Here is a 228312-nt window from a genome sequence, read left to right on the forward strand (position 1 = left end):
GCGTACACCACCACGGAGCCGACTTGCATCACGACCCAGCTCCGCAAGCATCACTGGCCGTAGCAGACGCCGATCCAACATCACCACAGCCAGCTCGACCGCGAGCCTCTTCTCCTCACCTGCGAGAAGAATCTTTTCATTGCGGTGCCTGCCCCGGGAGTTCGCGCTTCACTTCAGCCTGGCGAACGAGAACAGCTCCGCCAGCGGATGCCGCCGGCGCTCCACCAGCGCCCGCAGCAGGCCGGCGCCGAGCATGCTGTAAGTGATGCCGTTGCCGCCGTAGGCCATGGCGAAGTGCACGCGCGGCCCGTACTGGGCATGCGGGCCGAAGAACGGCAGGCCGTCCGCGGTCTCGGCGAAGGTGCCGGCCCAGGCGAAGGCCGGCGCCAGCGGCAGGTCGGGGAACAGCGCGGCCACCTGCTTCCGCAGCCGCCCGGCCTTGGCATCGACCCGCCGGTCGCGCCGCGCGGCGACGTCGATCGCATCGTCCTCGCCGCCCACCAGCAGGCGATCGTCGGACGTACTGCGCATGTAGAGGTAGGGCCGGGCGGTTTCCCACAGCAGCGTGCGGCGCAGCGCGCCCAACCGCTCCGGCGCGATGGGATCGGTCACGAAGGCGTAGCTGCTGCGGTTTCGCGCGACCCGCTGCCGCAGCCACGATTGGCCGGCATAGCCGGCGGCGAGGACCACGTGGCGTGCCCGCACGGTGGCGCCGGCGTCGGTGCGCAGGGTCACGCCACGGGCGTCGGGCACGATGTCCTCGACCCGCGTGCGGTCGTGCACGTGCACGCCGGCGGCCCGGAGCTTCGCGAAGATGCGCAACGCCAGCCGATAGCTGTCGACCTGGGCACCGGTCCGGCTGAGGATCGCGCAGGGCGCGTCGAAACCGTAGCGGTCCCGGACGTCGCCGGAATCAAGCCACGCCACCGCGAAGCCACGTGCGGCGCGGGCCTCGAACTCCTCGCGCAGGGCGCCGCGATGCCGGCGCTTGCTCGCGTAGTACAGGCTGCCGCAGCGCCGGAAGCCGACGTCGCGCACGCGCGCGGCCAGTGCCGCGAGCTGGTCGATCGCCTCCACGCAGGACCGGTAGGCGAGAAGTGCCGCGGCCTCGCCGTGTCGCCTCGCCAGATCGACCATGTGCGTGTCGATCTCGTACTGCAGCAACGCCGTGCTCACCGCGCTGCTGCCCCAGCCGACGTCGCGTTGCTCGAGGACGGCGACCTCGTGCCCGTGGGCCGCGAACTCGTCGGCGATCAGCGCGCCGGTGACGCCACCACCGACCACCGCGACGTCGCAGCGAAGGTCGCGCTCGAGCGGGGGAAAGGCGTGCATCAGCCCGTTCTTCACCGCCCACCAGGGGTAGCCGCTCTTCAGGTCCATGTGCCGGGGTCCGCGGGGAGGAAACCCGGCGCAGTCTGCACAAGCTGGTGGTGAACCCGGTTTCACGATGCACGGTCCCTGCGCAATACTCGGGCCTTTCGCCACGGCCACGCCCCGGGGGTTCCGCAATGCGCAAGACCCTGTCCCGTCCGCTGTTCGCAGTCGCCGCCCTCCTCGCCTACGGCCATGCCGATGCCAGCCTGCACGGGCGCAACGGCTTCTCCGGCAACCCCGCCACGCAGAACGGCGCGACGTGCACCGCCTGCCATGCCCGCGGTGCCAGCACGCCCACGGTCACCATCAGCGGGCCGCAGGTGCTCGATGCCGGCACCATCGCCGATTTCACGGTGACCATCAGCGGTGGCCCCGGCGCGACCGGCGGCCTGGGCGTGTCGTCGTCGGGTGCCGCCGGCAGCTTCCAGGCCCCCGGCAAGGACGTGCACGTGATCGGCGGCGAGATCTCGCACACGCAGCCCAAGGCCTTTTCCGGCGGCGCGGTGAGCTTCGGCTTCCGCTGGCGCGCACCGACCTGGAACGGTCCGGTCACGCTGTACGCCGCCGGCAATTCGACCAACGGCCAGCTCGACCTGCTCGGCGACGGGGTCGGCACCGGCCAGCTCGCGATCACCGTGCGCAACGGCAGCGGCGGCCCGCCGGAGCCGCCCGCGCCGCCGCCGTCGGAAGCGACCCTGGAGCCGTTCGCCAGCGGGCTGTCGCAGCCGGTGGTCATCACCCACGCCGGCGACGCGCGCCTGTTCGTGGCCGAGCAGCCCGGCCGCATCCGCGTGATCGACCAGGGCACGCTGCGCCCGCTGCCCTTCCTGGACATCCAGGACCGGGTCGACGACTCGGGCAACGAGCAGGGCCTGCTCGGCCTCGCCTTCCATCCGCAGTACGCGAAGAACGGCTGGTTCTACGTCAACTACACCTTCGATCCACCCGGCAGCGGCCTCGACCGCACCCGCATCTCGCGCTTCAAGGTGGGCACGGACGCCAACGTGGCCGACCCCGCCTCCGAGCTGGTGCTGCTGGAGTTCGAGCAGCCCTACAGCAACCACAACGGCGGCGACATCCAGTTCGGCCCCGACGGCTACCTCTACATCGCCTCGGGCGACGGCGGCAGCGGCGGGGACCCGCAGAACAATTCGCAGAACCCCGGCCGCCTGCTCGGCAAGCTGCTGCGGATCGACGTCGACGGCAGCGGCGGGCGCGACTGCAGCATCGCCAGCGGCGCCAACTACGCCATCCCCGCCGGCAACGCCTACGCCGACGGCCCCGGCGGCGCCGGCTGCGACGAGGTCTTCGCGCTGGGCCTGCGCAATCCCTGGCGCATCGCCTTCGACGCCCTGCTGGGCGACCTGTGGATCGCCGACGTCGGCCAGAACGCCTACGAGGAGATCAACTTCATCCCGGCCGGCACCGGCGGCGGCCTCAACTTCGGCTGGCGCTGCTACGAGGGCGACCAGCCCTACAACACCGCCGGCTGCAGCGGCGCCTACTTCGAGCCGCTGGCGACCACCAGCCACTCCGCCGGCAACTGCTCGATCACCGGCGGCCGCGTCTACCGGGGCGCCGCCTACCCGTCGCTGGCGGGACGCTACTTCTTCACCGACTACTGCAACACCGCGGTGCGCACGATCACCTTCGACGCCGGCCAGCCGCGCATCGAGGACCCGATCCCCGCCGGCACGATCAGCCAGCCGGTGGCCTTCGGCGAGGACGCCGACGGCGAGCTCTACCTGGCCAGCCTCACCGGCACCCTCTACCGCATCGTCGGCACCGGCGACACGGTGGAGTCCCGGGTGTCGACGCTGTCGGGGCAGTGCCTGCACGCGCCATCGCCCGCGGCCGGGACCGCGCTCGCCGCCTGGCCCTGCACCGGCGCGGCCGGGCAGCGCTGGATCCTGCGCGGCGACGGCTCGCTGTACAACCCGGCCTCGGAGCGCTGCGCCGCCGCCTCGGGCACGACCCACGGCGCGGCGCTGCGGCTGCAGGCCTGCAGCGGCGTGGCCACCCAGCGCTTCACCGCCACCCAGGCGGGCGAACTGCGCGTGGCCGGACTGTGCATGGACCATTCGCGCACGAGGCGCCGCGCGGTCCAGGCGTCCACCTGCACCGGCATCGACAGCCAGGCCTGGCTACTCTCGCCGGCGGACTGAGGCGCGGGGCCTCAGCCCAGGTGGAACATGAGCTTGGCCAGCAGCACGATGCCGACCATGTGCCAGAACAGGCTGACGTGGAGGCGCCTGGACACGGAAGACACCAGGCGCCCACTGCGGCGCAGTGACATCGCCAGGATGAAGTGGCCGGCGACGCTGAACGCGAGCACGATCTTGAGCGCCAGCAGCAGGCCGAAGCCGCCGGCCAGCGCGTCCGCGAGCAGCGCGCGATAGCGCCAGGCCATGCCCAGTCCGCTGCCGTAGAGCACCAGCAGCACCCACGGCATCAGCCGGCTCGCGCGGCGGCCGATGCCGGCCTCGACCAGGTGCATGGCGTTGCGCGGCACGTGCCGGCGCACGCGCTCGAGGATCAGCACCTCGAAGAACACGGTGCCCACGAACACGAACGCGGCGAACAGGTGCAGGACGTGCATGACGGCGTAGTGGCCCATGCCGCCATGGTCGCGCCCGTGCCGCCCCGGTTCCCATGATCCGGGTCAAGCCGCACGGACATGCCGTGCACCTGTCCCGCCCGCGCTGCGGCGTTGACGTCAGCCCCGGTCGCGCAGGAACCGCGCCATCGACACGCCCGACGGCGGCGGTGCGAACTCGGCGGCCACGTCGATGAAGCCGCGCATCACCGCGACCTCGCGCGGCGTGCGGTTGAGCGCGTCGCGCAGGTCGGGATCGCAGCCGGCGCGCAGCAGGTGGCGGGCCAGGCGCAGCAGGCCGTGCAGGGCGGTCAGGTGCAGCGGGCCGAAGCCGCGCGGGTCCTGCGCGTCCAGCCGCGTGTCCTCGTCGAGCAGGCGGTCGACCGCGGCCTGCACCACGTCCTCGTCGCAGGCGGTGCCGGGCTCGGCGCGCGCGCCCAGCAGCAGCAGCAGCGGCGTGACCCCGCCGGCGGCCTCGGCGTCGGCCTCGGCACCGGCCAGCAGCAGGGTGTCGAACAGGGCCAGCAGGCGCGGGCGGTCGCGCGCGGTGAAGCCGTAGAGCGCGGCGCAGTGCAGCGGCGTCAGGCCCTGGGCGTCGGCGGCCTGGATGTTGGCGCCGGCGGTGAGCAGGCGCGCGCAGATGTCGGGCATGCCGAGCGCGGCGGCGATCATCAGCACGGTGACGTCGCCGGGCAGGCGGTGTTCGAGCGCGACCTTCGCGCGCAGCAGGCGTTCGACGATGACGCCGTGGCGCATGCTGACCGCGGCCGAGAGCGGGGTGGCGCCGGTGTGCGCGGCGCGCTGCGGGTCGGCGCCGCGCTCGAGCAGCAGCTCCAGCACCTCGGCGTGGCCGCCGCCGGCGGCGCGCAGCAGGCCGGTGCAGCCCTTGTCGTCGACGGCGTCGACCGCGAATCCGAGATCGAGCAGGCGGCGCACGGCGCCGGCATCGCCGGCCATCGCGGCGGCCGGCACGTCGGCTTCGCGCAGCGGGCGGCCGGGAAGCGTCCAGCCGGTCCAGTCCAGCCAGTCGGCGAGGTCGCGGCGGCCGGCGGACAGCGCCACGCCCAGCGGCGTCTGGCCGTCGGCGGCGCGCACCGCCGGCGAAGCGCCGCCCCTGACGAGCAGTCGCAGCGCCGGCTCGCGGCCGAGCGCGGCGGCCAGGTGCAGCGCGGTCATGCCGTGGCCGTCGCGGCGGTCGAGATCGACGCCGTCGGCGACCAGGCGCTCGAGCAGGCGCATCCAGCCCAGCCGCACCGCCAGCCCCGCCGCGGGATCGCCGCCAGGCGACGGGGCCAGGATGTCGGCGCCGCGCTCGACCAGCTCCAGCGCGAACTGCTCCAGCCCGCGCGCCGCCTGGTCCTCGCGCACGCAGGCCTCGAGGAAGCGCGCCAGGCCGCCGGCGCCGGCCGGCGATGCGCCGCCGCGCAGAAGCGCCTGGGCGGCGGGCAGCGCCGCCGTGCCCCGGCCCAGCAGCTGCAGCAGCGCGGTGTCTTCGCCCTCCGCGCGCGCATCCGGGTCGGCGCCGTTGCGCAGCAGCCACTCGATGCGTGCCGGCGCCGGCGGCGACTCGCCATCAAGCAGCAGCCCGCCAAGTTCGGCGGGAGAAACAAGCTGCGCCAGCGGCTCGAGTTCCTCGAAACGGCCCTCGGCGAGCTGTTCGCGCAGCACCTCCAGCGGCGCGCGGTCGACCGGCGCTTCGCTGTCGCCGCCAAGGACGCTGGCCGGGAGCGGATGCGCCGGGTCGAGCACGGCGACCATCGCCCAGCGCCCGCCGGACGCCGCATGCTCGACCGGGCGCTTGCCGCCTTCGTCGGCCAGCTGCGCGTCGACCTCCAGTTCGAGCAGGCGCGTGGCCAGCGCCGCGCTGCCGCTGCCGCACAGGCAGGCCAGGTGCAGGGCGTTGCGGCCTTCGGCGTCGACGGCGTGCACGTCGGCGCGGCCGGCCAGCAGGTCGAGCGCGGCCGCGTGCCCACCGGCGGCGGCGTCCAGCAGCGGCGTGCGCCCGGCGGCGTCGCGGGCGTCGGCGTCCGCCTTCGCCTCGAGCAGCGCGGCCATGATCTCGACGTGGCCAGCGAGCGCGGCCTCGTGCAGCGCGCTGCGGCCGCGGGCGTCGCGGGCGTCCACGCGGGCCTTGTGCCGGAGCAGCAGGGCGACGCCGGCGGCATCGTCGTCGTCGCCGCCGGCCGCGGCCAGCAGCGGCGGCGAGCCGCCTTCGGGCTCGGTGCGCGCGCCGCGTTCGAGCAGGAAGCGGGCGAGGCGCCAGTTGCCGCAGCCGCAGGCGATGCCGAGCGGGGTCACGCCGTCGGCGTTGCGGGCATCGAGCTCGGCGGCGGCGTCGCGCAGCAGGGCGGCGACGCCGGGATCGGAGCTGCGCGCGGCGTGGTGCAGCGGCGTGTTGCCGTCGCGGTCGGCGGCGCGCGGGTCGGCTCCGTTGGCGAGCAGGGTCATCACCGCTTCGGGGCGGCCGTGCCAACTGTCGCGGGTCGCCGCCAGCAGCGGCGTCAGGCCGGCGTGCGCGTCGTTGAGGTCGACGCCGCGGGTGATCAGGTCGCGCAGCAGGCGCAGGTCCGGCAGCACCGCCGCCAGCACCGCCAGCGAGCGCTGGTCGCGGCTCTCCGGCTCCGGCCGGGCGTGCGGATCGGCGCCCTGGGCCAGCAGGTCCAGGGCCCGCTCGACCCGGCCGCCGCGCGCCGCGGCATACAGGGCCGCGACGGGGTCGGCGGCCGCGGCTTCGGCATCGTCCAGCGCGGCCGGGTGCGCCGGCTCGGGCATCTCGAGCACGTCCAGCGCCACCTGCGCCAGCGGCGTGCGCAGCAGCGCCAGGTGCAGCAGCGGCCAGGCGATGGCGGCCAGCACCGCCAGGATCCAGCGCGCGCCACCGGCCACCAGGCCCGGCCATGCGAGCGCCAGCGCCAGCGCGAGGATGGCGGCGATCGCGAGCGCGGCGCCAAGCCCGCGCCAGCTGGAGCCATCGACCTCGTCGAGCGAACTCCAGTGCCCGGCCAGCGTCCGGCCGCCCTCGCCCTCGGCGCGCTGCCACAGCGGCCACAGCCGCCAGAGCGCGATCACGCCCAGGCCGGCGGTGGCGCTGAGCGCGAGCGCCGGGCCGGGCGAGGCGCCGCGGCTGGCAACCAGCGCCGACAGCGGCCAGCCCACCAGCAGTGCGCCCGCGGCCAGCGCCAGGCTCCACAGCAGCAGCACGGCCAGCAGGTCGCGGCGGAGCGCGGCTCCGGCGGGCAGCCCGCCGCCCAGGCGCGCGCGCAGGCCGAGCGCCAGCGCAGGCTGCGCCAGGCAGGCCGCCAGCGCCGCGACCGCGGCCTCCGGTGCGCCGGCCAGCAGCGCCAGCAGGACGCCGGCAACCAGCGGCAGCCAGGTCTTCATGGACGCGCGCTCAGGCATCGGTGCCCCAGTCGCCGGTCAGCGGATCCACGCCCGCGCGGGGCGGCATCTGCAGGTGGAAGCCGCGGCCGGCGAGGTTGGCGCGGACCACGTCGGCGTCCTCGCGCGCAAGGCGGCGGCCGGGGACCAGCGCGACCTCGAGCACGAAGCGCAGCTCGCCGAGCTCGCCGCGGACCGGGTCGGGGATGCGGCCGAAGTCGTCGCGGCCGGCGAGGTAGACGTAGGTATCGGCCTTTCGAAGGCTCTTGTAGACGAAGGCTTGCATCGGCGGTTCCAGCGCGCGGGCGCACGCGTGCAGGGATGAAGCATAAAGCAAGCGCGCCGCGGCGCCCCGGCGCCGCGCGTGGACGGCGCGGCGGAGGCTCAGTGGTAGCCGGCGTCGGCCTGGATCTTGCCCCGGAACACCGAGTACGACCACGCGGTGTAGCCGAGGATGATCGGCAGCAGGATGGCCAGCCCGACCAGGGTGAAGCCCTGCGACGACGGCGGCGAGGACGCATCCCAGATGCTCAGCGACGGCGGGATGATGTTCGGCCAGATCCCGACCACCAGCCCCGCGAAGCCGAGCACGAAGAAGCTCAGCGTCAGCAGGAACGGGCGCGCGTCGCGCCCTTCGCGCATCGCCGCGCGCCACAGCCAGAACGCGTTCACCAGCGCCAGCAGCGGCACCGGCGCCAGCCACCAGAAGTTGCCGCCCTCGAACCAGCGCGCCATGACCTGGGAGTCGAGGAACGGCAGCCAGGTGCTGACCAGGCCCATGAACGCGACCACCACCAGCACCAGCGGCCGGGTCACCGTGCGCGCCACCTGCTGCAGGCGGCCTTCGGTCTTCAGGATCAGCCAGCCCGCGCCGAGCAGCGCATAGCCGAACACCACCGCCACGCCGGTCAGCATCGAGAACGGGCTGAACCAGTCGAGCGCGCCGCCGAGGTACTTGCCCTCCTCCAGCGGCATGCCCTCGACCAGCGCGCCCAGGATCACGCCCTGCGCGAACGCCGCCACCATCGAGCCGGCCGCGAACGCGCCGCCCCAGAAGCGCTTCCCGCGTCGGGCCTTGAAGCGGAACTCGAAGGCGACGCCGCGGAAGATCAGCGCCACCAGCATCACCAGCACCGGCAGGTACAGCGCCGACAGCAGGATCGCGTAGGCCCTGGGGAAGGCGGCCAGCAGTCCGGTGCCGCCGAGCACCAGCCAGGTCTCGTTGCCGTCCCAGATCGGCGCGGCGGTGTTCATCATGTGGTCGAGCTGGTCGCCGTCCTCGGCGAAGGGCGCGAGGATGCCCAGGCCCAGCACGAAGCCGTCGAGCAGCACGTACATCATCACGCCGAAGCCGATCACGAAGTACCAGGCCACCGGCAGCCAGGTCGCGGTCTCCATCACGGGCCCTCCGTGCGCGTGGGTGCCGTGCCCGCCGGCGCCGTGCTGGCGGGCTCAGTGCTGGCATGCTCGCGCTCGCCGACCGAGAGCGGGCGCGCCGGGGTCTTGTCGCCGCCCTCGGTGCGCGGCGGCTCCTCGAACGGCTGCGGCCCCTTGCGCACCAGGCCCAGCAGGTACCAGATGCCGGCCCCGAAGATCACCGCATAGGCCACCGCATAAGTGGCCAGCGAGGTCATGACGGCCGCCGCGGTGATGTTGGGGCTCACCGCATCGCTGGTGCGCAGCAGCCCGTACACCACCCAGGGCTGGCGGCCGATCTCGACCACGTACCAGCCCGCGAGCAGCGCGATGAAACCCGCCGGGCTCAGCAGCCGCCAGCCGTCGAGCAGCCAGCGCGACTCGAACAGCCAGCCGCGCCGCCAGGCCCAGGCCGAGGCCAGCGCCAGCAGCAGCATCGCCACGCCCAGCCCGACCATGATCCGGAAGCCCCAGAACACCGGCGCGATCGGCGGCCGTTCGCTTGCCGGCACCGCGGTCAGCGGCTCGACCTCGCCGTCCCAGCTGTGGGTCAGGATCAGGCTGCCCAGGCGCGGGATGGCGACTTCGTAGCGGTTGTTCTCGTTCTCCGCGTCGGGGATCGCGAACAGGATGAGCGGAACGCCGGCACCCGGTTCGCCGTGCTCCCAGTGCGCCTCCATCGCCGCCAGCTTGACCGGCTGATGTTCGCCGACGTTGAGCCCGTGCAGGTCGCCAACCAGCACCTGCAGCGGCAGCGCGATCGCGGCAAAGGCCACCGCCAGTTTCAGCATCCGGCGCCCCTCCTCCACGTGCACGCCGCGCCGCAGGTACCAGGCGCTGACGCCGCCGATCACGAAGCAGGTGGTGATGAAGGCCGCCAGCACCATGTGCGCCAGGCGGTAGGGGAACGAGGGATTGAAGATCACCGCGAACCAGTCGACGGGCACGAACATCCCGTCGACCACCTCGTGGCCCTGCGGCGTCTGCATCCAGCTGTTCGCGGCCAGGATCCAGAAGGTCGAGAACAGCGTGCCCAGCGCGACCATGCAGGTCGACAGGAAGTGCAGCTTCGGCGACACCCGGTTCCAGCCGAACAGCATCACGCCGAGGAAGCTGGCCTCGAGGAAGAACGCGGTCAGCACCTCGTAGCTCAGCAGCGGGCCGAGGATGGCGCCGGCGCGCTCGCTCAGCACCGCCCAGTTGGTGCCGAACTGGAAGCTCATCACGATGCCGCTGACCACGCCCATGCCGAAGCTGATGGCGAAGATCCTCAGCCAGAAGAAGTACAGGTCGCGCCACTTCCCGTCCTGCGTGCGCAGCCAGCGCCACTCGAGGAAGGCGAGCCAGTGCGCCAGGCCGATGGTGAAGGCCGGGAACAGGATGTGGAAGGTGATGACGAAGCCGAACTGGATCCTCGACAGCAGCAGGGCATCCACGCGGTTCTCCGTGGCGTTCAGGACAGGGCAAACGCCATTCTGCGCCGGCACGCCCGCGCTGCGGTTCAGGCGGCGTGAACGCGCCCCGGCGGGCGCGGCCATGACCACCGGCCCAGAGCCGGCGCGGCCGCGGCTGATACGCTGGCGCGTCACGTTTCCGGGGCCATCGCACCATGCACGACCGTTCCGCTGCTTCCCTGCTGTCGCTTTCACTGCTGCTCGCGACGGTGCCGGCGCTGCCGGCTTCGGCCCAGCCCACGCAGGCGCTCGACCTGCACCGGGTGATGGCCGACCCCGACTGGATCGGCGCGCCGGTGGAGCGCATGTGGTGGTCCTGGGACGGCGACACGGCGTATTACCTGGCCAAGCGCAGCGGCAGCAACGTGCGCGACACCTGGGCGCAGCCGGTGGCCGGCGGCGCGGCGCGCGTGGTCGAGGGCGCGGCGCGCGGCGGCATCGATGCCGCCGACCCGCTGTTCGACGCCACCCGCGCGCGCATGGCCTTCCTGCGCAACAGCGACGTCTTCGTGCGCGACCTGCGCAGCGGCGGCCTGACCCAGCTCACCCGCACCGAAGGCGGCGAATCCCAGCTGCAGTGGGGTCGCGACGGCTCGCTGTCCTGGCGCAGCGGCAACGACTGGTTCCGCTGGACCGCCACCACCGGCGTCGGCCAGGCCGCAAGCCTGAAGGCCGAGGACGCGCCCGGCACCGCGCCGAAGCCCGACGCCCTGCGCGAGCGCCAGCTGCGCTACATCGAAACCCTGCGCACCGAGCGCGAGCGCCGCGAGGAGCTGCGCACCCAGGCCGAGGCCTGGCGCAGCGAGGATCCCTCGCGCGCGCCGGCACCGGCGTACCTGGGCAAGGACGTCGAGATCCAGGGCAGCGCGATGTCGCCAGACGGCCGCTGGCTGCTCGTCGTCACCCAGGCCAAGGGCGCGGACGGCGGCCAGGCCGGGAAGATGCCGAAGTACGTCACCGAGTCCGGCTACGAGGAGTTCGAGGACGTGCGCACGCGCGTAGGCCGCAACGATCCGGCGCCGCAGGCGTTCTGGCTGGTCTCGGTGGCCGACGGCCAAGTGCGCGAACTGAAGACCGACGCGCTGCCCGGCATCGCCACCGATCCGCTGGCGGCACTGCGCAAGGCCGCCGGCAAGGACGCGCTGAAGGGCAACCGCCCGGTGCGCGTCGAGGGCTGGGGCGGCGACGTCTCCGGCGGCGCGCGCTGGAGCGACGACGGCCAGGGCCTCGCGCTGATGCTGCACTCGGTCGACAACAAGGACCGCTGGCTGGCCACCGTCGACCTGGCAAAGGCCGCGCTGCAGCCGGTGCATCGCCTGACCGACGAGGCCTGGATCAACTGGAGCTTCAACGAGTTCGGCTGGATGCCGGACGGCCGCACGCTGTGGTTCCTGTCCGAGGAATCGGGCTGGTCGCAGCTGTACACCTCCACCGGCGGCCGCGCGCGCGCGCTGACCTCGGGCCGCTGGGAAGCGTCGATGCCGGTGCTGGCCGCGGATGGCCGCAGCTTCCTGTTCCTGTGCAACCGCGCGCGTCCGGGCGACTACGAGGTCTGCCAGGTCGGCGCCGACGGCGGCGAAGTGCGCGAGCTGACCGCGCTCGACGGCGTCGAGGACTTCGTCGCCTCGCCCGACGGCCGCCAGCTGCTGGTGCGGCACTCGACCAGCTACATGCCGCCGCAGCTGTCGGTGCTCGATGCCGCCGGCGGCGGCGCGCGCCAGCTCACCGACACGCGCACGGCCGAGTTCAAGGCCTACGACTGGCTGCAGCCCGAGACCGTGCAGGTGCCCTCGAAGCACGGCGCCGGCACCGTCTGGGGCAAGTACTACGGTCCGGCCACCATGGAGCCCGGGCGCAAGTACCCGGTGGTGCTGTTCGTGCACGGCGCCGGCTATCTGCAGAACGTCAGCGACCGCTACCCGAACTATTTCCGCGAGCAGATGTTCCACAACATGCTGGTGCAGCAGGGCTACATCGTGCTGGACCTCGACTTCCGCGCGTCCGAGGGCTACGGCCGCGACTGGCGCACGGCGATCTACCGGCAGATGGGGCATCCGGAACTGGAGGACTACCTCGACGGCATCGACTGGATCGTCGCCAACCGCCAGGGCGACCGCGACCGCGTCGGCATCTACGGCGGCAGCTACGGCGGCTTCATGACCTTCATGGCGCTGTTCCGCGAGCCGGGCGTGTTCAAGGCCGGCGCCGCGCTGCGCCCGGTGACCGACTGGTCGCAGTACAACCACGCCTACACCGCCAACATCCTCAACACCCCGGAGCTCGATCCCGAGGCCTATGCGAAGTCCTCGCCGATGGAGTACGCCGAGGGCCTGCAGGATCATCTGCTGATCGCCCACGGCATGATCGACGACAACGTGTTCTACCGGGACTCGGTGATGCTGGCGCAGCGCCTGATCGAACTGCGCAAAGACAAGTGGGAGCTGGCGAGCTATCCGCTGGAGCGCCACGGCTACGTGCACTCAGATTCGTGGTACGACCAGTACCGGCGGATCCACGAGCTGTTCGAGCGCGCGCTGAAGCCCTGATCCCCGCATCCCGCCCCGCTCTTCCGCAGAGCCGCTACAGCGGCTCCTGCAGGGAGCGTCCGGGTGCGGCCTGGTGGCCGCTGACGGCCTACAATCGCGTCATGAACGACTTCGACGCCGTCCGCGACTACCTCACCGGCCTGCAGGACCGCATCTGCGCGGCCATGGAAGGCGCCGACGGCGCCGCCCGCTTCCACGAGGACGCGTGGACGCGCCCCGACGAGAGCGCCAGCGGCGGCCTGTCGGGCGGCGGCCGCACCCGCGTGATGCGCGACGGCGCGGTGTTCGAGCAGGCCGGCATCGGCTTCTCCGACGTGCGCGGCACCCGCCTGCCGCCTTCTGCCACCGCGAACCGGCCCGAGCTCGCCGGCGCCTCCTGGCGCGCGGTCGGCGTATCGCTGGTGTTCCATCCGCGCAATCCGTACATCCCGACCACCCACGCCAACGTCCGCCACTTCCGCGCCGAGCGCGACGGCGAAACGGTGGCGTCCTGGTTCGGCGGCGGCTTCGACCTCACGCCCTTCTATCCCTTCGACGAGGACGTGCTGCACTGGCACCGCACCGCGCGCGCGCTGTGCGAGCCCTTCGGCGGCCAGGCGCGCTACGACGCGCACAAGGCCTGGTGCGACGAGTACTTCTTCCTCAAGCACCGCGGCGAAACGCGTGGCGTCGGCGGGCTGTTCTATGACGACCTGGCCGACGACTTCGAGCGCGACTTCGCCTACACCCGCGCTGTAGGCGACGGCTTCCTCGACGCCTGGCTGCCGATCGTCGAGCGCCGCCGGGCCACGCAGTACGGCGAGCGCGAGCGCGAGTTCCAGCTCTACCGCCGCGGCCGCTACGTCGAGTTCAACCTGGTCTGGGACCGTGGCACCCACTTCGGCCTGCAGTCCGGCGGCCGCAGCGAATCGATCCTGATGAGCATGCCGCCGCTGGCGCGCTGGGAATATGGCTACAGGCCGGAGCCAGGCAGCCCCGAGGCGCGGCTGGACGACTACCTGCGGCCGCGGGATTGGCTTGCGGAGCTTTGACGGAGCGAAACGGCTTTACCACGGATGACGCGGATTGCGCGGATTTACGCGGATCAGGCCGAGGCAAGATCGGTTGCGAAACACCTTTTGAAGGTTTGCCGGGCCCTGGTCGTGGCCCATGCCATCGCCCGGAAGCGATCCGCGTAAATACGCGCAATCCGCGTCATCCGTGGTTGGATGCTCTTGTTCGAGCTTGGTTCCGTGGCAGGAACTGTCCCACCTCAGTCCTTCTTCCGCGGTATCACCGTGATGGTGCCGTCGACCTCCAGGGTGATCATGGCGGCGCCGGAGACATCGGCCAGGCCATTGTCGCGCAGGGCCTCCTCGATGTCCTGGCGGCTGAGGTTCTCCCGCCGCATGGCGGATTCGAACAGCTGGCCGTCGCGGCCCACCAGCACCGGGGTGCCCTCCGCCAGCCGGTCGAGCGTCCTGCTGCGCGAGGTGGCGAAGCCCACGAGCCAGTTCCATGCAATGAGCGTGCCCGCGAGGATGAGGCCGCCGAGCAGCGACACGTCCTCGCCGATCAGCGAGTTCTGCACCGCCGTGCCCAGCAGCACCACCACGAGCAGGTCGAAGGGGGTGAACTGGCCGACCGTGCGCTTGCCCGACATCCGCACCATCGCCAGCACCACGAAATAGACCACGGTGGCGCGCAGCACGAACTCCCACCAGGGCATCGCGAGTTCGAACAGTCCCGACATGGCACGCGCTCCGGCGAAAGAAGCTCCATCAGGCCATCGGCGCCGTGAAGGCGGCGCGTGCCGACGGCGCCGTCATTTCCTACACTGCGCCCCTGTGCACCGGGGAAGGACATGCAGAGCAAACGCGACCGGGTGACCTCGATCGACATCGCCCACCTGGCCGGCGTGTCGCAGGCGACGGTGTCGCGTGTGCTCAACGGCTCGCCGCTGGTGAACGTCGAGACCCGCAGGCGGGTGGAGGCGGCGGTGCGCGAGCTCGGCTATTCGGTCGACCGCCGCGCGTCCAACCTGCGCCTGCAGCGCAGTGGCACGCTCGCGCTGCTGCTGTTCGAGGATCCGACCTCGGACGATTCGCACATCAATCCGTTCTTCCTGGCGATGCTGGGCTCGATCACCCGCGCCGCGGCGCGCGCCGGCTACGACCTGCTGGTGTCCTTCCAGCAGCTGTCCGACGACTGGCACGCCGACTACGCCGGCAGCATGAAGGCCGACGGCCTGATCCTGCTCGGCTACGGCGACTACCTGAGCTACCGCGGCAAGCTGGAAGCGCTGGTGGCGCACGGCACCCGCTTCGTGCGCTGGGGTGCGGTGCTGCCCGACCAGCCCGGGCTGTCGATCGGCTGCGACAACCTGCAGGGCGGGCGCCTGGTGGGCGAGCACCTGCTCGGGCTCGGGCGCCGACGGATCGCCTTCCTCGGCGATGCGTCCACGCACTACCCGGAGTTCTTCGACCGCTACCGCGGCTGCGACGCGGCGCTGCAGGCGGCGGGGCTGGCGATGGACCCGGCGCTGCAGATCGACGCGCAGAGCTCGGAGGACGACGGCTACGGCGCGGCGCGGGCGCTGATCGCGCGCGGCCAGCCTTTCGACGCCGTGTTCGCCGCCAGCGACCTGATCGCGATCGGCGCCCTACGCGCGCTGGCCGAGCACGGTCTGCGGGTGCCGGAGGAGGTGTCGGTGGCCGGCTTCGACGACATCCCGGCGGCGCGCTTCACCACGCCTGCGCTGACCACGGTGGCGCAGGACACGTCGAGCGCGGGGGCGATGCTGGTCGAGACGCTGATGGCGCTGATCGACGGCGGGCCCGCCGCCAGCCGGATGCTGCCGGCGCGGCTGGTCCTGCGGCAGTCCTGCGGGGAGCGCTGAGGCCGGGATCATCGGGGGAGACGGCGCAGCCGGACTCAGTCCCGCGGACGCGCGCCCTCCATCGCCGCGACGAGCGCTTCGCGCAGCGCGGCGTCGCGCACCGGCCCATCGCGCAGGAACACCTCCACGCCGTGCGCCGGGACCGTAGCCTCCAGCGCACCGCCGGCGGCGATATCGACGCGCGCACCGGCAAGCGCGCCACGCCACTCGCCCGGCTCCAGCCACTGCGTGATCCGGAAGTCCGCCGGCGCGTCGCCCTTGTTGAGCAGCACCAGCGCCGTCTGCGCCACGCCCCCGTGCTGCAGCACGCGGTAGAAGGCGGCGCGGTCGCCCTGCAGTTCGAGGTTGAGCTGCAGGCCACGCTGCAGCGCCGGAGTCCCGGCGCGCACGCGGGCGATGCGCGCCATGGCCTCGCGGATGGGATGCCCGAGCGCCGCATCCACGCGCGCCTGGCCGAAGTAGTTGCGGTTGCCGGCGTGCTCGCCGGTACCGCGCATGAAGCCGGTTTCGGAACCGTAGTAGATGACCGGGATGCCGCGCGCGGTGAACAGCCAGTGGTGCGCGTCGATGAAGCCTTCGTCGCTGGCGTCCATGCGCGGCATGTCGTGGTTGTCGTAGAAGGTCATCAGCTCGTAGGGATTGGCGTAGGGCCCTTCGGCGAGGTACAGCCGCTCCTCCAGGCGCTCGAAGCCGGCGCCCTCGCGGCCGAACACCTCCACCAGCCGCTCCTTCAGCGGGAAGTCGAGCACGCTGACGCCGCCGTTCTCCGCCCATGTGTGCGGGGCGATGTTGGCGGCCTCGTGGTCGAAGGCCTCGCCGAACATGAAGAAGCCGGGATGCTTCGCGCGGATCGCATCGCTGAAGGCCTTCCAGAACGGATGCGGCACGTGGCGGATGGTGTCGATGCGGAAGGCGTCGGCGCCCTGCTCGATCCACTGCGAATAGGCGCGAACGAAATAGTCGAGCACCGCCGGGTTGGTGTCGTCGAGGTTCGAGAGCTGGGCCAGGTCGGGCTCGGCGTGGAAGAAGGCGTGCAGCGGATTGTTCGCCGGATCGAGTCCGGCCGGTGCCAGGTTCTGGTGGTCGGCGACGAGGCGGCCATCGGCGTCGTACAGCTCGCCGAACTTCGGCTGGTCGGCCGGCATCGTGAACGAGGGCGAGCCGTGGTTGGCGACGATGTCGAGCACCGTCAGCAGACCCGCGTCGCGCAGCCCGGCGGTGAGCCCCGCGAAGTCCAGTCCCGGGCTCGGCAGGTGCTCGTCGAGCTCGAAGAAGTTCACGCCCCAGTAGCCGTGGTAGCCGGTCTTGCCGCGGTCCTTGAAAAGGGCGTCGGAGTTCTGCGAGTCGCCGCCGGTGAAGGCTTCGTCCGGGTTGTCGACGATGGGCGTGAGCCAGACCGCTCCGAAGCCCATGTCCCGGATGTAGCCGGCGTTGTCGAGCAGGCCGCGGAAGTCGCCGCCGAGGTAGCCGATGTTGTCGCCGCTGTCGCCCGCGCCCGGCGTGGGGCGGTCGAACGTGCGCCGTTCGGGATCCGGCCCGCCCTGGTCGCGGCGGTCGTTGCCGGGATCGCCGTTGACGAAGCGGTCGGTGACCACGAAGTACACCGCGTTCGCGGCGAAGCGTTCGAGGGTGCCGTGGTACTCCGCCATGGGCGGCGCCTCCGCTCCGGGCGGAGCATGCGCGCACCCGGCGACCAGCACGGCAAGGACCGACGGCAGCAGCCAGCGCTTCATCACGAGGCCTCCCGCACGCGCAGCACGCACAGCCCCGACACAACCAGGCTGATGCCACCGATCACCAGCGCGAACTGCGGCTGGTTGCCGAAGAAGGTCTTGAGCAGGAAGCCCAGCAGGCTGGCCGCGACCAGCTGCGGGATCACGATGAAGAAGTTGAAGATGCCCATGTACACGCCCATCTTGCTCGCCGGGACGCTGTCGGACAGCAGCGCATAGGGCAGCGAAAGGATCGAGGCCCAGGCGAAGCCCACGCCCAGCATCGACAGCAGCAGCCAGGCCGGATCGCGGATCAGCAGCATCGACAGCAGGCCCAGCCCGCCCAGCGTGGTGTTCACCAGGTGGCTGGCGCGCAGGCCGATGCGCCGCACCATCCACGGGATCACCACCGCGGCCAGCGCGGCGAAGCCGTTGTAGGCGGCGAACAGCACGCCGACCCAGTTCGCGCCATCGTTGTAGGCGGCCGAACCGGTATCGGTGCTGCCGTAGTGCAGCGCCGTCACCGCCGGCGTGGTGTAGATCCACATCGCGAACAGCGCGAACCAGGAGAAGAACTGCACCAGCGCCAGCCGGGGCATGGTGCCGGGCATGTCGCCCAGGTCGTCCATGATGCTGGCGAAGCCGCCGCCCCCCGCGACGATCGTACGCAACAGCAGCGCGATGCCGTAGGCCGCGACCAGGCCGGCCAGGATGTGGAGCTGCCTGTCCAGGCCCGACCAGGCCACCGCCGCCGCACCGATGGCACCTGCCGACAGCCAGACGAACCCCATCCGCCGCGCCTGCGCCGGATCGCGCGCGCGGCGCGCAAGCGGCGGCGCCTCGTCCCAGGCCTGCAGCCGCTCCGGCGGGTATTCCCGCGTGCGCAGCACCGTCCAGCCCATCGCCAGCAGCAGCACCACGCCGCCGAAGTAGAAGGCGCAGCGCACGGTATCGGGCACTTCGCCGGGACCGGCGGTGTTGCCCACGCCGGCCTTGGCCAGCAGGAAGGGCAGCATGCTTGCCACCACCGAGCCCACGGCGATGAAGAAGCTCTGCATCGCATAGCCCGACGGCCGCTGCCGCGCCGGCAGCTGGTCGCCGACGAAGGCACGGAAAGGCTCCATGGCGATGTTGATCGAAGCGTCGAGCACCCACAGGGTGCCGGCCGCGACCCACAGCGCCGGCGAGTTCGGCATCACGAACAGGGCCAACGTGGCCAGCACCGCGCCGACCAGGAAGTAGGGGCGGCGGCGACCGAGGCCGGTCCAGGTGCGGTCGGACAGGTAGCCCACGATCGGCTGCACGATCAGGCCGGTCAGGGGCGCCGCGATCCACAGGATCGGGATCTGGTCCATGTCCGCGCCCAGCGTCTGGAAGATGCGGCTGACGTTGGCGTTCTGCAGGGCAAAGCCGAACTGGATGCCCAGGAAGCCGAAGCACATGTTCCAGATCTGCCAGAACGACAGCTGCGGCTTCCGGTCGGTGCCCTGCTGCTCCATCCACTGCTCCCCGTGCGTGCTCTCCGCGGCCATGGTAGTCACAGCGCGGGCCGGGCATCGCTGCTGCAAACGTATTCATGGCGAAGCCGCCCGGTGCCGCAACATGCCGCGCGGCGGCCATGGAATAGTGCCCCGGCGTTTGCGGCGAGCAATGGGGACACGATGTCGACGGCGGTTTCGAAGGCGGCGGACTGGTGGCGCGGCGCGGTGATCTACCAGATCTACCCGCGCAGCTTCATGGACAGCAACGGCGACGGCATCGGCGACCTGCCGGGCATCATCGCGCGCCTCGACCACGTCGCCAGCCTGGGGGCGGAGGCGATCTGGGTCTCGCCCTTCTTCAGGTCGCCGATGGCGGACTTTGGCTACGACATCGCCGACTTCCGCGACGTCGATCCGATGTTCGGCACGCTGGACGACTTCGACCGGCTTCTGGCCAAGGCGCACGCGCTGGGCATCAAGGTGATGATCGACCAGGTGCTCAGCCACTGTTCGATCGAACACCCGTGGTTCGCCGAGAGCCGCCAGGACCGGAGCAATCCGCGCGCGGACTGGTTCGTCTGGGCCGACCCGAAGCCCGACGGCACGCCGCCCAACAACTGGCTGTCGCTGTTCGGTGGCGGCGCCTGGACCTGGGAGCCGCGGCGCGAGCAGTACTACCTGCACAACTTCCTGTCCTCGCAGCCGCAGCTGAACTTCCACAACGCGGACGTGCGCGCGGCGGCGCTGGCGAACCTGGAGTTCTGGCTCGAGCGCGGCGTCGACGGCATGCGCCTGGATTCGATCAACTTCTGCTTCCACGACGCCCGGCTGCGCGACAACCCGCCCAAGCCCGCGCACCTGCGCCAGGGCCGCGGCTTCAGCGCCGACAACCCCTACGCCTACCAGTACCACCACTACAACAACACGCAGCCCGAGAACCTCGCGCTGATGGAGGAGCTGCGGGCGCTGTTCGACCGCTACCCGGGCGCGACCACGCTCGGCGAGATCTCGTCGGAGGACTCGCTGGGCACGATGGCGGAGTACGTTACCGACACCCGCCTGCACATGGGCTACAGCTTCGAGCTGCTGGTCGAGGATTCCAGCGCCGCCTACATCCGGCGCACGGTCGAGGACCTCGAATCGCGCATGCAGGGCGGCTGGCCGTGCTGGGCGGTGTCCAACCACGACGTGGTGCGCGCGGTGACGCGCTGGGGCGGCGCTGATCCGTCGCCGGCGCTGGCGCCGCAGCTGGTGGCACTGGTGTGCTCGCTGCGCGGCTCGGTCTGCCTGTACCAGGGCGAAGAGCTCGGGCTCCCCGAGGCCGACGTGCCCTTCGATGCGCTGCAGGATCCCTACGGCAAGGCCTTCTGGCCCAGGTTCAAGGGCCGCGACGGCTGCCGCACGCCGATGCCCTGGGACAGCGATGCGGACGATGCCGGCTTCGGCAGCGTTGCGCCCTGGCTGCCGATCCCCGACGCGCACCGCGCGCTGGCGATGTCGCGGCAGGACGCCGACCCGGCCTCGACGCTCAACGCCAGCCGCCGCTTCCTGCACTGGCGGCGCACGCAGCCGGCGCTGCTGCGCGGCGCGATCGCCTTCGTCGATGCCCCCGAGCCGGTGCTGGCCTTCGTGCGCGAGTTCGAGGGCCAACGCCTGCTGGTGGCCTTCAACCTGTCGGACGCGGCAGTGGGCTGGACGCTGCCGGATATCGGCACGCCGCGCGTGATCGACGGCCACGGCCTGCCGACTGCGCAGCCCGACGGCGGCACCCTGGAACTGCCCGCGCGCGGAGTGTTCTTCGCCGCGCTCGACTGAGGAGACGACGGCATGCGGATGCGGAGCGCTGGGATCGGGATCACGGCGATGCGCGCCGCGCTGCTGGCGGCGATCACCACGGGTAGCCTGGGCGCGGCGGCGGTCGCCGCACCGATGGCGTCGGCCCTCGCCACCGCATTCGCGTCCACGGCTCCCGCGGGCTTCGGTGCAGCCGTTCCGCCGACGCAGGACGCAGCGATTGCGGAGTGCAATGGCCCGGCGTTCGCCACCACGCTGCATGCATGGCCTGGCGCTGCGCCAGCCAACCAGGGCAGCCAGGGTGCCGCCTCTGCGGACGGGGTGGCCAGCCCGCAGCCCGACGCCCGCGCGTACTGGCTCGACCGCAGCCTGATCGCCTGGCCGGGCATGCCGGCAGCCACGTCCGGAGATGACGCAGGCACGCGCTACCGGCTTCTCCACTCCCGCGAGGGCCAGCTGCAGGCCCTCCCCGGCCAGCCGGTGACGGGTGCCGACGAGGCGATTGTCCTCGCGCCGTACGCCGCGTCGCTGCCGTCCACGCTTGCGGAGCGCTTCCGCTTCATCGGCGCCGGACCGGTGTTCGCCCTGCCGCCGGCCGACGTGGCGCGCCTGCCCGCGCTGCTCCGCGGCCAGCTCGTGCTGGTGCGCGAGGACGCCGCGGGCCGGGTGCTCGATGCCACCGCGCTGCAGCTGCCCGGCGCGCTCGACGATCTCTACGCCACCGCCGGGGCCATCGATGATTTCGGCGCGTATCCAGCCGCCGACGCCACCGGCTTCCGGCTCTGGGCGCCGACCGCGCAGCGGGTCGCGCTGTGCCTGTATCCCGACGGCGCCTTGGACGCCTCGTCCATCGTCGCCATGCAGCTCGACGAGGCCACCGGCGCCTGGTCGGCACGACTTCCGGGGGACCTCTCCGGCCAGGCCTACCGCTACCTCGTCGACGTCTTCGTGCCCGGCACCGGCGTGGTGCGCAACCGGGTGACTGATCCCTACTCGGCCACGCTGACCGCGGATTCACGGCGCAGCGTCGTCGTCGACCTCGATGCCACGGCGCTGAAGCCGGCCGGTTGGGACGATGCGCCGCGCCCGGCACCGCTGGACGCGCAGACCGACATGGTCATCCATGAGCTGCACGTGCGTGACTTCTCGCGCGACGATCCGGGCGTGGACGTGGCGAACCGCGGCAGGTACCTCGCCTTCACCGATCCGGGCTCGGCCGGCATCCGCCACCTGCGTGCGCTCGCCGAAGCCGGCCTGACCGACGTGCACCTGCTGCCGGTGTTCGACCTCGCCACCGTGCCGGAGACCGTGTGCGTCGAGCCGACGTTGCCCGACGCTGCGCCCGATTCCGACGCCCAGCAGGCCGCGGTCATGGCCGTCGCCGCGAACGACTGCTTCAACTGGGGCTACGACCCCTTCCATTTCAATGCGCCCGAAGGCAGCTTCGCCAGCGATGCCGCCGACGGCGCGGTACGCGTGCGCGAGCTGCGTGCGATGGTGCAGGCGCTGCACGCCGCCGGACTGCGCGTGGGCATGGACGTGGTCTACAACCACACCAGCGCCTCGGGCCAGGATCCGCGCTCGGTGCTCGACCGCATCGTGCCCGGCTACTACCACCGCCTCGACGCCCATGGTGCGGTGGAGCGCTCGACCTGCTGCGACAACACCGCCACCGAGCACATGATGATGGCGAAGCTGATGATCGATTCGGCCGCGCACTGGGTGCGCCACTACCGCATCGACTCCTTCCGCTTCGACCTGATGGGCCACCAGCCGCGCGAAGCGATGGAGCGACTGCAGGCGCGCGTGGACGCCGCCGCGGGACGCCGCGTGCAGCTGATCGGCGAAGGCTGGGATTTCGGCGAGGTCGCCGGCGGCGCGCGTTTCGTGCAGGCCTCGCAGCGCTCGCTCGGCGGGACGGGCATCGGCACGTTCAGCGACCGTGCGCGCGACGCGATCCGCGGCGGCGGGCCCTCGGATGCGGGCGGGGCGCTGTTCGTACAGGGCTGGGTGAACGGGCTGCACTACGCGCCCAGCGCGGTGACCGCCGCGACCGGAGCCGCACTCGAAGCCCTGGGCGAAGACCATGACCACGGCCGCGGCGCCCTGCTGCACGCCGCCGACCTCGTTCGCGCGGGGCTGGCCGGCACGCTGGCCGACTACGAGCTTGTCGACGCCAGCGGCGCGACCATTCCGCTATCGCGGCTGGACTACAAAGGGCAGCCCGCGGGCTACGCGGCGCAGCCCGGCGAGGTCGTGAACTACGTCGAGAACCACGACAACCAGACCCTGTTCGACATCAACGTCTTCAAGCTTCCGGCCGACACCAGCGCCGGGGACCGCGCGCGCGTGCAGGTGCTGGCGCTGGCGCTGAACGCCTTCAGCCAGGGCATCGCCTACTTCCACGCCGGCATCGAGCTGCTGCGCTCGAAGTCGCTGGACCGCAACAGCTACGACTCCGGCGACTGGTTCAACCGCCTGGACTGGAGCGGCACCGACACCGGATTCGGCCGCGGCCTGCCGCCCGCGCCGGACAACGCCGGCGACTGGGCGCTGATGCGTCCACTGCTGGCCGATGCCGCCATCCGTCCGGAGCCGGAGCAGGTCGCCTTCACCCGCGACGCCTTCCGCGACCTGCTGCGCATCCGCTCGAGCTCCAGCCTGTTCCGCCTGCGCCGCGCCGACGAGGTGCGCGCGCGGCTGCGCTTCCAGAACGTCGGTCCGGCGCAGAACCCGGTGGTGGTCGCCGGTCACCTGGACGGGCGCGGCTACCCGGACGCGGGCTTCGCCGAGCTGCTGTACCTCGTCAACGCTTCGCCGGAGGCGCAGGTGCTGGAGATCCCGGAACTGGCCGGCCGCGCGTTCGCGCTGCACCCGGTGCATCGCGCCGCGGACGCCGCCGATCCGCGTCCGCGCGAGTCCGCCGCCTACGACGCCGTCTCCGGCCGCTTCATCGTTCCGCCGCGAACCGCCCTCGTCTACGTCGTCGAAGCGCCACCCCGGTAGGGGCGGCCATGGCCGCGACCGGAGCCGCGAAAAGCCGCCGCCACGATCGCCCCGCGCGCCCACCACAAGGAATCCGCCAGATGCGCCTTCGCCTCCGCCTGCTCATCCCGGCACTCGCGCTGTGCGCCGCGGCATGCGCCGCCCACGCCGAAACCGTCGCCAGCGTCGAGTCCCCCGGCAAGGTCCTGCGCTTTGAACTCGACCTGCACGAAGGCCGCCTCGGCTACCGCGTGCAGCGCCTGGGCGAGCCGGTGATCGACACCTCGGCGCTGGGCTTCATGCTGCGCGGCAGCGGCAAGCTCGAACGCAACCTCGCGCTGTCCGCACAGGCGACCCGCCGCGTGGACACCACCTGGGAACAGCCCTGGGGCGAGAACCGCTTCGTGCGCGACCACCACAACGAGCTGCGCGCCTCCTTCACCGAAACCATCGTTCCCGGCCGCAGCTTCGACGTGGTCGTGCGCGTGTTCGACGACGGCCTGGGATTCCGCTACGAGGTGCACGCGCCGGCGGGCCCCGCGGCATCGGCATCGGCATCGGCATCGGCATCGGAGTGGATCATCGACGACGAACTCACCGAGTTCGCCATTCACCAGCCCGAGGGCAGCCCGCCGCCCACCGCATGGTGGATCCCCGCCGGCGAGTGGAACCGCTACGAATACCTCTACAGCCGCACGCCGCTCACCGAAGTCACGATGGCGCACACGCCCATCACCCTGCGTACCGCCGACGGACTGCACCTGGCCTTCCACGAAGCGGCGCTGGTGGACTACTCGGGGATGTGGCTGCGCCGCGTCGAGGGCAGCCGCCTGCGCGCGCAGCTTGCGCCGGCCTCGGAGGGCTGGAAGGTGAAGCGCAGCCTGCCCTTCCGCACGCCCTGGCGCACCGTGCAGATTGCCGACAGCGCGGCCGCGCTCTACGCATCCTCCAACCTGATCCTCAACCTGAACGAGCCCAACCGCCTGGGCGACACCAGCTGGTTCACGCCCGCCAAGTACGCCGGAATCTGGTGGTCGCTGCACCTGGAAACCGAGACCTGGGCGACCGGCCCGAACCACGGCGCCACCACCGCCAACACGAAGCGCTACATCGACTTCGCCGCCGACAGCGGCCTGCGCGGCGTGCTGGTGGAAGGCTGGAACCCGGGCTGGGACGGGCAGTGGTTCGGCAACGGCTACGGCTTCGATTTCACCCGCGCCACGCCGGACTTCGACATCGAGGCGCTGTCCGCCTACGGCCGCGAGCGCGGCGTGCACCTCGTCGGCCACCACGAGACCGGCTGCGCCGCCAGCCACTACGAAGACCAGATGGAAGCCGCCTTCGCGATGAACGCGCGCCTGGGCATCGACGCGGTCAAGACCGGCTACGTCTGCGACGCCGGCGGCATGGAGCGTCGCCTGGACGACGGCGGCATCGCCCGCGAATGGCACGACGGGCAGTGGAGTTCGAACCACCACCTGCGCGTGGTCGAAGCGGCCGCGCGCCACCGCATCGCCATCAACACCCACGAGCCGATCAAGGACACCGGCCTGCGCCGCACGTATCCGAACTGGGTCACGCGCGAGGGCGCGCGCGGCATGGAATACGCCGCCTGGGGCCAGCCGCCGAACCCGCCGGAGCACGAGGCCAACCTGTTCTTCACCCGCATGCTCTCAGGCCCGATGGATTTCACCCCGGGCATCCTCAGCCTGCAGGGACGCGGCCAGCCGATCGAAACCACGCTGGCCAAGCAGCTGGCGCTGTACGTGGTGCTCTACAGCCCGCTGCAGATGGCGGCCGACCTGCCGGAGCACTACGCGAAGCATGACGAAGCCTTCCGGTTCATCCGCGATGTTCCGGCCGACTGGGCGGAGAGCCGCGTGCTCGCCGGCGAGGTCGGCGACTTCGTCGTGGTCGCGCGGCGCGACCGCAACAGCGAAGACTGGTACCTGGGCGCGATCACCGACGAGCACGGTCGGCTGCTCGAGGTGCCGCTGTCCTTCCTCGAACCCGGCCGCCGCTACACCGCGCAGGTGTACCGCGATGGTGACGGTGCGCACTGGCGCGATGCGCCCTTCGAGTTCGTACGCGAGCACCTGGACGTCGACACCGATGCGCTGCGCCTGCGCCTGGCCGCGGGCGGCGGGCAGGCCGTGCGCTTCGTCGCACGGTAGTCGGCAGGAACGACGCGGGACCGCTCGCGCCCCTAGTCGACGCCCAGCGTGAGCTGGACCGCATCCATCACCAGCGGATCGACCGCACCATCACCGCCACCGAAGGCATGCGCACCCGCCTCCGGGCGCAGCGGGCGATAGCCGGCGTCATAGTCCCAGGTGGTGACGTGGAGCTTCGCACCCTGCAGCGTCGCCGGCTGGCCGATCGCGGTGGCCGGAACGGTGAAGGTCAGCGTGCCCGCGGCGGTATCCACGGCGATGTCCGGCGCCGGCATGACCGTGGCGCCTTCGTCCACCGCGTCCGCGCCCGCGGCGCTGCCGAGCAGGTTCGACCAGCCATGGCTCCGCATCCGGTAGTGCCAGCGCATGCCGTCGGGCAGGGTCGCGTTCTGCAGCGGCATCACCGTTTCACCGCCGTCGCGTCCGGGCAGCTGCAGGTAACCGGTGATCGCGACATGGTCGAAGCCGTTGGCCGGGTTCCAGGCCTGGCTCAGCGCGCGCATCGTCAGCTCCACGCGCAGCGCGCCGCCGGCGCCCCAGGCGCGCACGCGCAGGATGTCGGCGGGCCGCAGGCTGCTCCAGGCACCGGCGGTTGGATAGACGTAGCGTCCTTCCGGGCCGGCATCGTCGCCGCGCGGATCCTCGACGTCGGCCAGCAGCCGCCAGTCGTGCTCGACGCGGAAGCCGCGTGCCACCGATGCCTGACGCGTGCGCGGATCGAAGGCGACCACGCGGTGCGGCGCCTCCGGATCGATCATGCCGCCGGTGCGCACGAGGGCGGACCAGCGGCCGGTCGCGTCGGCAGTCACCTCCTGTGCGGACGCGAGATCGCCATCCACCACGACGTGGACGCGACCGTGGGGCGGCGCCTGACCATGCACGGTGAAGTCGCCGCTCTGCACCGGCGCCGGCAGCGGCTCGATGTCGAGCGCGGGGTCCTCCGTGGCATCCGTTGCCGCGTCCTGCGAAATGCCCATCGCCGCGCGCGTGGCAGGCAGCGACGCTGCACCATCCGCGTGGATCACCGCGTCCGCCGGAAGTGCCCACACCTGCCCGCTGCGCGGCGGCAGCACCAGCGTGAGCCTGCCGGCAGCGTCGGCGACCACCGCCCCGGGCGCGCCCTCGATCGCGAACAGACCCTCCAGGCGCGCTCCTGCGGTGACGCCCGGCGCGAGGTTGTCGAGCAGCACCGGCACCTCCGCGGTGTTGAGTACCACCAGCGCCGCCTCGCCCTCGTGCTGCATGCGCCAGGCGATCGCACCCGCGGCCGCGGCGTTCGAGGCCAGCACGGTCGGCGTGCCGCGCGAGAACAGTCGATGCCCGCGGCGCAGGGCGATCGCCCGCTGCAGGTAGCGGTACAGCGGTGCGTCGACGTCGAAATGATCGCGTCCGCCGCTGTCGAAGCCGCCGGCGAACATCGCCCTGCGCTGCGCGGTGAAACCCTGCCCGGTGCCCTGCCAGATCACCGGGATGCCCGGCAGGGTCAGCATCGCCAGCAGCGCCTGGCGCAGTGCGGGCTCGCTGCCGCCGGCAAGGAAGCGGTCGACGTCGTGGTTGTCGATGAAGCTCGGCATCCGGTGCGGATCGCGGTGGATGGACATGATCGATTCGATGCGGTGCCCGAGCTCGGCCGTCGGCCTGCCGCGCGCGAACACGTCGCCGAAGGTGCCGTAGAGCGGGAAGTTGATCATCGACGGCAGGCCGCCGGGCGTGCGCACGTAGGCTTCGAGCTTGCATGCCTGCGCGTCGCCGTAGGGCCGATCGCTGCCGAAGCCTTCGCCGAAGGACAGGAAGTCCGCGCGCCCAGTCGCGCGCGCCACCCGCTCGATGCCCGGCGCTTCCGCATCGTCGGCATGCAGGAAGTCGGCGAAGAAGTCCTCCTGCACGTGGAAGGCGGTATCGACGCGGAAGCCATCCACGCCCGCCTCGTGGATCCAGCGGCCGTAGCTCGCACGCAGCGCGCGCCGGACCTGCGGATTCTCCGTGTCGAGGTCGTCGAGGCCGGCGAGCGCGAACTCCAGCTCCTGGCGACGGTCGGTGAAGTCCGCGATGTCAGGCGTCCAGTGGTAGGCCGATGCGTCGCGATGCGCGGGATCGGCCGGGTCGTTGCGGTCGAAGGGCGCCTGCACCGGCGCGCTGCGCCCGCGCGGGTCGCGGCGCACGCGGCAGTCGCGCGCGGGATCAGCCGCGCGTGGCTCCACGCCATCAGCCACGTCATTGCCATCGGCGGACGCCACGCACTGCAGCCAGTCGCCGACGTGGTTCACCACCACGTCCTGCACCAGGTACATGCCGGCGCCGTGCAGCCTGCGCGACAGCTGCCGGTAGTCGTCGAGCGTGCCGTAGTGGGCATCGATGCGGTCGAAGTCCTCGGCCCAGTAGCCGTGGTAGCCCGAGTAGCCGGCGCCGGGGTTGAGCCACTGGTTGGCCACGGGCGGCGTGATCCACAGTGCGGTCGCGCCCATTCCCTGGATGTAGTCGATGCGGCGCGCGAGCCCCGCCAGGTCGCCGCCGCTGTAGCGGCTCGGGTCGGTCGGGTCGTATTCGCCGATGCCCTGGTCGTTGTTCGATGGATCGCCGTCGTCGAAGCGGTCGATCATCGCGAAGTACATCACCTGGTCGCGCCAGTCCGGCGACGGCACGTGCAGCGGCCCCAGGCCTTCGCCAACGGCCGTGCCGACGGGGATAGTGGCGGCCAGCGCCAGCACCGCTTGTCGAAACCACTGCGGCATCCCGCGCCCCCATTGTCCAGCCCTGGCACGCCCCGGTCGCAGGCATGCGTCCGCAGCCACTATTCCACAGCGCATGACATCGGCGACCGCGTGCTGCAGTGCAGCGCCATGAATACGTTTGCAACGCAGGGCCTGTCGGCCACCGCAGCCCTACCATCGACCCATGCCGGAGGAGGGGCCTCCAGGCGCATCGCCGTGAATGGAATGGGGACTGACATGCTGAGACTCGAACGGAACCTGCTGAGTGCCGCGCTGGCCTCCGTGTTGACCCTGGCCGCGCACGGCGCCAGCGCGCAGACGGTGGCCGCGGATACGCCCGCGCAGGAAGACGCCGACGCGGTGACCCTCGACCGCGTGCAGGTGACCGGCATCCGCCGCGGCATCGAGGACGCGATCGACGCCAAGCGCACCTCCACCTCCATCGTCGAGTCGATCTCGGCGGAGGACATCGGCAAGCTGCCCGACATGTCGATCGCCGACTCGCTGGCGCGCCTGCCCGGCCTGACCGCGCAGCGCTTCGGCAACCGACCGCAGGAGATCAACATCCGCGGCTTCGCCGGCGACTTCTCCACCACGCTGCTCAACGGCCGCGAGCAGGTCAGCCTGGGCAACAACCGCGGCGTCGAGTTCGACCAGTACCCGTCGGAGCTGATCAGCCAGGTCATGGTCTACAAGACCCCGGACGCCCAGCTGGTCGGCCAGGGCCTCTCGGGCACCGTCGACCTGCGCACGGTGCGCCCGCTGGCCTTCGGCGAGCGCGCGGTCGCGCTCAACGCCCGCGGCGACATGAACCGCCTGGGCGACAGCGACGAATGGGGCAGCCGCTTCAGCGCCTCCTACATCGACCAGTTCGCCGACGACACCATCGGCGTCGCGATCGGCTACGCGCGCATGGACAACCCGACGCAGGGCCGCCAGTACGAGTCCTGGGGCTACGACAACGGCGTGCTCGGCGGCGCCAACATGCACCTGATCGAGGGTGACAACCAGCGCGACGGCCTGATGGGCGTGCTCGAGTTCAGGCCCAACGACCGCTACCACTCCACGCTGGACGTCTTCTACTCGCAGTTCGACAAGGAGGAGTCCAAGCGCGGCCTGCAGATGGGCCTGGTCTGGGGCAACGGCTCCACGCTCATCGGCGGCACCCGCAACGCCAACAACACCATGACCGAGGCGCACTGGACCAACGTCAAGCCGATCGTGGTGCGCAACGACTACAACGCCGCCGACGACAGCCTGTTCGCGATCGGCTGGAACCAGGAGCTCAAGGTCAGCGACGACTGGACGGTGAGCGCGGACATCGGCCACTCCTCGGCCAGGCGCGACGAGCGCCTGCTGGAGATCTACGCCGGACCGGCCGACCAGGGTCGCGACACGGTGGACCTGGTCTACAACCCCGCGGGCTACTTCGACTTCACCCTCGGCCGCGACTACACCGACCCGTCGGGGCTGCGCATGTACGACCCGGGCGGCTGGGGCGGCGAGCGCGCGCAGGCCGGCTACCTGAAGGACTTCCGGGTCAAGGACGCGCTGGCCTCGGTGCGCCTGGACGCCACCAGGACCTTCGACACCGGCTTCATCAGCAGCCTCGCCTTCGGCGCCAACCTCACCGACCGCACCAAGAGCCGTGCGTCGAGCGAGGCGACGCTGTGCCTCACCGCGGCCTGCACCGACAACGTCGAGGGCGTGATCCCCGGCCAGTACGTCACCAACACGTCCTTCGGCCAGTTCGGCCTGCCCGGCGTGCTGGGCCTCGACGCCCTGGGCATGTTCAACGGCGGCGTGTTCCATCTCTGGACCAAGGACCACGCCGACATCTCCAACAAGAACTGGGAGGTCGAGGAGGAGATCGCGACCTTCTACGTGCAGGCCAACATCGACTTCGACATGGGCTCGGTGCCCGTGCGCGGCAACGTCGGCGTGCAGGTGGTCAATGCCGACCAGGCCTCGACCGGCATCGCGACGTTCCAGGGCGTGGCCCTGACCGAGGAGGCCAGGCGCGGCAGCAGCATCACCGAGGTGCTGCCGAGCCTCAACCTGTCCTTCGAGCTGCCGGCCGAGCAGGTCGTCCGCTTCGGTGCGGCGCGGCAGATGGCGCGGCCGCGCATGGACGACCTACGCGCGAACGCCGGCTACGGCTTCGACACGCAGCGCGGCATCCTCAGCGGCAGCGGCGGCAATCCCGAGCTGGATCCGTGGCTGGCCGACGCCTTCGACATCTCCTACGAGAAGTACTTCGGCGGCAAGGGCTATGTGAGCCTCGCCTACTTCCACAAGGACCTGAAGACCTACATCTACAACCAGACCACCGAGTTCGACTACCGCCAGCTGCCGCTGCCCGCCGGCCTGCTGCCGCCGGGCCTTCCGGACGGCTGGTGGGAAGGCGAGTACTCGCAGCCGATGAACGGCGAAGGCGGGACGCTCAAGGGCTTCGAGGTCGCCGTGTCGATGCCGCTGGACCTGCTGTGGGCACCGCTCGAGGGCTTCGGCGTGGTCGCCAGCTATTCCGACACCGACAGCGAGATCGAGCCGCTGGGTCCCGGCACCACCGAGCCGCTGCCGGGCCTGTCGAAGTACGTCTCCAACGTCACCGCCTACTACGAGCGCTTCGGGTTCTCGGCGCGCGTCAGCCATCGCCGCCGCTCGGATTTCCTGGGCGAGGTCCAGGGCGCCGGCGGCGACCGCACCAAGGTGTTCTTCGCCGGCGAAGGCGTGACCGACGTGCAGCTTGGCTACACGTTCCAGTCGGGTCCGCTCGAGAACCTGGCGCTGCTGCTGCAGGTCAACAACCTCGAGAACGAGCCCTACCGCACCATCAGCGATGGCCTCGACGAGCGTCCGCACCAGTACTTCGAGTTCGGCCGCACCTACCTGCTGGGCCTGAACTACAGGTTCTGAGCGCAGGCACCGCGTGACCCCGGCCCCTGCCGACCCCGTGCGGGCCGGCAGGGGTCTTCCGTTCCGGGCCATGGCCACCACGCCCGCGTGGCCGCAGGAGAACACGATGGAATCGAACCTCGTCCAGGTCGCGGTGTTCCTGGTCCTCACCGCGCTGGTGGCCGTGCTCACCTGGTGGCGCTGCCGGCGTGAGCCGCGCGGCACCGACGCCGCGCGCGACTACTTCCTCGCCGGCGGCACCCTGTCCTGGCCCTTGATCGCGGGCTCGCTGCTGCTGACCAACATCAGCGCAGAGCAGATCGTCGGCATGAACGGCGGCCAGTCCATGCTGCTGGCCTGGTGGGAATTCGGCGCCGCGGCGGGCCTGCTGGTGCTGGCGCACGTGCTGGTGCCGATGTACTACCGCTACAGGTGCACCACCACCACCGAGCTGCTGGAACGTCGGCTTGGCGATCCCGCGCTGCGGCGCGCGGTCTCGGTGCTGTTCATGCTCGGCTACATGTTCATCCTGCTGCCGGTGGTGCTGTACACCGGCGCGGTGTTCATGAAGTCGATGTTCAACCTCGAGATGTCGATCCTGGCGATCTCGGCGCTGTTCGCCGCCGGCGGCCTGGCCTACGCGGCCTTCGGCGGGCTGCGCGCGATCGCCATCTCCGACACCTGGAACGGCGTCGGCCTGCTGGTGATGGGCCTGGCGGTGACGGTGTTCGCGCTGGCCGCGGTCGACTGGGACCTCTCGGGCATTCCCGCCGAGCGCTGGACCCTGGTCGGCGCGGCCGACTCCGACATCCCGTGGACGACGCTGCTCACCGGCATGCTCTTCATCCACGTCTTCTACTGGGGCACCAACATGGTGATCGCCCAGCGCGCGCTCGCGGCACGCTCGGTGCGCGAGGCGCAGAAGGGCATCTACGCGGCGGCGGGCCTGAAGCTGCTGACCCCGCTGATCGTGATCTTCCCGGGCGTGATCGCCTACAAACTCTATGGCGACGTCGGCGACGTGGCCTATGGCCGCCTGGTCGGCGACGTGCTGCCGCCCGCGCTGTCGGGCGCCTTCGCGGCGATGATCACCGGTGCCGTGCTGTCGAGCTTCAACTCCTGCCTCAACTCCGCCGCGGCGCTCTACACCTGCGACATCCACCTGGCAACGGTAAATCCGGATGCGGACGTGAAGCGCATCGGCCAGCGGGTGACGGTGCTGTTCAGCCTGGTCGCGCTGGCGATGGTGCCGGTGTTCCAGAACGCCGAGAGCATCATCGCCATGCTGCAGCAGCTCAACGGCCTGTACTCGATGCCGGTGCTGGCGGCCTTCGTGGTGGCGATCTTCTTCACCCGCATCGATCCGCGCGCGGTGCGGGCCGGGCTGCTGTTCGGCGTGGCGCTGTATGCGCTCTTCACCTTCGCCTGGACCCCGCTGCACTACATCCACCTGATGTTCATCACCCTGGTGTCGACGGTGGTGGTGATGTGGGGGCTCAGCCGGGTGATGGCGCTGCGTGCGCCGGCGGCACAGGCGGCCTGAAGCAGGGCGTCCGGCAGCCCGGCAGGCTTGCGGCCTTGACGGAGCCGGCACGACGGCCGGGCGGATCCGCGCAGGACCTGCGTGCTACCGGGCGACGCTCCCTGCCAGCATCGCAGCCTCGCGCGCAAGCCGGCCGATGGCCGCCCAGTCGCGGGCCTGCAGCGCCGCGGCCGGCACCATCCACGAGCCGCCCACGGTGACGACGTTCCGCAGCGCGAGGTAGTCCGGCGCGCTGCCCGCGTCGATGCCCCCGGTGGGGCAGAAGCGCACCTGGGGAAAGGGGCCGCCGAACGCGCGCAGCGCGCCGGTGCCGCCCGAGGACGCCGCGGGAAAAAACTTGAAACGCCGATGGCCATGCCCGAGGCCGCGCATGATGTCGCTGGCGCTGGCCACGGCGGGAATCCAGGGAATGCACGCGGTGTCCGCGGCCGCATAGAGCGCGTCGGTCGCGCCCGGGGAAATGGCGAAGGCCGCGCGTGCGGTGTCCGCCGCCGCGAGGTCCTCCGGACGCAGCACCGTGCCGACGCCGACCACGGCGTCCGGCACCTCGACCACGATTCGCGCCACCGCATCCAGCGCCACCGCCGTGCGCAGGGTCACCTCCAGCACCGGCAGGCCGGCGTCGACCAGCGCGCGCGCCAGCGGCACCGCGTCCTCCAGGTGTTCGATCGCCAGCACCGGCAGCACCGGTGCACGCGACAGCAGGGCGTCCACGCGCTCGGCGCGGGCATCGGGCGTCCACAGGCTCATGGCGCACCCTCCCCGCCGCGCAGCGCCACCGCCGCGCCCAGCAGGCCGGGATTGGGATGGATGGCGACCTGCACCGACACCGGCTCCAGCCAGGCGGCGAAGCGGCCCTTGGCCAGGAAGCGCTCGCGGAAGGCGCTCGCGCGCAGGAAGGGCAGGAAGCGCGGCACGATGCCGCCGGCGATCACCACGCTGCGCGCGCCGTGCACCAGCGCAACGTCCCCGGCGACGCTGCCGAGGATCGCGCAGAAGCGCGCCAGCGCGCGGCGCGCGACCACGTCATGGCCGTCGAGCGCCGCGGCCACTACGTCGGCGGGGTCGCGCATCGGGCCCGGCGGCCCACCTTCGCGTTCGCGCAGCACCGCGTCGATCGCGGCCAGGCCGCTGCCCGACAGCAGCCGCTCCCAGGAGGCGCGGCCATGGCGCGCGATCGCCCAGTCGGCGAGCGCGCGCTCCTCGTCACCCAGCGGCGCGAAGCTGACGTGGCCACCCTCGGTCTCCACCACCGTCCAGCCCTGCGCGGCGCTGCCCGCGAGCAGGCCGACGCCGAAGCCGGTGCCGGGCCCGAGCACGCTGATCGGCCCGCGCTCCAGCGCGTGGTCCTGGCCATGCAGCACCACACGCTCGTCCGCTGCCAGCGCGGGTACGGCGTGCGCGATGGCGCCGAAATCGTTGAGCAGGCGCAGCTCGTCCAGGCCCAGCGAGGCGCGCAGCTCGTGGCGGTTGAAGGACCAGGCGCGGTTGGTCAGGCGGATCTCGTCGCCGCCGACCGGGCAGGCCAGCGCGATCGCCGCCCGCCGCGGCCGCGCGCCGACCTCGGCCAGGTAGTGCTCCGCGGCGTGCTGCAGGCTGGCGAACCCGGCGTTGCGCAGCGAGCGCGGCTCCAGCAGCTCCGGCACGCGCGCGGACGGATCGCACAGGGCGAAGCGCGCGTTGGTGCCGCCGATGTCGGCGATCAGCGCAAGGTCGGCACCGGAGCCGGCCGCGGTGGCACCGATGCCGGCCTGCGCCGTGGCTCTGCTTTCGCTGCCTGTACCGGCCGCTGCCTGCATCATCGCGCTGCTCCTTCCCCGGCCCGGGCATCCACCGCATCCACCGCAAACAGGCTGCAGGCGCCCTCCTCCGCCGTGCCCGCCTGCCTGCGCATCAGCGCGAACAGCTCGCGGCCCATGCCGGAGTGGCTGCCCTCGCCACGCGCGGACACCGGCACCCGCGCCTGCCATTCGTCCTCGTCCACGCGCACGTCGAGCGCGCCGGCCTCGGCGTCGATGTGCACCAGGTCGCCATCGCGAAGGCGCGCGATGGCACCACCGGCCGCCGCCTCCGGCGTCACGTGGATCGCCGCCAGCACCTTTCCCGAGGCGCCGGACATGCGCCCGTCGGTCAGCAGCGCGATGCGCTGGCCCCGGTCCTGCAGCACGCCCAGTGTCGGCGTGAGTTTGTGCAGCTCGGGCATGCCGTTGGCGCGCGGGCCCTGGCCGCGCACGACCGCGACGAAGTCGCCCTCCAGCGCGCCCGCGGCGAAGGCGGCCAGCACCGCATCCTGCGATTCGAATACCTTCGCCGGCGCGGTGATCGCGCGGTGCTCCGGCGCCACCGCCGAGACCTTCACGATCGCGCGGCCGAGGTTGCCGTCCAGCCGCCGCAGCCCGCCCTCGCTGTCGAACGGCGCCGCGACGCCGCGCAGCACGTCCGGATCCAGCGACGCCGGCGGCGGCTGGCGCCAGCGCAGCGCGAGGTCGTCGAGCCAGGGCTCCAGCATCTGCCGGCGCAGGTCGCCGCCGTGCACGCAGGCGATGTCGGGATGCAGCAGGCCGGCGTCCAGCAGCTCGCGGATCGCGAAGCCCATGCCGCCGGCGGCGTGGAAGTGGTTCACGTCCGCGCCGCCGTTCGGATAGATCCGCGCCAGCAACGGGGTGACCCGCGACAGCGCATCCAGGTCATCCCAGTCGATCACGATGCCCGCCGCGCGCGCCATCGCCACCAGGTGGATGGCGTGGTTGGTCGAACCGCCGGTCGCCGCCAGCCCGACCATCGCATTGACGATCGCCTTCTCGTCCACCGTCCGCGCCAGCGGCCGATAGCCCGGCGCATCGGCATCGTCCGTGGCATCGCCGGCCAGCGCGCTGATCCGCAGCGCCTGCTCGGTCGCCGCGACGGTGAGCGCGTCGCGCAGCGGCGTGCCCGGATTGACGAAGGCGGTGCCCGGCATGTGCAGGCCCATCACCTCCATCATCATCTGGTTGGAGTTCGCGGTGCCGTAGAAGGTGCAGGTGCCGGGCGCGTGGTAGCTGCGCGCCTCGGCGTCGAGGAGTTCCTCGCGGCTGGCCTTGCCCTCGGCGTAGCGCTGGCGCACCGCGGCCTTCTCCCTGTTTGGCAGCCCCGACGGCATGGGCCCCGCCGGCACGAAGAGCACCGGCAGGTGGCCGAAGGACAGCGCGCCGATCAGCAGCCCCGGCACGATCTTGTCGCACACGCCCATCAGCAGGGCCGCGTCGAACATGTCGTGCGACAGCGCCACCGCGGTGGCGAGCGCGATGGTGTCGCGCGAGAACAGGCTCAGCTCCATGCCGGCGCGGCCCTGGGTCACGCCGTCGCACATCGCCGGCACGCCGCCGGCCACCTGGGCGCTGCCACCGGCGTGGCGCGCGGCCATGCGCACCAGCGCCGGGTAGTGTTCGAAGGGCTGGTGCGCGGAGAGCATGTCGTTGTAGGCGGTGACGATGCCGATGTTGCCGGCGTGTCCCGCGCGCAGCACCGACTTGTCCTCGCCCGCGGCCGCGAAGCCGTGCGCGAGGTTGCCGCAGGACAGCCGCATGCGCGCGGGACCGGCGCCGCGCGCGTCGTCCATGCGCCGCAGGTATTCGGCACGGCTGGCGCGGCTGCGTTCGATGATGCGCGCGGTGACGCGCTCGACGGTCGGGTGCAGGCTCATCACGGGCTCCAATGTACGTGCAGCTGCGCGCCGCGGGCGTGCAGGAGGGCCGCCACCGGCCGGCGCCGCGGGTCGGCGCCGGCCATGGCCTCTTCCAGCACGGCACGCTTGCCCGCGCCGGTGACGGCAAGCAGCAGTGTGCGCGTGCGCAGCAGGCGCGGCAGGGTCAGGCTGATGCGCGGATACGGCGCTTCCGGCGGCAGCGGAACGGGATCGATGCGACATGCGTCCAGCGCCGGGTCGAAGTCTTCGTCCAGGTTCGCGGCACCGGGGAACAGCGACGCGAAGTGCCCGTCCCCGCCCATGCCCATGCCCATGCCCAGCAGCACCGCGTCGAAGGGTTGCGGATTCGCGGCCAGCAGCGCCCGGGCGTGTGCCAGCGAGGCCCCGGCCAGCCGTCCACCGTCGGAGTGCGCGTGCAGGATCCAGCCCATCCCGCCCTCACTCACGCCAGGCGTGGCCGTGGCGTTCGGCCAGGGTGACGGCGCGGCCCGGCCCCCAGGTGCCGGCGGGATAGGTGCGCGGCTGCATCCCGGCCTGGTGCCAGCCTTCGCGGATGGCGTCGACCCAGGCCCAGGCGGCTTCGGTCTCGTCGCGGCGCACGAACAGGGTGCCGTTGCCCTCGATGGCATCCAGGTACAGGCGCTCGTAGGCGGGGCGCCGGCGGTGCGCGGCGAACTCCTCCTGCATGTCCAGGTCCAGCGCCACCTGCGACATCTGCAGGCCGGCGCGGTCCAGCCCCGGGGTCTTGGTCATCAGCCGCAGCGCGATCCGCTCTTCGGGCTGCAGCTGGATCACCAGCGCGTTCGGCTGCAGCCGCGCCTGGCCATGGTCGAAGATCGAGTGCGGCACGTCGCGGAATTCGATGTAGATCTCGGTGCTGCGGCGCGGGAGGCGCTTGCCGGTGCGCAGGTAGAAGGGCACGCCCTTCCAGCGCCAGTTGTCGACCCGTGCGCGCAGCGCCACGAAGGTCTCGGTGTCGCTGGCGTGTCCGAGCTCCTCCAGGTAGCCGGGCACCGCCCGCCCGCCGATGGCACCGGCGACGTACTGCCCGGCGACGCTGTCGGCCTCCACCTCGGCGCGCCCGATCGGACGCAGCGAGCGCAGCACCTTCATCTTTTCGTTGCGCAGCGCCGTGGGCTCGAACTGCGAGGGCGGCTCCATCGCCACCAGGCACAACAGCTGCAGCAGGTGGTTCTGCAGCATGTCGCGCATCGCGCCCGAGCCGTCGTAGTACTCGCCGCGCCCCTCGACGCCGACGGTCTCGGCCACCGTCACCTGCACCTGCGCGATGTGGCGCGCATTCCACAGCGGCTCGAACAGCGCGTTGCCGAAGCGCAGCGCGATCAGGTTCTGCACGCCTTCCTTGCCAAGGTAATGGTCGACGCGGAACACCTGGTCCTCGGCGAACACGCGCGCGACCGCGTCGTTGATCGCGATCGCGCTGGGCAGGTCGTGGCCGATCGGCTTCTCGAGCAGCACGCGGGTGCCCGCGCCGGCGAGGCCATGGGCGCCCAGCGCCTCGCAGACCGGCGCGTACCAGTGCGGCGCGGTGCTCAGGTGGTAGACCACGTCACCATCGCGGCGGGCGGCGACCGCCGCGGCGAGCTCCGCCAGGCCTTCGGCGTGGTCGAGGGCGGCGGGCTGGTAGCCGATCCGGTCCAGCAGGGCCTCGAGCGCGGTCTGGTCGCGCTCGGCGGCCGGCACCTGCGAGGCGACGGCCTCCGCGACCATGGCCCGGAAGCCGGCGTCGTCGAGCCCGCTGCGCGCAGTGCCCAGGATGCGCAGCCCTGGCGGCAGCAGCCCGTCGCGCTGCAGCCCGAACAGCGACGGCAGCAGCATCCGCTTCGCCAGGTCGCCGGTGGCGCCGAAGATGGTCAACAGCGGGGCAGGTGCGGTCATCGGGGCGTCCGTGGGCAGGACAGCCGAGAGTAGCGTCCCGCCCCACGCGCGGCGGATGCATACGATTGCATCGGGCAGTAAAAAGCCCCGCAGGCAGGGGGGGCCGGCGGGGCTGGAGAACGGGGCTCGGGGAGAAGCCGTCGTTCCGGGGTCGATCATCTCCAGGGGAGGGGAGTGATCTGCGACAGACCTTGCATCTGTCGCGACCTATATGACCACCGTGAACATGGATGGTTCGTGAAGATCACCGTTAACTTTCTGTTGGGTTCAGCCGGCATTTACCCGTTTCCGGCGCAGCGCCTGCGACGCCTGCGCAACCGCTCCCACGCCGGCCCTGTTCATGCTGGCGCAGGCCCTCAGTGGGCCTGTTCCCAGTTGTCGCCGACGCCGCTGTCGACCACCAGCGGCACCCGGAGCGCGGCGGCGCCGGTCATCCGCGAGACCACCCCGGCCAGCAGCTCGTCGACGAAGTCCGCGTCGCACTCGAACACCAGCTCGTCGTGCACCTGCAGGATCATGAGCGCGCGCCCGGCCTGCCCGGCCAGCCACGCATCCACGGACACCATCGCGCGCTTGATGATGTCGGCGGCGGTGCCCTGCATCGGCGCGTTGATCGCCGCGCGCTCGGCGCCCGCGCGCTGGGCCTGGGTGCCGCGGCTGATGTACTCCAGGTACAGGCGGCGGCCGAAGACGGTCTCGACGTAGCCTTGTTCGCGCGCCTGGGCGCGCGTGCGCTCCATGAAGTCGCGCACGCCGGGATAGCGCGAGAAGTACAGCGCGATGTAGTCCTGCGCCTCGCCGCGGGAGATGCCGAGGTTGCGCGCCAGGCCGAAGGCGCCCATGCCGTACATCAGGCCGAAGTTGATCGCCTTGGCGGCGCGGCGCTCGTCGCCGCTGACCTCGTCCAGCGCGCGCCCGAAGACCTCCGCCGCGGTGGCCCGGTGGATGTCGGCGCCGGCCTCGAAGGCCGCGACCAGGCCGGCGTCGCCCGAAAGGTGGGCCATGATCCGCAGCTCGATCTGCGAATAGTCGCAGGCCACGATCTTCCGCCCCGGCGGCGCCACGAAGGCGGTGCGGATGCGGCGGCCGTCCTCGGTGCGGATCGGGATGTTCTGCAGGTTGGGGTCGCTCGACGCCAGCCGCCCCGTGGCCGCCCCGGCCTGCTGGTAGCTGGTGTGCAGGCGCCCGGTATCCGGATTGACCATCTCCGGCAGCTTGTCGGTGTAGGTGCCGCGCAGCTTGGCCAGGCTGCGGTAGTCGAGGATCACCCGCGGCAGCTCGTGCAGGTCGGCGATGGCCTCCAGCGCCTCCTCGTTGGCCGAGGGCTGGCCCTTGGGCGTCTTCACCAGCGCCGGAAGCTTGAGCTCGTCGTAGAGCAGCGCACAGACCTGCTTCGGCGAATCGAGGTTGAAGGTCCGTCCCGCAAGTCCGGTCGCGCGCTGCTGCAGGTCCAGCATGCGCCGGCCCAGGTCGGCGCCCTGGCGGCGGAGCTCGTCGCCGTCGAGCAGCACCCCGTTGGCCTCCACGCGCGCCAGCACTTCAACCAGCGGCATCTCGATGTCGCGATACACCGGCAGCAGGTCCGGCTCGGCGTCCAGGCGCGCCGACAGTACGCGGTGCAGGCGCAGGGTGACGTCGGCGTCCTCGGCCGCGTAGCGGGTGGCGTCGTCGATGGCCACCTGCGAGAACGGGATCTGCTTCGCACCCTTGCCGGCGACGTCGGCGTAGGCGACGGCCTGGTAGCCGAGCTCGCGGCGCGCCAGGGAATCCATGTCGTGGCGCGCGCGGCCGGAGTCAAGCACGAAGCTTTCGAGCAGCGTGTCGTCGGCGTATCCGGCCACGGCCACGCCGTGGCGGCGTAGCACGTGCAGGTCGTACTTGCCGTTCTGGCCGACCTTGCGTACCGCGGGGTCCTCCAGCAGCGGACGCAGCAGCTCCAGGGCGACGGCGCGGTCGAGCTGGGCCGGCGCGCCGGGATAGTCGTGCGCCAGCGGCACATACGCCGCATGGCCGGGTTCGCAGCAGACGCTGAGGCCGACCAGGTTGGCGCGAAGGGCGTCGAGCGAATCGGTCTCGGTGTCGAGCGCGAAGCGTTCCGCCGCGCGCAGGCGCGCGATCCAGGCCTGCAGCGCGGCTTCATCGAGGATGGTCTCGTGGCGCCCGGGTTCGGCCAGGGCGGGATCGAGCCCGGCGGCGGCACTGGCGGCCACCGGCGCCACGAAGCCCGCACCCGGCCGCGCGATCGCCGACTTCGCCGGCACCACGCCGTTGGCGCTGCCGCCATCGAGCTCCTTCAGCGCCTGCCCGAAGCCGTAGCGCGTGTAGAAGGTGCGCAGCGCATCGACGTCCGCCTCGCGCAGCGCGAGCTGGTCCGGGCCCACGTCCAGCGCGAGGTCGGTGCGGATCGTCGCCAGGGTGCGGTTCAGCGGCAGCCGGTCGAGCGCCGCGCGCAGGTTGTCGCCGACCTTGCCCTTGATCTCCGGCGCGGCGGCGATCACGCCGTCCAGGCTGTCGTAGGCGCCCAGCCACTTGGCCGCGGTCTTTGGCCCGCACTTCTCGACGCCGATGATGTTGTCGACCGCGTCGCCCATCAGCGCGAGCAGGTCGACGATCTGGTCCGGGCGCACGCCGAACTTCGCCATCACCGCTTCGTCGGAATCGGTGCGGCTGCCGCTCATGGTGTTGACCAGCGCCACGCCCGGCCGCACCAGCTGCGCGAAGTCCTTGTCGCCGGTGGAGATGGTGACGTCGATGCCCTCGGCCGCCGCGGCCAGCGCGAGCGTGCCGATGACGTCGTCGGCCTCGACCCCGGGCACGCGCAGGATCGGCAGCCCCAGGGCCTCGACCACCTCGCACATCGGCTGCACCTGCGCGCGCAGGTCGTCGGGCATCGCCGGGCGGTTGGCCTTGTACTCGGGATACAGCTCGTCGCGGAAGGTCTTCCCCGGCGCGTCGACCACGAAGGCGACGTACTCGGGCCGCTCCTTCAGGGTCGCGCGCAGCATGTTGACCACGCCGAACAGCGCGCCGGTGGGCTCGCCCCCGGCATTGGTCAGCGGCGGCAGCGCGTGGAAGGCGCGGTAGAGATAGGAGGAACCGTCGATCAGGACCAGGCGTGTCATGCCCCGGATTCTACGTCCTCACCGCCTGCGGCCGGGCCGCTGGCGCATAATCCAGGCAGCCTCCAGGGAGACCGCCATGAACCGTTTCGTGCCCGCGCTTGCCGCCGCCCTCGTGCTCGGCGCCTGCGCCACCTCCGCCGATCCGCTCGTCCAGGCCGGGATCCCGGAGGGCGCGGAGGAAACCGTCCGCACCGAGGCCAACGGCGACGTCGTCACCGAGTACCGCGTCGACGGCCGCGTCCGCGCACTCAAGGTGGAACCCTCGCGCGGCCCGACCTACTACCTCTACGACCGCGACGGCGACGGCATCGTCGACAACGAGCGCGACGGCGTGTCCCCGGTCTATTTCAAGCTCTTCGAGTGGAACTGATCACGCCACCCGGCCACGACCGCGGCGGCGACAGCGAGTACGTCGGGCTGCGCCGCCACCTGCAGCCGGTCGTCACCACCTGGCTGACCGGCCTGCTGGCGGTGCTGCCGCTGGTGCTCACCCTGGTGCTGCTGGGCTGGGCGGTGGGCATCGTCAACCGCTTCCTCGGCCCGAGCAGCCTGTTCGGGCGCTCGTTCACCGTGTTCGGCGAATGGTTCGAGGCGAACCCGATCGTCGCCTGGCTGCTGGGCACCCTGCTCACGCTCGGCCTGATCTACCTGCTGGGCCTGCTGGTGCGCTCGCGCCTGACCGCGCCGTTCAAGACCCTGGTCGGGAACACGATGCGCCGCATCCCGCTGGTGGGCAGCGTCTATGCGCTGGCCGAGCGCTTCGTGTCGGTGATCGGCGACCGCCAGCACGCCGACATCGCCGCGATGAGCCCGGTGTGGTGCTTCTTCGGCGGCGACGGCGTGGCCGTGCTGGGGCTCCTGCCCAACCCCGAGCCGATCGAGATCGACGGCCGCCTGCACCTGACCGTGCTGGTGCCGACCGCACCGATCCCGGTCGGCGGCGGCCTGCTCTACGTCCCCGCGGCCTGGGTCAAGCCGGCCGAGATCGGCATCGACACGCTGACCAGCGTCTACCTCTCGATGGGCATCACCTCGCCGCGTCCGGGCGCGGCCGCTGCGGCGGCGCGCGCCAGGGTCGACATCCCCACGGCGGAATAGCGCCGGCCGCGCCCTCGGCCTGCCGGATCCGGTGCTGGTGGCCACGCGCATTCACGCCGCGGCTGCGGCGTGCAGGGCAGCATCGTGCGTTGCACCACGACCTGTCAGATCCTCGATGTACGGACGCGAACGCCGCCGGGACACGCCACCCGATCCCGCCGCCCTGCGCGCCGGCCTGACGCCGGGCCAGCTCAAGGCGCTGGAGACGCTGGAACAGTTCAAGTGGACGCTGAAGTTCGTGCGCCGGCCGATGTTCCTGGACCCGATCCCGGTGGTGTTCGACCGCACCGGGGAACGCTGGGCGGTGCTCGAGCCCGACGGCTCGCTCAACGAGTCGCCGGGCTTCAAGCTGCGCGACTGAAGCCTCAGGCCGGCTGCAGGTTGGCGTAGGCCATCACCAGCCACTTGCTGCCGGCGTCGTCGAAGTTCACCTGCACGCGCGCGTGCGCGCCCGCGCCCTCGATGTCGGTGACCACGCCCGCGCCGAACTTCGCGTGCACCACGCCCTGGCCCACGGCGATGCCCGGGGTCTCGTCGACCACCGCGTGGCCATGGTCGCGCCGCGGCGCCTGGGCGTAGCGGGTGCGCGACACCTGCACCTTCGGGCGCACGTCGTTGAGCAGCGACGGCGGGACCTCGCGCAGGAAGCGCGAGGGCATGCCGTACATGTCCTGGCCGTGCAGGCGGCGCGTTTCAGCGTGGCTCAGCACCAGCTTCTGACGTGCGCGGGTAATGCCGACGTAGGCCAGGCGCCGCTCCTCCTCCAGGCGCCCGCTCTCGTCGATCGAGCGCGCGTTCGGGAACAGGCCTTCCTCAAGCCCGGCCAGGAACACCAGCGGGAATTCCAGGCCCTTGGCGCTGTGCAGCGTCATCAGCTGCACGCCGTCCTCGCCGGCCTGGGCCTGGCCCTCGCCGGCCTCGAGCGCGGCGTAGGCGAGGAAGGCGACCAGCTCGGTGAGCGCCGCCGACTCGTCGTCTTCGCCGCGCACGAAGCGCGAGGCCACCGAGACCAGTTCGTCGAGGTTGTCGACGCGCGAATCCAGGCTGCCCTTGGACTCGCGCGCGTAGTGCTCGCGCAGGCCGGAGCGCTCCAGCACGTGGTCGATCTTGTCCTTGAGCGGCAGGTCGGCGAGCTCGCGGTCGATGGCGTCGATCAGCGCGTGGAACGCCGCCAGCGCATTGCGCGCCCGCCCGGCCAGTCCGCCGCCCTGCGCGCAGCGCAGCGAGGCTTCCCACAGCGAGACTCCGTCCTCGCGCGCGCGCATGCGCACCTCGTCGAGCGTCCTGCCGCCGATGCCGCGCGTGGGCGTGTTGACGGCGCGCTCGAAGGCCGCGTCGTCGGCGCGGTTGGCGACCAGGCGCAGGTAGGCCAGGGTGTCCTTCACTTCCGCGCGCTCGAAGAAGCGGACGCCGCCATACACGCGGTAGGGCACCTGGGCCTCGAGCAGCTTCTCCTCGATGATCCGCGACTGCGCGTTGCTGCGGTAGAGCACGGCGCAGTCGCCGTGGCTGCCCCCATCGCGCACCCATTCGCGGATCCGGCCGACGATGTAGTCGGCCTCGTCGATCTCGTTGTAGGCGGCGAACAGGTCGATCGGCTCGCCCGCGCCGCTGTCGGTCCAGAGCTTCTTGCCGAGCCGCCCGGGGTTGTGCGCGATCACCGCGTTGGCGGCGTCGAGGATCGCCGCGGTGGAGCGGTAGTTCTGCTCCAGGCGGATGGTCCGCGCGCCGGGGAAGTCCTGCAGGAAGCGCTGCACGTTCTCCACCTTCGCGCCGCGCCAGCCGTAGATGGCCTGGTCGTCGTCGCCGACCACGAACACCTGTCCAGCGTCGCCGGCGAGCAGGCGGATGAAGCCGTACTGGATGGCATTGGTGTCCTGGAACTCGTCCACGAGCAGGTGCGCGAAGCGCTGGCGGTAGTGCGCCAGCAGCACCGGCGTGTCGCGCAGCAGCTCGTGCGCGCGCAGCAGGATCTCGGCGAAGTCGACCAGGCCGGCGCGGTCGCAGCGCTCCTGGTAGAGCGCGTAGGCCTTGAGCATCACCGAGCCCCATTCATCCTGGCCGTCCTGGATATGCGCCGGGCGCCGGCCCTCGTCCTTCTGCGCATTGATCCACCAGGCGATCTGCCGCGGCGGGAAGCGTGCCTCGTCGAGCTCGAGCTGCTGCACCACGCGCTTGACCAGGCGCAGCTGGTCGTCGGAATCGAGGATCTGGAAGCCCTCGGGCAGCTTCGCGTCCTGCCAGTGCAGGCGCAGCAGGCGGTGGGCGAGTCCGTGGAAGGTGCCGATCCACAGGCCGCGCGCGCCGTTGCGCAGCAGGCCGTCGGCGCGGTGGCGCATCTCGGCCGCGGCCTTGTTGGTGAAAGTGACCGCGAAGATGCCGTGCACCGGCACCCCGAAGACCTCGTTCAGCCAGGCGATGCGGTGGGTGAGGACGCGGGTCTTGCCGGAACCGGCGCCGGCGAGGACCAGGTAGTGACCGGGAGGCGCGGACACGGCCTCGCGCTGGGCATCGTTGAGCCCGTCGAGCAGGTGGGAAACATCCATCGCGGCATTCTACGGGAGCCCGGTCGCGCCCTCCGCGACGCCCGTCCAGCCGGTGCGCGTGCCCAGCCGGCACAGCACCTCCTCGAACGGCAGCGGCCGGGCAAGCAGGTAGCCCTGGAATTCGTCGCAGCCGCGCTCGCGCAGCCAGGCGTGCTGCTGCCAGGTCTCGATGCCCTCGGCCACGACCTTGATCTCCATGCCCTGCGCCATCTGCAGGATGGCGGCGCAGATCGCCTCGTTGCCCGGATCCCGCCCGAGGTCGCGCACGAACGACTGGTCGATCTTCAGGCGCTGCAGCGGCAGGTCCTTCAGGTAGGCCAGGCTGGAGTAGCCGGTGCCGAAGTCGTCGATGGCGATGGAGGCACCGAGTCCGGTCAACGTCCGCATCGCGCTGCGCGCCTCCAGCGGACTGGCCAGCAGCACGCTTTCGGTCAGCTCGAGCTCCAGGCGGTCGCCAGGCAGGCGGAAGGTCCGCATCACCTCGCGCACGCCATCGACGAGGCCTTCCTGGAACTGCAGCGGCGAAATGTTCACGCCCATGCGCAGCGAGCCCCAGCCCCGGGCGTCGAGCAACTCCCAGTGACGGGCCGCTTCCCGCAGCACCCAGCGGCCCAGCGGCAGCACCAGCCCGGTTTCCTCGCAGGCCTCGATGAACTCGCCCGGACCAAGCAGGCCGCGCCGGGGATGGCGCCAGCGCACGAGAGACTCCAGGCCACGCGGCCGCCCGTCGGCGTCGAACTGCAGCTGGAAAGCCAGCTCGAACTCGTCGCGCGCCAGCGCCAGGTGCAGCTCCTGCACCAGCAGCAGGCGCTCGCCGGCGTGCGACTCGAAGTCGTCGCGGTAGGCCACGCTGCGGTTGCGGCCCAACCGCTTGGCCTGCACGCCGGCCTGGGAGGCCGCGCGCAGCAGCGAGGTCGCGTCCAGTCCATCCGTCGGGTGGATGCTGTAACCTAGGCTCGGCGTCACGTGCAGCGACGTGCCCTGCATGCGCACGTTGCCCGCGACCGCCATGCGCAAGGCCTCCACCCGCGCCGCTGCCGCTTCGCCGGACGTGTCCCGGAGCAGCACGCCAAACTCGTCGCCGCCCAGGCGTGCGACGCATGCTTCGGCGCCGGCCGCGGCCTGCAGCCTGCGCGCGACGGAGACCAGGAGTTCATCGCCGATGGCGTGGCCCAGGCTGTCGTTGACCAGCTGGAACCGGTCGAGGTCGAGGTGGCAGACGATGATCGCCCCCCCTCCCGACGCGATCGCGGCGTTGATCGCTTCGAGCAGGCACTCGCGGTTGGCCAGGCCGGTCAGGGCGTCGTGCCGGGCGCGGTACGCCGCGTCCTCGGCGGCGCGCTTGCGCACGGTGATGTCGGTGACGATGCCGACGAAGTGGGTGGCCATCCCGGCACCGTCCAGCACCGGCGTCATGCGCACCTCGAGCACGCGCACGTCGGCGGGATCGCGGCGGTCGCGGACCTCGACCTGCACTTCCCTTGATCGGGCGATCGCGCAGAGCACCAGCCGGCGCGTCTGCGGATCGACGATGGCATCCACGGACGCCTTGCGCAGCGGACCCTGCTCGTCCGGGTCGATCCCGGTCAGGCGCGCGAAGGCGAGGTTGCAGTAGACGAGCGCCGCCAGCGGCACGCCGAGGATGAACACGCCCTCCTCGGCCGCCTCGACCGCGCGCCGGAGCAGCTCGAGGTTGGCCTCCGCGCGCTCGCGGTCGGTGACGTCGACCACCAGCACCAGGCGTGCGGGGCGCCCGGCGAACGAGGCCAGGTTGCGCGCGAACACCAGCCCGCTGAAGTGGCTGCCGTCGGATCGCCGGAGCACCCAGACGCGGCGACCCAGTGACGTCGGATGCGCCTGCATGTGCCGGCGCACGTCCTCGGTGCTGCCCTCCCCCAGCAGGTCGCCGGCCTCGAAGCCGGCCATCGCGTCGGGGCCGTACCCGAACTGCAGCTGCGCCGCCTCGTTGGCTTCCAGGATCGTCAGGTCTTCGAGGTCGTAGACGAGGGCCGGCAGCGGATGCTGCCGGTAGAGGAAGCGGTACTGCTCCTCGGCGTCGCGCACGCGCTCGCGCAGGTGGTCCACCGCATGTTCGCGGGCGGCGATGGCGCGGCGCATGCGGGATTCGCGGCGGGCGGCCCGCATCAGGAACGCCATGCCGAGCAGCCACGCGGCGGCCAGCAGCGCCATGCCGAGGGCCAGGCTGAAGGCGAAGGTGCGCCAGCCGCCATGGAGCGCCTCCGGGGTCATGCCGACGGTCGCCACCAGCGGGCGCCCGTCGATCCTGAGGTAGCCCACTATGCGCTCGATGCCGTCGAGCGGTCCCGTCGTCTCGACGAATCCCCGGCTGCGTCCGGCGTGTTCGTCGAACACCGGAGAGTGGCTCGCGTCCTTTCCTGCGTGGGTCGTCCCCGAGTCGGAGCGCGCGATCAGGATGGCGTCGGTCGTCAGCAGGCTCGCCACGCCGTGCTCGCCCACCTCGTGCGCCTGCAGGATCGTGGCGAAGGCTGCGACGTCGAGCTCGGCGCGCAGCCAGCGCATGACCGACCCGCCGGGCGCAGGTTCGAAGGGCATCGCCAGCGGGATCACCCAGCGCCCGTCGCCATCGCGCTCCGGACGGTCGAGGTACAGACCGTGCAACCGCGGCCGCTCCGGAACGAACGCGGGCCGGGCCTGGTCGACGCGCAGGCCCAGGATGTGCGGATGCCCGGAGACGATGCGCGCGGCCTGTTCCCGCATGAAGACCTGGGCGCCGTCGGGCCACTTGCCCTCGAGGGCCACCAGGCCGTTGGCCAGTCCGTGGAGCGCGCGCTCGAAGCTGTCGATGCGCGACCCGACCTGGCGTGCATGGCTGTCCACGAGCGCACCGAGATAGCGCGCCCCGGCTTCGCGGCGCACCCGGTAGTCGTTCCATGCCACCGCCATGCTGGCGACCAGCACCGCGGCGACCAGGCTGCCGCCGAACCACCAGGCACGGCGCATGCGCGCCGAGCCCTCCCCGCGCGCCCGTTCCGGGGCGCGTGCACCCGCATTCGTTGCCGACCGGGCTCCGCGCTTCATCGACCGTCCATGCAGGGCAGGTCGTCGCAGGGTACCCGGGATGCGCCGGCGGCGCCTCAGTGCGCCGGAGGATGTTCCCGGCGGCTCGCAGACCCCGTCATCAGCTTGTCGGTCCAGGCGATGCCCATCGCCGACAGGATGAAGGCGAAGTGGATGATGGTCTGCCAGAGCACGCCCATCTCGGTGGCGTTGGTGCAGGCCTTGCCCTTGAGCCCGGCGGCGGTGGCGGCGACCGCGGCGGCGATGCCGTCGGCGGAGCTGCAGTGCGGCAGGCCGCTGCCCAGCGTCCCCGCCTCGATGAAGGTCTTGAGCAGGTGGATCGAGGAGATGCCGATGATCGCCATCGCCAGCTTCACCTTGAGCACGCTGGCGTTGACGTGGCTCAGCCATTCCGGCTGGTCGGGGTGGCCGGCGAGGCCGAGGCGCGAGACGAAGGTCTCGTAGCCGCCCACGATCACCATGACCAGCAGGTTGGAGATCATCACCACGTCGATCAGGCCGAGCACGATCAGCATGATGTCCTGCTCGCCCAGCGACGGGGTCTCGTGGATCAGGTGCCAGAGCTCCTTGCCGAACAGGAACACGTACACGCACTGGGCGGCGATCAGGCCCAGGTACAGCGGCAGCTGCAGCCAGCGCGAGCTGAAGATGAGGGCGGGCAGCAGGCCCAGCCTGGGGGCGGGCGCTTGCGGGTTCATCACGGGAAGTCCTTGGAAAGGCGGAAAAACCGGCGCAGGTTAAATGCGCCCGCCAGCGGCTGCCAAGCGCTTTTTCCAGCGACGGCGGCCGCAAGGCAGCGTTGCGGAGGTGGCGTCCCCGGGCGCAGCGCGGGGACCTAGACTCGAGGCCCCACTCCGAGGAGCCCCCGCGATGATCGATCTCCACTACTGGCCCACCCCGAACGGCCACAAGGTCACCCTGTTCCTCGAGGAGGCGGGCCTGGAGTACCGGATCCATCCGGTCGACATCGGCAAGGGCGCCCAGTTCGAACCCGGATTCCTCGCGATCTCGCCCAACAACAAGATGCCGGCCATCGTCGACCACGCGCCGGCCGACGGCGGCGCGCCGCAGAGCGTGTTCGAGTCGGGCGCCATCCTCCTCTACCTGGCGGAGAAGACCGGCCGCTTCCTACCGGCCGGCCCGCGCGGGCGCATCGAAACGCTGGAATGGCTGTTCTGGCAGATGGCCGGCCTGGGCCCGATGACCGGCCAGTACGGCCACTTCAATGTCTACGCGCCGGAGAAGATCCCCTACGCCATCGAGCGCTACACGAAGGAGGCGCAGCGCCTGCTCGGGGTGCTCGAGACGCGCCTGGCCGGCCGCGCGTTCATCGCCGGCGATGACTACACGATCGCCGACATGGCGGCCTATCCCTGGATCAACGCCTACGACCGCGCACCGCTGGACATGGCGCCCTTCCCCGAAGTGCAGCGCTGGCAGGCCGCGATCGCCGCGCGCCCGGCCACGCAGCGCGCCTACGCGCTGTCGAAGCAGGTGAACCCGGACGCCGGGAAACCGATGAGCGACGAAGAGAAGGCCGTGCTGTTCGGCCAGGGCGCCCGTCCCGCCTGAACCGATGACCCGCGCCCCCCGTGGGAGTCGCCATCGCCGCTCCCGCGGCCGGGCTGCGGCATCATGGGGGCTTGATCGCTTCCCGGACCGCCGCATGCGCCTGCTCCTGGCCACCGCCCTCATGACGTTCGCCCTTTCCAACACCCACGCCGCCACGCCCGGCGCCGCGCGCGCCCAGCCCCTCACCCTCGAGGCGATCACCGGCGACGCCGCGCTGTCCGGACCCACGCTGCTGCGGCCGAAGGTCGCGCCCGACGGCTCGAAGGTGACCTTCCTGCGCGGCCGCGACGGCGACCGCAACCGCCTCGACCTCTGGGCCTATGACGTCGCCAGCGGCGAGACCGCGATGCTGGTGGATTCGGCCGTGGTGCTGCCCGGCGAGGAGGTCCTCAGCGACGAGGAGAAGGCGCGCCGCGAGCGCCAGCGCATCGCCGCGCTCTCGGGCATCGTCGACTACCACTGGGCGCCGGATTCGCGGCGCCTGCTGTTCCCGCTCGGTGGCGAGCTCTACCTGTACGACCTGTCGAAGCAGGGCGCCGCCGCCGTGCGCAGGCTGACCTCCGGCGGCGGCTTCGCCACCGATCCCAAGGTGTCGCCGAAGGGCGGCTACGTCAGCTTCATCCGCGGCCGCAACCTGTGGGTGGTCGATCTCGCCAGCGGCGACGAGGTGCAGCTGACCCGCGACGGCGGCGGCGCGATCGGCAACGGCGTGGCCGAGTTCGTGGCCGACGAGGAGATGGCGCGCCACACCGGCTACTGGTGGGCGCCGGATGATTCGGCCATCGCCTACGCGCGCATCGACGAGTCACCGGTGCCGGTGCAGAAGCGCTACGAGGTCTATCCCAACCGCACCGAGGTGGTGGAGCAGCGCTATCCCGCGGCCGGTGACGACAACGTGCGGGTCGAGCTGTTCGTCGCGCGCCCGGGTGCGCCGCAGGCCGCCCCGACCCCCATCGACCTCGGCGAGGAGCGCGACATCTACCTCGCCCGCGTCGATTGGCGCGACCCGCAGCGGCTGACCTTCCAGCGCCAGTCGCGCGAACAGCAGCGCCTGGACCTGGTCGAAGTGGAGCTGGCCAGCGGCCGCCAGCGCACGCTGGTGACGGAAACCTCGGACACCTGGGTGCCGCTGCACGACAACCTGCGCTTCCTCGCCGACGGCCGCTTCCTCTGGTCGAGCGAGCGCGACGGCTTCGAGCATCTCTACATCGCCAGCGAAGACGGCTCCACGCTGCGCCAGCTGACCCGCGGCGACTGGCCGGTGGACGCGCTGGAGGCGGTGGACGAGGCGCGTGGACTCGTCTACTTCACCGCCGGCCGCGCATCGCCCACGCAGCGCGCGCTGTATTCGGTGCCGCTCGAAGGCGGCGACATCGTCGAGCTCGGCGCCACGCCCGGCATGCACGCCATCACCTTCGCCGGCAACGCCAGCGTCTACGTTGACAGCTGGTCGAACACGCGCACGCCGCCGCAGCTGGAGCTGTACCGCGCCGACGGCACGCGCATCGCCGCGCTGGTGGAGAACGACCCGGCCGACGCCGGACACCCATACGCCGAGTACCTGGGCGCACACCTGCCCACCGGGTTCGGCACGCTCACCGCCGCCGACGGCCGCACGCCGCTGCACTACAGCGTGATCAAGCCGGCCGGATTCGATCCTTCGAAGACCTATCCCGTGGTCGTGTATGTCTACGGCGGCCCCGCCGCGCAGACCGTGCTCGACGCCTGGCCCGGGCGCGCCGACGCCTTCTTCAACCAGTACCTGGCGCAACAGGGCTACGTGGTGTTCTCGCTCGACAACCGTGGGACCCCGCGCCGCGGCCGCGACTTCGGCGGCGCGCTGTACCGGAAGCAGGGCACGGTGGAGGTCGAGGACCAGCGCAAGGGCGTGGAATGGCTGCGCGCGCAGCCCTGGGTCGACGGCGACCGCATCGGCGTGCACGGCTGGTCGAACGGCGGCTACATGACCCTGATGCTGCTCGGCCAGGCGCCGGACGACTACCGCTGCGGCATCGCCGGCGCGCCGGTGGCCGATTGGGCGCTGTACGACACCCACTACACCGAGCGCTACATGGGCCTGCCAAAGGCCAACGTCGACGGCTACCGCACGGCGAGCGTGTTCACCCACCTCGACGGCATCCGCGACGACGCGCTGCTGCTCGTCCATGGCATGGCCGACGACAACGTGCTGTTCAGCAATGCCACCGCGCTGATGTCGAAGCTGCAGGCCGCCGACACCCGCTTCCAGCTGATGACCTATCCCGGCGCCAAGCACGGTCTGCGCGGCGGCGATGCGCTGCACCGCTACCGCCTGGCCGAGCGGTTCCTCGGCGAGTGCCTCGCGCGCTGAGGATCGGACAACCGACCGGGCGCACTCCCTGCACCCGGCTCCCCGGTCCCCGCGCTGGTCCGGCGGTAGACAGGGGGCTGCGTCGGGATGGACGGCGCTCCCGGCCGCCATCATCCGGGGCGACGGCCGGCGTGGCTATACTCGGCCCCCTTTCCACCGCCGGATCCGCGCCTTGCCGTCATCGCAGTCGTTGCCGCCCATGCCGGCCCTGGCGATCACCGCCCACACCGCCACCACCGCGCTCGGTCGCGGCCTCGCGGCCCAGGTCGAGGCGCTCCGCGCGCGTCGCGGCGGGCTGCGGCCCAACGATTTCGGCGCCGACCCGCTGCCGGCATGGATCGGCCGCGTCGACGGACTCGAGGACGAGGCGCTGCCGGCGGAGTTCGCGCAGTGGGACTGCCGCAACAACCGCCTGGCGTGGATGGCGCTGCAGCAGGACGGCCTCGTGGACGCGGTGGCGTCGGTGCGCGAGCGCCACGGCGCCGAGCGCGTGGCGGTGATCATCGGCACCTCGACCTCGAGCATCGGCGCCAGCGAAGAAGCCTATGCGCGGCTCGTGCCCGGGGCCGACGGCGCACCGGCGTTTCCCGCCGACCTCGCACGCCCGATCGTGCACACGCCGCACTCGCTGGGCGACTTCGTGCAGGCCGCCACCGGCCTGCGCGGGCCGTGCATGACCGTGGCCACGGCCTGTTCCTCGAGCGCCAAGGTGTTCGCCCAGGCGGCGCGGCTGATCCACGCCGGCCTGGTCGATGCCGCGCTCGTTGGCGGCGTCGATACGCTCTGCGGCAGCGTGCTGTTCGGCTTCAACTCGCTGGGGCTGGTGTCCGCCAACCCATGCCGGCCGTTCGACCGCGACCGCGACGGGCTGTCGCTGGGCGAGGCCGGTGGCTTCGCCGTGCTCGAGCGCGCGCAGGTGGATGCCGGCGGCCTGCAGCTGCGCGGCTACGGCGAGTCCAGCGACGCGCACCATATGTCGGCGCCGCATCCCGAAGGCCTCGGCGCGACGCTGGCGATGCGCGACGCGCTCGCGCGCGCGGGCATCGCGCCGGCCGAGGTCGGCTATCTCAACCTGCATGGCACCTCGACGCCGGCCAACGATGCGGTCGAGGCGGCGGCGGTGGCGGCGCTGTTCCCCGACACGCTGCACGCCAGCTCCACCAAGGGCTGGACCGGGCACACGCTGGGCGCGGCGGGCATCGTGGAGTCGGTGTTCGCGCTGATCGCGCTCGAGCACGGGCTGCTGCCGGGGATCCTGCACAGCGCCATCCCCGACCCCGCCTGCGGCCCGCAGATCCGCTTCGACAATGCCGATGCCGACATCCACTACGCCATGAACAACTCCTTCGGCTTCGGCGGCAACAACGCCGCCCTGGTGTTCGGGCGCGCATGAACACGCTCACCGCACGCATCGAGGGCATCGGCTTCTGGGCCCCCGGGCTGCCGTCCTGGCAGGCCGCGGTCGACCACGTCCGCGACGGCGTGCCGCCGGGCGCGGCGGGAAAGCCGTCCCCGGCGCTGCTCGCCCCCAACGAGCGCCGGCGCGCACCGCCGTCGGTGGCCGTGGCGCTGGACGTGGCGCTGGCCGCCTGCGAAGCCGCCGGGCGCGAGCCGGCGGCGCTGTCGTCGGTGTTCGCCTCCACCCACGGTGACCTCGCCATCACCGATTACATGTGCGCGACGCTGGCCGACGACCCGCGCGCGATCTCGCCGACGAAGTTCCACAATTCGGTGCACAACGCCGCCGCCGGCTACTGGACCATCGGCGCCGGCTGCGTGCGCCCAGCCACGGCGCTGAGCGCGCACCGGGCGAGCTTCGCGCAGGGCCTGGTCGAAGCGCTGGCGCAGCTGGCCTGCGGCGACGACGCCGTGCTGCTGGTCGCCTACGACACCGAAGGCACCGGCCCGCTGGGCGCGGTGTCGGACAGCCGCGGGCTGCTGGGCGGCGCGCTGGTGCTCGTGGCCTGCCCGGACGGCGGCACGGACACGGCCGGCGGCAGCACCCTGCTGCGCGCCACCCTGCTCGATGCCGACGCACCCGAGCGCCACGGCCCGCTGGCGCGTCATGGGGCCGGCAACGCAATGGCGCCGATGCTGCCGCTGTTCGATGCCCTCGCCGGCCGCGGCGACCTCGCGCTGCTGCACGCCGGCCACGGCCGCACCCTGCGCGTGGAACTCGCGCATGGCTGAGCGCGCGCCGCTGCAGCGCGACGACGTCGCCGTGGTGATCCCGGCGCTCAACGAATCCCTGCGCATCCGCGGCGTGGTCGAGGACGCGCTGGCGCAGGTGCCGACCGTGATCGTGGTCGACGACGGCTCCGACGACGACACCGTGGCCCGCATCGCCGACCTGCCCGTGCGGGTGGTGCGCCACGCCCGCCGCATGGGCAAGGGCGCGGCCCTGCGCAGCGGCTTCGCCGAGGCCGAGCGCCTGGGCATGCGTGCGGTGGCGACCATGGACGGCGACGGCCAGCACGACGCCGCCGACATCCCGCGGCTGATCGCCGCGGCCAACCGCCATCCCGGCTGCGTGATCGTGGGCGCGCGCCTGCGCAAGCGCGCGTCGCAGCCGCCGCACCGGCGCCTGGGCAACGACTTCGGCGACTGGGGCATCAGCTGGGGCTGCGGCTTCCGCGTGGTCGACACCCAGAGCGGGCAGCGGCTGTATCCGCGCGAGGTGTTCACGCTGCGCGACGTGCCGGGCGAGGGCTTCGTGTTCGAGGCCCAGATGCTGATCTCGGCCGCCCGCCGCGCCGGTGCGCGCGTGGTCGCGGTGCCGATCGAGACCCGCTACGCCTGCAACCAGCCGGACCAGCAGTTCCGCAAGAGCCATTTCCGACTGGTCCGCGACCTGTGGGCGATCACCTCGCACGTGGTCGGGCAGGTGCTGCGGCACGGCGACGTCATCGCTGAATACACACGCGTCAGGCGGAACCCGCCGGTCATCGACGACGACCGCGCGTGTTCGGCTACCGTGGTGGCGGGCAATCGCATCGAAGAGGCCAAGGGAGGCCATGGTTGATGGACAACGCGCAGCATGTGGATGTCGCGATCCTGGGCGGCGGACTGGCCGGCCTCACCCTCGCACTGCAGCTTCGCCAGGCGGACCCCACCCTCGCCATCACCATCTTCGAGCGGCGCACACACCCGGCGCCGGAAGCGGCGTTCAAGGTCGGTGAATCCACGGTCGAGATCGGCGCGCACTACTTCGCCGAGGTGCTGGGCCTGCGCGAACACCTCGAAGAGGAGCAGATCCGCAAGTTCGGCTTCCGCTTCTTCTTCTCCGACGGCCGCGACGACATCGACCGCTGCACCGAGATCGGCGTCAGCCGGCTGCTGCCGACGCCGTCTTGGCAGATCGACCGCGGCCGCTTCGAAACCATGCTCGGCGAGCGCGCCCGTGCGCTGGGCATCGACTTCCGCGACGGCACGATGGTGCGCGGCGTCGAGCTGGCCGGGGGCGATGGCGACCACCGGGTCAGCTGGTCGCGTGGCAACGCGCAGGGCACCGTGGACGCGCGCTGGGTGGTCGACGCCAGCGGCCGCGCCGGCGTGCTCAAGCGCAAGCTCGGGCTGGCCGAGGCCAACGCGCATGACGCCAACGCCGTGTGGTGGCGCGTGGAAGGCCTTGTCGACCCCAACGACTGGTCCGATGACGCCGCCTGGCGCGACCGCTGCACGCCGCCCGACCGCTGGCGCTCGACCAACCACATGTGTGGCACCGGCTACTGGTTCTGGCTGATCCCGCTGGCCTCGGGCGCTCATTCGCTGGGCATCGTCTGCGACGCCACGCTGCATCCGCTCGACACCATGGACACCCACGACAAGGCCATGGACTGGCTGCGCCGGCACCAGCCGCGCGTGGCGGCGTCGCTGGAAGGCCACGCGGTGATGGACTTCCGCTTCCTGCGCCACTTCTCGCATGGCTGCCGCGAGGTCTTCGGCGAGCGCTGGGCGCTGAGCGGCGAGGCCGGGCTGTTCTTGGATCCGTTCTACTCGCCGGGCAGCGACTTCATCGCGATCTCCAACACCTACATCACCGACCTGGTGCTGCGCGACCGCGCCGGCTCGCCGTTCGCGCCGCACGCGGCGATCTACGGACAGCTGTACCGCTCGTTCTACGACAACACCATGACCCTCTACCAGGACCAGTACGCGCTGTTCGGCGACGAACAGGTCATGCCGGTCAAGGTGATCTGGGACTACACCTTCTACTGGGCGCTGCTGGCGCCGGTGTTCTTCGCCGGGCGCATCGCCGACATCGGTATGTACGGGCGCCTGCGTGCGATGTTCGAGCGCGGCAGCGCACTCAATGCCGCGATGCAGCCGCTGCTGCGCGAATGGGGCGAGCGTAACGCGGCGCGCGGCGGCGGAGCCGCGGCTGCGCCGGGCCGCTCGCTCGACCAGCACGGGATCGAGTGGTTCCACGAGCTCAACCGCCAGCTGGGCGACCCGGCCGACGACGCGGCCTTCGACGCGCGCATCGCCGGCAACGTCGCGCGGATGGACGCGCTCGCCGCGGAGATCCTCGTGCGGGCGCGCGAGGCGCATGCCGACATCGGCGACCACGGACTGGACCGCCTGCTGGCCGGCCTGCCCGCGCCGGTGCCATCGCTCGAAGCCGTCTGGTACGCCGCCGCCTGACCCACCGGGAATCCCGATGCAACACAGCCCGCTTCTGCTGCAGCTCGTCATCATCCTCGGCACCGCGCGCGCCTGCGGCCTGCTGCTGCGCCATGTCGGCCAGCCGCCGGTGATCGGCGAGATGGCGGCCGGCCTGGTGCTCGGCCCGATCGTGTTCGGCGCCTGGTTCCCGGAGTTCCACGCCATCGTGTTCGCGCCGGAGTCGCTGTCCGGCCTCGCGTCGCTGGCCGAGCTGGGCCTGGTGCTCTTCATGTTCATCGTCGGCGTCGAACTGCGCGCACCCAACGGGGTGAAGGCGCAGCTGAAGTCGGCGGGGCTGGTCGGCGTGGCCAGCGTGCTGGTTCCGATGGGGCTGGGCTTCGCGGTCTCGCCGCTGCTGCATCCCTATGCGCCGGACGGCGTGGGGCTGGCGCCGTTCGGCCTGTTCATGGCGGCGGCGATGTCGATCACCGCCTTTCCGATCCTGGCGCGCATCCTCAAGGAACGCGCGATGACGCACACGCCGCTCGGCCGTCTGGCCCTGAGCGGCGCGGCGATCGCCGACGTGCTCGCCTGGATCATGCTCGCCCTGGTGGTGGCGCTGGTCGGCGCCGGCAACGGCTATGGCGGCTTCGTGCGGGCGACCGCCGGGCTCGCGCTGCTGGCGGTGGTGGTCTTCGTGCTGCTTCGGCCGCTCTACGCGTGGTTGCTGCGCACCCACGCGCCGGACGGCGCACCGTCGCTGATGGTGCTGGCGGCGCTGCTGATCGGCGCCTTCGCCTGCGCCGCGGTCACCGAATGGCTGGGCGTGCACGCCGTGTTCGGCGCCTTCCTCTTCGGCGCCTGCCTGCCGCGCGACGACCGCCTGCTGAAGTCGCTGATCGAGCGCGTGGAGTACCTCGCCATCGTGGTGCTGATGCCGATCTTCTTCGCGCTGGCCGGCCTGAGCACCACCCGCGACGCCTTCGCCGGCGCCGCGCTGGGCGCGATGCTGCTGATCCTGGCGGTGGCCGTGGTCGGCAAGGTCCTGGGCGGCGCGATCGGCGCGCGCCTGTCGGGACACGGCTGGCGCGAGAGCTTCGCGGTCGGCTCGCTGATGAACGCGCGCGCGCTGATGGAGCTGATCGTGATGAAGGTGGGCCTGGACGCCGGGATCATCGGCCCGGACCTGTTCACCATGCTGCTGGTGATGGCGATCCTGACCACGGTGATGACCGGCCCCCTGCTCAGCCTGTCGCTGGGGCGCCGCCGGGCCGCCGGGCTTTCGGGCGGGGCCCTGCCCGAAGGCTGACGGCCTGGAATGGTGTCAGTTCCCCGGCGTCGGCAGCGGAGGGCGCTCCGGCGGCGGGTTCGCCATCCAGATCGCCACGCCGCGGCCCTGCTTCTGCCTCGGGCTGATGTTCACGCCCACGCCGCCGCTGGTATAGCTGCGTCCGCCGAAACGGCCGGTGCCGGCACCGACGCTGACGCCGCCACCACCGTAGCCGTCGGCCGTCCCCTGGAACAGGATGCCGTTGGCGCCGAGCGAAGCGGCCTCCTCGCGCAGCTTGCGCATGACCGAGTCGGTCTTGTTCTGCTCGCCATAGGTGAAGGCGCCACTCGAGGTCTCCAACAGCGCGATTTCCTCGTAGGGCACGCCGGGGGCGCCGTAGTAGACGCTCACCTGCGCGGGGTCGATCGGCGCGCGCGGCGTGCCGGTCAGGATGTGGGACGAAGCGCAGCCGGCGAGCAGCAGTACGGTGCCGGCGGCGGCGAGGCGGAGCATGCGTGAGGCGGTCATGGCGTCAACCCCGGGGACGATGGCTCCGGATCATCCTCCGCCAGCCATGAACCCGGCGTCACTGCGGGCGTTGCGGGCACCGGGTGGCCCGTGCGGCAGGAGCCGCCGTCAGCCCATGCCGCCGTTGACGCCGATCACCTGCCCGGTGACGTAGGCCGCGGCGTCCGAACACAGGAAGCGCACCACCGAGGCGACCTCGTCCGGGGTGCCGGCGCGGCCGGCGGGCACGACCTGCTTCACGACCTCGGGCGGGAACGCCGCCTCGGCCATGCGCCCGGCGACGACCCCCGGCGCGACCACGTTCACCGTGATCCCGCGGCTGGCCATTTCGCGCGCCAGCGACTTCGAGGCGCCGTGCAGCGCCGCCTTGGCCGCGGCGTAGTTCGACTGCCCGCGGTTGCCGAGCACCGCGGCCACGCTGGACACGCTGACGATGCGACCCCAGCGCGTGCGCGCCATCGGCAGCAGCAGCGGCTGGGTGACGTGGAAGAAGCCGTGCAGCGAAACGTCGATGACCCGGCGCCACTGCTCCGACGACATGCCGGCCATCGGCGCGTCGTCGTGGATGCCGGCGTTGTTGACCACGACCTGGACCGGGCCGGCCTCCAGCAGCGTCGTGATGGCGGCCGCCGCCGCGTCGCCGTCGGCCACGTCGAAGGCGATGGCTTCGGCGCTGCCGCCGGCGGCGGTGATGTCCGCCACCACCGCGTCGGCACGCGCGAGGTTGCCGTTGGCGTGGACGATGACGTGGACGCCATCGGCGGCCAGCTGGCGGCAGATCGCGCCACCGAGGTCGCCGCTGCCACCGGTGACCAGGGCGCGGCGGCGCGGCGTGGCGGCAGCGCGTGGACCGGGCGAGGGCGAGGGCGCGCTCGCGGTCGCGGGCGTGGTGCGGGGGGCGGGCGTGGTCGTCTGGCTCATGCGGTGATTATCCCGGCATCGCCGCGGCGTCGCCCAGCACCACCGCGGCGCGGCCTTCGGCCAGCAGCACGCCGCCATGCGAGATCCGGAACGCGTACTGCTGGCTGGCCTCTCCCTCCATCAGCAGCTCGGCCTCCCCCTCGAGGGCGCCGGGCAGATCGTCGATGCGCGCGACATGCAGCGTGACGCCACGCAGGGCCACCAGCATGCCCGGGCGCACCGCGCCGCCGGACTCGCGCCCGCGCAGGCCGCCGTGCACCGCCATCGCCTGCGCGCCGTACTCGCACAGGTGGACGGCGCGCAGCAGGCCGCCGCTGCGCAGCGGATGCGTCGGGTCGCGATGGTTGCCGGCACGCAGCGCGATGCGCCCGGCATCGTGGGCCACGACCTCGTCCCAGAGGCACATCGCGCCCTGGTGGGGTACCAGCGCCAGGATCTCCGCGCGGCCGATCACTCCAGGGCTCCCGGCTTCGCTCCTGCAGGGAGTTCAGCGGTGGAGCCGGCGTCGTGGCGCGACACCAGCAGCGCCAGCACGAAGTTGCAGGCCACGCCGATCGCGACCGTGCTGCCGATCGCGCGCAGCACCGGGATCGACGACAGCGCCAGCAGGCTGAACACCAGCAGCGTCATCAGGCTGCACACCAGCACCGCGTGCAGGGTGCGCAGCTGGTCGTCGCGGCGGTCGCCGGCGTGTTCGAAGAACAGCGCGTAGTCGAGGCCCAGGCCCGCCGCCAGGATCAGCGCGACCAGGTGGAACAGGTTGAGCTCGACGCCGAAGCCGCGCAGCAGCGCCAGGATCACCAGCGTGGTCAGGGCCATCGGCAGCAGCACCCGCGCGACGCGGCCGGGCGTGCGCAGCGACAGCCACACCGTGGCCGACAGCAGCAGGGCGGCCAGCGCCAGCGCGGCGAGCACGCGGCCGCGGTACTCGGCCACCAGCGATTCGGAGGCCAGCTTCATGTCCATCAGCTCCCCGCCGCCCGCGTCGATCGCGCGCTCGACCGCGGCGACGTCCGTGATCCCGCTGAGCGAGACCAGGGCGATGCTGCCGTCCGCGGTGTCGAGCAGCAGGCCGTCCACGGTCGCCGCCAGCGGCGTGCCGGCGAGGTCGGCCGGGCGCAGCGGCGCGGCGGTGCGCGCGCGCTCGACGTCGGCCAGGAACGGGGCGAACGCGTCCTCGCGGAACGGTGACGTCGCCAGCGCGTCGGCCAGCGCGTCGCGCAGCTCGGCCGGCGCCGGCAGCGACTGCTGGCGCGCGCGCTGGGTGGCCACCGGCGGCAGGTAGCGCGCGGCGCTGTCCCAGCCGTCGAGCGCGCCATCGGCGACCAGCGCGTCCAGGCGCGGATGCAGGGCCTCGGTCGCCGCCAGTGCGGCGTCGGCGTCCGGACCACGCAGCACCGCCACGTAGCGCACGTCGGGAGCGCCCAGCTCCTCGCGCAGGCGGGCGTCGAGTGCCATGCCGTCCTCGGGCACCGGCGTCAGCTTCGACAGGTCGTTCTCCCAGAACGGCCCGCGCGCGGTGGCCAGCACGGCCACGCAGGCCGCGGCCACCAGCAGCAGCGACCAGCGCGGCCGCGGCAGGCGCTGGATGCCGCGCCACAGCGCCTGCAGCCGTGGCGAGTCCGCGAGGTCGCGCGGTGCCGGATCGACCAGCGCCGGCAGGCCGAAGCGCGTGGCCAGCGCGGCCGCCGCCAGCGCCGAGATCGTGAACACTGCCAGCTGGCGCAGCCCGTCCACGCCGGAGAACAGGAAGGTCAGGTACGCGATGCAGGTCGCCACCACGCCGGTCAGCAGCGCCGGCCACAGCGCGCGCACGTTGTCGCGCGGGCTGATCCCGGCGCGCTGCTGGCTGAGGAAGTGGATCGGATAGTCCTGCACCACGCCGATCAGGGTGAAGCCGAAGGCGATGGTGATGCCGTGCACGGCCTCGAACAGCAGCGCCACCGCGCCCAGCCCCGCGAGCCCGGCGGTGGCCAGCGGCAGCACGCCCATCAGCGGCGCGCGCCAGCTGCGGTAGGCGACCAGCAGCAGCAGGACCAGGGCGATGCTGTCGACGGTGCCGATCCACTGCGCCTCGCGCGCGGTGCGGCCGCCGATCTCGACCGAGAACGCGCCCGGCCCGGTCATGCCCAGCCGCGCGCCGCTGTCGCCGGCGGCGTCGGCGAAGGCCGACTGCACGGCGTCGTAGGCGCGCTGTTGCGCGGTGGGATCGAACCCGCCGGCGCGCGTCTGCGCCAGCAGCAGGGCCTCGCGGCCGGCTCGGTCGAACCAGACGCCATGCAGGCGCTGCGGTGCGGCCTTCGGCTGCCAGGCCTCGGCCAGCGCGAGCATCTCCAGGGTCGGATCCGAGGGCAGCAGCGGCTCGACCAGCGCGGCCATCGGCGAGCCCAGGTCCTGCAGGCGCTCGCCCAGCTGCCCGCCGAGGTAGTCGGCGTCCAGGCGCCGGCCGTCGAGCGCGGGCGAGAGCAGGTAGCGGTAGGGGCGCAGCGATTCCGGCACTGCCTCCAGCCCGGCATCGATGCCGTTGGCGACGAATTCGAAGTCGGGGTTGGCCGCCAGCGCCGCCGCGACCGCGCGCGACTGCTCCGCCAGCGCTTCGGGCGCGGCGCCCGACAGCGAGAGCAGCAGCAGGCGCGAGCCCGGGCCGTCGCCCAGCTCATCGACCAGGAGCGTCTGCGCCGGCGTCCGCGGCTCGGGCATGAAGCGGCGCAGGTCGCCGCTGAGTTCGAGCCGCTGGCCCACCAGCCAGCCCGCGACCAGCAGCGCCGCCAGCCACAGCAGCGCCAGTGCGGTACGCCGCGCGGGACTCATCGCGCCGCGGCGCCGGGCTCGCGGCACAGGGCCTCGTCGTCGGCGGCGGCGCCGGCCTCCACCGCGGAGCGCGCGGCGCCGGCGAGCAGGGTGCGCTGCAGCTCGCCTTCGACCGGGCGGGTCTCGATGCAGCGCAGCTCGGCGCCTCGGCCACGCAGTGTGATGTCGCGGACGCTGGCGGCCAGGGCGGCGTCGCGCGGCTGCATCACCAGGGTCCAGTCCTCGCGGCTGCCGCTGGCCGCGACGCGGTAGTCGCGCGCGAGGGCGTCCGCGTCACCCGCGAGCAGGGCGCCGAAGCTCGCCTGCAGCCCGGCCAGCTCGGGCGCCCGCGACAGCGGGAACGTGCGCGGCCTGCGACCCTCGCGGGCGATGGTCGCCTCGCCCTGGCGGATGGTGGTGGTCTCGGCGTAGGGCGCGAGCACGCGGCGCACGAGGGTGTCGTCGTCGGGCCGCGCATACTCGCCCTGGATGCGCAGCGGCGCCTTCAGCATCGCCGAGCCGCGCAGCTCGACGAAGGGCGTCGACACCGGCGCCGGGCGCGCCAGCCGCTCGAGGATCCAGGCCGGCTCAACCGCTGCCGGCTGCGCGGCGGACGGGAGCGCCGCCGCCAGCAGCATCGCCAGCAGCAGGGCCGGGCTGCGGCGCAGGCGCCGGCCCGGGCGTGGTCGCGCCCGGCGCGGGGTCTTGATGGCTTCGGCTGTGCTCACGGTCGCCCCAGAAGTCGTAGAAGTTGAACCAGTTGTACGGCGCATCGCGCACGTGATGTTCGAGGCGCGCGGCATAACGCGCGATGAGCGCCGGCACTGCCGCCGCGCGTTCGCGCCGCGGGATCGCCAGCCCGTCGCTGAACGGTTCGAAGGCCAGATCGTAGCGGTTGCCGCCGCGGTACAGGCCGAAGGCCAGCTGCACCGGCACCTGCAGCACCGAGGCCAGCAGCCACGGCGCCACCGGGAACTCCGCGTGGTCACCGAGGAAGGGCACCGCCAGCGAGGCCTCGCCCGGCTGCGTGCGGTCGACCAGCAGCGCGACCAGCGCGCCTTCGGCCGCCGCCTGCTGGATCGCGAACATGATCGCCGGCCCGTCCTGCGAGGCGTCGATCACCGAGGCCGCGATCTCCGGGTTGAGCGCGTCCAGCAGCTGGGTGACAGCGGGGCTGTGGGCCTTGTCGAGCACGACGCGGATCTTCTGCTCCGGACGCTGGCGGCCGAGTACGCGCAGCACCTCGAAGCTGCCGAGGTGGGAGCCGAACACCAGCACGCCCTGGCCGCGGTCGAGCGCCGCGTGCAGCGACTCCAGCCCCGACACCCGGATGTCGAAGCGCTGCATGTCGCCGCCAAGCAGGAACACGCGGTCGAGGATGGTGGCGGCGAAGGTGTGGATGTGGCGGGCGACGTCGCGCAGGCGCGCCGGCCGCCCGAGCACGCGCGACAGGTAGGCGCGGGAATCACGCCGCTCCTCGCCGCGGCGGGCCAGGAAGTAGGCCGTGATCGGGACCAGGAGCAGGCGCGCCAGGCCGCGGCCGCCGCGCAGGCTGAAGCTGCGCAGCAGCCACAGCGCGAACAGTCCGCCGCCTTCCCGGCGCTGCTTCCAGCTGCCGCTCATGCCAGCGCCACCTCGCCCGAGGCCACCAGCACGTCGCCTCCGGACGCGTCGCCGCGCAGCACGCGGAAGCGCCAGCGCGGCGCGGCGCCTTCGAGCTCGACGCGCGCGACCTGCCCGGGCAGCAGCGGGCTGGCGAACTTCACCTGCGGCAGGCGCAGCGCGCCCAGCAGCCCGTGCCCCCGCTCGATCGCGGCCAGCACGTGGTCGAGGACAAGCACGCCGGGCACCAGGGGACGGCCGGGGAAGTGCCCCGGCAGGCAGGAATGGGCGTGCTCGACCACGAACTCCATGGCGCCGCGCGCGTGCCTCAGGCGGACCGGCGCAGGAGCGCCAGCACGGACGCGTGGGCCGCGTCGGCCAGGGCCTGGCGGCCGGCCGCGCCGGAGGCGTCGCCGGTCGGCAAGGGCGCGCCGAAGCGCACGGTGATCACGCCCGCGCGCACCCGGAAGCCCTCGGGCGGCAGCACGTCGCCGGCCCCGTCGATCGCCACCGGCAGCACGTCGACGCCGGCGTCGATGGCGGACTGGAAGGCGCCGCCCTTGAACGGCGCCACCGCGCCGGTGCGGCTGCGCGTGCCCTCGGGAAACAGGCACAGCGTATGGCCGTCGCCGAGCAGGGCCGCGGCCTCGCGGCGCAGGCGCGGGCCGGCGCGCGGATTGTCGCGCTCGATGAACAGCATGCCGCAGGCGCGCGCGTACCAGCCCACGAACGGCACCCTGGTCATCTCCTGCTTGAGCAGGAAATGCAGCGGCACCGGCACCGCCTGGAACAGCGCGCAGATGTCGATCACCGACTGGTGGTTGGACACCAGCAGGTACGGGCGCGACCAGTCGACGGCGTCGGCGCCTTCGACCACCAGCCGCGCGCCGGCCCCGCCGACCAGGCCCGGCGCCCAGCAGCGCGCGGCCATGCGCAGCGCGACGTCGCGGCGGCGGGTGGCCAGCAGCACGAGCAGCGCCAGGCTGATCCAGCCGGCGGTCCAGAACAGCGTGAACACGAAGCCGACGGCGTTGTGCACGCCCCAGGCCAGTCGTCGCGCGGCCGATTCGGCCACATCCATGTTGTCGACGCGCTGCTGCATCCGCGAAGCATACCCAATGGAAGCGGGCGGCTTCCCGTTCAGCGCAGGAAATCGCGCCAGAACGCGGGGCCAAGCCCGGCCATCTGGCGCAGGAAGCCCGCGAAGCTGTGGTAGCGGCCGGGAAAGCGGCGCTTGCGGTAGGCGAACTCGACCACGAAGAAGCCGCCGACGATGCCGTAGTTCAGGATGTTGGCGAACAGCGACCACTGCTCGCGGGTGATGGTGACGGGCGGCTGCAGGCCAAGGCTGGCCAGCAGGCCGCCGGGCGAGGCCACCATCGCCAGCGCCAGGTTGGCCAGGCCGAGCACGGCCAGCGCGATGGCCCAGGCGGCGGTCAGCCCGCGGCTGTAGGCCACCAGCTCGGGCGCCAGCGTGGCCGGCGTCGTGCCATCCAGGGCCGCGACGATGCGGGTGATCAGGGCTCCGTGCGGGGAGCGCAGGCTGCGCGCGAACAGCCAGGCGATCGCGGCCACGAAGGCCACCGGGGCCAGCAGCAGCGGCAGCCCGGCATGCCCGGCCCGGTAGAGCGCATGGCAGGCCGCCAGCGACAGGGGCAGCGCCACCCAGGCCCAGGGCCGCCGGGCGACGAGGCCCGCGGCGAGCATCATCGCCACCAGCGCCAGCAGCGCGGCGTAGGCATAGCGATCGTCGAGGGTGGCGCTGGCCAGGTGCGCGAAGGCGGCGTAGGCCACCGCCATCGCGATGGTGAGGGCCAGGCCCATGGCCGGCTCCCGGCAGGCGTCAGGCGCGGTTGGCTTCGACGTGCGCCGACAGCGCGCGCAGCGAGGCGAAGATGCGGCGGTTCTCCTCGCTGTCCGAACGCAGCTGGAAGCCGTAGCGCTTGCCCACCGCCAGCGCCAGCTCCAGCGCGTCGATCGAATCCAGGCCCAGGCCGGCGTTGAACAGCGGCGCTTCGGGGTCGATGGACGCGGGGTCGACGTCGTCGAGGTTCAGGGCCTCGACCAGGAGTTCGGCGAGTTCACGTTCGGCTTCGGACTGGGTGGACATCTGGCGGCTTCCATTGCGGCTGTGGGCGCGGATGGCGGCAGGCCGGCCCACGGCCGCCTGCGCGCTATCATTCGCGGCCCCGATGATCGCATGGCCGACGTACGCCGCGAAATGCAGAGCACCGCCGAAGACAGCACGAACCAGCCCCCGGTGGAGGACTGCGATGTCCTCGTGATCGGCGGAGGCCCGGCCGGAAGCGCCGCCTCGACCTTCCTGGCGCGGCGCGGCTGGCGGGTGGCGATGCTCGAGAAGGACGCGCACCCGCGCTTCCACATCGGCGAGTCGCTGCTGCCCATGAACATGCCGATCCTCGAGCGCCTGGGCGCCTTCGACAAGGTCGCCGCGATCGGCGTGCGCAAGTCGGGCGCGGACTTCCCGGCCGACGAGGGCGGCTACAACGTCTTCCGCTTCGATCGCGCGCTCGACGTCCGCTGCGACCACGCCTTCCAGGTCCGCCGCTCGGACTTCGACCGGGTGCTGTTCGACCACGCCGCCGAGTGCGGCGTGGACGCGCGCCAGGGCGTGCGCGTGACCACGGTCGATCCGCTTCCCGGCGGCGGCAGCCTGGTCGGCGCGACCGGTCCCGAAGGCGCCTGCCGCTGGCGCGCGCGCTACGTCGTGGACGCCAGCGGGCGCGACGCCTTCATCGGCGGCAAGCGCCGGATCAAGCGCAGGAACCCGCGCCACCAGTCGGCCGCGGTCTTCAGCCATTTCGAGGGCGTGGAGCGCCGCGAGGGCACGGATGCCGGCAACGTCAGCATCTACCGCCACGAGCACGGCTGGATCTGGCTGATCCCGCTGCCCGACGGCGTCACCAGCGTCGGCGCGGTCTGCTATCCCGACTACATGAAGACCCGCCGCGGCGACAGCGAGGGCTTCCTGATGCGCACCCTGCAGTCGGTGCCCGAGGTGGCCCGGCGCATGGCCGGCGCGCGCCGCTGCGCCGACGTGCACGCCACCGGCAACTACGCCTACGAATGCACCGAGATGGCGGGCCCGGGCTGGGTGCTGGTGGGCGACGCCTACTGCTTCGTCGACCCGATGTTCTCGTCGGGCGTGTTCCTGGCCATGCACGGCGCCGAGAAGGCCGCGGACATGGTGGACGCGGCGCTGCGCGAACCCGCGCGCGAAGCGGCGCTGCAGCGGGCCCTGCGCCGCCACATCGACGCCGGCACCGACGAGTTCAAGTGGTTCATCTACCGCTTCACCTCGCCGGCGATGCGCCACCTGTTCGCCAACCCGAAGAACGTCTTCCAGGTGGAGAACGCCGTGGTGGCGATGCTGGCCGGCGACGTCTTCGACAATCCGCGCGTCCGCCGCCGGCTGCGCGTGTTCCGCGCGCTGTACGCGGTGGCGTCGCTGGCGATGCTGCCGCGATCGCTGCGCAACGGCCTGCGCCGCCGGCGCCAGTCACGCGTCGGCTTCAGCGGCGACACGCTGCAGGCGGACGAGCCATGAGCCGCGCGATGCAGGATGCGTCGCGGGGCGGCGCGGCGCGGCTCGCGGTGGAGTACGTCCACGCGGACGACCCTGCGCGACTGCTGGACGGCGACGACGTGCTGGCCGTGTTCGGCTTCGGCACCGCCGCGCCCGGTTCGCTCGGCGACCCGCGCTACCTGCGCGTGCCGCTGGAGCCCCACGGCGATGCGCCCTACGAGGTCTGGCACGCCAACGCCCCGGTGATGCGGGGCTGCGACGACGGCGTACGCTGGGCCAGCGACGGCGAGCTGATGTTCGGCGTGATCGAGGTCGCCGAGCACGACGGCGACGTGCAGGAGGCCGCGCGCGCCGCCTATGCGCGGATGGCCGCCTTCACCACCGGGAGCCGCACCCCGCGCCTGCTGCGGATCTGGAACTACGTCGACGCGATCACCTTCGGCGAAGGCGACGACGAGCGCTACCGCGCGTTCTGCGTCGGCCGCGCGCAGGGCCTGGGCGACTTCGACGTGCGCAGCCTGCCCGCGGCCACCGCCATCGGCCGCTGCGACGGCGAACGCGTGGTGCAGGTCTACTGGCTGGCATCGGTCGCGGCCGGCACGCCGGTGGAGAACCCGCGCCAGGTCAGCGCCTACCGCTACCCGCGCCGCTACGGGCCGCAGCCTCCCAGCTTTGCCCGCGCGATGCTGCCGCCGGCGGGCAGCGCGATGCCGCTGATGCTGTCGGGCACCGCCGCGGTCGTCGGCCACGTGTCGATGCATGACGGCGAAGTGCTGGCGCAGCTGGACGAGACCTTCAACAACTTCGACGCGCTGGTGGGCGCTGCCCGCGCCCACGATCCGTCGCTGCCGCCGCGCTTCGGCGCCGGCACCCGGCTCAAGGTCTACGTGCGCGACCGCGACGACCTGGCGCTGGTCGCCGATGCGCTCGACCGCCGCTTCGGCGACGCGGTGCCGCGCCTGCTGCTGCACGCGGCGATCTGCCGCCGCGAACTCGCCGTCGAGATCGACGGCGTGCACGGGCGCCCGGCCGACTGAGCCGGCCAGCATGCGCGCTGCCCCTGCTGCAGCGCAAGATTGAGCAGAGCGCCCGAAACGGTGCAGACTCGGGACGGGCCAATGGCGACACGGCCCATCGGCAAGACCACCTTTGCATTGATCTTGGAGGCACCGTCCGGGGGGGACGCGGCTTCGGCCACGACGTCTCCGGGTGTCCCGTTTTTCGAGGAAACACCCGATGAAATGCACGACCCTGTTTCTGCTAGCCGGCCTGTCCGTCGGCTTCGCCGCGCATGCGGCCGAGCCCGTCGCGGATGACACCGCCGCCGGTTCCTACGCCGGCGTCACCGTCGCCATCGACCCCGCCACCGGCCGCCTGCGCGCGCCGACTGCGGCCGAACAGGCGAAGCTGCGCACCGCCGTGTCGTCGCGCCTGCGCACCGCTGATCCGATGTCCATCGCCAAGCCGGGTCCGCGCACCGTGGCCGAAGCGCGCCGCACCATGCGCCGCCTTCCGAACGGCGCCATGTCGATGCACGTTCCGGAGGAACTGATGTCCAGCGTCACCGCCCACCAGCTCGAGGACGGCTCGATCGTCATCGGCCACGGCGACGCCCACGCCGCACCGGCAAGCACCGTGGAGGCCGTCCGTGAATAAGACCCTCCTCGCCTGCGCCCTTGCGGCCGCCACCACCTTCGCGATCGGCAGCGCCGACGCGGCCAACATCGTCCTGGTCAACATGAACCAGCCCGGCGTCGGCCTCAACGACCCGACCCCGGCGACGCCCGCCGGCGGCAACCCCGGCACCACCGTCGGCGAGCAGCGCCAGATCGCCTACCGCTTCGCCGCCGACCTGTGGGGTGCGGTGCTCGAGAGCGACGTCGACATCAACGTCCGCGCGCAGTTCACCGCGCTCAGCTGCGACGCCACCAGCGGCGTGCTGGGTTCGGCCGGTGCCCGCCAGATCTTCGGCGACTTCCCGAACGCGGTCGCGGCTACCGCCTATGGCGGCGCGCTGGCCAACGCGCTGGCGGGCGAAGACCTCGATCCCGACGAGGACGAGATCAACAGCAACTTCAACGCCAACCTGGGCACCCCGGGCTGCCTCGAGACCTCCGGCTGGTACTACGGCCTGGACGGCAACACCCCGGCGGGGATGATCAACTTCCTCGACGTGGTGATGCACGAGATCGGGCACGGCCTGAACTTCCAGGGCTTCTACAGCCTGGCCACGGGTGCCCCGATCGCTACCGGCTATACCGACATCTACTCCAGCTTCGTGTTCGACAACGTCTCCGGCCAGGCCTGGTCGCAGATGACCGACGCCCAGCGCGTGACCGCAGCCACCGGTGGTGGCCTGGTGTGGACCGGCGCCAATGTCACCACCCAGGTACCCGACGCACTCGCGCCGAAGATCGTGCTCGCGGGCGGCGGCACCGTCTCCGGCGAGTTCGCATTCGGCACGGCGGTCTTCGGACCGGCGGCCACCCCGGCGAACTTCAGCGGCCAGCTCGTGCTGGTCAATGATGGCAGCGGCGCCAATGGCTCGCAGGGCTGTGCGGCCTCCCCGGCCAACGCCTACGCCGGCAAGATCGCGATCGTCGATCGCGGCACCTGCGCCTTCGAGATCAAGGCGAAGCTCGCCCAGGATGCCGGCGCCATCGGCGTGATCGTGGCCAACAACGTCGCCGGCGTGATCCAGATGGCCGATGACGCGACGGTCGTGGCCACGGTCCCCACCCTGAGCGTCTCGCAGGCCGACGGCGCCACCCTGAAGGCCGGCATCCCCGGCGCGACGGTGGCCCTGGCGGAAGTCGCGGGCAGCTTTGCCGGCACGGACGACGAGGGTCGCGCCCTGATGTACGCACCCGCGACGCTGGCACAGGGTTCGACGTTCTCGCACTTCGACATCAGCCACAGCCCCAATGCGCTGATGGAGCCGTCGATCAACCAGGACCTGGACGGCAACCTGCGCCTCGACCTGACCCCGGCCCTGTACGAAGACCTGGGCTGGGTCGTGAACAACGGCAATGCCACCACCAACGGCGGCACCTGCAACACGGGCGTCCCGGTCACCGAGGGCGTGGGCCTGATCGGCGGCGCCAACCTGCAGGCTGCCGACGCGCTGTGCCGCAACGCACATGGCGGCGGCACGTCGGCATACCGCAGCTGCATCGCGCCGTTCGTGACCCGCCTGCGCGACCTCGGCTTCGTGCCGAAGTCCAAGGCCAGCGCCGTGACGCTCTGCACCAGGCGCTGATCCCGTTCCACAGCTGACACAGCCGGCGCCCAAGTGGCGCCGGCTTTTTTTTCCGGGCGTAGAATGGCCCGCATGACCTACCCCGACTCCCGCTTCCGGCGCATGCGCCGCGACGCGTTCTCGCGCCGCCTGATGCGCGAGCACACGCTCACCGTCGACGACCTCATCTATCCGGTCTTCGTGCACGAGGCCGATGGCCGCGCCGCGGTGCAATCGATGCCCGGGGTCTCGCGCATGTCGATCGACGAGCTGCTGCGCGAGGCCGAGCAGGCCGCCACCCTCGGCGTGCCGGCGCTGGCGCTGTTCCCGGTCACCGCGCCCGAGGCCAAGTCGCTCGACGCCACCGCCGCCTGGGACGACGACGGCCTCTGCCAGCGCGCGGTCCGGGCGCTGAAGGCGCGCTTCCCGGAGCTGGGCGTGATCACCGACGTCGCGCTCGACCCCTACACCAGCCACGGCCAGGACGGCATCGTCGACGACGCCGGCTACGTGCAGAACGACGTCACCGTCGAGGCCCTGGTCAGGCAGGCGCTGTCGCACGCGCGCGCCGGCGCCGACGTGGTCGCGCCCAGCGACATGATGGACGGCCGCATCGGCGCGATCCGCATGGCGCTGGAGGAGGACGGCCACGTCCACACCCGCATCCTCGCCTACGCGGCGAAGTACGCCTCCAGCTTCTACGGCCCGTTCCGCGATGCCGTGGGCAGTGCTTCGGCGCTGGGCAAGGCCGACAAGCGCACCTACCAGATGGACCCCGGCAACACCGACGAGGCGCTGCGCGAAGTCGCCGCCGACCTCGACGAGGGCGCCGACATGGTGATGGTGAAGCCGGGCATGCCCTACCTCGACGTCGTGCGCCGGGTGAAGGAAACCTTCGGCGTGCCGACCTTCGCCTACCAGGTGAGCGGCGAGTACGCGATGCTCAAGGCCGCCGCGACCAACGGCTGGCTCGACGAGCGCGGCTGCGCGATGGAGGCCCTGCTCGGCTTCAAGCGCGCCGGCGCCGACGGCGTGCTGACCTATTTCGCGCTCGACGCGGCGCGCTGGCTGCGCGAGGGCTGACGGCACGGCGGTCGCGGCTGTCGCTGCGCCCACTCCCGCCACGCACAACCGGCGTAGACTCGAACCAGGGGCGATGCAGCGGGCACCGCCATGCTTCGGGAGACCGTCATGAAGCACTATGCCGTGTTCGGGCATCCGGTGGCGCACTCGCTGTCGCCGCGCATCCACGCCGCCTTCGGCCGCGAGGCCGGCATCGCCATCGACTACCAGGCCATCGATGCCGACGTCGGCAGCTTCCGCGCGCGCCTGTCGGAATTCGCCGTGCGCGGCGGCGCCGGCGCCAACGTCACCCTGCCGCTGAAGCAGGAGGCGCTGGCGCTGTGCGCCGACGTCACCGAGCGCGCCCGGCGCGCCGGCGCGGTCAACACCCTGGTGCGCAACGGCGACGACTGGCACGGCGACAACACCGATGGCGAAGGCCTGGTGCGCGACCTGACCGGCCGCCACGGCCTCGACCTGCGCGCGCGACGCACGCTGCTGATCGGCGCCGGCGGCGCCGCGCGCGGAGTCGCGCCTTCGCTGCTCGACGCCGGCATCGGCGACCTCTACATCGTCAACCGCACCTCAAGCCGCGCCGACGCCCTGGCCGACCTGCTCGGCCAGCCCGGACGCGTACATCCGCGCCACCTCGCCGACATCGGCACGCTGGGCGAGTTCGAGCTGGTCGTCAACGCCACCTCGGCCGCGCGCGGCGGCGCCATGCCGGTGCTGCCGCGTTCCCTGGTCGGACGGCGGATGGCCGCGGTCGACCTCAACTACGGCGAGGCCGCCACGCCCTTCCTGGCCTGGGGCCGCGCGAGCGGCGCCTATGCCGTGGTCGACGGCCTGGGCATGCTGGTGGAGCAGGCGGCGCTGTCGTTCGCGCGCTGGCACGGCGCGCGTCCGGAAACCGACGAGATCTACGGCGAGCTCCGCGCCGAGCACGCGCACCTGGTGACGGCGGACTGAAGCGCGCCACCGGCAGGCGCGCGCCCTCATCGAGCCCCCCGCCGCACGCCCTCACCGCGCGCGCCAACGCTCCCTCCCTGTAGGAGCAGCTACAGCTGCGACCGCGCCAATGCCTCGCACGTCCGGGCCTGATGGTCGCAGCTGTAGCTGCTCCTACAGGGAGGCGGCGCGCGGGCGATGGCCCGGGCCCGCCGCACCGCCGTCAGCCGGCCGCCAGGTATTCGTCCTTGAGCCGCACGTAGTGCGCCGCGCTGTACAGCAGGCCTTCCACCGCCGCGTCGTCCAGCACCCGCACCATCTTCGCCGGATTGCCGAGCCACAGCTCGCGGCTGCGCACCACCTTGCCCGGCGGCACCAGCGCGCCGGCACCGACGTAGCCGTGGTCTTCCACCACCACGCCGTCCATCACCGTCGCGCCCATGCCGACCAGCGCGCCGTTGCCGATGCTGCAGGCGTGCACGATCGCGCCGTGGCCGATGGTGACGTCGTCGCCGATCAGCGTGGGATAGCCGTCCATGCGCGAGTGCGGGCCGCGGTGGCTGACGTGCACGATGGTGCCGTCCTGCAGGTTGCAGCGCGCGCCGATGCGGACGAAGTTGACGTCTCCGCGGACCACCGTGCCGGGCCAGATCGAGCTGTCGTCGCCGATCACGACGTCGCCGATGACGGTCGCCGCGGGATCGACGTAGACGCGCGCGCCGAGGGTGGGCAGGGTGCCACGACAGGGACGGATGTTGTTGGCCATGCGCGGATTCTAGCCCGGCTATAGTCGCGGCCATGGACGACCCGACCCCGCTGGACGCGCTGCGGCCCACGCTCGACCGACTGCGCGGCGCCTGGGAAGCGCGTCGTCCCGACGCGCGCCAGCGACGCAGCGACCTCGATCGCCTGGCCGAGGCGCTGCGCGCAGGACGCGATGCGATGGTCGACGCCATCGACGCCGATTTCGGCCACCGCTCCCGGCACGAGACGCTGCTGGCCGAAGGCATGGGCGCGGTGTCGGAAGTGCGGCGCTTGCGGCGCTCGCTGGGCCGCTGGATGCGTCCCGCGCGCGGCGGCGCCGGCTGGCGGCTGTGGCCGGCGCGCGCACAGCTCCGGCGCGAGCCGCTGGGCGTGGTCGGCGTGATGTCGCCATGGAACTACCCGGTGATCCTTGCGCTGGCACCGCTGGCCACCGCGATCGCCGCCGGCAACCACGTCTACCTCAAACCGTCGGAGCAGACGCCGCGCACTTCGGCCTGGCTGCGCGATCTGCTGGCCACCGTGTTCCCGGAAGACCGCGTGGCGGTGGCCCTGGGCGGGCCGGAGCTCGCGTCGGCCTTCTCCGCGCTGCCCTTCGACCACCTGGTGTTCACCGGCTCGACGGCCGTCGGGCGCCGGGTGATGGCCGCGGCGGCGGAGAACCTGACCCCGCTGACGCTGGAACTGGGCGGCAAGTCGCCGGCGATCGTCGCCGCCGACTATCCGCCGGCGAAGGCCGCCGCGCGGCTGGCGACCGGCAAGTGGTTCAACGCCGGCCAGACCTGCATCGCACCCGACTACGTGCTCGTCGCGCGTGCCTCCCGCGACGCCCTGGTCGATGCGCTGCGCGCCGAGGTGCGGGCGCGCTACCCCGACCTCGCGGCCTCGTCCGACTACACCTGGATCATCAGCGGCGGGCAGCACCGCCGCCTGCGCGGACTGGTGGAGGACGCCCGCGCCCGTGGACTGGAGGTCATCGAGCTGGCCGAGGTGCACCCGGCGGTCGCCCTGCGCCACCGGATCGTCCCGCCGACCCTGGTCCTCGATCCCGGGGACGACGCCCTGCTGATGCGGGAGGAGATCTTCGGCCCGGTGCTGCCGGTGATCGCCTACGACCGCCTGGAGGACGCCATCGCCTTGGTGCGCCGGCGCGACCGGCCGCTGGCGCTGTATCCCTTCAGCCACGACCGCGCGACGGTCGAAGCCATCCTCGGCCAGGTGGTGGCGGGAGGAGTGACCGTCAACGACACCCTGCTGCACTTCGCCGCCCACGGCCTGCCCTTCGGCGGCGTCGGTGCCAGCGGCATGGGCGCCTACCACGGCCGCGCCGGCTTCGACGCCATGACCAGGGCGATGCCGGTGCTGTGGCAGCGCCGCGTCGCCGCCAGCGACCTGCTGCGTCCGCCTTACCGGGGCCTGGCCGACCGGCTGGTGCGGCTGCTGGCGCGATGAGCGGCCGGGCCCGCGGGCGCTCGCGACCGCGTCCGTCCGCGGACAGTCGGGGCCGGGTTTGCCCTGCGTGCCGCCGAACGGGGATCATCCGCGCATGAAAATCGCCAGCTGGAACGTCAACTCCCTCAACGTCCGCCTGCCGCACCTGCAGCAGTGGCTCACCGCCTTCGCGCCCGACATCGTCGGCCTGCAGGAAACCAAGCTCGACGACGCACGCTTCCCCGACGACGCGCTGGCGGCGCTCGGCTACCGCAGCGTCTTCCTCGGCCAGAAGACCTACAACGGCGTCGCGATCCTCGCCCGCGACCGCGCCATCGGCGAGGTGCAGTACGGCATCCCCGGCTTCGAGGACGAGCAGAAACGCGTGATCGCGGCCACCGTCGGCGACCTGCGCATCGTCAACCTGTACGTGGTCAACGGCCAGGACGTGGGTACCGACAAGTACGCCTACAAGCTGCGCTGGCTGGCGGCGGTGCGCGACTGGCTGGCCGCGGAACTGCAGCGGCACCCGCGGATGGTGGTGCTGGGCGACTTCAACATCGCGCCCGATGCGCGCGACGTGCACGATCCCGAGGTCTGGGACGAAGGCCACATCCTGACCTCGACCGACGAGCGCGCGGCGCTGCGGGATCTGCTGGATCTCGGCCTGCACGACGCCTTCCGCCTGCACAGCGAAGAGGCCGGGGTGTTCAGCTGGTGGGACTACCGCCAGGCGGCATTCCGCCGCGACCTCGGCCTGCGCATCGACCTGACCCTGGTCTCGGATGCGCTCCGCGCCGGGGCCCTGGCCTCGGGCATCGACCGCGAGCCGCGGACCTGGGAGCGGCCCAGCGACCACGCGCCCGCCTGGGTCCAGCTGGCCTGAGCCCCGGAACGACGAAGGCCCGGCACAGGCCGGGCCTTCGCGTGGATCGTCAGGGCGGCGCCTCAGCGCACGCTGCCCCGCTTGAACAGGTTGACGATCGCCAGGAGGATGATCGCACCGAGCAGCGAGACGATGAAGCTCATGATGCTGATGCCGTCGTTGATCGAGCCGGCGCCCAGCAGCGGGCCGATCAGCCAGCCGCCGATGAACGCGCCGACGATGCCGACGATGATGTTGAGCAGGATGCCCTGCTGCGCGTCGCGGCGCATGACGATGCTCGCCAGCCAGCCCACGACGCCGCCGATGATCAACCAGATGATGATGTTCATGTTGCCTCCCTGTCATTCGCCCCAGCGGCGCGGCGCCAGTCTGGGCACGCGGCCGTGATGGCCGCGTAGGGAGTCGCGAGCCGCGTTCACCCGGCGGCCAGCAGCTCCAGCAGCGCCCGCCGGGGCAGCTTGCCGGTCTCGTTGCGGGGCAGGGCCGTGACGATGCGCAGGGGGCGGGGCAGGAACACGGGATCGACGGCCTGGCGCAGCGCGTTCCGCACCGTCGCCTCGTCCATGCCCGGCGCGACCACCGCAGCCGCCAGGCGGCGCACGCCGCAGGCATCGGGCTCGAGCTGCACCAGGGCGGCGTCGAGGACCCCGGGAACCGCCAGCAGGCGGTGGGTCAGGTCGCCGAGCGAGGCGCGCTTGCCGGCGATCTCGAGCAGGTCGGACTGCCGCCCGCACAGCCGGAAGCGGCCCCCGGGCAGGAGTTCCACGATGTCGGCCAGCGCGACCGCGTCGCGCAGGTGGGCGGCCCGCACCAGGGTGCCGTCGGGCTGCGGCTGCAGCTCGACGCCCGGCAGCAGGGTCCAGGCCTCCTCGCAGGCGGTGCGGCGGCGGGCCAGGATGCAGGTCTCGGTGGACCCGAACATCTCGCGCACCTCGCAGCCGAAGGCGGCCTCGGCTTCGGCCGCCAGCGCCTGCGGCAGCGGCGCGGTGGAGGCGACGATGCCCGCCAGCGGCGGCAGCGCGACGCCGGATCCGACCAGGGCGCGCAGGTGCACCGGCGTGGTCACCAGCAGCGGCGGCAGCGGCGACGAGGCCAGCGCGGCCGCGATGTCGACCGGGAAGAACGGGCGCGCCTCGTGCACGGCCACGCCGCCCAGCAGCGGCAGCAGCACCGACATCTCCATGCCGTACATGTGCTGCGGCGGCACGGTGGCGACCACGTGGGCCGTGTCGCCGACCACGGGCAGCAGGCCGGCCAGGGCCGCCATGTTCTGCGCGGTGCTCGCGGCGAAGCTGCCCCAGGTCTTCGGATTGGCCTTCGGCGCGCCGGTGCTGCCCGAGGTGTAGCCGATGGCCACGACCGCGGCGTCGGCGACCCGGGGCATGTCGCCGCCCGCGCGCGGCAGCGCGTCGGGCAGGCGCAGGTAGTGCGGCAGCGGCGCGATGTCCTCGCAGCCGCAGGCGTCGGCATCGCCGAGGCAGTAGCTGTCGGGATGGCGGGCGCGGACCTCGTCGATCGCCGCGCGCGTGCGCGAGGGCGGCAGCAGCGTGACCTGGCCGCGCACGGCGGCGGCGGCGAAGGCGACGAGGAAGCGGTGGCGGTCCTCGCACAGGTTGAGCGCGAACGGACGGTCGGGCAGCAGCGCGGCCAGACCGCGCACCTCGTCCAGGAAGTCGCGTAGCGCGACGCCGCCAGCGCTGCCGAACGCGATCGGACGCTCCGCGGCGCCGGCCACCAGCGCCGAAGCCGTGCCGGTGGCGACGTCCTGCCGCCCGTGGTTGCCGATGACTGCCGACATGCGCTCCATTCTCCCGGACGCGCCTGCGCCCCCCGTGACTCCCGGCGGAACGCCTGCGCGCCGGGGCGGTTACTTTACGCTGGGCGCCCGCCGCGCTCCAAAGGATCCCGTTTCGATGCCGCTCGCCGCAGGCCACCTCCAGCTCGGGCCCGTCCGCTGTGCCTGGCGCCCCTACCGCCACGGCGAGGCGGCCGAGCCGCTGGTGCGCGACTGGCTGTCCGGGGAACTCGGCGCGGCCCCCGAGGCGCTGGCGATCCGCCGCAGCCGCCACGGCCGCCCCTGCCTGGACGCGGCGCATGCCGACTGGGACGCCAGCTGGAGCCACAGCGGCGAGGGCCTGCTGATGGCGCTGGCGCGGGACCTGCGCGTGGGCATCGACCTGGAGGTGAAGCGGCCGCGGCCCAAGGCGCAGGTGCTCGCCAACCGTTTCTTCGCGCCGGCCGAGGCCACGGCGCTGGCCGCGCTGCCGGACGCGCGGCGCGAGGCGGCCTTCGTGCGGCTCTGGTGCGCCAAGGAGGCGGTGCTGAAGGCGCATGGCCAGGGTCTGTCCTTCGGCCTGCACCGGCTGGTATTCGCGCGCGCGGCCGACGGCTGGCAGCTGGTGGAGTGCGATCCGGCGCTGGGCCAGCCTGCGGACTGGTCGCTGCGGACCTTCCGCCCCGCGCCCGACTACCTCGCGACCCTGGCCTGGCGCGCCCGCTGGGACTGAACGGCCGGGGCGGCAGGCCGGCCCGGCCGGGCACCTACAATGCCCGCATGAACGACGCCCCCCACGCCCTCCTCGACGCCGGCCTGGCCACGCTCGGCCTCGACCCCGCGCTGGCGGCGCCGCTGCGCCGCTACCTCGACCTGCTCGCTCGCTGGAACCGCACCTACAACCTCACCGCCATCCGCGATCCCGGCGAGATGGTGACCCTGCACCTGCTCGACTCGCTGTCGATGCACGCGCACATGGACGGCGTGTCCAGGCTGGCCGACCTCGGCACCGGCGCCGGCCTGCCGGGGATCCCGCTGGCGATCGCGCGCCCCGGGCTCGAGGTCACCCTGGTCGAGTCCAACGGCAAGAAGGCGCGCTTCCTGCGCGAGGCCGTGCGCAGCCTCGGCCTGGCCAATGCGCGCGTGGCGGAGTCGCGGGCCGAGGCCGTCGACATGCCCGGCGCCTTCGACGCCATCACCGCCCGCGCCATGGCGACCCTGGCCGATATCGTCGCCGTCGGCGGCCACCTGCTGGCGCCGGGCGGTCGGCTGCTGGCGATGAAGGGCGTGCGCCCCGACGCCGAGATCGCCCTGCTTCCCGCGGGCTGGGAGGTCGAGGCGATCCATCCGCTCGCCGTGCCCGGGCTCGGGGCCGAACGCCATCTGGTGGTGGTGGGCCGCGCGGCGCCGGGCGGGGCATAATCATCGGCCCGGCCGGGGATTCCGGGCCGGGGAATCCCGCCGCATCCTGCATCGAGGCAGACGAGCCCATGGCCCGCATCATCGCCATCGCCAACCAGAAGGGCGGCGTCGGAAAGACGACCACGGCGGTGAACCTTGCCTCCGCCCTCGCGCAGACGCCCAAGCGCGTGCTGCTGGTCGACCTCGACGCGCAGGGCAACGCCACCATGGGCAGCGGCGTCGACAAGCGCGAGTTGACGGCCTCGACCTGCGACGTGCTGCTCGAGGAGGTGCACGCCGCCGACGCGGTGGTGGCCACGCCCGAGGGCTTCGACCTGATGCCGGGCAACACCGACCTCACCGCGGCCGAGATCGAGCTGATGGACGAGGATGGCCGCGAGCAGCGGCTCAAGCGCGCGCTCGACACGCTGCGCCCGAAGTACGACTACATCATCATCGACTGCCCGCCGGCGCTGTCGCTGCTCACGCTCAACGCGCTCACCGCCGCCGACAGCGTGCTGGTGCCGATGCAGTGCGAGTACTACGCGCTGGAAGGCCTGACGTCCCTGCTGCAGACCATCGACGCGCTGAAGCAGAAGCTCAACCCGGCGCTGGAGATCGAAGGCGTGCTGCGCACCATGTTCGACGTGCGCAACAACCTGGCCAACGCGGTCTCGGCGGAGCTGGTGGAGCATTTCGGCGACAAGGTCTTCCGCACCATCGTGCCGCGCAACGTGCGCCTGGCCGAGGCGCCCAGCCACGGCCAGAGCATCGTCGGCTACGACCGCGCATCGCGCGGCGCCATCGCCTACCTCGGCCTGGCCGGCGAGATGCTCCGCCGCCAGCGCGAGCGCGAACAGAAGGAGAAAGCGGCATGACCGATGCCAGGAAGGCAGCCGCAGCCAAGACCCCGGCGAAGAAGCGCGGCCTGGGCCGCGGGCTGGAGGCGCTGCTGGGACCCAAGGCGGCGGAAGAGGCGCCGGCGCTGGAAGCGCGCCCCGGCGACACCCTGCGCACCCTGCCGGTCGACGCGCTGGCGCCGGGCAAGTACCAGCCCCGCCGCCACATGGACCCGGCCAAGCTGACCGAGCTGGCAGAATCGATCCGCGTGCAGGGCGTGATCCAGCCGATCGTGGTCCGCCAGCTGCCCGACCGCACCTTCGAGATCATCGCCGGCGAACGCCGCTGGCGCGCCTCGCGCGAGGCGGGTCTGGCCGAGGTCCCCGTGGTGGTGCGCGAGGTCGACGACCGCACGGTCGTGGCCATGGCGCTGATCGAGAACATCCAGCGCGAGGACCTGAATCCGCTGGAAGAGGCGCAGGCCCTGCAGCGCCTGATCGACGAGTTCGACCTGACCCACGCCGCGGCCGCCGAGGCCGTGGGCCGCTCGCGCGCGGCGGTGTCCAACCTGCTCCGCCTGCTGGAGCTGCCTCCGGCGATCCGGGCGCTGGTCGAGGCCCGCCGGCTGGAGATGGGACATGCCCGGGCCCTGCTGACCCTGTCGCCGGAACTCGCCAGCAAGCTGGCCTCCGACGCCGCCGAGCACGGCTGGTCGGTGCGCGAGGTCGAGCACCGCGCCCAGCAGTTCGCCGCCGGCCGGCTCCCGGCCACGGCCAAGAAGAAGAGCGGCGCCCGCAAGGCCCGGCCGCCGGCCGACATCCTGGCCCTGGAAACCGAACTGTCCGAGGCCCTGGCGGCCAAGGTCAGCATCGCCCACGGCCGCGGCAACAAGGGCAGGCTGGTGATCCACTACACCGACCTCGACACCCTGGACGGCGTGCTGGAGCGCCTGCGCCGCCAGCGCTGAGCCCCCCCGTTGCCCGCCCCCACCCTGTAGGAGCAGCTACAGCTGCGACCCGGCGGTGCGACGAATCCGGGCGTGCGGCGAATCCCGGTCGCAGCTGTAGCTGCTCCTGCAGGGCAGGTCGTGGCTTGCCTTGGGCGGGCGCGGGCCGCATAATGCCGGGCTCGCTGTGTCCGGCCGCCCCATCGTGGGCGTCCCCGGCGGCTCCGGAATGCGATCCGGCGCCCCGCCCGGCAGCGACCCTGACCCGCATCGCATGGCGCATTCCCCGAGGGGAGCACGCCGGGGCCGCCGTCCCCCAGGCCATGGGGAACACCAATCACCATCGAGGTGCGTTATGTCCCGAGTTTGCCAGGTCACCGGCAAGCGCGTGCAGACCGGCAACAACGTCTCGCACGCCAACAACAAGACCCGCCGCCGCTTCCTCCCGAACCTGCACGAGCGCCGGTTCTGGGTCGCCAGCGAGAACCGCTGGGTGAAGCTGCGCGTTTCCACGGCTGCCATGCGCACCATCGACAAGAACGGCATCGACTCGGTCCTGGCCGAGCTGCGTGCCCGCGGCGAGAAGATCTGAGGAACCGACCATGCCCAGCAAGCGCGACAAGATCCGACTGATCTCCTCGGCCAACACCGGCCATTTCTACACCACCGACAAGAACAAGAAGAACACGCCCGGCAAGATGGAGATCAAGAAGTACGATCCCGTCGTCCGGAAGCACGTGATCTACAAGGAAGGCAAGATCAAGTAAGGCCCTGCCTTCCTCGTTCCGGAAAGCCCGCCGCAAGGCGGGCTTTTTCGTGGGCGCGGGCCAGGCATGCCCGGCCGCGAACTGCGGGCTGCGGCTTCGCGGTATCGTGGGCATGGTCGCAGCTGTCGCTGCGCGCATAGGGGCGGAACGGTCCAGGCCGGGGAACCGACGGGTCGTCGCCGAGGGTTCGAGGGGAGGTCGGATGCTGCCGGGCTGGTTGCTGCTGCTGGTGTCGCTGGGCTACGCCGCGCTGCTGTTCGCGGTGGCCTGGTGGGGCGACCGCCATCCGGTGCACATGCGCGCCGGCGGCAGCTGGCTGCGGCCGCTGGTCTACAGCCTGTCGCTGGCGGTGTACTGCTCGTCGTGGACCTTCTACGGCGCGGTCGGCTCCGCGGCCCGCAACGGCATCGGCTACTTCGCGATCTACCTCGGTCCGCTGCTGATGCTGCTGTTCGGCTGGCGCATCCTCGAGCGCCTGGCGCTGGTGGCGCAGTCGCAGAGCACGGTCTCGATCTCCGACTTCATCGCCGCGCGCTACGGCCGCGACCAGCGCCTGGCGGCCCTGGTCAGCCTGATCGCGCTGATCGCGGCGGTGCCCTACCTCGCGCTGCAGTACAAGGCGGTGACGCTGAGCCTGCACGTGCTGGGCGGCGAGGACCGCCTGCTGGCCAGCATCGGCGACCCGGCGCTGTACGTGGCGGTGCTGATGGCGCTGTTCGCCATCCTTTACGGCACCCGCCAGGTCGATGCCACCGAGCACCGCCCGGGCATGATGCTGGCCATCTCGCTGGAGTCGATGGTCAAGCTGGTGGCGCTGGTGTCGGTGGGCGTGTTCGCCATGTTCTGGTTCAACGGCCGCGACATCGACCTGGGCGAAGCCACCACCCGCCTGATCCGCGATTCGCCGCCGGTGGGCTTCATCGGCCAGACGCTGCTGGCCTTCGCCGCGATCATCTGCCTTCCGCGGCAGTTCCACGTCGCGGTGGTCGAGTGCATGGACGTCTCGGACATCCGCCGGGCACGCTGGATGTTCAGCGGCTACCTGGCGCTGGTGTCGCTGGCGGTGTTGCCGATCACCGCCGCCGGCGTGGCGATGGGCGCCGGCACGCCCGGCGATTCCGCCGACACCCTGGTGCTGGGCCTGCCGCTGTCCGAAGGCCGCGACCTGCTGGCGCTGTTCGCCTACGTCGGCGGCTTCTCCGCGGCCACCGGCATGGTCATCGTCTCCAGCGTGGCCCTGGCGACCATGGTCTCCAACGACCTGGTGATGCCGCCACTGCTCAGGCGCGGCTGGGCCCAGCGCAACGACGGCAACGTCGCCTCGACCGTGCTCTGGATCCGCCGGGTCGCCATCCTGTGCTTCGCGGCCATGGCCTACGGCTACTACCGGGTGAGTGGCAGCGACACCACGCTCGCGGCCTTCGGCCTGATGTCGTTCGCGGCGGTGGCGCAGTTCGCGCCGGCGCTGATCGGCGGCCTGTACTGGCGCGGCGCCAGCCGCCAGGGCGTGGAGGCCGGCCTGCTGCTCGGCTTCGCGATGTGGATCTACACCCTGATGCTGCCCACGCTGACCCAGGCCGGCTGGCTCGACGATGCCTGGATGCTGGACGGACCCTTCGGCATCGAGTGGCTGCGCCCGCAGGGCCTGTTCGGCCTCTCCGGCTGGGACCCGCTGACCCATGGCACGTTCTGGTCGCTGCTGGTGAACATCGGCGCGCTGTTCCTGGTCTCGGCGCGCTGGCGCCCGAGCTTCGAAGAGCGCCTGCGCACCGCGCCCTTCCTCGACCCCTATGCCTCGGCGCAGCTGCTGCCGGGCAGCGGCGTGCCGCACGGCAGCATGCCGCTGGGCGACCTGATGACGCTGGCCGGACGCATCGTCGGCGAGTCCACCGCGCGCCGCGCCTTCGCCGACCACGCCGCCGCCAGCGACCGCGAGTTCAACCCGGCCACCCCGACCGACCGCGCCTGGGCACAGTTCACCGAGCGCCTGCTCGCCGCCGCCATCGGCGCGCCCTCGGCGCGGCTGGTGATGACCAGTGCGCTGAAGGGCTCGGGCATGGACGTCGCGCACGTCGTGGCCGTGCTCGACGAGGCCGGCCAGGACCTGCGCTTCGACCGCGCGATTCTCTCGGCCACGCTCGACAACCTCGACCAGGGCGTCAGCGTGGTCGACCGCGACATGCGCCTGGTGTCCTGGAACCGCCGCTACCAGGAGATGTACGACTACCCGGAGGGCATGCTCTACGTCGGCCGCCCGGTGGCGGACCTGATCCGCTACAACGCGCGTCGCGGCGAACTTGGCGGCGGCCACCCCGACATCGACGCCGAGATCGACAAGCGCATCGAGTACATGCGCGCCGGCTCGCCGCACGTGTTCGAGCGCGTGCGCTCCACCGGCCAGGTGGTGGAGATGCGCGGCCAGCCGCTGCCCGGCGGTGGCTACGTCACCAGCTACAGCGACGTCACCGACTACAAGCGCGTGGAGCGAGAGCTGCGCGAAGTCAACGAAACGCTGGAGCAGCGCGTGGCCACCCGCACGCGCGAGGCCGAGGCGGCGCAGGCCTCGCGCACGCGGTTCCTGGCCGCGGTCAGCCACGATGTGCTGCAGCCGCTCAACGCCGCGCGCCTGTTCGCCTCGGCGCTGCGCGAAAGCGACTCCGCCGCCGAGCAACGCCACCTGGCCGAGCGCGTGGACACGTCGCTGCGCGCGGCCGAGGAGCTGCTGGAGGGCCTGCTCGACGTCTCGCGCCTGGACACCGGCGCGCTGGCGCCGCAGCTGTCGGACTTCGACGCCGCCGAACTCCTGGCCGACCTCGCCGCGCAGTACGCACCGCTGGCGGCCGCGCGCGGCATCGACCTGCGCGTGCACGCGCGCACCCTCCCGGTGTGCAGCGACCGTCGCCTGCTGCGTCGCGTGCTGCAGAACTTCCTCGCCAATGCACTGCGCTACACGCGCGAGGGCCGGATCGTGCTGGCCGCGCGCCCGCGCGGCGGCGAGGTCGAACTGCAGGTCTGGGACACCGGTCCCGGCATCCCCGAGTACCACCTCAAGCAGATCTTCGACGAGTTCTTCCGCATCGACCAGCCCGGCAGCTGGGACGCCCAGGGCCTTGGCCTGGGCCTGTCGATCTGCCAGCGCATCTCCAACGTGCTCGGCCACCCGCTCAACGTGCGCTCGCGCACCGGTCGCGGCAGCATGTTCTCGATCCGCGCGCCGCGCTCCCGCCATGCCGCGCTGCCGCGCGCGCCGCTGCCCGAAGCCGGCGCGGGCATCCCCGACTCGCTCGAGGGCATGCGCGTGCTGTGCGTGGACAACGACGTCGACATCCTCGCCGGCATGGTGCTGCTGCTGGGGCGCTGGAAGGTCGAGGTGCTGCGCGCCACCACGGTCGACGAGGCGCTGTCGAAGATGGCGGAGTCGCCGGACGTGCTGCTGGTCGACTACCACCTGCACGACCGCCTCGACGGGCTCGACACGCTGGACGCACTGCGCGAGCACGGACCGCGCGTGCCCGGCGCGCTGGTGACCGCCGACGGCAGCGACCAGGTCAAGCGCGAAGCGCGCGCGCGCGGCTACCGGGTGCTGACCAAGCCGATCAAGCCGGCCTCGCTGCGGGCGTTCCTGGCGGCGCAGCGCAGCGCCCACGCCGCGGGGCACGGCCCCTGACCCGGGCCTCCGGTCACATCCGCGGCGGTCGATGCGTCCGGGGACTGAACGGATGACAAACGGGGCTGGCATGATGTCCGCCCCCGGGGGACCGGCCGCAGCGCATCGCCGCAGCGGACACAGGAGGCGGGATGGACGCGTTTCTCAACACATCGCTCGGCTTCCCGACGCTCGTCTACAGCGTCCTGCTGGGCGGCTGCATGGCCTACTGGCTGCTGGCCGCCACCGGCCTGGTGGAGATCGATGGACTCGACCTGCCCGAGTTGGGCCTCGACGCCGAGCCCGGCGGCATCGCCGGCATCTTCGGCCGCCTGGGACTGACCGGCGTGCCGACGATGCTGGTGGTGACGCTGGTCGTGTTCTTCGCCTGGGTGCCCACCTATTTCGTGCAGCTCCTCCTGCTCGATCGCTTTCCCGGCCCGCTGCGCTGGCTGCTCGGCGGGGGCGTGGCGCTGCTCGTGCTGCCGCCGGCGATCCTGGCCACGGCCGCCGCGCTGCGACCGGTGCGGCGCTGGCTGCTGCGCCTGCGCCCGCCGCCCACCACGTCCCTGCTCGGCCGGGTGGCCGTGGTCCGCACGCCGGACGTGGACGCCACGCACGGCATGGCCGACCTCGACGACGGCGGCGCCGGCCTGGTGCTGCAGGTCCGCGGCGAGGCCGCGGCCGGCATGAAGCGCGGCGACCGCGTGGTGCTGATCGCCCACGCCGTCGACGACAACACCTGGAACGTCGTGCCCGAGCGCGACTACGCACACCTCTGATCCGAACGCACAAGACCCGACTGGAGACCCACCGATGGAATTCGCCCTGTTCGCCCCCTTCCTGATCGGCATTGGCATCGTGCTGGTGGTGCTGGTCGGCATCGCCGGCCTGTTCAAGGCCTTCTACAAGAAGGTCGACCAGGGCACGGCGCTGATCGTCAACGACCTCAGCGCGACGCCCAAGGTGCGCTTCACCGGCGCGCTGATCATCCCGGTGCTGTACCGCGCCGAGCTGATGCAGATCAGCCTGATCACCCTGCAGATCGACCGACGCGGCAAGGAGGGCCTGATCTGCCGCGACAACATGCGCGCCGACATCACCGTGGCCTTCTACCTGCGCGTCAACGAGACCCAGGCCGACGTGCTGCGCGTGGCCAAGGCGCTGGGCGCCGACCGCGCATCGGACAAGCATGCCGTGGACGAGCTGTTCAACGCCAAGTTCTCCGAGGCGCTGAAGACGGTGGGCAAGAAGTTCGAGTTCACCGACCTGTTCGAGAAGCGCCAGGAATTCCGCGACGAGATCATCAAGGTCATCGGCAACGACCTCAACGGCTATGTCCTGGAGGACGTCGCAATCGACTACCTCGAGCAGACGCCCAAGCACGTGCTCGACCCGAGCAACATCCTCGACGCCGAGGGCATCCGCAAGATCACGGAGCTGACCGCCTCGCAGAACGTGATCACCAACGAGCTGTCGCAGAACGAGCACCTGGCGATCACCAAGAAGAACGTCGAGACCCGCGAGGCGACGCTTGCGCTGGAGCGCCAGCAGGCCGAGGCCGAGGCGCGCCAGAAGCGCGAGATCGAGACCATCCAGGCGCGCGAGCAGGCCGAGACCGCGAGGGTGCAGGAAGAGCAGCGCCAGCTGGCCGAGAACGCGCGCATCGAGGCCCAGCAGCTGATCGACATCCGCGACCAGAACCGCCTGCGCGAGGTGGAAGTGGCCGAGCAGAACCGCCAGCGCGCGGTCGCGATCGAGGCCGAGCGGGTGGCGCGCGCGAAGCAGCTGGAGCAGGTCACCACCGACCGCGAGGTGCAGCTGCAGGGCGTGGAGCGCGACAAGGTGGTCGAGCAGGGCCGGATGGACGTGGCCAACATCACCCGCGAGCGCATCGCCATCGACAAGACCGTGGCCCAGGAGGAGGAGCGCATCAAGGAGGTGCGCGAGATCTCCGAGGCCGACCGCCTGAAGCAGATCGCGATCCTCGACGCCGAGGCGCGCGCCCAGCAGGCGCTGCTGGAGCAGGTGAAGGAGGCCGAGGCGCGCGAGACCGCGGCGAAGCACCGTTCGGTGGAAATCACCACGCTGGCCCAGGCGGAGCTGGAGGCCGCGCACAAGCAGGCCGAAGCGAAGAAGACCCTGGCCGAGGGCGTGCGCGCCGAGCAGGCCGCACCCGGCCTCGCCGAGGCCCAGGTCAAGGAAGCCGGCGCGGTCGCGATCGAGAAGGTGGGCGTGGCCGAGGCGCGCGTGGTCGACGTCATGGCCGATGCCAACCTCAAACAGGGCAAGGCCGAGGCCACGATCCTGGCCGAGAAGCTGTTCGCCGAGGCCGAGGGCCTGACCAAGAAGTTCCAGGCCATCGACGCCCTGACCGACAACGCGCGCAGCCACGAGGAGTACCGCATGGCGCTCGACACCAGCCTCAAGCAGGCGCTGGCCTCGATCGAGGCGGGCAAGGAAGTGTCGAAGGAGAACGCGGAGGTGGTCGCCACGGCGCTGCGCAACGCCGACATCGACATGGTCGGCGGCGACGGCGGCATGTTCGACAGCCTGGTCAGGGCGATCTCGCTGGGCAAGTCGATCGAGGGCCTGACCGACAAGAGCCCGGTGGTGCAGGAGCTGCTGCAGAAGTACCTGGGCGTCGCCGGCGGCCGCGCGCTGCCGGGCCAGGCTGCCAGCACGGACTGATGCCGCACGCCCGCGCGGCGATCCGCGCGGGCACCTTCGAAGCACGGGAACAACGCAGCCGATGACCGAACCCAACACCAGCAGCGAGTCCGCGCAGGCCAGCGTCGACGCCGGCGCTTCCGCCGCCGTCGACCAGGCCGTGGCCCAGGGCGGCGCCTACGAGGTCCTGCGCCGCCGCCTCGGCGAACAGGGCGCGCGGCTGCGCGGCATCGTCGACGGGCTCAACGCCCGCCGCCTGGAGGAGTTCGGCGACAGCCGGATGGAGGTCGCCGGGCGCTTCCGCATCCGCACGGAGAACAACTGCGTCGGCCGCGACATCGTCCAGGTCGGCGGCGACCTGCTGCTGTTCGGCTACAACGTCTACATCGGCCTGAAGACGCAGACCCGCATCGAGGACGTGTTCGGCCTCTATCGCCTGGTCGAGGGCCCCGACGGCTACGACGTCACCCCGGTGGACTTCAAGGGCACGTTCCTGGCCGACCCCGGCTTCGTGCGCGACTTCACCGAGCTCTACGCCTACTACAAGCACGCCCGCCTGCTGCAGCTGATCGTGCGCGACGGCAGGCTGCTGGCGGCGTTCCAGATCGGCGAGCGCAGCAGCGACGTGCGCGTGTTCCGCTGGGCGATCGCCAGCGACGGCGCGATCAGCTGGATCGATACCCGCGGCGAGCGCGACATCGCCCTGCCGCCGGCCTTCGACTTCGAGTGGACCCGCGCCACCCGCGACCTCGAGGAGACCGGCCGCCACCCGCACCTCAACATCCTCGACACCGTCTTCGTCGAGACTACCGGCGGCGACCTCACGGTCAAGGTCGAGAACAACACCGACACCGGCCAAGGCGTGTACAGCGAGCCGGTGGAGGACGCGACCCAGTCGCTGGACGACGCCACCATCGACTTCGCCCGCGTCGGCCCGCTGCTGCTGCTGAAGGTGCTGCCCTACCGCGAGACCGCGTGGCGCGGCCTGGTCTACAACACGATCACCGGCACCGTGACCCGCATCGACGCCATCGTGCAGGCCTGCGTGCAGCTGCCGGAGGACCACGGCATCGTGTTCCCCGGCGGCTACTACCTGCAGAACGGCGAGCACAAGGCCTTCGACGCGCAGATGGACGGCATGCAGTTCAAGCGCAGCCTGCGCTCGCCCAACGGCGAGGACGTCATGTACGTCTTCTACGACCGCGAGGCCGGGCGCTCGGCGCTGTTCGTCTACAACTCGATCCGGCGCGCGCTGCAGAACCCGGTGTTCGGCCACGGCTACGCGCTGCTGGCCGACGGCCGCATGGTGCTGTTCCACGCCGAGGGCGACGCGCCCACGCGCATCCACCCGATGCAGGTCTGGCGCACGCCCTTCACCAGCGAGGAATACGCCGCGCAGCGCCCGCCGGGCACCAGCTTCATGGGCCGGATCGGCAACGCCGCGCTGGTGCGCGGCATCTCCGACCTGCTGGAGCTGGCGCGGACCATCGACGACCCGGCGGCCTCGCTGCAGCGCTACCAGCGGCTGGTCGAGGACGCCCGGCGCATGTTCGACGCCCATCACTGGATCGACGACGCCCATTGCGACGGCGCGGCCGAACTGCTGCGCGCGATCAGCGCCACCGGCGAGTCGGTGCTCGACGAGTACGAGAAGGTCGAGGACATCCGCCGCCAGTCCGACGCGGCCATGGCCCGGGCCAGCGCGGCGCATCGCGCCCTGCTCGGACGGCTCAGGCCGGAGAACTGGAGCGGCATCGGCGAGTACGTCGAGGCGCTGCAGGAGATCTCGCGCCAGCGCGGCCAGCTGCTGACCATCCGCGAGCTGCGCTACATCGACACCGCCGCCATCGACGCCATGGGCGCGGAGCTGCAGGAGGCGCACGACGCCATCGGCAGCGCCACCGGCGGGTTCCTCGGCGGCGACCGGGCGCTGCAGGCCTTCCACGAGCGCCTGAAGCAGCTCGACGCGGACGCGCATGCGGCGGAGACCGCGCGCGCGCTCGACGCCGCGCTCGAAGGCCTGCACGCGATGTCGGCCGAGCTCGACATGCTGTCCGAGCTGATGGCCAGCCTGAAGGTCGACGACGCCACCCGGCGCACCGCCGTGGTCGAGGCGATCTCGGCGATCTACGCCCGCCTCAACCAGGCCCGCGCGCGCGCCGGGCAGAAGCGCCGCAGCCTGGGCTCGGCCGAGGCCGTGGCCCAGTTCGGCGCCCAGTTCACGCTGTTCGGCCAGTCGATCGCCAGCGCGCTGGGACTGGCCACCGATCCCGAGCGCGCCGACGAACAGCTGTCGCGGCTGATGGTGCAGCTGGAGGAGCTGGAGAGCCAGTTCGGCGAGCACGAGCAGTTCCTCGGCGACATCCTCGCCAAGCGCGAGGAGCTGCTCGATACCTTCGAGGCGCACAAGCAGGCCCTGCTCGACGATCGCCAGCGCCGCGCGCAGGCGGTGTTCGACGCCGCCGCGCGCATCCTCGACGGCCTGCCGCGGCGCACCGAGCGCTTCACCGGCGCCGACGAGCTCAACGCCTTCTTCGCCGGCGATCCGCTGGTCCTCAAGCTGCGCGAGCTGGCCGGGCGCCTGCGCGAGCTGCGCGACAGCGTCAAGGCCGACGACGTCGAGGCGCGCCTGAAGGGCGTGCGCGACCAGGCGGTGCGCAGCCTGCGCGACCGCAGCGACCTGTTCGAGGACGGCGGCAGCGTGATCCGCCTCGGGCCGCGCCACCGCTTCAGCGTCAACACCCAGCCGCTGGACCTGACCATCCTGCCGCGCGGCGACGCGCTGGCGATCCACCTCACCGGCACCGACTACTACGAGACCCTGCACGATCCCGAGCTCGAGGCCCTGCGCGACTGGTGGCAGGTGACGCTGGAGTCCGAGTCCGCGGCGCTGTCGCGCGGCGAGTACCTGGCCGGCCTGGTGCTCGACGCCGCGCGCCACGGCCGCGACGGGCTGGACATGGATACGCTCGAACACGCGGCCGCCGACCCGCAGGCGCTGGAACGCCTGGTCCGCGACTTCGCCGCCCCGCGCTACCGCGAGGGCTACGAGAAGGGCATCCACGACCACGACGCCGCGCTGCTGCTGCGCGCCCTGCTGCCGCTGTATCGCGGCGCCGGGGCGCTGGTGCACGCGGCGGAAGCGCGCGCGCTGGCGCTGCTGGGCTGGCGGCAGCTCAGGAACAATGCCGACGCGGCGGCCTGGCCGCAGCGCGCCGTCGGTGCCGGGGCCGTGCGCAGCCTGTTCGGCTCGCGCGAGGCGCTGGACGCGCTGCGCACGGAGATCGCGGCGGCACTGGCCGGCTTCGTCGCCGAGCATGCGCTGCCGGTCGAGGCCTCGCTGGCCGGCATCGGCGCCGACTACCTGCTCGAGGAGCTGCGCGGCGGCGACCCCACCTTCGGTTTCAGCCACTACGCCCGCGAGCTCGTGGATGCGCTGCGCGCGAAGCTGCAGGCCGCGGACATGGAGGAGGTCTTCGACCGCTCGCTGGAGCATCTCTCCGATCGACCCGGTGCGCAGTGGGCGCTGGCCGCGCAGTGGCTGCGTGCGATGTGTGCCAGCGGCGGACACGCGGAACTCGCCGGCTACGTGCCCGAGGCCATCGCCCTGCTGCTCACCGGCGATGCGCTGCGCCACCGCATCGTCGACGCCAGCCTGATCGCCCGCGTCGAAGGCCTGCTCGGCCAGCATCCGCGGATCGAGGGCGGGCGCATGGAGCTACCGGTCGACGACTTCCTGCTGCGCTTCCGCCACCACCGCGAGCACTTCATTCCCGGCTTCGAGGGCTACCAGGCCATCCGCCAGCGCATCGCCAGCCGCGAGCGCGAGGCGCTGCGCCTGTCCGAGTTCAGGGCGCGCCCGCTGAGCTCCTTCGTGCGCAACAAGCTGCTCGACCAGGTGTACCTGCCGATCATCGGCGACAACCTCGCCAAGCAGATGGGCACCGTGGGCGAGGACAAGCGCAGCGACCTGATGGGCCTGCTGATGCTCATCTCGCCGCCGGGCTACGGCAAGACCACGCTGATGGAGTACGTGGCCAACCGCCTGGGCCTGGTCTTCATGAAGATCAACGGCCCGGCGCTGGGCCACGAGGTGAAGTCGCTGGATCCGGAGCAGGCGCCGGACGCCACCTCGCGCCAGGAGCTGGAGAAGCTCAACCTGGCGCTGGAGATGGGCAACAACACCATGCTGTACGTCGACGACATCCAGCACACCCATCCCGGGTTCCTGCAGAAATTCATCTCGCTGTGCGACGGCACGCGGCGCATCGAGGGCGTGTGGAAGGGCCGCACGAAGACCTACGACATGCGCGGCAAGAAGTTCTGCGTGGTCATGGCCGGCAATCCGTACACGGAGTCGGGCGAGGTGTTCCGGATCCCGGACATGCTCGCCAACCGCGCCGACATCTACAACCTCGGCGACGTGCTCGGCGGCATGGAGGAGGCCTTCAAGCTCAGCTACATCGAGAACAGCCTGACCTCGAGCCCGGTGCTGGCGCCGCTGGCCACGCGCGACCTGGCTGACCTGCACCTGCTGGTGGAGAAGGCCGAAGGCCGCGACGTCTCCACCAACGCCCTCTCGCACGCCTACAGCGGCGCCGAGGTCAACGAGATCGTCGCCACGCTGCAGCGGCTGATGCAGGTGCGCGACGTGGTCTACCGCGTCAACCAGCAGTACATCGCCAGCGCCGCGCAGGCCGACCGCTACCGCACCGAGCCGCCGTTCAAGCTGCAGGGCAGCTATCGCAACATGAACAAGCTGGCCGAGAAGGTCTCGCCGGTGATGAATGCCGCCGAGCTGCAGCAGCTCATCGCCGATCACTACATGGGCGAGTCGCAGCTGCTGACCACCGGCGCCGAGGAGAACCTGCTCAAGCTGGCCGAGCTGCGCGGGACCATGACCGAGGCGCAGTCCGGGCGCTGGGCGCAGGTGAAGCGCGACTTCCTGCGCAACAAGGCCATGGGCGGCGAGGACGCCGATACCGGCGCGCGCGTGGTCGCGCAGCTGGCCGACATCGCCGCGAACCTGGAGTCGCTGCAGGACGCGCGCGCGGCGGCGCCAACGCAGGCCGAGGTGCCCTGGGAACAACTGCTGGCCTCGCTGCGTGCGGACACGGCGGCCACCGACAGTGCGGACCGCCAGGGCGACCGCGACGCCGGCATGGCGATCCCGGCCCTCCTGCAGGCCCTGCCTGAAGCGATGCGCGGCGCCTTCGAGCCGGTGCTGCTGCATCTTTCCGGCGGGGCCGAGCGCCAGGCCGAGCTCAATTCCGCCCTGGTCCGCATCCTCGACCTGCTGCGCACCAGGCTCGAGGCATCCCTGGCGACGGCCGCGGCGCCCGCGCAGCGCCGCAAGCGCAGTCCGACCGCACAGGAGATCGAGCTGGAGGAGCTGCTGCGCCAGCTGCGCATCCGCAACGGCGAAAGCCCGGACGACATGTGAGCACGCCCGGACCGCAGGCCGGGCCGCCGGTCGATCTCGACGATGCCCTGGCCGTGCTGCGCTACGGCCAGGACGTCCTCGACGAGGGGCTGGAGGCGCGCATCAACGCGGCGCTGGATCCGGCCGCCGCCGGCAGCCTGGTCGCGCGCCTCGACGAGCTGCGCCGCGCGCTGCAGGCGCACGACCCGCGCAGCGCCCGCCGCGGCGTGGGGCTGCTCGGTCGCCTGCTCGGCCGCGACGTGCTGGCCGAGTCCGAAGCGGCCGGGCTGCGGGCCCGCATGGGCACCCTGGTCGCCGCCGCCGACCGCAGCGCCGCCGACCTTGAAGCCCGCGGCGAGACCCTGCGGCGGCTCCAGGACGAAGCCGCCGGCGTGATCGCCGGCATCGGCGCCGCGATTGCCCGCGCGCGTGACTGGCTGGCCGCGCAGCCCGACGACCGCACCGGCACCGCGGCCGGCGGCCTCCCGGCCCTGCCCACCTCCACGCCGCGCGCGAACCTCGAGCGCCGCCTCGACCAGCTCGCCATCGTGCAGGCCACCCGCGAGCAGGGCCTGCAGCAGCTGGCCCTGCTGCAGGCCCAGGACCTCGAACTGCTGGCACGCTACCGGCGCATCCGCGACGTGCTGCTTCCGGCCTGGCGCCAGCAGGCGCTGGCCGAAGCGGGCCGCGCCGGTCGCGCGCGCAGCGCCGCCGCGGCGCAGGCCTGGGCGGCCATCGAATCGGAAGTGGATGCGATGGCCGCTAGACTCGACTGAACGGCGACCGGGCCGCGGCCATGGCCGCTCCCGCGTGAACCGGCGGCCTTGCCGCCAACGACGACAGACACCCACGGAGAACCCGCATGAGCCAGGACCCCAACGACACCGGCGCCCTCGTCCCCGCCGCCGAGGTGCTCGACGACGCCACGCTCAAGGCCCTGGGCCTGACGGCCGACGACAGCGGCGCCATCGCCGAGATCGCCAGGTCGCTGCAGGACATCAGCCCCGGCAACCTGCACGTGTTCGGCCGCGAGGCCGCCAGCAAGACCGCGGCCTTCTCCAGCCGCATGCTCGACCAGGTGCGCAACAGCGACCTCGACGAGGCCGGCAGCAAGCTGGGCGAAGTGGTGCGCATCGCGCGCTCGCTGGACCTGGACAGCTTCGCCGGCCGATCGAAGGTCCCGGTGATCGGTGGCCTGATCGACCGCCTGCGCGCCTCGAAGGACGACCTGGTGCAGAAGTTCAGCAGCACCAACCAGCAGATCGAGCAGCTGATGCGCGACGTGGCGCAGAAGCAGGACGCGCAGGCCAGGCGCGTGGGCGAGTTCGACCGCATGCACGAGATCGTGCGCGAGGAGCGCCATGCCCTTGGCCTGCACGTCGCCGCCGGCAAGCAGCGGCTGGCCGAGCTGGCCGCCGAACAGCGGTCGCTGGCCGGCCTGGAGGATCCCGTCTCGCGCGACCGCCGCGCCGGCGTCGAGACCGCGATCCGCCTGCTCGACAAGCGCGTCGGCGACCTGACGGTGATGCAGCACGCCGCCGACCAGTCGCTGCCGATGATCCGCCTGATCCAGGCCAACGCGATCCAGCTGATCGAGAAGTTCAGCGCGGTGCGCAACGTCACCATTCCCTCGTGGAAGCGCCAGTTCGCGATCCAGCTTTCGCTCGACGAGCAGAAGAACGCCGTCGAGCTGTCCAACGCGATCGACGACGCCACCAACGAGATCATGCGCAAAAACGCCGACCTGATGCGCCAGACCTCGGTCGAGACCGCCAAGGCCAACCAGCGCGCGGTGATCGACATCGCCACCCTGCGCCACGTCCACGAGCAGCTGATCCAGACCGTGGAGGAGGTCCGCGACATCCACCGCGAGGGCATGCAGGCGCGCCAGCAGGCGGAAGTGGAGCTGGCGCAGCTGCGGGACGAGGTGCAGCAGCGCCTGGCCGCCCCCGCGCAGGAGGGCTGAGCTCAGTCGGGCTCGTCGGGCTGCGGCGCCAGCGCACCCGGCTCCAGCGCCAGCTTGCCGGCGATCAGCACCGCCTGGGTGCGGTTGCTGGCGCCGAGCTTGCGCAGGATCGCGGTCATGTGGGCCTTGATGGTGGCCTCCGACACCTTCAGCTCGAAGGCGATCTGCTTGTTGAGCAGGCCCTCGCCCAGCATCTGCAGGACGCGGAACTGCTGTGGCGTCAGGCCGGCCACGCGCTGTGCGGCGTCGTGCTCGTCGGCCGCGGCCGCGGGCGCGGCCAGCGCCGCCGCCGGTGCCCAGCGATCACCTTCCAGCACCTGGCCCAGGGCCTGGCCGAGGATGGCGGAATCCACCGACTTGGGGATGAAGCCCATGGCGCCGTGGTCGAGCGCGCGACGCATCACCGCCGGCTCTTCGCGCGCCGACACCACCACCACCGGCAGCTCCGGATGGTGCGCGCGCAGGTGCACCAGGGCGCTGAAGCCATGGGCTCCCGGCATGTTGAGGTCCAGCAGCAGCAGGTCGGCGTCGGGTTCGGATTCGACCAGCGCGTAGAGCTTCTCGACGCTGTCGGCCTCCTTCAGCGTGGCCCCCGGCAGCACGCGTGCGACCGCCCCCCGCAGCGCTTCGCGGAACAGGGGGTGGTCATCGGCAATCAGCAGGGTGGCCACGTGCGTTCAGGCACCCCGGCGGTTGTCCAGCAGCGCGTCGACCACCGACGGGTCTGCGAGCGTGCTGGTGTCGCCGAGCTGGTCGGGCGCGTTCTCGGCGATCTTGCGCAGGATGCGGCGCATGATCTTGCCCGAGCGCGTCTTCGGCAGCCCCGGCGCCCACTGCAGGACGTCGGGCGAGGCGATCGGGCCGATCTCCTTGCGCACGTGCGCGACCAGCTCCTTCAGCAGCTCGTCGCTCTCGACCTCGCCCGCCACCAGGGTCACGTAGGCATAGATGCCCTGGCCCTTGATGTCGTGCGGGAAGCCGACCACCGCGGCCTCGGCCACCTTGGGATGCAGGACCAGCGCGCTCTCCACCTCGGCGGTGCCGATGCGGTGGCCGGAGACGTTGATCACGTCGTCGACGCGGCCGGTGATCCAGTAGTAGCCGTCGGCGTCGCGGCGTGCGCCGTCGCCGGTGAAGTACATGCCGGGATAGGCGGCGAAGTAGGTGTCGAAGAAGCGCTGGTCGTCACCGTAGACGGTGCGCATCTGGCCCGGCCAGGAATCCATGATCACGAGGTTGCCCTCGCACTCGCCCTCGAGGATGTTGCCGGCGGCGTCGACGATCGCCGGCTGCACGCCGAAGAAGGGCTTCGTGGCCGAACCCGGCTTGGTCGCCCAGGCGCCGGGCAGCGGCGAAATCAGGATGCCGCCGTTCTCGGTCTGCCACCAGGTGTCGACGATCGGGCAGCGGCCCTCGCCGACGACGTCGTAGTACCAGCGCCAGGCTTCGGGATTGATCGGCTCGCCGACGCTGCCGAGCAGGCGCAGCGACTTGCGCGAGGTCTTCCTCACCGGCTCTTCGCCCTCGCGCATCAGCGCGCGGATCGCGGTGGGCGCGGTGTAGAAGATGCTGACCTGGTGCTTGTCCACCACCTGCCAGAAGCGCGAGGCGTCGGGATAGCTGGGCACGCCTTCGAACATCAGCGAGGTGGCGCCGTTGGCCAGCGGGCCGTAGACGATGTAGCTGTGGCCGGTGACCCAGCCGACGTCGGCGGTGCACCAGTAGATGTCGTCGTCCTTGATGTCGAACACCGCCCAGTGGGTGTAGGCGGCGAACAGCAGGTAGCCGCCGGTGGTGTGCAGCACGCCCTTGGGCTTGCCGGTGGACCCGGAGGTGTAGAGGATGAACAGCGGGTCCTCCGCGTTCATGCGCTCGGGCTCGCAGGTGTCGGGCTGGCTGTCGACCACGGCGTCGTACCAGCGGTCGCGCGGCATCTGCATGTCGACCGCGCCGCCGGTGTGGCGGACCACGAGCACGGTCTCGACGGTGGTGGTGCCGGGCAGCTTGAGCGCGGCGTCGACGTTGGCCTTCAGCGGCACCTTCTTGCTGCCGCGCAGGCCTTCGTCGGCGGTGATGATGAGCTTCGCGCCGCTGTCGCGGACGCGGTCGGCGATGGAGTTGGCGGAGAAGCCGCCGAAGACCACGGTGTGGATCGCGCCGATGCGGGCGCAGGCGAGCATCGCCACCGCGGCTTCGACGATCATCGGCAGGTAGATGGTGACGCGGTCGCCCTTGCCGATGCCGAGGCTGCGCAGGGCGTTGCCCAGGCGGCAGACGCGGGCATGCAGCTCGCGGTAGCTGATGTGTTTGGCCTCCGAATCCGGGCCGTCGGGCTCGAAGATCAGCGCGGTCTTGTCGCCGCGCTCGGCGAGGTGGCGATCCAGGCAGTTCACGCTCACGTTGAGCTCGCCATCGGCGAACCAGCGGATCTGGAAGTTCTGGCGGTCAAAGCTGACGTCGCGGACGCGGGTCGGCGGCTTCATCCAGTCCAGGCGCTGCGCGATGCGGCCCCAGAACGCGTCCGGGTCGCGGATCGACTCGGCGTAGTCGCGCGCGTAGTCGGCGCTGGTGACGTTGGCCTGCGCGGCGAAGTCCTCGGGGACGGGATAGAGATCGGACATGGCGGCTCATCCTCTGGAACGTGGCCACCCCAGTTTGCCGCATCGCAGCGCGACGCGGTTTAGACCTTGGTCTATTCACCGCCCATCGCAGGCGACGCACAATGCGGCCATGGATCCCGTGCCCGGCCTGGACCTCAGCCTGCCGCCGTTCGACCTGCTCGACGACGCCGGTCGCCAGCGCCTGCAGGCGGACGTCGACATCGGCTTCCATCCCGGCGGCAGCACCCTGATCGAGGCCGGGCGTGATTCGCCGCACGTGGTTGTCATCCTCAAGGGCCTGGTCCACGCGTTCCAGGTGGACGACCGCGGCCGCGCGGAGCGCTTTGCCGACTACGGGCCGGGCGACGTCATCGGCGCCTGGGCGGTCATGGCCGGACGCGCCCGCCTGAGCTACCGCGCCGAGGGCGACTGCCTGAGCCACCTGATCCCGGCCGCCACCTTCCGCCAGCTGCTGGCCGACAACCCGCGCATGGCGGCGTACTTCAACGAGGGGCTCGCAACCAAGGGCCGGCTCTCCAGCGGCAGCGAACGCCGCGAGGCCGCTGAGCTGATGGTGATCCGGGTCGGCGAGGCCGACCTGGCGCCGGCCGAGCGCGTGGACGGCGCGACCAGCATCGCCGATGCGAGCGCCCGCCTGCGCGAACGCCGCGTGGACTGCCTGCTGGTCTATGACCGGGAGCAGGACGCGCCGGGCATCGTCACCCGTACCGACCTGCTGGAAGCGCTGACCCACAAGCGCCTGCCGCTGGACGCCCCGATCGGCCCGCTGGCCAGTCGCCCGCTGGCCACCATCGGCACCGGCGAAGTGCTGTTCCAGGCCCTGATCGAGATGACCGAGCGCCAGATCGAGCGAGTGGTGGTCACCGAGGGCAGCCGGGTGGCGGGCACCCTGGGCATGGCCGAAGTGCTGGCCCACTTCGCCAGCCACTCCCACCTGATCAGCCTGCGCCTGGCGCGCGCGCAGAGCGTCGACGAGATCGCCGAAGCCGCATCGGGCATGACCCGGCTGGTGCGCAGCCTCAACCTGCACGGCGCGCGCATCCCCTACATGATGGAGCTGGTCAGCGCGCTCAACGGCCTGATCATGCGCCGGATCTTCGAGCTGGCGGTGCCGGCGGAGCGGCGTGACGGCGTCTGCCTGCTGGTGATGGGCAGCGAGGGCCGCCGCGAACAGCTGCTCAAGACCGACCAGGACAACGCCCTGGTGCTGGCCGACGACCTCGACTGGCCCGGGCTCGCCGAGGCGATGGAGCAGTTCAGCGCGGGGCTGGCGAAGGTCGGCTATCCGCCCTGCCCCGGCCGGGTGATGGTGGACAACCCGCACTGGCGGATGCGCGGCGGCGAGTGGCGGGAGCGCATCGGCCAGTGGCGCCACGTGCACGGCGGGCAGGGCGCGCTGGACCTGTCGATCGCGCTCGATGCGCGGCCGATCGCCGGCAACGCGGCGCTGTTCCCACCGGTCAAGGACGCGCTGATGGCGCTGGGGCGCGACGAGATCCTGCTCCACCACCTGGCGGGCGCCACGCTCGAATTCGCTACCCCGCTGACCTTCTTCGGCCGGGTCAGGAGCGGTGGCGCCGGCACCGACATCAAGAAGGGTGGCATCTTTCCGGTGGTGCACGGCCTGCGCTGCCTGGCGCTGCGCCACGGCATCACCGCCACCGGCAGCCGCGAGCGCTGCGCCGCGCTGGTCGAGTGCGGCGAGCTCTCGCCCGGCCTCGGCCGCGACCTGCCGCAGGCGCTCAACGTGTTCCAGCACATGCGCCTGGACGCCCAGTTCGCGGCGTTGGCCGAAGGCCGCGCGCCCGACAACCACATCGACCCCGCGCGGCTGCGGCGCCTGGACCGCGAGCTGATGCGCGACGCCCTGCACGTGGTCAAGGACTTCCGCGCCCACGTCCGCAGCAGCTTCCACCTGCGTGACTAGGATGCGCGCGTTCCGGCGCTGGTGGCTCAAGCGCAAGGTCCGCGACGGCGAGTGGGCGGGCCTGCTGCGGCCGGCACCGCCGGGCGAGTGGGTCAGCCTGGACCTGGAAACCACCGGGCTGGATCCGAAGCGGGACCACATCCTCAGCCTCGCCGCGGTGCCCGTGCGCGACGGCCGGGTGCTGACCTCGGAGCGCTTCGAGCGCCGCATCCGCGCCGACCGCGACTTCGGCATCGACTCCATCCGCCACCACCGCATCACGCCCGACGAGGCCGCCGCGGGCGTTTCGGTGACGACGGCGGTGCGCGAGTTCCTGCACTGGCTGCAGGGACGGACCCTGCTCGGCTACCACCTGGGCTTCGACCTGGCGATGCTGTCGCCGCACGTGCGCGGGCTGACCGGCTTCGGGCTGCCCAACCCGCGCGTGGACCTGGCCGATGCCTTTGCGGCACGGGCGCGCCGCGCGCAGCCCAATGCCCCGCCGAACCTCGACTTCCAGCACATCGCCGACAGCCTTGGCGTCACCGTGCTCGGCCGCCACAGCGCGCTCGGCGACGCGGTCACCGTCGGCCTGTGCTGGCTGGCGCTGCAGGCCCCGCGCTCAACCGCGCCCGGGGCTGCGCGGCGCTAGCACGGTCGCGTGGCACCAGCCCGGCGTATTCGACCAATGGCGAATAGGCGGGGGCCGGCCCCGCAGTCAGGCTCGGGGCACCGCGCGCTGCGCGGACGTCCTGTGGGAGGGAGAAATGACGACGAAACGACGCAATTCACGGCAGTTGCTCGCAACCGCCGTGCTGGTGGCGCTGGCCGCGCCCGGCATGGCCTTCGCGCAGACCGCGAAGGAAGCGGAGCTGGAGGCCCGCGTGGCCCAGCTCGAGGCACAGATCCAGACCTTGCTGCAGGCACAGCAGCAACAGCAGGACAGCATCAGCCAGACCCAGGCCCGGCTGGACGAAGTGCAGGTGGCACAGCCGGCCGCCAGCCCGCTGCAGTCCAAGCCGATCCTCGCGAACCCGGATGCGGTCTTCAGCTATGGCGGCTTCATCAAGTTCGACGCCATGGTCACCGACACCAGCGACGGCGCGATCGCCGAGGGTTCGGCTGGACGCATGTTCTACGTGCCCTCGACGATCCCGGTGGCCGCCAACGGCGCCGAGGCCGACGCGGATCCCTACACCGACTTCCACGCCGCGTTCTCGCGCTTCTGGTTCGCCGCCGACCACACCACCGAGGGCGGCGACAAGTTCCGGGCCTTCATCGAAGCCGACATGTACGGCGGCGGCACCTCGAACCTGGGCAACGAGGTCAACACCAACACCCACGGCCTGACCCTGCGCCACGCCTACGTGAGCTGGAACAACTGGCTGGCCGGCCAGACTTGGTCGAACTTCCAGGACGTGGCCGCGCTGCCGGAAGCGGTGGACTTCGTCGGCGTCACCGAAGGCACCACTTTCGTCCGCCAGGCGCAGATCCGCTACACCAGCGGACCGTTCTCGATCGCGCTGGAGAACCCGCAGACCACGGTCGGCAACGTGGCCACCGGCGCGCGCAACAACGCCGGCGGCAGCGATTCGCTGCCCGACGTGAGCGCCCGCTACGTGATGAAGGGCGACTGGGGCCACTTCAGCGCCGCCGGCCTGCTGCGCCAGCTCAAGTCCGGGGACGAGAGCGAGACCGGTGCCGCGGTCAGCCTGTCGGGCAAGTTCAACATCGGTGCCAACGACGACATCCGCTGGATGGCCAGCTACGGCAGCGGCATCGGGCGCTACCTCGGCTTCGGCATCGGCCCGGACTCGGTGGTGGATGCCAACGGCGACCTGCACGCCCAGGACGGCGGCGGCGGCTTCGTGGCCTGGCGCCACGCGTTCAGCGACAAGCTGCGCAGCAACCTGATGTATTCGGTGGCCGAGTTCGACAACGACCGCGACCTGTTCGGCTGGGGCAGCATCATCGACGGCAACGGCGTCGTGCAGAGCTTCGGCGTGACCGAGCGCTCGCAGTCCTTCCACGCGAACCTGATCTATTCGCCGTTCCCGAAGCTCGACATCGGCGCGGAGATCGGCTGGGGCCAGCGCGAACTCGAGGACAACCGCAAGGGCGACCTCAAGCGCATCCAGACCACCGTCAAGTACACCTTCTGATCGACCCACCCGAGGGGGCAAAGACAGACATGTCCGAGAAATCACCAAGCAATTACTGGAAAGCCAACCTGCGGATCATCTTCATCTGCATGGCGATCTGGGCCCTGGTTTCATACGGGTTCGGCATCATCCTGCGCCCGCTGCTGGCGGGCATCCGCATTGGCGGCACCGACCTGGGCTTCTGGTTCGCGCAGCAGGGTTCGATCCTGACCTTCATCGCGCTCATCGTGTTCTACACCTGGTACATGAACCGGCTCGATCGCGAGTACGACGTGCACGAAGAAGACTAAGGGGCCATTCCATGGATCAGTTCACGCTCAATCTCATCTTCGTCGGCGGCTCGTTCCTGCTCTACATCGCGATCGCGATCTGGGCGCGCGCGGCCTCGACGTCGGAGTTCTATGCCGCGGGCCGCAGCGTCAATCCGGTCATGAACGGCATGGCGATCGCGGCCGACTGGATGTCGGCGGCGTCGTTCATCTCGATGGCCGGCCTGATCGCCTTCGTCGGCTACGGCAATTCGGCCTACCTGATGGGCTGGACCGGCGGCTACGTGCTGCTCGCGATGCTGCTGGCGCCCTACCTGCGCAAGTTCGGCCGCTTCACCGTGCCCGAGTTCATCGGCGACCGGTACTACAGCCGCACCGCGCGCCTGGTGGCGGTGGCGTCGCTGCTGATGATCTCGATCACCTACGTGATCGGACAGATGACCGGCGCCGGCGTGGCCTTCTCTCGCTTCCTCGAGGTCGACACCAACACGGGCCTGCTGATCGCCTCGGCGGTGGTGTTCGTGTACGCGGTGCTGGGCGGCATGAAGGGCATCACCTACACCCAGGTGGCGCAGTACATCGTGCTGATCATCGCCTACACGATCCCGGCGGTGTTCATCTCGCTGCAGTTGACCGGCAACCCGATCCCGCAGCTGGGCCTGTTCTCCACCCACGTCGACAGCGGCATGCCTCTGCTCGCCCGGCTCGACCAGATCCTGGTGGACCTGGGCTTCAACGACTACACCGGGCTGCACGATTCCACCCTCAACATGACGCTGTTCACGCTGTCGCTGATGGTCGGCACCGCGGGCCTGCCGCACGTGATCGTCCGCTTCTTCACCGTGCCGAAGGTGTCCGACGCGCGCAGGTCGGCCGGCTGGGCGCTGGTGTTCATCGCCCTGCTTTACACCGTGGCCCCGGCCGTGGGCGCGATGGCGCGGCTGAACATCCTGACCACGATCTATCCCGAGGGCACCCGCGCCGAGTCGCTCACCTATGACGCGCGCCCGGACTGGATGCACAACTGGGAGCAGACCGGCCTGTTGAAGTTCGAGGACAAGAACGGCGACGGCATGATCCAGTCCTACAACGAGTCCAGCGCCGAGTTCGCCACGGTGGCGGCCGAGCGCGGCTGGCAGGGCAACGAGATGGTCACCTTCAACCAGGACATCCTGGTGCTGGCCAACCCGGAGATCGCGCAGCTGCCCGGCTGGGTGATCGCCCTGATCGCGGCCGGTGGCCTCGCGGCGGCGCTGTCGACGGCGGCGGGCCTGCTGCTGGCGATCTCGTCGGCGGTGAGCCACGACCTGATCAAGCGCACCTTCAAGCCGGACATCACCGAGAAGGGCGAACTGCTGGCCGCGCGCGTCTCGATGGCTGCGGCGATCGTGGTGGCCACCTGGCTCGGCATGAATCCACCCGGATTCGCCGCCCAGACCGTGGCCTTCGCGTTCGGCCTGGCGGCAAGTTCGCTGTTCCCGGCGATCATGATGGGCATCTTCTCCACGCGGATGAACTCCACCGGCGCGATCGTGGGCATGCTGGCCGGCCTCATCTCCACCAGCGTGTACCTGTTCACCTACAAGGGCTGGTTCTTCATCCCGGGGACCAACATGCTGCCCGACACGCCCGACAACTGGCTGTTCGGCATCTCGCCGCTGGCCTTCGGCGCGCTCGGCGCGGTGATCAACTTCATCGCCGCCTACATCACGATGAAGATGACCGCACCGGTGCCGGAGCACATCCAGCACCTGGTCGAGGACATCCGCCTTCCCCGCGGAGCGTCCGCGGCCACCGGCCACCATTGATCCGGCACAGGACCCGGACGATGTCCTGAAACGCGGCCCGCTCCCGGCCACGGGAGCGGGCCGCCCTGTTTCCAGCGCGCCGGTCGCGCTGCGGCGCACGACTACAATCGCTTTCAATTCCCTGCCACCCCATCGGGAACGTCCATGCTGCTGGAATTCATCGCCATCCTCGCCGCCGGCTTCGGCCTGGCCGGCCTCGTGCTCTCGCTCAACATCGCCCTGCGCAGGCGACTGCCGCAGTGGGTCGTGCCGGCCTCGGCCGGTGCCGGGATGCTGCTGATGGCGATCTGGCTGGAATACTCGTGGCTCGACCGCACCACCGGGACCTTTCCCGACGGCGTCGAAGTCGCGTCCACCAACCAGTCGCGGTCCTGGTACCGCCCCTGGACCTACGTCGTGCCCCTGACCAACCGCCTGATCGCGGTCGACCACCGCTTCGACCGGCGCCACGCCGACATGCCCGGCCAGGTGCTGACGCGCGTCATCCTCGCCGGCCGCTGGGAGCCGACGCGTCAGTACGGGGTGGTCTACGACTGCACCGCGCACCGCCGGGCCGACCTGCTCGACCAGGTCCAGCTGGACGAAGCGGGCCGACTGCGGAACGCCAGCTGGATCCAGCTGGCGGCGGACGACCCGGTACTGCGCAACGCCTGCGGGCGCTGACCGGCGTTGCCGCCGGCTAGAGCCAGCGCAGTGCCGCGATCGCGACCAGCGTCGGCGGCAGCGCCGCGAGCAGCAGGCCCAGCGGGTGCACCGTCTGGTCCCTGAAGTGCCGGCGCACGATCGACATGCCGGCCGGATTGGGCGCGTTCGCGATCACCGTCAGGCCGCCACCGGCCACCGCGCCGGCCACCAGCATGTACTTGAACTCCTCGCTCAGGCCCTCGACCAGCGAACCGAGGTAGGTCAGCGCGGCGTTGTCGGTGATGGCGGTCAGCGCCGCCGCCCCGAAGAACACCGCATCGGTGCTCATGTCCATCAGCAGCGGCTGCAGCCACCAGCGCTGCTGGCCGCCCAGCACCACCAGGCCGGCGAGGAAGAACGCCACCAGCAGGCCTTCGCGCAGGATCAGCCGGTCCTGATAGCGCCTGTAGGCCGTGGCCACGCCCATGAACAGCAGGAAGATGCCCATGAACATCGCCGGGTGGTGCGCGAACACCACGAGCCCGACGAGGAAAAGCACGTGCAGCGCCACGATCCAGGGCGGCATCGCGTCCGGACGCGTGCCGGCTTCCCCGGTCTTCAGGGTCCCGAGCTCCTTCCGGAACACGAACACCACCAGGGCCGCGTTGACCACCACCGCCAGCGCGGCCTTCCAGCCGAACTGCGTCATCATGAAGGCGAGGTCCCAGTTCCACTTCCCCGCCACCATCAGCACCGGCGGCGCCGCGAACGGCGTCAGCACGCCGCCGATCGAGATGTTCACGAACAGCGTGCCCAGCAGCGCATAGCGCGCGCGCGTCGAGATGTCGGCCACATAGACGCGGCGGGACAGCAGCATTGCCGCCAGCGTCATCGCCGCCGGCTCCGTGATGAACGACCCCAGCAGCGGCACCAGCGCCAGCACGCTGAAGCAGAACTCCAGGCCGTTGCGCCACGGCAGCAGGCGCGCCAGGCCATCCACCAGGTGGGTGGCGAGCCAGAGGACCGGTCGCGTTCCCGCGATCACCATGATCGCGAACACGAACATCGGCTCGGTGAAGTTGCGCGATTCCACGTAGGCGGTGGCCTGCGAGGGCCCGGCCATCACCATCATCACGACGATGAAGAGCATGGCCCAGGCGCCGAACACGACCTCGACCTCGGCCAGCAGGTGCCAGATGCCGGAATGCGCGGGCTGGCGATCGGCCAGGCGCTGGAAGTACTTCGTGCTGAAGGTGTGGGCCACCGCGAGTGCGAACAGCACGGTGGCCACGAGTTCGATTGGAGTCGCGTTCAAGGTCCGTCAGCTCCCCTGAGCATGCGGACATCCTAGGCCGGTTCGACACGACGTGTCCCGACGAGCCACCGCGGCTGCGCCCACGCGTGGCAGGACGCTAGCGCGGCGGCGCGGCGAGTTCGTCGGCGTCGAGCCAGCCGTCGCCGTTGGCATCCTGCCTGCCGAAGCGCTCGGCCAGCCGCGCGAGGTGGACCGCCCGCGCCAGCGGCGGTCCCCTGCCGCCGGGCTGCTCATGCGCCGCCAGGACGCCATCGCCGTCGCGGTCCATGCCGTCGAAGGCGTAGCTCATCCAGGCCTGGTACTCGGACAGCGACACGCGGCCGTCGCCGTCGGCGTCCATGCGTGCGAGGTACTCGCCCGTCGCCATCACCTGGGCCGCTGCCGCCGCCGGCAGCGCCGCGGCGGCGAAACAGGCGACGAGCACCGGCACGCGCATGCCTCAGCCGCGCGCCGGCTGCAGCGAGTAGCCCTTCAGCCGCGCGGCGTAGTCCTGCAGCGCACGGATGCCGCTGGCCTCGGCCTCGCGGCACCAGGCCTGCAGGTTGGCCAGCGACTCGGCGGCGTTGTGGCTGCGCGACTCGAGCAGGGCGGCCAGGCGCGCGCGGTACTCGACCAGGGTGCGGATGCGCGGACGTTGTTCGACCCAGTCACGCAGCTCTTCGCGCGCGTCGGGCTTGAGCCAGCGGCCGTCGTCGACCAGGCCGCGACGCAGCCTGCGCGGCAGCAGCGAGCGCAGCTTCGCGCCGGCGCCGGCCGCCTCTTCGCGCAGCGCGGGCTTGAGCACCCGCCGCTGGTAGTCGGTCATGGCCTGGAAGCGCAGGGCCAGCAGTGCCTTGAGGGTGTCGGCGTCGGGCACGTGGATGTTCGGGCGCACGTCCAGCGAGGGCGCGACGCGCAGCACCTTCGCCAGCCGCAGCGCCTGCAGGCCCTTGATCGCGGCCCAGCCGATGTCGAACTCCCAGCGGCGCAGCGCGAACTTCGCCGAGCTCGGGAAGGCGTGGTGGTTGTTGTGCAGCTCCTCGCCGCCGATCCACACGCCCCAGGGGCTGAGGTTGGTGGCGGTGTCGGTGGTCTCGAAGTTGCGGTAGCCCCACCAGTGGCCCAGGCCGTTGACCACGCCTGCGGCCCAGAACGGGATCCACAGCATCTGGATCGCCCAGATCGCGACGCCGGCCGCGCCGAACAGGGTGGCGTTGATCGCCAGCATCAGCACCGGGCCGAGGTTGGCGTGCGGTGTGTACAGCTTGCGCTCGATCCAGTCGTCGGGCGTGCCGCGGCCGTACTGCTCCATGTCGGCGCGGTGCGTGCGCGCCTCGCGGTAGAGCTCGGCGCCCTTCCAGAACACCTCGCGGATGCCCTTGTGCATCGGGCTGTGCGGGTCTTCCTCGGTTTCGCAGCGGGCGTGGTGCTTGCGATGGATCGCCACCCACTCCTTCACGATCATCGACGTGGTAAGCCAGCACCAGAAGCGGAAGAAGTGCGCCAGCACCGGGTGGAAGTCGACGCCGCGGTGCGTCTGGCTGCGGTGCAGGTACAGCGTCACGGTGAAGATGGTGAGCTGCGTGACCACCAGCAGGTAGGCCAACAGGCCCCAGATGCTGGACTGGACGAGGCCGCCGGCGATGAGGTCGAGCAGGGAAGCGGGCATGGCGTAGACAGTTGTGCGGGAATTCGTCCGCCATGATGGAATGCGCACGCGTCGATTGCCACCCCGGGCCCGTCGTCGGGGCGTTGCTCGTTCACGAAACCGGCCTCCGGCGCCGCTTGCCACCGCCCCGGGCCGCCCCCACGCTGGGTCCATGCCCGAGCTGCCCGAAGTCGAGACCACCCGCCGCGGCCTGGCACCGCACCTGGAGGGGGCGCGCGTGCAGCGCGTGCTGCTGCGCCGGCCGGACCTGCGCTGGCCGATCCCGCCCGAGGTCGGCGAATGCCTGCCCGGGCAGCGCATCGACGCCGTGCGCCGCCGCGCCAAGTACCTGCTGCTCGATACCGCCGCCGGCAGCGCCGTGCTCCACCTCGGCATGTCGGGCAGCCTGCGCGTGCTGCCGGCGGACACGCCGGTGAAGCCGCACGACCACGTCGACATCGCCCTGGCCGGCCACGGCGCCGGGCGCGTGCTGCGCCTCACCGACCCACGCCGCTTCGGCTGCCTGCTGTGGCAGGCGCCGGGCGAGGTGCATCCGCTGCTGGCCGGGCTCGGACCGGAGCCGCTGGGCGACGCCTTCGACGGCGAACACCTGTTCCGGCTCAGCCGCGGCCGCAAGGCCCCGGTCAAGGCCTTCCTGATGGACCAGCGGGTGGTGGTGGGGGTCGGCAACATCTACGTCGCCGAAGCCCTGTTCGCCGCCGGGGTCTCGCCGCTGCGGGCCGCCGGCCAGGTGTCGCGGGAGCGCTACGGTCGCATCGCCGACGAGATCCGCACCGTGCTCGCGCGCGCGATCACCCGCGGCGGGACCACCCTGCGCGACTTCCTGGCCCCGGACGGTGCGCCCGGCTACTTCGAGCAGGAGCTTTCGGCCTATGGCCGCGGCGGCGAACCCTGCTCCCGCTGCGGCCGGCCCATGCGCCAGGCCACCATCGCCCAGCGCGCGACGGTCTGGTGCGGCACCTGCCAGCGCTGAGCGCAGGCGCTATGATCGCCCCTCGAGGGGAGAGTCCATGGCCGGAACCGCTGAGATCACCCTGTTGCTGGATGCCGCCCGCGGTGGGGACCGCGTCGCGCTCGACAGCGTGCTGGCGACGCTGTACCAGGAGCTGCACAGCATGGCCCGGCGCCAGCTGGCGGGACAGTACGGGCAGACGCTCGACGCCACCGCGCTGGTGCACGAGGCCTACCTCAAGCTGATCGGCCGCCGCGAGGCCCAGTTCGACGACCGCGCGCACTTCTTCGCCTATGCCGCGTCGGCGATGCGCAGCGTGGTGGTGGACTACGCCCGCCAGCGCATGGCGCAGAAGCGCGGCGGCGACCTGCACCGGGTCACCGACCTGCCCGAGGACATCGAGGGCGGCCTGCGCCTGGACGAGGACATGCTGGCGCTCGACGTCGCCCTCACCCGCCTGGCCGGCGTCGACCCGCGGCTGGCCCAGGTGGTGGAGCTGCGCTATTTCGCCGGACTGTCCGAGGTCGAGATCGCGGAGCTGCTGAAGCGCTCGGAGCGCAGCATCCGCCGCGACTGGCAGAAGGCGAGGCTGTACCTGCTGGCCTCGCTGAAGTCGGACTGACGGGGCGCCGGCTGGCGCGAGACGATGGATCCCGACCGCTGGCAACGCCTGTCCCCGCTGCTCGACGCCCTGCTCGAGCTGGAGCCGGGGCCGCGGGCGCAGAGCCTGGCCGCGCTGCGCGAGGACGACCCCGCGCTGGCCGATGACCTGGAAGGCCTGCTGGGCCTCGAGGAAGGCCAGGAGGACTTCCTGTCCGAGCCCGTGGTGTCGCAGCTGCCGCTGGCGCGCGCGAACGCGGTGATCGGCCCCTACCGGCTGGAACGCATGATCGGCGAGGGCGGCATGGGCCAGGTCTGGCTCGCCAGCCGCGCCGACGGCCTGTACGAGCGCCGCGTGGCGCTGAAGCTGCTCCGTCCGGGCGTGGCCGATCCGAACCTGCGCCTGCGCTTCACCCGCGAGCGCCAGATCCTGGCGCGGCTCGAGCACGCCCACATCGCACGCCTGCTCGACGCCGGCATCAGCAGCGACCAGCAGCCCTACCTGGCCCTGGACTACGTCGACGGCGAGCCCATCACCGACTGGTGCCGGCTGCGCGAACCGTCGGTCGAGGCCCGGCTGCGCCTGTTCCTGCAGGTGTGCGAGGCGGTGAGCCACGCGCACGCCAACCTGATCGTGCACCGCGACCTCAAGCCCTCGAACATCCTGGTCACGCCGCTGGACGAGGTGCGCCTGCTCGACTTCGGCATCGCCAAGCTGCTCGACACGCCGGACGTCGGCAGCGATGGCACGCGCACCGACGTGCGCGCCTTCACCCTGCACTACGCCGCGCCCGAGCAGGTCCGCGGCGAGCCGGTCACCACCATGACCGACATCTATTCGCTGGGCGTGGTGCTGTACGAGATGCTGGCCGGCTGCAAACCCTACCGGCCGCGGCGGTCGAGCGACGCGGAGTGGGAGGAGGCGATCCTCAGCGCCGACCCGATGCGGCCCTCGATGGCGCTGCAGCGCGGCATCGACGCGGACGCCGGCGACGCGCGCCCGCGCCCGGGCACCGTGCGTCCCCAGGCACAGCTGCGGCGCGAAGCCCGCCTCATCGCCGGCGACCTCGACAACATCGTGCTCAAGGCGATGTCGAAAGCCCCCGAGCAGCGCTATTCCTCGGTCGAGGCCCTGGCCCAGGACATCGGCCGCCACCTCGACGGCCGGCCGGTGCGGGCGCGGCCGCAGGCCCTGGCCTACCGCGTCCGCAAGTACGTCGTCCGCCACCGCTGGGCGCTCGGCACCGGCACGGCGATCGCGGCGGTGCTGGTGGCCGCGCTGGCGGTGGTGCTCTGGCAGGCGGAGCAGGCGGTGCAGCAGGCCGCGCGCGCGCGCGCGCTGCAGACCTTCATGGTCGGCCTGTTCGAGAACGCGGGCAGCACGCCCGGCGGCGCGCCGCTGGACATCCGCCGCCTGCTCGACGAGGGCGTGCGCCGCGGCGAACTCGAGCTTGCGCAGCAGCCGGTGGCGCTGGCCGAGCTGCTGGGCGTGATCGCACGCCTGCGCGCGGGCCTGGGCGACTATGCCCAGGCGCTGGCGCTGCAGCAGCGGCAGGACCGCATCGTCGCCGGGATCGCGTCACCGCCGCCGGGGCTGCGGCTGCAGGCGGCGACCGACATGGGCCGCACGCGCCGCCTGCTCGGGCAGGCCGGCGCCTGCACCGCGGCGATGCAGCCGCTGCAGCCGCTGGCGCTGCGCGAACAGGAGCGGCTGCCGTCGCTGGCCGCCGACTTCCACAGCCAGCTCGCACGCTGCCAGCGCGACACCGGCGACATCGAAGCCGCGCGCGCCGGCTTCCAGCGCGCGCTCGCGCTCCGCCGCACGGTGCCGCAGCACGAGGCCGGGGTGGTCGAGAGCCTGTCCGACCTGGCCGTGCTGCGCGCGGCCGGCGGCGACAGCGCGCTCGCCCTGCGCGAGCAGCGGGCGGCGCTGGACCTGCTGCGCACGAGCGTCGGCGAACGCCATCCGCAGGCGATCGACATCCTGCGCTCCACCTGCGCCCTGCACCGCGACCTCGGGGACCTGCGGGCGGCCGAGGCCGACTGTCGCAAGGCGCTCGAGCTGGCGCTGCAGATCCGCGGCGCCCAGCACCACGCCACCGTGGACGTGCGCCGGCAGCTGGGGGCACTGCTGGTCGACGACGGCCGCCTGGGCGAAGCCGAGGCGATCTTCCGCGACGCCCATGCCTGGCTGCTCGCGCGCCTCGGCCCGCGGCACAGCGACGTCGCGCGCAACGCGAACAGCCTCGCGATCGTCGCCTGGGAGCGCGGCGACTTCGCGGGGGCCCTGTCGGGCCTGCGCCAGGCCACCGCCATCTGGCGCGAGGCGGGCCAGGACAACCTGCTGGCCACCGGGCTGTTCAACGAGGCCCTGGTCCTGCACGAAACCGGCGACCAGGCCCGGGCGGCGGCGCTGCTGGAAGAATCGCTGCGCCTGCGCAGCAAGCGCTTCGGCGAGGACCACGGGCTGGTCGGCGCGACCCTGCGCCTGGTGGGCGAAGTGGAGGCGGCGCGCGGCCACGATGCCGCGGCGCTGGCGGCGCTGCGCCGGGCGGTGGCGCTGACCAGCGCCTCCTACGGTCCCGCGCACCCGGTGACGCGTCGCGCCGAGCTCGCGCTGGCGCAGCTGGAGGCGGGCCAGGGCACCGGCGGCGCGATGGCCCGGCTGGACCACCTGGCCAGCCTGCCCGACACCGACGCCGAGCTGCGCAAGATCGCCTGGCTCGCGCGCGCCAGCGCCGCGGCGATGCGCTGCCATGGCCCGAGGCATGCGGAATCGCTGGCGGTGTTCACCGCCCTCGGACAGCGGGTGGCGATGGCACGGCCCGAAGGCGGGACCGTGGTGCGCGAGGTGGAAGCGTGGCGGCGACGCTGCGACGAGGGCGCGCCCCCTGGGGCGACCGCCATCGCCGGGGACGAACCCGGGCCCTGACGGCCGCTCAGCCGAGGGGCAGCTGCTGCTGGGCGGGTTCGATCCGGCCTTCGCCGCGCACGATGCGCTTGAATTCGGCGCGGCTGACCGAGACGTAGCGCTCGTTGCCGCCGATCTCCACCTGCGGCCCGTCCTGCACCGCGTGGCCCTGTTCGTCCACGCGCACGGTCATCGTGGCCTTGCTTCCGCTGTGGCAGATCGTCTTGATCTCCTGGATCTCGTCGGCCCAGGCCAGCAGGTGGCGGCTGCCTTCGAACAGCTCGCCGCGGAAATCGGTGCGCAGGCCGTAGCACAGCACCGGCACGCCGAAGGCGTCGACGACCTCGGACAGCTGCCAGACCTGGGCGCGCGACAGGAACTGCGCCTCGTCGACCAGCACGCAGTGCAGCCGGCCGTGTCCGTCGATGTCGGCGCGCACCAGGTCCTGCAGGTCGTCCGCCGGGCCGAAGGCGCGGGCCTCGGCCTGCAGTCCGATCCGCGACGCCACCGTGCCGCTGCCGGCGCGGTCGTCCAGCGACGGTGCCAGGATCAGCACGCGCATGCCGCGCTCGCGGTAGTTGTGCGCCGACTGCAGCAGGGTGGTGGTCTTCCCCGCATTCATCGCGGAATAGTAGAAGTAGAGCTTGGCCATGGGCGAAGTTTACGGCGCGGCCGGTGGCCGCAGCAGGGCCGCACGGCGTGGACGCGCCGGGGCGGCCGGCGGCGCGGGCCCGCGGCACCGTGCCGCAGCCAGCCGATAGAATGGCCGGCCAGCGACCCTCCCCGGCACGATGTCCCTCAATCCCCAGCAACAGGCCGCGGTCTCGCACTGCGAAGGCCCGCTCCTCGTCCTCGCCGGCGCCGGCAGCGGCAAGACCCGCGTGATCGTGGAGAAGATCGCCCACCTGATCGGCTCGGGTCGCTACCCGGCGAAGCGGATCGCGGCGATCACCTTCACCAACAAGTCGGCGAAGGAGATGCGCGAGCGCGTCGCCAGGCGCATCCGCGGCGACGCCGCCGAGGGCCTGACCGTCTCCACCTTCCACGCGCTCGGCCTGCGCATGCTGCAGATCGAGCACGAGCGCGCCGGCCTGCGCCGCGGCTTCTCGATCTTCGACTCCGACGATTCGACGGCGCAGTTCAAGGACCTGATGCCCGGCGCCAAGCCCGACGCCATCCAGGCCATGCAGGGCCTGGTGTCGCGGGCGAAGAACGCCGGCCTGTCGCCCGAGCAGGCGCGGGCGCTGGCGCGCTCCACGCCCGAGCACGAAGCGGCGATGATCTACGAGCTCTACCAGGCCCGTCTGGCCGCCTTCAACGCGGTGGACTTCGACGACCTGATCCGGCTGCCGGTGCAGCTGCTGGAAGAACACGAAGACTGCGCGCTGGCCTGGCGCGAACGCATCGGCTACCTGCTGGTGGACGAGTGCCAGGACAGCAACGATGCCCAGTACCGGCTGCTGAAGGCGCTGGCCGGCGAGAAGGGCAACTTCACCGCCGTGGGCGACGACGACCAGTCGATCTACGCCTGGCGCGGCGCCAACCCCGAGAACCTGTCGCAGATGGCGCGCGACTACCCGGCGCTCAAGGTGGTGAAGCTGGAGCAGAACTACCGTTGCTCCAACCGCGTGCTGCGCGCGGCCAACGCGCTGATCGCCAACAACCCGCACGAACACCTGAAGACGCTGTGGAGCGCGCAGGCCGACGGCGAGCGCATCCGCATCTGGGAATGCCGCGACGCCGCCCACGAGGCCGAGCGCGTCGCCGCCGAGATCCAGTTCACCAATGCCGCGCGCAAGGTGGAGTGGAGCGAGTTCTGCATCCTGTTCCGCAGCAACTACCAGTCTCGCGCGCTGGAGAAGGCGCTGCAGATGCTGCGCGTGCCCTACCACCTGTCCGGCGGCACCGCCTTCCTCGACCGGGGCGAGGTCAAGGACGCGCTGGCCTGGCTGCGCATGCTGGCCAACCCGGACGACGACGCCGCCTTCCTGCGCGCCGTGCAGGCACCCGGCCGCGGCGTCGGCCAGACAACGCTGGCGAAGCTGGCGGAGCTGTCGCGCAGCGCCGGCATGCCGATGTCGCGGGCGATCGAGTCGGTGGGCCTGCTCAAGCAGCTGGCCCCGCGGGCGGCGGCGGCGCTGTCCTCGTTCGCCGACCTGGTCCGCGGCCTGCGCGCCGAGGCCTCGCGGCTGCCGCCAGCGGAGCTGGTGCGCGTGCTCAACGAGCGCTCGGGCCTGCTGGCCGCGCTGCGCGCGCAGTGCAAGACCGAAGAGATGTTCCGCATACGCCGCGGCAACCTCGACGAGCTGGCCGACTGGTTCGACGGTGCCCGCGGCGGCGCCGGCCCGGGCGAGCTGGCGGCCTCGCTGGCGCTGCTGAGCCACGCCGACAAGGGCGAGCCCGGCAACCAGGTGCGGCTGATGAGCCTGCACGCGGCCAAGGGCCTGGAGTTCCGCTACGTCTTCATCGTCGGCGTCGACGACGACACCCTGCCGCACGAGGCCAGCGTCGAGGAGGGCCGCATCGACGAGGAACGGCGCCTGCTGTACGTCGGCATCACCCGCGCCAAGGAGCAGCTGTGGCTGTCCTACCCGCGCGAGTCGCAGCGCTGGGGCGAGCGCCTGAAGCTGGTCCCGAGCCGCTTCCTGGCCGAACTGCCGGCGGCCGAGCTGCAGCGCGACGGCGCCGACCCGGTGGCCGACGCCGCGCGCAAGAAGGAGCGCGCGGACGTCGGCTTCGCCGCGATCCGGGCGATGCTCGAAGGCTGACGCCCTCCCGACCGTGTGTGCAGGAGAACGGCCAGGGCCGCCACGGCGCGCGCCGGCGTCTCGGCTACACTCGCGGGCCTCTCCCGACCGGTGTTTCCGATGCGCCTGCAGCCGCGTTCGAACCTGACCCACGCCGCCACCCTGCTCGCCGCCGCGCTGGCGCTTGCCGGCTGCCGCAGCCTGCCGGCCGATGGCGCGCCGGCGGCGCCGGGCGCGCCGCAGGCCGCGTCCGTCCCCGCCGACGACAACCTCAACGCCGTGCTCTGGATGCAGCGCTCGATCGAGTACCGCGCGCTGGCGGAAACCGTGTTCCGCGCCGCGACCGGGCACCTCGACGCGGCGCTCGCCGACCCGTCCTGGGACGCGCTGGTCGCCGCGGAGCGCGCCGCCGCGGGCGACGCCTCGGCCCTGCCGCCGGCCGTGATCCTCGACATCGACGAGACCGTGCTCGACAACTCGGCCTACCAGGCGCGCCTGGTCGTCGACGGCAAGGAGTTCACGGATCCCGCATGGGACGCGTGGGTGGAGGAGCGCCAGGCCATTCCGGTGCCGGGCGCAGTCGCCTTCACCCAGGCCGCGGCGGCGAAAGGCATCACCGTGTTCTACATCTCCAACCGCAGCGCGGCGCTGACCGACGCCACGCTGGACAACCTGCGCAGCCAGGGCCTGCCCGTGCAGCACGACGACGTGTTCCTGGGCCTGGGCATGCAGGTGCCGGGCTGCGAGCAGGCCGGCTCCGGCAAGACCTGCCGCCGCCAGCTGGTGGGACGCACGCACCGCGTGCTGATGCAGTTCGGCGACCAGCTGGGCGACTTCGTCCAGCCCGCGGCGAACACGCGGGCCCAGCACGACGCACTGCACGGGGAATACCGCGACTGGTTCGGTACGCGCTGGTGGGTGCTGCCCAATCCGACCTACGGCGCCTGGGAGTCCGCGCAGTTCAACAACGAACGGGCGCTGCCGAAGGACGCCCGGCGACAGCGCAAGCGCGATGCCTTGCGCACTGACAGGTAGTTAAAACAATACGTTACAAGGCAAATCCTCAGGTATTGCATAAGGATTTGCGGAGCGGTAGGCTGTCCGCGCCACAACACAGTCCTCCGGCTCCGGCCGGTTTCACGGGAGGCCCCTCGGCCTCCCGTTTTTTATGCCAGCCGCGCGGCCAGCGGGCGGGACCTCGGGTTGACCCGAGGGTGCGGATTCGCACTGCACGGCCTACCTTCGTCATGGAACCGAGGGGGGTTGCCGCCCACGCAGCTGCGAGGCACCGATGTCCATCATCGAGAAGGTCACCAGCCACCTCCCCGGCCCCTTGGGCAAGGGACCTCCGGGCGTGCCCGCTCCCCACAACGTGTCGTGGAACACGCCGCACGAGCAGGTCCACCGCGGGGCCGGCCAGAACGGCTTCCCGGGGCGGGGAGACCCGGGTGCACACGGTCATGGACCGCACGGCCATGGGCCTCACGGGAACGGTCCGCATGGCCTGGGGCCGCCGGGCGTCGGGCGCCCGAGCGGCCTGATTCCCCCTGTACCACCCGGGCCCGGTCCCGACCCCCGTGGTGGGCCGCCGGGCGTCGACCGGCCCACCGGCAATGGCTGGGGCCCGACCCCGGGAGCAGGGCCGGGACGTCCCGACGCTCCCGGCAATCACGGTCACGGCGCGGAGCGCCCCAACGGACCGGGCTGGGCTCCGGGCCAGGAGCGGCCCGCGGGTCCCGGCAATCCTGCACCCGGCCAGGGGGTTGAACGTCCCACCCCCAACATGCCGGGGCAGGTGATCCGCGATGTGATCGGCCCGCCGCCTGGACCGCAGACGCCCGGCTCGCCCCATGGCGGGCAGCAGCCGGCAGGAGTGCATGCCGGTCCCCAGGGGCCAGCGGGAGCGACTCCGCAGGGCGCTCCCGTCGCGGTCCTCTCCCCGGGTGCCGCCCCGCAGTCAATGTCTGCAATGACAGCCCAGGGCGCCCAGCCGGCGCACGCGTCCACCATCGTTCCCCGCGCGGATGCCAACGCGCATGCGGCCCAGGTCGCGCCGGGCGTGCGCGCGGACGCGGCCGCCACGCCTGCGGCCCTGGCACCCGCGAGCGCCCGCCCGGATGCGGTCGCCATGCCCCGTACGCTCGATCCCGGCACGGCATCGCTGCAGCGCGGCCACGCAACGGTTGCCACGATCGCCTCGTCTGCCACGGCTGCACAGGGCACGACAGCCGCGAACGCGCCCGGCAGCACGGCCGCCACCGCCGCCGCGACCGCGGCGACGCAGGCGGCTTCGCCCGTTGTGGCCGGCAGCACCGTCGCCACCCCGCCGCCGGTCGCGCAGGCCGCGGACGCACGCAATCCGGGCAATCCGCTCGCGGTGAACGATCGCGGCCTGCCTGCCCGCGCCGATGCCGCGGGCCACACCGGCGAGAACGCGCAGCGGCGAGGCCTCGAACGGCGGATGCGCTCGCTGCCGGGGGGTCTGTCCACGCTGCTCCTCGCCCTGGGCGCCCAAGGGCACGCGGGAAGCAGCGCACATGACCGCGCCGCGGCCGAACGCGAGCTTCGCGACGCCGTGCTGCAGTGGCTGTTCTGGCTCCTCGCGATCATCGCCTACGGCTGCATCGCCTTCGCGGTGATCGCCCTCCTGCCATCCGGCAGCCTCGGCCCCCTGGATGGACTGGTGCCACAGCGCAGCTGGACGGGCGGCTTCGTGGTCGCCGGTCTCTTCACGGCGCTCGGCGCCTGGTGGTTCGCGCGACGGATGTCCCGCGGCGCAGACCAGGACCGCGGCGGCCGCTAGGCTACGGGCTCAGCGCGCGACCAAGCCCGCCGGACCCAGCTCAAGCGTCCGCAGGTCGATGCCGCTGCCGAGCACGCTGCGGCGCACGCTGTCACGCAGCGCCTCCAGGCGAGCGCGATCCTTCCCGCCCTCCAGTTCACGCGCGAGCATCGTGGCGAGCAGCGCGAGATAGGCGCTGCGCTCGGCCTGCGCCTGCTTGGCCGCGCCATCGAGGCCGGCGACGGCGTCGACGCCCGCAAGCGGTCCTGCCAGCTGCCGGCGCACCGCACGCAGCCCATCCGGCTGGGCGGTCGCATCCCGCCCGTTGGCCACTTCCCAGGAAAGAACGAGGTAGGCGGCCAGGACGTCGCCGAGGTTGGTGGGTGAATACCCGTAGCGCCGCAGCAGCGCATCGAACTCGTCGAGCATGGCGCCCGAGCGGATCCGCGCTTCCAGGGCCTCCGCGTGCCCTCCCGAACGCTGCAGATGCGCGATCGCACGCTCCTGTTCGCGTGCGGTCACGGCCGGATCGCGCTGGAAGTCCAGCGCGGCGACCGCCGACGGCGCGACGCCAGCAGGCGCCGGACGCGACAGCGCGCTGCGCAGCGCCGCTTCGAGTTCACGCTGGGCCGCGGCTCCTGGCGCCGGGGCACCGGCCAGCAGGAGCGTGGCGGCGGGCGATGAGGCGGCTGTCACCGGCATGGGCCAGGCCGCCAGGAGGAGCAGTCCAAGGAAGCCCGAAAGGCCGGCGCCGGCGAGAGGAGTGTCGTTGCTCATGTGCAGTTCTCCGATGCCCGGAAACAGGAAGGCCCCGGATCGCTCCGGGGCCTTCCGGGTCACACCCCGCGGCTTACTGCTTGCGGGCGATCGACGAGTTGCCTTCGCCGATGGACTTGATGATGGTGGAGATCGACTCCTGCAGCATCTTCATCTGCTGCGCCATCGCCGTCATCTCGGCGTTGAGCTGGGTGAGGTTGCTGTCCTTGATCTCCTTGCCGTCCTCGCGAAGGCCGGCCTGGCGGTTCATTTCGGTGTCGATCTTCTGGGCCTGGTCGACGATGGCGTCACCGAGGCGGTCGGCCATCTTGCCGAGCATGGTGGCCAGCGCCACCATCCAGCTGCCGCGGGCAGCCTTCGACTCGTTGGCGCGGTCGGATTCGACGACGGCGTTGAAGCTGTTCATCTTCGAGATGAAGTTGGCAACGGTGCTCAGGTCGCTTGCAAAGCTCATGGGAATGTCTCCATTGGGTTCGAGGTATTCGTTCGTGCGTTCGTTCGTGCCTGCGTGAGGCGTCGACTCAGCGCGGCGGGCCCCGAAGGCGCCTCGACCTGGAGGTGGTGATCATGTTGAGGCCATGCGGCACGTCCTGTCCGGCGGGCAGCGGCGACGCGGGCGAGGCCTCGGCGGCGTCGGCCTTCGACACCTGCTCGCGGTACCAGGCCAGCGCCTGTTCGCCGTCTTCGGCGTAGCGGCGGCTGAATTCCATCGCCAGCTGCACGTTGCGCGTACGCATCGGCTGCAGCGCGTCGTCGAGCTTGCGGACCAGTTCGCCGGCCTGGGAATCGTCCAGCGCGCCTGCCTGCTTCAGCACCTCGACGGCCTGCAGCCAGTCCGAGCGCTCGAGGCTGGCCATGCCGGGCTCGCCGCTTTCGGCCCTTGCCGCCGCCTGCTGCACAACGTCTTCGAAATAGGCTCCGAGGAACTCCTGCTCCTCGCGATCCAGGCCCGAGTCGCGCATGGAGGCGACGAAGCCCTCGTGCAGCGCCTGCGTCCCGGTGAGCGGCGCGGGCTCCGCGACGGCGCCGGCGGCCTCGCTGCGATCGCGCAGCGCCCAGTCGAAACTGGCGTCACCGGGGCGCTGCGATGTCGGGGCCTTGGCCATCATCTCTCCGCTGCGTGGACCGCATGCCGCAATCCTTGGAGTCGACGATAGCGCCGCGGAAACGGCTTGCCAGCTAGGTCGCACCCTAGGGGGGCGTGTTTCCTCAGCGCTCCGCCAGGCCCTGGGCCGTGGCCCGGGCCGCGTGCAGGTCCACGCCGAGCAGGCGCGCGACGCCGGCCAGTCCCTCCTGCAGCACCGCGCGGTCGGCGGGATCCGGATGCCTGGACCACGCGGCGCCGCTGAGCATCTGCAGCAGGGCGAGGGTCTCGGCCAGGTCCTGCTTGGCTTCCCCGGACATGGCTGGCGGTGCCCCCGTTGCGGCCAGGGCCTTGCGCGAACGCGCGCGCTGGGCGGCGTAAAGCCCGTCGACATCGAAGCCGGGCCCATGCAGGAAGCCCCAGGCATGGATGAGGAATGCGTTGTTGACGTCGGCCACGTTGTGCGCCGAGTACCCGCGCGCGGCCAGTCGTTCGGAATAGCGGCGGTGGAGGACGCCGGTGTCCAGCGCCGCGACGATGGCTGCCCGCTCTCCGCCGAGCTGCGAGGCCAGGAGTTCGCGCAGGCGCGGGTCGTCGCGGACCACGGCGCCCAGCACCTCGACGGCGCCCGATGCACCGCCGGGTTCCCTGCCGGCGAGGACATCGGCGAGCGCCCGGTTGACCCGGGCCGTCACCGCCGGCGAAGGCTGGAAATCAAGCGCGCCCAGACCCTGGGTGCGGGCATCGCTCCCGCTCGCAGCTGCGTCGTCTTCGCTGACTTCGCGCTGCTCGCGTCCTGCGGAGTTGCGCTCCGAGCCGGCTCGCGCGTTGTCCTGCATGTTCTGCAGCTGGCGCTGGAACTGCTGCGCGTCCTGGTAGGCGCCCAGGTAGTCCTGCGCGGCCGTCGCGGGCATGTGCATCACGGCGAGCGCGCCCATCACGATCGCCAGCAGGCCGCTGCCTGTCTTCATGGAGTCCTCCGTCACCGTACGTCGGGGCCCCACCATCTTGCCGGTCATGGATGAACCTGCGTTCGACCCCGGAGCCGGCACTGCGCACGCGAAAAAGAAGGCGGACGCAGGGCGCCCGCCTTCCATCGCAGCCCTCTCAGCCCGTGACGACGCGTAGCTGGTCGGTGATGGCGCGGGTGGCTTCGCCATGGCGGCGGCCCAGATCGGCCGCGGCCTCGCGCAGCCACGCGTTCGCCTTGTCCAGGCCGTCGTCCTGCACGCGCCGTTTGTACTCGGGCTCGAGTACCGCCTTCCGCTCGTTGACGTCGCGGAGCATGCTGTCGAACTGCTCCAGCAGGCGCTCTTCCTCATGCACGTCGAGGACACCCTGCTGCCGCAGGTCGGCAAGCCGCTCGACGAGCTCTTCGCGGGACTTCGGGGGTGCGGCTTCGATCGACATGCGTCAACCGCCTCCGAAACCGAAGTCGAAGCCGCCCGAATAGGCCTGGCCGAAGATGGAGTCGAAGTTGAAGCCCACGGCCTCGGTCATGCCCTCGCCGAGGATGCCGCCGAGCCAGGACCCCAGCTGCTGGCCGATGGCCTGGCCGAGGGGACCACCGAAGTAGGTGCCGACGAGGCTGCCGACGACCGAACCGATTTGACTGCCCATATCCTTGTCCTCACTGGAGTGGTTGGAATGCCCGGTGGACTCCGGACGCAACCCGCAGTTTCCGCACTGGCTCGCGCGATCCAAGCTGGTGCGCGCCCCATCTAGGGTTGTCCCGGGGCCGGCTGGGCGCACGCGGATGCATACTCGGCCCATGCCCCGACAGCCGACCGCCGACGCCTTCCTGCACACACGCCGGATGACCCTGCGGGTGCTTCGGCCGGCGGATGTCTTCGACCTCCAGGCCCTGGGCCGCGATGCGCGCGTGACCAGCGCGCTGCTCGATGCGCCGGTCGACGACATCGCGTCGGCGGCGGCGCTGATCCAGACCGCGGAGCGCGTGCATCGCGAACGGCCCGGCCTTGGCATCTGGCGCGCCGACGACGCGCGGGGTTTCCTGGGCTTCTTCTCGCTGATGGCGGAGTTGGATCCGCACGAAGTGGAGATCGGCACCCGCCTGCTGCCACGCGCATGGGGTCGCGGCTATGCGCTCGAGGGCGGCGCGGCGCTGTGCGGACACGCGTTCGGGACCCTCGGCCTGCCGGCCCTGGTGGGCCTGTGCGATCCCGCGAACCGCTCGGTACCGCCGCTGCTGTCGCGCCTCGGGTTCCGGCCCGATGGCACCACCGAACAGTTCGGCCGGCCCGCGCTGCGCATGCGACTGCCGCGCGCGGAATGGCGTGGCGTGCGCCGGCGCGATCAGTCCGCGGCGGCGCCCGCCGGCACATAGGCGCCGGCCTCGTAGCGCAGCCGCTGCGGGCCGCCGTCCCCGCGCTCCAGCTGCAGGTCGGCGAACTGCGGTGCCCGGGCGGGCAGCAACTGGATCGCCCGTGCGCGCCCCAGCGCGCCGACCAGCCGCGCCGCCGCACCCTCGTCGACGTAGGCCCACCAGTCGGCGCCATCCTCGCCGGACAGGCAGCGGTGGCGTCCCTCGACCAGCCAGTCGTCGCGTCCGTCGCCGTTGAAATCCAGCGGATGGGCCACGACCCAGTCCGGCCCGAACGCCGAGCGCCCGCCGATGACGCCGTCGGGGCAATCAAGCACGCGGGCATCGGTCGACAGGCCGCGGGCGACGTCCGCGGGCAGGACCGTCGCCATCGCGTTCGGGTCACCGGCCACGACGCGCACCGCGACCGCCGCTTCGGCGGCGGCGTCGCGCGTGGCGGCATCCGGCGCCGCCGGCACGCTCCGGCGATCACAGGCGCCCGTTGCCAGGCCGGCGACGAGCAGCGCCGCCAGCCAGGCCGATCGCCGCGTTACTGGCGGCGACCGTCGAAGCGGCCGTCGAGGAGGTCGTGGACCCATCGGTCGATGGTGGCGGTCGGGGCCTCGATGTGCACGTGCGGGCCGGTGGAGTGGCCGGTGGATCCCTGGTTGCCGAGGTCCTGGCCGTAGCCCACGCGCTGCCCCGGGCGGACATCGATGCTGGACATGTGGAAGATGTAGATCAGCTCGCCCTGGTCGCCGCGCAGGATCACGGCGTTGCCGGCGTTGCCCATCGGCCCGGCGGACACGACGGTGCCCGCCACCGGGGAGGGAATGGCCTGACTGGTCTGCGACTGGCCCGGGCGGTGCAGCACGATGTCCCGGACTTCCAGCGTCTGGCCTTCGCGGACCTTGGTCTGGTAGTCGTGGTGCGGCTGCATCTGGTCGGGATGCGACACCGAGATCGCAGGCTGGTGGCCGGTGCTGTACACGGTGTAGGGCGGATAGGTCGGCGCGTCGCCTGAAGGCGGCGGCGCGGGCGCGGGACCCGGCGCGGGTGCAGGCGATGGCGTCGCGCCGCCCGTGCCCGGCACATGCACGACCTGGCCCGGATGGATGAGGTCGGGATTGCCGATCTGCGGGTTGGCCGCCAGCAGCGCCGGCAGCGATACGCCGTTGCGCGCGGCGATCCCCGACATGGTGTCGCCGCTGCGCACGGTGACGTCGTGCGTGGCACCGGCACCGGCGCCGCCCGGCAGCCTCACCACCTGCCCCGGGTGGATCAGGTCGGGATCGCGGATCTGCGGATTGGCCGAGAGCAGCGCGTCGAGTCCGACGTCGTTGCGCGCCGCGATGCCCGAAAGCGTGTCGCCGCTGCGCACCGTCACTTCGCCGCCACCGCCATCACCCGGCAGGTGTACGGTCTGGCCGGGATAGATCAGGTTCGGATTGCGGATCTGCGGATTGGCCGCGAGCAGGTCGGGAACCGACACCTGGTGGCGCGCCGCGATGCCCGAGAGCGTGTCGCCACTGCGCACTGTGACCGAACCGGTGGGCGACGGCGACGGCGTGGTGCCGGGTCCATCGTTGCCGCCCGGGTCGGGCGAGGGCGCCGGCGAGGGTCCGGCCGGTGGCGGCGCGTCGCCGTCGATGCGCTGGCGCACGAAGGACGTCGCCTCGCCGGCGGTGATGCGGCCGTCGCGGTTGACGTCCAGCGGCGCGTTCATGCGGTAGGCGGCACTGCCCTGGCTGAAGAGCGTCGAATCCGGATCCGGGCGCGGACTGCCGTAGAGCACCGTGGTGTAGACGCCCTCGAGGGTGTTGAGGTCACCTGGGTCGGAGCGGTTGTTGAAGTAGCGCTCGACGTACTGCAGCTGGTCCATCGCGCTCATCCGCGCCAGCGCGTCGGTGGACGTGCCGAGCTCGCTGGCGGTCCCGGGCATGAACTGGATCAGGCCGGTGGCGCCGCTGCCGGCGCCGTTGCGCACGCCGGGGCTGAAGCTGCCGCCGGTCTCGAAGCTCATCACCGCCATCAGGTATTCGGGCCGGGTGCCCAGGCGCTGCGCCATGGCCTCGACTTCGCGGATGAAGGCCGGCGTGACGTGGGCGTTGCCCTGCACGCCCTGGATGCGGTTGTAGTCGAAGCCGGAAGGACTGAGATGGTCTCCGGAGGCGTTCTGGACACCCTGGTTGCCGACAGGTGCGACCATGTGGGAACTCCCGCTGTCATGCGGCAGGCGCCGCGCATGGCTCCATTACAGGCACGCGCGCCGGGTGTCGCCAGCTAGGTCGGACCCTAAGTCCGGGCGGTCGACGGCGTCGTGCCGCGACCGTCGTCGCATTCATCCGTTGAAGTGCGGATCCACGCGCAGCGCACCGAGGTTGCGCTCGGCGAATCGCCTGGCCAGCTCCGGGGCGGCCTCGCGGATGGCGTCGTAGCTGTCGCGCGAACGCACGTCGGCGCGCAGCACCCAGCCATCGCCCTCGCGGCTCAGCAGCAGGTCGGTGCCGGGCAGGGTGGCGTCGGACATGCGCAGCAGCACGCGGCCATCGCCGTCGGCGCCGGTGGCGCTGCCGCCTGCGGCGAGCTTGCGCACATGGCGTTCGATCAGCTCGGCGACCGCGGTGCTCGCCCCGGTGGGCGCAGGCATCGCGGGAGCCGCGTCGCCACCGCCGCGCAGTGCATGCTGCGCCTGCCACAGCAGGGCCGGATCCAGCAGCTTCGCCTCGCCGTCGCCGCCGTCCTGGCCGTGGCCACCGTGCTCGCGCTCGCCGTCGCGCGCGGCATGCACGGCGTCGCTGGTGGCGGTGCGGGCCAGCCCGGCCTCGTCGCTCGCCGGCTCGCCAGCCGCGGCCTGTCCCTGCTGCGACTGTTGCTGCACGCCCTGGCGCGCACCGTCCAGCGCGCTGCGGAACCGGTCGGCCTGTGCCGGATCCGCCGGGGTGCGCTCACGCGCCTCGCCGGTGCCTTCGCGGGCGCGGGCGGCTTCGGAGGCCGATGACTGCGTGCGTTCGATGGACATGATGTTCTCCCTTGTCGGCCGTCAGTGGCCGGCCAGATGGCGCGCCTGCAACAGGTCCTCGGCGGCGCCTTCCTCCTGGCGTGCTTCGAGCATGGACTGTTCCCCATTCCAGACCTCGCGCCGCTTCTGCAGCGCATCCAGGCGCGCCTTGGCACGGAAGAACTCCGCGCGGGCCTCGGCCACGGCCGCTTCCGCGGCGCGCAGCGTCTCCTGGGCCTTGAACAGGCGCTGGCGCGCGGCCTCGGCCTGTTCGCCGAGCAGTTCGATGTGCGCCTCGCGCTGGGCCAGCGCGTTGGGCCACGACACGCCCGGGGGCGGCGCATCCAGCAGGCGTCCACGCTGCTGCTTCTGCTCGAAGTCCAGCGCGATGATCTCGCCCTCCAGCGCCAGGCAGGCGTCGCGGCAGGCCTGCGCTTCGCGCTGGCGCTCGAGCACGCGCTGGCGCGCGGCCTCTGTGCGGTGCTCGCGCAGGCGGACCAGCGTGTGCAGCGGATAGCGCTTCACGGGAACAGCGCCTTCAGCGCGGCCGCCGACTGTTCGAACGGCACCAGCTCGTGCGCGGACTGCTGCAGCAGCTTGCGGATGGCGCCGATCTTCTCGATCGCGGCGTCGGCGTCGGGATCGGTGCCGCGCTTGTATTCGCCGAGCTGGATCAGCAGCTCGATGTCCTGGTACTTGGCGAGCAGCTTGCGCAGCTGGCCCGCGCCGCGCAGGTGGGCCTGGTCGACCACGCGCGGCATGGTGCGGCTGAGGCTCACCAGCACGTCGATCGCCGGGTAGTGGTAGGCCGCGGCGAGCTTGCGCGACAGCACGATGTGGCCGTCGAGGATCGAGCGAACCTCCTCCACGATCGGGTCGCCACCGTCCTCGTCCTCGGCCAGCACCGTGTAGAAGGCGGTGATCGAGCCCTTGTCGTTGTTGCCGGCGCGCTCGAACAGTCGCGGCAGCGCGCTGAACACCGACGGCGGGAAGCCGCGCCGCGCCGGCGGCTCGCCGACCGCAAGGCCCACGTCGCGCAGCGCGCGCGCGAAGCGCGTGACCGAATCGACCAGCAGCAGCACGCGCTTGCCCTGGTCGCGGAAGTGCTCGGCGATGGCGGTGCCGACCCAGGCGGCGCGACTGCGCTCCAGCGCCGGACGGTCCGAGGTGGCGACCACGATCACGGACCTGGCCAGTCCCTCCGGACCCAGGTTGTCGTGGATGAATTCGTTGACCTCGCGGCCACGCTCGCCGACCAGCACGATCACGTTGACGTCCGCGTCGCCGCCGCGCGCGAGCATGCCCAGCAGGGTGCTCTTGCCGCCGCCGGCCACGGCGAAGATGCCGATGCGCTGGCCTTCGCCTGCGGTCATCGTGGTGTCGATGGCGCGCACGCCGGTGGAGAACGGGCGTTCGATCAGGTTGCGCGCCAGCGGGTTGGGCGACGCCGCGTAGATCGGTGCATCGACGGTGGCGCCAACCGGACCGAGATCGTCGATCGGTTCGCCATGCGCATCGAGGATGCGGCCGAGCAGGCCCGGCCCGACCCGCACCGCGGCCTGGCGCCCGCTGGCATAGACCTCGGTGGTCGCGGACACGCCGTCGAGCGCGCCGAGCGGCGTCAGCAGCGTGAGCTGCTTCGACACGCCCACCACCTCGGCGGCCAGCCGGAACGCCGGGTCGCCTTCGCCGCGGGGATTGCGCAGTTCGCACAGCTCGCCGATCGAGGCCTTGAGGCCGGTGGCGCGGATCAGCGTGCCGTAGGCCTCGGCCACGCGACCGACGCGCTCGATCGACTGCACCCTGGCCAGTGCGTGCAGCAGCGGATCGGCGCCCCCTGCCGCATCCGCGAATGGCGCCGGCGAGGTGGCGCTCATGCCTGCCGCTCCGCATGGGCGGTGCTGCCCGCGAGTGCGGTCCGGATCGCCTCGATCTGCTGGGCGACGCCGGCGCGGACCTCGCCGGCCTCCGATACCACCACGCAGCTGGTGGGCTCCAGGCTCGGGTCGTCGACGAGCTCGATCACGCCCACCGCCGGATGCGCCTGGCGCACCGCGCCCAGGCCCGCGCTGACGCTGTCGCGCACGCTGGGATGCACGCGGATCAGCAGGAACTGCTCGGCCTGCGCCGCCTCCACCGCCCGCATCACCAGCGGCGGCACCACGCTGCGGGCGTCGAAACCGGGCGCGATGCGGTCGACGATCGCGCAGGCCAGCTCGGTGACGCGGCCGGACGCCTCGCCGAGCACGCGCGCGCGGCGCTCGTTGAGCGCGGCAAGCTGCTCGGTCATCTGCAGTTCGGCCGCGGCGATGCCTTCGGCGAAGCCCTGGGCATGGCCCTGCTCGCGGGCGCGGGCCAGTTCGGCGACCGCTTCCTCGTACAGGCCGTTGACCCGCTCGAGCAGCGCATCGAGCTCGCCCAGCTTCGCCCATGCCAGGGCGGGCACCACGCTCGCGCCGAGCGAGCGCGAGAACCTGCGCTGTTCGAACACGGCCACGCCACCCGACGGGGCCGCGGCCGGCCGGGTGCTGGAGGCGTCGCTTCTGGTTTCGGCGTTCATCATGCGTCCGTCCGCGCGCTCATGCCGCGCGTGTCTCGTGGTGCGTGTAGACCCGCAGCACCGGTTTTTCCGGCAGGCGTGCAAGGGCCTCGTCCGCGGCGCCGGGGGAATGCAGCAGCCGGCACCAGTCCGCCAGCGCGGGATCGCGCCGGCGTGCCCAGGCCTGGAGCTCCGCGCGACCCTGCCGGTCGAAGACGTCGTGCAGCGGGGCCGGGTCGTCCGCGGCGATCGCGGCGTCCAGCGCGGTCCGGAAGCCTGCCGTGGCCTGCTCGAGCCGGTCCGGCGGCAGCCGCCCGTCCCACACCGACTGGTCCAACGCCAGCAGGTAGCTGTTGCCCAGCGTCGCCTTCAGCCTGCGCACCGGTTCCCGCCGCACTTCGGCGCGGATCGGCGGCGCGTGCGCGAGGATGCCCAGGTCGCGGCACAGCGCGTCCACGCGCGTGCGCCGCCAGCGGCCGCGGACCACGTCCGGATCGCGCGAGGGATCGGGCGCGAGCAGCGCCAGCGCCGGTCCTTCCGCAAGCCACGCCGCCAGCAGGCGACGACCCAGCGCGCTGTCGCGCGCGCGCGCGACCAGGGCGGGATCGAGCGGCGTTCCGGCATCGTCCAGCCACCCCGCGTCGACCTCGGCCAGCAGCGCCCGCAGCGACATGCCTCAGCCGTTCCAGACCTGGCCGGGCGCCTGCTTGTCCTGCGTCGCACCGCGCAGGCGGCCACGGAAGGCCACCAGCAATCCGAGCAGCAGCACGACGCCGGCCGCGATCGCCAGCGCCAGCGGACTGATCGCCGACAGCGCCGGGCCCTGCGGCCTCTGCGCCGGCATCGCCGGGGCTTCGGCAAACTTGACCGTCACCTTGTTGAGATCGGTCAGGCCCTTCACCGAATCCTTCATCAGCAATTTGATGTCGGTTTCACGGTCGCGCATGCTCGCACCCGGGGCCTCGAAGATCGCGACCGCCACCGTGGAATCCTGGCTGGTGCCGCCAAGCGGGTCGCGCTCGGCAAGCGTGACGTGCACGCGCGCGTCGACCACGCCCGGGAAGCGCGACAGGGTGTCGGCGAGCTCCTGCTGCAGCGCGCACTGTTCGCGCCCGCGCTCCTCGGTGGAAGAGGACGCGAAGCCTTCCTTCTTGAACACGTCGCAGCCGTTGGCGTACTGCTCGCGCGGCAGGCCCTTCGCGGCCAGCACCTGCATCGCATAGGGGAAGTCGGAGGTCGCGACGCTGATTTCCCAGCCCGTCTTCGAGGGCGACGGGTTCTTGTCGGCATCCACGCCGGCGGCGATGAGCGCGCCCATCACCTGGTTCGCCTGGACTTCGTCGAGCTGGCTGTAAAGCGGCTTGCCGCCGCATGCGGCGAGCAGCGCGGCCGCCGCCAGCGCGGCGAGCGCCGCGCGCGGCGACCGCGACCACGGGAGGAACTTCATCGACACCCTCCTCCTGCGGTCAGGACTGCTGCCGGAACAGCTGCTGGATGCCGTCCGAGGTCCGGTTGGCAACGTTCGATGTCAGCTCCGCCTGGAACAGGAACTGATGGCACTTCATCGTCATCTCCATCATCTGCCCGGGCGTGAGCTCGGCGATGTTGCCGCTCATGCTCCGCGACAGCGCGTTGATGTTGTCGGCACCGGTGTTGAGGTTGTTGATGGCCTCGATCAGCGCCCGCGTGCCCTCGGAAGGCTGCGCAGGCGTGATGTCGGCGACCTGCGGAGTGCCGCCCACCTGCTGCGGGCCCGAGGCCCCGCCGCTGCGCTCGAGCGCCGCGGCGAAATCACGGACGTCGTAGGGCGTGGCATGCGACAGCCCCCCTGTTCCCTGCGGGCCGGCCTGCCCGGCCATCGCCGGGTCCATGGCCGCCACCTGGATGGCTTCGATCATTTCGATCTCCCGTTTCGGCGCTTAGCCGCGCTTGCCCAGCGTCTCCAGCGCCTGGCCCACGCTGTTCTGCGAGGTCGAGGCGTTGTTCGACATGAACTGCATCTTGAGGCTGGCGGCGGTCAGCTGGACCATCGACGAGGGCTGGTCGTCCCCGGCGCCGATGCTGGCGGACATGTCGGTGATGACGGCCGCCTGCGAGTCGAGCGTCTGGCCCCAGGCGCGCGACATCGCTTCGTACCAGCTGCCACGGTCACCGGCGGACGAGCCGCCGCGGATGCCGCCGGCGCCGCTGGTGGCCGCCGCGCCCGCGATGAACTGGCCAAGGCCAGGGGCTCCTGCTGCGATATTGGTCATGGTCCTCTCCTTTCCCTTCTGTGTTGTCTTCGGTGGTGCATACGGGTGCCCGCGCTCCCGCGCGGTGCGTGCTACATCCGCAGCGGCGTGACGTCGCTGCGCACGTTCGAGAAATCCTTCGGTTCGTGCTCGTCCTCGCCCGCGGCCGGCGCGGGTTCGGGCTTCAGGCGCTCCAGGCTGCCGTCCGGACGCAGCGCGTGCGCCGCGCCCTCGGTGATCGAGACCAGGGTGCCGATGCCGGGCAGGTCCGCGCCGACCTCGTAGCGGTCGCCCTTGCCCGACACCACGTGCGGGTTGTCGCCGCGCACGATCGACGCGACGCGAATGCGCACCGGCTTCGGCGGCGTGGCCGGCACCTGGCGGCGCGCGGCGGCCGACGTGGACAGGTCGACCGGGATCACGCGGGCCACGCCCTTGACCTCGCGCATCGCCCGCGAGAGGGACGCGGCGCGCAGCGCGGCCTCGTCCTCGAAGGCACCGGTGACTTCGACGTCGCCGTTGCCCAGGTAGCGCGTGCGCGCGGAGATGCCCTGGCCTCGCAGGATTTCGGCGACGTCGCCGGCGATGTCGTCGCCGGTGCGCAGTTCAAGCCGCGCGTCGATCTGCTCGTCGGCGATCCGGCGGGCGATGCGCTCGCGCGTGGCGGTGTCGGCGACCGTGCCGGTCAGGACCAGCCGGCCCTGCGGGTCCAGCGAGGCCCGGCCGTCATCGATGCCGTACTCGGGCACCAGTCGCTGCAGCTGCGCGCGACCGTCCGGTGCCTCCTCCTTCTGCGGCATGACCGCGGCGAAGATCGCCAGCGAGGCCAGCGACAGCACCGCGATCGCCGCGACGGCCGGCAGCCTGCGGGTATACGGCCGTACGGAACGCTCCGGCGCGGGACGCGGGCCCAGGCCGCCGGGCACGTGCCGCTCCCAGCCCGCGTCGTCGGCGGCGCCGAAGGCGATCGCGGCCTCGCCGATGCCCACCCGCTGCACGCGGTCGAGTTCGACCGGATCGCCCGGATGGATCATCGCGGTGCCCACGTGCAGGGGCGCATCCAGCGCGCGCAGCGAGAAGCGGCCGTCGAGGAAGCTCAGCAGCGCATGGTGCGAGGCGACGCCGGCATCGGCCAGCACCATGTCGCAGTCCTCGCCGCTGCCGATCAGGATCATCTCGCCGCCGTCCAGCTCGCGTTCGGCGCCGGAATGCAGGCCCGACACGACGCGCAGCACGACGCCGCGATCCTTTCGTGCCTCCTCGTCTTCCCGGTCCTTGCCCATGCCACCCTCCGTTGTTCGAATCCTGCGACTGCCTCGTTACCCTGCGGTGAAGCGCCCGTTCAGGCGTTCACCTGCCCGGCCTGCACGATGCGCAGGTCGGGCGCGAGCTCCTGGTACGACAGCACCGGCAGCTCGAAGAAATCGACTTCCATCAGCTTGCGCAGGTGCCTGCGCACGTCCAGCGAACACAGCAGCACCGGCTTCACGCCGGGCGCCTGCCGCGCCAGATGCGCGCGCACCTCGTTGCCAAGCCGCGACGCCAGCTCCGGCGAGATCGCGAGCTGGCTCGCGCCGCCGGCCACGCGCACCGACTGCCGCAGCTTGTCCTCGAGCTCCGGGTGGATCAGCAGCACGTGCAGCGTGCGGTCGTCGTCCGCGTGGCGTTCTGCGATCTCCCGCTTGAGCGCGACGCGCACGTACTCGGTCAGCAGCACCACGTCCTTCTCGCGGCCACCGACGTCGGTGATCGCCTCGAAGACGTCGCGGAGGTTGCGGATCGGCACGCCTTCCTCGGCCAGCCGGCGCAGCACTTCGGCGACGCGCTGCGGCGCGACCACGCGCAGCATCTCCTTGACGAGGTCCGGGTAGTCACGCTGCATGCGCGCGAACAGGTTGGCGGTTTCCTGGATGCCGATGAAGCCGCCGAGACGGCGCTGCAGCGCGGCGCGCGCATGCATGTCGAGCAGGTCCTCCGGCGCCAGCGCATCCGCGGTGCCGGCGGCGACCCAGTCGCCCGCAAGCACCGGGAAGAAACCGGCCTGGCGGTTGTCGGCCGTGGCCGCGGGCGCGCGCCGGAAGGCGGCGTCGGTGCGCAGCTGGCCCGACGCCAACCGCGCGCCGAACGCGCTCAGGCGGTAGCCGCCCTCGCCCAGGCCTTCGACCAGGCGCAGCTTCGGCACGGGGACCGGCACGCCGAACTCGTCGCGCATGCCCTGCGCCACGGCGGAAACCCTCGACATCAGCACGTCCTGCAACGGCGCAAGTGACGGCGAGAGGTCCAGCTGCAGCGGCGCCGGCGGCGCGAGGTCGTCGACCTGGTCGGCGACCTCGGACTCGGCGATCTCGCCCTCCGGCACCCGGAATGCACGGCGCAGGACCTGGAAGCCGTGCCGGTAGCGCCATGCGCTCATGCCCAGCAGCGCCAGGCCCAGGACCAGGAACACCAGCCTCGGGAAGCCGGGAACCAGCGTCATCAGCAGCGCGAGCAGGCCGGTGATCAGCATCACTCGCGGCTGGCCGCTGACCTGGCGACCGATGGCTGCGCCCAGGTGCTTGTCGTCGACCTCGCTGGTGGTGCGCGTGACCACGAGGCCGGCGGCGATGGTGGCGAGGATGGCCGGGATCTGCGAGACCAGGCCGTCGCCGATGGTCAGGATGCTGTAGGTACGGGTGGCGTCGGCCAGGGCCATGTCGCGCTGCAGGACGCCGATGGCCAGGCCGCCGAGCAGGTTGATGATGATGATGACGATGCCGGCGATGGCGTCGCCCTTGACGAACTTCATCGCGCCGTCGAGCGCACCGTGCAGCTGGCTTTCGGTCTCGAGGTGGCGGCGCTTGCGCTTGGCCTCGTCCTTGTCGATCAGCCCCGAGCGCAGGTCGGAGTCGATCGACAGCTGCTTGCCGGGCATGGCGTCCAGGGTGAAGCGCGCCGACACCTCGGCCACGCGCTCGGCGCCCTTGGCGATGACGATGAACTGCACCACGGTGATGATCAGGAACACCACCAGGCCGACCACCAGGTTGCCGCCGGCGACCATGTTGCCGAAGGTCTCGACGATGTGGCCGCCTTCGGCGTCGAGCAGGATCGAGCGCGTGATCGCGATCGACAGCGCCAGGCGGAACAACGTGGTGAGCAGCAGGACGCTCGGGAAACTCGAGAACGCAGTTGGCGAAGGGATGTAGATCGCCAGCAGCAGCAGGCCGAAGCCGATCGAGATGTTGACCGCCACCAGCGCGTCGATCACCACCAGCGGCAGCGGCAGGATCATCACGCTGATGATCAGCACCGCCGCGACGGCGAGCACGATGTCGCTGTAACCCAGGCGTGCGCGCTTGCCATTCGCGGGTGCCGCGAAGAGGTTGTCGATCAGCGCGCGCATGCGTTGGCCCCCGCCATGCGGCATGCCATGGGCGTGGCGTGGCCACTCCCGTTCGCGTGCTCTGCCATGTGATTCGCCTGCCGCATTGATCGCTGACCTCATGCGTCACTTTGTGGCAAATTACGATAGTCTCGTTGCAAGGGCAATCGCGGGAAATTTTGGTCGGGCGTTTCCGGTTCGCGCTTCAGGGACAGGGCCAAACGCCTGTAATGGCAGGGAAATTTTGCGGTAACAGATAAGTGTGACGACGTTCGCTCTTTATGAGGCCTCGACCTCGGGTTTCCCCGTAGTGACAAGATCGTCGGCATCGAGGTCGGTGACGAAATTGACGCTCTGGGCACCGACCCCGATGGTGAATACGCGTCCCGAGCGCGACTTCACCAGCACGAGGCGTTCACGCGGACCCAGCGGAAGGATCTGCAGGATCGACAGCGGTGCGTCGGCGCCGGTCAGCTTGTAGCGCCGCCGCACCAGGCGCAGGACGACCAGCAGCCCGGCAATGATGAAGGCCAGGGGCAGCAGGATCGCCAGCAGCTCACCGGCGACGGACGAGGTCGCCGGAGCGTCGGAGACGGCTTCGGCCGACATGGCAGTGCCACTTGCGAGGGACAGGATGGCGGTGATGGCAGTCAGGGTTTGCTTCGACATGTGGGGACGTTCCGGCCTCGGGGATCGCGCGGAGGGCGCGCGCGCAGCCTACCGCAGGCGCACGTGCCGCCGTCGCGCGACGGAACCCGCTGCATGACGCCGGCCAGGGGCACCGCCAGCCGAACGCAGGCGGCCCGTGATGGCGATGCCACCACGGTGTCCTCGATGCTCGAGGCGATCCCGTTTCCCTGCGCTGCGTTCAACCGTGGCGATGGCGGCCTGGCCGCCGCCAATCGCAGCTATCGCGACGCCTTCGGCGGCCTCGATGGACATGACGACCGCGCCCGCCTGCTGGCGTCGCTCAGCGGCGTCGACGACGATTCCCCGGCATCGCCCCACGAGGTCAACGCACCGCACAGCAACCGCTGGTACGCGCTGCACTGGGGCATCGCCGAGATCGCCGGCGCCACGCTGGACATGCTGACGGCGGTCGACATCAGCGCCCGCATCGAGGCCCTGGACTCGCACAAGAGCCGGCAGGAAAAGCTGCTGTTCACCTCGCGGTTGATGTCGGTCGGCGAGATGGCCGCGACGCTCGCGCACGAGCTCAACCAGCCGCTGGCGGCGATCGTGAACTATCTCAACGGCAGCCTGCGCCTGGTGGACCAGGCGGGCGGCCCGGTGCAGGTCGAGCGTGCCCTGGTCGCCGCGCGCACCCAGGCCGAACACGCCGCCGCGGTGATCTCGCGGGTGCGCGAGTTCGTCCGCGCGCGCGAACCGCGTCGCGACGCCCACGACGTCGCCCAGATCACCGGAACCGTGGTCGAACTGCTGCGGCTTGAGGCCGAGCGCCTGCAGCTGCGCATCGAACTCGCGCTGGCGGCGGACCTGCCGCCCGTGCACGCCGACCGGGTGATGGTGGAGCAGGTGCTGCTCAACCTGGTGAAGAACGCGATCGAAGCGATGCGCGAGGTGCCCGCGGCGCAGCGCGGCCTGCGCATCGAGGGCCGGGTCAACCTCGACGGCGAAGTCGAAGTGCGCGTCTGCGACCGCGGCGAGGGACTGAGCGAGGAACAGGGGCGGCAGCTGTTCTCGCCCTTCTTCACGACCAAGAGCGACGGGCTCGGCATTGGCCTGGCGATCTGCCGCTCGATCATCGAATACCACGAAGGGCGGCTGTTCTTCGAGCCGCGCGAGGGAGGCGGGAGCGTGTTCGGCTTCACCCTCCCGCCCGCGGAAGGAAGGGGATAGGACATGACGGTGACACGCGTCTACCTGGTGGACGACAACGACGGATTCCGCGACTCGACGGCATGGCTGCTCGAGACCGCCGGCTTCGAGGTCGAGAGCTTCGCCTCGGGCGCGGCCTTCCTCGAGGCCTACGCCGGCCACCGCCACGGCGACGCCAGCGAATGCCTGGTGTCGGACATCCGCATGCCGGAGATGAGCGGGCTGCAGCTGCAGGACGAACTCGGCCGGCGCGGCATCCAGCTTCCCCTGGTGTTCGTGACCGCGCACGGCGACGTGCCGCTCGCGGTGGAGGCGATGCGCAAGGGCGCGTCCAACTTCCTCGAGAAGCCGTTTTCCGAGCAGGCACTGGTCGACGCGCTGCGCACCGCGCTGGCCCATGCGCGCAACCGCGGCAGCGGCGGAGGCATGGCCAATGAACTGCTCGCGAAGCTGAGTCCGCGCGAGCGCCAGGTGCTCGACCTGGTGGTCGCGAGCAAGCCGAACAAGATCATCGCCGACATCCTCGGCATCAGCATCAAGACCGTCGAACTGCACAGGGCGAACATGATGGGCAAGCTGGGCGTACGCTCCCTCCCGGAGCTGATGAAGGTGGCGCTTGGCCACGGCTGACCGCGGCGTGCGCGCGGCGAAGCCGCGGCGGACGCGCGACCCCGTCCCGTCCCTGCCGGAACCGCCGCCCGTGCGCCCGCTGCGCGGGCTGCTGCCGCTGGTGGATGCGTCCGGCTGCGAGGCCCTGCGCGGATTCTTCTCGGTGCCGCGCTGGTGGCTGCTGGGCGACGGCGCGGCGGTCCAGGCCAGGACCGCGGAGGCCCCCGCCGCATCGGTCGCGGTCGACGCCGAAGGCGCGCGGCTGCAGCTGCACGTCGACGGCCCGGCGGGCACGGACGACGACGCATCCCGGCTGCGCTGGAGCGACCACTCCGGCCGCTCGCGCATCCTGGCCTGGAGCCTGGCCCACGAATCCACGCTGCGACGCCTGAGCGAGTGGCTGGGGGTGTCGCTGCTGCCGTCGGTCGATGCCGGTGGCGACGGCGAATCCAACACCACGGGCGCGGCCACGCTGTGGCTGGAAGTCCGCATAGACGAACCGCCCCGGGACGACGGCGACGACGCGGATGCCAGCGATGCCCGACCGCCCACGCTCGCGCGCCTGCGCCTTCCCATGGCCTGGCTGCCGGCGCTGGCGTCACGCGCCGAGCCACCGCACGAGGACGACCCCGCACCGACCGCGGGACGCTGGCGGTCACTCGCGACCTCGGTGCAGGTGCTGTTCCCGGTCACCTTGGCCATGCGCGACTGGCGTGCGCTGCGCGAGGGTGACGTGATCGTCGCCGGCCACCGCTCGCAGCCGCCCGCCTGCGTGGCGCGCGCGAGCGGCCGCGACTGGCCGCTGGCGCCCGCGCCGGGCGGCTGGACCGTGCGCAGCCACTCCATCCCCGCTCCAGTCCACTACGAGGAAACCCCGATGACCCAGCAGGAACACGACGGCGGCGCGCCGTCCGAGGCGCCCGCCGCGCCGGCCCCCGATCCCGCGCGCAGCCTGCCGGTCCAGGTGGAGTTCGAACTCGGCCGGACCGAGATGAGCATCGGCGAACTGGCCGACCTGCAGCCGGGCTACGTGTTCCCGCTGGCGACGCCCCTGGAAGGCGCCAGCGTCACCATCCGTGCCAACGGCCGCATCGCCGGCCGCGGCGAACTGGTCGCCGTGGGCGAGACGCTGGGCGTGCGCCTGCTGTCCTGGAGCTGAGGCATGGACTTCACCACCTTCTCGCCGGCGGTCGTCCTCGTCACCGTCGTCTTCATCGCGCTGGCGCCGTTCGTCGCGGTGATGGTGACCTCGTTCACCAAGATCGTGGTGGTGCTGAGCCTGCTGCGCAATGCGCTGGGCCTGCAGCAGGTGCCGCCGAACGTGGTCATCAACGGGCTGGCGATCGTGCTGTCGGCCTACGTGATGTCGCCGGTGCTGCTGGACACCCACGCCGCGGTGAGCGCCTACATGGCCGGGGAGCCGCCGCCGGCGCAGATCCAGGCGCAGATCGAGCAGCGTGCGATCGCACGCGCGGAGCGCCAGGCCGCACGTCGCGCGCAGGCGCCGCAGGCCGCTGGCGAAGCCGCTCCCGCGCCCGCGGACGGCGCGTCCCTGGATCCGCCCCCGGCCAGCCCCGCCGCCGCCGATGCGCTGCGCGCGGAAGCCGAGGCCGCGGCGCGCGGTGCCGATGCGCCCGCGGCTGGCCCGGGCGACGCCGCGCCTGCCGCCACCGGCTTCGTCCGCGCCCCTCAGTTCGCGAACGTCGACAACGGCCAGGATCCGCCCGACGACGCCGGCGCCGCCGCTGCCGCCGTGGACGACGAAGGCCCGCTGGTGATCACCGCCACCGGCGCGCCGCGTCCGCCGACCCCGGCCGCCGGCGCGCCGATGGACGCCGCGCGCATGCTCGGCATCTTCGAGGCCAGCAAGGAGCCCCTGCGCAGCTTCCTGATCCGCCACTCCAACGACCAGGAACGCGCCTTCTTCCTGAAGAGCGCGCAGCGCCTGCTGCCCGCCGACCGCCGCGACGACCTCGACGTCGACGACTTCATCGTGGTGATCCCGGCGTTCACCGTCAGCGAGCTGACCACCGCCTTCCAGATCGGCTTCCTGATCTTCCTGCCGTTCCTCATCATCGACCTGGTGGTGGCCAACATCCTGCTGGCGCTGGGCATGATGATGCTCTCGCCGACCACGATCTCGCTGCCGTTCAAGCTGCTGCTGTTCGTGCTGGTCGACGGCTGGGCGAAGCTGGTCCACGGCCTCGTGCTGACCTACGCGGGCGGATGACGTGAACGAGGTCCTGGAACTCACCAAGGAAGCGCTGTACCTGGTCATGCTGCTGTCGGGCCCGCCGATCGGCGCCGCGGCGCTGGTGGGCCTGGTGATCGCCTTCCTGCAGGCCGCCACCCAGCTGCAGGAGCAGACCTTCGCCTACGCCTGCAAGTTCATCGCGATCGTACTGATGCTGTTCCTCACCGCGGCCCTGATCGGCGGCTCGCTGTACGGCTACACCGAGCGCATCTTCCGCGACTTCCCGGGCCTGGTGGTCCGGAACTGACCGGTGTTCGAGCTCCTCGGCAATCCCCTGCTGGCGCTGGCGCTGGTGCTGCCGCGCGTCATCGGCGCGTTCCTGATGCTGCCGCTGATGACGCAGGAGACGGTGCCGCCGATGGTGCGCAACAGCTTCATGGTCAGCCTCGGGATCATGGTCCTCCCGGCGGCGCTGGCGGGCACGCCGATGGACAACCTGGGCACGATCGAGTGGCCGATGATCATCCTCAAGGAGGTGTTCATCGGCGTCTCGATCGGCTTCACCTTCGGCATCGTGTTCTGGGCGGTTTCCGCCGTCGGCGGCGTGATCGACACCCAGGTCGGCATGTCGATGGCACAGATCTTCGATCCCATCCAGGGCCACCAGGTGACGCTGCATGGCGAGTTCCTGTCGCAGCTGGCCACCTGGCTGTTCATGGCCAGCGGCGCCTTCCTGGTGTTCATGGACATCCTGATGTCCAGCTACGCGCTGTGGCCGGTGACCTCGTATTTCCCCGATCTGCCGGCGGTGGGCATGAACCTCTTCGTCGGCCAGTTCAACTTCATGATGACCACGGTGCTGGTGATGGCGGCGCCGGTGATGGTGGTGCTGCTGATCATCGACCTGTCGTTCGGCCTGGTGAACCGCTACGCGCCGCAGCTGAACGTGTTCGCGCTGACGCTGCCGATCAAGGCCTGGCTGGCCACGGCCATGATCCTGCTCCTGCTGGGCATCTACGTCGAGATCCTGCTCGAGCGCCTCGGCAGCAACCGCCACCTGCTGGGCCTGCTGCGCCAGGCGCTGGGCTGATCACTCGCCGCGGCGGATACCCTCGGCCCAGAACAGCACTTCGGCCACCGCGTCGAAGAACTCGCTGCCGATGTAGTCGTCGACCTCCACTTTCTCGTGCAGCCCGCGCGCCAGCGGGATGTTCTGCAGGACCGGCACGCCGGCCTCCTCGGCGACGCGCTTGATCTCCTCGGCCTCGGCGCCCTCGCCCTTGGCCACGACCACGGGCAGGTCGGTGACGCCGTCCTCGAACTGCAGCGCGACGGCGATGTGGGTTGGGTTGGTCACCACGACGTTCGATCCCCTCACGGCATTGAGCATGTTCTGCTGGGACCACTCCTGGTGCAGCTGCTTGCGCCGCTGCTTCACGTAGGGGTCGCCCTCGTTCTCCTTGACCTCCTGCTTGATGTCGCGGCGGCTCATGCGCAGCTGCTTCAGGTAGGAGAACTTCTGGTACCACGCGTCCAGCACCGACACGAAGAAGAACACGCCGATGGTCCAGATGCCGATGCGCAGCAGGCCGTGCCAGATCGCCGTGCCCATGGCCTCGGGCGGCGCGAACGGCAGGGCCATGAGGCTGAAGCGCATGCCGTACAGCACCACGCCGCCGATGAAGATCAGCGCCACGCTCTTGAAGAACGCCTTCACCAGCTCGACCAGGTTGTCCATCGAGAACATCTTCTTGATGCCCTCGACGGGATTGAGCTTCGAGGCGTCGGGCGTGAGCTTCTTCATGCTCGCCACCGGGCCGACCTGCAGGAACTCGACCACCACGCCGAGGAACAGCGCCAGCAGCAGCAACGGCACGGTCATCGCGACCAGGGTGTCGAAGGCCTGCCGGCCGAGCACCGGCGCAGCCTCGGCGAAGGGCGTGCCGATGGCGTCGAAGCTCGCGTTGAACAGCGCCTCCAGCCGGCCCCACATGAAGCCGAGCATCATCCAGCCGCCGACCAGCCAGCCGAGCACCAGCACGGTGCTGGTGAGCTCCTTGCTCTTGCTGACGTTGGCGTCCTTGCGGGCGTCGCGGAGCTTCTTCGCGGTCGGCTGCTCGGTCTTGTCGGCGCCCTGGTCCTTCGCCATCGCATCCTTCCGGGTGTTCGCGCGGGCACGCTAGCATGCGCACGCGGAGCGGTCATGGCCACTGCCGCCTGAACGGAGGGCGCCCACTAGGGTCGCCCCGAGGTGGCAGGCAGCCCCTGCGGCGATACAGTCGCTCCATCGCCCGCAATCCCCCCGACAGCCACGCAGCATGAGCACCATCGGACCCGACTCCCACCTCAGCCTCGCCTCCGGCCTCCACCGGATCGACGGACAACTGGACGACCTGCGTCGCCAGCAGGGTGGCGATGCGCACGAGGTCCAGGGCAGCCAGCACGCGGCCGACGTCGAGGCGACGCCGACCGCGCTTGCCGATGCCGGGGAACGGGTGCTCGCGGCGCCGGCTTGGGACGGCACCGGCCCCCGGATGCTCTCCGGCGACCGCGGCCTGGAAGGCGGCCTGGCCGCACTGCCGCTGGCGCAGGCCGCCGAAAGCGCCGTCGACGCCATCCTCGGCGTATTCAGCTGACGCCCGCCAGCGTCGTCCAGCCGCGATAATGTCGCGGCCATGACCGAACCGCTGCCCACCCCCGAAGCCCTGCGCACCGCCGCCGACCGGCTGGTATCGGCGCTCTCCGCGCATGCCGATCCGGAGTACCGCCTCGCCGTGCTCAAGCGCCTGGTGCGCCGTCTCGGCGAAGAGCAGTACCCGCTGTTTCTGCGGATCGTCGGCGTCGTGGCCGAAAGCGACGACGAGCACGCACAACGCCTGCTCGCCGACACCTTCGGCACCGCCCTGCGGCGCATGGACCTGCCCGGCGGCGCACTCAGCTCCTGGGGTGCCACCGGCCTGCCCGAGCACGGCGCTCCGGTGGCGGCCAGCGCGCTGTCGGGCCACTTCTTCGGCGCCACGCCCCGGCGCATGCTGGGTCCGGTCGAGTACCTGGTGGTCTGGCACCTGCAGCGGACCCAACGCACGGCGCTTACGGCGGAGGGATTCCGCGGCAGCCTGGCGCGGTTGATCACGATGCTCAACCGCAGCGAGGAGGCGCGAAGGCTGTACCCGCAGAAGCTCGCCGCCGATGCCCAGAACGAGCTCGAGGGCGCCTATACCCGCGCCACCCGCGAGCGCCTGGCCGCGATCGCCGCCGCGTGGGCCGCGGGCGAAGCGCCCGAGCGCGTGGCGGCCGCCGCGACCGGTGCGCCGGCGACGACCGCGCACGACTGGGTCCTCCGTGACCTGTGACCGCCTTGGCTTGCCGGGGGCCAGCGCCCGCGGCCAAGATGCGCCCTGCCTCCCGGGGAGGGGATGCGATGCAGATGCCGACAATCCTGCGGTCGCTGCTGGCCGCCGCGGCGCTGGCGGGCCTGCTCGCCGCCTGCCGCCCGGTCCCGTCGGCCCCCGAGGCCCGGACGGGGAGTGATCTCGGCCGGCCCGCGCTCGCCGTGCAGGCGCTGACCGGACACATGCGCCGCGGCGACTTCTCCGCCTTCGCGCGCGATGCCGTGCCGCCGCCGCTCCATGCCCGCCTCGAAGCCGCCTGGCGCGCCGGCCGCACGCGCTGGCCGCTGGACGAGCTGGCCTTCTCCGACCGGCTGCCCGAGGTCATGACGGCACTGGCGGCCCCGGATGCCGAGACCACGCTGGCGGCGGGCTTCGATCGCCAGTTCGCCAACGCCACCCGCGAGATCCGCGCCGCCGCCGCCACCCTGGGCCTGTTCGGCGTCCAGTACGTCGAGCACCAGGGCGACTTCAGCGAGGGCGAGCGCGACCACTACGCGCAGCTCGTGACCGCCGTGGCGCAGTGGGCCGCGAAGGCGCCACTGGGCGAACCCGCGCTGGCCCACGCCGCCATTCCCCGCCTGGCGGCCGCCGCCCGCGCCGCGGGCCCGACCAGCGCCGAAGGCATCGCCGCGGCCGGCATGGACGCGTCGCTGCAGCGCGTGGGCGCGTTCTCGCTCGAAGCCCGGGCCGTACTGGCCGGCTACGGCCTCGACCTCGATGCCGCGCTCGACGGCGCCCAGGCCAGCCTGCAGGTCCAGCAGGGCGACCGTGCCACGGTGCGCCTGCGCTACACGCTGGCCGGCAGCGCCATCGACACCGTGCTCGACATGGAGCGCATCGATGGCCGCTGGTACCTGTCCGACTATCTCCGCCACGCCCGCGAGGCCGCCGGCGCCCCCGTCGACGGCCAGCCGGACGTGCCGGCCACGCCTGCGCCGGCCGCCACCGCCCCGCCGGAACCCGTCGCCGCCCCCTGAGCGCCGCCGCGCGCCGGCACGTGGCGTCGCCCCCCCATTGGCATAATGCCGACGATGCCCAACCAGCCTTCCCTGTTCGAACACCGCGCCGCGGGCGCTGCCGACGCCGGCCCCGATGGCGCCGACCCGTCCCTTCCGACCCTGGAATCCACGGTGCCGGCGGGCGGTCCGCGCCGTCCCCGCCCGCCGGCCCGCCGCGCCGCACCGTGGTGGGCGCGCCTGCTCGGGCGCGTCCTGTCGCCCTGGATCGATCTCAGCATCGAGCCGCAGGCGCCCGGCAGCGACATCGACGAGCGTCCGGTCTGCTACGTGCTCGAGGACTACGGCCTGTCCAACGCCCTGATCCTCGAGCGCGCCTGCCGCGAGGCCGGCCTGCCCTCGCCGCTGGTGCCGCTGGCGGGCGATCCGCTCGGACGCCGCCGCGCCTACGTCGCGCTGTCGCGCCGCAACGCCGGCAGCGCCCTGGCGCTGGCCACCCAGATCGCCACCCAGCGCAGGCCGGAGAAGAAGAAGAGCCATTCCGACTCGCTGGCGCGCCTGCTCGAGGCCCACCGCGGCGATCCGGCGCTGGACATGCAGCTGGTGCCGGTCTCGATCTTCGTGGGCCGCGCGCCGGACAAGAACAGTGGCTGGTTCTCGGTGCTGTTCTCCGAGAACTGGGCCCTGGTCGGACGCTTCCGGCGCCTGCTGGCGATCATGCTCAACGGCCGCGATACGCTGGTGCGCTTCGCGCCCCCGGTGGCGGTGCGCGACATCGTCGCCGAAGGCCTGGAGCCCGAGCGCGAGGTACGCAAGCTCTCGCGCCTGCTGCGCACCCACTTCAACCGCATCCGCGCCGCGGTCATCGGCCCCGACCTGTCGACGCGCCGCCTGCTGGTGGACAAGGTGCTGTCGTCGACGCCGGTGCGCGAGGCCATCGCCGACCAGGCGCGGCGCGAGGGCGGCGACGCCGCGAAGGCCCAGGCCGAAGCCTGGAAGAAGGCCCACGGCTACGCCTACGAGATCGCCGCCGACTACTCGCACCCGGTGGTGCGCTCGGCCAGCTTCCTGCTGACCACGGTCTGGAACCGCATCTTCCGCGGCGTGCTGGTGCACCACCTCGACCAGCTCAAGGCGGTCGCGCCCGGAAACGAAGTGGTCTACGTGCCCTGCCACCGCAGCCACATGGACTACCTGCTGCTGAGCTACCTGCTGTACACGCGCGGCATCGTGCCGCCGCACATCGCCGCCGGCATCAACCTCAACCTGCCGGTGATCGGCACCATCCTGCGCAAGGGCGGCGCGTTCTTCATCCGCCGCAGCTTCCGCGGCAACGCGCTGTATTCGGCGGTGTTCACGGAGTACGTGGCGCAGCTGGTGGCCGGCGGCTATTCGATCGAGTACTTCATCGAGGGCGGCCGCTCGCGCACCGGCCGGCTGCTGCAGCCCAAGGGCGGAATGGTCGCGATGACCGTGCGCGGCTTCCTGCGCCAGCCCACGCGCCCGGTGCTGTTCCAGCCGGTCTACATCGGCTACGAGAAGCTGATGGAGGGCGGCAGCTACCTCGACGAACTCAGCGGCAAGCCCAAGGAGAAGGAGTCGATCTGGGCCCTGCTCTGGGGCATCCCCAAGGTGCTGCGGCAGAACTACGGCCAGGTGGTGGTGAACTTCGGCGAGCCGATCGCGCTGTCCGACATGCTCGCCGAACACGCGAGCGAGTGGGACGGCAAGCCGCTGTCGGACGAGGACAAGCCCGCCTGGCTGTCGACCACCGTGGACGCCACCGCGCAGCGCATCCAGGAGCGCGTCAACTCCGCCGCCGACGTCAACCCGATCAACCTGCTGGCGATGTCGCTGCTGTCCACGCCCAAGCACGCCATGGGCGAAGCCGACCTGACCGCGCAGATCCTGCTGTCGAAGAAGCTGCTGGCCGAAGTGCCCTACAGCGCGCTGGTGACGGTGACCCCGCACTCGCCGGCGCAGATCATCGCCCACGGCGAGGAGATCGGCGTGCTCCACCGCGTGGCGCACCCGCTGGGCGACGTGCTGCGCGTGGACGGCGACACCGCGGTGCTGCTGTCCTACTTCCGCAACAACGTCGTCCACCTGTTCACGGCCTCGGCGTGGATTGCCTGCTGCTTCCTGCACAACCGGCGCATGTCGCGCGACACCCTGCTGCGCATCGGCCGCACGATGTACCCGTTCCTGCAGGGCGAGCTGTTCCTGCCCTGGGACGAGGATGGCTTCGCCGCGCGCATCGACGCCACCATCGAGCTCTTCATCCGCGAGGGCCTGCTCGAGCAGGTCAGCGTCGACGATGGCGGCATCCTGGCCCGCCACGCCGGGCAGTCGGACGAGGTCTTCCGCCTGCGCGCGATCGGGCATCCGCTGCAGCAGGCCTTCGAGCGCTACTACATCGCGATCTCGGTACTGGCCAAGAACGGTAGCGGCACGCTCGGCGCCGGCGAACTGGAAGGCCTGTGCCAGCTCGCCGCGCAGCGGCTGTCGCTGCTGTACGCGCCGGCGGCACCCGAGTTCTTCGACAAGGCCCTGTTCCGCGGCTTCATCCAGAAGCTGCGCGAACTGGGGCTGGTGAAGCTGGACCGGAACAGCAAGCTGGCCTTCGACGAGCGCCTGTCGGGCTTCGCGCGCGACGCCAAGATCATCCTCGGCCGCGAGCTGCGGCACACGATCGAGAAGATCAGCCCCGAGGCTGCGCGGCCCGTCGAAGGAACCGACGACGACGCCAGGCCTCCCGGGCAGGGTTGAGGGGCGCCGGGGGACGCCCGCTCGCGGACCCGTCACCGCCGGCGGCCAGCTTGCGGCACAATCGCGTCCGCCTCAGACCTGTCACGGAGTCCTCCATGCGTATCCGCATCCTCGGCCTGGCGCTCGCCGCCACGGTCATCGCAGCCGCTGCAACCCCGGTCGATGCGCAGGCGCGTGGCCGGCAGGCCGACACGCCCAACGGCTACCTGTGCTGCAACATGCGCGCCTATGACGGCGAGGCCTACGACATCAATTACGTGAACGAAGGCGACCGCATCCTCGCCTTCGGCAGCCCGGTGGCGTTGACGGGACAAAGTGCCCGCAAGCTCCGGATGCGCATCGGTGGCGAGCGCTACGTGCTGGAGAACCACTACAGCCGCGATCTCGACGAAGCCGCCTTCGTGGCCCGCTACGTGCTCGCCGAGGATCCGCGCGTGGCCGCAGCGAGCTTCCCCGCGCACATCCGCCAGGCCATCGAGGCCGGCCAGGTCACGCCCGGGATGACCCGTGAACAGGTGCGCATGTCGCTGGGCTGGCCAATCAGCAGCGAGAATCCCGATCTCGATGCCCCCGTGTGGCGCTACTGGCTGAGCAGCTTCGACGAGATCCAGGTCGAGTTCGACGACAGCGGCCACGTGGTCGACCTCACCGCCAGCGCACTGACCCGGCGCCGGCTCTGGTTGCCCTGAACCGGGATCCGGCGAATCGCACCCTCGCCGCTTCAGGCCGGCTCGTCGGGAATCAGCGCGGACTCCAGCCGCTCGATGCAGTCCTTCAGCTGCAGCTTGCGCTTCTTGAGGCGCTTGACCAGCAGCTCGTCGGCGCCCGCATCGAGCTGCAGCCGCGCCACCGCGGCGTCGAGTCCGCGATGCTCGGTCCGGAGTTCATGCAGCCGCGCGTTCAGTCGGGCCTGCTCTGCCGGGTCGGTGGGATGCATTCCGCGAGGGTACACGCGGCCGGCTAAAATGCACGCCATGAGCATCGTCCTGCCCCTCGCCGAACCCGCGCCCCGCGCCCGCCGCACCGCCCACGAGGCACAGCGCCTGGGCAAGCGCCTGCGCCACCAGGTCGGTCGCGCCATCGCCGATTTCGGCATGATCGAGGACGGCGACAGGGTGATGGTGTGCCTGTCCGGCGGCAAGGACAGCTACACGATGCTCGACGTCCTGCTGCAGCTGCAGAAGAAGGCGCCGGTGTCGTTCTCGATCACCGCGGTCAACCTCGACCAGAAGCAGCCCGGCTTCCCGGAGCACGTGCTTCCCGAGTACCTGCGCTCGCTCGGCGTGGACCACCACATCATCGAGCAGGACACGTATTCGGTGGTTTCGCGCGTGGTGCCCGAGGGCAAGACCATGTGCTCGCTGTGCTCGCGCCTGCGCCGCGGCGCGCTGTACACGTACGCCGCCGAGCACGGCTACACCCGCATCGCGCTGGGCCACCACCGCGACGACATGGTGGCGACCTTCTTCCTCAACCTGTTCTTCCACGCCAAGCTCAGCGGCATGCCGCCCAAGCTGCTCTCCGACGACGGCCGCCACGTGGTGATCCGCCCGCTGGCCTACGTGCGCGAGGACGACATCGCCGCCTATGCCGAGGCGAAGGCCTTCCCGATCATCCCCTGCAACCTCTGCGGCTCGCAGGAGAACCTGCAGCGCAAGCAGGTGCAGCGGATGATGCGCGAGTGGGAGCGCGAATCGCCCGGGCGCATCGACCAGATCGCGCGCGCGCTCGGCGACATCCGGCCCTCGCAGCTGGCGGATCCGAAGCTGTTCGACTTCCTCGGCCTCGGCCACCGCGAGGCCGCGGCCACCGCCGATGCCCACGGCTGGCTCGCCGGCGAGCCGCACGACGCGCTCCATGCCGACGGAGCCGGCGACGCCGCGCCACGCCGCACCCCCGCCTGATGCCGCCGCCCTGAAGTTCCCGACCCGCTTTCGCGGGCCGCCGGCGCGTCGACCGCACGCGGCGCGCCCATGCTGACCCCTTCCCCGACCAGGCACCCACTCCCATGTTCTTCCGCAACCTGACCCTGTTCCGCTTCCCCGTCTCGCTCGATCTCGAAGGCCTCGAGGAGGCCCTGGCCAACCATCCCCTCAAGCCGGTCGGACCGCTCGAGCTGTCCTCCCGCGGCTTCGTGCCCGCGCTGGGTCGCGACGCCGAGGCGCTCTCGCACCGCGTCGGCGACGCCGCCTGGGTGGCGGTGGGCGGCGAGGACCGGCTGCTGCCGGCGGCCGTGGTCAACGACATGCTCGCGCGCAAGCTCGACGAGGCCGAGGAGCGCGAAGGTCGCCGCCCCGGCGGCCGCGCGCGCAAGCGCATGAAGGACGAGCTGGTGCACGAGCTGCTGCCGCGCGCCTTCGTCCGCCCCTCGCGCACCGACGCACTGCTCGACCTCAAGCACGGCCTGTGCATCGTCGACACCTCCTCGCGCAAGAGCGCCGAAGCGGTGGTGTCGGCGCTGCGCCAGGCCCTGGGCAGCTTCCCGGCCCTGCCGGCGAACGCGGAAATCGCGCCGCGCAGCGTGCTGACCGGCTGGATCGCCGGCGAGCCGCTGCCCGACGGAATCTCGCTGGGCGAGGAATGCGAGCTCAAGGACGGCAACGACACCGGCGCGGTGGTGAAGTGCCAGCGCCATGACCTGGGCAGCGACGAGATCAGCCACCACCTCGAGGCCGGCAAGCAGGTGACGAAGCTGGCGCTGGTGCTCGACGACCACGTGTCGTTCGTCCTCGGCGAGGACCTGGTGGTGCGCAAGCTCAAGTTCCTCGACGGCGCAGTCGACCAGCTCGAGGGCGGCGACCACGACGACATGCGCGCCGAACTGGACGCGCGCTTCGTGCTGATGTCGGCGGAAGTGCGCAGGCTGTTCGAGATCCTGGAGCCGGCGCTCAAGCTGTCGCGCGTGGATGCCTGAACGTCTGCGCGTGGATGCGTCACGGTAGAATCGTCATATGTCGTCCCTGCTCCGCCTGCTGCTCACGAAGTCCGATGCACCGGGCACCCGCAACGTGAAGCGCGATATCGTCGCGCTCACGATGGACGATGGCACCGAAGTCGAAGTGGTGCGCGTGCGCGATCCGCGCGCGCGCCGGCTGCGGCTGTCGGTCGACGAACGCGGCGCGCGCCTGACCCTGCCGCCGCGCGCGAGCGCGGTCTCCGGGACCCGCTTCCTCGAGCAGCACCGCGACTGGCTGGCCGCGCAGCTGCGCGCGCACGCCATCGACGACCTGGTCGAGCCGCTCGAGCGCGGCGTGACGCCCGCGCTGCCGCTCCGCGGGGCCATGCTGCCGCTGCGCTGGGAGCCGGGCCGCTACGCCTGCGTCATGCGCGAGGGCGAGGGCCTGGTCTTCCGGCACACCGGCCGCGGCGGTGATGCGGCGCTGCGGCGCGCGCTGCGCGACTTCTACGAGGGCGAAGCACGGGCCGACATCGGCGCCTGGCTGCCGCGCTACCTGCCCGCGCTGCCGCGCGCGCCGGCGCGCATCCGGCTGAAGGCGATGTCCTCGCAGTGGGGCTCGCTCGCGCCGGACGGCACCCTGGCGCTGGATCTTTCGCTGGTGCTGGGCCGGCCCTCGGCCTTCGAGTACGTGCTGGTCCACGAGCTCTGCCACCTGGTCCACGCCGACCATTCGCCCGCGTTCTGGGCCGAGGTCGAAGCGCGCTTCCCCGACTGGCGGACCGAGCGTGACTGGTTCCGGGTCCATGGCCGCCGGATCAAGGCGATGCTCAGGCTGCTGTCCGGTCCCTCGGCCTGAGGGCGTTCTACCGGTCAGGCACACCGCCACCGGGCTCGACGCATGCGCCATCCCCTGCCTCTCCTGATCCTTGCCGGCCTTGGCATGCTGGCCGCATCCGGCTGCCAGCGCGCCGCGGACGCCGCCACCGAAGCCGCCATCGAGCGCGCCAGCGGCCAGCAGGTCGGCATCGACCGGGACGGCGAGCGCCTGCGCATCACCAGCGCCGACGGCGAGGCCGTCATCACCGCAGGTGCCGGCGTGGCCCTGCCCGCGGACTTCCCCGACGACCTCTTCCTGCCGCCCAGCTACGGCATCACCAGCGTGATGGACGTCGGCGGGGCGCGCCTGGTGAACCTGGAGTCGGACGGCGCGGTGGCGTCGATGTTCGAGGCCACGCGGGCGTCGATGGCCGGCAAGGGCTGGTCGCAGACGCTGGCGATGCAGCAGGCCGACAGCGCGATGCTGGGCTTCAGCCAGGGCGAGCGCGAAGCCACGTACACCTTCACCCGGCACGCGGACGGCCCCGTGCTGGTCGGCATCCAGCTGCGCGCCGATCCACGCCAGTAGGCGCCGACGGCGCCGACCCGCTCAGCCGCGCAGGAACCCCGCGATTGCGGCGGCAACCTCGCCCGGCTGCTCCATGTGCAGGTGGTGCCCGCCCCGCAGCACGACCAGCTCCCCCGCCGGCAGCAAGGCGGCCCGCGCACGACGCACCGGATCGGGCAGGTAGGGCTGGGCGGGATCGGCGAACACGATCTTCGCCGGGCAGGTGATCCCGGCGACCAGGTCCTCGATCTGGGCCTCGGTCATGCGCACCATGGTCGGCAGGGTCAGGCGCGGGTCGCTGCTCCAGCACCAGCCGCCCTCCACCGCGTCCGTGCCGCGCTCGACCAGCAGCCGCGCCACCGCTTCGGTCAGGCCATTGGCCTTCATGCGCGCGCGCACCGCCGGCTCGAGGTCGGGGAACACGCGCAGGCGCTTGCCCGGCAGCGCGCGGGTGGCGGCGACCGCCTCGCGCAGGCGCTCGACGGTGCGTCCGGGCACTTCGGCCAGCGCGCCGAGCGCCTCGATCGCCACCAGCCGCTCCACGCGGTCGGGGCAGGCCGCCGTGACCAGGCTGGCGATGCCCGCGCCCATCGAATGGCCGAGCAGGGTGAAGCGCTCCCAGCCCAGGGCATCGGCGATGTCGAGCACGGTGTGCACGGCGCCCGCGAAGGAATAGTCCATGCCGCGCGGCAGGTGATCGCTGCGGCCGTGGCCGGGCAGGTCCGGCACCACCAGGTCGAGGCCCGGCAGGTGCGGCGCCAGCGGCACGAAGCTGGCGGCGTTGTCGAGCCAGCCGTGCAGGGCCAGCACCCGGCGTCCGCCTCCGCCGCCGGCGCGCAGTCCGCGCACCGTGCCGCCCGGCAGCGCGAGCTCGAAGCCTCGAGTCAGCGCCACGCGTCGAAGCCGCGCTGCGCCAGGCCGGCGATCGCACGCGCATGCGCCGGCTCGTCGTTGAGGCAGGGAATATAGGACAGCGTTTCGCCGCCGGCCTCGCGGAAGAAGCCGGCGTTCTGCATCGAGATCTCCTCCAGCGTCTCCAGGCAGTCGGCCGAGAAGCCGGGGCAGACGACGTCGATGCGCTTCACGCCTTCGCCCGCCAGCGCGCGCACGGTGGCATCGGTGGCCGGCGACAGCCACTTGCCGCCGCCGAAGCGCGACTGGAAGGTCAGCTGCCACTCGCCATCCGCGAGCCCGAGCTCCGCGGCGATCGCGCGTGCGCTGGCATGGCACTGGCGCTCGTAGGGATCACCCTGGTCGACCACGCGCTGCGGGATGCCGTGGAAGGAGAACAGCAGGCGCTCGCCGCGACCGTGGTGCTCCCGGTGTCGGCGGATGGACTCCGCGACCGCCCGCACCCAGTCCGGATCGACGTGGTAGTCCTCGACCATGCGCGCGGCCGGCAGCTCGCGCGCGATGACGTCGGCCATCGAGGCGGTGGTGGTGGTCGAGTACTGCGGATAGAGCGGCAGCACCAGCACGCGCGCGCCTTCCGCGCGCAGCTCGCGGAGGCGGCGGGTGAGCGCGGGTTCGCCGTAGCGCATCACGTGCTCCACGTGCACGCCCGGCAGCAGCGGCTGCACGGCCGCGGCCAGCCGGCGCGTGTGCACCTCCAGCGGCGAGCCGCCGTCCATCCAGATCTCGCCGTAGTTGTGCGCGACCCGGCGCGAGCGCAGCGGCAGCACCACCAGGCGCAGCATCGGCAGCCAGAACAGGCGCGGCAGCTGCACCACGCGGGGATCGGCGAGGAACTCGCCGAGGTAGCGCGACACCGCCTCCGGCGTCGGCGCCGAAGGCGTGCCGAGGTTGGCCAGCAGCAGGACGTCGCGGGGGGTGGGCGTGGTGTCGGTCATCTGGAACGGGCTGGCGTCGGCGAGCGGTGCAGGCAAGTGTACGGACGGCGCGGCCACCGCGCGCGCACGCGGCGCGGAACGCAGAGGCTCATCGTCGATTCATCGCGACGCGCCTAGCCTCGGGGCGCTGCACCGCGGTCGACAGCGCGCGCCGCGCCGCGCATCCTCCCAAGCAACCATCCGTCCGGAGTCCCCGATGACCGCCAAGCGCCACCTGCTCCGCCTGCCCGTCCTCGCCAGCGCGCTGTGCATCGCGCTGGCCGCCGCGCCCGCCGCCGCCGGCCCCGACGAGGACGCGCGCGCGCTCAACGCGGTGCGCGTGCTCACCGACATCCAGGCGATCCCGGAGTCGGCGATCCCCGAGAAGCTGTTCGACGAGGGCCGCGCGATCGTGGTCGTGCCCGATACCATCAAGGCCGGCCTGGTGATCGGCGGCCGCCGCGGCCACGGCCTGATGTCGGTGAAGACCCCCGAGGGCACCTGGTCCAACCCGAGCTTCATCAAGCTCACCGGCGGCAGCATCGGCCTGCAGGCGGGCGTGCAGTCCTCCGACGTGGTGCTGGTGTTCCGCAGCGACCGCGGCCTGGAGTCGATCGTCAACGGCAAGTTCACCCTGGGCGCCGACGCCGCGGTCGCCGCCGGCCCGGTGGGCCGAAACGCGTCCACCGCCACCGACGGCGAGCTCAAGGCCGAGATCTGGTCGTGGTCGCGCGCGCGCGGCCTGTTTGCGGGCATCGCCCTGGACGGCGCGGTGCTGTCGATCGACGACGAGGCCAACGAGGCCGCCTACGGCCGCGACACCACGCCACGGATGATCTTCGAGGGCCGCGCCACCGGCCAGCCGTCGACCGCGCTGGTCGACTTCCGCGACAGCCTGGAGGAGGCCACCGCGCTGGCCCGCGCCAACCGCGGCACCGACGGCAGCGCGGCCCACACCCGCACGGCCACCGCCGCCCCGGCGCCCGCCTCCGTCCCGGCGGCACGGGTGGAAACGGCCCCGATCGGGACCGGCACCGCGCCGGCGCAGGCGCCAAGCACGTTCGAGCCGGTCGACGAGTCACCGGTCACGTCCGAGCCGCTGCCGGCCGACGACCTGCCGGCGCCGCTGCCGGACCCGATCGACTGAGCGATCCCGCCGTCGCCCGCGGCCGCACCGCGGGCGACTTGGTATCCTGAGCCCCCGAACACATCCAGGACTCGCGGCAATGGGCAGTTTCAGCATCTGGCATTGGATCATCGTCCTGGTGGTCGTGCTGCTGATCTTCGGCACCAAGCGCCTGCGCGGCGCCGGCCGCGACCTCGGCGAGGCAGTGAAGGGCTTCAAAAAGGGCATGGCCGACGAGGACGACAAACCCGCCGGCCAGCTCGGCGACCAGTCCCGCGAAGGCGAACGCAAGGCCGAGCGCGACAACGACTCCGTCCAGCGCTGATCCCCGGCGCGGCGTCCGGGCATGTTCGACCTCGGGTTCAGCGAACTGCTGTTGATCGCCCTGGTGGCGCTCGTGGTCCTCGGACCGGAGCGGCTGCCGAAGGCCGCGCGCTTCGCCGGCCTGTGGGTGCGGCGCGCGCGTGCGCAGTGGTACTCGGTGCGCTCCGAACTCGAGCGCGAGCTGGCCGCCGAGGAGCTGAAGCGCAACCTCGACGCCGTGCGCACCTCGGCCACCGATTTCGAGCGCCAGGCGCGCAGCGCCGTGGATGACCTGGATGCCGGCGTGCGCAAGGCCGAGGCCGACGCACGCGGCGGGCTCCGGGCGCTGCGCGACGACCTGGCCGGCACGCCGCCGGCGCCGCCGGACGCCACCGCCGAAGACGACGCCCCGATGCCCGGGCCGCCGTCGACCGCGCCGCTCCCGGCGACCGACGCCGACGCTGCACCCGAAGGAGACGGCGATGGCCGGCGCTGACGGCGAAGGCCACCTCTTCGACCACCTGCTCGAGCTGCGCTCCCGCATCCTGCGCGGGATCGTCGGCCTGGGCGTGGTGCTGGCCGCGCTGCTGCCGTTCGCCAACAAGCTCTACGCGCGACTGTCGCAGCCGCTGGTCGACAAGCTGCCCGAGGGCGCGCACCTGATCGCGGTCGAGGTCGCTTCGCCGTTCTTCGCGCCGCTCAAGCTGGCGTTCTTCGCCGCGCTGGTGCTGAGCATGCCCTGGCTGCTCTACCAGGCCTGGGCCTTCGTGGCCCCGGGGCTGTACCGCCGGGAGAAGAACCTGGCGCTGCCGCTGCTGGCGAGTTCGCTGCTGCTGTTCTACGCCGGCTGCGCCTTCGCCTTCTTCGTGGTGCTGCCGTCCGTGTTCGGCTTCCTCACCATGGTCACGCCCGAAGGCGTGGCGATGATGACCGACATCAACGCCTACCTCGACTTCGTGCTGGTGATCTTCCTCGCCTTCGGCCTGAGCTTCGAACTGCCGGTGGCGCTGGTGATCCTGGTGCTGATGGGCTGGGTGACGCCGGCGCAGCTGCGGGAGGCGCGCGGCTACGCGATCGTGGGCATCTTCATCCTCGCGGCGATCATCACCCCGCCGGACGTGATCTCGCAGCTGATGCTGGCGATCCCGATGTGCCTGCTGTACGAGGCGGGGATCGTGGCCTCGCGCATGCTCTCCCCGCGCGGGGCGGCGGCCGGCGACGCGGGCACGGACTGATGCGTCCGGCCGGCTTCTGGCGGCGCTGCGCGGCATGGTCGCTGGATGCGCTGCCGGTCGGCGTGGCCTCGTTGGCACTGGCATTGCGCAGGCGCTCGCCGGGCACTGGCGGGGACGCGCTGGCTTCGGCCTGGGCGTCGCTGGTCGAGGCGCTCGCGCATCGGGTGGCGGCCGCGGTCACCGGCGCGTACGGAGAGTCCGGCGCGGGCGCGCTCTATGTGCTCGTCCGCGGCGCCCTGCGCGATCCAGTGCTGCTCACGGCGGCGGACGCGGTGCAGGCGGCACTGGCCGCGCTCGTCATCCCGCCCCTGATCGCCTTCAACGCCCTGTTCCTGGCCTGGTGCGTGGGCTTCGAGCGCTCGCCCCTGCGCGCCACGCCCGGCAAACGCGCACTGGGGCTGCGCGTCGCCACGACGGACGGGAGCGCGCCCGGCACCGGGCGTCTGCTCCTGCGCTTCTTCGCGGGTGCGCTGTCGTGGCTGAGCCTCAACCTCGGCCATCTGCTCGCGGCCATGCCGCCCGCGCACGCCACGCTGCACGACCGCATCAGCGCGACGCGCGTCGTGCTGGCGCCGGAGGCATCGGAAACGTTGCCATCATGGGCCAGGGCCTGGCTGTGGGTCCTGGCCGCCGCGCTGCTGCTGGCCAGCGCCTGGGCAGCGGCCGCGATGGCTGGGTCGATGCGGCTCGCGCTGGACCGCGCGCTATGGGGCTGAGGGCCGCCCGGCGTCAGGCGGCGACGCGGCTGCCGTCGTCGCGGCCGGCACCGTCGCGGTCGCCGTCGCCGCAGATGTCGCGCCACATGGCGTACATCACGCCGAAGCTCACCACGACCATCACCAGCACCACCAGCAGGTAGACCGGGATGCCGATGACCATGGCGACCATCATCGCGGCGCCGCTGCCGCCGGCGAGGCCGCCGAACAGCACCGCCAGCAGGCCGATCACCAGGCCGAACACCAGCATCGCCACCAGGCCCAGCAGCATCAGCACCACCAGCGGCAGCACGTTGCGCACGGCGCCGGCGGCACCGTCGGCCAGCGCCCCGCCAATGCCGCGGTTGCGCAGCGCCACCTGGCCCAGCGCGAGCGCCTGCGCCGCATAGGTCAGCACGCCGACCACCATCACCACCGCCAGCAGGCGGCCGAAGCCGGGGGGCATCTCCGCCACCTGGTCGGGCGTGACCGCCGTCGCCGAGGCCATGTTCTCGAGGTACCAGCGGCCGGCATCGGGCGCGACCAGCATCACGCCGCCGGCCATCAGCAGGTACTGCAGCACCGCCAGCACCACCAGGATCACCACCGCCTGCATCCAGGCGCCGCGATCGGCGAAGCCCGAGAAGACCTGCGTCGCCGTGGCGGGACGCCCATCCTCGACGGCGTCGATCAGGCGCAGGTAGCCGACCATCAGCGCGGCCATCAGCGCGAGCAGCGGCAGGGTGACCAGCACGCTGCCGGCCATCTGCGCGCCGCCGCCTTCGGGCATCACGAGGGCGAGCAGCACGCTCAGGACCATCGCCGCCGCGAACACCACCGCCAGCAGCAGCGCCGCGCCGCCGAAGATCGCCCTCGGATTGCTGCCGCCCAGGTTCACTGCGGCCATCAGCCAGCGCCAGCCCGCGGCCGGACCCATCGTGCGTGTCGTCATCCCGTTCCCCGGTTGCGGTGTCTGTCAGCGTGGCGGCGCCACGCCGTCATCGTACCCGATGGCTCAGGCATGCCGGCGTGCGCGGCGCACGAAGCGGCGCAGCACCCGGCGCGCGTCGGGAGCCGCGCGCACCGCGTCGTGCATCGCCGCCGCGTCGCGGCCTTCGGCGGCCAGCGCCTCGCGGCGTGCGGCGATGTAGCCGCGCATGTGCGTGGCGCTGAACTCGGGATGGAACTGCACGCCCCAGGCATCGGCGCCCCAGCGGAAGGCATGCGCGTCGTCGAGGGCGGACGCGGCGAGCACGGTGGCGCCCGGCGGCGGCGCCAGCACGCTCTGCAGGTGGGTGGACTGGGTGGCGAAGCGCGCGGGCAGCCCGGCGAACAGCGGATCGTCGCCGGCATGCGGATGCAAGTCGATATCGACCGTGCCCATCTCGCGCCCGCGCGGGTTGTCGCCGACCTCGCCGCCGAGCGCATGCGCCAGCAGCTGGTGGCCGTAGCAGATGCCGAAGACGTGGGCGCCGTCGTGGGCGGCGTCGCGCAGCCAGTCGGCGGCGCGCTCGCTCCAGGCCTCGCGGTCGCTGACCATCGCGCCGGAACCGGTGACCAGCACGCCGGCGTAGTCGCGGTGCGACGACGGGACGTCGCCCGACTGCACGTCCACCGCTTCCAGCTCGCCGCGCGCCAGTCCCGCGGCGGTGCGGATCCAGTGTGGAAACCCGCCGTGGCGGCGCATCGAAGGCACCGGACGGCCGGTCTCGAGGACCAGGAAGGGGCGTGCGTGTCGGGTCATGTTCGGCAACCGGGGAAGCGCGCGGCGCGGGCCGCGCGGGGTCGACCGCTATACTAGCCCGCCCTCGGACCACGCCGCGCAGGCGGCACGGACGCGCATGACCGCACCCACGTTCCAGCAGCTGATCCAGCGCCTCAACGAGTTCTGGGCAGCCCAGGGCTGCGTGCTCATCCAGCCCCTGGACCTGGAGGTCGGCGCCGGCACCTTCCACCCGGCCACGTTCCTGCGCTCGCTCGGCCCGGAGCCGTGGAACGCCGCCTACGTGCAGCCCTGCCGCCGCCCCACCGACGGCCGCTACGGCGAGAACCCCAACCGCCTGCAGCGCTACTACCAGTACCAGGTGGTGATGAAGCCCAGCCCCGACAACATCGTCGAGCTGTACTTCGATTCGCTCAAGGCGCTCGGGGTCGATCCGCTGGTGCACGACCTGCGCCTGGTCGAGGACAACTGGGAGTCGCCGACGCTCGGCGCCTGGGGCCTGGGCTGGGAGGTCTGGCTCAACGGCATGGAGGTGACCCAGTTCACCTGGTTCCAGCAGGCCGGCGGCCTCGAGTGCCGCCCGGTGCTGGGCGAGATCACCTACGGCCTCGAGCGCCTGTGCATGTACCTGCAGAACGTCGACGACGTGTTCGACCTGGTGTGGACGCACGGCCCCGACGGCACGCCGGTCACGTACCGCGACGTCTACCACCAGAACGAGGTGGAGCAGAGCACCTACAACTTCGAGCACGCCGACGTGGCGGAGCTGTTCCACCGCTTCGACGCCTGCGAGGCCGAGGCCATGGCGCTGGTCGAACTCGGCCTGCCGCTGCCCGCCTACGAGCAGGTGATGAAGGCCAGCCACAGCTTCAACATGCTCGACGCCCGCCGCGCGATCAGCGTCACCGAGCGCCAGCGCTACATCCTGCGGGTCCGCAAGCTGTCGCAGGCGGTCGCCGAAGCCTATTACGCACAGCGCGAGAAGCTGGGCTTCCCGGGGCTGCGCAACGCGCCGGCCACCGCCGCCTGAACCCGGGGACCACGATGACCGACACCGCTCCGCTCCTGATCGAACTGGGCACCGACGAGCTGCCCGTCAACGCGCTGCCCGGCCTGGCCCGCGCCTTCCTCGACGGCGTGCAGGGCGCGCTGTCGCGGCGCGGCGTGGCCTTCGCCGAGGGCGCGCGGCCGCTGTACACGCCGCGGCGCCTGGCGGTGCTGCTGGACGACGTCGCCACCACCCAGCCCGAACAGGCGTCCGAGGTCCTCGGCCCCTACCTCCACATCGCGCTCGACGCGGAAGGCCAGCCGACGCGTGCGCTGCAGGGCTTCGCGCAGAAGGCCGGCGTCGAGTGGACGGCGCTGGAGCGCATGACCGACCAGAAGGGCGAACGCTTCGTGCACCGCTCGGTCAAGCCGGGCGCGGCCACCCGCGAGCTGCTGCAGGCGGTGCTCGACGAGGCCATCGCGGCGATGCCGATCCCCAAGCCGATGCGCTGGGGCGCGCACGCGCACGCCTTCGCGCGCCCGGTGCACTGGCTGGTCGCGCTGCTCGGCGACGACGTGGTGCCGGCCACCGTCTTCGGCATCGCCTCCGACCGCATGAGCCGCGGCCACCGCTTCATGCACGACAGGCCGGTCTGGATCGGCGCGCCCGGCGACTACGTCGAGGCACTGCATGCCGCGAAGGTGCTGGTCGATCCCGACGCGCGCCGCGATGCGATCGTCCAGGGCGTGCAGGCCGCGGCCGGCGCCGGCGGCGGCGTCGCCCGCATCGATGCCGGCAACCTTGCCCAGGTGGAGTGCCTGGTCGAGTGGCCGCATGCCGTGGCCTGCTCGTTCGAGCCGGAGTTCCTGGCGGTGCCGCAGGAAGCGCTGGTGGCGACGATGGAGGCCAACCAGAAGTTCTTCCCGGTGCTCGACGCCGAAGGGCGGCTGACCGAGCGCTTCATTGGCGTCGCCAACATCGCCTCCCGCGACGAGGCCGAAGTGCGCAAGGGCTACGAGCGCGTGATCCGCCCGCGCTTCGCCGACGCCAAGTTCTTCTTCGTCGAGGACATGAAGCAGGGCCTCTCGGCGATGAACGACGGCCTCGCTGGCGTGACCTACCAGACCAGGCTGGGCAGCGTGGCCGACAAGGCCGCGCGCGTGGCGACGCTGGCGGAAACGCTCGCGCCGGCCGCCGGCGTGGCGCCGGCGCTGGCCCGCCAGGCCGCGCTGCTGTCCAAGGCCGACCTGCAGTCGCGCATGGTCAACGAGTTCCCGGAACTGCAGGGCATCGCCGGGCGCTACTACGCGATCCAGGACCCGGCGCTCGCCAGACTCGCGCACGAGGACCGCGAGGCCCTGGCCAATGCGCTCGACGAAGCCTGGCAGCCCCGCGGCGCCGGCGACGCCATCGCACCCTCGCCGCTGGGCCGGCTGCTGGCCGTGGCCGAGCGCATCGACACCCTGGCCGGCGGCTTCGCCGCGGGGCTGAAGCCCACCGGCAACAAGGACCCCTTCGCCCTGCGCCGGGCCGCGCTCGGGCTGGCGCGCACGATCATCGAGGGCGGGATGGCGCTGGACCTGCCGGCCTCGCTGGCCGCCGCCATCGACGCGGTGAAGTCGGCGATGGCCCGGATCCCCGGAAAGCCCGCGCAGGTGACCATGCGCGAGGTTCCCGAGTGGAATGCCGGCTTCGACCAGGACACCGGCGAGCTCTACGACTTCATCCTCGAGCGCCTGCGCGGCTACTACGCCGACCGCGGCGTGCCGGCGCAGCAGTTCAACGCCGTGGCGGCGCTGCGCCCGGCCTCGCTCGCCGACTTCGACCGCCGCATCGAGGCCATCGCCAGCTTCGCGCGCCTGCCCGAAGCCGAGGCCCTGGCCGCCGCCGACAAGCGCATCCGCAACATCCTGCGCAAGGCCGAGGGCCCGGTCGGCGACGACGTCGACGCGGCGCTGCTGGTGGAACCGGCCGAACAGGCGCTGGCGTCCGCTGTCGAGGCCGCCTGGGCCGACGCCGGCCCGGCGCTGGAGAACGGCGACTACGTGGCCGCGCTGGCGCGCCTGGCGCGGCTGCGTCCGGAGGTCGATGCCTTCTTCGACGCGGTGATGGTCAACGCCGAAGACCCGGCGCTGCGCGGCAATCGCCTGGCGCTGCTGCAGCGGCTGGCGAAGCGCCTGGGCGCGGTGGCGGAGCTGGGGCAACTGTCGGCGTAAGGGTGCGCAGCCCGGCGTCCGTTAATGGATCCTGCACCCAACGCCGGTATCCTGCCGCGATGCCTGCATTCTCCCATGCCGCTGCCGTCCTGCTGCTGTCCGCCTTCGCCGGCAGCGTCCACGCCGCCAGCGTGTCCGTCGTCGAGATCAACGGCCTCGACGAGGAGATGGAGGACAACGTCCGTACCTCGCTCTCGCTGGTCGACGCCATCGGCAGCGAGGTGACCTGGCGCCGGCTCGCCTACATGATGCGCGCCGCCGGCGACGAGACCCGCGAGGCGCTGCAGCCCTTCGGCTACTACTCGCCGCGCATCGTGGTCGAGCGCGTGCGCGGGGGCGACCGCCGCGTCGTGCTCGACACCGCGGCGCAGGAAGAGCAGGAGGCATCGGACAGCGCAGCGGCGACCGCGCAGGCGGTGCGCGAAGCCGGCAGCACGGCGCGCGCCGCCGGCGACGCCCAGGCACCGGTGTCGGTGGTGATCACGGTGGAGCCGGGCGAGCCGGTGCGGGTGCGCCGCGCCGACATCGCCATCCTCGGCGACGGCAACGACGACCGCTACCTGCAGGACGAGCTCGAGGACTTCATCCCGCGCGAAGGCTCCATCCTCCACCACCCGTCCTACGAGGCGAGCAAGACCCGGATCAGCCGCCGCCTCGCCGAGCGCGGCTATTTCGACGCCGACTTCAGCGCGCGCCGCGTGGCGGTGACGCGCGCCGAGCAGGCCGCCGACATCGAACTGGTGTGGACCAGCGGCGAACGCTATGACATGGGCCCGACGCGCTTCGTGCAGGCGCCGGCCGAGGTGGTCAACCCCGCGCTGCTGGAGCGCCTGGTGTACTGGGACGAAGGCGAGTACTACCACCAGGGCCGCCTCGACCGCCTGCGCACCTCGCTCGCCCGGCTCGACTACTTCAGCCGCATCGACATCACCCCGCGCCCCGAGGACGCCGTCGACGGCGGGGTGCCGGTGGATGTCGCGCTCACCCCCGCCAAGCGCGACGTCTACACCGCCGGCCTGAGCTACGGCACCGACAGCGGCGCCGGCATCCGGCTCGGGCAGGAGCGCCGCTACGTCAACCGCCGCGGCCACAAGGCGCTGTGGCAGGTGGACTACGCGCGCAAGCGCAAGACGCTGTCGCTGCAGTACCGCATCCCCGCCTTCCGCTGGCTCGACGGCTGGTACACGGTGGGCCTGCAGGCCGCCGACGAGCAGACCGACTACATCGACAGCCGCCGCGTCGAGTTCGCCGCCAGCCGCAGCGGCCAGTACAGCCGCAACCTCAACCTGGTGGCCTCGATGCACGCGCTGCGCGAGCGCTGGGCCTACGAGTACGAGGACGACGGCGATCCGTCGACGCCGGCGCTCTACCGCTATGCCACGTTCACCTATCCCTCGCTGCGCGCGACCTACGTCGACCTCGACGACACCCTGTTCCCGCGCAGCGGCTACAGCGGCAGCCTGATGCTGCGTGGCGGCGTGGAGGGCGCGGGCTCGGAGGCCAGCTTCTTCCAGGCGCACGCGCGCGCGCACTGGTACCTCGGCTTCGGCGAGAGCGACCGGCTGATCCTGCGCGGCGAATGGGGCCGCACCGAGACTAGTGCACTGGTCGACATGCCGCCCAGCCTGCGCTTCTACGCCGGCGGCGATGGCAGCATCCGCGGCTACGAATGGCGCGAGGTCGGCCCGCGCGTGGTCGATGCCAACGACAAGGGCTTCGCGCTCGGCGCGCGCCACGTGGTCAGCGCGAGCGCCGAGTACGAGCACTATTTCGGCGGCGGCCCCTGGGGCATGGCGGCCTTCGTCGACACCGGCAGCGCCTTCGACGGCTCGCCGGAGCTGCGCACCGGCGTCGGCGTCGGCCTGCGCTGGCAGACCCCGGTGGGCCCGCTGCGGCTGGACGTCGCGCGCGGCCTGGACGACCCGGATTCGCCCTTCACCCTGCACCTCAACATCGGCACCAGCCTCTGATGGCGCGCACGCCCGTCCCCGCCGACGTCAGCCCGGAAGAGCGCGAGCAGCGCATCCGCGAGCTGCGCGCGCGTCGCAAGGCGCGCATGCGCACGCTGGCCCTGCGCAGCGCGGCCGGCACCACCGTGCTGGTGGCGCTGCTGCTGGTCGCAGGCTGGTGGCTGCTGGGCACGCTCGGCGGCCGCGACTTCCTGCTGGGACAGGTGGTGGCGCGGCTGCCCGCCGGCACCACGCTGGAATGGCGCGAGGCCGAAGGCCCGGCCTCGGGCCCGCTGACGCTGCACGACGTGGTGTTCCAGCAGCAGGTCTGCCCCGAGGCCGACGACCAGCCGGTGCCCTACGGCCAGTGCGCCGCGCCCAACACGCTGCGCTTCAGCGCGAAGCGGGTCACCCTGGATCCGGCGCTGCGGCCGCTGCTCGGGCGCACCCTGCGCCTGGACGCCGCGCAGGTGGAGGGCGCGCTGCTGGAACTGCCGCCGTCCGACGACGGCGAACCGTTCTCGCTGCCGCGCTGGCCCGAGGTGCTGCCGCGGATCGAGCCGCCGCTGGGCCTGCAGGCGGACGCGATCGAGATCGACGGCTTCCGCGTGCTGCGCGGCGGCGAACCGATGATCGACATCGCCGACGTCCGCGGCGGCATGGAGGCGCAGCGCGGCCTGCTGCGGCTGCGCCGGGTGCTGGTGCACAGCGACCGCGGCGACCTGCTCGTCGACGGCGAATACGCCCCCGCCGACGACTACCGCATGGACCTCACCGCCTCGGCGCTGTTGCCCGCCCCGCCCGGCAGCACCCGGCCGCGCCTGGGCCTGGTGGCGCGCGGCGACGTCTCGGCGCTGGACGTGGCGCTGTCGGGGCACGTGCCGGCACCCGTGCGGGCACACATCGGCCTGCGCGGTGCCGGCGCGCCGGAATGGACCTTCAGCGCGGCGAGCGAAGCCCTGGACCCGGCCCTGCTCGCGGGGCTGGGCGAGCCCGGCACGCCCGTCGCCTTCGACCTGGCCGCGCACGGCACTGGCGGGCGCGCGCAGCTGCAGGGCGAGCTGGCCTACGGCGAGCTGCAGGCCACCATCCAGCCGTCCGCCGCCATCCTCGAGGAGCAGGTGCTGGAGTTCGATCCGCTGGTGGTCGACCTGCTCGAGGGCCGCGTCACCGTCACCGGCCGCGGCGACTTCGCCGATCCCCGCGCCGCCGACCTGCGCTACGCCGTGGTCGCCCGCGACCTGGCCTGGGCGCCGACGCCCGCGGACGGCGCCGCGCCCGACCCTTCGGCCAGGGTTCGCGCCGACGCCGACCTCGGCATCGCCGGCACCGCGGCGCTCTGGGCGATCGTCGGCGAGGCGCGGCTGGAGCGCGGCGGCGACCGCGCCGAGGTCGAACTCAGGGGTCGCGGCAACCAGGAACGCATCGACATCGGCAGCCTGGTCGCAAGCACGCCGACCGGGCGCCTGGACGGCAGCGGGCACGTCACCTGGGCGCCGGCCCTGGCCTGGGAGTTCAACGCCGCGCTGACCGGCTTTGATCCCGGCTACTTCGCGCCGGGCTTCGACGGCGCCATCGACGGACGCATCGCCACCACCGGCGGCACCCGCGACGACGGCGGCCTCGACCTGCGCGCCGACATCGAAGACCTGGGCGGGCGCCTGCGCGGGCGCGCGCTCGGCGGCCGCGCCGGCTTCGCCATGCGCGGCGCCACGCCCGGCGGCACCGACGCTGCGAGCTTCGAGGGCGACGCGGCGCTGTCGATCGGCCAGAGCCGCATCGACGCCCGCGGCCGCGTCGACGACCGCATCGACATCCAGGCCTCGCTGGATCCGCTGCGCCTGGACGACCTGCTGCCCGGCGCCGCGGGCCGGCTCGACGGCCGCCTGGCCGTGGCCGGTGGCCGCGACAGCCCGGACCTGCGCGCCGATCTCGCCGGCGCCGGCCTGCGTTACGGCGCCTACGCGGCCGAGCGCCTGCAGCTGCGCGGACAGCTGCCCTGGCGCGGCGGTGGCGGCGAACTCCAGGTCGACGCCGGCGGCGTGCAGGCCGGGATCGCGCTGGACACGCTGTCGGTGCAGGCGCGCGGCGCGGTGGAGGACCTGCGCTTCGACGCCAGCGCGCGCGGCGACATCGGCAGCGCCTCGCTTTCGGGCAGCGCGCAGCGCGGCGCCAACGGTCGCTGGCAGGGCACGCTCGCCGCGCTGCAGGCCGCGCCCGCGGTCGGCGCCTCCTGGCGCCTGGAATCGGCGGCGGTGTTCGCACAGACCGCCGGCGGCTTCACGCTGTCGCCGGCCTGCCTGGATTCCGACGTCGGCGGCCACCTCTGCGCCAGCGCCGACTGGCCGCGGCAGGGCCTCGACATCGACGGCGAGGACCTGCCGCTGGCCCTGGTCGGCCCCTACCTGCCGACGCAGGACAGCGGGCGGCCCTGGCACCTGGACGGCAGCATCGACATCGACGCCCGCCTGCGGCCCGCGGGCCGGGCCTGGCAGGGGCACTTCAACGTCGCCTCCAGCGACGGCGCGCTGCGCACCAGCCCGCGCTCGCGCCGCAACGTGCTGTCCTACAGCGGCCTCGCGCTGGACGCGGTGTTCGACGCCAACCGCATCGACGCCAGCCTCGGGCTGGGCTTCAACGGCAACGGCCGCATCGCCGCGCGCCTGCGCACCGGCTGGGACGCGTACGCGCCGCTGCAAGGCGAAGTGACCGCGGCCACCAGCGAGCTGACCTGGCTGGAGCTGTTCTCGCCCGACATCGTCTCGCCCACCGGGCGCCTGGATGCCGACGTCAGCCTGTCGGGCACGCGCGCGGCGCCGGCGCTGGGCGGCTACGCGGCGCTGTCGGATTTCGCGGCCGAGATCCCGTCGCTGGCGATCGCGATCGTCGATGGCCAGGCGCGGCTGGACGCCCGGCCCGACGGCGACGCCCGCATCAGCGGCAGCCTCGGCACCGGCGGCGAGGGCCGGCTGGCGATCGACGGCAGCCTCGGCTGGCGCAGCCCGGGCGCACCGCTGCAGCTGCGCGTGAGCGGCAACGACGTGCTGGTGTCCGACACCCGCGACCTGCGCGCCGTCGCCAGTCCCGACATCGAGGTGCGCTACGCCGCCGGCCGTCCGCTGCAGGTCGCAGGGCGCGTGCTGGTGCCGAGCGCGCGCATGGACCTGGAGCGCCTGAGCGACGGCGTCTCCGCCTCGCCCGACGTGGTGGTGCTGGATCCGGTGGATCCCGAGGAGGGGCCGTCGATGCCGATGGAGCTCGACCTGACGCTCGCGATGGGCGACGACGTGCACCTCAACGGCTTCGGGCTGGAGGGCGAGCTGACCGGCGAGCTGCGCGTGCTGTCGCGCGCCGGCCGCGAGATGACCGGGCACGGCCTGCTCGAGGTCGGCGGCCGCTACGAGGCCTACGGCCAGGAGCTCGCGATCACCCGCGGGCGGCTGTCGTGGTCGAACACGCCGGTGTCCGATCCGCTGCTCGACATCCGCGCCGAGCGCCGCGTCGGCGACGTCACCGCCGGCATCGACGTCGGCGGCCGCGCCTCGGCGCCGCGCGCGCAGGTGTGGACCGACCCGGCCAGCGATGAATCGGAAGCGCTGGCCCTGCTCGCGCTCGGCCGCCCGCTGTCCAGCCTCAGCGGCCGCCAGGCCAGCGACATCGACGCCGCCTCGGCCGCGCTCAACGCCGGCGGCAGCCTGCTTGCCGGACAGATCGGCAAGCGCATCGGCCTGGACGATGCCGGCGTGATGGAGTCGCGCACGCTCGGCGGCAGCGTGTTCGGGATCGGCAAGCAGCTGTCGCCGCGTCTCTACGTCGGCTTCGGCGTATCCCTGCTGGGCACCGGCCAGGTGCTGACGCTGAAGTACCTGCTGCGCAAGGGCTTCGACGTCGAGATCGAGTCGAGCACGCTGGAGAGCCGCGGCTCGATCAACTACCGCCACGAGCGCTGAGCACGAGCACCTGCGCACGCACCCCTTGTAGGAGCAGCTACAGCTGCGACCGCGACTGCCGGTGAGTCCGGTCGCAGCTGTAGCTGCTCCCACAGGGATCGACGATGGGTGACGAGCGATCGGCGGCGATCGGCGATGGGCGATGGGCGACGGTTGGCGGGACGCGGCGCGCGCTATCGCGCCGGGACGATGCGCGCGCTGCGCAGGCTGGCGACGCCGTCCTCGACGTCGGTCCAGACCAGGTGGGCGACGCCGCCGGCCACGGCCAGCTGCGGGAAACCGGTGCCGCGGCCGCGGCCGGCAAGGCGCGCGACCTCGAGCCGCTGGTACTCGGTCGCCAGCTCCGGCGAGCGCCGCGACAGCCACAGCGACTGGCCGTCGCCGTCCTCGCGCAGCCACACAATCCAGGCCTGGGACTCGTCCAGGGCCACGGCGACGCGGCCGTGCACCGCCTCGCCGGCATCGATCACCACCGGCGCGGCGAAGCTGTCGCCCGCGTCCGCGCTGTGCGCCACGCGCACCTCGGGCACGTCGCCGGCGGCGGCCGTGTACCAGGCCACGACGGCGGACTCGCCGCGCGCCGCCACCGCCGGCCCGTTGACCGGGCAGGCCGGCATCACCCAGCCGTCGGCGTGCACCGGCGCCGGCGCGGTCCAGGCCTCGCCGTCCAGGCGCGTGGCCATGATGTCGCGCACCTCGCCCTCGGCCCGCCCGCGATAGACCAGCAGCGGCCCGCGCGCGGTGACCGCGGCGCTGGTCTGGCAGCAGTCGCAGACGCTGGCGTCGATCTCGACCTCGCCGCTGCCGCGCAGCGCGGCGTCGAAACCGGCGGCGCGCAGGGTCATCGCGCCGGCGGCACCGTGCGCGCCGCCGCCGTGCGCACTGGTCTCGCCCTGCTGCACCGATGATCCGCCGGCGTCATCGGCGGAACCGCCCGCCGCAGCCCCACCGTGGCCCGTTGCGACGTCCACCGCCGCCTCGTGTGCACCCGCGGTGTTGCGTCCGTCCAGCCAGGCGATGCCGAGGCCGCCGCCCGGCCGCGGCCACATCGAGACGAAGCCGTGTTCGGTCTGCGTGCCGTCGGCGTGCGGACGCACCGGCTCGCTCCAGCGCCGGCCGCCGTCGCGCGAGACCGCGAGCACCACGTCATAGGCATAGGGCGCCTCGCCGTTCTTCTGCAGCCAGTGCGCCCACAGCGCGCCGTCGGCGGTGGCCATGATGTGCGGGGTGTCGGCCCAGTTGACGAACATGCTGTTGCCGACCGCGATGGTGGTCGGCGCGGTTTCCCAGCGCGCGCCGGCGAGGTCGTAGCTGGAGAACTGGAAGATGTGTCGGCGCCCGGGCTGCGAGTTGGTCCACGACAGCAGCAGCTTGCCGCCCTCCACGGCGACCAGGTCGGGCAGCGCGGAGCCGGGCAGCATCGCCGGCAGCGGCCACTCGGCAACCACGCGTTCGGCCATGGGATCGGCCATGGCGCTGGCGGGGGCGTCGACGCCGGGCGCCGGCGCCTCGCCGCCGCAGCCGGTGGCGAGGCCCAGCACGGCAAGGGCAAGGATGGCGGTGCGCATGGCCGCAGCGTACCGTGGCGGCGACCATGTTCACCACCGTCGCCGCCTACTCCGATCCGATGGAAGCGCAGCTCGCGCTCGGCCTGCTGCAGGCCGAGGGCATCCCCGCGCGCCTGGACGACATCGGCACGGCGATCGCCAACTGGGAGTGGCGGCTGGCCATCGGCGGCATCCGGCTGCGCGTGCCCGAGGCGCAGGCGATCCATGCGCGGCGGGTGCTGGCGGCGCTGGAGGCTGGTGAATATGCGCTCGTCGACGACGAGGCGGAGCTGCGCGGCGACCGCGACGACGGCGCGCTGCAGCCGCCCGATCGGGAAACCCCGTCCAGCCGCATCGCTTGGGCGGCGCTGATGCTGTTCGGCATCCCGCTGCCGTGGCGGCGCCGGACCGGTGCTGCGAAGGCCACGCGCCGCATGTAGGAGCGGCCATGCGCTGCCGGCACCCGCCTGACGCGGCCCCGCCGCGCTGTCAACGGGTACCGCACGCCGGCACGCGGGGCGACAATCGGCGGCTCCGCGGCATCCGCCGCATGACGCAAGCTCCCTGATGCCCGAAGTCTCCCCCGCGCTCGCGCGCAAGATCGCCCAGACCATCGCCGACGAGATCGGCGCCCAGCGCAGCCAGGTCGAATCGGCCGTGGGCCTGCTCGACGAAGGCGCGACCGTGCCCTTCATCGCCCGCTACCGCAAGGAAGTCACCGGCGGCCTGGACGACACCCAGCTGCGCGACCTCGAGACCCGCCTGTCCTACCTGCGCGAACTGGAAGACCGGCGCGGCGCGATCCTCGCCAGCATCGACGAGCAGGGCAAGCTGACCGACGAGCTGCGCGCCGACATCGAGGCCGCCGACAGCAAGTCGCGCCTGGAAGACCTCTACCTGCCGTACAAGCAGAAGCGCCGCACCCGCGCCCAGATCGCGCGCGAGGCCGGGCTGGAGCCGCTGGCCGACGGCCTGCTGGCCGATCCCGCGCTGGTGCCCGAGGAGTTCGCGGCCGGCTTCGTCGACGCGGAGAAGGGCGTGGCCGACGCGAAGGCCGCGCTGGAGGGCGCGCGCGCGATCCTGCTCGAGCGTTGGGGCGAGGACGCGGCGCTGATCGGTGAGCTGCGCGAATGGCTGGCGCGCGAGGGCGTGATCCGCTCGAAGGTGGCCGAGGGCAAGGAGGCCGCGGGCGAGAAGTTCCAGGACTACTTCGACCACGCCGAGCCGCTGGCGAAGATTCCCTCGCACCGCCTGCTGGCCCTGTTCCGCGGCCGCCGCGAGGAATTCCTGCAGCTCGAGCTCGAGCCCGGCGCCGACGTCGACGCCGGCAACGCCTATGCCGAGGGCCGGATCGCGCTGCACGCCGGCATCCGCGCCGCCGGCCGCCCCGCCGACGCCTGGCTGCTCAACGCCTGCCGCCTGGCCTGGCGCGCCAAGCTGCAGCTGCACCTGATGCTGGACCTGTTCGCGCAGGCCCGCGAGCAGGCCGAAGCCGAGGCGATCGCGGTGTTCGGCGACAACCTCAAGGACCTGCTGCTGGCCGCGCCTGCCGGCCCGAAGGCCGTGCTCGGCCTCGACCCGGGCCTGCGCACCGGGGTGAAGCTGGCCGTGGTCGACGCCACCGGCAAGCTGGTCGCCACCGACACCATCTATCCGCACGAGCCGCGCCGGCAGTGGGACCAGTCGCTGGCCGCGCTGAAGAAGCTCTGCAGCGCGCACGGCGTGCAACTCATCGCCATCGGCAACGGCACCGCCAGCCGCGAGACCGACCGCCTGGCCGGCGAACTGCTGAAGCTCGCGCCCGAGCTGGCGATGCAGAAGATCGTGGTCAGCGAGGCCGGCGCCTCGGTGTACTCGGCGTCCGAGCTGGCCGCGAAGGAGTTCCCCGGCCTCGACGTCTCGCTGCGCGGCGCGGTGTCCATCGCCCGCCGGCTGCAGGATCCGCTGGCCGAACTGGTGAAGATCGAGCCGAAGGCGATCGGCGTCGGCCAGTACCAGCACGACGTCGACCAGTTCAAGCTCGCGCGCGCGCTCGACGCACGCGTCGAGGACTGCGTGAACGCGGTCGGCGTGCACGTCAACACCGCATCCGGCGCGCTGCTGTCGCGCGTGTCCGGGCTGTCGTCGACGGTGGCGGCGAACATCGTCGCACACCGCGACGCCAACGGGCCGTTCAAGCGCCGCAAGGACCTGCTGAAGGTGCCGCGCCTGGGCGAGAAGACCTTCGAACAGTGCGCGGGCTTCCTGCGCATCGCCGATGGCGAAGAGCCGCTGGACGCCTCGGCGGTGCATCCGGAGGCCTATCCGGTGGTCGAGCGCATCGTCGCCGCCACCGGCAGGCCGATCCAGGCCCTGGTGGGCGATGGCGGCTTCGTGCGTTCGCTCAAGGCCCGCGACTACGTCGACGAGCGCTTCGGCGAGCCGACCGTGCGCGACATCCTCGCCGAACTCGAGAAGCCCGGCCGCGACCCGCGTCCCGAGTTCAAGGCGGCGAAGTTCGCCGACGGCGTGGAGGACATCAAGGACCTGCGCGAGGGCATGGTCCTGGAGGGCGTGGTCAGCAACGTCGCGGCCTTCGGTGCCTTCGTCGACATCGGCGTGCACCAGGACGGCCTGGTCCACATCTCCGCGCTGTCGGACCGCTACGTCAAGGATCCGCGCGAGGTGGTGAAGGCCGGCGACATCGTCAAGGTGAAGGTGCTGGAGGTCGACGTGGCGCGCAAGCGCATCGCGCTGACGCGGCGCCTGGACGACACGCCGGCGTCGCGCGAGGAGCGCCAGGAGGCACGGCGCGACGGCGGCCCGCGCGGCGGTCGGGGCAGCGGCGGCCAGCACCGTGGCGGTCCCGCGCCCCGCGGCGGCGGCCAGCCCGCGCGCACCGGCGCGGCGCCCGCCAACAATGCACTCGCGGAGGCCTTCGCACGCGCGAAGGGGGGCTGAGCCAGGCCCGGGCCCCCGCCCCCCGGCCGGGGGCCGCGTCAGTTCGCGACGACCCGGTCCCTGCCGCGGCGCTTGGCCTCGTACAGGCACACGTCCGCACGCCGCAGCAGGTCGTCGGGCTGCTCGTCCCCGGCCCGCTGCACCAGGCCCGCGCTGATGGTGCAGGCCAGGCCGTCGCCGGGCGCGTCGAGCCGCATCGCGGCGATCGCCATGCGCGCCTGTTCCAGCTTGGGCAGGGCCTCGCCGAGGGCCATGCCCTCGAGCACCACCAGGAACTCCTCGCCGCCGGTGCGCGCGACGAACACCGACGGCTGCCGCAGCGAGTACAGCAGCCGCTCGCCGACCTGCGCCAGCACCTGGTCTCCGGCCTGGTGCCCGTGGCGGTCGTTGATGGCCTTGAAGCGGTCGACGTCGAGCAGCGCCACGCACAGGGGCCCGCCGTTGGCGTCGGCGTGCGCCACCGCGGCCTCCAGGCGCAGGTCGCAGGCGCGGCGGTTGGGCAGGCCGGTCAGGGCATCGTGGTGGGCCTGGTGGGCCAACTGCTTCATCAGCTGCTCGCGTTCGCGCGAGGCCTGCTCGAGCTCGGCGTTCTTCTCGCGCAGCTCCTCGGTGCGCTGCGCGACCATCGACTCCAGTCGCCGCTGGCGGTGGCGCTGGCGGCGGCTCAGCCATGCGTACAGCCCGGCCAGCAGCAGCGCCAGCGCGGACACGCCCAGCAGGCGCACCGGCGTGCGCTCCCACCACGGCGTCGCGACCTGCAGGTCCACCCGGGCCTCGCCGGCCGGCCGCGACCAGTCCGCCGGCGCCCGCGCGACCTGCACTTCGAAGCGCGCGCTTCCCGGCGGCAGGTGGGTGTAGGTCACCTCGCCGGACTGGCGGGCCTCGATCCAGTCATGGTCGACGCCGTGCATCCGGTAGCGGTAGCGCAGGCTGTTCGGGCTGCGCTGGCTGACGCCGGTGAACTGGATCACCACGCGCGCGCCCGGCGGCACCTCCGTTCCCGCCACGCCGTCCACGGTGACCCGGTCGATCACGAGCGACACCTCGCCCACGGCCGCCTCCACCAGGCGGGCCGGATCGAACACGGCGATCCCGGCGGCGGTGGGCATCCACAGCTCGCCGCTGGCCATCCGCCAGCCGGCCGGCGAACTGCCGCCGTTCGACTGCCGGCTGGGCATGCCGTCGTCGCGGGAGAAGGACTGGATATCCAGCAGCTCCGCTTCACCGCGGTCGACCGCTTCGAACGCCGCGCGCGGGATCCGCGACACGCCCTCGTTGCTGCTGACCCAGAGATTGCCGAAACCGTCGGGGAGGATGCGGAACAGCGCGCTCCCGGTCAGCCCCTGCCGTCGGCCATAGAGGACGAATGCGCCATTGCGATTTCGCAGCACGCCGCGGTCGCTGGCGATCCACAGGGTGCCGTCGGGATCGGACAGGAAGTCCATCGCGGACAGCCCCGGGAAATCGACCTCCGGCGCCAGCACCACCACGCGCCCGTCCGGCTCGCGGAACGCAAGGCCGCCCATGAAGCCGATCCAGAGCCTGCCATCGCCGGCGAGATGCAGGGCGCGCACCGGCAGCGCCGGCAGTCCGGGCAGCGGCTCATCGACTCGCTGCCCGCCGCGCCAGGCCTTGAGCCCGCGCTCGGTGCCGATCCAGAGCGTTCCGTCGGGATCCTCCAGCAGGGCGCGTACCTGTTCGGTGGCGAGCAGGCTGTCCTCCGGCGCCAGCGGACGCGCCGGCGCCTGCGCGGAGGCGCCGACGTGGATCACGCCGCGGTTGTAGGTCCCGGCCCAGACCCCGCCATCGGCGGCCAGCGCCAGCGCCAGCACCGAGGCCGAGGGCAGGCCCGGCCGCGGCATCAGGACCTCGACCTGGCCGTCGCGCACCCGGCTCAGGCCCCCGGAATGTCCGACCCAGACCTGGCCGTCGGCGGTCTCCACCAGGCTTCGCACGAAGTCGTTGCGCAGCCCCTGCTCCTTGCCGAGGCCCCAGACCGGACCGTCACCGACGCGGAACAGGCCGTGGGTGGTGCCCATCCAGACCAGCCCTTCGCGCCCTTCGAACAGCGCGCCCGAGGCGAAGCCCTCGATGCCGTGGCGCCGGTCCAGCTGCTGCCACCGGCCCTGCCAGTAGCGCAGCAGCGTGCTGTCGGTGGCCGCCACCCAGAGCGCGCCCTGCCGGTCCTCGAGCAGCCCTTCGGCCGCACCGGGGCGCAGCCGCTCCAGGCGCTCCCCTCGCAGCCGCCACACCCCTTGCTCGCCCGCGATCCAGAGGGCGCCGTCACGCGACTGCTGCAGGCCGCGGACTTCGCCCTCGGGCAGGCCCAGCCGCTCGCCCCACGATTCAAGCCGGCCCCCGTGCCAGCGGTACAGGCCATGCCGGTTGCCCGCCAGCAGGCTGCCGTCGGCAAGGGCCAGCAGCGCAGTGGGCTGGAGCCCGGCCAGCGCCTCCCCGCCGTCGACGCGGGCACAGTCGTCGCCCTGTCCCAGCCGGTACGCGCCGTCGCGGGCCACGACCCACTGCCCGCCGTCGATGGCGTGGGCCACGCGGATCACATCCAGCTCCGGGAACGCCGCGCAGGCCGGCCGGGGCTCGCCGCCATCGGGTACGCGCATCAGGCCCAGGTGGTCGACGCCCACCAGCACGCTGTCACCGTCGCGCAGCAGCAGGCGCGAGGCCAGGCGCCGTCCATCGGGGTGGTTCAGCGCTTCGACCTCGCGGAAGCTGCGCCCGTCGAAGCGCACCGTGCCTTCCCAGGTCGCGACCCACAGGAAGCCGTCGCCGTCCTGGCTGATGGCATGGACCTGGCCGTGCGGCAGGCCGTCGTCGGCGTTCCAGCGGGTCACCGTGTAGCGTTCGGGCGGCAGCGCCGGGTCCAGCGCCCGGGCGGGGCCCGCAGCGAACGCCACCAGCAGGAAGGCATACGCCAGCACGCAGGCCCGCAAGACGCCGGGCCACCCGCTCGTGGCCGGGGTGGCTGCTTCCACGCCTGGCATGCTGTCAACGCACCCCTGTCCAGGTCGACCGGAGAAGTGTAGCAACCAGACCGCCGTCACAATCGCCGTTTTGAAAGCCTGCGCACCGTCCCCATCCTGTCCATGCGATGACCACGACTTTCCAGCCCTTGGCCGAACTCTCCCCCGACGCGGACGACCCGCGCCCGGTGCCCCCGGAAGCGCCCCTGCCCAGCGACTGCTGCGACAGCGGCTGCGATCCCTGTATCAACGACAGCTACGCCGAAGAGCTGCAGTACTACCGCGAGCAGCTGGCGAAGTGGCTGGAGCGGCATCCCGGCCAGGCCTGACTCCCGGGAGGCAGGGCACAATAGGCGGATGGACAACACCGGTAGCCCGCCCGCGACCAGGCCGGACCTGAGGAAATACGCCTGGCTGGCGATCGCCGCGGCGGTGCTGACGGTCCTGCTCAAGACGGCCGCCTGGGCCATCACCGGCTCGGTGGGCCTGCTGTCGGACGCCGCGGAGTCGCTGGTCAACCTGGTGGCGGCGATCGTCGCGCTGGTCTCGCTGACCATCGCCGCCAGGCCCGCCGACGAGGACCACCACTTCGGGCACAGCAAGGCGGAGTACTTCTCCGCGGCCCTGGAAGGGATCATGGTCTTCCTCGCGGCGGCCTCGATCATCTACCTGGGCATCGAGCGCCTGCTCAACCCGCGGCCGCTGGAGTCGCTGGGCATCGGCCTGGCCGTATCGATGGTAGCCGCGGTGCTCAACGGCGTCGTCGGGCGGATCCTGATCCGCGTCGGCGAACGGCACCGCTCGATCACCCTGCGCGCCGACGGCAAGCATCTGATGACCGACGTCTACACCTCGGTCGGGGTGGTGATCGGCCTGGGGCTGGCCTGGCTCAGCGGCTGGACCTGGGTGGACCCGGTGATCGCGATCCTGGTGGGGGTGAACATCCTGTTTACCGGCTACAGGCTCATCTCCGAGTCGACCGCCGGGCTGATGGACGCGTCCCTGTCGCCGGAAGACAACGCCAGGATCCAGGCCATCCTCGATGCCCACACCGAGCAGGGCCGGATCGAGTTCCACGCCGTGCGCACGCGCGAGTCCGGATCCCGCCAGTTCATGGAGATGCACATGCTGGTGCCCGGCGACTGGACCGTGCAGCGCGGCCATGACGCCATGGAGGACCTGGTCGAGCTGATCGTGGCGCAGTTCCCGGCCATGAGCGTGACCGGGCACCTGGAGCCGGTCGCCGATCCGCGCAGCTACGAGGACATGGCCCTTTAGGGGCCATGCCATTCGCCAACACCCCTCCGGAGTCGATCCGTGTCCGTCACCTATCCACCGCTGCGCGAGCAGTGGTTCGGCAACGTCCGCGGCGACGTGCTCTCCGGCGTGTTGGTCGCGCTGGCGCTGATCCCCGAAGCCATCGCCTTCTCCATCATTGCCGGCGTCGATCCGCGGGTGGGCCTGTACGCCTCGTTCTGCATCGCGGTGGTGACCGCGATCGCAGGCGGCCGGCCGGGCATGATCTCCGCCGCCACCGGCGCGATGGCCCTGGTGATGGTCGACCTGGTGCGCGACCACGGCCTGCAGTACCTGTTGGCCGCCACCATCCTGGCCGGCGTGCTGCAGATCCTCGCAGGCGCGCTCAAGCTCAACACCCTGATGCGCTTCGTCTCGCGCTCGGTGGTGGTCGGCTTCGTCAACGCACTGGCGATCCTGATCTTCCTCGCCCAGCTGCCGGAGCTGATCGGCATGCCGATGACGGTTTACGCGGTGTGCGCGGCGGGGCTGGCGATCATCTACCTGCTGCCGCTGCTTACGAAGGCGGTGCCCTCGCCGCTGGTGGCGATCATTCTGCTGACCGGCGTCAGCATCTGGCTGGGCCTGGACATCCGCACCGTCGGCGACATGGGCGAGCTGCCCGACGCGCTGCCGGTGTTCCTGTTCCCGGACATCCCGCTGGCCATGGAGACGCTGCGCATCATCCTGCCGGTGTCGGCCACGCTCGCGGTCGTGGGCCTGCTGGAGTCGCTGATGACCGCGCAGATCGTCGAGGACATGACCGACACGCCCACCGACCGCCGCCGCGAGTGCGTCGGCCAGGGCAGCGCGAACATCGTGGCCGGCCTGTTCGGCGGGATGGCCGGCTGCGCGATGATCGGCCAGTCGGTGATCAACGTGAGCTCCGGCGGGCGCGGGCGGCTGTCGTGCTTCGTCGCCGGCGTGGTGCTGCTGGTGCTGGTGGTCTATGCCTCGGACTGGGTGTCGCGGATCCCGATGGCGGCGCTGGTGGCGGTGATGATCATGGTCAGCATCGGCACCTTCCACTGGAAGAGCTTCCGTGAGCTGCGCACGCATCCGAAAACCGCCAACGTGATCATGCTGGGCACGGTGGTCGTCACCGTGGCCACCGGCGACCTGGCCAAGGGCGTGCTGACCGGCGTGCTGCTGACCGCGCTCTCGTTCACCCGCCGGGTCAGCGCGGTGCTCGACGTCACGCACGAGGACGCCGCCGACGGCACGCGCACCTACCGGGTACGGGGCCAGGTGTTCTTTGCCTGCGCGGTGCAGTTCGCCAACAGCTTCGACTACGTGCACACCCCCGGCCGGGTGGTCATCGACCTCACCGCGGCGCATTTCTGGGACACCACCGCGGTGGCCGCGCTGGACCGCGTCGTGCTCAAGCTGCGCAGGCACGGCGCCGAGGTCGAGGTGGTGGGACTGAACCGCGCGAGCCAGTCGCTGGTGGACCAGCTCGGCACGCACGGCGGTCAGGCGGCGGGCTGAGCCGGCGGACCCGCATGGGGCACGCGCAGGCACGTGGGCCGGCGGCCAGCGATCATCGCGCGCCGCAGCGGCGACGTGGCCTCAGGCCCAGTCGCGGTCCGCGGTGAACGACACGGTCAGCCAGCGGTCGGGCGTGTCATCGCCGATCTCGTCGCGGAGCTCGTCCCAGGCCTCCAGCGTGCGCGCCGGCCAGCCGCGCGGCACGATGAAGAACACCTCGATGTGCCGGCCACGTCCCTTGCGCACCACGTACGACCGGTGGCCGAGGAAACCTTCGCGCTCGACGAAGTGCCGCGCCACTTCGTCCACGTGCTGCTTCAGCAGTGGCGGCGTCACCATCAGCACGTCGGCCATGGCACGTCGGACCGTGCGGTACGGGATCGGCAGGATCAGCACGCACACCAGCGCCAGTACCGCCGGGTCGACATAGGGCACCAGCCAGCGCTGGGCGGTCCCCTCCAGCGCCAGCCCGATCACGAACGCCACCAGCAGTGCCAGCGTGATCGCCGCCGACATCGCCCAGGCCTGGATGTCGATGGCCACCAGCTGCGAACCCAGCCGGCGGTTGGCGCGCCAGCCGTAGAGCGCCAGCGCCACGCTGACCACGAGCGTGACCACGGCGTAGGCGATGCCCATGCCGAACTGCATTTCGCGCCCGCCCGACAGGAAGCTGTCGATGGCGTTGATCAGCGCATAGCAGGTGGCGCCGATGAGCAGCAGGCCGGTCACCGCCAGCACCATCGGCTCCAGGTGCCACACGCCCATGGTGAAGCGCTCGGACAGTTCGCGGCTGCGCTCGCCGCTGGCGGCGTAGTCGGCGATCATCCGTGCCACCAGCAGCGCCACGATGCTGGCCAGCGCATCGAACAGCGAATACACGCCGTCGAACACCACCGCGAACGAGCCCGACGCCAGCCCGGCCACGATGCCCAGCGCGGCCACGAGCACGGTGGCGATGATCGACGCGCGCAGGACCGCATGTTCGGCGCGTGCGGCCAGCGCATCGTCCCCCGGGCGCGGACTGGAGGTGGGCATGACGCCAGCTTGCCGCGCCGGATGCGGAGGCGCCAGCGACACATCCGCGCGGCCTGTCCGGGGCCGCGGACGGCGTAGCGGCCGCTGCGGCAGGCTGCGCGCGGGCGCTCAGGCCGCGCTGCTGCGCCGGGCCCGCTCCAGGTGCACCAGCAGCAGCGAGATCGCCGCCGGCGTCATGCCCGGGATGCGCTGCGCCTGGCCGACGGTCTGCGGGCGCACCTGGGCCAGCTTCTGTCGCAGCTCCGCCGACAGCCCGCGCACCGCCGCGTAGTCGAAGTGCTCGCCGATCAGCGTCTCCTCGCTGCGGCGCTGGCGCGCGATCTCCTCGCGCTGGCGCTCGAGGTAGCCCGAATACTTGGCCTCGATCTCCACCTGTTCGGCCACCGCCGGGTCGGCCACCTGCGGACCGAAGGCCGGCACCGCGGCCAGCTTCGCGTAGTCCAGCTCCGGCCGGCGCAGCAGGTCGAGCCCACTGCATTCGCGGCTGATGTCGATGCCCAGCACCGCGGAGGCGTCGCGGCCGATGGCGTTGTTCGGCGATGCCCAGAGGCCGCCCAGGCGCTGCGTTTCGGCCGCGACCGCGTCGCGCTTGCGCGCGAAGGCCGCCCAGCGCGCGTCGTCGACGATGCCCAGCTCGCGGCCGACCGGCGTCAGCCGCAGGTCGGCGTTGTCCTCGCGCAGCTGCAGCCGGTACTCGGCGCGGCTGGTGAACATGCGGTAGGGCTCGCTGGTGCCGTGGGTGACCAGGTCGTCGACCAGCACGCCGAGGTAGGCCTGGTCGCGGCGCGGCGCCCAGCCGTCGCGGCCCTGCACCGCGCGCGCGGCATTGGCGCCGGCCAGCAGGCCCTGCGCGGCGGCCTCCTCGTAGCCGGTGGTGCCGTTGATCTGCCCGGCGAAGTACAGCCCGGCCACGGCCTTGGTCTCCAGCGTGGCCTTCAGGCCGCGCGGGTCGAAGTAGTCGTATTCGATCGCATAGCCGGGCCGGGTAATGTGCGCGCGCTCGAAGCCCTGCACCGAGCGCACCAGGGCCAGCTGCACGTCGAAGGGCAGCGAGGTGGAGATGCCGTTGGGATAGATCTCGGCCACGCCCAGACCCTCGGGCTCGACGAAGACCTGGTGGCTGTCCTTCTCGGCGAAGCGCACCACCTTGTCCTCGATCGACGGGCAGTAGCGCGGCCCGGTGCCCTCGATCCGGCCGGAATACATCGGCGAGCGATGCAGCGCGCCGCGGATGATGTCGTGCGTGCGCGGCGTGGTCTGGGTGATCCAGCAGGAGACCTGCGCGGGATGGTCGTCGCGCGTGCCCATGAAGGAGAACACCGGACGCGGGTCGTCGCCCGGCTGCTCGACCATCACCGAGTAGTCGAGCGTGCGGCCGTCGATGCGCGGCGGCGTGCCGGTCTTGAGGCGGTCGACCACGAACGGACCGTCACGCAGGCGCTCGGCCAGGCGCACCGAGGGCGGATCGCCCATGCGCCCACCGGCATGCTGCGCCTCGCCGACGTGGATCCGGCCGGCGAGGAAGGTGCCGGCGGTCAGGACCACGGCCGGCGCTTCGAAGCGCAGCCCGGTATTGGTCACCGCACCGCGCACGGCGCCGCCCTCGATCACCAGGTCGTCGACCGCCGCCTGGAACACGGTCAGGTGCGGCTGCGCTTCCACCGCGCGGCGGATGAAGGCCCGGTACAGCGCGCGGTCGGCCTGGCAGCGCGTCGCGCGCACCGCCGGACCCTTGGACGCGTTGAGGCGCCGCCACTGGATGCCGGCGGCGTCGGCGGCGCGCGCCATCACCCCGCCCAGCGCATCGATCTCGCGCACGAGGTGGCCCTTGCCGATCCCGCCGATCGCGGGGTTGCAGCTCATCGCACCAATGGTCTCGATGCTGTGGGTGAGCAGCAGCGTGCGCGCACCGGCACGCGCGGCGGCCAGCGCGGCTTCGGTGCCGGCGTGGCCGCCGCCGATCACGATGACGTCGTGGCGGTGGAAGTCGTGATGCATCTCGCAATTATCGCGCTTGGCCGCGCTGCCGCGGCGGAAGGACTGAAGTTGGCACGCATCCTGCGTTCGATACAGGCGCACCCGGGATGGCAATCGCCTAGGGGGGCGTGGCCGGAGATTGGAACAGGGCTGGCCAAGCGCATCCCGGGGAAGCGAAGGGGCCGAACGTCGGGGGACGTTCGGCCCCGTTTTTTTTTTGGCGGGACCTGGTGGCCCGCGATGCCGGGAAAGGCGCCGACACCCGGCAGGAGCGGAACAGGGGGGATCCGGGCTCCCCCGCCGGGTGTCGACATTGGTCACCCCGGATTACGTCAGGAAGCGACGCAACCGGTCAGTCGGCCCTAGCTTGCGACGACTCCGGCCGCGGCGCAAGCGCCCGGAGCGCTCCGGAGCGCGACGCCGGTCGCGTTACCGCTCTTCCTGCGAGGCCGGGCGTCCGCGCTGCGGTGAAACCCGCGTCGGCCGCTGCGGTGCAACCCGGCTGGGCGCCGCCGGCCGGGGTGCGGACTGCCTCGCCGGGCTCGCGATGCGACTGGCAGGGCCCTGCCGGGGCGGAGCCTGCCGCACCGGCGCGACCACGCGGGATGGCGGCTGCGGGCGCGACATGGCCGGCGCGGCCGGCACGGGACGCAGGCGGGGAGCCTGGCGCGGCACCTGCGTGCCAGCGCCCGGCGAGCGGAGATCGCCGCCACGCAGCCTGCTGCGATCGACGGGCATCGCACCCGGCGCCGGAGTGCGCTGGCGCGGCAGCGGGGCGCTTCGGGGCGCAGGCGCAACCTGCCTCACCTCGCCGGGCGAACGCAGGCGGTTGCGCGGCGGCTCCGCCGCCTCGCGCACGGGCACGGCCGCGGGGCGCGACCCTCGCGCCTGCGAGCGGCGAGCCTCACGCAACCGCTCGATCTCCTCCGCCGAGCGCAGCCTGCTGGCCGGAGACGGGCCGCTGCGGTCGGGCGGCCGCACGTCGGGCCTCAGGTGGCTGTCCGGTCGCGGACGATAGGGAGGCCGGTGGTGGTGCCCGGGCCGGTCGTACCAGCCCGGGTAATAGCCGCCGTACCACGGATAGCCCCAGCCGCCGTACAGCCCGCCGTAGTAGCCGGTGCCACGGTAATAGCCCAGCCCGCCGGACCCGCGGACGTAGCCGCCGTAGTACGGATCGTAGTAACCGGAGTAGCCATGGGGGACGGCGTCGCCGTAGTAGTAGTCGCCGTAGCCCTGGCTGCTGTAGCCGCCGTATTCGCTGTAGCCATAGCCGGTCGCGCAACCTGCCAGGAGGGCGGCTGATGCGAGGCCGATGAGGATCTTGCGCATGTTCGCGTCCCCTGTGTGGTTGCCGTCACAGGGTCTGCCCAAGGCATTGAATTGCGGCTTAACCCCTGCCCCCGATCCTGACCGCTGCTGAACGCAGGCGGCAAGTCCGCTAGTCTGGCGGGCATGCCCGCAGCCGTCACGTTCGACGACGTCCTGGCCGCCGCCGCCCGGATCGCACCCCACGCGCACCCGACACCGGTGCTGCGCTCCAGCGCGATCGACGCGCTGGCCGGCTGCCGCGTGTCGTTCAAGGCCGAACACCTGCAGCGCACCGGAGCCTTCAAGTTCCGCGGCGCCTGCAACGCGGTGTGGGCGCTGACGGATGAACAGGCCCGGCGCGGCGTCGCCACCCATTCCTCCGGCAACCACGGCGCCGCGCTCGCACTGGCCGCGGCCAGCCGCCGCATCGCCTGCCACGTCGTGGTGCCGCACGGCGCGGTCGCCAGCAAGCTCGCGGCGATCGCCGCCTATGGCGCGGTCCTCCACCGCTGCGAACCCGGCATCGCGGCGCGCGAAGCCGCCTGCGCGGGGATCGTGCAGGCGACCGGCGCGCAGCTGGTCCACCCCTATGCGGACGCTGCGGTCATCGCCGGCCAGGGCACGGCGGCGCTGGAGCTGCTGGCGTCGGCCGGGGGGCCGCTGGATGTCGTGGTGGTGCCGGTCGGCGGCGGCGGCCTGGCCGCAGGCACCGCCCTGGCGCTGGCCGGGGCGGCGCCGGGCTGCCGGCTGGTGCTGGCCGAGCCCTCGGGCGCCGCCGAAACCCGCGACTCGCTCGCCCGCGGCGAACGCGTCACCGATTTCGTCCCCGACACCGTCTGCGATGGGCTGCGCGGCACCCTGGGCCAGCCCGGCTTCGAGATCCTGCGCGCGCACGGCGCCGAGGTCCTCGTGGTCGACGATGCCGACACCGTCGCCGCGATGCGCCTGGCCTGGCAGCGGATGAAGCAGGTGATCGAACCCTCGTCCGCGATCGCGCTGGCCGCGGTGCTCGGCCATCCCGCGCGCTTCGCCGGACTGCGCGTGGGCGTGGTGCTGAGCGGCGGCAACGTCGACCTCGATGCGCTGCCCTGGGCCACGGCGGCATGACGCGCCGCAGGCGCCATCGCGGCACGCGACCGCGCCGGTTCTGGCGCTGGCCGCTGCGGCTCCTGCTGCTGGCGACGCTGTGGCTGGCGGCGGTGGCCGCCTGGATCGTCTACGTCGGCAACCGAGACCAGGCCCGGGCCGCCGACGCCATCGTGGTGCTGGGCGCGGCCGCTTACGACACCCGGCCATCGCCGGTGTTCACCGAGCGCATCCGCCACGGCATCGATCTGTACGAGCGCGGCTATGCCCGCGCGCTGGTGTTCACCGGCGGCTACGGCGACGGCGCGCGCTTCTCCGAGTCCCAGGTGGCGCGGACCTTCGCCCTGCGCGCCGGCGTCCCGGAAGACGCGATCCTGATCGAGACGCTGTCGCGCACCACCTACCAGAACCTGGCGCGTACGCGCGACCTGCTGTCCGACCACGGCCTGCGCCGCGTGATCGTGGTCAGCGACCCGCTGCACATGGCGCGCGCGCTGCGACTGAGCCGCCAGCTCGGCATCGACGCCGTGGGCTCGCCGACGCCGAGCACGCGCTTCCGCAGCTTCCGCACCCAGTGGCGCTTCCTCGCGCGCGAGGTCTACTTCTTCCACCGCGACCTGGTGGTCAGGCCGGACTGAGCCGGTCAGCCGGGCCCGCCGACCAGAGTCAGGCCCTCGCGCAGCAGCCAGCGCGTGGCGGCGGCGCGGTCGGCCTGCGGCAGGCCGTCGAGCACACCCACCAGCCAGCGGAAGGACCGGCAGCGCGCGGCGCGGCTGGCCTCGTCGCGGCCTTCGGACGCCAGCCCGAGCATGAAGCCCTCGTGCAGGAAGGTGGCGCTGACCGCCGCCGACTTCAGCACCTGGCGCGCATGCGCGGGATCGTAGGGCTGCACCTGGCCCTGCAGGCCGGCGAGCGCGATGTCGGTGAAGGCCAGCGCGAAGCGCTCGCGGCTGGGGTCGCCCAGGCGGTCGACCGCGCGCTGGAACGCCGCCACGTCACGCGCGGCGTCGGGGTCGAAGAGCTCGCACAGGGCCGCGGATTCGCTGTCCGAGCGCGAGCTCGCGTGCACCGCCTTGAACAGGCGGTCAAGGACCGGATCGGGCGCGCGCAGCAGCACCTCGTCGCCCAGCGAGAGCACGGCCGCGGGATCGAGCTGCGACAGGTCGATGTCGTAGCGCTGGGCGTCGGCCGACAGCGCCGGCACGAGACCGAGCAGCAGCGCCGGCAACGCAAGCGCGCGGCGCAGCAGGCGCGGGCGGGGGCGCCGCACGATGGTGATGGCGGCCGCGGCCGCGCTGCAGCGGGATGGAGGCGACGGAATTCGCATGGCGCGAGTGTAGGCAGGCACCCGCGGCGCTGGATGAACGCGGGCCGCGCCGCCTTCCGTGACTGGTACGCGCGCGCAGGCTCGGTGGCGCCGCCTGCCGCGGCCGGTTTCAGCCGCCGCCGCGACGTCGCACGGGGATGCCGGAGGCGGGGAAGCGCGCCACGTCCTCGCCGCCCTCGCGGATCGGCTGGCCGTGCGCCGGCGCCCAGGCCATCGCGGTGATGATTTCCCAGGTCGCCGGCAGCTGGCCGTCCTCGCCACGCCACGACTCGTAGGCGGCCTGCGCGGCGGCGAAACGGCCACGGCCGGTGAGCGCGCGGCGGCGCGAGGCCAGCGCGTTGGTGGCGCCGAGCTCGCGCAGGCCGCGCATCAGGTCGGCCATGGCGGGGTGGCGATGCAGCTCGACATCGCGGTCGAGCACCGGGTCGCGGAAGCCCGCGCGCATCAGCGCGTCGCCGAACTCGGCGATCGCCGGGAACGGCGACACATGGTCGGCGGCGTCGGCCGCCGCGAACGACGCACGCAGCTCGTGCAGCGTGTCGGGGCCGAAGGTCGACACCAGCAGCAGGCCGCCCGGCCGCAGCACGCGACGGAACCCGGCGAACAGCGCATCGAGGTCCTCGACCCACTGCAGGCACAGGTTGCTGAAGATCAGGTCCACGCTGTCGTCGGCCACGGGCAGCGCGCGCGCGTCGGCGCAGACGCGGTCGATGGGGCGCTGCAGCGGGTTCCAGCCGCGCTTCGGCGCGACCTGGCGCAGCATCGGCAGCGCGAGGTCCATGGCGACCACGCGCGCCTTCGGCCAGCGCCTGCGCAGTTCCAGCGCGCCGGTGCCGGGCCCGCTGCCGAGGTCGAGGATGCTCGTCGGCACCTGGTCGCCCAGGTAGTCGAGCGACTCGAACAGCCGTGACTCGATCTCGCGCTGCAGCTCGGCGGCGGCGGAATAGCTGCCGGCCGCGCGCGAGAAGGCGCGGCGGACCTGGCGGTGGTCGAAGACGTCCTGGGGATTCATGGCGTTGCGCTGCTGTCCGGATCGGGTGATGGCGGCCGCGGTAGTGGCGGGCGCGGCGGACGGCCGGTACCGGCCAGGAAGCCGGCAATGGCCCCGGCCACGTCGTCGGCGTGGGTGAGGAAGGGCGCGTGGCCTCCGTGTTCGACCTCGACGAAGCCGGCGCCGGGCGCCTGCGCCGCGGCCGCGCGCATCGCGCGCGGATCGACCACGCGGTCGCGGCGGCCGGCGATCCACAGGCTGGGCACGCCGAGCGCGGGCAGCAGCGGGCGCTGGTCGACCGTGCGCAGCAGGTCCAGGCCCTGCGCCAGCGCCGCGGCGGGCGGCTCGCCGCGCGCGAAGACTTCGGCGCGCAGCGCGCGCAGCTCGCCGCGGGCATCGTCGGAGCCGAAGGCCTCCAGCGCGATGAAGCGCTCGAGGGTGCCGTGGTAGTCGTCGCGCAGGCCGCGGGCGAAGCCGGCGAAGATTTCGGGGGACATGCCGTAGCGATTGGCGGCGGCAGTCCCGCCGTCGCGGGTCGCAGCTACCGCTGCGGCCCCCGCGACATCCCGCACGAACCGCGGCGCCGAACACACCATCACCAGCGCCGGCACCCGCGCCGGCCGCGTCGCCGCCGCGCGCAGCGCGAACATCCCGCCCAGCGACCAGCCCAGCCAGGGCGCCACCGGCACGCGCGCGGCCACCGCATCGACCACGGCATCGGGCTCGAGCGCCACGGCGCTGTCGCGGCTGCGGCCGTGGCCGGGCAGGTCGACGACATGCAGTTCGAAGCGGTCCGCGAGCCGCGCTACCAGCGGTGCGAACACGCCACCGTGCATCGCCCAGCCGTGCAGCAACACCAGCGGCGCGCCACGGCCTTGGACCTCGATGTGCAAGTCCACGCTCATGCGCCCTTGTCCGTGCGCAGCGCGCGCTGCCGCGCGGGGCTGCCGGCGGCGTGGCGCGCCACCAGCCAGGCGAACATCCCGATGCCGCCGACGATCAGCGCGGCGCCGACGAGGCCGACCGCGCCCGGCACCGGCTCGCCCAGCCACAGCACGCCAATCAGGATCGCGAACAGCAGCTCCGAGCCCTGCATCGCCTCCACGCCGCCGAGCGCCGTGGGGTTGTCGCGCACCATGCCGGTGGCCTGGAAGAACAGGATCGTGGCGACCACGCCGGCGCTCAGCGCCACGCCCGCGGCCAGCCAGACCTGGTCGGCCGGCGGCGCGCCGCTGCGCGTCCAGGCCCAGGCCGCCACCGCCCACCACAGCGGCTGGCTGGCCAGGGTCATGCCGAACACGCGCTGGGTGGCATTGAGGTCCTCGCCGCTGCGCTCCAGGTGCAGCAGCAGCAGGCGGTTGCCGAGCGGATAGGCGATGGCGGCGCCGAGCACGCAGGCCAGCGCGATCCACCCGGCGCGGTCGATGGCGCCGCCGCCGTGGCCGGCCTGCAGCAGCAGCACGCCGGCGAGGATCAGCGCCGCGACCATCAGCGCCGCCCTCGGGATGCGCCGGCGTGCGTCGCGGTACAGCAGCGGCGCGCACAGGATCCCCGCGACCACGGTGAACTGGAAGCTGCCCGCCACCAGCCACGAAGGCCCGCTGGACGCCGCGAACGACAGCAGCAGGTAGAACGCGCCGAAGCCGATGGCGCTGCAGCGCAGCCAGGCCCAGGGGTGCCGGCGGATCGCCCGCCACACCGGGGCCGCGCCGCCCTGCCAGGGCAGCAGCGGCAGCAGCAGGGGCAGCGTGATCACGTAGCGCAGGGTCGCGGTCCAGGCCCAGTCGCCGCCGGCGTTCGCGCTGACCCGGTTGAGCACGTAGGTCATGGTGAAGAACAGCGCCGAGGCCAGGCCGATGCCGACGGCGGCCAGCGCGCGGCTGGTGGCGGGCGTGTCGCCGGACATGTGGATCAGGCCGCGCGCGCGGCGTCCGCGTGGTCGCGGGCCCGCGCGAGCGCGTGGACCAGCGCATCCACCTGGTCCTCGCCGTGCGCGGCGCAAAGCGTGACGCGCAGGCGCGCGCGGCCCTCGGGGACGGTCGGCGGGCGGATCGCGGCCACCCGGAAGCCGTCGGCCTCCAGCCGCGCGGCCATGTCCAGCGCGCGCGCGTTGTCGCCGCAGGGCACGGGCTGGATCGGCGTGGCGGAATCGGGCAGGTCGAAGCCGCGCATGGCCATGCCGTCGCGGAAGCGCTGCACCAGGGCCGCCAGCTTCTCGCGCCGCCAGTGCTCGCGCCGCGCCAGCTTCACCGCGGCCAGCGCCGCCGCGGCCTGCGGCGGTGGCAGCGCGGTGGTGTAGATGTAGGGGCGCGCGTTGCCGGCCAGGTGTTCGACGAGGTCGACATCGCCGGCCACCACCGCGCCATAGCCGCCCAGCGCCTTGCCCAGCGTGACCAGCTGCAGCGGCACCTCGTCCACGCCCAGGCGCGCCTCGGCCACGCTGCCGCGACCGCCTGGCCCGAGCACGCCCACGCCGTGGGCATCGTCGACGTACAGCAGCGCCGACTGCACGCGCGCCACCAGCGCCAGCTGTCGCAGCGGGGCCACGTCGCCGTCCATGCTGAAGACGCCGTCGGTGGCGAGCATCGCCGCGCCATCGGGCACCGTGCGCAGCTGGCGCAGCGCGCCTTCGGCATCGCCGTGCGGATAGCGTCGCAGCCGGCAGCCGGCCAGGCGCGCGCCGTCGATCAGGCTGGCGTGGTTGAGCCGGTCCTGCACGCTGGTATCGCCTTCGCCCAGCAGCGCCTGCTGCACGGCCAGGTTGGCGGCATAGCCGCTGCCGAAGACCAGCGCGCGCGGTACTTCGAGCCAGTCGGCGACCTCCCGCTCCAGCGCCTCGTGCGCGACGTGGTGGCCGCAGACGAGGTGCGAGGAGATGCCGCCGATGCCGTCGCGCGCGGCCGCGCCCTGCACGGCATCGACGACCTGGAACTGCTGGGCCAGGCCGAGGTAGTCGTTGCCGCAGAAGTTCAGCAGCCAGCGGCCGTCGATCTCCATGCGCACGCCGTCGCGGCGGGTGACCACGCGGCGGCTGCGCACGAGGTCGTGCGCAAGCGCGTCCGCGCGCTGGGCCTGGGCGCGGCGGCGCAGGTCGGGGCGTTGGGCGGCCATGCGGCGATCCTAGGCCACGCAGCGGCCGGGCTGGTCGACGATATCGGCATGCACCGTGCCGCCGTGGTCATGGCCTTCGGCATCCACGGTCACCTGCATCGCGCGCAGGCCGAGGCGGTCGAACAGCGCCTGGTCATGCGCGACGTCGGGATTGCCGGTGGTCAGCAGCTTCTCGCCGTGGAAGATCGAGTTGGCGCCGGCCGAGAAGCACAGCGCCTGCAGCTCGTCGGACATCTGCTCGCGGCCGGCCGACAGCCGCACCATCGACTTCGGCATCAGGATGCGCGCGACCGCGATCGTGCGCACGAACTCGAAGGGATCGAGCTCGGCGGTGCCGTGCAGCGGCGTGCCCTCCACCTGCACCAGGCGGTTGATCGGCACCGAGTCGGGGTGCGCCGGCATCGTCGCCAGCGTCTGCAGGAAGCCGGCGCGCTGGCGGCGGGTCTCGCCCATGCCGACGATGCCGCCGCAGCAGGTCTTGAGCCCGGCGTCGCGCACGTGTTCCAGGGTGTCGAAGCGGTCCTGCAGCTCGCGGGTGCGGATGATCGAACCGTAGTGTTCGGGATCGGTGTCGATGTTGTGGTTGTAGTAGTCGAGGCCGGCGTCCTTGAGCGCCTGCGCCTGGCTGCCGGTCAGCATGCCCAGCGTGGCGCAGGTTTCCAGGCCCAGCGACTTCACCCCGGCGATCATCGCGGCGACCTTCGGGATGTCGCGGTCCTTGGGCGAGCGCCAGGCGGCGCCCATGCAGAAGCGCGAGGCACCGGCGGCCTTGGCCGCGCGCGCCTTCTCCATCACCGCCTCGGTCTCCATCAGCTTCTGCGCGTCGACGCCGGTGTCGTAGCGCTGGGCCTGCGGGCAGTAGGCGCAGTCCTCGGGGCAGCCGCCGGTCTTCACCGACAGCAGGGTGCTGACCTGGACCTCGGCCGGATCGAAGTTCAGCCGATGGACGCCGGCGGCGCGGAACAGCAGCTCCGGGAACGGCAGGTCGAGCAGGGCTTCGACCTCGCTGCGGGTCCAGTCGTGGCGCGGCGTGGCGGCCTCGGAAGCGCGGAATTCGCTGACGGCGGGCATGGCGGGGTCCTGAGTGCCTGGCGGGGGCAGACCGGGCAGTCTGGAAACCATGCCCGGACCTGTCAACCTCGCGCAGGCCGCTCCAGTTGACGGCTGGCTGGCGCGGATCGGTCGCGGGCTGTGGGCGCCGCGCTGCCTGGTGTGCGCGGAAGGCGCGGCGGGGCCGCTGGATCTCTGCACGCGCTGTGCCGCCGCCCTGCCCTGGATGCCCCCGGCCTGTCTGTGCTGCGCGATGCCGCTGCCGGCGCCGGCGTCGGCGTCCGCGTTGTCCCGCCCCGTAGGAGCAGCTACAGCTGCGACTGGCGCTACCCGGGGCTGCCCGGCGATTCCGGTCGCAGCTGTAGCTGCTCCTACAGGAGGATGGGTTGCGGCGGGGCGGCTGTGCAGCGCCTGCCAGCGGCATCCGCCGGCGCTGGCGCAGGCGCACGCGGCCTTCCTCTACGGATTCCCGCTGGACCGGCTGCTGCCGCGGCTGAAGTTCCACCGCGACCTCGCCGCCGGACGCCTGCTGGCCCAGGCCATGGCCGCCACCTTCGCCGCCTGCGAGCAGCCCGACGCCCTGGTGCCGGTGCCGCTGCACCGGGCCCGCCTGCGCCAGCGCGGCTACAACCAGGCGCTGGAGCTGGCGCGTCCGCTGGGCAGGATGCTGGGCCTGCCGGTACAGCCGGGCCTGCTGCTGCGCATCCGCAACACTGCCGCGCAGTCGCGCCTGGACGCGGGCGCGCGCAGCGCCAACCTGCGTGATGCCTTCGACGTGCCGACCCGGGTCGGGATCCCCGCGCACCTGGTCCTGGTCGACGACGTCATGACCACCGGCGCCACCCTCGACGCCGCGGCCGAGGCCCTGCTCGAGGCCGGGGCCGACCGCGTCGATGCCTGGGTCTGCGCCCGCGCGCCCTGAGCCTCAGCCCGGCCGGATCGTCTCGGTCACCGGCTGGGTCAGCGCCTGCGGGCCGGACTCCGGCACGCGGTGCAGCTCGCCGGGCTGGCGCTCGATCATGCGCCGCACGCGCGGCCCGTCGGGGCCGGCATGCAGCGCGCGCAGCTGGGCCGGGACGTAGGCATCGTCCTGCGTCAGCCGGCTGGTGTGGCGCAGGTACTCGAGCCAGGTCGGCGTCTCGTAGCGTTCGATCCAGACCCGGGGATCGGCCAGGTCGCGCAGCAGCCGCCAGTGGCGGGCACCGTCGCGCCGCCGGATGCGCCGGCGTTCGGCCATGGCCGCCAGGAAGTCGTCCACGTCCTGTTCGGCGATCACGTACTCGATCGTGACCACCACCGGCCCGGTGCGCGGCTGCACCGGCACCGTGGTCTCCGGCTCCTGCCAGCGGCGCAGCGGGTCGAGGTTGAGCTCGGCGAGCTTCGCCAGCGGAATCCAGAGGCCAACCAGCGCGCAGGCCACCATCACCAGCGCCGCCCCGAACAGCGCGACGCGCACGTCGGCCTGGTCGGCGACCTGGCCCCACAGCCAGCTGCCGAGCGCCATGCCGCCGAAGGCCGACATCTGGTACAGCGACAGCGCGCGCGCCACCACCCAGCGCGGCGTGGACAGCTGCACGGTCACGTTGAAGGTCGACAGGGCCAGCACCCAGGACGCGCCGGCCAGCATCAGGCCCGCCATGGTCAGCAGCAGCACGCTGCTGGTGGCCGCGACGGCCACGGCCAGGGCGAAGGCGATGCAGGCCGCCCGCACCAGGCCCTCGCTCGACAGCCGCTCGCGCAGCCCCGCGCTGCCTACCGCGCCGCCAATCGCGCCGACGCCGAAGGCACCCAGCAGCAGGCCGTAGGTCATCGGTCCGCCCGCGACCAGATCGCGCGCCACCAGCGGCATCAGCGCCATCGCCGCGCTGGCGCCGGCGCCGAACACCACCGCGCGCGCCAGCACGATGCGGATCACCGGGGACATCGCCACGTAGCGCACGCCCGCCGCCATCGCCACCCCGAGCGTCTCGCGCGGCAGCTGGCGCGCGGCCACCTGCGGCCGCCAGCGCGCCAGCACCACCACCAGCGCCACGTAGCTCACCGCGTTGACCGCGAACGCGGCCGCGGCGCCGGCGGCGGCGACGATCGCGCCGCCCACCGCCGGCCCGACGCTGCGCGCGATGTTGAAGCCCATGCTGTTGAACGCCACCGCGCCCGCCAGCTCCGTGCGCGGCACCATGTCGCCGACCGAGGCCTGCCAGGCCGGCGCGTTGAACGCCGCCCCGCAGCCGATGAGGAAGGTGAAGAGCAGCAGCAGCCACGGCGTGACCAGGTCCGCCCAGGTGCACAGCGCCAGCGCCGTCGACACCAGCAGCATGAAGACCTGCGCCCAGAGCATCATCCGGCGCCGGTCGTAGTTGTCGGCCATGGCGCCGGCCACCAGCGAGAACAGCATGATCGGCAGCGCCACCGAGGACTGCACCAGGGCCACCATGTCGGCCGACTGCGCGATCGAGGTCATCAGCCAGGCCGCGCCGACCGACTGGATCATGCCGCCGAAGTTGGACGAGGCGCTCGCCAGCCACACCCGGCGGAACACCGGATAGCGCATCGGCGACAGCGCCGTCGGGCGCGGTGCGGGATCGGGCGTGGTCGGCTCCGGAGTCGCGCCAGCCATCAGCCCGCGCCGCGCAGCGCCAGGTCGCCGGCAATGCCGATGAACACCGCCAGGCCCACCCAGTGGTTGTCGAGGAAGGCGCGGAAGCAGGGCTCGCGCTCGCGATGGCGGCAGATCCAGAACTGGCGCAGCACCAGCAGCAGCGCCACCCCGAGCGAAGCCCAGTACACCCCCCCCAGCCCGGCCTGGCGGCCGGCCAGGGCCAGGCCCAGGAACACCAGCGCGTACAGCACGCCCTGGATCACCAGGTCCATGTCGCCGAACAGGATCGCCGTCGACTTCGAGCCGATGCGGATGTCGTCGTCGCGGTCGACCATCGCGTACCAGGTGTCGTAGGCGGTCGACCACAGGATGTTGGTGGCGTAGAGCACCCAGGCCAGCGGCGGCACCTCGCCCTGCACCGCCGCGAAGGCCATCGGGATGCCCCAGCCGAAGGCCATGCCCAGGTAGACCTGGGGCAGGTGCGTGTGGCGCTTGAGGTAGGGATAGGTGGCGGCCAGGAACACGCCGACGAAGCTCATCAGGATCGTGAGCCGGTCGAGCGTCAGCACCAGCGCGAACGCCGCCAGCATCAGCCCCGCGAACAGCGCCAGCGCCTCGCGCCCGCGCACGGCCCCGGTCGCCAGCGGACGGTGGCGGGTGCGCTTCACGTGCGGGTCGAGCCAGCGGTCGGCGTAGTCGTTGATCACGCAGCCGGCGGCGCGCGTGAGCCACACGCCGGCGCTGAAGACGAACAGGATCCAGGGCGGCGGCACGCCGTCGGCGGCCAGCCACAGCGCCCACCAGGTGGGCCAGAGCAGCAGCAGCCAGCCGATCGGACGGTCGGCGCGCATGAGCTTCCAGTACAGGCCGAGGCGCTCGCGCCAGGCAGGCGCGGCGGGCGGCCGCGCCTCGAAACGTTCATAGGACATGCGGCCATGGTACCGCCGCGGCATCACGGGACCGTGCGCGCGGACGGCGGGTGCGGCCCGTGCCCGGGACTCGCGCCGGTCGCCGGGATCGTGGACAATGGCCGGCCGGGCGCCTGTAGCTCAGCCGGATAGAGTAGTGGCTTCCGAAGCCATTGGTCGGGGGTTCGAATCCCTCCAGGCGCGCCATCTCCCCCTATGACGAATGGGACGCTGACGGGACAGCGTTCGCATGGCGCTGCGCTGCGACAGCCCGGCAGCGGCGCGCTGCGCTAATGTCCAACCTGGACGCGGCTGCCCCGGTACGAGGGCGCGGGACAGGGGGAGTTTCATGCAGGGACGATCATGGCTGCTGACCGCGGCCGGCCTGGTTCTGGGGTGCCTGCTGGCATGTCCCGCCGATGCCGCCGGCAAGCGCGTGGCGCTGGTGGTCGGGATTTCGGAATACCCGGGGGTCGACCGTCTGGACGCCGCCGTGTCCGATGCCCGCCTGATCAGCCGGCAGCTGCGCGGCATCGGCTTCGAAGTCACGGAATCGACCAACGGCAGCTACCGCAGCCTGGGCGAGGACCTCGCGGACTTCGCGGCCGAGGCGGCGGACGCCGAAATCGCGCTTTTCTACTACGCCGGCCACGGCTTCGAGGTCGGCGGCGAGAACTTCCTGATGCCGGTCGACATCGGCCAGCCGATGGCCACGATCGACCGCGCCGCGGTGCGCATGCGCGGGCTTCCGCTGTCCACGGTGCTGCGCGACCTCCGGGCCGCGAACCCGCATGCGCTGGTGGCGGTGATCGACGCCTGCCGCGATGCGCCCACCCGCGGCGGGCAGACGCGCGGACTGGTCACGACGGAGACCGGCGACGGCACCTTCCTCGCCTTTTCCACCAGCCCGGGCCAGCGCGCGATCGACTCGGCGGCGAGCCTCGGGCATGCCAGCCGCAACAGCCCGTTCGCGCTGTTCTTCGCCGAAAACCTGGCGGAGCCGGGGCTGGGCATGCTCGACCTGATGCAGGCCACGCAGTCCCAGGTGGATGCGCTGACCCGCGGCCGACAGCGCCCCTGGTTTGCCAGCGAGCTCAACGGGCCGCTGGTGCTGAACCCGCGCAGGCCGGCGTCTGCCGGGCAGGCGGCACGTCCCGGCCAGCCGCGTGCGGCATTCGGGTCGCCCGCCATGTGCCCGCCCGAACGCACCGAGGCTTCGCGACTGTGGAACAGCGAAATGCGGGCCGTGCTGCTTGCAGGGCAAACGCTGACCGCCGACGGCCTCCCGCGGCTGCGCCGCGAGGCCGAGGCGGGCGACCTGCGCGCGATGACGGTGCTGGGCAAGGTATTGAGCGAGGGCACCGGGGTGGGCCGCGACCGTGCGCAGGCCCGGCGACACTGGCTGCGCGCCGCCGAGGCCGGACACGCCGTGGCCCAGACCCTGCTTGGCGAGGACCTCCACGATGACGCCCCGGACGAACGCACCCGGCGCGAGGCGCGCAAATGGCTGGAGCGCGCCAGCCAGGCCGGTTTTGCCCGCGCCACGCTGGACCTGGCGAGCCTGCAGGACAACAACCAGGACGCGGCCAGCGCACTGATGCTGGCGTTCTGCCAGGGCATCCAGGGGTTCAACACGCCATGACGCAGGCAGCGCGCAGGGGGATGACACGCCGGTGGCCGTGGCTGCTGGTGCTGCTGGCGGTGGCGGTCGCCGTCGCCATCTGGTGGCTGTTCCTGCGGCCGGGAATCATCTACCGCGGCCCGCCCATCCCGGTCGGCGCCGGCACCGTGCCGGAGCGCGAGCTGGTGCTCATGGAGAACACGCCGGGCGAGGACCGGACCGGTTTTCTCAAGCGCGTGGGCCGGGTGCTGGCCGACCATTCAGACCGCACCGGCCACGAGGCCTGCGGCCAGGTCTGCCAGAACCGGGACTCCAGCCGGTTCGCCGTGCAGGTGGTGACCAACGATGCCCACATCATGTGCGCGATGTGGACCACCTGTCCGGAGGGCTACATGCCCACCGGCACGAACATCCATTCGCACTGCCCCGCCAAGCGCGTGCTGCGGGCCAACGCCGCCGACATGGCCATGAGCGCCAACCGCTACAAGCTCGGCGACCGGCTCAAGCCCTGCGTCGACGATCGATTTTCAGCCATGGACTTCGACGCCGGCCCCGGCTATCTCGCGACGCCCTCGCGCCTGCTGTTCCAGGAAGGCAGGAAGCAGCTGGCCGACCTCGGCCCGCTGCCGCCGGAGGCCAGCCGCGCCCTGGTCGACGCGGGAACCCCGGTGCCCTGACGCAGGCAGCGGGCGCGCTGGCCGAGGCTGACGTCCGCCGCCCTGCGGCCGGGCCGGTCAGACCAGGTCTTCGCCGCGCTTCTTCGCGCGCCGCACGTCGCGCCACACGCCGCGGCCCATGACGAACATCATCACCAGCACGATCGCCGGCCACACCAGCACGTAGGCGGTCATCAGCAGGTCCCTCATCGCGTCGCCTCCCGGGCAGCGTCCAGCGCGGGCGCCGGCCCATGCATGTCGTCGGCCGTCGGGGCCTGCTCCTGGTCGAAGTTGCGCACGCGCCGGCCGAGCAGCGCGAAGTCGAAGTCCTCGCGGCTGCGGAAGCTGAGCAGCGAGCACACCACCGTGCTCACGCCATACGCGTTGAGCGAGCTCAGCAGCACCGGATAGTCGCGCAGTAAGCCGAGGGTGAAGGGCGCCAGCGCCAGCGTCGCCAGCACACCGACGCCCAGCCCCACCCGCTTGCCGAAGAAGCCGAAGGCCATCAGGCCCAGCACCACGCCGGCGCCGACGGTCGCGAACAGCTCCAGCACCAGCGCCACCAGCCCCTCGATCGGCACCAGCTGGAACCGCGCGACGATGAACGCCGTCACCGAGACCGCCACCGCGGTGGTGAACGCGCGGTTGTTCACCTTCTTCCAGTAGAAGCTCGCGATCACCGGGAACACGATCGAGCCCCACAGCGCGCCCACGAACACCAGCAGCGAGAGGATGTCGATCCGGAAGCTGGCGAAGACGAGCCCCGCGGTGGTGGCGACGATCATGGTGATGCGCCCGACCCACAGCATCGTGGCCGGGTTGACGCGGCCCTTCGCGATGTTCTTGCCGTAGATGTCGGTCATCATGATCGCGGAGAGTGCGGCGAGGTCGGAATCCGCGGTCGACGACAGCGAGCCGATCACCATGATGAAGAACACGCCGATCATCACCGGCCCGAGGTAGCTCGAGGCCATCTGCGGGATCAGGTTGTTGTGGTCGCCGCCCGCGGGCTCCATGCCCACCATCAGCGCCACCACGCCGAGCATGCCCAGGCCGATCACGGTGGCGCCGTAGCTGACGGTGGCGGCGAGGAAGGTGGGCTTGATCAGGTCCTCGCGCACCGCGAACAGGCGCTGGGCGATGGTCTGGTTGCCGATCGCATAGGCCAGCACGGCCACGAAGTAGGGCGCGCCCTGCTCCAGGAACGCGGTCTTCGAGAACATCGAGGCCTGCTCGGCGCTGAGACGGTCCCAGCCCTGCGAGACCGCCTCGATGCCGCCGGCGTTGAAGAACACCAGCGGGATGATCAGCGCCGCGGCGCCCAGCATCGCCGCCACCTGCGCGACGTCGGTCATGATCGAGGCGCGGAAGCCCGACCACAGGGTGTACGACAGCGTGCCGATGCCGGCGATCAGCACGCCGTGCACGAAGTCCAAGGGCGACAGCATCGCCACCAGCGCGCCGGCGGCGGTGAAGTTCGCCATCAGGCTGATGACGCTGCCGGCGATGTTGGAGCCGGCGAGGATCAGCTGGCTGGAGCGGCCGTGGCGGGCGTGCATGATCTCGGCCAGCGTGTGCGCCTCGGGCGCGACCTCGCGGAAGCGGCGGCCGAAGGGGTAGATGAAGAGGATCATCAGCGCGCCCCACAGACCGTAATGGATGGGGCCGGAGATGCCGTACTTGTAGCCGGAGGTGGCGGCGGCATAGAAGGAGGCCGCCCAGATCCAGGTGGCGGTCATGCTGGCGGCGGAAACGCCGAAGCCGATCGCGCCGTTGGAGGTCATGTAGCCGTCGACGTTCTCGTCCTTGCGCGCGATGCGCCGGGACATGAGGAACGTGCCGCCGTAGAAGGCGACCAGCAGCAGCAGGACGGTGGGTGTCTGGAGTTGGTAGAACGATGGGTCGGCCACTGGCGGTCAGGCGCTCCTCGTGAAGCCACTCGGGCTTGGCGGGACGCAGCACGCAGGCGTCCGGGGGACGGGACCGTCCGGAACGGGACCTGCAGCGCGGAAAACCGGGCCAGCTGCGCCATGGGGCGCCTCCGGAAACCGTCACGGGACGGCAGGCATCGGAGGCGCGGCGAAGCGGACATCCTAGCAGCCCCGGCGAAATGGCCGGGAACGCGGCGTCCCACAGCGCCCAGCGGACGTCGTCCGCCATGCCACGTCCGCGGGGCTGTGCTCTATAATCCTGCGCAGCTGTGGCCGTCCGGCCACGCCCGCCAAGGTGTTCCGTGCGCAATTACGATCTCGACTTCCTCAAGCGCTTTTCGCTGGTGATCGGCTTCCTGACCCTGGTCACGATCGGCCTGATCGTGGGTTCCTACTTCGTGCACAAGTCGCTGCCGGGCGAAGTCGATCCGGGCGTGGCGCAGCGCACCGCCAACCGCATCGCGCCGGTCGGCGCCGTGTACGCGGGCGACACCGGCGCTGCCGCGCAGGCCGCCGCCGCCGCCGCCGCCGCCGCGTCCGCCGCGGCCCAGGTCGCCTATGGCGGCACGCTGGACGGCTCGGTGATCTACAACAACCTGTGCGCGGGCTGCCACACCTCGGGCGCCGGCGGCGCGCCGAAGATGGTCGCCGCCGAGTGGACCGCGCGCATCGCGCAGGGCGCCGACACCCTGCACCGCCACGCCATCGAGGGCTTCACCGGCGCGGCCGGCATGATGCCGGCGAAGGGTGGCAACCCGGCGCTGACCGACGAGCAGGTGGTCGCCACGGTCGACTGGATGGTCGAGAACCTCCAGTAAGCCGGCCTCCCGCCGCCGCCGACGCCGCCCACGGGCGGCGTCTTCGTTTCCGCCCCACGACATCGACGAGCGACCATGACCACCACCGGCACCGTCCGCACCACGTCTTCCGCCCTGGTCCTGGCGATGCTGCTGGCCGGCTGCGCCGGCCTCGGGCGACAGCCCGATGCGCCGGCCACCGCGGCCACCGCCACCGCCGCGGTGGAGATCGCCTCGGTGCCGGAAGACTGGTCGGCGCTGGACGGCCGCCGCGTGCGCATCACCGCGCCGCTGGTGATCTCCGGCAACCATCGCCTCGACCGTGACGCCAGCGTCGTGGTTGCGTTCGGCGAGCGCCTGCGCACCCCCACGGAGGTCGCGCTGCCCGGCGCCGCGGCCGACGCCGTGGCCGCCGCCAACCGCGCGCGCAGCCTGTCCCTGGCGCTGCCGCCGAAGGCCGCGCGGCACGCGCAAGTGTGGCGCGGCGGCGGCACGCTCGAGGTGCTCGAGGGCGTGCTCACCGTTGGCGACGACGGCCCGCGCCTGGCGGTCGCCGACGTCGACACCCTGCAGCCGGCATCGCGCCCGGCGGCACCGACGGTGGCCGGCGAACTGCGCCTGGCCAGCCTCAACCTGCAGAACCTGTTCAACGGCGACGGGCGCGGCGGTGGCTTCCCGACCGCGCGCGGTGCGCGGACGCCGGCGGAATACGCGGAGCAGCTCGCGCGCCTGGTGGCCACGCTGTCCTCGCTCGACGCCGACATCGTCGCGCTCCTGGAGCTGGAGAACGACGGCTATGGCACCGACTCCAGCATCGCCGGACTGGTGGCCGCGCTCGATCCGGACGGCCTGCGCTGGCGCTTCGTCAACGCCGGCCGGGGCCCCGGCGACAACCCGATCCGCGTCGGCCTGATCTACCGCGCCGACCGCGTGGTCCCGCTGGGCCGGCCGGCCACGCTGGAGGACGGCGTGTTCGGCCCGCTCAGCCGCGCGCCGCTGGCGCAGGCCTTCCGCGCCGGCAGCGGCCCGGCCTTCGTGGTGGTCGCCAACCACTTCAAGTCCAAGGGCTGCCGCGACGCCGCCGGCGCCGACCTCGACCAGGGCGACGGCCAGGCCTGCTTCAACGCCACCCGCCGGGCGTCCGGCGAAGCGCTGCGCGCCTGGCTGGCCGGCGACCCGACCGGCCAGGGCAGCGACCTGGTCGCGGTGCTGGGCGACCTCAACGCCTACGCGATGGAGGATCCCGTGCGCGGCTTCGTCGATGCCGGCTGGACCGACGCGCTGGCGGACGTGGATGGGGGCCAGCCGCATACCTACGTCTACGACGCCCAGGCCGGCCGCCTCGACCACGCCCTGCTCAGCCCCGCGCTGGGCGCGCGGCTGGAGGATGCGGCGATCTGGCACAGCAACGCCGACGAGGCGCCGGTCGCCGCCGACGCCGCGCCTCCCCCGGAAGGCGCAGGCGACCCCGCCCCCTGGGGCGCGTCGGACCACGACCCGGTGATCGTGGGGCTGAGGTTGCGGACGCTGTAGGCCCGACCCCCTCGTACACCCGCCGACTATCATGGCCGCCATGAGCCCCCAGCCTCCCTTCCCCGACGCCTCCGGCGCCCTGACCCTGCCCGGCCCCGCCGGCGCGCTCGAGGTCGCCGTCGACCTGCCGGAGGACGACGTCGTCCGCGTGCCGGCGGTCGCCATCGTCTGCCATCCGCTGCCCACCGAGGGCGGCACCATGCACAACAAGGTCGTGACCATGGCCGCGCGCGCGCTGCGCGAGTCGGGCCTGGCTACGGTGCGCTTCAACTTCCGCGGCACCGGCGCCTCCGAAGGCGCCTTCGACGAAGGCCGCGGCGAGCAGGACGACCTGCGCGCGGTGGCCGATTGGGTCCGCGCCACGCGTCCCGGCGACCAGCTGTGGCTGGCCGGCTTCAGCTTCGGCGCCTACGTCAGCCTGGCGATGGCCGCCGAGCTGCAGCCGTCGATGCTGGTCTCGATCGCGCCGCCGGCCGGGCGCAGCTGGGATTTCGAGGCGATCACCACGCCGACTATGCCCTGGCTGGTGATCCAGGGCGACGCCGACGAGATCGTCGACGCGCAGGGCGTCTACCGCTGGCTGGACGGCCTCAAGGCCGACCCCGAAGTGGTGCGCATGCCCGACACCAGCCATTTCTTCCACCGCAAGCTGATCGACCTGCGCGGCGCCATCAAGAGCGGCGTGCGCCGGCACCTGCCCGCCGCCCATGGCTGACGCCGCGGACGCGCCGCGGCCATCGCAGGCCTACCGCGCAGGCATCGCCCGCGGCGACTGGGACGACGATCCGGCGCAGCACGCGCCGCTGGCCGCGCTCGACCGGGTCCACGACGCCCTGCTCGCCGGCCGGCCGCGCCGTGGCTGGTTCGCGCGCACCTTCGGCGGCGACCCCGGCGGCGAGGCGCCGCAGGGGCTGTATCTCTGGGGCGGCGTCGGCCGCGGCAAGACCTTCATGGTCGACCTGTTCTACAACGGCCTGCCGCTGCCGGTGGCGAAGCTGGACGCGAAGGGCGGCGACGGCAACGGCAAGCGCCGCACCCACTTCCACCGCTTCATGCGCGTGGTCCACGAGCGCCTGCGCGAACATGCCGGCGAACGCGACCCGCTGGCCTCGATCGTGGCCGAGTGGCGGCGCTCGCTGCGGGTGCTGGTGCTGGACGAGTTCTTCGTCAGCGACATCGGCGACGCCATGCTGCTGGCGCGGGTGCTGGAGCGGATGTTCGCCGAAGGCATCGTGCTGGTGACCACGTCCAACATCCAGCCATCGGGCCTGTACGCCGACGGCCTGCAGCGCGCGCGCTTCCTGCCGGCGATCGCGCTGCTGGAGCGGCACTGCCAGGTGCTGGAGATCGTCAGCGACACCGACTACCGCCTGCGCGAGCTGACCCGCTCGCCGGTGTACCGCACGCCGCTGGACGCGGGATCCGACGCCTGGCTGGAGTCGCGCTGGCACGCGCTGGGCGGCGATGACGGCCACCGCGACGGCAGCATCGAGCTCGACGGCCGCCGCATCCACACCCGCGCACGCTGCCCGGGCATGGCCTGGTTCGATTTCGCCGCGCTGTGCGAGGGCCCGCGCGGATCGTCGGACTACATCGAGATCGCCACCGAGTTCCACACCGTGCTGCTGGGCGGCGTACCGGTGATGGACGGCACGCGCGACGATGCCGCGCGCCGCTTCGTCACCTTCATCGACGAGGCCTACGACCGCAACGTGAAGCTGGTCTGCACCGCCGATGCGGCGCCGCCCGCGCTGTACGCGGGCGAGCGCCTGGCCGGGGCCTTCGAGCGCACCGCCTCCCGGCTGATCGAGATGCAGTCCACCGACTACCTGGCGCGCCACCACCTGTAGGAGCGGCTGCCTCAGCGCGCGGCGTTGCTGCTCATCGTCGCGTTGCGGCTGCTGTCGCGGTACTGCGCCGGATCGCGCATACCCGCGGTGTGGCACTGGCCGGCGGTGTGCCCGCGGTTGGTCGCGCCCGGAAGCTGGGCATACGCGCGCTCCACCGTGCCGTCTTCGGGATCGCCGAGCACCAGGTCGCTGGCGGCGTTGCAGTAGTCGTTGGTGTACCAGTTCGTGGTGCGGAACGCGGTGGTGTAGTAGTTCACCTTCGACCGCGCCGAGGTCGGGATGCCCGCCAGCCAGGCCGAGGCGCCGCTGTAGGTCATGTTGCTGTTCGAGCCGCAGGCCACGCCGAACCAGTTGCCCACCGTGGCGATGATGCCGGAGAGGTTGGTGCCCTGGTAGGGCGTGCCCACCGACTGCATCAGGCGCGAACCGCTGGCGTTGTCGAGACCGCTCCAGTAGTAGGCATACAGGTGCAGCGAGGCCGCGCCACCCTGGCTGTGGGCGACGGTGCCGAACGAGTTCCACTGCGCGCCGAAGCTCTTGATGCGCTGCGCGAACTGGTCGTGGCTTCGGTTCTGGTTGGCGTCGAGGAAGGTGGCGGAGTTGGCGAACTGCGCCTGCGGCCAGACGCCGCCCGAGCAATAGCCGTGCACCAGCACCAGCTTGCGCCCGGTGGCGGCGGCACGCGCGTCGGCTGCGGCGGGACGCGGTCCCATCGTCATCAGCTCGTCGATCGCGGCCTGCCTGGCCGGGGCGGTGCGCGCGAGGCGCAGGCGCGGCGTCGACAGCGGCAGGCGCGTGGCCGTCGCCAGGGGGATGAAATGGTCGGGGTCCTCGATCCTGAGCGCGCGCAGTTCGAATGGCGCCAACGCGCCCGCGCGCGCGATCCAGCGCTCGTCCAGGCCCAGCGACAGTCCGCCGTCGCCGGCCTCGGCCATGCCGCCGATCCAGGCCACCGGCACCTCGCCGCCCTTGCCGTCGCGGCCCCAGACCTCGGCGAGCACGCGGTAGTGCGCGCCCTTGCCGGCGTTCGCGAGCGGCAGCCGCACCGACAGCCGCCCAGGCGACGAGTACGCCGCAGAAGCCGTGCCCGCCGCCAGCCGCGGCCCCGCCTCGATCACCGGCAGCGCGTGCTCGGCGGTGCGCACGAAGGGCGTGCCGAGGCGGTCATGGCCGTGGACGATGACCTGCGCGATCCAGGTGCCGGTGGCGTCGGGCACGAAGCCGCCTGCCAGGCGGCCGTCACCGGCGCCGCCATCGCCGTGGCGGCCGTCGTCGTGCATCGGGCGCAGCGTGGCCGTGCCGTCGGGCGCGACGATCCGCAGCTGCGCAGAGCGCACGTGCCCGGCATCGCGGCCCAGCGCGACACGCGTGCCGTCGTCGGCGGCCAGCATCGCGACGATGTCCATCCGCTCGCCGACCAACTGCCGGCGATGCGCCTGGTGCGATGCGAGCTCGAGGCGGTCGTCGCCCTTGAGCAGCAGGTAGCCGCGCCCACCCTCGCCCGGCCGGGCCTGCAGGTGCAGGGTCCAGTCGCCTCGGACCAGGCCGTCGAGGCGGACCACGGTGCCGGACTGGCCGTCATGCTCGCCGCCCAGTCGCGACGCCCGCGCGCCGCGGGCGAGCGTGGCCTGCGCCAGCTCCACGCCGGCCGGCGACACCAGCCGCGGCGACCAGTCGGCGCCGCCGGACAGCAGCATCGCGTCGAGCCGGCCGTGGTGCACCGGCACGCGCAGCGTGGCGTGGCCGGAGGCGTCGAACACCACCGGCAGCAGCGCGCTGCGCGACAGGATCGCGGCATCCGCCGGATCCGGCGCGCGCATGGCCTCGAACTCCGTGGCCGGGCCGGCCAGCTGCTTCGGCTGCAGCGGCGCCCTCCCGGCGCCGGTCGCCGCTCCCGTTCCCATCGCGATCAGCATCGACGCACACAGCATCGTGCGCACGACCGTTCCCGTCCGCTTGCGCATACCGGTTCTCTCCCGTTGGTGGGCGGATCCCCATCCGCCGCGCTCCCTTATAGACCAGCCCCGTGAAGGCGGGCGACGGAGCGCTGCCGCCGCGTGCCGACCTGGTGCACGATGTCGACTCCATCGACCGCCCGGGGAACACCATGCCGAAGCTCCTGTCGCTGTCCTGCGCCCTGGCGCTTGCGCTGGCCGCCCCTTCCGCCCTCGCGCAGGAGGCGCAGCGCGCCGAAGTCGCCGAGGCCGCGCAGCGCCTGCAGGCCAAGGTGGTCGACTGGCGCCGCGACATCCACCAGCACCCCGAGCTCGGCAACCGCGAGACGCGCACCGCGGCGCTGGTGGCCGGGCACCTGCGCGCACTTGGCCTGGAACCGAAGACCGGCATCGCCACCACCGGCGTCACCGCCGTGCTCAAGGGCGGCAAGCCCGGCCCGCGCATCGCGCTGCGCGCCGACATGGACGCGCTGCCGGTGACCGAGGCCACCGGCCTGCCGTTCGCGTCGAAGGCCACCGCGACCTTCAACGGCGAAACCGTCGGCGTGATGCACGCCTGCGGCCACGACGCCCACACCAGCATCCTGATGGGCGTGGCCGAGGCGCTGGTGGCGATGCGCGACGAGCTGCCCGGCGAGGTGCTGTTCGTGTTCCAGCCGGCCGAGGAAGGTCCGCCGGACGGCGAGGAGGGCGGCGCGGAGGTGATGCTGGCGCAGGGCATCTTCCAGGACTTCAAGCCGGACGCCGTGTTCGGCCTGCACGTGTTCTCGACCCTCAACGCCGGCCAGCTCGGCGTACGCAGCGGCCCGACGATGGCCGCCTCCGACCGCTTCAACATCGTGGTCCAGGGCCGGCAGACGCACGGCTCGCGGCCCTGGGGCGGCGTCGACCCGATCGTGGCCGCGGCCGACATCATCGGCACCGCGCAGACCGTGGTCAGCCGCCGCCAGGACATCTCGCGGCAGCCGGTGGTGCTGAGCTTCGGCGCGATCCGCGGCGGCGTGCGCTTCAACATCATTCCCGACCGCGTGGAGATGATCGGCACCATCCGCACGTTCGACGAGGACATGCGCAAGGCGGTGTTCGCCGACCTGGCCAACGTGGCGGAGAAGGTCGCCGCCGCACACGGCGCCACCGTGGTGGCGAAGGTGCCCGACATCGAAGGCACCCCGGTCACCGCCAACGACCCGGCGCTGACCGCGCGCATGCGCCCGAGCCTGGAAGCCGTGGCCGGCGCCGGCCACCTGGTCGACATGCCGCTGAACATGGGCGCCGAGGATTTCTCCTACTACGCGCAGCAGGTCCCCGCGGTGTTCTTCTTCGTCGGCGCCACGCCCGCCGGGCAGGACCCCACGACGGCGCCGAGCAACCACTCGCCGGAGTTCTTCCTCGACGAATCCGCGCTGGACCTGGGCCTGCGCGCGATGCTGCAGCTCTCGCTGGACTACCTGCACGGCGGCACTGGGGCGTCCTGAAGAGCTTTTGCCACGGATTTACGCGGATGAACGCGGATTTACACGGATCGAGCAAAAGAAGAAGGCATGGTCCGAGGCACCAGCCGGCGCCTTTCGATTGACCTGCTCTATCCGTGTAAATCCGCGTTGATCCGCGTCATCCGTGGCAAGGCGTTTCCCGGCACCCGGCCGCACGGCGCGCGATAATGCCGGCATGACCAGTGAACTCCCGCTCGGCCGCGAGGTCGCCTACCCGCGCGCCTACGATCCGTCGCTGCTGTTCCCGATTCCGCGTGCGCAGGGCCGTGCGGCGCTCTGGCTTGGCGGCGGTGCCCTGCCCTTCGCCGGCCACGACCGCTGGCATGCCTACGAGCTGTCCTGGCTCGACGGCCGCGGCAAGCCGGTTGTGGAGACGGCGACCTTCCTGGTGCCGGCGGATTCGCCGCACCTGGTCGAGTCGAAGTCGCTGAAGCTCTACCTCAACTCGCTCAACAGGTCGCGCTTCGACAGCCGCGACGAGGTCCGCGCGCGGATCGGCGCGGACCTGTCGGCGGCCGCGGGTGTCCCGGTCACCGTGGACTTCGGCCTGCCGCCGGTCGATGCCGGCGACGGCGCGATGCCGGGCGCGCCCGTGCCGGTGTCGCTCGACGGACTCGACGTGGCCTGCGACGAGTACGACGCGCCCAACCCCGCGCTGCTGTCGGCCGACGACGGCGAGGTGGTGGACGAGGTCCTGCATTCGGCGCTGCTGAAGTCGAACTGTCCGGTCACCGGCCAGCCGGACTGGGCCGGCATCCGCATCGCCGTCCGCGGCCCGCGCATCGACCGCGCAGGGCTGCTGCGCTACCTGGTCTCGTTCCGCGAGCACGCCGGCTTCCACGAGCAGTGCGTGGAGCAGGTCTTCGTCGACCTGATGGCGCGCTGCCGGCCGCAGGCGCTCTCGGTCGAGGCGCGCTACACCCGCCGTGGCGGCCTCGACATCAATCCCTGGCGGGCCACGCCCGGCCTGGCGCCGCCCGCCGCGGCGCGCGACCCGAGGCAGTAGCCGGCTTCGATATTTCCTTAACGGGGCCGGTGTATACCTGACGGCGCTTCGCGCGGCACAGGAGGCCCCATGAGCAAACCCCAGAACCCCAACGACCCCGGTTCGCTGTCGCTGAAGCCGGGCACCAAGTCGGCCAGTCCGGACCGGCCGGACGGCAAGCCCGACTTCGGCAACGTGCGCTCCGGCGTCAGCAGCACCGAGGCGAAGGCCACGTCCCGGCCGGACTTCGGCAACGTGCAGTCCTCGGTCAGCTCGACCGAAGAGGCCGTGGGCGAAACCCGGTACACCGTGCAGAAGGGCGACACGCTTTCGCACATCGCCCAGGCGCACTACGGCCGCGCCAGCCAGTGGTCGCGCATCTTCGAGGCCAACCGCGACCAGCTGGACGATCCCGACCGGATCCAGCCCGGCCAGGTGCTCAGGATTCCCGCCGCGGCCCGCGAGGACGGCGGCACCACGACCAGCCCCCACGGAGACCCGCTATGACCCGACGCCCCATGAACGCCCCCGCCGTACTGGCCGCGACGCTGCTGGCCACGCTGGCACTGGCCGGCTGCAAGAAGGACGAGCCCGCCCCGCCGCCGCCCGCGGCGACCCCGGCTCCGGCTCCGGCGCCCGCACCCGCACCGGCTCCCGCGCCGGCCGCGCCGGTGGTCAGCGTGACCTCGGTCGATCTCGGCAACGCCATCGGCGCCGACAACCGCGTGACCACGCCGACCACGACCTTCGCGCCGACCGACACCATCTACGCCTCGGTGGCGACGACCTCGTCCGACCCGGCCTCCCCGCAGCGCGGCCAGCTGACCGCGCGCTGGACCTACGAGGGCAACCAGGCCGTGGACGAGACCAGCCAGGACTTCGACTTCACCGGCACCGGCGCCACGGCGTTCAAGGTCAGCAAGCCCGACGGCTGGCCCACGGGCAATTACCGGGTGGAGATCCTGCACGACGGCGAAGTGGTGCAGACGCGCGATTTCGAAGTGCGCTGAGGCGCGCCGGGCGCATCGAAGCGCGGTCCCTTGGGGGGGCCGCGCTTTTTTTTGGTCGCCCCCGCACACGCCCCACCACCCTCGCGCCTTTGCCCGCGCCGCGCCGAAGCGCGACAATGCCGGTCCACACCCGCCGCGCGCCCCGGCGCCGCGGCACCCCACGGAGGAACCCGATGGCAGACTTCACCCCGGCCGTGCCGGCAGGCGCGAGCCCGATCACCAAGACCGCGCAGGGGCTCAACGTCCCCGACCGCCCGGTCATCCCCTTCATCGAAGGCGATGGCACCGGTCCCGACATCTGGCGCGCCAGCGTGCGCGTGCTCGACGCGGCGGTCGAGAAGGCCTACGGCGGCAAGCGCAAGCTGGAGTGGATGGAGGTCCTGGCCGGCGAAAAGGCGTTCAACCAGACCGGCGAGTGGCTGCCGGAATCCACCGTCGAGGCCTGCCGCGAATACCTGGTGAGCATCAAGGGCCCGCTGACCACGCCGGTCGGCGGCGGCATCCGCTCGCTCAACGTCGCCCTGCGCCAGATGCTCGACCTCTACGTCTGCCTGCGCCCGGTGCGCTGGTTCGAAGGGGTGCCCTCGCCGGTGAAGAAGCCCGGCGATGTCGACATGGTGATCTTCCGCGAGAACACCGAGGACATCTACGCCGGCATCGAGTTCGAGCCGGGTTCGGCCGATGCGCAGAAGGTGCTCGACTTCCTGCAGAAGGAGTTCCCGAAGGGCTTCGACAAGATCCGCTTCGGCACCGCCGACAAGGCCGCTGGCTGGAACGAGCAGCTGTCCGCGGTCGGCCTGGCGGCCACCGACGCCACGGTCAACGTCGGCATCGGCATCAAGCCGGTCAGCTGGCAGGGCACCGAGCGGCTGGTGAAGTCGGCCATCGAGTACGCGATCGCCAACGGCCGCAAGTCGGTGACCCTGGTGCACAAGGGCAACATCATGAAGTTCACCGAGGGCGCGTTCCGCGACTTCGGCTACAAGGTCGCGCGCGAGCAGTTCGGCGCGGTCGAGCTCGACGGTGGCCCCTGGCACATCATCCCCGAGGGCAAGCCGGGCGCGGGCATCGTCATCAAGGACGCGATCGCCGACGCCTTCCTGCAGCAGATCCTGCTGCGCCCGCGCGAGTACGACGTCTCGGCCACGCTGAACCTCAACGGCGACTACCTGTCCGACGCCCTGGCCGCGCAGGTCGGCGGCATCGGCATCGCGCCGGGCGCCAACATCAACTACGTCACCGGACACGCGGTGTTCGAGGCCACCCACGGCACGGCGCCGAAGTACGCCGGCCAGGACAAGGTGAACCCGGGCTCGGTGATCCTGTCGGGCGAGATGATGCTGCGCTACATGGGCTGGACCGAGGCCGCCGACGCCATCATCAAGGCGATGGACGGCGCGATCGGCTCCAAGCGCGTCACCTACGATTTCGCCCGCCTGATGGACGGCGCGACCGAGGTGAAGTGCAGCGAGTTCGCGGACGAGATCATCAAGCACCTCTGATCGCACCCGCATCCCCCGCAATGCGGGGGACGATCCGGAATGCCCGCGATGCGAGTCGCGGGCATTTTTCGTTGATCCGTCGACCCGGGACCCACGGCAGGGCCTTGCCGGGCCACACTCGCGCCATGGCGCCGCCGAACTCCATCGATCCGCTGGTCCACCGCGCCGCCGCGCTGGTGCTCGATGCCTACGAGGATTACGAAGCACGCTTCGGCGACCTGACGCGGCGGGCACGGCGGCGCTTCGAGCGCCGTGACTGGCGCGGCGCGCAGGCCGACGCGGTCGCACGCATCGACCTGCAGGACAGCTTCCTCGGCGAGGCGTTGGGACGATTCGAGGCCCTGGCCGGCGAGCGGATGCGATCGCGGCCGTTCTGGGCGGCGGTGCGCGACTGCTATGGCGGCATGACCGCGGGCAGGCACGACGCGGCGCTGGCGCGCACGCTGTTCAATTCGATGTCGCGGCGCTTCTTCCTGACCGAAGGGGTGGCACCGGCGCTCGAGTTCCACGATCCGGACGATGGCGCCACCGGTGATCCGGAGTGTCCGGGCGAGCTGCGACCGCTGCCCGGGGGCGGCAGCGGCGTCGAACGCTGGCGCGGCGCGCTGCGGGCGCGAGGATTCCGGCACCGGGACCTCGATGCCGACGCCCGGGCCATCGCCGAGGCGCTCGACGAACGCCTGGGGCTCGCAGGCGCTGCGGGAACGCCCCCTGATCCAGCGGCGGCACCAGAGTCCGCGGCCAGGCCCGGGGCGGCATCGGACGCTCCGGCGGAAGCCACGGACATGGCCCATCGCGGCGACGCCGACATCCACCTCCTCGACACCGTCTTCTACCGCGAGCGCCGCGCCTACCTGGTCGGTCGCGTGCAGGCGGAGGACGGCCCGCGTCCGCTGGTGGTGGCACTGCTGAACGACGCCGACGGCGTGCGCGCCGATGCGGTGCTGCTCGAACGCGCCCAGGTCTCGATGCTGTTCGGGTACGCGCGCAGCTGGTTCATGGCCGACCTGCCGCGCGTGGGCGATGCGGTCGCATTCCTGCACGCGCTGCTGCCGGCCAAGCCGGTCTCCGAGCTGTACTCCGTGCTCGGCCGCGGCAAGCAGGGCAAGACCGAGCGCTTCCGCGAGATCCAGCGCCACTTCGCCGCGCATCCCGGCGAGCAGCTGGTGCGCGCCGAGGGCGTGCGCGGGATGGTCATGGCGGTGTTCACCCCGCGCGCGCTGCCGGTGGTGTTCAAGGTGATCCGCGACCGCTTCGCCGAGCCCAAGGACAGCGTGCGCGCCGACATCGAGGGCAAGTACCGGCTGGTCGCGCGCCGCGACCGCGTCGGCCGGCTGGTGGACGCGCAGGAGTTCCGCCGCCTGCGCTTCCCGCGCGCCGCGTTCGAACCCGGGATGCTCGACGAGCTGCTCGCGGAATGTGCCGACACCGTGTCCGCCGAGCACGACGTGGTGCTGCTGCGCCATTGCTACGTCGAGCGCCGGCTGCATCCGCTCGACCTCTACGCGCGGCGGATGCCCGAAGCCGAGGCGCGCCGCGCCGTGCTCGACTATGGCCAGGCGATCACCGACCTGGCGCGCAGCGGCATCTTCCCCGGCGACCTGCTGCTGAAGAACTTCGGCGTCTCGCGCCACGGCCGCGCGCTGTTCTACGACTTCGACGAGCTCTGCCTGCTCGAAGAGGTCCGGTTCCGCGACCTGCCCGAAGCGCGCGAGGAGGACGAGACGCGGCCGCTGGAGGACTGGCTGTACGCGCGCCGCGACGACGTGTTCCCGGCGCTGTTCCCGCACTTCCTGGGCCTGTCGCCGGGTCTGCGCCAGGCCCTGCTGGACGCGCATCCCGGCGTCTTCGACGCCTCCTGGTGGCGCGGGATCCAGGCGCGGCTGCGGGCCGGCGGCTATCTCGACGTGCCTCCGTACCCGGCCTCGGCCCGCCTGCCTGCGCGCAGCCACGGGGCGGCGGCGGGCGCCGGCACGGCGGCGGACTGAGCGGCGTTTGCGGTTAGGCTTTCCATCCCGCACACAGGAACGCCGCCATGATCCGAAGCCTGCCGCTTGCCCTGACGCTGCTGCTCTGCGCCTGCGCCGCCACCCCGGCCGCGGACGCCCAGGCCGGCGCCGCCGACGCACCGCCCGCGAAGCCCGTCGGCCTGTCCATGCGCGCGCCCGACCCGCTGCTCGACCAGGCCCTGGCGGGCGCCTGGCGTTCGCCGGAGAACGTGGCCCGCGACCGGTACCGGCATCCGCGCGAGACCCTGGCCTTCTTCGGCATCGAAACCGGGCAGACCGTGGTCGAGATCACGCCAGGCGGCGGCTGGTACGCCGAGATCCTGGCGCCCTGGCTGCGCACCGGCTACGTGGCCGCGGTGGTCGATCCGCAGGCGCGGCCGGAAGGCCGGGCGCGCGACTACGCCACGCGCTCCAGGGACGGCCTGGAGGCCCTGTTCGCCGCGAAGCCCGCGCAGTTCTCCGATGCCCGCGTGGTGCTCTACGACCCCGCGGCCCCGGTGTTCGGCCCCGCCGGTTCGGCCGATGCGGTGCTGACCTTCCGCAACGTGCACAACTGGCGCGCCGACGGCGTGGCCGGGGCCATGTTCAAGGGCTTCTTCGAGGTGCTGAAGCCGGGCGGCGTGCTCGGCGTGGTCGAGCACCGCGCCGCCGGCGACGTGGCCGACGACGACCGCTCGGGCTACGTCGGCCAGGACCAGGTGATCGCGCTCGCCACCGCCGCCGGCTTCCGGCTCGACCAGGCCAGCGAGATCAACGCCAACCCGCGCGACCCCCGCAACCACCCCAACGGCGTGTGGACGCTGCCGCCGGTCAACAACCACGACGCCGAGGACCGGCAGATGTACCAGGCCATCGGCGAGAGCGACCGGATGACCCTGCGCTTCATCAAGCCCTAGTGCTGGTCGCGTTCAACAAGCCGCACGGCGTGCTCTGCCAGTTCACCGACCGGAGCACGCCGCCGCGCCCGACCCTGGCCGGCTTCGGCCTGCCGTCGGGTGTCTACCCAGCCGGCCGGCTCGACCACGACAGCGAGGGCCTGCTGCTGCTCACCGACGACGGCGCCCTGGTCCACCGCATCACCGACCCGCGCCACAAGCTGGCCAAGACCTACGTGGTGCAGGTGGAAGGCGCGCCGTCGGCGGAGCAGCTGCAGCGGCTGCGCGACGGCGTCGAACTGCGCGACGGCCCGACCCTGCCGGCACGGGCGCGCCTGATCGACCTGCCGCCGCCGCTGTGGCCGCGCGATCCGCCGGTGCGCGTACGCAGGACCGTGCCCGACGCCTGGCTGGAACTGAGGATCCGCGAGGGCCGCAACCGCCAGGTGCGGCGGATGACCGCGGCCGTCGGCCTGCCGACCCTGCGCCTGGTGCGCACGCACATCGGCGGCGCCGGGCTGGACGGACTCGCGCCCGGCCAGTGGCGCGAGCTGTCGCCCACGCGCCCGTTTTCCTGAACGGTTCAGCCAGCGCTGGGCGGCGGCATGCGCCGCACGGGCCCGCGATGCGATCGGCGCGCGCTTTCTGATAACGTTTTCAAACCCCGCGCGACCGGTGTCGCGCGGTTCGCGGAAAAGGGGCCATGAAGGCAAACCAGAACCGCGGCCGGGTGCTCGTCGTCGACGACCAGGCCGCCAACCTGCGCGTGGTGAGTGCCCTGCTCGAACGGCAGGGCTACGAGGTCGCAGTCGCCGGGGACGGGGAGTCGGCGCTCGAGATCGCCGAAGGCCAGGCGCCCGACCTCATGCTGCTCGACATGATGATGCCGGGCATGGACGGCTTCGGCGTCATGGAGGAAATCCGCCTGCGCGCGCTGCTGCCGCGGGTGCCGGTGGTCTTCCTCACCGCCGCCCAGGACCGCGCCCTGCTGCTGCGCGCCTTCGAGGCCGGTGCGGTCGACTACGTGGTGAAGCCCTTCATCCCCGAGGAACTGGTGGCGCGCGTGAACGCCCACATCGGCCTCAAGCTCGCGCGCGACCGGCTGGAGCAGGTGGCGCGCGAACGCCAGGAGCTGGTGAACCTGGTCGCGCACGACCTGAAGAATCCGCTGGCCAGCGTGGTCTTCGCCAGCGACATCATGGTCAGCGGCACGCTGCGGCCCGAACGCGTGCCGCGCTACCTGCAGATGATCCGCGACAGCGCCGAGGAAGGGCTGGGCTATATCAGCCGCTACCTGGAAACCCAGGCGCGCGCGCGCGACGCCCGCAGCGCCCGCGACGCGCGCGTCGAGCTGGCCAGCGTGGTGGAATGGATCGTGGGCCGCTACGAGCTGCAGTTCGAGGACAGCGGCAGCCGGCTGCGCGTGTGCGGGCCGATCGAAGGCGTGGTGGCGATTGACGAACTGGTGCTGCGCCAGGTGGCCGGCAACCTGGTCGGCAACGCCATGAAGTACGCGCCTTCCAGCGACGTCGACATCCTTTGCAATCCCGGCGCGCCGGGGTTCCGGCAGCTGCGCGTGGCCGACCGGGGCCCGGGCGTGCCGCGTGACCGCCAGCGCGAACTGTTCAAGCCCTTCTCGCGCCTGACCGAGGTCGATCCGGCGCGCGCCGGCACGTCCAGCGGCCTGGGACTGTCGCTGGCCCGCCAGATCGTCAGCGACGCCGGCGGCCAGCTCTGGTACGAGGACCGCGAGGGCGGCGGCGCCTGCTTCGTGGTGGAGCTTCCGGAGGCGCCGACCGCCTGAGGTCGCGGTGGGCCGGGCCTGGCGGACTCCGCCGGCCTGGCCGGAGCTCAGTCCTCGCCGCGGGTCGGCCGCTCGCCGATGTCGGTCGCGTGCGGATCCGGCTCGGGGCGGTCGAGCGCCTCGCGGATGCGGCTGGAGCGGCCTTCGATGGCGTCGCGCTCGGCCAGCTTGCGACGATGGCGCGACACCGCGTACAGCGCGACGCCGACGCCGACCGCGGCCGCGGCCAGCGCCACCGGATGGCGGCGCGCCACGGTGCCGACCGCGCGCGCACCGGTGCGCGCCGCGCCCACGGCCATCCCGGCCTGCAACCACTTGCCGGCTCCGGCCTGGGCGCCCTGCAGCCAGTGGCCGGCGCTGCCGGGCGCATCGTGGAACCACCTGCCGGCGCCATCGGCGCCGTTGCGGAAACCGTCGCCGAGGCGGCTGGCAAGGTCCAGCGCGCGGTCGGGGATTGCGTTGCGGACGTCGCGGATGAGGGTGCGCTTGCGCATGCATGACTCCTGGGGGCGGTGCGACGGCGTGCGCCGGCGCGGGATCGGGAGGGTTGGATCGGGCCTGGCAGTGTCGGACGCCCGCCGTGGTGCCGGCGTGATCCGCGGCGTGTCCGTTCAGCTGCCGCGCGGACGCGCTCGATGGGTCGGAACGGCGTTCCACGGATCCTCGGGCCACGCGTGCTTCGGATAGCGCCCCTTCATTTCCCGGCGTACTTCCGGCCATGTGCGGTCCCAGAAGCCGCGCAGGTCGGTGGTGACCTGCAGCGGGCGACCCGCGGGCGACAGCAGGTGCAGCAGCAGCGGCACGCGGCCGTCGGCGACGCGCGGCGTGTCGGCCAGGCCGAACAGCTCCTGCAGCTTCACCGCCAGCACCGGCGGGCGCGGCGCGCCGTCGTCGCCGATGCCGTAGTCGATGACGCGCGCCTGGCCCGAGGGCACGGTGATGCGCACCGGCGCCAGCGCGTCGAGCGCCTGCTGCAGCGGCCAGTCGAGGCGCGAGCGCAGCGCGTTCGAGAGCTCCTCGGCGCCGAGCGCATCCAGGCGCGTCTTGCCGGCGAAGGCCGGGCGCAGCCAGTCGTCCAGGCCGTCGAGCAGGGCCGCGTCGCCGACGTCGGGCAGGCCGAGGTCGGGCCGCCAGGCGCGCAGGCTGGCCACGCGCGCGCGCCACTGGCGCAGGCCGTCGCTCCAGGGCAGCACGTCCAGGCCGAGATCGCGCACCGCCTCGGCCAGCGCCTGCGCCGCGGCCGCGGGATCGGGGCGGCCGGCGGGCCGGCTGTCGAGCACGATGCCGGCGAAGCGGCGCACCCGCTCGGCCACCAGCGCGCGGCGGTCGGCGTCCCAGCGGGTCTCGTCGCGCTCGCTGAAGCGGTCGCCGAAGTCGCGCCGCAGCGCCGCCTCGTCCACCGGCGCCGCGCGCAGCAGCAGGGCGTCTCCGCGCGCCTCGAAGCGCAGCTCGGTGGCCACCAGCCAGGGCTCGCCCACCAGGTCGCTGTCGTCGGCCAGTCGGGCCATGCGGCCGTTCGCCAGCTGGTAGCGGCGCAGGTCGGAAGCGTGGCGCGCCGCGATGCGGTCGGGGAAGGCGTGCGCGAGCAGGTCGCCCAGCGCGTGGGCCGGCAGGTCGCCGGGCGGCGGCGCCTCCACGCGCAGGCGGCGACGCCACTGGCGCGCGGCGGCATCGATGGCGGCGAGCGCGGCGCGGCTGGCGTCGGCGGGCACGCGCCGCTCGCGGAATCCGGCCAGCGCGCGCCAGCGCCCGGCCAGCGCGTCGCTGCGCGAACGCAGCGGATCGCGCGCCTCGACCAGCGCGGCCAGGTCGCAGGCCAACGCGCGCGCCACCGGGTCCGGCGCGGCCTGCAGCATCGCGGCCAGCCGCGGGTGCGTGCCGAGCGCGAGCATCCGCCGGCCCATGGGCGTGATCGCCCCGCCGGCATCGAGCGCGCCGAGCCCGCGCAGCAGGTCGCGCGCCGCCGCCATCGCCCCCGGCGGCGGCGGATCCACGAAGCGCAGCGCGTCGCTGCCCCAGGCAGCCAGCTCCAGCGCCAGGCCCGCCAGCTCGACCTGCGCGATCTCCGGCCGGCGCTGCGGCTCCAGCCGCTGCGACTCCGGCCACAGCCGGTACGCCCGGCCCGGAGCCACGCGCCCCGCGCGCCCCGCGCGCTGGTCGGCCGAGGCCTGCGCGATCCGAACCACGTCGAGCCGGCTGAAGCCGCTGTTGGGATCGTGCCGCGGCTCGCGCGCCAGCCCGCTGTCGACGACCACGCGCACCCCGGGCAGGGTCACGCTGGACTCGGCCACGTTGGTCGCCAGCACCACCCGCCGGCGGCCATCGGCCGCCGGCTGCAGCACGCGCGACTGCTGCTCCACCGGCAGGTCGCCGTGCAGCGCCAGCACCTCGACGCCGGGCATCGCGGCCCCGGTCGCCGCGGCATCGCGCCCGGCATCCTCCAGCACCCGCGACAGGCGCTCGATCTCGCGACGCCCCGGCAGGAACACCAGCACGTCGCCCGGATGCGACGCCAGCGCATGCTCGACCGCCCGCCGCGCCTGGTGTTCGACCGCCTCGTCGCGACGCGCCGGGAAATGCGCCACCTCGACCGGAAAGCTCCGCCCCGCGCTCGACAGCCGCGGCGCCTCCAGGAAGCCCGCCAGCCGCTCGCCGTCCAGCGTCGCCGACATCACCACGATGCGCAGGTCCTCGCGCAGCCCCGCCTGCACGTCCAGCGCCAGCGCCAGCCCCAGGTCGGCCGCGAGATGGCGCTCGTGGAACTCGTCGAACAGCAGCGCCCCGACGCCGTCCAGCATCGGATCGTCCTGCAGCATCCGCGTAAGGATGCCCTCGGTGACCACCTCCACCCGCGTCGCCGCCGACACCTTGCGCTCGAAGCGGATCCGGTAGCCGACCGTCTGCCCGACCTCCTCGCCCAGCGACGCCGCCATGAACCCCGCCGCCGCCCGCGCCGCCACCCGCCGCGGCTCCAGCATCACGACCCGCCGTCCCTCGAGCCACGGCGCGTCCAGCAGCGCCAGCGGCACGCGCGTGGTCTTGCCCGCCCCCGGCGGCGCCTCCAGCACCAGCCGCGGATGCGCCTCGAGCGACGCCCCGACCTCCGGCAGCACTCCATCAATGGGAAACGTCGGCTCGCTCACCCGCAAAGGATAAGGACCTCCGGCCCGTAAAACAGCGCGCGACAGCGCGTCGGGCTCGCCCCCACCGCCGAAGCCGGAGCACATCACGTCGCCGAAGCGCGCCGCTGCGCAGGGGGCATGGCCAGCGCACAAGGATGTGCGCGGAAGGCGAATCAGCCACGGACGGCTGCTTCGCCGGTCCATGCCCCCTGCGCAGCGGCGCGCTCCCTCCCGAAGCCGAACGCCTCCACCGGCAGCCCACCAACAGGCACCCACCTACAATGCCCGCATGGACCTCATCGACATCGGCCTCAACCTCACCCACGACAGCTTCGACCACGACCGCGACCAGGTCTGGCAGCGCGCCCGCGCCGCCGGCGTCGTCCAGGCCGTCCTCACCGGGGCCAGCCGCGAGCACTCCCCGCTCGCCCTCGAACTCGCCCGCACCCGCCCCGGCGAATGGTTCGCCACCGCCGGCGTGCACCCGCACCACGCCAGCGAATACACCGCCGAATGCGACGCCGAGATGCGCGCCCTCCACGCCCATCCCGAAGTCGTCGCCGTCGGCGAATGCGGCCTGGACTACTTCCGCGACTTCTCCCCGCGCCCCGCCCAGCGCAAGGCCTTCGAACGCCAGCTGGAAATCGCCGCCGACACCGGCAAGCCCTTGTTCCTTCACCAGCGCGACGCCCACGCCGACTTCGTCGCGATCATGAAGGACTTCGAGGGCCGCATCGGCCCGGCCGTCGTGCACTGCTTCACTGGGACGCGCGAGGAACTGTTCGACTGCATCGACCGCGACTGGCACGTCGGCATCACCGGCTGGCTCTGCGACGAACGCCGCGGCCAGCACCTGCGCGACATCGTCGGCAACATCCCCGCCCACCGCCTGATGGTGGAAACCGACGCGCCCTACCTGCTGCCGCGCACGCTGAAGCCGATGCCGAAGGACCGGCGCAACGAACCGGCCTTCCTGCGGCACATCGTCGAAGAGCTCGCGCGCGACCGCGGCGAGGACGTTGCGGTGACCGCGGCCAATGCCACCGCGACCGCGCGGGCGTTCTTCAGGCTGCCGGGCTGAGCGCAGCGCACCGGAACAGGGCCGTGCGCACCAGCGGCCGGGCGAGCTAACGCTTCGGCATCATGGCGTCCCGGTCCAGCGGCGCGCCCACCACGAAGGTCGTGGTTTCCAGTTCGTAGCCGATGGCATCCGGCGGCGCGTCCGCATCCAGCACGATCTGGTCGGCATGCATGCCGGCGCCGGGGTCGAACTCGCGGTCGGTGTGGCTGGCGAAGCCCCAGCGCGCGCCCCCGGACCAGACGCAGGCCGTGCCGCCACGCTGCGACCGCCAGCGGTTGCAGGACTGGCCAGCCACGGTTTCCGGCGCGGAGCCTGCCTGCGGATCGCTTCCGCTGGACGCATCGACAGCGGCCAGGACGATGTCGGGATTGCCTTCGCCCTCCGTGCGCGTCCCCGTCTCCAGGTCGACCAGGATCGAGCGCTGCGCGTCCACGTATCCGTGGATGCCGGTGAGGGCGAGCGTGAACGTGCAGAGCGCCTCGGGCGTGCGGGCCGCGTCCGGCGGCTCGGCATGCCAGGTTTCCATGCGATAGGCGAAGTGCTCGCGGTCGCGCCACATGCGCCAGCGCGATGTACCGACCAGGTGCTCATCGGACGACGGCAGGGGCTGGGTCGCGATTCCCGCATTCCTGCAGCTTTCGACGCGGTGCCGGTAACCCTCCAGCTGGGCATTGCGTCCGTTCTCGAGCATCTGCACGACCTGATCGAGGTACAGGCTCGGCGCGTCTCCTGCATCAGGGGATGCCGGGTCCGTGGATCCCGGCCGCCTTTCGTCCTGATCGCCCGCATCGCTGCAGCCAGCGCCAAGAAACAGCAACAGCGCGAAGGCAAGTCCGGTTACCCGGCCCGTGCGCACGCTGCGGAATGTGTCCTGCATGGTCCGGAACTCCATGGGTTCAATCCAGGCGGACGAGTTCTACCCGACGGTTCTTCGCGCGCCCCTCGTCGGTGTCGTTGTCGGCCACAGGCTGCGACTGGCCGTGGCCCGTGGCTTCCAGCCGTGATGCGCCGATGCTCTGCACCACCAGCGCGGCCACCACCGACTGCGCTCGCGCTTCGGACAGGCGCTGGTTGTGCGCGGCATCCCCCGTGGCGTCGGTATGGCCATCGATCGACAGGCGCAGCGCGGGATCCTCGCGCAGCAGCGCCAGCACCTGGTCGATCTGCGGCTGCGAGTCGGAAAGGATGTCGGCCTTGTCGACGGCGAAGTTGACTTGGATGGCCACGCGGCCGTCGGCGTCGATCTGCCGCTTGAGTTCGGAGGCCTCGAGCAGGCCGGCGGTGATTTCGAGCGGCGTGGTTTCGACCACGCGCAGGTTTCCGCCGTTCGAGTAGCCGCCCACCTGGATCCAGATGTCGCGGTCGTGCCGGCGGATCACGAAGGTTTCCACCGGTCCGGAAAAGGTATTGCCCATCGACGAATAGAGGCGGGACTGGAGCTCGGGATCGGCATCCTCCACCGCCTCGCGGAACTCCTCGGGAATGCGTCCCTGCGCGATGCTCTGGCCGCCCGCCTGCCGGATCGCGGCCTGCATGTTGCGCTGGTATTCAAGCAGGGAGAACGTCTTGCCCTGCGCCTTGTCGCCGATGATCCGGCCGCCGAACAAGCGGCCCTCGACCCATTCCATGCGGTCTCCGGTCCAGAACGGGATGCGCTCGTAGTCGGAGGCCTCCTCGCCCTGGTACACGTAACCCGCGGGCAGGCGCAGGTACGGGAACTCGCCCAGCGCAATTTCGCTGAGCGGAACGTTCGCGATGTCGAAGCCGGGTTCCGGGGCGCTCTCCGCTTCGCTGGCGGCGGATCCGGCATCCGGATCCGGCGTCGCCTGCTGCGCAGGAGGTGCCGCAGTTGCGGCCGCGGACTCCTGTTCTTTGTCAGGCGCGCCTCCGCACGCCGCCAAGCCCAGGGCCAGCGCAACGGCCACTGCAGGATTTCGGTTTCGCATGGTCTTCTGCTCCTTCAGTCAGTCCAGCCGCACCAGCTCGACCCGGCGGTTCTTCGCCCGGCCTTCTTCAGTGTCGTTGTCGGCCACCGGCTGCGACTGGCCGTGGCCCTTGGCTTCCAGTCGCGATGCGTCGATACCCTGCGCCACCAGCGCGGCCACCACCGACTGCGCGCGCGCTTCGGACAGGCGCTGGTTGTGTCCGGCGTTTCCGGTGTCGTCGGTGTGGCCGTCGATCGACAGGCGCAGCGCCGGATCCTCGCGCAGCAGCGCCAGTACCTGGTCGATCTGCGGCTGCGAGTCGGGAAGGATGTCGGCCTTGTCGACCGCGAAGTTGACCTGGATGGCCACGCGGCCGTCGGCGTCGAGCTGCTGCTTCAGCGCGGAGGCCGGCAGCAGCGCCGCGGTCTGCACGAAGCCCTTGCGCTCGGCCACCACCCAGCCCGAGGAGAGGTAGTCCAGCGCGGCGTGCACCCAGACCTGGCGCCCGTCCGCAAGGTCGACGCGGTAGACGCGCGATTCATAGTCGTCCCAGCCGAAGCCCGTGGCATCGCTGTAGAAGCCCTTCAGGTCGCTGTCGTAGCGATCCGACGCTTCTTCGGGGATCCGGCCTTCGAACACCAGCACGCCGCCGGCCTCGGCCATCATCGCCTCGAGGTTGCGACGCACTTCGTGCATGGAGTTGGCGCGCTCCCGGGCCCTCACGTCCGCGGCATAGGTCCTGCCCTCCACTTCCTCGAACCCGTTGCCGGTCCAGAACGGGTACATGTCGAAGTCGCGCTGCTTGGGCCGGTTGCCATCGGCATAGCCCGCCGGAAGCGACAGATGGGGGAACTCGTCGCTCCAACGCGCGCTGGCCTCGAACGGACGTTCTTCCACCACCACCAGCGCAGCGCCGTGGGAATGCGTGGACAGCTGCATCCAGATGTTCCGGTCCGTCTGGCGGATGACGTGGACCGTGGTCGCCGCCTTGGCGTCGAGATTGACACCCTCGATGAAGCCGCCGCCGATCTCGGCCTCGAGCTGCGGGCCGTAGTAGAAGTCGCGCTGCAGCGGACCCTCGAACACCTGCTTCGCGCCCGCCTGGGCGAACACGGCCTCGAGGTTGCGGCGCAGCTCGAGCTGGGAGAACTCCTTGTCGCCGCCATGGTCGCGGTCGATGTCCAGCAGGCTGTTCCAGCTCGGACCTTCCACCCAGTGCAGTCCGTCGCCGAGCCGGAACGGGAAGCGCGCGAAGCTGCGCTGGTCGGGCCGGTTGACCGGACCGTAGCCCGCAGGCATGGAGAAGAACGGAAGCTCGCCCAGCGACGCACTGCTCAACGGGACGCTTTCGATGTCGAACGGCACCAGCGCGATCGGGTTGCCTTCCTTGTCCTCGAGGCCCGACCCGGAACGCGCCGCATCGTCAGCGCCGGCGTCGTCCGTATCGGGCAGCGCCGCCCGGGCTGCTGCGCCGTCGACGCGCGGAATCGTGGCATCGTCGGAAGGCCCGGCGGCTGCGCCCGCTGCCGCATCGCCGGCGGGGTCGGTCGCACCGCCGCAGGCGGACAGCATCATCGCGAGCACGCACGCGGCGGCCAGGTTTCCGTTGCGCATTCCTCTTGCTCCTTCGGTCGGAAAGCGGCGAGCTTACCCGATGTTCCCGACGGTCCCGAGACACGCGCCGCGGCGCGGCGCGCGACTCAGCTGCGCAGGCCCACTCCCCGCTTCAGCAGCCACAGCCCCAGCGCGCCCAGCGCGACGACGAAGCCGAGCATCAGCGCGTACGCCACCCACAGCGGCACGTCGCTCTGGCCGAGCAGGCCGTAGCGGAAGGCGTTGACCATGTAGAAGATCGGGTTGGCGTGCGTGGCGGCCTCGGCCCAGTCCGGCAGCAGCCGCACCGAATAGAACACGCCGCCGAGATAGGTCAGCGGGGTGAGGATGAAGATCGGCACGATCGCGACGTCGTCGAACTTCTTCGCGAACACGGCGTTGACGAAGCCGGCCAGCGAGAAGATCGTCGCGCCCAGCAGCACCGTCGACAGCGTCACCCACGGGTGCGGGATGCGCACGGTGGTGAACAGCATCGCGATGCAGAGCACGATCACGCCCACCATCAGCCCGCGCAGCACGGCGCCGGCGACGTAGCCGCCGAGGACCACCCACGGCGGCATCGGGCTGACCAGCAGCTCCTCGACGTGGCGACCGAACTTGGCGCCGAAGAACGACGACGAGATGTTGCCGTAGCTGTTCTGGATCACGCTCATCATCACCAGGCCGGGGACGATGAAGTCCATGTAGGTGATGCCGTCCATGGTCCCGATGCGGCTGCCGATCAGCCCGCCGAAGATCAGGAAGTACAGCGTCATGGTGATCGCCGGCGGCACCAGGGTCTGGCTCCAGATGCGCAGGATGCGCATCACCTCGCGGCGCGCGATGGTGCCGAGGGCGACGAGGTTGGCGCGCAGCGGAGAGGCGTCGGCCGGGGGCGGCGTGGTCGGGATGCGGCTCATGCGGCGGGTCCGTTGGGGCCTGGGGGGGTGGCAGCGCGTGCGGGGGTGGCGGCTGCTCCCGGGTCGCCGGTCATGCGCACGAACAGCTCCTCCAGCCGGTTGGACTTGTTGCGCATCGAGCGCACGCGGATGCCGGCGGCATCGAGCGCTGCGAACACGCGGTTGAGGTCCATCGCGCGCGGCATGTCGACGTCGAGGGTGTGCGCGTCCGCGGCGCGCACCTGGGCGCCGGGAATGTCGGGCAGCATCGCGGGCAGGTCGTCCTCGACGTCGAACAGGAAGCCCTCGACGTCGAGCCTGGACAGCAGCGTGCGCATCGGCCCGGCCTCGACGATGCGGCCATGGTCGATGATCGCGAGGTTGCGGCACAGGTTCTCCGCCTCCTCCAGGTAGTGCGTGGTGAGGATGATGGTGGTGCCGCTGGCGTTGATCCGGCGCAGGGTCTGCCACATGCCGCGGCGGATCTCGATGTCGACGCCGGCCGTGGGCTCGTCGAGGATCAGCAGCTTCGGCTTCGTCATCATGGCGCGGGCGATCATCAGCCGCCGCTTCATGCCGCCCGACAGGGTGCGGCTCATCCTGTGCGCCTTGTCCCACAGCTGCGCCGAGCGCAGCTCCTCCTCGGCGCGGACCATCGCCTCGGCGCGCGGGATGCCGTAGAAGCCGGCGTAGTTGACCAGGATGTCGAGCGGCTTCTCGAACATGTTGAAGTTGATTTCCTGCGGCACCAGGCCAAGCAGGCGCATGGCGCGGTCGCGCTCGGCGTGCAGGTCGACGTCGAACACGCGCACCTCGCCCGAGGTCTTGTTGACCAGGGACGAGACGATGCCGATCAGGGTGGACTTGCCGGCGCCGTTGGGACCCAGCAGCGCGTAGAAGTCGCCGGGGGCGACATCGAGCGAGACCCCCTTCAGCGCCTCGACGCCGTTGTCGTAGGTCTTGCGCAGGTCGCGCACCGACAGCGCGGCGGGCGTGGCGGCTTCGCTCATCGGGACTCCTTGGCCGGCGGGAGGGTGCGCGCGGGGGAGCGGTATTATAGGTGCCCCATCGCCCCAGGCCCGGCAACGGTCCATCCCAAGTGCCCGCATTCTTTCCCCTGAAGCTCGCCTCCCGCCGCATGCTGGCACCTTCGGTCGCGCACCTCGCGTTCACCCGCGACGACGGCGAGCCGCTGGACTACATCCCCGGGCAGTTCCTGCAGGTGCACTTCGAGTACGCCGACGGCACCGCGGCCAGGCGCAGCTACTCGCTGGCCACCATCCACGACCACGCCATGGGGCCGGGCGAGCTGGTGGAGATCGCGGTGAGCTACGTGCCCGGCGGCGCCGCCACGGCGCTGTTCGAGAACCTGGCGATCGGCGACACCGTGCGGGCCAGCGGCCCCTTCGGCCGCTTCTGCCTGCAGCCGCGCGACGCCAACCGCCGCTACGTCCTGATCGGCACCGGCACCGGGGTCACGCCCTACCGCGCGATGCTGCCGCTGCTGGAAGCGGCGATGGCCGGGCGCGGCATCGAGGTGGTGCTGCTGTTCGGAGCGCGCACGCCCGACGAACTGCTCTATGGCGACGAGTTCCGCGCCTTCGCCGACGCGCACCCCGGCTTCCGCTTCGTGCCCTGCTTCTCTCGCGAGCTGCCGGCGCCCGGTTCGGCGCACGACCATGCCGACGTACGCCATGGTTACGTGCAGCAGTTCCTTGAGGAGTTCGCGCCCTCGGCCGACGGCGACATCGCCTACCTCTGCGGCAACCCGGACATGGTCGACGCCTGCTTCGAGGCGCTGAAGGGACACGGCCTGCCGGTGCCGCACATCCGCCGCGAGAAGTACGTCAGCAGCAAGTAGGCACCGCGCCCGCCGCCCCGGTACGCGGCGGATGGCGGGCGGGTCACACACGGGGCCGGGCGCGCGTCCGGGGATGACAGGACGAGCCCATCGAAACCATCTTCCAACCCGGGGACGACGAATGAGAACAGGACGAACCACCAGGATGGCCCTGCCCGCCGCGGCGCTGGCGGCGCTGCTTGCCGGCTGCGCGCCCGCGCCCGAGGGCGGCGGGGCACCCGACGCCCGCCTGCGCGTGGGCGACATCACGTTCGAGCCGTGTTCGCTCAGCGCCGTGGGCGCGCGTGCGGTCGAGGCCCAGTGCGCCCGCTTCGAGGTCCCCGAGGACCACGACGCGCCCGACGGACGCCGCATCGGACTCGCGCTGGCGCTGCTGCCGGCCGAGGGCACCGCCGAGCCCGACCCGGTGGTGATGATCGCCGGCGGCCCTGGCCAGTCGGCGCTGGAGTCCTATCCGCAGGTGGCGACGGCGTTCTCCGACCTTCGCCGCAACCGCCACGTGCTGCTGGTCGACGCCCGCGGCACCGGCGGCTCGCACCCGCTGCACTGTGCGGCGGAGGACGAGGGCAGCGCGTTCGACGTCGAGCAGATGACGCCCGAGGCCATGCGCGCCTTCGCCGAGCGCTGTCGCGACGCGCTGGCGGCCGACGGCACCGACCTGCGCCGCTACGGCACCATGGACCACGTGCGCGACCTCGAGGCGGTGCGCAAGGCGCTGGGCGCACCCCAGCTCAACCTCGTCGGCATCTCCTACGGCACCCGCGTCGCGCAGCAGTACGCGAAGGCCTGGCCGGAGGCCACGCGTACCGTCGTGCTCGACGGGGTGGCGCCGAATTCGATGGTGCTGGGCCAGGAGCACGCGCGGAACCTCGAGCAGGCGCTGGACACCCAGTTCCAGCGCTGCCGCGACGAACCCGCCTGCGTCGGCACCCTGGGCGATCCCTCGGCGCAGCTGGACGCGGTGCGCGCCACGCTGGAGGCCGGCGACCTGGCCCCGGTGCAGTACCGGCATCCGGTCAGCGGCGAATGGCTGGAGGACCGGCCCTCGTTCGGCCATCTCGCGGCCCTGCTGCGCATGTTCTCCTACCAGCCCGCGGCCTCGGCCACGCTGCCGCTGCTGCTGCACGACGCCTCGCAGGGCCGCTACGCGCCGATGATGTCGCAGGCGCGGATGCTGGCCGACTCGCTCGGCAGCCAGATGGCGCAGGGCATGCAGCTGTCGGTGATCTGCACCGAGGACGTCGCCGACATGACCATCGATCCCGCGGATGCCGGCAGCCTGCTCGGCACCGGCATGGTCGAGTTCTTCCACGCGCAGTGCCCGGTCTGGCCGACGGCACCGCGCGCGGACGGCTTCCGCGATCCGCTGTCGGGCGACGTGCCGGTGCTCGCGATCAGCGGCGAGTTCGATCCGGTCACGCCTGCGCGCTACGGCGACGAGGTGGTCAGCCACCTGGCCAACGGCCGCCACCTGGTCGCCCCCGGCCAGGGCCACAACGTCATCGGCGCCGGCTGCATGCCGAAGCTGTTCGCCCAGTTCGTCGAGCGCGCGGACGCATCGGGCATCGACGCCAGCTGCCTCGACCGCCTCGCGGCGGCGCCGCCCTTCGCGGGCAACTATGGATGGGAGCCCTGAGATGATCGAAGTCCACGACCTGCACAAGACCTTCAAGGCCAAGTCCGGGCCGGTGCACGCGGTGCGCGGCGTCGGCTTCCAGGCCCGCGACGGCGAGATCACCGGCCTGCTCGGCCCCAACGGCGCCGGCAAGACCACCACCCTGCGGATGCTCTACACGCTGATGTCGCCCGACCGCGGCTCGGTGCGCGTGGACGGCATCGACGTCGCCCGCGATGCCACCGCCGTGCGGCGCACGCTCGGCGTGCTGCCCGACGCGCGCGGCGTGTACAAGCGCCTGACCGCGCGCGAGAACATCGCCTACTTCGGGCGCCTGCACGGGCTCGACGAAGCGACGATCGCGGCGCGCACCGAGTCGATGGCGCGCACGCTGGGCATGGAGGACTTCCTCGACCGCCGCACCGAGGGCTTCTCGCAGGGCCAGCGCACCAAGACCGCGATCGCGCGCGCGCTGGTGCATGCCCCGCGCAACGTGATCCTGGACGAGCCGACCAACGGCTTGGACGTGATGACCACCCGCGGCCTGCGTGCCTTCCTGCAGGAGCTGCGCGCGCAGGGCCACTGCGTGATCTTCAGCAGCCACATCATGCAGGAGGTCGCGGCGCTCTGCGATCGCATCGTGATCATCGCCCAGGGCGAGGTCCGCGCCAGCGGCACGCCGGACGAGCTGCGCGCGCAGTCGGGCGAGGACAACCTCGAGGACGCGTTCGTCAACCTGATCGGCACCGAGGAGGGACTGTCCGCATGAAGCTCACGAACAACACGGTGTGGACCGTGGCCCGCAAGGAGCTGGTCGACCTGTTCCGCGACCGGCGCACGGTGATGCTGGGCCTGCTGATGGGGCCGCTGCTGTTCCCGCTGCTGATCATCGGCATGGGAACGCTGGCGGAAAAACGCGCGCGCACCCAGCTCGAGTCGGTGCTCGAGGTGCCGGTGATCGGCGCCGCCAACGCCCCCAACCTGGTGGCCTTCCTCGGCACGCGCGACATCGAGGCGATCGACCCGCCGTCCGAGCCCGAGCGCGCCCTGCGCGAACAGGACCACGACGTGGTGCTGCGGATCCCCGAGGCGTTCCCCGAACAGTGGCGCGCCAGCCGCATGGCCACGGTCGAGATCCTGTACGACTCGTCGCGGCAGGACTCGCGGATCCCGGTGGAGCGCGTGCGCTCGGCGCTGGGCGAGTACGGACAGCAGGTCGGCGCACTGCGCATGATCAGCCGCGGCCTGGGCCCGGAGGCGACGATCGCGGTCATGGCGGCGCAGCGCGACGTGGCCACGCCCGAGGCGCGGCGGGGCATGTTGCTGGCGTTCCTGCCCTACCTGCTGATCCTCAGCGCGTTCCTCGGCGGCGCCTACCTGGTGATCGACGTGACCGCCGGCGAACGCGAGCGCCAGTCGCTCGAGCCGCTGCTGGCCACGCCGTCGTCGCGCGCCGCGATCATGAGCGGGAAGATCCTGGCGGCCTGCCTGTTCGGCCTGCTCAGCCTCGCGCTGATCGTCATCGCCTTCCGGCTGAGCTTCGCGCTGGCGCCGGCGGCGATGCAGATGGTCTCGGTGTCGGCGGCGATGATGCTGAAGATCCTGCTGGTGCTGCTGCCGATGGTGCTGATCGGCACCACCCTGCTGACCCTGATCTCGGCCAGCGTGAAGTCGGTGAAGGAAGCGCAGAGCTACATGAGCGTGCTGATGCTGCTGCCGATCGTGCCGACGATCGTGCTGCTGGTGAACCCGCTCAAGAACGAGCTGTGGCAGTTCGCCGTGCCCTTCCTGGCCCAGAACCAGATGCTGCTGAAGATCATCCGCAGCGAGTGGGTGTCGCCGCTGGAATGGGCGACGTACCTGGGTGCCGGCTTCGGCATGGGACTGTTGCTGTGGCTGATGGCGGCGCGGTTGTACCACCGTGAGAAGCTGGCGATCTCGGCCTGATCCCGCATCACGCGGACAACAGAAAGCCCGGCCGATGGCCGGGCTTTTCCGTTGCGGCGTGGCCGCCTCAGCCGCCGGGATTGAACGCGATCGTGCGGCGCGTGGTCACCGGCTGCGAAACCGGTTCGAAGCGCCAGCGACGCACGGCGGCGACGGCTTCGCGGTCGAACACGCGCGGCGGATCGGCGCGCACCACGCGGGCGTCGCTGACGCTGCCGTCGGGCGCCACGGTGAACTCCACCTGCACTTCGCCCGACTGCGCGGCGCGCAGGGCCTCGGCGGGATAGCGCGGCGCCGGCGTGCTCAGCGGGCGCAGCGTGGGCGCCGCCGGCGTCGCCGGAGCCGAAGCCGCGGCCTGCTGCTGCGCGCGCCTCTGCTCGGCGGCACGCTCTTCGGCGGCGCGCTGCTCGGCGGCCACGCGCTCGGCCTCGGCGCGGTCCGCGGCGTCGCGCTCGGCGGTGCGCTGCTGCTGGGCCAGCTGCTCCGCGGCGGCGCGCTGCTGTTCGGCCTGCGCGCGTTCGCGCTCGGCGGCGAGCTGGCGCTGGCGTTCGGCTTCCTGCTCGGCGCTCAGCGCCTGCTGTTGGATGCGGGCCTTGGCCGCTGCGTCGGCGCCATCGATCGAGGCCTGCAGGCGCTGCAGCGCGGGATGGTTGGCGTCCGCGCGTGCCACCAGTGCGGCGAGGCGGCGCGATTCCTCGAAATCCTCGCGGTCGCGGGCCTGCTCGGTGGCGATGACGAGCATCGGCATCAGGTCGGTCAGCGCGCTGGCGACCGCGGCGTCGCCGGGCGACTTCTCGCGCAGCGCGAGGTAGTACTCGAGCGCGTTGTCGGCCGCGGGCGCGTACAGCCGGCTCTCGGCATAGGCCGCGCGGCCGCGCTCGCGCAGCTCGTCCGGGGAGAGCGCGGCCAGTGCGTCGGCCTTGGCCGCGACCTCGGCCGCGGCCTGCTCGGCGGCGGCTTCGGTTGCGGCGGCGGCGTTGGCCGGGCCAGCGCCGGCGGCCGCGTCGGCAGGCGCCGCGGCCTCGTCCTTGCCGCAGGCCGAGATGGCGACGAGCAGGGCCGCCGCGAGTGCGAGGCGCGGCAGCGCGCGCCACGCGGAAGCTTGGTTGTTCAGCAACATCGATGTGTACTCCCCCTGGTGTGCGGATCCGCACGTATGCCTAGGACGCGATACGCGGGGCCGTTTGTCAACACCCGGTCACGATTCGTCCGGGCCTATTTTCCGATGCAGAAGCGCGAAAAGATGTGGCCGAGCAGCGCATCCGCGTCCACGCGGCCGGTAATGTCGCCCAAAGCGTGATGCGCATCACGAAGCGACTCGGCCGCCAGGTCGAGCGCTTCCGCGTCCAGCGCGTCCGCGGCGGCCGCCAGCGCGTGTGCCGCCCGCTGCAGCGCATCGACATGGCGGGCACGGGCGGTGAATTCGCCCTCGCCGGACGCGTCGCCCACGACGAGCGCGCGCAGGCGCGCGTGCAGCGCGGCCATGCCCTGCCCGGTCGTCGCGGAGACGCGCAGCGCGCCGTCGGGCGCAGGCGGTGAGTCCGGCGGGAGCAGGTCGGCCTTGTTGTGCAGCCAGAGTACCTGCGGCACGCCGTCGAGATCGGCGGCCACCGCGGCGCGGCCGGCGTCCGGATCGCGCGCGTCGACGACCGCGATCGCAAGCCCCGCGCGCCCCAGTTCGTCGCGGGCGCGGCGCATGCCCTCGCGCTCGATCGCGTCGCCGGCGTCACGCAGGCCCGCGGTGTCCACCAGCACGAGCTCCGCGCCGTCGACGTGCACGGTCTCGCGCAGCAGGTCGCGCGTGGTGCCGGCGACGTCGGTGACGATGGCGCGCTCGCTGCCGGCCAGCGCGTTGAGCAGCGAACTCTTGCCGGCGTTGGGCGGCCCCACGATCACCGCGTGCAGGCCGTCGCGCAGGCGGCGGCCGCGCTCGGCGTCGCCCAGCAGGGCGGCGAGATCGGCGCGCGCTTGCTGCAGGCGCGCAACCAGCTGCGCGCCGCCCAGCGTCTCCAGCAGCTCGTCGGCGAAGTCGATCGCGGCCTCGGCGTGCACGCGGATCGCCAGCAGCTCGTCGGCCAGGGCTTCGACGCGGTGCGAGAACCGGCCTTCGAGCGAGCGCCGCGCCGCGCGCGCGGCGGTCAGGTCGCCGGCGGCGATGAGGTCGGCGACGGCCTCGGCCTGCGCCAGGTCGAGGCGACCGTTGAGGAAGGCGCGCTCGGTGAATTCGCCGGCCCGGGCCATGCGCGCACCCAGCGCGCAGCAGCGCGCGACGATGGCCTGCAGCAGCACCGGATTGCCGTGTCCCTGCAGCTCGACGACGTCCTCGCCGGTGTAGCTTGCGGGCGCCTGGAACAGCAGCACGATGCCATCATCCAGGGCCTCGCCGTCGGCGTCGAGGAAGCGCACGTGGTGTGCGTGGCGCGGCCGGAGGGCCTGGCGGCCGCAGAGCGCGCGCGCGATCGCCGCGGCGGCCGGGCCGGACAGGCGCACGATGCCGACGCCGCCGCTGCCGGGCGCGGTGGCGACGGCGGCGATGGTGTCGGTGGCGGCGCTGGTCATCGCGGCGGCCGGCGGAACGTCCGCCCGGCTTCAGTTCCCGGCAGTGGCCTTCGCGGGCTTGGCGCCGGCATCGGGCTTGTCGCTCCCCGGCTTGTCGGCGAACTTGCGGATCAGCCACCACTGCTGGAGCAGGCCGAGCGCGCCGTTGGTCACCCAGTACAGCACCAGGCCCGACGGGAAGAAGATCATGAAGACGCCGAAGACCAGCGGCATCAGCTGCATCATCTTCTGCTGCATCGGGTCCATGCCGACCATCGGCGACAGCTTCTGCGTGGCCCACATCACCAGGATGTTGAGCACCGGCAGGATGAACCAGGGATCGCGCGCGGTCAGGTCCTGGATCCAGCCGATCCACGGCGCGTGACGCAGTTCCACCGACTCCAGCAGCACCCAGTACAGCGCCAGCCAGATCGGCATCTGCAGCAGCACCGGCAGGCAGCCGCCGACGGGATTGATCTTCTCCTTCTTGTACAGCTCCATCATGGCGACCTGGAACTTCTGCTTGTCGTCGCCGTAACGCTCCTTGAGCTGCTGGATGCGCGGCTGGAACTTGCGCATCTTCGCCATCGACTGGTACTGCGCCTTCGACAGCGGATACAGGATGGCCTTGACCACCACCACCAGGCCGATGATCGACCAGCCCCAGTTCTGCAGCAGGCCGTGCAGCTTGTCGAGGATCCAGAACAGCCCCTCGCCGAGAACGGCGAAGACCGAGAAGCGGCTGTAGTCGACGGCGCGGTCGAGGCCCGTCACGCCCTGCGCCTTGATCTGGCCCACGAGCTTCGGACCCACCCACAGGCGCGCGCTGGTGCTGGCCTGGTCGCCCGGCGCCACCGCCAGGCCGGGGCCGACCTCGCGGACCAGGTGGTGCATCCCGCCCGCGGGACCCGGCACGGTGTGCAGCGAGATCGTGACCTCGTCGCTCGACCCCGGGATCCAGGCGCTGAAGAAATGGTGCTGGAGCATGGCCAGCCAGCCGCCGGACTGGCGCGCGTTGACCGCGCCCTCGTCGGCGAAGTCCGCGTAGCGCACGCGGC

At 72.2% G+C, this 228312-nt stretch carries 193 protein-coding genes and 1 tRNA gene (1 of these 194 only partly in view); 105 read left to right on the forward strand and 89 right to left on the reverse strand.

Features of this window, described 5'->3' with window-relative positions:
* Positions 1-168 precede the first annotated feature (168 nt).
* On the reverse strand, positions 169-1380 hold the full coding sequence (locus tag H9645_RS04150; protein WP_191728487.1) for an NAD(P)/FAD-dependent oxidoreductase: 1212 nt from the start codon (positions 1378-1380) through the stop codon (positions 169-171).
* A 128-nt stretch (positions 1381-1508) separates the two neighbouring features.
* On the opposite strand from H9645_RS04150, the gene H9645_RS04155 reads away from it, so the two are divergent.
* A complete protein-coding gene (locus H9645_RS04155) occupies positions 1509-3539 on the forward strand; it encodes a PQQ-dependent sugar dehydrogenase (RefSeq protein WP_191728488.1) in 2031 nt (676 codons plus the stop codon).
* An 11-nt stretch (positions 3540-3550) separates the two neighbouring features.
* Here the strand turns inward: H9645_RS04155 and H9645_RS04160 are convergent, their stop codons facing one another.
* From H9645_RS04160 to H9645_RS04180, 5 genes are all read right to left on the reverse strand, one after another.
* Positions 3551-3991 (reverse strand): CopD family copper resistance protein, encoded by a 441-nt coding sequence (locus H9645_RS04160; protein ID WP_191728489.1) that lies wholly within the window; start codon positions 3989-3991, stop codon positions 3551-3553.
* Positions 3992-4090: 99 nt separating this feature from the next.
* Complete coding sequence (locus tag H9645_RS04165; RefSeq protein WP_225218009.1) at positions 4091-7351, reverse strand: ankyrin repeat domain-containing protein; 3261 nt, start codon at positions 7349-7351, stop codon at positions 4091-4093.
* 10 nt (positions 7352-7361) lie between these two features.
* On the reverse strand, positions 7362-7634 hold the full coding sequence (locus H9645_RS04170; protein ID WP_189496351.1) for a YcgL domain-containing protein: 273 nt from the start codon (positions 7632-7634) through the stop codon (positions 7362-7364).
* A 98-nt stretch (positions 7635-7732) separates the two neighbouring features.
* Positions 7733-8746 carry a cytochrome d ubiquinol oxidase subunit II gene (gene cydB, locus H9645_RS04175; protein ID WP_191728491.1) on the reverse strand — a complete coding sequence of 338 codons (1014 nt, stop codon included), beginning with the start codon at positions 8744-8746 and terminating at the stop codon, positions 7733-7735.
* Positions 8746-10200: a cytochrome ubiquinol oxidase subunit I gene (locus tag H9645_RS04180; protein WP_191728492.1), complete on the reverse strand. Its 1455-nt coding sequence runs from the start codon at positions 10198-10200 to the stop codon at positions 8746-8748. Before H9645_RS04180 ends, cydB begins: the two co-directional genes overlap by 1 nt.
* Before the next feature lie 173 nt (positions 10201-10373).
* Here H9645_RS04180 and H9645_RS04185 point away from each other — a divergent pair, with 173 nt between their 5' ends.
* Both H9645_RS04185 and hemF read left to right on the forward strand, forming a co-directional pair.
* Positions 10374-12764: a S9 family peptidase gene (locus H9645_RS04185; protein ID WP_191728493.1), complete on the forward strand. Its 2391-nt coding sequence runs from the start codon at positions 10374-10376 to the stop codon at positions 12762-12764.
* A 101-nt stretch (positions 12765-12865) separates the two neighbouring features.
* Positions 12866-13795 carry an oxygen-dependent coproporphyrinogen oxidase gene (gene hemF, locus H9645_RS04190; protein ID WP_191728494.1) on the forward strand — a complete coding sequence of 310 codons (930 nt, stop codon included), beginning with the start codon at positions 12866-12868 and terminating at the stop codon, positions 13793-13795.
* A 221-nt stretch (positions 13796-14016) separates the two neighbouring features.
* Here hemF and H9645_RS04195 read toward each other — a convergent pair whose 3' ends face one another.
* Positions 14017-14496 (reverse strand): DUF421 domain-containing protein, encoded by a 480-nt coding sequence (locus H9645_RS04195; RefSeq protein WP_191728495.1) that lies wholly within the window; start codon positions 14494-14496, stop codon positions 14017-14019.
* Positions 14497-14607: 111 nt separating this feature from the next.
* Between H9645_RS04195 and H9645_RS04200 the strand changes: the two genes are divergently transcribed.
* On the forward strand, positions 14608-15642 hold the full coding sequence (locus H9645_RS04200; protein WP_191728496.1) for a LacI family DNA-binding transcriptional regulator: 1035 nt from the start codon (positions 14608-14610) through the stop codon (positions 15640-15642).
* A 35-nt stretch (positions 15643-15677) separates the two neighbouring features.
* Here the strand turns inward: H9645_RS04200 and H9645_RS04205 are convergent, their stop codons facing one another.
* Together H9645_RS04205 and H9645_RS04210 are read right to left on the reverse strand one after the other, a co-directional pair.
* Entirely contained in the window at positions 15678-17375 is a 1698-nt protein-coding gene (locus H9645_RS04205) for an alpha-amylase family glycosyl hydrolase (RefSeq protein WP_191728497.1), read from the reverse strand.
* A complete protein-coding gene (locus H9645_RS04210; protein ID WP_191728951.1) occupies positions 17375-18853 on the reverse strand; it encodes an MFS transporter in 1479 nt (492 codons plus the stop codon). The genes H9645_RS04205 and H9645_RS04210 overlap by 1 nt, the downstream gene beginning before the upstream one ends.
* Positions 18854-19015: 162 nt before the next feature.
* Here H9645_RS04210 and H9645_RS04215 point away from each other — a divergent pair, with 162 nt between their 5' ends.
* From H9645_RS04215 to H9645_RS04225, 3 genes are all read left to right on the forward strand, one after another.
* The gene (locus tag H9645_RS04215) at positions 19016-20650 is read left to right on the forward strand and encodes an alpha-glucosidase family protein (RefSeq protein ID WP_191728498.1); all 1635 of its coding nucleotides are present in this window, start codon (positions 19016-19018) and stop codon (positions 20648-20650) included.
* A 48-nt stretch (positions 20651-20698) separates the two neighbouring features.
* The gene (locus H9645_RS04220; RefSeq protein ID WP_225218010.1) at positions 20699-23635 is read left to right on the forward strand and encodes an alpha-1,6-glucosidase domain-containing protein; all 2937 of its coding nucleotides are present in this window, start codon (positions 20699-20701) and stop codon (positions 23633-23635) included.
* Positions 23636-23715: 80 nt separating this feature from the next.
* Positions 23716-25788, forward strand: coding sequence for a glycoside hydrolase family 97 protein (locus H9645_RS04225; protein WP_191728499.1), 2073 nt, complete (start codon positions 23716-23718; stop codon positions 25786-25788).
* Between the two features lie 32 nt (positions 25789-25820).
* Here the strand turns inward: H9645_RS04225 and H9645_RS04230 are convergent, their stop codons facing one another.
* The gene (locus tag H9645_RS04230; RefSeq protein ID WP_191728500.1) at positions 25821-28520 is read right to left on the reverse strand and encodes an alpha-amylase family glycosyl hydrolase; all 2700 of its coding nucleotides are present in this window, start codon (positions 28518-28520) and stop codon (positions 25821-25823) included.
* Between the two features lie 216 nt (positions 28521-28736).
* Here H9645_RS04230 and H9645_RS04235 point away from each other — a divergent pair, with 216 nt between their 5' ends.
* Both H9645_RS04235 and H9645_RS04240 read left to right on the forward strand, forming a co-directional pair.
* Positions 28737-31418 (forward strand): TonB-dependent receptor, encoded by a 2682-nt coding sequence (locus H9645_RS04235; protein WP_191728501.1) that lies wholly within the window; start codon positions 28737-28739, stop codon positions 31416-31418.
* Positions 31419-31524: 106 nt separating this feature from the next.
* Positions 31525-32940: a solute:sodium symporter family transporter gene (locus H9645_RS04240; RefSeq protein WP_191728502.1), complete on the forward strand. Its 1416-nt coding sequence runs from the start codon at positions 31525-31527 to the stop codon at positions 32938-32940.
* Between the two features lie 84 nt (positions 32941-33024).
* Here H9645_RS04240 and eda read toward each other — a convergent pair whose 3' ends face one another.
* The 6 genes from eda to polA form a co-directional block, all read right to left on the reverse strand.
* Positions 33025-33690, reverse strand: coding sequence for a bifunctional 4-hydroxy-2-oxoglutarate aldolase/2-dehydro-3-deoxy-phosphogluconate aldolase (eda, locus tag H9645_RS04245; RefSeq protein ID WP_191728503.1), 666 nt, complete (start codon positions 33688-33690; stop codon positions 33025-33027).
* A complete protein-coding gene (glk, locus tag H9645_RS04250) occupies positions 33687-34742 on the reverse strand; it encodes a glucokinase (RefSeq protein ID WP_191728504.1) in 1056 nt (351 codons plus the stop codon). The genes eda and glk overlap by 4 nt, the downstream gene beginning before the upstream one ends.
* A complete protein-coding gene (gene edd, locus H9645_RS04255) occupies positions 34739-36622 on the reverse strand; it encodes a phosphogluconate dehydratase (RefSeq protein WP_191728505.1) in 1884 nt (627 codons plus the stop codon). The genes glk and edd overlap by 4 nt, the downstream gene beginning before the upstream one ends.
* Positions 36622-37071 (reverse strand): 6-phosphogluconolactonase, encoded by a 450-nt coding sequence (locus H9645_RS04260; protein ID WP_191728506.1) that lies wholly within the window; start codon positions 37069-37071, stop codon positions 36622-36624. Before H9645_RS04260 ends, edd begins: the two co-directional genes overlap by 1 nt.
* Positions 37064-38524, reverse strand: a complete 1461-nt coding sequence (gene zwf / locus H9645_RS04265; protein WP_191728507.1) for a glucose-6-phosphate dehydrogenase — start codon at positions 38522-38524, stop codon at positions 37064-37066. The genes H9645_RS04260 and zwf overlap by 8 nt, the downstream gene beginning before the upstream one ends.
* 356 nt (positions 38525-38880) lie before the next feature.
* On the reverse strand, positions 38881-41646 hold the full coding sequence (polA, locus tag H9645_RS04270; protein WP_191728508.1) for a DNA polymerase I: 2766 nt from the start codon (positions 41644-41646) through the stop codon (positions 38881-38883).
* Between the two features lie 76 nt (positions 41647-41722).
* Here polA and H9645_RS04275 point away from each other — a divergent pair, with 76 nt between their 5' ends.
* From H9645_RS04275 to H9645_RS04285, 3 genes are all read left to right on the forward strand, one after another.
* Positions 41723-42016 (forward strand): DUF2782 domain-containing protein, encoded by a 294-nt coding sequence (locus H9645_RS04275; protein ID WP_191728509.1) that lies wholly within the window; start codon positions 41723-41725, stop codon positions 42014-42016.
* On the forward strand, positions 42007-42744 hold the full coding sequence (locus tag H9645_RS04280) for a DUF502 domain-containing protein (RefSeq protein WP_318240490.1): 738 nt from the start codon (positions 42007-42009) through the stop codon (positions 42742-42744). Before H9645_RS04275 ends, H9645_RS04280 begins: the two co-directional genes overlap by 10 nt.
* Before the next feature lie 115 nt (positions 42745-42859).
* Positions 42860-43105 carry a hypothetical protein gene (locus H9645_RS04285; RefSeq protein WP_191728510.1) on the forward strand — a complete coding sequence of 82 codons (246 nt, stop codon included), beginning with the start codon at positions 42860-42862 and terminating at the stop codon, positions 43103-43105.
* 4 nt (positions 43106-43109) lie between these two features.
* On the opposite strand, the gene uvrD is transcribed toward H9645_RS04285, so the two are convergent.
* From uvrD to H9645_RS04300, 3 genes are all read right to left on the reverse strand, one after another.
* Entirely contained in the window at positions 43110-45290 is a 2181-nt protein-coding gene (gene uvrD / locus H9645_RS04290; protein WP_191728511.1) for a DNA helicase II, read from the reverse strand.
* 9 nt (positions 45291-45299) lie between these two features.
* Positions 45300-48272, reverse strand: coding sequence for a bifunctional diguanylate cyclase/phosphodiesterase (locus H9645_RS04295; RefSeq protein WP_191728512.1), 2973 nt, complete (start codon positions 48270-48272; stop codon positions 45300-45302).
* A gap of 134 nt (positions 48273-48406) precedes the next feature.
* A complete protein-coding gene (locus H9645_RS04300) occupies positions 48407-49048 on the reverse strand; it encodes a TIGR00645 family protein (RefSeq protein ID WP_191728513.1) in 642 nt (213 codons plus the stop codon).
* 172 nt (positions 49049-49220) lie between these two features.
* Between H9645_RS04300 and H9645_RS04305 the strand changes: the two genes are divergently transcribed.
* The 7 genes from H9645_RS04305 to H9645_RS04335 all read left to right on the forward strand — a co-directional run bounded on the left by H9645_RS04305 (position 49221) and on the right by H9645_RS04335 (position 58186).
* Positions 49221-49922 carry a glutathione binding-like protein gene (locus H9645_RS04305; protein ID WP_191728514.1) on the forward strand — a complete coding sequence of 234 codons (702 nt, stop codon included), beginning with the start codon at positions 49221-49223 and terminating at the stop codon, positions 49920-49922.
* A gap of 121 nt (positions 49923-50043) precedes the next feature.
* A complete protein-coding gene (locus H9645_RS04310) occupies positions 50044-52272 on the forward strand; it encodes a S9 family peptidase (RefSeq protein ID WP_425490210.1) in 2229 nt (742 codons plus the stop codon).
* Positions 52273-52471: 199 nt separating this feature from the next.
* A complete protein-coding gene (locus tag H9645_RS04315; protein WP_191728516.1) occupies positions 52472-53665 on the forward strand; it encodes a beta-ketoacyl-[acyl-carrier-protein] synthase family protein in 1194 nt (397 codons plus the stop codon).
* Positions 53662-54462, forward strand: coding sequence for a beta-ketoacyl synthase chain length factor (locus tag H9645_RS04320; RefSeq protein WP_191728517.1), 801 nt, complete (start codon positions 53662-53664; stop codon positions 54460-54462). Before H9645_RS04315 ends, H9645_RS04320 begins: the two co-directional genes overlap by 4 nt.
* Complete coding sequence (locus H9645_RS04325) at positions 54455-55294, forward strand: glycosyltransferase family 2 protein (protein WP_191728518.1); 840 nt, start codon at positions 54455-54457, stop codon at positions 55292-55294. The genes H9645_RS04320 and H9645_RS04325 overlap by 8 nt, the downstream gene beginning before the upstream one ends.
* Positions 55294-56916 carry an NAD(P)/FAD-dependent oxidoreductase gene (locus H9645_RS04330; protein ID WP_191728519.1) on the forward strand — a complete coding sequence of 541 codons (1623 nt, stop codon included), beginning with the start codon at positions 55294-55296 and terminating at the stop codon, positions 56914-56916. Before H9645_RS04325 ends, H9645_RS04330 begins: the two co-directional genes overlap by 1 nt.
* 16 nt (positions 56917-56932) lie before the next feature.
* The gene (locus H9645_RS04335; protein WP_191728520.1) at positions 56933-58186 is read left to right on the forward strand and encodes a cation:proton antiporter; all 1254 of its coding nucleotides are present in this window, start codon (positions 56933-56935) and stop codon (positions 58184-58186) included.
* A gap of 15 nt (positions 58187-58201) precedes the next feature.
* On the opposite strand, the gene H9645_RS04340 is transcribed toward H9645_RS04335, so the two are convergent.
* The 10 genes from H9645_RS04340 to H9645_RS04385 all read right to left on the reverse strand — a co-directional run bounded on the left by H9645_RS04340 (position 58202) and on the right by H9645_RS04385 (position 66098).
* Positions 58202-58675, reverse strand: coding sequence for a hypothetical protein (locus H9645_RS04340; protein WP_191728521.1), 474 nt, complete (start codon positions 58673-58675; stop codon positions 58202-58204).
* A gap of 108 nt (positions 58676-58783) precedes the next feature.
* A complete protein-coding gene (fabG, locus tag H9645_RS04345) occupies positions 58784-59596 on the reverse strand; it encodes a 3-oxoacyl-ACP reductase FabG (protein ID WP_191728522.1) in 813 nt (270 codons plus the stop codon).
* Positions 59597-59603: 7 nt separating this feature from the next.
* On the reverse strand, positions 59604-60050 hold the full coding sequence (locus H9645_RS04350) for a hotdog family protein (protein ID WP_191728523.1): 447 nt from the start codon (positions 60048-60050) through the stop codon (positions 59604-59606).
* Complete coding sequence (locus tag H9645_RS04355; protein ID WP_191728524.1) at positions 60047-62407, reverse strand: MMPL family transporter; 2361 nt, start codon at positions 62405-62407, stop codon at positions 60047-60049. The genes H9645_RS04350 and H9645_RS04355 overlap by 4 nt, the downstream gene beginning before the upstream one ends.
* Entirely contained in the window at positions 62404-63024 is a 621-nt protein-coding gene (locus H9645_RS04360; protein ID WP_318240491.1) for a LolA-related protein, read from the reverse strand. The genes H9645_RS04355 and H9645_RS04360 overlap by 4 nt, the downstream gene beginning before the upstream one ends.
* Positions 62975-64009, reverse strand: a complete 1035-nt coding sequence (locus tag H9645_RS04365) for a lysophospholipid acyltransferase family protein (protein WP_191728525.1) — start codon at positions 64007-64009, stop codon at positions 62975-62977. The genes H9645_RS04360 and H9645_RS04365 overlap by 50 nt, the downstream gene beginning before the upstream one ends.
* On the reverse strand, positions 64006-64299 hold the full coding sequence (locus H9645_RS04370) for an ApeI family dehydratase (RefSeq protein WP_191728526.1): 294 nt from the start codon (positions 64297-64299) through the stop codon (positions 64006-64008). The genes H9645_RS04365 and H9645_RS04370 overlap by 4 nt, the downstream gene beginning before the upstream one ends.
* Before the next feature lie 17 nt (positions 64300-64316).
* Entirely contained in the window at positions 64317-65069 is a 753-nt protein-coding gene (locus H9645_RS04375) for a lysophospholipid acyltransferase family protein (RefSeq protein ID WP_191728955.1), read from the reverse strand.
* Positions 65070-65128: 59 nt separating this feature from the next.
* Entirely contained in the window at positions 65129-65812 is a 684-nt protein-coding gene (locus H9645_RS04380) for a COG4648 family protein (RefSeq protein ID WP_191728527.1), read from the reverse strand.
* A gap of 19 nt (positions 65813-65831) precedes the next feature.
* The gene (locus H9645_RS04385; RefSeq protein WP_191728528.1) at positions 65832-66098 is read right to left on the reverse strand and encodes a phosphopantetheine-binding protein; all 267 of its coding nucleotides are present in this window, start codon (positions 66096-66098) and stop codon (positions 65832-65834) included.
* 111 nt (positions 66099-66209) lie between these two features.
* Between H9645_RS04385 and H9645_RS04390 the strand changes: the two genes are divergently transcribed.
* From H9645_RS04390 to aroE, 6 genes are all read left to right on the forward strand, one after another.
* Positions 66210-67556 (forward strand): NAD(P)/FAD-dependent oxidoreductase, encoded by a 1347-nt coding sequence (locus H9645_RS04390; RefSeq protein WP_191728956.1) that lies wholly within the window; start codon positions 66210-66212, stop codon positions 67554-67556.
* Positions 67553-68572 carry a chorismate transformation FkbO/Hyg5 family protein gene (locus H9645_RS04395; protein ID WP_191728529.1) on the forward strand — a complete coding sequence of 340 codons (1020 nt, stop codon included), beginning with the start codon at positions 67553-67555 and terminating at the stop codon, positions 68570-68572. The genes H9645_RS04390 and H9645_RS04395 overlap by 4 nt, the downstream gene beginning before the upstream one ends.
* A 199-nt stretch (positions 68573-68771) precedes the next feature.
* The gene (locus H9645_RS04400) at positions 68772-69191 is read left to right on the forward strand and encodes a post-PEP-CTERM-1 domain-containing protein (protein WP_191728530.1); all 420 of its coding nucleotides are present in this window, start codon (positions 68772-68774) and stop codon (positions 69189-69191) included.
* The gene (locus H9645_RS14320; RefSeq protein WP_191728531.1) at positions 69184-70794 is read left to right on the forward strand and encodes a PA domain-containing protein; all 1611 of its coding nucleotides are present in this window, start codon (positions 69184-69186) and stop codon (positions 70792-70794) included. The genes H9645_RS04400 and H9645_RS14320 overlap by 8 nt, the downstream gene beginning before the upstream one ends.
* Before the next feature lie 72 nt (positions 70795-70866).
* Positions 70867-71856, forward strand: a complete 990-nt coding sequence (gene hemB / locus H9645_RS04410; protein ID WP_191728532.1) for a porphobilinogen synthase — start codon at positions 70867-70869, stop codon at positions 71854-71856.
* A 108-nt stretch (positions 71857-71964) separates the two neighbouring features.
* Positions 71965-72804, forward strand: coding sequence for a shikimate dehydrogenase (gene aroE / locus H9645_RS04415; protein WP_191728533.1), 840 nt, complete (start codon positions 71965-71967; stop codon positions 72802-72804).
* 202 nt (positions 72805-73006) lie between these two features.
* Here the strand turns inward: aroE and H9645_RS04420 are convergent, their stop codons facing one another.
* Entirely contained in the window at positions 73007-73549 is a 543-nt protein-coding gene (locus H9645_RS04420) for a gamma carbonic anhydrase family protein (RefSeq protein WP_191728534.1), read from the reverse strand.
* A 32-nt stretch (positions 73550-73581) separates the two neighbouring features.
* Here H9645_RS04420 and H9645_RS04425 point away from each other — a divergent pair, with 32 nt between their 5' ends.
* Positions 73582-74997: a coniferyl aldehyde dehydrogenase gene (locus H9645_RS04425; protein ID WP_191728535.1), complete on the forward strand. Its 1416-nt coding sequence runs from the start codon at positions 73582-73584 to the stop codon at positions 74995-74997.
* Between the two features lie 94 nt (positions 74998-75091).
* Positions 75092-75862, forward strand: a complete 771-nt coding sequence (gene xth / locus H9645_RS04430; RefSeq protein ID WP_191728536.1) for an exodeoxyribonuclease III — start codon at positions 75092-75094, stop codon at positions 75860-75862.
* A gap of 62 nt (positions 75863-75924) precedes the next feature.
* Here the strand turns inward: xth and H9645_RS04435 are convergent, their stop codons facing one another.
* Both H9645_RS04435 and H9645_RS04440 read right to left on the reverse strand, forming a co-directional pair.
* Complete coding sequence (locus tag H9645_RS04435; protein WP_191728537.1) at positions 75925-76191, reverse strand: GlsB/YeaQ/YmgE family stress response membrane protein; 267 nt, start codon at positions 76189-76191, stop codon at positions 75925-75927.
* 86 nt (positions 76192-76277) lie between these two features.
* Positions 76278-77660 carry an AMP-binding protein gene (locus tag H9645_RS04440; RefSeq protein ID WP_191728538.1) on the reverse strand — a complete coding sequence of 461 codons (1383 nt, stop codon included), beginning with the start codon at positions 77658-77660 and terminating at the stop codon, positions 76278-76280.
* A gap of 115 nt (positions 77661-77775) precedes the next feature.
* On the opposite strand from H9645_RS04440, the gene H9645_RS04445 reads away from it, so the two are divergent.
* The 12 genes from H9645_RS04445 to H9645_RS04500 all read left to right on the forward strand — a co-directional run bounded on the left by H9645_RS04445 (position 77776) and on the right by H9645_RS04500 (position 95294).
* A complete protein-coding gene (locus H9645_RS04445) occupies positions 77776-78369 on the forward strand; it encodes a 4'-phosphopantetheinyl transferase family protein (protein WP_191728539.1) in 594 nt (197 codons plus the stop codon).
* Positions 78370-78416: 47 nt separating this feature from the next.
* Positions 78417-79058, forward strand: a complete 642-nt coding sequence (gene rsmG / locus H9645_RS04450) for a 16S rRNA (guanine(527)-N(7))-methyltransferase RsmG (protein ID WP_191728540.1) — start codon at positions 78417-78419, stop codon at positions 79056-79058.
* Positions 79059-79126: 68 nt separating this feature from the next.
* The gene (locus H9645_RS04455; RefSeq protein WP_191728541.1) at positions 79127-79915 is read left to right on the forward strand and encodes a ParA family protein; all 789 of its coding nucleotides are present in this window, start codon (positions 79127-79129) and stop codon (positions 79913-79915) included.
* The gene (locus H9645_RS04460) at positions 79912-80844 is read left to right on the forward strand and encodes a ParB/RepB/Spo0J family partition protein (RefSeq protein ID WP_191728542.1); all 933 of its coding nucleotides are present in this window, start codon (positions 79912-79914) and stop codon (positions 80842-80844) included. Before H9645_RS04455 ends, H9645_RS04460 begins: the two co-directional genes overlap by 4 nt.
* 334 nt (positions 80845-81178) lie before the next feature.
* Entirely contained in the window at positions 81179-81415 is a 237-nt protein-coding gene (gene rpmB / locus H9645_RS04465) for a 50S ribosomal protein L28 (RefSeq protein WP_189498266.1), read from the forward strand.
* A gap of 10 nt (positions 81416-81425) precedes the next feature.
* Entirely contained in the window at positions 81426-81590 is a 165-nt protein-coding gene (gene rpmG / locus H9645_RS04470) for a 50S ribosomal protein L33 (protein WP_133322566.1), read from the forward strand.
* Positions 81591-81792: 202 nt separating this feature from the next.
* Complete coding sequence (locus tag H9645_RS04475; RefSeq protein WP_191728543.1) at positions 81793-85257, forward strand: hybrid sensor histidine kinase/response regulator; 3465 nt, start codon at positions 81793-81795, stop codon at positions 85255-85257.
* Positions 85258-85388: 131 nt separating this feature from the next.
* Positions 85389-86018, forward strand: coding sequence for a hypothetical protein (locus tag H9645_RS04480; RefSeq protein ID WP_191728544.1), 630 nt, complete (start codon positions 85389-85391; stop codon positions 86016-86018).
* 34 nt (positions 86019-86052) lie between these two features.
* Positions 86053-87927, forward strand: coding sequence for a flotillin family protein (locus H9645_RS04485; protein ID WP_191728545.1), 1875 nt, complete (start codon positions 86053-86055; stop codon positions 87925-87927).
* 61 nt (positions 87928-87988) lie between these two features.
* Entirely contained in the window at positions 87989-93349 is a 5361-nt protein-coding gene (locus tag H9645_RS04490) for a DNA repair ATPase (protein WP_191728546.1), read from the forward strand.
* Entirely contained in the window at positions 93346-94104 is a 759-nt protein-coding gene (locus H9645_RS04495) for a hypothetical protein (RefSeq protein ID WP_191728547.1), read from the forward strand. The genes H9645_RS04490 and H9645_RS04495 overlap by 4 nt, the downstream gene beginning before the upstream one ends.
* Positions 94105-94190: 86 nt before the next feature.
* Entirely contained in the window at positions 94191-95294 is a 1104-nt protein-coding gene (locus H9645_RS04500) for a toxic anion resistance protein (RefSeq protein ID WP_191728548.1), read from the forward strand.
* Positions 95295-95296: 2 nt separating this feature from the next.
* Here the strand turns inward: H9645_RS04500 and H9645_RS04505 are convergent, their stop codons facing one another.
* Both H9645_RS04505 and acs read right to left on the reverse strand, forming a co-directional pair.
* Positions 95297-95965 (reverse strand): response regulator, encoded by a 669-nt coding sequence (locus H9645_RS04505; RefSeq protein ID WP_191728549.1) that lies wholly within the window; start codon positions 95963-95965, stop codon positions 95297-95299.
* Between the two features lie 6 nt (positions 95966-95971).
* Entirely contained in the window at positions 95972-97915 is a 1944-nt protein-coding gene (acs, locus tag H9645_RS04510) for an acetate--CoA ligase (RefSeq protein ID WP_191728550.1), read from the reverse strand.
* A gap of 109 nt (positions 97916-98024) precedes the next feature.
* Between acs and H9645_RS04515 the strand changes: the two genes are divergently transcribed.
* The 6 genes from H9645_RS04515 (at position 98025) to H9645_RS04540 (ending at position 104723) form a co-directional block, all read left to right on the forward strand.
* Positions 98025-99842, forward strand: coding sequence for a putative nucleotidyltransferase substrate binding domain-containing protein (locus tag H9645_RS04515; RefSeq protein ID WP_191728551.1), 1818 nt, complete (start codon positions 98025-98027; stop codon positions 99840-99842).
* A gap of 1 nt (position 99843) precedes the next feature.
* Positions 99844-100473, forward strand: a complete 630-nt coding sequence (locus tag H9645_RS04520) for an exonuclease domain-containing protein (protein ID WP_191728552.1) — start codon at positions 99844-99846, stop codon at positions 100471-100473.
* A 115-nt stretch (positions 100474-100588) separates the two neighbouring features.
* Complete coding sequence (locus tag H9645_RS04525; RefSeq protein WP_191728553.1) at positions 100589-101983, forward strand: DcaP family trimeric outer membrane transporter; 1395 nt, start codon at positions 100589-100591, stop codon at positions 101981-101983.
* Between the two features lie 29 nt (positions 101984-102012).
* Positions 102013-102273, forward strand: a complete 261-nt coding sequence (locus H9645_RS04530) for a DUF4212 domain-containing protein (RefSeq protein WP_191728554.1) — start codon at positions 102013-102015, stop codon at positions 102271-102273.
* An 11-nt stretch (positions 102274-102284) separates the two neighbouring features.
* Complete coding sequence (locus H9645_RS04535; protein WP_191728555.1) at positions 102285-104060, forward strand: sodium:solute symporter family protein; 1776 nt, start codon at positions 102285-102287, stop codon at positions 104058-104060.
* Between the two features lie 144 nt (positions 104061-104204).
* Positions 104205-104723, forward strand: a complete 519-nt coding sequence (locus H9645_RS04540) for a hypothetical protein (RefSeq protein WP_191728556.1) — start codon at positions 104205-104207, stop codon at positions 104721-104723.
* 16 nt (positions 104724-104739) lie between these two features.
* Here the strand turns inward: H9645_RS04540 and H9645_RS04545 are convergent, their stop codons facing one another.
* The 3 genes from H9645_RS04545 to H9645_RS04555 form a co-directional block, all read right to left on the reverse strand.
* A complete protein-coding gene (locus H9645_RS04545) occupies positions 104740-105999 on the reverse strand; it encodes a putative Na+/H+ antiporter (RefSeq protein WP_191728557.1) in 1260 nt (419 codons plus the stop codon).
* 97 nt (positions 106000-106096) lie between these two features.
* Positions 106097-106435, reverse strand: a complete 339-nt coding sequence (locus H9645_RS04550) for an EF-hand domain-containing protein (protein ID WP_191728558.1) — start codon at positions 106433-106435, stop codon at positions 106097-106099.
* 3 nt (positions 106436-106438) lie between these two features.
* Positions 106439-107647: a DesA family fatty acid desaturase gene (locus tag H9645_RS04555; protein ID WP_191728559.1), complete on the reverse strand. Its 1209-nt coding sequence runs from the start codon at positions 107645-107647 to the stop codon at positions 106439-106441.
* 151 nt (positions 107648-107798) lie between these two features.
* Between H9645_RS04555 and mutM the strand changes: the two genes are divergently transcribed.
* The 3 genes from mutM to H9645_RS04570 are packed head-to-tail and all read left to right on the forward strand — an operon-like array spanning position 107799 to position 112131.
* Positions 107799-108620 carry a bifunctional DNA-formamidopyrimidine glycosylase/DNA-(apurinic or apyrimidinic site) lyase gene (gene mutM / locus H9645_RS04560; protein ID WP_191728560.1) on the forward strand — a complete coding sequence of 274 codons (822 nt, stop codon included), beginning with the start codon at positions 107799-107801 and terminating at the stop codon, positions 108618-108620.
* A gap of 37 nt (positions 108621-108657) precedes the next feature.
* Positions 108658-109221 (forward strand): ECF-type sigma factor, encoded by a 564-nt coding sequence (locus H9645_RS04565; protein WP_189498298.1) that lies wholly within the window; start codon positions 108658-108660, stop codon positions 109219-109221.
* A 24-nt stretch (positions 109222-109245) separates the two neighbouring features.
* Positions 109246-112131 carry a serine/threonine-protein kinase gene (locus tag H9645_RS04570; RefSeq protein ID WP_191728561.1) on the forward strand — a complete coding sequence of 962 codons (2886 nt, stop codon included), beginning with the start codon at positions 109246-109248 and terminating at the stop codon, positions 112129-112131.
* A gap of 7 nt (positions 112132-112138) precedes the next feature.
* On the opposite strand, the gene H9645_RS04575 is transcribed toward H9645_RS04570, so the two are convergent.
* Positions 112139-112762, reverse strand: a complete 624-nt coding sequence (locus tag H9645_RS04575; RefSeq protein WP_191728562.1) for a thymidine kinase — start codon at positions 112760-112762, stop codon at positions 112139-112141.
* Between the two features lie 139 nt (positions 112763-112901).
* On the opposite strand from H9645_RS04575, the gene H9645_RS04580 reads away from it, so the two are divergent.
* The 3 genes from H9645_RS04580 to H9645_RS04590 all read left to right on the forward strand — a co-directional run bounded on the left by H9645_RS04580 (position 112902) and on the right by H9645_RS04590 (position 117660).
* The gene (locus tag H9645_RS04580) at positions 112902-114878 is read left to right on the forward strand and encodes a UvrD-helicase domain-containing protein (RefSeq protein WP_191728563.1); all 1977 of its coding nucleotides are present in this window, start codon (positions 112902-112904) and stop codon (positions 114876-114878) included.
* 99 nt (positions 114879-114977) lie between these two features.
* A complete protein-coding gene (locus tag H9645_RS04585; RefSeq protein ID WP_191728564.1) occupies positions 114978-115892 on the forward strand; it encodes a 5'-nucleotidase, lipoprotein e(P4) family in 915 nt (304 codons plus the stop codon).
* A 748-nt stretch (positions 115893-116640) separates the two neighbouring features.
* The gene (locus tag H9645_RS04590; protein ID WP_191728565.1) at positions 116641-117660 is read left to right on the forward strand and encodes a hypothetical protein; all 1020 of its coding nucleotides are present in this window, start codon (positions 116641-116643) and stop codon (positions 117658-117660) included.
* A gap of 9 nt (positions 117661-117669) precedes the next feature.
* On the opposite strand, the gene H9645_RS04595 is transcribed toward H9645_RS04590, so the two are convergent.
* The 6 genes from H9645_RS04595 to H9645_RS04620 form a co-directional block, all read right to left on the reverse strand.
* Positions 117670-118416 carry a DUF6683 family protein gene (locus tag H9645_RS04595; protein WP_191728566.1) on the reverse strand — a complete coding sequence of 249 codons (747 nt, stop codon included), beginning with the start codon at positions 118414-118416 and terminating at the stop codon, positions 117670-117672.
* 73 nt (positions 118417-118489) lie between these two features.
* Positions 118490-118870 (reverse strand): hypothetical protein, encoded by a 381-nt coding sequence (locus H9645_RS04600; RefSeq protein WP_191728567.1) that lies wholly within the window; start codon positions 118868-118870, stop codon positions 118490-118492.
* 67 nt (positions 118871-118937) lie between these two features.
* Positions 118938-119522 carry a hypothetical protein gene (locus H9645_RS04605; protein ID WP_191728568.1) on the reverse strand — a complete coding sequence of 195 codons (585 nt, stop codon included), beginning with the start codon at positions 119520-119522 and terminating at the stop codon, positions 118938-118940.
* Between the two features lie 103 nt (positions 119523-119625).
* Complete coding sequence (locus tag H9645_RS04610) at positions 119626-120471, reverse strand: hypothetical protein (protein ID WP_191728569.1); 846 nt, start codon at positions 120469-120471, stop codon at positions 119626-119628.
* 136 nt (positions 120472-120607) lie between these two features.
* Positions 120608-120910, reverse strand: a complete 303-nt coding sequence (locus tag H9645_RS04615) for a hypothetical protein (RefSeq protein WP_191728570.1) — start codon at positions 120908-120910, stop codon at positions 120608-120610.
* A gap of 3 nt (positions 120911-120913) precedes the next feature.
* On the reverse strand, positions 120914-121120 hold the full coding sequence (locus H9645_RS04620; RefSeq protein ID WP_191728571.1) for a hypothetical protein: 207 nt from the start codon (positions 121118-121120) through the stop codon (positions 120914-120916).
* A gap of 151 nt (positions 121121-121271) precedes the next feature.
* On the opposite strand from H9645_RS04620, the gene H9645_RS04625 reads away from it, so the two are divergent.
* Positions 121272-121847 carry a GNAT family N-acetyltransferase gene (locus tag H9645_RS04625; protein ID WP_191728572.1) on the forward strand — a complete coding sequence of 192 codons (576 nt, stop codon included), beginning with the start codon at positions 121272-121274 and terminating at the stop codon, positions 121845-121847.
* On the opposite strand, the gene H9645_RS04630 is transcribed toward H9645_RS04625, so the two are convergent.
* The 13 genes from H9645_RS04630 to H9645_RS04690 form a co-directional block, all read right to left on the reverse strand.
* Complete coding sequence (locus H9645_RS04630) at positions 121817-122302, reverse strand: hypothetical protein (protein WP_191728573.1); 486 nt, start codon at positions 122300-122302, stop codon at positions 121817-121819. The genes H9645_RS04625 and H9645_RS04630 overlap by 31 nt on opposite strands.
* Positions 122303-122373: 71 nt before the next feature.
* Positions 122374-124032 (reverse strand): LysM peptidoglycan-binding domain-containing protein, encoded by a 1659-nt coding sequence (locus tag H9645_RS04635; RefSeq protein ID WP_191728574.1) that lies wholly within the window; start codon positions 124030-124032, stop codon positions 122374-122376.
* A 132-nt stretch (positions 124033-124164) separates the two neighbouring features.
* Positions 124165-124845 carry a hypothetical protein gene (locus H9645_RS04640; RefSeq protein WP_191728575.1) on the reverse strand — a complete coding sequence of 227 codons (681 nt, stop codon included), beginning with the start codon at positions 124843-124845 and terminating at the stop codon, positions 124165-124167.
* A 21-nt stretch (positions 124846-124866) separates the two neighbouring features.
* The gene (locus H9645_RS04645) at positions 124867-125349 is read right to left on the reverse strand and encodes a hypothetical protein (protein WP_191728576.1); all 483 of its coding nucleotides are present in this window, start codon (positions 125347-125349) and stop codon (positions 124867-124869) included.
* A complete protein-coding gene (locus tag H9645_RS04650; protein ID WP_191728577.1) occupies positions 125346-126701 on the reverse strand; it encodes a FliI/YscN family ATPase in 1356 nt (451 codons plus the stop codon). Before H9645_RS04650 ends, H9645_RS04645 begins: the two co-directional genes overlap by 4 nt.
* Positions 126698-127387 (reverse strand): FliH/SctL family protein, encoded by a 690-nt coding sequence (locus tag H9645_RS04655; protein WP_191728578.1) that lies wholly within the window; start codon positions 127385-127387, stop codon positions 126698-126700. The genes H9645_RS04650 and H9645_RS04655 overlap by 4 nt, the downstream gene beginning before the upstream one ends.
* 16 nt (positions 127388-127403) lie before the next feature.
* Positions 127404-128036 (reverse strand): hypothetical protein, encoded by a 633-nt coding sequence (locus H9645_RS04660; protein WP_191728579.1) that lies wholly within the window; start codon positions 128034-128036, stop codon positions 127404-127406.
* A 3-nt stretch (positions 128037-128039) separates the two neighbouring features.
* Entirely contained in the window at positions 128040-128810 is a 771-nt protein-coding gene (locus H9645_RS04665) for an EscJ/YscJ/HrcJ family type III secretion inner membrane ring protein (RefSeq protein WP_191728580.1), read from the reverse strand.
* A gap of 19 nt (positions 128811-128829) precedes the next feature.
* Positions 128830-129261: an EscI/YscI/HrpB family type III secretion system inner rod protein gene (locus H9645_RS04670; RefSeq protein WP_189498351.1), complete on the reverse strand. Its 432-nt coding sequence runs from the start codon at positions 129259-129261 to the stop codon at positions 128830-128832.
* Positions 129262-129282: 21 nt separating this feature from the next.
* Complete coding sequence (locus H9645_RS04675; protein WP_225218011.1) at positions 129283-129615, reverse strand: hypothetical protein; 333 nt, start codon at positions 129613-129615, stop codon at positions 129283-129285.
* A gap of 71 nt (positions 129616-129686) precedes the next feature.
* Positions 129687-130877, reverse strand: a complete 1191-nt coding sequence (sctD, locus tag H9645_RS04680) for a type III secretion system inner membrane ring subunit SctD (RefSeq protein WP_191728581.1) — start codon at positions 130875-130877, stop codon at positions 129687-129689.
* A 59-nt stretch (positions 130878-130936) separates the two neighbouring features.
* Positions 130937-132976: a type III secretion system export apparatus subunit SctV gene (sctV, locus tag H9645_RS04685; protein ID WP_191728582.1), complete on the reverse strand. Its 2040-nt coding sequence runs from the start codon at positions 132974-132976 to the stop codon at positions 130937-130939.
* A 258-nt stretch (positions 132977-133234) separates the two neighbouring features.
* Positions 133235-133624, reverse strand: a complete 390-nt coding sequence (locus H9645_RS04690; protein WP_191728583.1) for a flagellar biosynthetic protein FliO — start codon at positions 133622-133624, stop codon at positions 133235-133237.
* Positions 133625-133717: 93 nt separating this feature from the next.
* On the opposite strand from H9645_RS04690, the gene H9645_RS04695 reads away from it, so the two are divergent.
* Genes H9645_RS04695 through sctT form a run of 6 tightly spaced genes read left to right on the forward strand, consistent with a single transcriptional unit; the run spans position 133718 to position 138687 of the window.
* Positions 133718-134815, forward strand: a complete 1098-nt coding sequence (locus H9645_RS04695) for a sensor histidine kinase (protein ID WP_191728584.1) — start codon at positions 133718-133720, stop codon at positions 134813-134815.
* Between the two features lie 3 nt (positions 134816-134818).
* Positions 134819-135424 carry a response regulator transcription factor gene (locus tag H9645_RS14325; protein WP_191728585.1) on the forward strand — a complete coding sequence of 202 codons (606 nt, stop codon included), beginning with the start codon at positions 134819-134821 and terminating at the stop codon, positions 135422-135424.
* Positions 135411-136562, forward strand: coding sequence for a type III secretion system cytoplasmic ring protein SctQ (sctQ, locus tag H9645_RS04705; RefSeq protein WP_191728586.1), 1152 nt, complete (start codon positions 135411-135413; stop codon positions 136560-136562). The genes H9645_RS14325 and sctQ overlap by 14 nt, the downstream gene beginning before the upstream one ends.
* 3 nt (positions 136563-136565) lie before the next feature.
* Complete coding sequence (locus tag H9645_RS14365) at positions 136566-137633, forward strand: EscR/YscR/HrcR family type III secretion system export apparatus protein (RefSeq protein ID WP_343218348.1); 1068 nt, start codon at positions 136566-136568, stop codon at positions 137631-137633.
* Between the two features lies 1 nt (position 137634).
* Positions 137635-137904 carry a type III secretion system export apparatus subunit SctS gene (gene sctS, locus H9645_RS04720; protein WP_191728587.1) on the forward strand — a complete coding sequence of 90 codons (270 nt, stop codon included), beginning with the start codon at positions 137635-137637 and terminating at the stop codon, positions 137902-137904.
* 3 nt (positions 137905-137907) lie between these two features.
* Positions 137908-138687, forward strand: coding sequence for a type III secretion system export apparatus subunit SctT (gene sctT, locus H9645_RS04725; protein ID WP_191728588.1), 780 nt, complete (start codon positions 137908-137910; stop codon positions 138685-138687).
* Here sctT and sctU read toward each other — a convergent pair whose 3' ends face one another.
* Positions 138688-139746 (reverse strand): type III secretion system export apparatus subunit SctU, encoded by a 1059-nt coding sequence (sctU, locus tag H9645_RS04730; protein WP_191728589.1) that lies wholly within the window; start codon positions 139744-139746, stop codon positions 138688-138690. It abuts the gene before it with no gap.
* Between the two features lie 169 nt (positions 139747-139915).
* Between sctU and H9645_RS04735 the strand changes: the two genes are divergently transcribed.
* From H9645_RS04735 to bamE, 5 genes are all read left to right on the forward strand, one after another.
* A complete protein-coding gene (locus H9645_RS04735; protein ID WP_191728590.1) occupies positions 139916-140233 on the forward strand; it encodes a hypothetical protein in 318 nt (105 codons plus the stop codon).
* A 39-nt stretch (positions 140234-140272) separates the two neighbouring features.
* A complete protein-coding gene (locus tag H9645_RS04740; RefSeq protein ID WP_191728591.1) occupies positions 140273-140950 on the forward strand; it encodes a hypothetical protein in 678 nt (225 codons plus the stop codon).
* 74 nt (positions 140951-141024) lie between these two features.
* Positions 141025-141966, forward strand: a complete 942-nt coding sequence (locus H9645_RS04745; protein WP_191728592.1) for a hypothetical protein — start codon at positions 141025-141027, stop codon at positions 141964-141966.
* Between the two features lie 141 nt (positions 141967-142107).
* Positions 142108-144714 (forward strand): glycerol-3-phosphate 1-O-acyltransferase PlsB, encoded by a 2607-nt coding sequence (gene plsB, locus H9645_RS04750; RefSeq protein WP_425490212.1) that lies wholly within the window; start codon positions 142108-142110, stop codon positions 144712-144714.
* 95 nt (positions 144715-144809) lie between these two features.
* On the forward strand, positions 144810-145403 hold the full coding sequence (bamE, locus tag H9645_RS04755; RefSeq protein WP_191728594.1) for an outer membrane protein assembly factor BamE domain-containing protein: 594 nt from the start codon (positions 144810-144812) through the stop codon (positions 145401-145403).
* Positions 145404-145435: 32 nt separating this feature from the next.
* Here the strand turns inward: bamE and H9645_RS04760 are convergent, their stop codons facing one another.
* Complete coding sequence (locus H9645_RS04760; RefSeq protein WP_191728595.1) at positions 145436-145651, reverse strand: YdcH family protein; 216 nt, start codon at positions 145649-145651, stop codon at positions 145436-145438.
* 28 nt (positions 145652-145679) lie between these two features.
* On the opposite strand from H9645_RS04760, the gene ttcA reads away from it, so the two are divergent.
* The 4 genes from ttcA (at position 145680) to H9645_RS04780 (ending at position 149018) form a co-directional block, all read left to right on the forward strand.
* On the forward strand, positions 145680-146618 hold the full coding sequence (gene ttcA, locus H9645_RS04765; RefSeq protein WP_191728596.1) for a tRNA 2-thiocytidine(32) synthetase TtcA: 939 nt from the start codon (positions 145680-145682) through the stop codon (positions 146616-146618).
* A gap of 104 nt (positions 146619-146722) precedes the next feature.
* Positions 146723-147628: a recombination-associated protein RdgC gene (locus H9645_RS04770; RefSeq protein ID WP_191728597.1), complete on the forward strand. Its 906-nt coding sequence runs from the start codon at positions 146723-146725 to the stop codon at positions 147626-147628.
* A gap of 37 nt (positions 147629-147665) precedes the next feature.
* Complete coding sequence (locus H9645_RS04775; protein ID WP_191728598.1) at positions 147666-148469, forward strand: M48 family metallopeptidase; 804 nt, start codon at positions 147666-147668, stop codon at positions 148467-148469.
* A gap of 42 nt (positions 148470-148511) precedes the next feature.
* Positions 148512-149018: a hypothetical protein gene (locus tag H9645_RS04780; protein WP_191728599.1), complete on the forward strand. Its 507-nt coding sequence runs from the start codon at positions 148512-148514 to the stop codon at positions 149016-149018.
* Between the two features lie 21 nt (positions 149019-149039).
* Here H9645_RS04780 and H9645_RS04785 read toward each other — a convergent pair whose 3' ends face one another.
* Together H9645_RS04785 and hemH are read right to left on the reverse strand one after the other, a co-directional pair.
* Positions 149040-149885, reverse strand: coding sequence for an alpha/beta fold hydrolase (locus tag H9645_RS04785; protein WP_191728958.1), 846 nt, complete (start codon positions 149883-149885; stop codon positions 149040-149042).
* The gene (gene hemH / locus H9645_RS04790; RefSeq protein WP_191728959.1) at positions 149882-150847 is read right to left on the reverse strand and encodes a ferrochelatase; all 966 of its coding nucleotides are present in this window, start codon (positions 150845-150847) and stop codon (positions 149882-149884) included. The genes H9645_RS04785 and hemH overlap by 4 nt, the downstream gene beginning before the upstream one ends.
* 196 nt (positions 150848-151043) lie before the next feature.
* Here hemH and H9645_RS04795 point away from each other — a divergent pair, with 196 nt between their 5' ends.
* The 5 genes from H9645_RS04795 (at position 151044) to H9645_RS04815 (ending at position 154206) form a co-directional block, all read left to right on the forward strand.
* Positions 151044-151973, forward strand: coding sequence for a lipid-binding SYLF domain-containing protein (locus H9645_RS04795; protein WP_191728600.1), 930 nt, complete (start codon positions 151044-151046; stop codon positions 151971-151973).
* Positions 151974-152052: 79 nt separating this feature from the next.
* A complete protein-coding gene (tatA, locus tag H9645_RS04800; protein ID WP_191728601.1) occupies positions 152053-152277 on the forward strand; it encodes a Sec-independent protein translocase subunit TatA in 225 nt (74 codons plus the stop codon).
* Positions 152278-152298: 21 nt separating this feature from the next.
* Positions 152299-152751 (forward strand): Sec-independent protein translocase protein TatB, encoded by a 453-nt coding sequence (tatB, locus tag H9645_RS04805; RefSeq protein ID WP_191728602.1) that lies wholly within the window; start codon positions 152299-152301, stop codon positions 152749-152751.
* Positions 152738-153490: a twin-arginine translocase subunit TatC gene (gene tatC, locus H9645_RS04810; RefSeq protein WP_191728603.1), complete on the forward strand. Its 753-nt coding sequence runs from the start codon at positions 152738-152740 to the stop codon at positions 153488-153490. The genes tatB and tatC overlap by 14 nt, the downstream gene beginning before the upstream one ends.
* Positions 153490-154206: an RDD family protein gene (locus H9645_RS04815; protein WP_191728604.1), complete on the forward strand. Its 717-nt coding sequence runs from the start codon at positions 153490-153492 to the stop codon at positions 154204-154206. The genes tatC and H9645_RS04815 overlap by 1 nt, the downstream gene beginning before the upstream one ends.
* Before the next feature lie 13 nt (positions 154207-154219).
* Here H9645_RS04815 and H9645_RS04820 read toward each other — a convergent pair whose 3' ends face one another.
* Positions 154220-155137, reverse strand: coding sequence for a hypothetical protein (locus H9645_RS04820; protein WP_191728605.1), 918 nt, complete (start codon positions 155135-155137; stop codon positions 154220-154222).
* A 63-nt stretch (positions 155138-155200) separates the two neighbouring features.
* Complete coding sequence (locus H9645_RS04825; protein ID WP_191728606.1) at positions 155201-155929, reverse strand: glutamine amidotransferase; 729 nt, start codon at positions 155927-155929, stop codon at positions 155201-155203.
* A gap of 97 nt (positions 155930-156026) precedes the next feature.
* On the opposite strand from H9645_RS04825, the gene glyQ reads away from it, so the two are divergent.
* Genes glyQ through H9645_RS04845 form a run of 4 tightly spaced genes read left to right on the forward strand, consistent with a single transcriptional unit; the run spans position 156027 to position 165011 of the window.
* Positions 156027-156938, forward strand: coding sequence for a glycine--tRNA ligase subunit alpha (glyQ, locus tag H9645_RS04830; RefSeq protein WP_191728607.1), 912 nt, complete (start codon positions 156027-156029; stop codon positions 156936-156938).
* 14 nt (positions 156939-156952) lie between these two features.
* On the forward strand, positions 156953-159112 hold the full coding sequence (glyS, locus tag H9645_RS04835) for a glycine--tRNA ligase subunit beta (protein ID WP_191728608.1): 2160 nt from the start codon (positions 156953-156955) through the stop codon (positions 159110-159112).
* A 59-nt stretch (positions 159113-159171) separates the two neighbouring features.
* Positions 159172-161082, forward strand: a complete 1911-nt coding sequence (locus H9645_RS04840) for an autotransporter assembly complex protein TamA (RefSeq protein WP_225218012.1) — start codon at positions 159172-159174, stop codon at positions 161080-161082.
* Positions 161082-165011 (forward strand): translocation/assembly module TamB domain-containing protein, encoded by a 3930-nt coding sequence (locus H9645_RS04845; protein ID WP_191728609.1) that lies wholly within the window; start codon positions 161082-161084, stop codon positions 165009-165011. Before H9645_RS04840 ends, H9645_RS04845 begins: the two co-directional genes overlap by 1 nt.
* A 173-nt stretch (positions 165012-165184) precedes the next feature.
* On the opposite strand, the gene H9645_RS04850 is transcribed toward H9645_RS04845, so the two are convergent.
* The gene (locus tag H9645_RS04850; protein WP_191728610.1) at positions 165185-166579 is read right to left on the reverse strand and encodes a sialidase family protein; all 1395 of its coding nucleotides are present in this window, start codon (positions 166577-166579) and stop codon (positions 165185-165187) included.
* Positions 166580-166593: 14 nt separating this feature from the next.
* On the opposite strand from H9645_RS04850, the gene H9645_RS04855 reads away from it, so the two are divergent.
* Positions 166594-166998, forward strand: a complete 405-nt coding sequence (locus H9645_RS04855) for a putative signal transducing protein (RefSeq protein WP_191728611.1) — start codon at positions 166594-166596, stop codon at positions 166996-166998.
* Between the two features lie 127 nt (positions 166999-167125).
* Entirely contained in the window at positions 167126-169498 is a 2373-nt protein-coding gene (locus tag H9645_RS04860) for a Tex family protein (protein ID WP_191728612.1), read from the forward strand.
* A 38-nt stretch (positions 169499-169536) separates the two neighbouring features.
* On the opposite strand, the gene H9645_RS14330 is transcribed toward H9645_RS04860, so the two are convergent.
* Positions 169537-172488: a two-component regulator propeller domain-containing protein gene (locus H9645_RS14330; RefSeq protein ID WP_191728613.1), complete on the reverse strand. Its 2952-nt coding sequence runs from the start codon at positions 172486-172488 to the stop codon at positions 169537-169539.
* 116 nt (positions 172489-172604) lie between these two features.
* On the opposite strand from H9645_RS14330, the gene H9645_RS04870 reads away from it, so the two are divergent.
* The 3 genes from H9645_RS04870 to H9645_RS04880 are packed head-to-tail and all read left to right on the forward strand — an operon-like array spanning position 172605 to position 175260.
* Positions 172605-172805 carry an oxidoreductase-like domain-containing protein gene (locus tag H9645_RS04870; RefSeq protein WP_191728614.1) on the forward strand — a complete coding sequence of 67 codons (201 nt, stop codon included), beginning with the start codon at positions 172605-172607 and terminating at the stop codon, positions 172803-172805.
* A 28-nt stretch (positions 172806-172833) separates the two neighbouring features.
* Positions 172834-173754, forward strand: coding sequence for a cation diffusion facilitator family transporter (locus H9645_RS04875; RefSeq protein WP_191728615.1), 921 nt, complete (start codon positions 172834-172836; stop codon positions 173752-173754).
* A 39-nt stretch (positions 173755-173793) separates the two neighbouring features.
* The gene (locus tag H9645_RS04880; RefSeq protein ID WP_318240492.1) at positions 173794-175260 is read left to right on the forward strand and encodes a SulP family inorganic anion transporter; all 1467 of its coding nucleotides are present in this window, start codon (positions 173794-173796) and stop codon (positions 175258-175260) included.
* 81 nt (positions 175261-175341) lie between these two features.
* Here the strand turns inward: H9645_RS04880 and H9645_RS04885 are convergent, their stop codons facing one another.
* The 3 genes from H9645_RS04885 to H9645_RS04895 form a co-directional block, all read right to left on the reverse strand.
* Positions 175342-176295, reverse strand: coding sequence for a cation diffusion facilitator family transporter (locus H9645_RS04885; RefSeq protein WP_191728616.1), 954 nt, complete (start codon positions 176293-176295; stop codon positions 175342-175344).
* A 108-nt stretch (positions 176296-176403) separates the two neighbouring features.
* Complete coding sequence (mnmG, locus tag H9645_RS04890) at positions 176404-178293, reverse strand: tRNA uridine-5-carboxymethylaminomethyl(34) synthesis enzyme MnmG (RefSeq protein WP_191728617.1); 1890 nt, start codon at positions 178291-178293, stop codon at positions 176404-176406.
* Between the two features lie 408 nt (positions 178294-178701).
* Positions 178702-179601 (reverse strand): hypothetical protein, encoded by a 900-nt coding sequence (locus tag H9645_RS04895; RefSeq protein ID WP_191728618.1) that lies wholly within the window; start codon positions 179599-179601, stop codon positions 178702-178704.
* Between the two features lie 123 nt (positions 179602-179724).
* On the opposite strand from H9645_RS04895, the gene H9645_RS04900 reads away from it, so the two are divergent.
* Entirely contained in the window at positions 179725-180687 is a 963-nt protein-coding gene (locus tag H9645_RS04900) for a pyridoxal-phosphate dependent enzyme (protein WP_191728619.1), read from the forward strand.
* A complete protein-coding gene (locus H9645_RS04905) occupies positions 180684-181304 on the forward strand; it encodes a YdcF family protein (protein ID WP_191728620.1) in 621 nt (206 codons plus the stop codon). The genes H9645_RS04900 and H9645_RS04905 overlap by 4 nt, the downstream gene beginning before the upstream one ends.
* A 5-nt stretch (positions 181305-181309) precedes the next feature.
* On the opposite strand, the gene H9645_RS04910 is transcribed toward H9645_RS04905, so the two are convergent.
* The 6 genes from H9645_RS04910 to bioB form a co-directional block, all read right to left on the reverse strand.
* A complete protein-coding gene (locus H9645_RS04910) occupies positions 181310-181936 on the reverse strand; it encodes a hypothetical protein (protein WP_191728621.1) in 627 nt (208 codons plus the stop codon).
* Positions 181937-182102: 166 nt separating this feature from the next.
* Positions 182103-183005, reverse strand: a complete 903-nt coding sequence (bioC, locus tag H9645_RS04915; protein WP_191728622.1) for a malonyl-ACP O-methyltransferase BioC — start codon at positions 183003-183005, stop codon at positions 182103-182105.
* Positions 183002-183877: a pimeloyl-ACP methyl ester esterase BioH gene (gene bioH, locus H9645_RS04920; protein ID WP_191728962.1), complete on the reverse strand. Its 876-nt coding sequence runs from the start codon at positions 183875-183877 to the stop codon at positions 183002-183004. The genes bioC and bioH overlap by 4 nt, the downstream gene beginning before the upstream one ends.
* A gap of 8 nt (positions 183878-183885) precedes the next feature.
* Positions 183886-184890 (reverse strand): multidrug resistance efflux transporter family protein, encoded by a 1005-nt coding sequence (locus H9645_RS04925; RefSeq protein ID WP_191728623.1) that lies wholly within the window; start codon positions 184888-184890, stop codon positions 183886-183888.
* Positions 184891-184895: 5 nt separating this feature from the next.
* The gene (gene bioF / locus H9645_RS04930) at positions 184896-186095 is read right to left on the reverse strand and encodes an 8-amino-7-oxononanoate synthase (protein WP_191728624.1); all 1200 of its coding nucleotides are present in this window, start codon (positions 186093-186095) and stop codon (positions 184896-184898) included.
* A 9-nt stretch (positions 186096-186104) separates the two neighbouring features.
* On the reverse strand, positions 186105-187166 hold the full coding sequence (bioB, locus tag H9645_RS04935) for a biotin synthase BioB (protein WP_191728625.1): 1062 nt from the start codon (positions 187164-187166) through the stop codon (positions 186105-186107).
* A 49-nt stretch (positions 187167-187215) separates the two neighbouring features.
* Between bioB and H9645_RS04940 the strand changes: the two genes are divergently transcribed.
* Positions 187216-188067 carry a ComFC family protein gene (locus tag H9645_RS04940; protein ID WP_225218014.1) on the forward strand — a complete coding sequence of 284 codons (852 nt, stop codon included), beginning with the start codon at positions 187216-187218 and terminating at the stop codon, positions 188065-188067.
* Between the two features lie 3 nt (positions 188068-188070).
* Here H9645_RS04940 and H9645_RS04945 read toward each other — a convergent pair whose 3' ends face one another.
* Positions 188071-189762 (reverse strand): MFS transporter, encoded by a 1692-nt coding sequence (locus tag H9645_RS04945; RefSeq protein WP_191728626.1) that lies wholly within the window; start codon positions 189760-189762, stop codon positions 188071-188073.
* Positions 189762-190673, reverse strand: coding sequence for a 4-hydroxybenzoate octaprenyltransferase (ubiA, locus tag H9645_RS04950; RefSeq protein WP_191728627.1), 912 nt, complete (start codon positions 190671-190673; stop codon positions 189762-189764). Before ubiA ends, H9645_RS04945 begins: the two co-directional genes overlap by 1 nt.
* A gap of 109 nt (positions 190674-190782) precedes the next feature.
* Here ubiA and H9645_RS04955 point away from each other — a divergent pair.
* The 3 genes from H9645_RS04955 to H9645_RS04965 all read left to right on the forward strand — a co-directional run bounded on the left by H9645_RS04955 (position 190783) and on the right by H9645_RS04965 (position 192950).
* A tRNA-Arg gene (locus tag H9645_RS04955) sits at positions 190783-190859 on the forward strand.
* A gap of 142 nt (positions 190860-191001) precedes the next feature.
* The gene (locus H9645_RS04960; RefSeq protein ID WP_191728628.1) at positions 191002-192294 is read left to right on the forward strand and encodes a caspase family protein; all 1293 of its coding nucleotides are present in this window, start codon (positions 191002-191004) and stop codon (positions 192292-192294) included.
* A 20-nt stretch (positions 192295-192314) separates the two neighbouring features.
* Positions 192315-192950 (forward strand): hypothetical protein, encoded by a 636-nt coding sequence (locus H9645_RS04965; protein WP_191728629.1) that lies wholly within the window; start codon positions 192315-192317, stop codon positions 192948-192950.
* A 57-nt stretch (positions 192951-193007) separates the two neighbouring features.
* Here the strand turns inward: H9645_RS04965 and H9645_RS14170 are convergent, their stop codons facing one another.
* Both H9645_RS14170 and H9645_RS04970 read right to left on the reverse strand, forming a co-directional pair.
* The gene (locus H9645_RS14170) at positions 193008-193139 is read right to left on the reverse strand and encodes a putative transporter small subunit (RefSeq protein WP_225218015.1); all 132 of its coding nucleotides are present in this window, start codon (positions 193137-193139) and stop codon (positions 193008-193010) included.
* Positions 193136-194839, reverse strand: coding sequence for a sodium:solute symporter family protein (locus H9645_RS04970; RefSeq protein ID WP_318240493.1), 1704 nt, complete (start codon positions 194837-194839; stop codon positions 193136-193138). Before H9645_RS04970 ends, H9645_RS14170 begins: the two co-directional genes overlap by 4 nt.
* A 323-nt stretch (positions 194840-195162) precedes the next feature.
* On the opposite strand from H9645_RS04970, the gene H9645_RS04975 reads away from it, so the two are divergent.
* The 4 genes from H9645_RS04975 (at position 195163) to zapE (ending at position 199040) form a co-directional block, all read left to right on the forward strand.
* Positions 195163-195678, forward strand: coding sequence for a c-type cytochrome (locus H9645_RS04975; RefSeq protein ID WP_191728630.1), 516 nt, complete (start codon positions 195163-195165; stop codon positions 195676-195678).
* 75 nt (positions 195679-195753) lie between these two features.
* Entirely contained in the window at positions 195754-197190 is a 1437-nt protein-coding gene (locus H9645_RS04980) for an ExeM/NucH family extracellular endonuclease (protein WP_191728631.1), read from the forward strand.
* Positions 197191-197230: 40 nt separating this feature from the next.
* Entirely contained in the window at positions 197231-197905 is a 675-nt protein-coding gene (locus H9645_RS04985; RefSeq protein ID WP_191728632.1) for an alpha/beta hydrolase, read from the forward strand.
* The gene (zapE, locus tag H9645_RS04990) at positions 197898-199040 is read left to right on the forward strand and encodes a cell division protein ZapE (RefSeq protein WP_191728633.1); all 1143 of its coding nucleotides are present in this window, start codon (positions 197898-197900) and stop codon (positions 199038-199040) included. Before H9645_RS04985 ends, zapE begins: the two co-directional genes overlap by 8 nt.
* Positions 199041-199051: 11 nt before the next feature.
* On the opposite strand, the gene H9645_RS04995 is transcribed toward zapE, so the two are convergent.
* Positions 199052-200971, reverse strand: a complete 1920-nt coding sequence (locus H9645_RS04995) for a choice-of-anchor X domain-containing protein (protein WP_225218054.1) — start codon at positions 200969-200971, stop codon at positions 199052-199054.
* Positions 200972-201147: 176 nt separating this feature from the next.
* Between H9645_RS04995 and H9645_RS05000 the strand changes: the two genes are divergently transcribed.
* The 9 genes from H9645_RS05000 (at position 201148) to H9645_RS05040 (ending at position 210673) form a co-directional block, all read left to right on the forward strand.
* Positions 201148-202470 carry an amidohydrolase gene (locus H9645_RS05000; protein ID WP_191728965.1) on the forward strand — a complete coding sequence of 441 codons (1323 nt, stop codon included), beginning with the start codon at positions 201148-201150 and terminating at the stop codon, positions 202468-202470.
* A 193-nt stretch (positions 202471-202663) separates the two neighbouring features.
* Positions 202664-203494 (forward strand): NADPH-dependent 7-cyano-7-deazaguanine reductase QueF, encoded by an 831-nt coding sequence (gene queF, locus H9645_RS05005; protein ID WP_191728635.1) that lies wholly within the window; start codon positions 202664-202666, stop codon positions 203492-203494.
* 111 nt (positions 203495-203605) lie between these two features.
* Positions 203606-203980, forward strand: a complete 375-nt coding sequence (locus tag H9645_RS05010; protein WP_225218055.1) for a LysM peptidoglycan-binding domain-containing protein — start codon at positions 203606-203608, stop codon at positions 203978-203980.
* Positions 203977-204483, forward strand: a complete 507-nt coding sequence (locus H9645_RS05015) for a hypothetical protein (RefSeq protein WP_191728637.1) — start codon at positions 203977-203979, stop codon at positions 204481-204483. The genes H9645_RS05010 and H9645_RS05015 overlap by 4 nt, the downstream gene beginning before the upstream one ends.
* Positions 204484-204656: 173 nt before the next feature.
* A complete protein-coding gene (icd, locus tag H9645_RS05020; RefSeq protein ID WP_191728638.1) occupies positions 204657-205985 on the forward strand; it encodes an isocitrate dehydrogenase (NADP(+)) in 1329 nt (442 codons plus the stop codon).
* A 125-nt stretch (positions 205986-206110) separates the two neighbouring features.
* On the forward strand, positions 206111-207973 hold the full coding sequence (aceK, locus tag H9645_RS05025) for a bifunctional isocitrate dehydrogenase kinase/phosphatase (protein WP_191728639.1): 1863 nt from the start codon (positions 206111-206113) through the stop codon (positions 207971-207973).
* Positions 207974-208020: 47 nt separating this feature from the next.
* Positions 208021-208890 carry a class I SAM-dependent methyltransferase gene (locus H9645_RS05030; protein ID WP_191728640.1) on the forward strand — a complete coding sequence of 290 codons (870 nt, stop codon included), beginning with the start codon at positions 208021-208023 and terminating at the stop codon, positions 208888-208890.
* Positions 208890-209447: a pseudouridine synthase gene (locus H9645_RS05035; protein ID WP_191728641.1), complete on the forward strand. Its 558-nt coding sequence runs from the start codon at positions 208890-208892 to the stop codon at positions 209445-209447. The genes H9645_RS05030 and H9645_RS05035 overlap by 1 nt, the downstream gene beginning before the upstream one ends.
* A 125-nt stretch (positions 209448-209572) precedes the next feature.
* Complete coding sequence (locus H9645_RS05040; protein ID WP_191728642.1) at positions 209573-210673, forward strand: hybrid sensor histidine kinase/response regulator; 1101 nt, start codon at positions 209573-209575, stop codon at positions 210671-210673.
* A 47-nt stretch (positions 210674-210720) separates the two neighbouring features.
* On the opposite strand, the gene H9645_RS05045 is transcribed toward H9645_RS05040, so the two are convergent.
* Both H9645_RS05045 and hrpB read right to left on the reverse strand, forming a co-directional pair.
* Positions 210721-211167: a hypothetical protein gene (locus tag H9645_RS05045; RefSeq protein ID WP_191728643.1), complete on the reverse strand. Its 447-nt coding sequence runs from the start codon at positions 211165-211167 to the stop codon at positions 210721-210723.
* A 117-nt stretch (positions 211168-211284) separates the two neighbouring features.
* Positions 211285-213816, reverse strand: a complete 2532-nt coding sequence (gene hrpB, locus H9645_RS05050; protein WP_191728644.1) for an ATP-dependent helicase HrpB — start codon at positions 213814-213816, stop codon at positions 211285-211287.
* Positions 213817-214084: 268 nt separating this feature from the next.
* On the opposite strand from hrpB, the gene H9645_RS05055 reads away from it, so the two are divergent.
* Complete coding sequence (locus H9645_RS05055; RefSeq protein WP_191728645.1) at positions 214085-214876, forward strand: TatD family hydrolase; 792 nt, start codon at positions 214085-214087, stop codon at positions 214874-214876.
* A gap of 46 nt (positions 214877-214922) precedes the next feature.
* On the opposite strand, the gene H9645_RS05060 is transcribed toward H9645_RS05055, so the two are convergent.
* The 5 genes from H9645_RS05060 to H9645_RS05080 all read right to left on the reverse strand — a co-directional run bounded on the left by H9645_RS05060 (position 214923) and on the right by H9645_RS05080 (position 220303).
* Complete coding sequence (locus tag H9645_RS05060) at positions 214923-215768, reverse strand: hypothetical protein (protein ID WP_191728646.1); 846 nt, start codon at positions 215766-215768, stop codon at positions 214923-214925.
* Positions 215769-215772: 4 nt separating this feature from the next.
* Positions 215773-216822, reverse strand: a complete 1050-nt coding sequence (locus H9645_RS05065) for an OmpA family protein (protein ID WP_191728647.1) — start codon at positions 216820-216822, stop codon at positions 215773-215775.
* Positions 216823-216840: 18 nt separating this feature from the next.
* Positions 216841-218415, reverse strand: coding sequence for an OmpA family protein (locus H9645_RS05070; RefSeq protein WP_225218017.1), 1575 nt, complete (start codon positions 218413-218415; stop codon positions 216841-216843).
* A gap of 86 nt (positions 218416-218501) precedes the next feature.
* Positions 218502-219314, reverse strand: coding sequence for an ABC transporter permease (locus tag H9645_RS05075; protein ID WP_191728648.1), 813 nt, complete (start codon positions 219312-219314; stop codon positions 218502-218504).
* Positions 219311-220303 carry an ABC transporter ATP-binding protein gene (locus H9645_RS05080; RefSeq protein ID WP_191728649.1) on the reverse strand — a complete coding sequence of 331 codons (993 nt, stop codon included), beginning with the start codon at positions 220301-220303 and terminating at the stop codon, positions 219311-219313. The genes H9645_RS05075 and H9645_RS05080 overlap by 4 nt, the downstream gene beginning before the upstream one ends.
* Positions 220304-220392: 89 nt before the next feature.
* Here H9645_RS05080 and H9645_RS05085 point away from each other — a divergent pair, with 89 nt between their 5' ends.
* The 4 genes from H9645_RS05085 to H9645_RS05100 all read left to right on the forward strand — a co-directional run bounded on the left by H9645_RS05085 (position 220393) and on the right by H9645_RS05100 (position 224716).
* Positions 220393-221154: a ferredoxin--NADP reductase gene (locus H9645_RS05085; RefSeq protein WP_191728650.1), complete on the forward strand. Its 762-nt coding sequence runs from the start codon at positions 220393-220395 to the stop codon at positions 221152-221154.
* A 145-nt stretch (positions 221155-221299) separates the two neighbouring features.
* Positions 221300-222790, forward strand: coding sequence for an alpha/beta fold hydrolase (locus H9645_RS05090; RefSeq protein ID WP_225218018.1), 1491 nt, complete (start codon positions 221300-221302; stop codon positions 222788-222790).
* 1 nt (position 222791) lies between these two features.
* Positions 222792-223538 (forward strand): ABC transporter ATP-binding protein, encoded by a 747-nt coding sequence (locus H9645_RS05095; RefSeq protein WP_191728652.1) that lies wholly within the window; start codon positions 222792-222794, stop codon positions 223536-223538.
* Complete coding sequence (locus H9645_RS05100) at positions 223535-224716, forward strand: ABC transporter permease (RefSeq protein WP_191728653.1); 1182 nt, start codon at positions 223535-223537, stop codon at positions 224714-224716. Before H9645_RS05095 ends, H9645_RS05100 begins: the two co-directional genes overlap by 4 nt.
* A gap of 67 nt (positions 224717-224783) precedes the next feature.
* On the opposite strand, the gene H9645_RS05105 is transcribed toward H9645_RS05100, so the two are convergent.
* From H9645_RS05105 to yidC, 3 genes are all read right to left on the reverse strand, one after another.
* Entirely contained in the window at positions 224784-225836 is a 1053-nt protein-coding gene (locus H9645_RS05105) for an energy transducer TonB (protein WP_191728654.1), read from the reverse strand.
* 95 nt (positions 225837-225931) lie between these two features.
* On the reverse strand, positions 225932-227275 hold the full coding sequence (gene mnmE / locus H9645_RS05110; RefSeq protein WP_191728655.1) for a tRNA uridine-5-carboxymethylaminomethyl(34) synthesis GTPase MnmE: 1344 nt from the start codon (positions 227273-227275) through the stop codon (positions 225932-225934).
* A gap of 30 nt (positions 227276-227305) precedes the next feature.
* Positions 227306-228312 carry the 3' portion of a membrane protein insertase YidC gene (gene yidC, locus H9645_RS05115; RefSeq protein ID WP_191728656.1) on the reverse strand. The gene runs 763 nt beyond the window's last position, so the window shows 1007 of its 1770 coding nt (coding positions 764-1770); its start codon lies beyond the right edge, outside the window; it ends in the stop codon at positions 227306-227308.

This window comes from Luteimonas colneyensis, from assembly GCF_014836665.1.
Classification (GTDB): domain Bacteria; phylum Pseudomonadota; class Gammaproteobacteria; order Xanthomonadales; family Xanthomonadaceae; genus Luteimonas; species Luteimonas colneyensis.

Bases quoted from the DNA above. Each gene is read 5' to 3' on its own strand.
- H9645_RS04330 (WP_191728519.1), top strand. From the start codon at position 55,294: ATGGACAACGCGCAGCATGTGGATGTCGCGATCCTGGGCGGCGGACTG.
- H9645_RS05095 (WP_191728652.1), top strand. From the start codon at position 222,792: ATGATCGAAGTCCACGACCTGCACAAGACCTTCAAGGCCAAGTCCGGG.
- H9645_RS04150 (WP_191728487.1), bottom strand. From the start codon at position 1,380: ATGGACCTGAAGAGCGGCTACCCCTGGTGGGCGGTGAAGAACGGGCTG.
- H9645_RS04185 (WP_191728493.1), top strand. From the start codon at position 10,374: ATGCACGACCGTTCCGCTGCTTCCCTGCTGTCGCTTTCACTGCTGCTC.
- bioB (WP_191728625.1), bottom strand. From the start codon at position 187,166: ATGCCCGCCGTCAGCGAATTCCGCGCTTCCGAGGCCGCCACGCCGCGC.
- H9645_RS04325 (WP_191728518.1), top strand. From the start codon at position 54,455: ATGGCTGAGCGCGCGCCGCTGCAGCGCGACGACGTCGCCGTGGTGATC.
- H9645_RS04240 (WP_191728502.1), top strand. From the start codon at position 31,525: ATGGAATCGAACCTCGTCCAGGTCGCGGTGTTCCTGGTCCTCACCGCG.
- H9645_RS04515 (WP_191728551.1), top strand. From the start codon at position 98,025: ATGGATCCCGTGCCCGGCCTGGACCTCAGCCTGCCGCCGTTCGACCTG.
- H9645_RS04605 (WP_191728568.1), bottom strand. From the start codon at position 119,522: ATGGCCAAGGCCCCGACATCGCAGCGCCCCGGTGACGCCAGTTTCGAC.
- H9645_RS04580 (WP_191728563.1), top strand. From the start codon at position 112,902: ATGTCCCTCAATCCCCAGCAACAGGCCGCGGTCTCGCACTGCGAAGGC.
- H9645_RS04735 (WP_191728590.1), top strand. From the start codon at position 139,916: ATGAGCACCATCGGACCCGACTCCCACCTCAGCCTCGCCTCCGGCCTC.
- H9645_RS04885 (WP_191728616.1), bottom strand. From the start codon at position 176,295: ATGCCCACCTCCAGTCCGCGCCCGGGGGACGATGCGCTGGCCGCACGC.
- H9645_RS04655 (WP_191728578.1), bottom strand. From the start codon at position 127,387: ATGATGAACGCCGAAACCAGAAGCGACGCCTCCAGCACCCGGCCGGCC.
- H9645_RS05040 (WP_191728642.1), top strand. From the start codon at position 209,573: ATGAAGGCAAACCAGAACCGCGGCCGGGTGCTCGTCGTCGACGACCAG.
- zwf (WP_191728507.1), bottom strand. From the start codon at position 38,524: ATGACCGCACCTGCCCCGCTGTTGACCATCTTCGGCGCCACCGGCGAC.
- H9645_RS04940 (WP_225218014.1), top strand. From the start codon at position 187,216: ATGCCCGGACCTGTCAACCTCGCGCAGGCCGCTCCAGTTGACGGCTGG.
- H9645_RS04815 (WP_191728604.1), top strand. From the start codon at position 153,490: ATGCGTCCGGCCGGCTTCTGGCGGCGCTGCGCGGCATGGTCGCTGGAT.
- H9645_RS04850 (WP_191728610.1), bottom strand. From the start codon at position 166,579: ATGCGCACCGCCATCCTTGCCCTTGCCGTGCTGGGCCTCGCCACCGGC.
- H9645_RS04565 (WP_189498298.1), top strand. From the start codon at position 108,658: ATGGCCGGAACCGCTGAGATCACCCTGTTGCTGGATGCCGCCCGCGGT.
- H9645_RS04295 (WP_191728512.1), bottom strand. From the start codon at position 48,272: ATGCGCCGTGCCTGGTGGTTCGGCGGCAGCCTGGTCGCCGCGGTGCTG.
- H9645_RS04600 (WP_191728567.1), bottom strand. From the start codon at position 118,870: ATGAGCTTTGCAAGCGACCTGAGCACCGTTGCCAACTTCATCTCGAAG.
- H9645_RS04820 (WP_191728605.1), bottom strand. From the start codon at position 155,137: ATGACGACACGCACGATGGGTCCGGCCGCGGGCTGGCGCTGGCTGATG.
- uvrD (WP_191728511.1), bottom strand. From the start codon at position 45,290: ATGGATGTTTCCCACCTGCTCGACGGGCTCAACGATGCCCAGCGCGAG.
- H9645_RS05060 (WP_191728646.1), bottom strand. From the start codon at position 215,768: ATGGAGTTCCGGACCATGCAGGACACATTCCGCAGCGTGCGCACGGGC.
- H9645_RS04460 (WP_191728542.1), top strand. From the start codon at position 79,912: ATGACCGATGCCAGGAAGGCAGCCGCAGCCAAGACCCCGGCGAAGAAG.
- H9645_RS04195 (WP_191728495.1), bottom strand. From the start codon at position 14,496: ATGTCGGGACTGTTCGAACTCGCGATGCCCTGGTGGGAGTTCGTGCTG.
- sctU (WP_191728589.1), bottom strand. From the start codon at position 139,746: ATGGCGAAGGACCAGGGCGCCGACAAGACCGAGCAGCCGACCGCGAAG.
- ttcA (WP_191728596.1), top strand. From the start codon at position 145,680: ATGCACGCCATGAGCATCGTCCTGCCCCTCGCCGAACCCGCGCCCCGC.
- H9645_RS04905 (WP_191728620.1), top strand. From the start codon at position 180,684: ATGACGCGCCGCAGGCGCCATCGCGGCACGCGACCGCGCCGGTTCTGG.
- sctV (WP_191728582.1), bottom strand. From the start codon at position 132,976: ATGCGCGCGCTGATCGACAACCTCTTCGCGGCACCCGCGAATGGCAAG.
- H9645_RS04220 (WP_225218010.1), top strand. From the start codon at position 20,699: ATGCGCGCCGCGCTGCTGGCGGCGATCACCACGGGTAGCCTGGGCGCG.
- H9645_RS04925 (WP_191728623.1), bottom strand. From the start codon at position 184,890: ATGTCCGGCGACACGCCCGCCACCAGCCGCGCGCTGGCCGCCGTCGGC.
- H9645_RS04995 (WP_225218054.1), bottom strand. From the start codon at position 200,971: ATGCTGTGTGCGTCGATGCTGATCGCGATGGGAACGGGAGCGGCGACC.
- H9645_RS04760 (WP_191728595.1), bottom strand. From the start codon at position 145,651: ATGCATCCCACCGACCCGGCAGAGCAGGCCCGACTGAACGCGCGGCTG.
- H9645_RS04660 (WP_191728579.1), bottom strand. From the start codon at position 128,036: ATGTCGCTGCGGGCGCTGCTGGCCGAGGTCGACGCGGGGTGGCTGGAC.
- H9645_RS04985 (WP_191728632.1), top strand. From the start codon at position 197,231: ATGAGCCCCCAGCCTCCCTTCCCCGACGCCTCCGGCGCCCTGACCCTG.
- H9645_RS04300 (WP_191728513.1), bottom strand. From the start codon at position 49,048: ATGAACCCGCAAGCGCCCGCCCCCAGGCTGGGCCTGCTGCCCGCCCTC.
- eda (WP_191728503.1), bottom strand. From the start codon at position 33,690: ATGAGCCTGTGGACGCCCGATGCCCGCGCCGAGCGCGTGGACGCCCTG.
- H9645_RS04870 (WP_191728614.1), top strand. From the start codon at position 172,605: ATGACCACGACTTTCCAGCCCTTGGCCGAACTCTCCCCCGACGCGGAC.
- H9645_RS04420 (WP_191728534.1), bottom strand. From the start codon at position 73,549: ATGGCCAACAACATCCGTCCCTGTCGTGGCACCCTGCCCACCCTCGGC.
- H9645_RS05080 (WP_191728649.1), bottom strand. From the start codon at position 220,303: ATGAGCGAAGCCGCCACGCCCGCCGCGCTGTCGGTGCGCGACCTGCGC.
- H9645_RS04595 (WP_191728566.1), bottom strand. From the start codon at position 118,416: ATGAGCAACGACACTCCTCTCGCCGGCGCCGGCCTTTCGGGCTTCCTT.
- H9645_RS04380 (WP_191728527.1), bottom strand. From the start codon at position 65,812: ATGGGCCTGGCCCTCACCATCGCGATGGCGGTGGCCTACGCCGCCTTC.
- H9645_RS04965 (WP_191728629.1), top strand. From the start codon at position 192,315: ATGACACGCCGGTGGCCGTGGCTGCTGGTGCTGCTGGCGGTGGCGGTC.
- H9645_RS04335 (WP_191728520.1), top strand. From the start codon at position 56,933: ATGCAACACAGCCCGCTTCTGCTGCAGCTCGTCATCATCCTCGGCACC.
- H9645_RS04230 (WP_191728500.1), bottom strand. From the start codon at position 28,520: ATGCCGCAGTGGTTTCGACAAGCGGTGCTGGCGCTGGCCGCCACTATC.
- H9645_RS04610 (WP_191728569.1), bottom strand. From the start codon at position 120,471: ATGAAGACAGGCAGCGGCCTGCTGGCGATCGTGATGGGCGCGCTCGCC.
- H9645_RS04635 (WP_191728574.1), bottom strand. From the start codon at position 124,032: ATGGTCGCACCTGTCGGCAACCAGGGTGTCCAGAACGCCTCCGGAGAC.
- H9645_RS05055 (WP_191728645.1), top strand. From the start codon at position 214,085: ATGGACCTCATCGACATCGGCCTCAACCTCACCCACGACAGCTTCGAC.
- H9645_RS04225 (WP_191728499.1), top strand. From the start codon at position 23,716: ATGCGCCTTCGCCTCCGCCTGCTCATCCCGGCACTCGCGCTGTGCGCC.
- H9645_RS04585 (WP_191728564.1), top strand. From the start codon at position 114,978: ATGCGCCTGCAGCCGCGTTCGAACCTGACCCACGCCGCCACCCTGCTC.
- tatC (WP_191728603.1), top strand. From the start codon at position 152,738: ATGGCCGGCGCTGACGGCGAAGGCCACCTCTTCGACCACCTGCTCGAG.
- H9645_RS04305 (WP_191728514.1), top strand. From the start codon at position 49,221: ATGATCGATCTCCACTACTGGCCCACCCCGAACGGCCACAAGGTCACC.
- H9645_RS05030 (WP_191728640.1), top strand. From the start codon at position 208,021: ATGATCCGAAGCCTGCCGCTTGCCCTGACGCTGCTGCTCTGCGCCTGC.
- mutM (WP_191728560.1), top strand. From the start codon at position 107,799: ATGCCCGAGCTGCCCGAAGTCGAGACCACCCGCCGCGGCCTGGCACCG.
- H9645_RS04155 (WP_191728488.1), top strand. From the start codon at position 1,509: ATGCGCAAGACCCTGTCCCGTCCGCTGTTCGCAGTCGCCGCCCTCCTC.
- zapE (WP_191728633.1), top strand. From the start codon at position 197,898: ATGGCTGACGCCGCGGACGCGCCGCGGCCATCGCAGGCCTACCGCGCA.
- hemH (WP_191728959.1), bottom strand. From the start codon at position 150,847: ATGACCGACACCACGCCCACCCCCCGCGACGTCCTGCTGCTGGCCAAC.
- H9645_RS04575 (WP_191728562.1), bottom strand. From the start codon at position 112,762: ATGGCCAAGCTCTACTTCTACTATTCCGCGATGAATGCGGGGAAGACC.
- H9645_RS05070 (WP_225218017.1), bottom strand. From the start codon at position 218,415: ATGCGCAACGGAAACCTGGCCGCCGCGTGCGTGCTCGCGATGATGCTG.
- H9645_RS04980 (WP_191728631.1), top strand. From the start codon at position 195,754: ATGACCACCACCGGCACCGTCCGCACCACGTCTTCCGCCCTGGTCCTG.
- H9645_RS04200 (WP_191728496.1), top strand. From the start codon at position 14,608: ATGCAGAGCAAACGCGACCGGGTGACCTCGATCGACATCGCCCACCTG.
- H9645_RS04775 (WP_191728598.1), top strand. From the start codon at position 147,666: ATGTCGTCCCTGCTCCGCCTGCTGCTCACGAAGTCCGATGCACCGGGC.
- bioC (WP_191728622.1), bottom strand. From the start codon at position 183,005: ATGAATCCCCAGGACGTCTTCGACCACCGCCAGGTCCGCCGCGCCTTC.
- H9645_RS04490 (WP_191728546.1), top strand. From the start codon at position 87,989: ATGACCGAACCCAACACCAGCAGCGAGTCCGCGCAGGCCAGCGTCGAC.
- H9645_RS04550 (WP_191728558.1), bottom strand. From the start codon at position 106,435: ATGCGCGTGCCGGTGCTCGTCGCCTGTTTCGCCGCCGCGGCGCTGCCG.
- H9645_RS05090 (WP_225218018.1), top strand. From the start codon at position 221,300: ATGGCCCTGCCCGCCGCGGCGCTGGCGGCGCTGCTTGCCGGCTGCGCG.
- H9645_RS04425 (WP_191728535.1), top strand. From the start codon at position 73,582: ATGGACGACCCGACCCCGCTGGACGCGCTGCGGCCCACGCTCGACCGA.
- H9645_RS05015 (WP_191728637.1), top strand. From the start codon at position 203,977: ATGACCCGACGCCCCATGAACGCCCCCGCCGTACTGGCCGCGACGCTG.
- ubiA (WP_191728627.1), bottom strand. From the start codon at position 190,673: ATGTCCTATGAACGTTTCGAGGCGCGGCCGCCCGCCGCGCCTGCCTGG.
- rpmB (WP_189498266.1), top strand. From the start codon at position 81,179: ATGTCCCGAGTTTGCCAGGTCACCGGCAAGCGCGTGCAGACCGGCAAC.
- H9645_RS04360 (WP_318240491.1), bottom strand. From the start codon at position 63,024: ATGCTGCTGGCGGCGGCGCTCCCGTCCGCCGCGCAGCCGGCAGCGGTT.
- xth (WP_191728536.1), top strand. From the start codon at position 75,092: ATGAAAATCGCCAGCTGGAACGTCAACTCCCTCAACGTCCGCCTGCCG.
- H9645_RS04375 (WP_191728955.1), bottom strand. From the start codon at position 65,069: ATGGATGTGGCCGAATCGGCCGCGCGACGACTGGCCTGGGGCGTGCAC.
- H9645_RS04945 (WP_191728626.1), bottom strand. From the start codon at position 189,762: ATGGCTGGCGCGACTCCGGAGCCGACCACGCCCGATCCCGCACCGCGC.
- H9645_RS04640 (WP_191728575.1), bottom strand. From the start codon at position 124,845: ATGTCCATCGAACGCACGCAGTCATCGGCCTCCGAAGCCGCCCGCGCC.
- H9645_RS04650 (WP_191728577.1), bottom strand. From the start codon at position 126,701: ATGAGCGCCACCTCGCCGGCGCCATTCGCGGATGCGGCAGGGGGCGCC.
- H9645_RS04875 (WP_191728615.1), top strand. From the start codon at position 172,834: ATGGACAACACCGGTAGCCCGCCCGCGACCAGGCCGGACCTGAGGAAA.
- H9645_RS04900 (WP_191728619.1), top strand. From the start codon at position 179,725: ATGCCCGCAGCCGTCACGTTCGACGACGTCCTGGCCGCCGCCGCCCGG.
- hemB (WP_191728532.1), top strand. From the start codon at position 70,867: ATGACCTACCCCGACTCCCGCTTCCGGCGCATGCGCCGCGACGCGTTC.
- H9645_RS04310 (WP_425490210.1), top strand. From the start codon at position 50,044: ATGACGTTCGCCCTTTCCAACACCCACGCCGCCACGCCCGGCGCCGCG.
- H9645_RS04540 (WP_191728556.1), top strand. From the start codon at position 104,205: ATGCTGCTGGAATTCATCGCCATCCTCGCCGCCGGCTTCGGCCTGGCC.
- H9645_RS05045 (WP_191728643.1), bottom strand. From the start codon at position 211,167: ATGCGCAAGCGCACCCTCATCCGCGACGTCCGCAACGCAATCCCCGAC.
- H9645_RS05100 (WP_191728653.1), top strand. From the start codon at position 223,535: ATGAAGCTCACGAACAACACGGTGTGGACCGTGGCCCGCAAGGAGCTG.
- H9645_RS04440 (WP_191728538.1), bottom strand. From the start codon at position 77,660: ATGTCGGCAGTCATCGGCAACCACGGGCGGCAGGACGTCGCCACCGGC.
- H9645_RS04455 (WP_191728541.1), top strand. From the start codon at position 79,127: ATGGCCCGCATCATCGCCATCGCCAACCAGAAGGGCGGCGTCGGAAAG.
- H9645_RS04170 (WP_189496351.1), bottom strand. From the start codon at position 7,634: ATGCAAGCCTTCGTCTACAAGAGCCTTCGAAAGGCCGATACCTACGTC.
- hemF (WP_191728494.1), top strand. From the start codon at position 12,866: ATGAACGACTTCGACGCCGTCCGCGACTACCTCACCGGCCTGCAGGAC.
- bamE (WP_191728594.1), top strand. From the start codon at position 144,810: ATGCGTATCCGCATCCTCGGCCTGGCGCTCGCCGCCACGGTCATCGCA.
- H9645_RS04895 (WP_191728618.1), bottom strand. From the start codon at position 179,601: ATGCGCAAGATCCTCATCGGCCTCGCATCAGCCGCCCTCCTGGCAGGT.
- H9645_RS04845 (WP_191728609.1), top strand. From the start codon at position 161,082: ATGGCGCGCACGCCCGTCCCCGCCGACGTCAGCCCGGAAGAGCGCGAG.
- H9645_RS04795 (WP_191728600.1), top strand. From the start codon at position 151,044: ATGACCGCCAAGCGCCACCTGCTCCGCCTGCCCGTCCTCGCCAGCGCG.
- H9645_RS04770 (WP_191728597.1), top strand. From the start codon at position 146,723: ATGTTCTTCCGCAACCTGACCCTGTTCCGCTTCCCCGTCTCGCTCGAT.
- H9645_RS04215 (WP_191728498.1), top strand. From the start codon at position 19,016: ATGTCGACGGCGGTTTCGAAGGCGGCGGACTGGTGGCGCGGCGCGGTG.
- H9645_RS04555 (WP_191728559.1), bottom strand. From the start codon at position 107,647: ATGCCCGCTTCCCTGCTCGACCTCATCGCCGGCGGCCTCGTCCAGTCC.
- H9645_RS04615 (WP_191728570.1), bottom strand. From the start codon at position 120,910: ATGTCGATCGAAGCCGCACCCCCGAAGTCCCGCGAAGAGCTCGTCGAG.
- H9645_RS04665 (WP_191728580.1), bottom strand. From the start codon at position 128,810: ATGAAGTTCCTCCCGTGGTCGCGGTCGCCGCGCGCGGCGCTCGCCGCG.
- H9645_RS14365 (WP_343218348.1), top strand. From the start codon at position 136,566: ATGGACTTCACCACCTTCTCGCCGGCGGTCGTCCTCGTCACCGTCGTC.
- H9645_RS05000 (WP_191728965.1), top strand. From the start codon at position 201,148: ATGCCGAAGCTCCTGTCGCTGTCCTGCGCCCTGGCGCTTGCGCTGGCC.
- H9645_RS04960 (WP_191728628.1), top strand. From the start codon at position 191,002: ATGCAGGGACGATCATGGCTGCTGACCGCGGCCGGCCTGGTTCTGGGG.
- H9645_RS04670 (WP_189498351.1), bottom strand. From the start codon at position 129,261: ATGATCGAAGCCATCCAGGTGGCGGCCATGGACCCGGCGATGGCCGGG.
- rpmG (WP_133322566.1), top strand. From the start codon at position 81,426: ATGCCCAGCAAGCGCGACAAGATCCGACTGATCTCCTCGGCCAACACC.
- cydB (WP_191728491.1), bottom strand. From the start codon at position 8,746: ATGGAGACCGCGACCTGGCTGCCGGTGGCCTGGTACTTCGTGATCGGC.
- rsmG (WP_191728540.1), top strand. From the start codon at position 78,417: ATGAACGACGCCCCCCACGCCCTCCTCGACGCCGGCCTGGCCACGCTC.
- H9645_RS04315 (WP_191728516.1), top strand. From the start codon at position 52,472: ATGCCGGCCCTGGCGATCACCGCCCACACCGCCACCACCGCGCTCGGT.
- H9645_RS04160 (WP_191728489.1), bottom strand. From the start codon at position 3,991: ATGGGCCACTACGCCGTCATGCACGTCCTGCACCTGTTCGCCGCGTTC.
- bioF (WP_191728624.1), bottom strand. From the start codon at position 186,095: ATGGCCGCCCAACGCCCCGACCTGCGCCGCCGCGCCCAGGCCCAGCGC.
- H9645_RS04165 (WP_225218009.1), bottom strand. From the start codon at position 7,351: ATGAAGACCTGGCTGCCGCTGGTTGCCGGCGTCCTGCTGGCGCTGCTG.
- polA (WP_191728508.1), bottom strand. From the start codon at position 41,646: ATGACACGCCTGGTCCTGATCGACGGTTCCTCCTATCTCTACCGCGCC.
- H9645_RS04485 (WP_191728545.1), top strand. From the start codon at position 86,053: ATGGAATTCGCCCTGTTCGCCCCCTTCCTGATCGGCATTGGCATCGTG.
- H9645_RS04745 (WP_191728592.1), top strand. From the start codon at position 141,025: ATGCCGACAATCCTGCGGTCGCTGCTGGCCGCCGCGGCGCTGGCGGGC.
- H9645_RS04400 (WP_191728530.1), top strand. From the start codon at position 68,772: ATGAAATGCACGACCCTGTTTCTGCTAGCCGGCCTGTCCGTCGGCTTC.
- H9645_RS04675 (WP_225218011.1), bottom strand. From the start codon at position 129,615: ATGACCAATATCGCAGCAGGAGCCCCTGGCCTTGGCCAGTTCATCGCG.
- H9645_RS04525 (WP_191728553.1), top strand. From the start codon at position 100,589: ATGACGACGAAACGACGCAATTCACGGCAGTTGCTCGCAACCGCCGTG.
- H9645_RS04480 (WP_191728544.1), top strand. From the start codon at position 85,389: ATGGACGCGTTTCTCAACACATCGCTCGGCTTCCCGACGCTCGTCTAC.
- H9645_RS04395 (WP_191728529.1), top strand. From the start codon at position 67,553: ATGAGCCGCGCGATGCAGGATGCGTCGCGGGGCGGCGCGGCGCGGCTC.
- H9645_RS04620 (WP_191728571.1), bottom strand. From the start codon at position 121,120: ATGGGCAGTCAAATCGGTTCGGTCGTCGGCAGCCTCGTCGGCACCTAC.
- H9645_RS05075 (WP_191728648.1), bottom strand. From the start codon at position 219,314: ATGAGCCGCATCCCGACCACGCCGCCCCCGGCCGACGCCTCTCCGCTG.
- H9645_RS04210 (WP_191728951.1), bottom strand. From the start codon at position 18,853: ATGGAGCAGCAGGGCACCGACCGGAAGCCGCAGCTGTCGTTCTGGCAG.
- H9645_RS04355 (WP_191728524.1), bottom strand. From the start codon at position 62,407: ATGAGTCCCGCGCGGCGTACCGCACTGGCGCTGCTGTGGCTGGCGGCG.
- H9645_RS04520 (WP_191728552.1), top strand. From the start codon at position 99,844: ATGCGCGCGTTCCGGCGCTGGTGGCTCAAGCGCAAGGTCCGCGACGGC.
- H9645_RS04445 (WP_191728539.1), top strand. From the start codon at position 77,776: ATGCCGCTCGCCGCAGGCCACCTCCAGCTCGGGCCCGTCCGCTGTGCC.
- fabG (WP_191728522.1), bottom strand. From the start codon at position 59,596: ATGAGCCAGACGACCACGCCCGCCCCCCGCACCACGCCCGCGACCGCG.
- sctD (WP_191728581.1), bottom strand. From the start codon at position 130,877: ATGGGCAAGGACCGGGAAGACGAGGAGGCACGAAAGGATCGCGGCGTC.
- H9645_RS04625 (WP_191728572.1), top strand. From the start codon at position 121,272: ATGCCCCGACAGCCGACCGCCGACGCCTTCCTGCACACACGCCGGATG.
- glk (WP_191728504.1), bottom strand. From the start codon at position 34,742: ATGATGCAGGCAGCGGCCGGTACAGGCAGCGAAAGCAGAGCCACGGCG.
- H9645_RS04275 (WP_191728509.1), top strand. From the start codon at position 41,723: ATGAACCGTTTCGTGCCCGCGCTTGCCGCCGCCCTCGTGCTCGGCGCC.
- H9645_RS04475 (WP_191728543.1), top strand. From the start codon at position 81,793: ATGCTGCCGGGCTGGTTGCTGCTGCTGGTGTCGCTGGGCTACGCCGCG.
- H9645_RS04530 (WP_191728554.1), top strand. From the start codon at position 102,013: ATGTCCGAGAAATCACCAAGCAATTACTGGAAAGCCAACCTGCGGATC.
- H9645_RS04570 (WP_191728561.1), top strand. From the start codon at position 109,246: ATGGATCCCGACCGCTGGCAACGCCTGTCCCCGCTGCTCGACGCCCTG.
- icd (WP_191728638.1), top strand. From the start codon at position 204,657: ATGGCAGACTTCACCCCGGCCGTGCCGGCAGGCGCGAGCCCGATCACC.
- H9645_RS04385 (WP_191728528.1), bottom strand. From the start codon at position 66,098: ATGTCCACCCAGTCCGAAGCCGAACGTGAACTCGCCGAACTCCTGGTC.
- H9645_RS04740 (WP_191728591.1), top strand. From the start codon at position 140,273: ATGACCGAACCGCTGCCCACCCCCGAAGCCCTGCGCACCGCCGCCGAC.
- tatA (WP_191728601.1), top strand. From the start codon at position 152,053: ATGGGCAGTTTCAGCATCTGGCATTGGATCATCGTCCTGGTGGTCGTG.
- H9645_RS04235 (WP_191728501.1), top strand. From the start codon at position 28,737: ATGCTGAGACTCGAACGGAACCTGCTGAGTGCCGCGCTGGCCTCCGTG.
- glyS (WP_191728608.1), top strand. From the start codon at position 156,953: ATGACCGACACCGCTCCGCTCCTGATCGAACTGGGCACCGACGAGCTG.
- H9645_RS04590 (WP_191728565.1), top strand. From the start codon at position 116,641: ATGCCGGGGCAGGTGATCCGCGATGTGATCGGCCCGCCGCCTGGACCG.
- mnmG (WP_191728617.1), bottom strand. From the start codon at position 178,293: ATGCATCACGACTTCCACCGCCACGACGTCATCGTGATCGGCGGCGGC.
- edd (WP_191728505.1), bottom strand. From the start codon at position 36,622: ATGAGCCTGCACCCGACCGTCGAGCGCGTCACCGCGCGCATCATCGAA.
- H9645_RS04535 (WP_191728555.1), top strand. From the start codon at position 102,285: ATGGATCAGTTCACGCTCAATCTCATCTTCGTCGGCGGCTCGTTCCTG.
- H9645_RS04690 (WP_191728583.1), bottom strand. From the start codon at position 133,624: ATGTCGAAGCAAACCCTGACTGCCATCACCGCCATCCTGTCCCTCGCA.
- H9645_RS04365 (WP_191728525.1), bottom strand. From the start codon at position 64,009: ATGAGCGGCAGCTGGAAGCAGCGCCGGGAAGGCGGCGGACTGTTCGCG.
- H9645_RS04500 (WP_191728548.1), top strand. From the start codon at position 94,191: ATGAGCCAGGACCCCAACGACACCGGCGCCCTCGTCCCCGCCGCCGAG.
- glyQ (WP_191728607.1), top strand. From the start codon at position 156,027: ATGACCGCACCCACGTTCCAGCAGCTGATCCAGCGCCTCAACGAGTTC.
- H9645_RS04695 (WP_191728584.1), top strand. From the start codon at position 133,718: ATGACGCCGGCCAGGGGCACCGCCAGCCGAACGCAGGCGGCCCGTGAT.
- H9645_RS04340 (WP_191728521.1), bottom strand. From the start codon at position 58,675: ATGACCGCCTCACGCATGCTCCGCCTCGCCGCCGCCGGCACCGTACTG.
- H9645_RS04825 (WP_191728606.1), bottom strand. From the start codon at position 155,929: ATGACCCGACACGCACGCCCCTTCCTGGTCCTCGAGACCGGCCGTCCG.
- H9645_RS04205 (WP_191728497.1), bottom strand. From the start codon at position 17,375: ATGAAGCGCTGGCTGCTGCCGTCGGTCCTTGCCGTGCTGGTCGCCGGG.
- H9645_RS05065 (WP_191728647.1), bottom strand. From the start codon at position 216,822: ATGCGAAACCGAAATCCTGCAGTGGCCGTTGCGCTGGCCCTGGGCTTG.
- H9645_RS14325 (WP_191728585.1), top strand. From the start codon at position 134,819: ATGACGGTGACACGCGTCTACCTGGTGGACGACAACGACGGATTCCGC.
- H9645_RS14170 (WP_225218015.1), bottom strand. From the start codon at position 193,139: ATGAGGGACCTGCTGATGACCGCCTACGTGCTGGTGTGGCCGGCGATC.
- H9645_RS04860 (WP_191728612.1), top strand. From the start codon at position 167,126: ATGCCCGAAGTCTCCCCCGCGCTCGCGCGCAAGATCGCCCAGACCATC.
- H9645_RS04370 (WP_191728526.1), bottom strand. From the start codon at position 64,299: ATGGAGTTCGTGGTCGAGCACGCCCATTCCTGCCTGCCGGGGCACTTC.
- H9645_RS04390 (WP_191728956.1), top strand. From the start codon at position 66,210: ATGCAGAGCACCGCCGAAGACAGCACGAACCAGCCCCCGGTGGAGGAC.
- H9645_RS04840 (WP_225218012.1), top strand. From the start codon at position 159,172: ATGCCTGCATTCTCCCATGCCGCTGCCGTCCTGCTGCTGTCCGCCTTC.
- H9645_RS04780 (WP_191728599.1), top strand. From the start codon at position 148,512: ATGCGCCATCCCCTGCCTCTCCTGATCCTTGCCGGCCTTGGCATGCTG.
- aroE (WP_191728533.1), top strand. From the start codon at position 71,965: ATGAAGCACTATGCCGTGTTCGGGCATCCGGTGGCGCACTCGCTGTCG.
- H9645_RS05105 (WP_191728654.1), bottom strand. From the start codon at position 225,836: ATGTTGCTGAACAACCAAGCTTCCGCGTGGCGCGCGCTGCCGCGCCTC.
- H9645_RS04435 (WP_191728537.1), bottom strand. From the start codon at position 76,191: ATGAACATCATCATCTGGTTGATCATCGGCGGCGTCGTGGGCTGGCTG.
- acs (WP_191728550.1), bottom strand. From the start codon at position 97,915: ATGTCCGATCTCTATCCCGTCCCCGAGGACTTCGCCGCGCAGGCCAAC.
- queF (WP_191728635.1), top strand. From the start codon at position 202,664: ATGACCAGTGAACTCCCGCTCGGCCGCGAGGTCGCCTACCCGCGCGCC.
- tatB (WP_191728602.1), top strand. From the start codon at position 152,299: ATGTTCGACCTCGGGTTCAGCGAACTGCTGTTGATCGCCCTGGTGGCG.
- H9645_RS04285 (WP_191728510.1), top strand. From the start codon at position 42,860: ATGTACGGACGCGAACGCCGCCGGGACACGCCACCCGATCCCGCCGCC.
- aceK (WP_191728639.1), top strand. From the start codon at position 206,111: ATGGCGCCGCCGAACTCCATCGATCCGCTGGTCCACCGCGCCGCCGCG.
- mnmE (WP_191728655.1), bottom strand. From the start codon at position 227,275: ATGACCAGCGCCGCCACCGACACCATCGCCGCCGTCGCCACCGCGCCC.
- H9645_RS04320 (WP_191728517.1), top strand. From the start codon at position 53,662: ATGAACACGCTCACCGCACGCATCGAGGGCATCGGCTTCTGGGCCCCC.